The sequence below is a fragment of the Candidatus Microbacterium phytovorans genome (assembly GCA_029202445.1).
GTDB classification, from domain to species: domain Bacteria; phylum Actinomycetota; class Actinomycetes; order Actinomycetales; family Microbacteriaceae; genus Microbacterium; species Microbacterium phytovorans.
This window is the reverse complement of record CP119321.1, coordinates 1255524-1485592: the sequence shown is the minus strand read 5'-3', so window position 1 is coordinate 1485592 and position 230069 is coordinate 1255524. Positions and strand designations below refer to the sequence as shown.

Sequence of the window (230069 nt, the reverse complement as noted above, 5' to 3'; positions counted from 1 at the left end):
GAGGCCCGTCGCTTCCATCGTGATCTCGCGCTCGCCGCCGTCGGGCATGCGGACGACGATCGTCAGCACTGCTCGGGCACGCACCGCCTGCTCCAGTTCGCGCCCGAGCCACGCCGAGTCGGCGTCGGCGGCGTGGGCGGCGCGCAGCCGCTCCCGCAGCGGTGCGTATGCATCGGGGGATGCCGTGGCATCCGGCGGGGTGGGAGCGAGGCGACGACGGTCGAGCGTGCGGACGGCGCCGTCGGCATCGACGGCCACCACGGGGTAGCGGGCGTCGGCCAGCATCCAGAAGACGGTGTCGGGGCTGCTGCGGCTGAGGAGGACGTCGCCGTGGGGTGTGAGGCCGAGCGGTCGGAGCGCCTGATCCACGGCGAGCGCCGGGAGCATCGCCGGATCGAGCGCGGTCACCTGCGTGCGACCCGACCAGTCGGGCCCGACACGGATGCTCCCGTGCCGCCGCGCGCTGCGATCGATCTCGTACTCCAGGGGCTGGGGGACACCCGTGAGCGAGAGGTCGGCGAGGAAGCGGCGCACCGAATCCGCCGTCTCGCCCGTCGTGAGCGCGGCACTCAGGGTCTCGGCGGTGAAGCGGTAGGTCGACGCCTGGGCGCGCGTCTCTCGCAGCGCCATGGTCCGCAGGCGCCGGTCGAGCTGGGGTTCGAGAGGTCCGGGGGCGATGGCGGTCAGGTCGTTCTGCAGGAAGACGCGATCGACCTCGGCGGGCAGGAGCGCCTGCAGCGCGGACTCGTCGCCGCCCGCGCCGTCGCGGACGCCCTCCGCCCACGCCGCACTCCGACCGTCGGGACCTATCACGGCCCAGCGCTGCAGGAGCGCTCGCCATCGGTCGGCTCGCGCCGGCCACGCGGGATCGAAGGGGTAGGCGCTGCGCCACTCGGACACCTCGAGCCAGCCATCGGCGCTCACGACGGCGGTCGGCAGCGCGGCGCGAAGGCGGAGCGCGACGTGGTGCCAGCGCGTGACCGTGCGCTCGCCGAGCCATCGGTCGCCGTCCGTCGTCACGATCCAGTGGCGGTCGACGTCGCTGAGGAGGCCTGCGGTCGCGGCGATCTCGACCAGGTCGTCGGCGGCGTCGGGACTGTCGACGGCACCGTCTTCGATCAGTCGGCGGCGCTCCGTGGCGCCCAGCGCGCCCGACCCGATACGAGAGAGGGGCGTCGCGAGTGCCGCGTGCAGGATGTCGGCCAGGGAGGTGGCCGCGGCGAAGGCACGCTCTGCGGCGTGGGCCTCGTCCTCACCGGCTGGTGTCGCCGGGGGTGTCGTGTCGGCGGTCGGGAGGGAGGCCCATCCGGCCACGACGGCTCCGTAGGGTACGCCGTCGGGGGCGACCAGCGCGCGTCGGGTGAGCACCTCACGCCGGGGCCCCGCAGGAACGGACGCTTCGCGTCCGGCGGCCGATGCGGTCACCGCGTCGAGAAGCGCCGCCGCGTCGTCGCGGGGCAGCGCCGCCACACCGCGCGCGATGGAGACGGGATCGAGCAGTGCGTCCGCCGCGTCGAAGAAGTCGTCCCACGCGGCGGTGGCCGGGATGCGGCGGACGGTCAGCAGTTCCGTCAGTGCGGCATCGTCGAGCGAGGCGAGGTGGGTCGCCAGCGTCCGCGCGTCGGGAGCGGCCACGTCAGCGGCCCTTGCCGGCCCGTGCCCTCCGGACGAACGTCATGATGACCACGCTCAACAGCATCGCGAACGCGAGGATCGGAGCGATGTAGACGATCACGCCGATCGTGGGCCACAGGCCCTCGTCGAACTTCGCTCCGGACGACGTTCCGATGATGATGGCGGCGAAGCACAGCAACGACAGCCCCAGCAACGACAGTGACATGGTCGCCAGAATGCGGTCGATGCGGCGAACGGGAAGGTCGTCGCGAGAGGGAGACGTGCTCATCGGACTCAGCCTAGCGGTTGAGCGCCGTGGCGTAGGCTGGGTACGGGGCCTCGTGGCCCCTCTTCCATCCTGCCCGGGCATGCGCGTCGTGTTCCGGGCCCAGCAGTTCGCAGCGAGGTTGAGATGCCCACCGGCAAGGTCAGGTTCTACGACGAGGAGAAGGGGTTCGGCTTCATCGTCACCGATGACGGCCAGGACGTCTTCCTGCACGCGACGGCGCTTCCCGCCGGTACCGAGTCGCTCAAGGCCGGTACGCGCGTGGACTTCGGGGTCGCCGACGGACGCAAGGGGCTCCAGGCCCTCGCCGTCCGCGTGCTCGACGCGCCCGTGAGCCTTTCCAAGCGGAACCGCATGAAGGCGGACGACATGGCCGTCGTGATCGAAGACCTCGTGAAGGTGCTCGACACGATCGGCGGCGACCTGCGCCACGGTCGCTACCCCAGCGGCTCCCACGGCAAGAAGGTCGCCGCGATCCTGCGCAAGGTCGCTGATGACCTCGACGCCTGATCCGGTCGACGAGCGGCTGCTGGCCGCCCACGATCTCGCGCGTGCCGCGCTCCTCGAGGTGACCCCCGAGGCATCCATCGGCGAGCCCGCCGGCTACACACTCGAAGACGGCGGCGTCGTCTCACTGCGGTTCGCGAACCGGCTCTCGGGGTACCCGAACTGGTTCTGGACGGTCAGTGTCGCCGTCGTCGACGATGCCGAGCCGACCGTGCTCGAGGTCGAGCTCATGCCCGGCGACGGCGCGCTGCTCGCGCCCGAGTGGGTGCCGTGGGCCGAACGGCTCGCCGAGTACCAGGCCGCGCAGGCCGCGCTGGCCGAAGCGCAAGGCGATGCTGCGGTCGATGCGGACGGCGACCTCGACGAGGACGACCTCGACGACGAAGAAGACGACGACGAAGACGATCTCGACGCGGCGGACTTCGACTCCGACGGGTCGCCGATCCTCCACTCGGGTGACGTGGACGGCGTCGACATCGACGAACTCGACGAGTCCGCCGACGACCTCGACGAGGACGACGACGAGGACTGACGTCGGCGTTTCGTCTCGCTGCGCTTGCTCAACGACCGGGGGTGCGCCGCTCAACGGCCGGGGGTGGGTGGGCGTTTCGTCTCGCTGCGCTCGCTCAACGACCGGGGCTGCGCTCGCTCAACGACCGGGGGTGTGCCGCTCGACGACCGGGGGTGCGCCGCTCAACGACCGGGGGGTGAGCGCATCCGGTCGTTGAGCGAGGATGCGGAGCGACCGAGACGAAACGTCGGGTCGCCCCGCGCCGTCAGCGGATCTCGAACCGCACCGGGTGGAGCACCTCGTCGCGCGAAGACGGCCCGATGAGGAGTTCGAAGGCGCCCGGCTCGACGATGCGATGACCGGATGCGTCGACGATCGTGCAGTCCGCGGCGGCGACCTCCACCTCGACGACCGCCGTCTCTCCCGGGGCGATGTCGACGTGTCGGTGCGCCTTGAGCTCCTTGTCCGCCCAGCTCACCGAGGTCACGCTGTCGCGCACGTACACCTGCACGACCTCGTGTGCGGGGCGACGTCCCGTGTTGCGCAACGTCACGCGTGCGCGCACGGTCTCGTCCGCCGAGACGACCGGCGTCAGGATCTCCGCATCGCCGTAGCCGACCGTCGTGTACGACAGTCCCTCGCCGAACGCGTGCGCGGGGCTCTGGGTGAGGTCGGCGTAGCGGTCGCCGTGCTGGCCGCGGATCTGGTTGTAGTAGGTCGGCTGCTGGCCGGCGTGACGCGCGAACGAGATCGGCAGGCGACCCTGCGGTTCGATGCGGCCGAGGAGCAGCTCGGCGATCGCGCGACCGCCCTGCATCCCCGGATTCGCGACCCACACGAGCGACGCGTCGCGCACCGCGTCGGGCAGGATGAGCGGCTTGGATGCCAGCAGCACCACGACCAGGGGCGTCCCGGTGGCCGCGAGGGCCTCGAGGAGGTCCCGCTGACCGCCGATGAGTTCGAGTGTCGCGGTCGAACGGCCTTCGCCGACGAGCTCGATGCGGTCTCCGACGACGGCGACGACGACGTCGGACGCTTCGGCCAGTGCCACGGCTTCGGCGATCTCCGCGGCATCCGGCTCGCGGGGGACCACGATCGGCGGACGCGGCTGTCCGTCGGGGAACACTCCGGCCGGGTCGTCGGAGAGGTCGAGGATGCCGGCTCCCGGCGTGTAGGCGACGCTCCACTCCGCGGGGACGAGGTCGCGCAGGCCGTCGAGCACGGTCGTGATCTGGTGGCGAGGGTGACCCTCGGGCATCCAGTCGACCTGTCCGGAAGAGCCCGCCCAGTCGCCCAACTGCGTCTGCGCGTCGTCGGCGAGCGGGCCGACCACCGCGATCCGCTTCGCGGCCACCGCGGCGTCGGACGGCGGCTGCTCGATCGGCAGCGTGCCGTCGTTGCGCAGCAGCACGAGCGATCGCCGCGCGACCTCGAGGTTGAGGTCGGTGTGCGCGGAGGTGGCGATGACGGCGCGGATCCGGTCGGGGTCGGGCAGGCGCGGGTTCTCGAACAGGCCGAACCGGAACTTCAGGGTCAGGATGCGGGCGACGGCACGGTCGATGTCGGCCTCGTCGAGCATGCCCGACGCGACGGCGTCCAGAGCGCCCTCGAAGAACTTCGGCGTCGTCATGACCATGTCGTTGCCGGCCTTGACGGCCGCCGCCGCGGCGTGCGCGTAGTCGGGCTGCACCTTCTGCTCCCACACCATGCGGCCGATGTTGTCCCAGTCGGTGATGAGGGTGCCGGTGTAGCCCCACTCGCCGCGCAGCACGTCGCTCAGCAGCCAGTCGTTGATCGTGATCGGAACCCCGTCGGTCGTCTGGTAGCCGAGCATGAACGTGCGGCATCCTTCACGGGCCACGCGCTCGAACGGCGGCAGGAACCACGACCGCAGCTTGCGGCGGGAGATGTCGGCCTCGCTCGCGTCGCGGCCGCCCTGCGTCTCGGAGTAGCCGGCGAAGTGCTTGGCGGTGGCGAGGATGGCATCCGGATCGTCCAGTCCTCCGCCCTGATAGCCGCGCACCATCGCGGCGGCGAGTTCGCCGATGAGGTAGGGGTCCTCGCCGAAGGTCTCGTCGACGCGTCCCCACCGCAGGTCGCGCGCGATGCACAGCACGGGCGAGAACGTCCAATGGATGCCGGTCGCGGCGACTTCGGCGGCGGTCGCGCGCGCGACCTGCGCCACGAGGTCGGAGTCCCACGTCGCGGCCATTCCCAGCTGGGTGGGGAAGATCGTCGCGCCCTCCCAGAACGAGTGCCCGTGGATGCAGTCCTCGGCGACGAGCAGCGGAATGCGCAGGCGCGTCTGCGCCGTCAGCTCCGCGGCCCGCAGCACCTTCTCGGGCGAGGTGTGCAGGATCGAGCCGGCGTGGCGGCCGTGGACGATCTCGTCGAGGTCTTCGCGCGCGTCGAGCTGCAGCATCTGCCCGACCTTCTCGGGGAGGGTCATGCGGCTCAGGAGGTCGGCGACCCGCTCCTCGACGGACAGGCGGGCGTCGAGGTACGCGGCGGTGGTCAGGTCGACGGTGGTCATGGAGTGTGGTCCTTGGGGGTCGGGGGGAGGTGCGGCTCGGTGGTGCGCACGGCGGTCACGGCCTCGTTGACGTCGAGGCCCTTCTTCTTCATCGCCCGGGCACGCTCGCCGGCTGATCGCAATCGCGGGTTGACGTACTCGTCGATGCCGAAGTTGATCAGCGACAGGGCGACGCCGATCGCGGCGATGCACAGCCCGGGAGGCAGGTACCACCACCACTGGTTCTGACGGAACGCGCCCTGGGCGCTGGCCCAGTTGAGGATCGTGCCCCAGTTGTAGGTGTCGACGGGGATGACGCCGATGTAGGACAACGTGGTGAGGCCGAGGATCGCCGCGGTGACGGTGCCGACGAAGCTCGCGGCGATGAGCGCCATGAGGTTCGGCAGCATCTCCACGGCGATGATCCGGCGAAGCGGCTCGCCGTTGGCGCGGGCCGCCTGGATGAAGTCGCGATTGCGCAGCGACATCGTCTGCGCGCGCAGCACGCGGGCGCCCCACGCCCAGCCGACGAGGCCGAGGACCGCCGCGATGAGGATGAGCGGGGGGTCTTCGAAAGTGGACGCCACGATGATGATGAGCGGGATGCCGGGGATCACCAGGAACACGTTGGTGAGCGCCGAGAGGCTCTCGCTGCGCCATCCGGTGAGGTAGCCGGAGATGACGCCCACGACGATCGCGATGACGGTGGCGATGATCGCCGCGAGGAAGCCGACGACGAGCACGCCGCGCGTGCCGTGGATGACCTGACTGAGCACGTCTTCGCCGATGTGGGTCGTACCGAGCCAGTGTGCGGCCGAAGGCGGCTGGAACCTCGCCGTGCTGTCGACCTTCGTCGGCGAGTACGGCGCGAGGACATCGGCGAAGATCGCGATGAGCACGAAGAAGCCGAGGATGAGCAGCCCCGTGACCGACTTGCGGTTGCGGAACATCGCGAAGGCGCTGCCGAGCCGGCCGCGCCAGGTGACCTCGGTCGTGGCGGGGCCGCGGACGGTCGGGCTCGTCTCGGTGCGTGTCGTGGCGGTCATGATCAGGCCTCCGTCTGGCGGGTGCGCGGGTCGAGGAACGCGTAGGCGACGTCGGCGAGGATGTTCGCGACGAGCACCGAGAGCGTGATGACGAGGAAGACGCCCTGCATGAGCGCGTAGTCCTTCGCGTTGGTGGCGTCCAGGAGCAGCTTGCCGACCCCCGGATAGCTGAAGACCATCTCCATGACGATCGTGCCGCCGACGATGAAGCCGATCGACAGCGCGAAGCTCTGGATCTGCGGGAGCACGGCGTTGCGGGCGGCGTAGCGCCACAGGACGCGACGGTTCGGCATCCCCTTGGCCTGCGCGACGGTGATGTAGTCCTCGTCGAGGACGGTCAGCATCATGTTGCGCATACCCAGCATCCAGCCGCCGAGCGAGGCGATGATGATGGTCAGCGCGGGCAGGGTGCCGTGGTGGATAACCTCGCCGATGAACTCGGGCGACCACTCCGGCACCACGCCGACGCCGTAAGCCTTGCCGATGGGGAACCACTTCAGGTTGACCGAGAACAGCGCGATCGCGAGAAGGCCCAGCCAGAAGTAGGGGATCGTGCTGAGGAACGTCGTCAGCGGGATGAGTCCGTCGAGGCGGCTGCCGCGACGCCAGCCGACGATCGCGCCGCCGACCGTGCCGATGAGGAACGACATGATCGTGGCGAAACCGACCAGACCGATGGTCCACGGCAGCGCCCCGGCGATCACCTCGGTCACCGGCCGGAGACCGTGCAGCAGCGAGACGCCCAGGTCACCGCGCAGAAGCAGCGCCCAGTAGTCGATGTACTGCTGGAAGAGGCTCTTGTCCGTGTCGAGTCCGAGCAGCGCACGCAGGGCTTCGGCCGCTTCCGGGCTCACGTTGCGGTTGCGCGCGAGGTACTGGTCGACGGCGTCGCCCTTCATCAGCCGCGGCAGGAAGAAGTTGATCGTCATCGCCGCCCACAGCGTGAACAGGTAGAACGCCGCGCGTCCGCCGAGGAAGCGCCAGGGAATGCGCGAACGCCCCTTGACGGCCGTCGTGGCCGTCGTGCCCACTTCGAGCGGATCCGCGGTCGTCGCGGAGTCTTCGACCCGGGGCAGCTGCGGTTCGACGGCGGTCACAGGGTTCCTCCCAAGGTCTGGCCGCCGGTGGCGGATGCCGCGAAGTGCTTCTCGGGGTCGGGTGACGCGGCGCGCAGTTCGCGCGTGTACGGGTCCTTCGGGCGGAGGATCACGTCGTCGGCCGGTCCCTGTTCGACGATGCGCCCCTGGTTCAGCACGATGATCTCGTCGCTGAAGTGGCGGGCGGTCGCCAGGTCGTGGGTGATGTAGAGCACCCCGAGGCCCTCTTCGCGCTGCAGGTCGGCGAGCAGGTTCAGCACGCCGACGCGAAGCGATACGTCGAGCATCGACACGGGCTCGTCGGCGACGAGCAGCTTCGGACGAGACGCGAGTGCGCGGGCGATGGCGACGCGCTGACGCTGACCGCCGGAGAGCTCGTGCGGACGGCGATCGATGACGGCATCCGGGGACAGCCGCACGCGTTCGAGGAGTCGCCGCACCTCGGCCTCGGTCTCGGCCGCGGGAACGACATCGTCCAGGCGCAGCGGCCGCGCGATGTGGTGGCGGATGGAGTGGTACGGGTTGAGCGAGGCGAACGGGTCCTGGAAGACCATGCGCAGCTGCTGCCGGTAGCGCCGCAGTCCTTTGCCGCGACGCGCGATCGGGACACCGTCGAGGCGGACCTCGCCCCGCGTGGGCACCTCCAGCTGGGTGAGGATCTTCGCGATCGTCGACTTTCCGCTGCCGGACTGACCGACGAGGCCGATCGTCTGCCCCGACTGCAGAGTGAAGGTGACGTCGTCGAGCGCGGTGAGCTGACCGGCTCCTCGCACCGAGTAGATCTTGGTCACGTGGTCGAACTCGAGGAGGGTCATCGGACCACCACTCCCTTCTCGCCGGTCAGACGCGGGAACGAGGCCAGCAGCGTCTTCGTGTAATCGTCCTGGGGGTCGTTCCAGATGCGTTCCGCGGTCGCGAGCTCGACCACGCGACCCTCCCGCATGATCGCGATGCGATCGCTGATCTCCAGCAGGAGCGGAAGGTCGTGCGTGATGAAGATGACGGAGAAGCCGAACTCGCGTCGCAGGTCGGAGATCTGGCGGAGGATCTCGCGCTGTACGAGCACGTCGAGCGCGGTCGTCGGCTCATCCATGATCATCAGCTGGGGGCGCAGCGCGAGGGCCATGGCGATCATGACGCGCTGGCGCATGCCGCCGGAGAGTTCGTGGGGATAGGAGCGGATGCGCTGCCCGCCGACCTTGACGATGTCGAGGAGGTCGACGACCGCGGCGCGGCGCTCTGCGCGGGTGAGCGAGGGGCGGTGCACGTCGAAGACGTCCTCGAGCTGCGAGCCGATCGTGGCGACGGGGTTGAGGGCGTTCATCGCGCCCTGGAACACCATCGAGATCTTGTCCCACCGGAACGCCCGCATCCGCTCGGCGTCGAGGGCGCTGATGTCGACGTCCTCGCCGGACGCGTCGTGGAACACGACCGATCCGCTCGTGATGACGGCGGGTGCCTTGAGCAGTCGTTGGATGCCGTAGGCCAGCGTGGTCTTCCCACAGCCGCTCTCGCCGGCGAGACCGAGGATCTCGCCGCGCTCGAGTTCGAGGGAGACGTTCGAGACGGCGGCGACGGGGGGATCGACGTCGTAGACGACGGAGAAGTCGCGAACGGACAGGAGGGGGTCGCTCATCGGGGCGTGCTCGCTTTCGTGAGGGCGCTGGGGGTGAGGGCGCGTGGGGTCACGGCGCGCGGTGTGAGGGCGCGCGGTCCGGTGGAGCGGATGCTGCGTGGCATCCGCTCCACCGGCGACGGGCCTACTCGGCCGGCGTCAGCTTCGTCAGGATCTGGACGATCGCGGGCTGGGTCGGGTCGGCCGACGCGTACTGGTCGTCCTCCGACGGCCAGCCGACGTAGTTCCGCGTGTTGAACTCACCCAGGAGCGGGTGGGCGCCGAGCGGGATGGCCGGCACGTTCTCGACGAAGGCCGTCTGGATCACTTCGAGAGCGGCGGCGCGGTCGGCCTCCGAGGCGGCGTTGGCGTAGGTGTTCAGCGCCTCCGTGACGGCGGGGTCGTCGAAGCGGCCGAAGTTGAACGCGGCCTTACCGTCGACGATCCACTTCGGGTCCATCGTGGAGGTGTAGAGACCGTACGCGTTGCCGGTGTCTTCGAGCCAGTGGATGATCGCCTGGAAGGTGCCTTCCTGGCGGGCGGCGTCCCAGCCGCCCCAGTCGGGCTGGTCGACCTTGACGTCGATGCCGAGGCCTTCCTTCAGTTCCTCGGCGAGCAGCGCCTGCTCGGTGTTCCAGTCGCTCCAGCCCGCGGGAACCGAGATCGAGAACGACACCGCCTCACCGTCGGGGTCGATGAGCTTCTCGCCCTCCCACGTGTAGCCGGCGTCCGTGAGGATGCTCTTGGCCTTGTCGATGTCGACGGCGTAGTTCTGGCCGGCGTAGGCGGGGATGACCTCGTCCTCCAGCAGCGCGCCGAGGCCGGTCACGCTCCAGATCGCCTCGCTCGCGCCCTCGCGAGCGATGTCGACGTAGGCCTGGCGGTCGATCGTCCAGGCGAGCGCCTCACGCAGGGCCGGGTCGTTGAACGGCTTCGTCTGCAGGTTCATGAACAGCGTTCCCGCGCCCGCAGTGGGGGAGACGAGGAACTTGTTGTCGGGATCTGCGGAGAGGTAGCTGTCCTGGATCTGCGGGATGAAGGCCTGGGCCCAGTCGGCCTCGCCGGTGGCCAGCGCGGTCGTCAGGGCCGCGTTGTCGCCGTACGAGACGTAGTGGAGTTCGGGCACGGCCAGCTCGCCGCCCCAGTAGTCGGGGTTCGCGGTGAGGGTGACCGACTCGGTGGTCCACGAGTCGAGCACGTACGGACCGGTGCCGACGACCTGACCCTCGCCGGTGAGCGGGTCGGTGTTGGGGTCGGCGATGTCGGCCCAGATGTGCTCGGGCACGATCTGGAAGTGGAGCACGCGCGCCTGCTGCGTGAACTTCGAGCTGTTGAAGTCGATCGTGACGGTGTCGCCGTCGACGGTGACGCTCTTGAGGTCGAGGGCGTTGGTGTCGTTGAGCTTGCCGTCGAGCACCTGGTTGAACGAGAAGGCGATGTCGTCGGCGGTGAAGTCTTCGCCGTCGCTCCACTTCACGCCGCTGCGAGCCTTGGCGACGAGCTGGGTGTAGTCCTCGTTCCAGGTGACCTCTTCGGCAAGCCACGGGGTCGTTCCGAGGTCGCCGGTGGGGTTGACGAGGGCGAGCGACTCGAACAGCACCTTGCCGTAGCCGTACTTCGAGGCGGACGAGTCGCCGAGGTAGGGGTTGTTCGACTCGGTCGTGATCGCGCCGTCCGGCTTGGCGATCGTGAGGGCGGCGCCCGACCCGGTGGCATCCGGGGTCTCGCTCGTTCCGCCGGCGCATCCGGTCAGCACGAGCGCCGCGGCGAGGCCGACGGCGGCGAGGGAGGTCTTGAGCCTCATTGCTTCTCCTTCGTGAATGGTTCCCGGCGCCGGGGGATTCTCGAACGAGTGTCACTCGGCGCTGAGTGTGATTGCATGCGTTAACTTACAAGTAAGTAAGTAAAATGACAACTCCGCAACGGCACACCTGCCGCACCTGCGTAGAATCTGATCCGGCATCCGGGGAGGGGGACCCATGGTCGAGGCGAGACGCCAGCCGCGCTCGCGGCCCGAGACACTCGTGCGACGTCGCGAGATCCTGGATGCCGCGGTCGACATCTTCGGCGCGAAGGGCTTCGCGGGGGGCACCCTGCAGGACATCGCCGACCAGGTCGGGATGACGCACGCCGGCATCCTCCACCACTTCGGCTCCAAGGATCAGCTGCTGTTGGAGGTGCTCGCGCACCGCGACGAGACCGACGTGGCCGAACTCGAGGGGCAGCACATCCCTGACGGCGAGCAGCTGTTCCGCCACCTCGTGCGTACGGCGTTCGTGAACGCGCGACGGGCCGGGATCGTTCAGGCGTACGCCGTGCTCTCCGCCGAGTCGGTGACCGACGATCACCCCGGGCGGGAGTTCTTCCAGCGGCGCTACCGCACGCTGCGCTCCGAAGTGACCCACGCGTTCCAGGTCATGTGCGCCGAGCGCGGGGTCACCGAGCCCGAGACCGTCGCAGATGCCGCTGCGGGAATCCTCGCCGTCATGGACGGCCTTCAGGTGCAGTGGCTCCTCGACCCGTCCGCCGTCGACCTCGGACGCGGCTCGCAGTTCGCCATCGAGGCGATCGTCTCGGCGGTCATCGATCCCCGCCCGTCGCCCATCGCCGAGTAGGTCGCCGGGGGTGCGAGGGGTGCGGCGTTTCGTCTCGCTGCGCTCGCTCAACGACCGGGGGTGGCACCGGTGGCGTTTCGTCTCGCTGCGCTCGCTCGACGACCGGGGGTGGCGGGCGGGCGCTGTCCGGTCGTTGAGCGAGGAGCGGAGCGACGAGACGAAACGTCGATCCTGGAGGGGTGGCGTTTCGTCTCGCTGCGCTCGCTCAACGACCGGGGGTGGCGGGCGGGCGCTGTCCGGTCGTTGAGCGAGGAGCGGAGCGACGAGACGAAACGTCGATCCTGGAGGGGCGGCGTTCGTCTCGCTGCGCTCGCTCAACGACCGCGTGGCGCTCGCTCAACGACCGCGTGAGACTCGCTCAGCCCTTCAGGCCGTCGATCGTATACTCGATGCACTTGACGAGCTGACGCACGTCGTCGGGCTCGATCGACACGAACGTCGCGATACGCAGCTGGTTGCGGCCGAGCTTGCGGTACGGCTCGGTGTCGACGACACCGTTGCCGCGCAGGCTGGCGGCGACGGCCGCGGCATCCACGGTCTCGTCGAAGTCGATCGTCACGACCACCGGCGACCGGTCGGCCGGGTCTGCCACGAACAGCGTCGCATACGCCGCCTGCTCGGCCCACGCGTACAGCACCCCGGACGACTCCGCCGTGCGTGCCGCCGCCCATCCGAGACCGCCGTTGCCGTTGATCCACTCGAGCTGCTTGTCGAGAAGGTGCAGCGTCGCGACGGCGGGGGTGTTCAGCGTCTGGTTCAGACGAGAGTTGTCGAGCGCATTCTTCAGGCTCAGGAACTCGGGGATGTACCGTCCGGATGCCGCGACCCGCTCGATGCGCTCGATCGCGGCAGGAGACACCGCGGCGAACCACAGACCGCCGTCGGAGCCCAGGTTCTTCTGGGGGGCGAAGTAGTAGACGTCGCTCTCGGAGACGGAGAGGTTGATGCCGCCGGCCGCGCTCGTCGCGTCGATCACCGTGAGCGCCCCCGGGTCACCGGCGACCCGGGTGACCGGCGCCGCGACGCCCGTCGACGTCTCGTTGTGGGGCCAGGCGTAGACGTCTACGCCTTCGACCGGCTCCGCCGCGGCACGCGTTCCGGGCTCCGCCTTGCGGACGTCGGGGGCCTCGAGCCACGGGGCGCCCGCAGCACCGGCGAACTTGCCGCCGAACTCACCGAACACGAGGTTCTGGGCGCGCTTCTCGATGAGGCCGAAGGACGCGGCATCCCAGAACGCCGTCGAACCGCCGTTGCCGAGGATGATCTCGTAGCCGTCGGGGAGGCGCAGCAGATCGGACAGGCCCATGCGCACCTGGCCGACGAGGCTCTTCACGGGGGACTGACGGTGCGACGTGCCCATGAGCACCGAACCCGGGCCGGCGAGCGACACGATCTGCTCGTGGCGGATCTTGGATGGACCGCAGCCGAAGCGTCCATCGGTGGGCAGGATCTCGCGCGGGAGCGTCACGTGGGCCATGGACCGATTCTACGGTCGCCCGACCCCCGCGCCCGGCCAGCGGCCGTCACAAACGGATAGGCTGAACGGGCACCCCGAAACCCGCGCGACGAGGCCTTCCATGACCGATCTGATCGACACCACCGAGATGTACCTGCGCACCATCCTCGAACTCGAGGAAGAGGACATCACGCCCTTGCGCGCGCGCATCTCGGAGCGCCTCGGCCACTCGGGTCCGACCGTATCGCAGACCGTCGGCCGCATGGAGCGCGACGGGCTCGTCGTCGTTTCCGAGGACCGCTCCCTCGAACTCACGGATGCCGGTCGGCAGAAGGCCGTCGACGTCATGCGCAAGCATCGCCTCGCCGAGCGGCTCCTCAGTGACGTGATCGGACTCGACTGGGCCTACGTGCACGAGGAGGCGTGCCGCTGGGAGCACGTCATGAGCGAGCTCGTCGAGCGTCGGCTCATCGAACTGCTCGGCCACCCCACCGAGTCCCCCTACGGCAACCCCATCCCGGGCCTCGACCAGCTCGGCGACCTGCCCGCTCACACCTTCAACGACGGCGTCGTCGGTCTCGTGCGCGCCCTCAACGCGGAGGGCGGCCCCATCGCCGGAACCATCCGCCGACTCGCCGAACCCGTCCAGGTCGACCCCGAGCTGCTCGGTCAGCTGCGCGCCGCCGGCGTCGTGCCGGGAGGCGCGGGACAGTTCCAATTCAGCGAGGGATACGTGCTCGTCCAGATGGACGGACAGGACGAGGGCCTCGAGCTTCCCGTGGAAGTGGCATCCCACATCTTCCTCGTCGAGGTGCGCCCGCAAGCCTGAGCATCACCGGGGAAGGCGCTGGCAGCAGCACCTCCTACGTGACTTATTCGTTACCTTCCGGTAGCCTCAATCTGTCCGACGGCGAGAAGCCCGCCACAGGACCTCCGCACGGAAAGCCTCTACGGTCCGTCGTTCGTGTGGATGAAGCCCGTACATCTGTGCCCGACACAGTACGACGAACACTGCCGACGGACGCGTCTCACCCGACCGGGTAAGCGGAGGCCGGGAGGAAAGTTTGGCTGAACAGTTCGATTCGTCGAAGGAAGCACCCGACTCCGAGACGACCCTCGCCCGCACGGGCGCTGACCACAGCGCCGTCACCTCGAGCGAGTCCGCTCGTGGTGGCCGTCGCCGGCTGAAGACTCGCCGTGCGAAGAATGTCACGGCATCCAGCGTTCCCACGCGTCGCCCGCGGAGTTCCGTGCACCCCGTCCGCAGCTTCCTGACCGTGACCGCCGTCGCCGGCCTCGTCGCAACGGTCGCGATTCCGGCATTCGCCGCCGCGCGCGGCGGTGATGACGCCGTCACGATCCAGCAGGTGGCCGCCGAGAACGCGCAGAACCTCGTCATCGCCTCCGAAGCGACACCCGCGGCGCTCGAACGCGGTGACTATGCGGCTACCACGCCCGAGGAGATCGAGAAGAAGAAGCAGGAAGAGGCGGCCAAAGCCGCACTCGCTGCTCGCGTCGCCTCGCAGTCCTCCTCGTCGTCGGTCAGCATGGCCGTTCCCGCGAAGATCGCCGCCGCCGGCGATGTCGTCCGGCCGCTCACGTCGTTCAACAACTTCGGCACGCCGTACGCGGGCCATAAGGGTACCGACTACATGGTCGGCCGCGGCACCCCGATCTACGCGATCGCCGACGGTGTCGTCGTCGCGTCGAGCGAGAGCGGTCCGGGCTGGGGTGTGTACGTCAAGATCGCCCACAACATCGGTGGCAAGAGCGTCACGTCGCTCTACGCGCACATGCTCTACGGCAGCCGCCGCGTCTCGGTCGGGCAGACCGTCTCGGCTGGCCAGCTCATCGGGCAGGTCAGCGACACGGGGCGTGCCTACGGCACCCACCTCCACCTGGAGATCCGACTCAACGGCGGGTATGTCAACGCCGAGTCGTGGCTGCAGGCCAACGCCAGCTGACCCCGCCCACGCGGCCGTCGACACGCGGCATCCGTTCTTCTCCTGTTGCGCCTCGGTCGTCTGGGGCTGTATTAGCCTGATCCCGACGCTCGCGTGAGCCCAGGGGGAGCAGATGGACGTAGTACCCCGCATTCGATCCGTGAATGCCCCAGACCGGCATGACGTCGGTCGCTACGTCCTTCGGCATCGTGTGCACGACTGCCGCGACCTCGGTCGTGGAACAAAGGCGCTGTCTTTCGACAGCGCCTTTTTTCGTGCCCGCACCTCCTTCGCGAAGGCGACGTCGCAACCGAACAACCGCTGAAGCCGTCACGGCAGTTCGAGAGGACATCGAATGCGCACTCTGGTGCTGAACGCAGGATACGAACCGCTGGCCGTCGTCTCGTTCAAGCGAGCCCTCGTGCTCGTCATGAACGACAAGGCGGTCGTGGTCGAACACGTCGATGACGATCCGGTCTGGGGCACCCGAGCCGCCTACGACCGTCCCGCAGTCATCGTGTTGACTCGCTACGTGCGAGTGCCGGGTGCGCGCCGCGTGCCGGTGACGCGGCGCGGTGTGCTCCGCCGCGATGCACACCGATGCGCGTATTGCGGGAAGGGCGCGTCGACGATCGACCACGTCCTGCCGCGCTCGCGCGGTGGCGCCGACTCGTGGGAGAACCTCGTCGCCTGCTGCCTGCGCTGCAACAACGTCAAGGGTGATCGCACTCCGCAGGAGATGGGGTGGGAGCTGCGGTGGGTGCCGCAGCCTCCCCGTGGTGCGCAGTGGACCGTCAGGGGCACGGAGCGCACCGACCCCGTCTGGGAGCCGTACCTCGCCCTCGCCGCCTGATCGTTCAGCTGCCGCGCCTTGAGCTTCCGCTCTCGCGGGTCGGGGCGGTGATTGTCCGCGTTCGAACGTGCGCTTCGCACAGAAGCGTCGCCATCAGGCTGAGGATGCCGACGCACAGCAGTGCCAGTCCGATACCCGTGACGTCGACCGGCGTCGCATCCCACATGTCGGCTTCGAACTGACTTTCCTCCCACACGATCGTTGTGCGTGTCAACAGGAGCGAGAGCCCCACGATGGTGACGGTGATGCTGACGAGCCACGGGGCGAGTCGTATCGCTGTGTGTGCCGCTCGTCGGAGACGGTTGCCCGGGTTCATGTCGTCTCGTGTTTTCATGTCGTCTCCTTGTCGAACGGCGGGGGAGGCGAGAATGGGTGAAGGACACACGCCATGCTCACGAGAGTACTCATTGATGAGTGCGCTTGAAAACTAGAGCACTCGCCCTGGTCTCGTCTGGAGTTGTCCACAGGACCGGATGCAGTGTCGGTGGTCGTTCGTATCTTCGATTCGACGGATTGAAGGAATAGAACAGATGTTCTAACCTGTCGAAGTGAGGACGATCGTGCGGGATGCGGCTGCGGTGCAGGAGGTGCAGCGACTGCGCGCTCAGCTCGAGAGAGTGCAGGGGCGGCGCCTCGACGCGCCGGTGCTGCCGGTCCATCCCGCCATCGGTGAGCTGCTTCCGGGCCGCGGGCTGCGTCCCGGATCGGCGTACTCTCTCGGGCGCTCGACGTCGCTGCTGTTCGCCCTGCTGGCGCAGCCGTCGCAGGCGGGGTCGTGGTGCGGCGTCATAGGGATGCCGGGGGTGGGGATCGAGGCGGCGGAGCACATCGGCGTCGACCTCTCGCGCCTCGTGCTGATCCCCGACCCGGGGCCGCGGTGGCTCGCGGTCACGGCGACGATCGCGGAGGTGCTGCCGATCGTGGCGGTGAGGCCGCCGGCGCGAGCGAAGGATGCCGATGTCGGGCGGTTGGCTGCGCGCATGCGGGAGCGGGGGTCGGTCCTGCTCGTCCAGGGGCCGTGGCCGCAGACCGAGGCGATGATCGATGTCGACAGCCCGCAGTGGTCGGGGCTGGGTGAGGGGCACGGCATCCTCTCGGGGAGGGAGCTCACCGTGACCGTGTCGAGCCGCCGGTTCCCCGTGCCGCGCCGGAACCGGATGATGCTGCCGGCATCCGACGGGACGCTCTCCACGATCCCGTGGGGCGAGCGCGGCGGGGAGAACGAGCTCGAGGTCTCGGCGATGCCTCCGATGCGGGCGGTGAGCTGATGCGGCGGGAGAGGTCGGCCGCCGTGCAGGCGACCGTGGAGGCGGGGTGGGAGCCGGTACGCAGTCTCGTGGTGTGGGTGCCGGACTGGCCGATCATCGCCCTCACTCGCGACGGCATCGACCCTCCCGACCCGGGGTTGCCGATCGCCGTGTTCGAGAAGGGGATGGTGCTCGCGTGCTCCGCGGCCGCGCGGGCCGAAGGGGTGCGCAGAGGGCAGCGGCGTCGCGACGCGCAAGCGCGGTGCCCGCAGCTCCTCGTGGCCGACGCCGACCCGGTGCGGGACCAGCGGGTCTTCGCCCCGCTCATCGCCCAGCTGGAAGACGTGGCCCCGGGGGTGCAGCTGCTCCACCCCGGACTGTGCGCGTTGAAGGCGCGTGGGCCGGCGCGGTACTACGGGGGAGAGGCGGCGGCGGCGACGGTGCTCACCGGCATCCTGAGCGAAGCGGGGATCGCGGATGTGCGGGCGGGCGTCGCTGACGGGCCCTTCACGGCCGAGCAGGCCGCGCGGGTCGGCACCCGCCGCGATCGACCTCTCCGGGTGGTGCCGGCGGGAGAGTCGGCCGCCTTCCTGGCGCCACTGCCGGTGACGGTGCTCGACCACGACGTCGTCGACCTGTTCGCACGGCTCGGGGTGCAGACGCTCGGGCAGGTCGCCGCTCTTCCCGTCGACCGTCTCGTCGAGAGGTTCGGGGTGAGGGGTGCTCGACTGCATGCGCTGTCGGCCGGGGCCGACTCGCAGCCCGTGACGCCGCGCACGCCTCCGCCCGAACTGCATCGGGAGGTCGCGTTCGAGCCGCCGCTCGAACTCGCCGAGCAGGTCGCCTTCGGCACGAGGGTGGCCGCCGAGGAGTTCATCACGGGTCTCGGGGCGGTCGATCTGGTGTGCACCGAGTTGCGCGTCGTCGTCACGGGCGAGCGGGGCGAGCGCAGCTCCCGCGTGTGGCTGCACCCGGGCGCGTTCGACGCCTCGGGGGTCGTCGACCGGGTGCGGTGGCAACTGGCGGAGCAGACACTGCGCAGCGGTGTGGCTCAGGTGCGGCTCGAGCCCGAACGGGTGGATGCCGCCGCCCACCACGCACGGGCGCTGTTCGGGGGTGGACCCGACGAGAAGGTGCACCACGCCCTCTCGCGTGTGCAGGCCATGCTGGGGCACCGCGCCGTCGTCACTCCGGTCGTCGGGGGCGGCCGGTGGCTCCAGGAACGGCAGGTGCTCGTGCCGTGGGGCGACCGGGTGGAGATCGCCGACCGTTCCCGGCCGTGGCCGGGCAGCATCCCGGATCCGCTGCCGTCGACGGTGTTCGCCGAACCTGTGCCGGTTGCGGTCGTCGACGACGACGGTGACATGGTGGCCGTCGACGCGCGAGGCGAGCCGACCGCAGCGCCGTCGGCGCTCGTCGCAGGCGGGTCGACGCGTGCCGTGCAGTCCTGGGCGGGCCCGTGGCCGATCGTCGAGCGGACGTGGGATGCCGTGCGTGCCCGCCAGGCGCACAGGTTCCAGGTGGTCGATGTGCACCAGACCGCGTGGCTGCTGGTGTGCGAGGCGGGGGTCTGGCACGTCGAGGGGAGGTACGACTGATGGGCTTCAACAATCCGTCGGTCACCTGGTCGGAGATGGAGCGGGTGCTCAGCGGTCGCCCCGAGCCGAACGGGGGCGACGGCCCCGCCTTCTCGCGAAAGCGCGGACCGTACGAACCGACGCCGATCGTCCGTCCCGACGACGCGGTGCCCTACGCCGAACTGCATGCGCATTCGTCCTTCTCGTTCCTCGACGGCGCCTCCTCGCCGGCCGAACTCGCGGAAGAGGCGGAACGGCTGGGGCTCCACGCTCTCGCGATCAGCGACCACGACGGCTTCTACGGCATCGTGCGGTTCGCCGAGGCCGCCGAGCACCTGCAGGTGAAGACGGTCTTCGGCGCGGAACTGTCGCTGGGCGACATCGCGTCGGCGAGCGAGCAGCACGACCTCCTCAGCCCGCCGGGCATCCCGCAACCGACGGCCCCACGCGCCGGGCCGCCCGACCCGGAAGGCACGCACCTCCTGGTGCTGGCGCGCGGGGAGGAGGGCTACCACCGCCTCGCCGCGGCGATCACCCACGCCCAACTCTCCGGTGCGGAAAAAGGGCGTCCCCGCTACGACCTCGCCGACCTCGCCGAGCGCGGACGCGGCCACTGGTCGATCCTCACCGGATGCCGCAAGGGTTCCGTCCGACGCGCCCTCGCGACGGGCGGACCGACCGCCGCCGGCGACGAACTCGACCGGCTCGTCACGCTGTTCGGCCCCGACGCGATCGAGGTCGAGCTCATCGACCACGGAAACCCGGTCGACACCCGCGACAACGACGTGCTGGCAGCCCTCGCCCGCGATCGAGGACTTCCCGTTCTCGCGACCAACAACGTCCACTACGCGGTGCCCGAACGGATGCCGTTGGCCGCTGCCGTCGCCGCCGTCCGCGCCGGTCGTGGCCTCGACGAGCTCGACGGGTGGCTGCCGTCGCACGCGAGCGCGCATCTGCGCTCGGGCGCGGAGATGCAACGAAGGTTCCGGCGGTATCCGGGAGCCGTCAGCCGCACGGTCGACCTCGCCGACGAGCTCGCCTTCCCCCTGCGCCGCGCGAAACCGGCCCTCCCGCAACTCCCCGTCCCCGACGGGCACACGCCCATGACCTGGCTGCGCCACCTCGTGTGGGAGGCGGTGCCCCGCTTCTACCCCGACCTCGACGACGACGGCCGGACCCGCATCGAGAAGGAACTCGCCGTCATCGAGCAGAAGGACTTCCCCGGCTACTTCCTCATCGTCCACGGGATCGTCCAGGAGGCGCGACGCCGCGGCATCCTCTGCCAGGGAAGGGGCTCGGCCGCCAACAGCGCCGTCTGCTACCTGCTGGGAATCACGGCCATCGACTCGATCTACTACCGACTGCCGTTCGAGCGGTTCCTGTCCGCCCTGCGCGACGAGGAACCCGATATCGACGTCGACTTCGACTCCGACCGGAGAGAGGAGATCATCCAGTGGGTATACGCGACCTACGGACGCGACCGCGCCGCGCAGGTCGCCAACGTCATCCAGTACCGCCCGAAGAACGCCGTCCGCGATATGGCTCGCGCCCTCGGCCACTCACCCGGACAGCAGGACGCCTGGTCGAAGCAGATCGAACGGTGGGACGGGCAGTTCGAGACCTCCGACCATGACATCCCCGACCGCGTGCTGGCCTACGCGGGAGAACTGCTCAAAGCCCCCCGCCACCTCGGCATCCACTCGGGAGGAATGGTGCTCACCGACCGCCCCGTCGGCGAAGTGGTGCCCATCGAGCACGCCCGCATGGAGAACCGCACCGTCATCCAATGGGACAAGGACGACGCCGCATGGATGGGGCTCGTCAAATTTGACCTCCTCGGGCTCGGGATGCTCGCCGCCATCCAGTACGCGTTCGACCTCATCGACGGCGCCACGGGGGAGCGGTGGGAACTCGCGACGATCCCCAAAGAAGAAGCCGCCGTCTACGACATGCTGTGCCGAGCGGACTCGATCGGCGTCTTCCAGGTCGAATCCCGCGCGCAGATGGGTCTCCTGCCACGGCTGCAGCCCCGACGGTTCTACGACCTCGTGATCGAGATCGCCCTCATCCGTCCCGGCCCCATCCAGGGCGGAGCGGTGCACCCATACGTGCGGCGCAAACTCGGACACGAGAAGGTCACCTACGCGCACCCCAAGCTCGAGCCGGTGCTGGAGCGCACCCTCGGCATCCCGGTGTTCCAGGAGCAGCTCATGCAGATGGGTATGGCGGTCGGCGACCTGTCGGGAGAGGATGCCGATCTGCTCCGCCGAGCCATGGGCTCCAAGCGGGGCATCGAGCGGATCGAGTCGCTCAAGCGGAAACTGTACGAGGGCATGGCGCGGCACGGTCTCGTGGGACAGGTCGCCGACGACCTGTACGCGAAGATCCAGGCGTTCGCGAACTTCGGATTCGCCGAAAGTCATTCGCTCTCGTTCGGGCTGCTCGTCTACGCCTCGTCCTGGCTGAAACTCCACTATCCCGGCGCATTCCTGGCCGCGCTGCTGCGAGCCCAGCCGATGGGGTTCTACTCACCCGCCTCGCTCACCGCCGATGCGCGACGGCACGGGGTGACCGTCCGCCGTCCCGACATCCACGCTTCCGCGGCCGAAGCCATCCTCGAACCCCTCGAGGTCGACACCTCGCCCGGTGAGATCCCACCCGGGGAGTCCGTAACCGGGGCGACCCCGCCACCCGGGGAGACGACCCCACGCGGCGCGGCGCGGCGACCGGCGACCGGACGGGACTCCTGCACCGATCGACACCAGCCGCCCGTACCCGACTTCGATCCCACCGCGCCCGTCGAAGACGCGGCGCATCGCCGCGACGGTGCGTTCGCGGTCCGGCTGGGACTCGCGGCGGTCACCGGCATCGGAACTCCGCTCGCCGAACGGATCGTCGCCGAGCGCGAACAGCACGGCCCCTACCATGACCTGCGTGATCTCGTGCGGCGCACGGGAGCGACCGAGGCGCATCTCGAAGCGCTCGCGACGGCGGGTGCGTTCGAGAGCCTCGGCGTCAGCAGACGCGAAGGCATCTGGCTCGCGGGCGATGCCGCACAGAACCGGCCGGAGTTCCTCGAAGGCACGCTCATCTCCGTCCAGCCGCCGCTGTTCCCCGACCAGACGAGCTACGACATCCTCGCCGCCGACCTGTGGGCGACGGGAATCTCCACCGACGACCACCCCCTCACCCACTACCGGGCGCAGCTCGACGCGAGGGGGGTGCTCACCTCCCGCGAGCTGCGCGAGCACGAGACGGGACGACGCATCGAGGTCGCGGGGCTCGTCACCCACCGACAGAGGCCGGCGACGGCATCCGGAATCACGTTCATCAACCTGGAAGACGAGCACGGCCTGGTGAACGTGATCTGCTCGCTCGGAGTGTGGAACAGATACCGACGGGTGCTCCGCGACTCACCGGCGCTCATCGCCCGCGGACTGTTGGAGCGCTCGCCGGAGGGAGTGACCAACCTCCTCGCCGACGGCTTCGAAGACCTCAAGGTGGGGGTGGAGCACCGCTCCCGCGACTTCCGGTGACGACGCGAGACAAAGAACACCCCGGACCAGGATCGACTCCAGAAAATCGTCCTGTTCCGGGGTGTTCTCCGGCTCAGCCAGCGACCGGCTGTGCGGCCGACAAGTGGCTCGCGGCCGGCAGGCGGCGGCCGGCGAAACTCAGCGCTGGTCGGCGAGGGCGAAGCCCACCGAGCCGTCGTCGGTGACACGGGCGTCGAGCACCCGGTTGTCGAGGGCAACGCTCGCGACGGGGTCGACGAACACGCGCGCGCCGTCGGCCTCGACGACGGTGTCGTCGGACTCGGGGGCGCTGGCCAGGTTGAGCGCGTAGCCCTTCTCGGGGGCGACCGCTTCGCTGATGCGCAGACCACCCGTCGTGGTGGGGATCTGCTCTGTGAGCGACTTCACGGCGATCGTGGCGTTCTCGGTGAGTGTGAGCATGGTGCTCTCCTTCCGTGGATTGCTGCGGACCGGCCACGATGCCGAGAATCGGCGGCGGATGCAATCTCTGACACACCATCGGCGGTGACTCACACGGTTTACGGAGGTTCGCCACCTGATCGACGGGCGACCCCCGCGGCCTGTTTGTAGATGATCGACAGTGCAAAATACACTGTGGTCAGACCACATGGATGCCGCACACGGAGTTTTCCCAGGTTTCTCCCTGCCGGGCGGACACTGAAGTCATAGCCCCGGAGACACCGGAGCACAGATCACGAAAGGTCCCAGATCATGGCCGTCCCGACCGCCACCCCTGTCCCCCACGGCGGTGCCACCGCAACCCCGGTCGCCGAACAGCGCGCCCTCCCGATCGCCATCGCGGTCACGCGGATGCTGATGGGCTTCTACTTCCTCTGGGCCTTCCTCGACAAGGTGTTCGGCTTCGGCTTCGCCACCCCCGCCGAGCGGGCGTGGATCCACGGCGGCAGCCCCACCACCGGATTCCTCAGCAACGCGACCGCCGAGAGCCCGCTCGCCGGACTCTTCACCGCCCTGGCCGGCGTCCCGCTGGTCGACTGGCTGTTCATGCTCGGACTCCTCGGCGTCGGCGTCACCCTCCTCACCGGAATCGGTGTCCGCCTCGGCGCAATCGCCGGTGTCGCGATGCTGTTCCTCATGTACCTGGCCGAGTTCCCCCTCACCCTGACGGGTGCCACCAACCCCCTGATCGACAGCCACATCATCGACATGGGCGTCATGGCGATCGCGTTCTTCGCGGTTCCTACCCAGCGTCTGAGCCTCGCCCGCACCTGGCGTGCGATCGTCGGCGACAAGACCTGGCTCTGGTGAGTCACTGACCCACCCCGACCCCGGTTGCGGAACCCCCGGGCGTCCGAAGCCAACGCTCCCGCAACCCCCGACGCACCCCCGCGGCCCTGTGCCCGCGGGGGTGCGGTCATGTACGGGCCGCGCCTGTCCGGTGCACCGTCATGGCGCCCCCGCGTGCCCGGCCGAGCTCAGTCGCAGAGCTCGAACACGTAGGCCGGGTCACCGACGACCGTGAGGTCGCGATCGCGCAGAACGAGGGATGCCGGTCGGTCCTCGTGCTCACACACCTCCGCGAACGGCCGCGGAAGGTTGTCGGTGTACTCGATACCGATCACCGCGTCGCCGTACACGTCGGTGTAGGCGGCGCATTCGTCGTACGCGGCGCACTCCTCGGTGACTGCGAAGTCGAAACTCGCCTCGGTGCGGAGGAGCTCGGCATCCTCCGCCGCGTTCTTCTGACCGGCCGCGAGACCCACCCGGTGCGCCGCCTCGACCAGTAGGCCTGCGACCGCGACGTTATCCGCGCGCGAGAGCGCCCCATCCGTGCGCGTATAGGTGTCGAGGTTGTCGAACTCGACCGCGTCGAACCCGTCCGCCGCACACCCCTCGATCCAGGGGATCACCCTGGCGGCGACGCCCGCGGCATCCCGCGTGTCCACGATGACCTCGTCGGGCCAGTCGGGATCGATGACGAGTTCGCCCGCGGCGTCGCGCAGAAGCAGCGCGCCCGGCCAGTCGTCCGCCTCGCCCGGCTGGGTCTGGAAGGCGTTGACGTAGCAGATCGAGTACAGCGACGCGGCGGGAGGCGCGGTGCGGTCGCGCGCCACGATCTCTACCCCGGAAGCCGGGTCGTACGCACCGCCGAGTTGGTAGTCCGGAGCGCCGCCCGCCGGCGGCAACGCCACCGACGCGGCGGAGGGCGAAGGTGTCGCGGTGGCGTCCGGAGTCTCGGCAGGCACCGCCGTTGCCGCCGCGCAGCCGCTTAGTACGAGCGAGGCCATGACGGCGACGAGCGTCAGGACGCCCGAGCTCGCGGTACGGTCGCGGACGTGTCGGCTCACCTCGCGAGCCTAACCGCCGACGGGTTCGGGGAGCGGTTCCGGGCCGCAACGCGTGAGCGCCGGGTCAATCGGGTATCCGTAGAATCGTCCAGGTGAACCCGTCGTTCTCCTATGTTCCCGGGATGCCGTGCCGCATAGCGTCAGTACGCACCATCCAGCCGAGGCCCTGACGCCTGCATTGCAAGGGAGCATGTATGTCCATTTCCGCACGCCGTCGCACCCGAGTGGCGGCCCTCGCGATCGGCGCTGTCGCCGCGATCGCCCTCGCCGGCTGCAGCGCCGGCACCAGCACGGAGCCACCCGCCGACGGCGAGCCCGTCGAGATCACCTTCCAGTCGTGGGTGCCGAACATCGACCGCGCCGTGGACGCGTTCAACGAGGCGCACGACGACATCCACGTCACGCTCGAGACGATCACCGCCGGCCCCGACGGCGGCTACGCCACCATGCTGTCGGCCGTGCAGGCCGGCAACCCCGCCGATGTCGTCCAGCTCGGCTACGACGCGATCCCCGACTTCCTCATCAACGACGCCCTCGAAGACATCACCCCGTACGTCTCGGATGCCGAGAGCCTCTTCGTCCCGTGGCAGTGGCAGACCGGTGTCTTCGGCGACAAGGTGTACTCGATCCCGCAGGCCTCCGGTCCGCTCGGACAGTTCTACCGCGCCGACATCTTCGAGGAGCTCGGCATCGACTACCCGGAGACGTGGGACGAGTTCTACGAAGCGGCCAAGGTCGTCCGTGCGTCCGACCCCGACCGTTACATCACCGCGTTCGCCTTCAACCAGGCGCCGTGGATGATCGGTCTCGCCCAGCAGGGCGGCGCCAACTGGTTCGTCGCCGAGAACGACGCCTGGTCGGTGTCGATCGACGGCGCCGAGACGACCAAGGTCGCCGACTTCTGGCAGAAGATGATCGACGAAGACCTCGTCAAGATCGAGGCCGACTTCTCCAGCGAGTGGAACGCCGACCTGCAGAACGGCAACATCCTGTCCTGGATCTCCGGTTCGTGGGCGGATGCCATTCTCCGCGGCACGGCGCCCGACACCGCCGGCAAGTGGGCCGTCGGCGCGATGCCGCAGTGGAACGCCGGCGACAACGTCTCGGCGACGTGGGCGGGTGGTTCGGCCAACGCGGTGCTGAAGGGCTCGAAGAACCCCGAGGCGGCAGCGGAGTTCGCCGTGTGGCTCAACTCCAACACCGACAGCGTCAGCATCCTCACCGAGATCGGCGCCGGCTGGCCGTCGATCGTCGACACCGCGGCGATCGCGTCGCTCCAGGACGCCCCCGAGGTCTTCGACTTCTACGGCGGCCAGGACATCTGGGACGTGTTCGCCGAGTCGGACAAGGCCGTCGACACGTCGTGGTCGTGGCCCCCGCTGTCCTCGACGCTGTTCGCGAGCCTGACCGACAACGTCAAGGCCGCCGTCGACGCCGGCACACCGCTCGCCGACGCGTACGCCAAGACGCAGGCCGACATGGTCGCCGCTCTCACCGAGCGCGGCATCTCCGTCAGCGACTGAACCCGACGGGGTGGGCCAGCCGACAAGGCCGGTCCACCCCGTCCTCCGTCCCGCCGCTGCACCGGCGCCGACCAGGAAGAAGCCCCGTGACCTCCGTCGCCCTCCCGCGCTCCCGCCGCCGGCTCCCCGGCGCCGTCTGGGTGCTGATCCTGCCGTTCGCTGTCATGTTCGTGGCGTTCTTCGTGGCGCCGATCGTCTACGCGATCGTGCAGAGCATGTTCACGACGCGCAGTTCGGGACTCGGGTACGGCGCCCCCGAAACGGCGTTCGTCTTCCTCGACAACTACGCCCGCGCGCTCGCCGACCCGTCGTTCGTGGAGAGCCTCGGCAGGCTCGTGACCTTCTCCGCCGTGCTCGTGCCGCTCATGGTGCTCACCGCGCTCGGACTCGCCCTCCTCCTCGACTCCGGACGCGCCCTCGCCCCCCGCTTCTTCCGCGTCGTCTTTTTCTCGCCGTACGGCGTCCCCGGCGTCGTCGCCACGCTGCTGTGGGGCTTCCTCTACGTCCCCGCGACGAGCCCGGTCCTCCAGCTGCTGAGTTCGGCCGGCATCGCGTTCGACCCGCTCTCCAGCGGCAACGTGCTCTTCTCCATCGCCAACATCGCGCTGTGGGGGTTCGCCGGCTACAACATGGTCATCCTCATGGCCGCGCTCAACGCCATCCCCTCCGAACTGTACGAAGCGGCCCGCGTCGACGGCGCCTCCGCCTGGTCGACCATCTGGCACATCAAGCTCCCGCTCGTGCGGCCCTCGATCATCCTCGTGACCGTCTTCACGATCATCGGCACGCTGCAGCTGTTCGTCGAACCGCTCGTGCTCCGTCCGCTGACCACCGCCATCAGCTCCACGTACACCCCCAATCTCGCCGCCTACAACCAGGCGTTCGCGCAGGGGAACCCGAACCTCGCCGCGGCGATGGCGGTGATCGTGGCCCTCCTCGGGTTCGCCTTCTCGTTCGGGTTCCTCCGTCTCGTCAACCGGAAGGGGAGCCGCGCATGGTGACCGCCGCATCCGCCACCGCTGCCGAGGCGACCGGGGCGATCACGCGTCCGGCATCCGCTCGTCGCCGTACACCGCACACCTCGGGAACGGTCAGCACGGTCGCCGTGAACGTGGCGCTCGTCGTCGCGGCCGTGTACTTCCTGCTGCCGCTCGTGTGGGTGCTCATCGCCGCCACCAAGTCGCCCGCCGACCTCTTCGGCACCTTCGGCCTGTGGTTCTCCGACGCGCCGCAGGCGTGGGAGAACCTCGTCGCCCTCTTCACACAGGACGGCGGCGCCTTCACCCGCTGGGTGCTCAACAGCATCCTGTACTCCGGCGTCGGAGCGTTCGTCGCGATGGTGATCTCGGCCGCGTGCGGCTACGCGATCGCGAAGTTCCCGTTCCGCGGGCGGGAGCTGCTGTTCTCCGTCATCCTCGGCGGGGTGCTCGTGCCGGCCACGGTCATCGCCCTCCCGCTCTACTTCCTCCTCAACACCTTCGGCCTCACCGGCACCTACTGGGCGGTGCTGCTGCCGAGCATGGTGAGCCCCTTCGGCGTCTACCTCGCCCGCATCCACGCCAACGCGAGCGTGCCCGACGAGGTGATCGAGGCGGCGCGGCTCGACGGCGCCGGCGACCTCCGCATCTTCGCGTCGATGGCGTCGCGCATGATGATGCCCGCGCTCGTCACGATCTTCCTGTTCCAGTTCGTCACCATCTGGAACAACTACCTGCTGCCGCTCGTCATGCTCAACGACACGTCCACCTTCCCGGTGACTCTGGGACTGACGCTGTGGAACGGGCAGACGCAGCGCGACCCCATGTTCTACGCGCTCGTCGTCACCGGTTCTGCCGTGTCGGCGCTGCTGCTGGTCGCGCTCATGACGGGGCTGCAGCGCTTCTGGCGCGCCGACCTCACCGCCGGCGCGACGAAGGGCTGACGCTTCGGTTCGCCCGCTTACAGGCAGAACCGGGCGTCCTCGTCGCTCCCGCCGCCGCGGTGGCCGATTCTGCCTGTACGCGGTCCGTCAACTCGGATACACCGGCCGGGGGAAGCGACGTGTGGGGCGGCCGGGGTCAGCCCTTGCGGGTCTCGCGGTAGGCGCGGGGGCTCATGCCGTGGGTGCGGCGGAACTGCCGGGAGAAGTAGAAGGGGTCGTCCAGCCCGATGCGGCGACCGACCTCCGCGACGGGCAGCGTCGTCGTGTCGAGGAGCTCGCGGGCGCGCGCCATCTTGAGCGCGTTGTGGTGCGCGAGCACGCCGCCGCCGGTGGCCTCGCGGAACAGCGCGGCCAGGTGCGAGGCGGAGACGCCGACCATCGCCGCGAGTTCGGGCACCTGCACGTGACCGTCGATGCGGTCCTCGAGGTAGCGCATCGCGCGTTCGACGGGGGCGCCCTCGCTGGGGATCACCCGGTCGACCGCCAGTTGTGTCAGCAGACGCCAGGCCATGCCGGAGGTCGCGAGAAGGCGGCCGGGGGTGGTGTCGCGGGCGAGGGCGACGGAGATCTCGTCGAGGAGCGCCGTCACCCGCTCGACGGCCGGCAGCGACAGGGTGACGCGGCCGGGTCGGATGCCGGCGGCCTCCAGCAGTTCGGGCACGTCGGAGCCGCGGACGTGGCACCACCAGATCGTCCAGGGGTCGGTCGTGGAGGCGCCGTACGAGTGGGGGGTGCCGCCGGGGATGACGATCGCGGTGGACGACCCGACGGCGATGCGGATGCCGTCGGCCTCCACCCATCCGGCCCCGGCGACGCAGACGATGACGATCGTCTCCTCCGTGCCGTCGGGGCGGTGGCGTCCGTGGTGGTCGGCGTGGGGGAAGTAGCCGGCGTCGGTGACGAGGATGCGTCGGGTGACGGGGCGGGTGAGGGCGGTATCGACGATCGGCCGCGGGACGACGCTGAGCCGTTGCCGGTCGAAGCCGTCGGCACGCTCTTGTGGGGACGTCGGTGGGATCTCCGTCGCATCCATGTGCGGCATTCTGTCACATGCCGCGCCTGCCACGGGGACCGTCGAATCATCTAGGTGAGTCGGGCGAATGGCCATTCCCTCCGGATGCCGGAGACCGTAGTTTTGCCAGGTGATCCCCGACGACGTGACTCCGAGCCGCATCGAGCTGCCCGATGCCCCCGCCGATCAGGCCGCGATCCTCGCCGCGGGGGGAGTGGCGTGCTGGAGCGAGCCGCTGTGGATCGACACGTACGAGCCGGGTGAGCCCGACCCGTACCCGCTGTTCCTCGACCGGCGCGTGTACCAGGGGTCGAGCGGGCGGGTGTATCCGCTGCCGATGATCGACGCCGTGTCGCACGAGAAGGCCCCGCGCCGCTGGGAGGCGATCCATCTCGAGAACGCGTACGTGCGGCTGGTGCTGCTGCCGGAGATCGGCGGGCGCATCCACATCGGCTACGACAAGGTCGCCGGGTACGACTTCTTCTACCGCAACAACGTGATCAAGCCGGCGCTCGTCGGGCTTGCGGGACCGTGGATCTCGGGCGGGGTGGAGTTCAACTGGCCGCAGCATCATCGGCCGGCGACGTTCCTGCCGGTCGAGTCCCGCATCGAACGGGAATCCGACGGGGCCGCGGTCGTATGGCACAGCGACCTCGATCCGTTGCAGAGGATGCGCGGGGTGCACGGCATCCGACTGCGGCCGGGATCCTCGCTGATCGAGCTCGAGGCGACACTGCACAACCGCACCGACGTGCCGCAGACGTTCCTGTGGTGGGCGAACGTGGCCGCGCGGGTGCACGAGCGGTATCAGTCCTTCTTCCCCGACGACGTCGCGTACGTGGCCGATCACGCCCGTCGGGCGATCTCGGCGTTCCCTCGCGCGGATCGCCCTTACTACGGGGTGGACTATCCGGCGCTCGCCGCCGAACGGCCCGACGCGGACCGCATCGACATCTACTCGAACATCCCGGTGCCGACGTCGTACATGATCACCGACACCGACGACGACTTCTTCGGTGGCTACGACCACGTCGCCGATGCGGGGTTCGTCCACTGGGCCGATCGTGCCGTCTCGCCCGGCAAGAAGCAGTGGACGTGGGGTGACGGCGAGATCGGTCGTGCCTGGGACGACCAGCTCACCGACGGCGACGGTCCGTACGTGGAGCTCATGGCCGGGGTCTACACCGACAACCAGCCCGATTTCAGCTGGCTGCTGCCGGGTGAGACAAAGCGGTTCCGGCAGTTCTGGTATCCGATCCACGCGACCGGTCCGGCGCGGCAGGCGACGACGGACGCGGCCGTCGGCGTGGAGTCCGTGGCGGGCGGAACCCGGGTGACGGCCCTCACGACGCGACGTCGCGACGGGGCGTCGGTGATCGTCCGTCGCGGCGGCGTGGAGCTCGCCCGCTTCGATGCCGAGCTGGGGCCGGACCGTCCGTTCGCCGCGGTCGTCGACGTCGACGCGGATGCCGCGGGCCTCGAGGTCGAGGTGACGGATGCCGGTGGCGTCCTGGTCGTGTGGCGCTCTCGCGCGGGGGAGTCGGCCGCGGCGGAGCCCTGGCTGGCGACGGCCCCGCCGCCGCCGGCGGACATCGCGTCGGGTGACGAGCTGTACAGCACTGCCGTGCATCTGCTGCAGTACCGGCATCCGTCGCGGTCGGCCGTGCCGTATCTGCGGGAGGCGCTGCGGCGTGACCCGGGCGACGTGCGCGCGTCGACGGCGCTCGGTGCCTGGCACCTGCACCGCGGGGAGTACGCGGAGGCGGCGGCGGCGCTCGATGCGGCGCTCGCACGGCAGACGCGCCGGAACCTGAACCCCCGCGACGGGGAGACCGTGTACCTGCGGGCGCTCGTCGCCGAGCGGCTGGGCGACGACGACGGTGCCGACCGGTGGTTCGCGAAGGCCGGCTGGAACCTCGCGTTCGCCGGAGCTGCGGCGCTCGGCCGGGCGCGGATCGCGCTGCGGGCGGGGCGTGCGGCGGCGGCGCTGCGGCTGGCGCGGGAGGCGGGGGATATCCCCGAGGCGCGGCGCTGGGAGGCGCTGGCGCTCGCCCGGTGCGGTGAGGCGGGAGCGGCCGAGGCGCTGGAGGCGCTCGCGGCATCCGACCCACTCGACCCTGTGACGCGTGCGCTGCGCGGCGACGCGCTGTCGCTCGACGCGAAGATGCCGCTCGACGTGGGGGCGGAGCTCGCGCGTGGCGGAGCGTTCGACGAGGCGCTCGCCGCGACGGCGGTCGTGTCGGAGGCGACGCCGGCCGCGGGCCGGGCCGGACCCCTCCGCGGATATCTACGTGCGCTGTGGCTCGATCGCGCCGGTCGTCCCGCCGAGGCAGCGGCCGAGCGTGCCGCGGCGCGGCGGGAACCCACCGACCTCGCGTTCCCCGCGGGGCTCGACCAGTACGACGCGTTGGTCGCGGCCGTCGAGGCCGACCGGACGGATGCCGTGGCCGCCGGTCTCCTCGGCATGTGGCTGCTCGACGCGGGACGTACGGCCGAGGCCCGCGTGCACTTGGGTGCGGCGGCGGATGCCGGGTCGACCGATCCCGTCGTGTGGCGCAATCTGGCGATCGCCCTCGTGGCGGCGGACGGCGACGAGGAGGCCGCCGACGCGGCTCTCGCCCACGCCCTCGACCTTCGCGCGGATGCGCGGCTCGTGTTCGAACGCGATGTGCTCGCCATTCGTCGCCGGCTCGGGGCGGCCGAACGGCTCGCGCTGATGGAGCGGCACCACGACCTCCTGGGTCGACGTGACGATCTCGCGGTGCGGCACGCGACGCTGCTGATGGATGCCGGTCGCCTCGATGAGGCCTGGCAGCTGCTCACGACGCGTCGGTTCCGTCCCTTCGAGGGCGGGGAGGGGCAGGTGATCGCCGCGTTCGACCGGGCATCGTGCCGGCGTGCCGAGGCGCTGCTCGCGCAGGGCGCGCCGGAGGCGGCGGCCGAGCTGCTGGAGGGAGGCTTCACGCCGCCCGCGTCGCTCGGGGAGGGGCGGCATCCGGCGGAGCGTCCCGTGGAGCGGTGGGTGCTGCTCGGCCGTGCGCGCGCGGCGGCCGGTGACCACGCCGGTGCCGAGCAGGCATGGCGGGCGGCTGTCGCGCCGACGCCGCTGGCGGTCGCCGAGCGTCCCGCCGACGCGTCGACCTTCTGGCGCGGCGTCGCCTTCCTGCATCTCGGTGACGCGCAGGCGGCGGAGGCGGAGTGGCGTGCGCTCGATGAGCGAGCGGCGGAGCTTCGCGCGTCGCCCGACGAGGTCGACTACTTCGCGACGTCCGTACCCGAACTGACGCTCTTCGACGTGGGCACGGCCGGAGTGCGGGCGGCAGCGGCCGACGAGTTGGCGCGGCTGGCGGCGGAAGGGCGAGGGCAGCAGGCCGACGGCATCCGCTCTGTCGTCGCGGCCGGGCAGGATGGGAACCGTGGCTGAGCGATATCTGGGGAGCGGCACGATCGAGGTCGACGAGCGCCCCCTCACGGGGCCGGTGCCCGCACACCTGCCGCCGCGGCTGACGATCACGCTGTGGGACTTCAGCTGGTACACCCGCGCCGGTGCCGGCGAGCCGTTCGAAGACATCGTGGCGGCCGTCGCGGATGCCGCGAGCCTCGGCTACAACGCGATCCGCATCTGCGCGGCACCGTTGCTGCTGTTCGGCGGACTGGGCCTCGACGACCTTGCCACCGAGCTCGAGATCGAGGGCCTCGGAGCCGCACCCGGTGGGGGGATCTTCGGGCAGCGCACACGCTGGTACGACACCCCCGGCGGGTACGCGATCGACGTGCGCGCGCGGCTGCGCGAGCTCTTCGCGGCCGCCGAGGCGCACGGCATGGTCGTCATCCTCGCGAGCTGGGAGTACCAGCAGTCGCCCTCGTTCGCGCGTTCGCCGCGGTGGTTCGAGGCGATCGACGCCGTGCCGCTCCGCGACCGCTACCGCGTGCTGGCGGATGCCTGGGATCGCATGATCGAGTGGCTCACGGCCCTCGGGCACCGCGACCGCATCGCCCTCGTCGAGCTGCACAACGAGGTGGACTTCTCGATCCTGCCGGCCCTCGGCGACGGGGGAGCGGTGGAAATCCGGCGGCTGCGGGAACGGCATCCCGACCTGCTCGTCACCGCGAGCTACGGCAAGCCGCCGCACCTCGACATGCACAGCCTCCCCGACGGGCTCGGCGCCGCGCAGTTCCACGTGTACAGCTACGGGGTGCTCGACGCGCTGCAGCAGCAGGTCGACATCCGGTCGGAGGGGAGCGAAGGCTTCCCGAACGCGGCGCTGCGGGCGCTGCTGCGCGACGATGCGCCGTCGGTCGCCGACTACGGTCGTGCCGCCGACTGGAAGTACCGCGCCACCGTCATCACCGACCAGATGGTCTACGGGTACGACTGGGTCGACCCGCAGAAGTGGGATGCCTGGCTCACCGCGCACTATCCGCCCTACGAGCACGTGATGCGTCGCGAGATCGCCTCACGCACCATCGCGATCGCGCGCTGGGCGCGGTGGCAGCAGGTTCCCGCGATCGTCGGCGAAGGGTGGGTCGGCTACACGCCGCTCCACGGCCAGTTCGAAGAGGGCCACATCGGCCGCGCGCTCGCCGAACACGGAGTGCGCACCGCCCTCGAGCACGGCGTGTGGGGAGTGGTGCTGTGCTCCAACGCCGCACCGCATCACCCCATGTGGCAGCTGCGGGAGTGGCAGGCGGCGCTCAACGCCGAGATCCTCGCCGCCGACGCCCGATAGACTCGAGATGCCAGCCTCTGTAGCTCAATGGAAGAGCAGTTCCGTCCTAAGGAAACGGTTGGGGGTTCGAGTCCCTCCAGGGGCACCGTTGATCTGTGCGCCAGCCGGTCGCCGAACGTCACCGTAGGCTCCGCACATGAGACGGCGCCGGCGGCGACCCGCCCGCCTAGTTCACCGCGCCCGCTACTCTGATCCCACACGACACCGGGGTGGGGATGCCGATGAGTGACACGGGGGTGGAGCCGGCCTTCGTCGGCGCCGGGCGCCGGGCGATCGTCGATGGGTTGATCGCAGCGTTCGACCAGGTGCGCACCACCGAGCGGCCGCTGTGGGTGTCGATCGAAGCCCCGTCGGGGTGGGGAAAGACGCGGATCGCCCGCGAGTTCTATGCCCGGCTGGCATCCGAGCGGCAGTCCGATCCGCCCTACTGGCCGGGGTCGATCCTCGACGGCGCTTCCGACGTGCAGTTTCGGCGGAAGCGGGTGCACCCCACCGTCACGCACGTCGCGGGGAGCCTCCCCGACTTCATGTGGTGGGGGATCTCCTGCTCCCTGCGCGACGGCGTCGCGTCGGCGGTGCTCACGGAGGACATGGGACAGTTCCGCGCCCACGCCGCCTACCTCGAAGATGCCTGGCGCACACGCGCCCCGCGCAGCTCGCGCATCACCGCGGGACTGCGCGCGTTCGGGGGTGCGGCCGTCGACGAAGCCGCGATGGAGGTCGCCGGCCAGGTGGTCGAGTCGGTCGTGGGCGCGGCGATCCCGGGTCTCGGTCTGGTCCGCTGGCTGGGGGAGCGAAGCGTCGATGCCATCCGCGACACCGCCGCCCGGCGCGAGCGCCTGTCGTCCGAGGCTCCGGTGATGGCCGCGACGGACTTCGTCGACGAAGCGGTCGCACTCGTCTCGCGTCTCGCGATCCCCGAGCTTCCCGTCGTGGTCTTCGTCGAAGATCTGCACGACGCCGATCCGACCCTGGTGGAGATGCTCGTCGCGCTCGCGTCGCGGCCCGGTGCGGTGCTCGTCGTCTCGACCTCGTGGCCGGGGAGCACCGAAGCGAACCCGGCCGTCGCGGCCGCCTTCGCCCAGCTGGAGGAGAGCGTCATCCGCGTCTCGCATCGGTCGGGAGTACTGCCGATGCCGTTCCGTCCCGAGGCGACGCTCGACGAACTGGATGCCGCGGCACTCGGTCAGATCGTGCGGTTCACCTATCCGGAGGTCGAGGCGGAGACGCTGCAGCGGATCGTTGAGCGCTACCCGAACCCGCTCGCCCTGGAGCTGTTCTGCGAGCTTCCGCGCATCCGACGCCGCAGCAAGGACGGTGCGCTCACCCTCTCCGCGGCCGCGGTCGCCGAAGCGCCGGGTGAGATCCGCGGGCTCTATCAGGAACTCTGGCGGGAGCTGCCGGAGCGGCTGCGTGAAGCGCTCACCCTCGCCGCGTTGGGCGCCCCCGCACGGATCGGCGAGGCGGGCGTTTCGTCGCACTGGCATACGACACTGCTTCTCGAGGCGCTCCACGAACTGGACTGGCCGAGCGTCGACGACATCGCCGCGGCTCTCGACTTCGACGCAGGTGCGTACGCTTGGGTGAGAGAGGTCAGCGGGATGCTCCGCGCATTCCACGAGCCGGATCAGATCATGATCGCCGCCGAGGACGACCGTTTCCTCTCTACCGAGGACCGGATCGAAGTTCGGACCGCGCTCGCGCAGGCCGTGACGCGGCTCGCCGACGGATCCGCGCCCGCGGAGACGGTCGACGAGGCGCTCCACCTGGCCGACCTCGTCGGCGTGCTCTTCGCAGAGGGGTTCCTCACCGACTCCACCGCGCTGGCAGTGGCGACGCTGCCCGCGCTGCGCATCCTCGCCACGCAGCCGCGCGAACTTCGCCGCACGATCGACATGGCGACGCGGGTCATCGACGCCCTGGGTGGTCCGGAGAGCCTGAGGGGGGCTGAGAACCTGAGAGGGGCCGACAACTCCGCCGCTCTCGAGGTGTGGGACATCCGGGGCGACGCTCAATACGACCTCGGTTTGGCAGCCGACGCCGAGCGGGACTATCGCGTCTTGGTCGACATCTTGACGGGCCTGCACGGCCCCGATCACCCGTCGGTGCTTCGCATGAGAGAAGGTGTGGTCCGGGCCGTGGGTGCTGCGGGTCGGGTCGAGGAGGCGCTACGTGCAGCGCAGACGCTGGTAGACGACCGAAGCCGCGTACTCGGCCGCGACCACAGCCACACCCTCCGCTCGCGTGCGACTGCGGCGCACTTGCTCGGGCAGATCGGTCGTTACCAGGAGGCACTCGATGCATTCGTGGAGATCCTGGCGGACTCGGAGCGAGTGGGTGTGGACGCCGAGGACCTCCTCGACATCCGGCATTACATCACCGCGACCCTGGACCAACTGGGGCGACTCGACGAGGCGCTCGCCGAGCTCCAAGAGATCGTTCGCCAGCTCCGTCTGACGCGCGACGAAGACGACCCTCGACTGCTGCTCGCGCGCGGAAATCTCGCGGCGACTTACCTTTCGCTCGGGCGCTACGACACCGCATGCACCGAGCTCGTAGACGTCGCGACACGCCGAGCGCGGGTGCTCGGTGATACCCACCCGCACACGCTCGCGACCCGCAGCGCGCTCGCCTACCTGCTCGTCGAGATGGGCAGCGTGGAGGACGGGCTCCGCCTCTATGTGGCGGTATTGACTGACCGGGTGCGGGTGCTCGGGCCCGATCACCCAGAAACCTTGGAGTCGCGCGCCGCCGTGGCGATGACGATGGCGGGCCTTGAACCCCTCCGCGCCGTAGAGTCGCTGGAGTCGGTCGCGCAGGACCGGGTGCGCCTCCATGGTCCGGATAACCCGGAGACCCTGCTGGCACGCTCCTATTTCGCCCGCGCACTGCAGCTGGCCGGTCGCGGGGAGGAGGCCCTCGCGGCGCACCGCCGGCTGCGGCAGGACCGGGTCCGCGTCATGGGCGCGGACTCTGCAGATGCCCTCTCCAGCCGCCACGACATCGCCCTCGCGCTCGAAGCTATCGGCCGCCGCGAGGAGGCACTGGAGGAGTGGCGTGCGCTCCTTGATGACCGTCGCCGCGTGCTCGGCGCAGAACATTTCGACACCCTCGCTACGCGCTACGGCCTCGCCAACGCGCTGCTCTGGGAAGGCCGGTACGACGAGGCGCTCGCGGAGCATCTCTCGGTGCTCGCGCCGAGGGTTGCCACCCTCGGACCCGATCATCCAGACACCCTGTTGAGTCGCTCGGCGATCGCATGGCTCCTTTCCGAACTGGGTCGTGTGGACGAGGCAGTGGTGCACTACGACGGGCTCGTAGAACTGAGTCAGCAAACGTTTGGGCCCGACCACCCGCGCACGCTATCTAGCCGCCACAACCGCGCGTTCGCTCTCGAAGGAGCCGGTCGCGTAGAACATGCATTGGATGAGGCGCGGTCCGTGCTTGCCGATCGCCGTCGCGTACTCGGATCAGCCCACGACGAGACGGTTGAGTCGCTTCATGCGTTGGCGGCGATCGCCTCGCGAGCGGATCTGTCAGGGGAAGCCGCGCAGGTGTACCTCGAGCTGCTCGAGCTCCTCATCGACCGCCTCGGCGACGATCACGCCGAGGTGCTGGATGTCATGACCGTGGCCGGGCGCCTCCTCGTCGACTCCGGCGCGGCCGAGTATGCGGTGCCCCTACATGCGCACGTGCGGGACACGTGCTCCCGAGTGAAGGGCGACGCGGATCCGGAGACCCTGGATGCCGCGGACGATCTGGCGATCGCGCTGCGCAAGTCTGGGCGCCATGACGAGAGTTGCGCGTCGTACGAGTCGTTCCTGCCGACGATGGCCGAGGTGCTCGGCGAGACGCATGCCAGCTATCAGTACTCGCTGGCGGGGTATGCGAGCGCGCTCCGCCTCGCAGGCCGCGAGGTCGAGGCGGACGCCATCGACGCGCGGCTGGCCGTGAACGACGGGGAGTAACGGCGCCGCCGACGACGCGCCCGCCTAGCTCACCGCGCCCGCCCGCTCCCGAGGGCCGCGGCGATCCGCTCGATCCCGTACGCGAACGCCTCATCGACGTCGCCGCCGAGGCGGAACGCGCCGGCGAACTCCATGCTGATGAAGCCGGTCGCCCAGGCGGTGACGGTGCGCGCAGCGGGGAGGGCCTCGTCCGGTCCCACGAGCTCGGCGGTCGTCTCCAGCAGGGTCCGCACGGCGACGGCGCGCGCATCGTCGTCGAGCGCGACGGTCTCGGCCGGGGGAGCGAACACCAGCCGGTACCGCTCGGGCCTGGCGTGCGCGTAGGCGCGCAACGCGTGAGCCAGCTGCACGAGACGCTCCGCGGGATCGTCGGATGCCACGGCCGCCGCGGCGGTCAGGCGCTCGCCGAGGTCGCCGGCGGTGGCGGCGGCGATCATGCCGAGGAGCTCGTCGCGGTCGCGCACGCGCTTGTACAGCGACGGGGGACGCACGCCGACGCGCGCGGCGACGGCCTGCATCGTGAGGCCCGCGAGCCCGGCCTCGTCGAGGATGCGGGAAGCGGCGTCGACGATCTCCTCGACAGACGTGCGTGCGGGTGTCGGCATCCGGGGTCCTTTCGCTGTCCCATCCACTATAGCTATTGACAGTAGCCTTGATGGCTATAGACTGTAGCTATCAACTCGAATCTCCCTCGGAGGGACCCATGCAGCTCGCGCCCGGACTCCACCGCATCGGCAACGACATCGTCGCCGCCTACGCCGTCGTCACCGACGACGGCGTCACGCTCGTCGACGCCGGACTCCCCGGCATGTGGGCCGACCTCCGCGCCGAACTGGCATCCCTCGCGCGATCTCTGAGCGACATCCGCGGCGTCATCCTCACTCACGGCGACAGCGATCACGTCGGCTTCGCGGAGCGGTTGCGTCGCGACCACGGCGTCGCCGTGTACGTCCACGAAGCCGACGCCGGCCGCGCCCGCGGCGAGAAGCCGCCCGCAACGCCCTGGCCGAAGATGCGACTGCTCCCCACGCTCGGCTTCCTCGGCTACTCGCTCCGCAAGGGCGGCGCACGCACGCACCACCTCACGAAGGTCGTGGAGATCGCGGGGGAGACCGTTCTCGACCTCCCGGGCGCGCCCCGCATCATCCCGCTGCCGGGTCACTCGCCGGGTAGCATCGCCGTCCATGTCCCGTCGGTCGGCGCCCTCTTCGTCGGCGACGCGCTCACCACGCGTCACGTCACCACCGGTCGCGTCGCCCCGCAGCCCGCCCCCTTCACCGACGACCCCGCCGGAGCACTCGACGCGCTCACACGACTCGAGGGCGTGGATGCCGCGTGGGTGCTCCCCGGCCACGGCGCCCCCTGGTCCGGTGGTGTCGGCGATCTGGTGCGGCGCGTGCGGTCTGACGCCGCGGCATCCTGACCCCTCGCGGCGCCGCGCGTGCGCCAGCCCCTCGCCGCCGCCGCGAGAATGTGGCGCAATCGGTGGCTGCGCGGGGTGGGATGCCGCACCTTGCGCCACCTCCTCCACGTGGCTGCGCGCGGATGTGGCGCAATCGGTGGTTACGCGGGGTGGGATGCCGCGTGTTGCGCCACCTTCTCCCCGCGGCCCGCTAAGCCCGCCACCACAGCCCGCGCGTCAGGCGGCGGACTCACCCTTCGCGGCGGCGAGCTCGCGCCCGTAAGCCACGGCCTCGACCTCGGCCTTCGCCTTGAGGGCGGCTGCGGCATCCGTGAAGGCATCCAGCGCCGGGTTCACACCGACGAGCGTGAACGGGCGTTCCACGACCCGCAGGTCGAGGCCCCAGACGTCCTCGAGCACGCGGCGGAGCCACCCGGTGGAGTGATCCCAGCCCTCCTTGGGCGTGCCGGGTGCATAGTTTCCGCCGAGCACCGTGACGAGGGTGGCGGGCTTGCCGCGGAGAGCAGTGCCCTGCGGGTCGATGCGCGGATCGGTGTAGGCCAGGTCGAACCAGGCCTTGAAGTGCTGCGAGACGCCGTAGTTGTAGAGGGGCACCGCGAACAGCAGTGCGTCGGCCCCGATGAGTTCGTCCGCGAACGTCGTGGCGAGAGCCTGCGCCTCGCGCTGGCGTTCGGTGCGCTCGTCGTCGGCCACGAACTTCGCCGTCACGACGTCTGCCCAGGCGGTCGCCGGCACCGGGTCGGTGGCGAGGTCGCGCCGGGTGACCGTGGAGTCGGGGTGTGCGGCGACCCACTCCTGCTCCACGAGGTCGGCGAGCGAACGGCTGGCACTCGAAGCGGGGAGGATGCTGGCATCCAGGCGGAACAGCGACATGACACTCCTATCAAGAAATCAAAGCCGCTAAGAAAAGCAGAGCGACTAGCGAGACTCTAGCACGGGTATTCTGGGGTCGTGCCCGAACCGACGCCCGACGCTGAGCACACCGCGTGCGACGCCGCGGTGACGCTCGCCTTCTCGGTGCTCGGCAAGCGCTGGAACGGCATGATCCTGTCGTCGCTGGGCTCCGGCGCCACGACGTTCGTGGGGCTGAGGCGTGCCGTGTCGGGCATCAGCGACACGGTGCTGTCCGATCGGCTGGCCGAACTGGCATCCGCCGGCCTCGCCGCCCGTTCCGTCGACGCCGGCCCGCCGGTCTCGGTGTCGTACGAACTCACGGATGCCGGACGCCGCCTGCTCCCCGTGCTCGATCAGCTCGGCGCCTGGGCGCGCGACAACCTCGCCCCCGCCGAGCCCTCGCACTCCTGACACTCGCACCGTGCGCCACGTTCTCCACTCGGCGCCGCGCGAATGTGACGCAATCGGTGGTTAGGCGAGCCGGGATGCCACCGCTTGCGCCACGTTCTCCACGGCGCGCCACGCGAAGGTGGCGCAACCCGCGCCTACGCGAGCGCCTCAGGCGGGGGGAGTCCGGGCGGGAAGCGCAGGCCAGACCACCAGCAGGAACACGGAGATCGGCCCGAGGAACGCCGTCAGCAGGAACCAGAACCACGGGGAGCGGTTGCGCGTGCGCGCGTAGCCGCCCGCGAGGATCGCCACCGACAGCCACATGGCCGAGACGAGCGGGGTCAGAGAGGTGACTTCCTGCATACTTCGACCCTAGCGAGCGCTTGTCGTCGCGCCCGCCGAGCCGATAGCGTGGCGACGTTGCCGTGAACTGCTGGGGAGCGCGGCGGCTTCTGGGGGGAAGCATGGGAACGCTCGCGCGCGCGAAGTCCACGGTCATGGCCGTCACATCCATCGTTCTGGCGGCGCTGGTCGTCTCGGGGTCGGCGGCTCCGGCATCCGCTGCCGACACGGCATCCATCTCGGGCACGGTGCGTGCCGAGGGTGGCGCACCGATCGCGGGCGCCTACGTGACGCTCTTCGCGGAGGAGTCGGGGGGCTGGGGCTACGTCACGAGCAAGACCACGGATGCCTCGGGCACCTATTCGTTCCCGGGGCTCGCCGCCGATGACTACACGCTCCAGTTCGCTCCGGCCGACGGGCAGAACTATCTCGCCGAGTACTGGGACGACAAGCCCGACCTCGATGCCGCCACGACGATCGCGCTGGCCGCCGGCCAGGCGCGCGGGGGAGTCGCGGCGACGCTGGCTGCGGGCGCTACCATCAGCGGCACGGTGTCCACCGAGTATCTCGCCGGCGGTCCGAGCGAGATCGCCGCGGCGTGCGCGTTCGGTCAGAGCACAGACACCGTCGCATGCGACTTCGACATCGCCGCGAGCGGCGCGTACACGATCGTGGGACTCCCCGCCGACACGTACAAAGTGTCCTTCGGCGGCCAGGGCGGATGCGGCGAGTTCGAGGTCGGCGACGGGTGGCTCTGGTCGTGCCGCCGCGCCGTGTACTGGGAGCAGAAGCCCAGCGAGCAGTCGGCCACGATCCTGACGCTCGCACACCAGCAGCAGCTCACCGGGGTGAACCAGGACTTCGACTACGCCAACGGCATCCTCATCTACCCGAAGATCACGGGCACCGCCGCTGTCGGCAAGACGCTGAAGGCCGCGCGCGGATCGTGGGATGCCGGAACCGCCGTGCGCTACCAGTGGCGCGCGAACGACGTGCCCATCAAGAACGCGACGAGCTCGTCGCTGACGCTCACCTCCTCGCAACTCGGCAAGCGGATCAGCGTCTCCGTGTTCGGGCGCACCCGCCCGGCCACGAGCCCCGAGTCCTACGACACGTGGGAGAGCACCGGCTGGACCATGGATGCCAGGGTCGCCGCCGGCACGCTGGCATCCGCGAAGCCCGCGGTGTCGGGGACGGTCGCGGTGGGCAGCAAGCTGTCGGTCAAGAAGGGCACGTGGACCAGCGGCACGACGTTCACCTACCGCTGGTACGCGAACGGATCGGCGATCTCGAAGGCGACATCGTCAACGCTCACGCTGACGAAGTCGCTGGCCGGCAAGAAGATCTCGGTGAAGGTCACTGGCACCCAGAAGGGGTACACGACCACGTCGCACACGTCGTCGTCGACGGCGAAGGTCATGACCGCCGGTACGCCGTCGATCTCGGGCACGGCCGCCGTGGGCAAGAAGCTCACGGCGAAGTCGGGAACGTGGACGTCGGGGACGACCTTCTCGTATCAGTGGTACGCGAGCGGCAAGGCGATCAGCAAGGCGACGAAGTCGACGCTGACGCTGTCCTCGTCGCTGCGGGGAAAGACGATCACGGTGAAGGTGACCGGTAAGAAGTCGGACTACGCGACCGTCGCGAAGTCCTCGAAGGCCACCGCCCGGGTGCGCTGACCTCGGCCGACGGCGGTCAGCGCACGAGCGCTTCGCCGGCCCGCACGGGAACGCCCAGCCGGTTGCTCGGCGCGGGAAGCACGCACACGTAGTGGTCGGAGAACGCGCACGGCGGCAACGTGGCGCGGTTGAGGTCGACGACGACCGTGCCGTCGGCGTCGGGCGGGGCCGTGCGCAACTGCCGGAAGTAGTGACTCTCCGCGCCGCTCGTGGCATCCGCGAACACGGCGAACAGCGACCCGTCGTCCATCCGGTCGACGGCGAGGCTCACGAGGGCTCCCTCCCACTCGAAGGCCAGGATGCCGTCGCGCACCGCGGTCGAGCGATGCCCGTCTACCGAGACGGTGGTCACCGCGCCGGCGGGTGTCGGCTGGTAGACCCCGCGGAGCACGGCGTCGGGATCGTAGGGGAAGCGATCGATGGTGGAGATGCCGCGCTCCGCCGCGGCGCGGGGATGGAGCGCGCGCACGGCGATCATCCCGTCGCGTGCGAAGCCGCGCAGGAGCAGGTCGCCGCGGTGCAGCTCCTCGCCTGGCCGCAGCGTGATGGTGCCGCCCTCGAGGTCGCCGATCGCTGCGCCGTCCGCCGCGTGCCAATGTCCGGGCAGTCCGTCGAAGGTGCGCGGCGTGCCGTCGAGCCAGTGCGTCGCGGCGAGAGAGGCGATCCCGAACGCGCCCCACACCGCGGCATCCCGGTTCTCGCGCCACGCGCGGTCGTCGCCGTGCTGGTCGTCCATCGGGCCTCCCGGGTCTGTGTGGTCCCACTCTGCGACACGGTGTGTCGCCGCGTGTCAGATCGAGACATTCTGTTACACCATCGAAATCAAGACATGAATAGCATGCCCCTATGGAGCAAGAGAACGCACCCGGGGGAGTGCCCACCGACATCGACGTCGACGCCCTCACCCGCGCCCTCGACGTGCATTCGCTCCGCATCCTCGTCGCCATCGACCAGACCGGAACGATCAGCGCCGCCGCTCGGTCGCTCGGCTTCTCACAGCCGACGATCACACAGCACGTGCAGCGCCTCGAGGCACGCCTCGGCGCGAGTCTCGTCGCGCGCACCGCGCGCGCCGCACGCCTCACCCCGGTAGGAAAGCTTCTCGCCGCGCATGCCCCCCGCATCGACGCGAGCCTCACCGCCGCGGCGACCGAGCTCGCCCGAGTGCTCGGTCGCCGCGCCGACACCGTGAGGTTCGCCGCTCCGGCCGACCTCATCGCGCCGGCGCTCGCGCCCGCCCTGGGGCGCCTCTCGGCCAGCCGCCCCGACGTCGCGACGACGATCATCGAGGCCGCCGACGCCGCCGAGGCCTTCGCGATGGTCCGCGACGGTCGCGCCGACATCGCGGTCACGAGCGAGGTCGCGCCGCGCGACGACCGCGCCGCCGCCACCCGCCGGCGGGGCCTTCGATCGATCTTCCTCTTCGCCGAGGAGATCGTCGCGCTGACCACCGTCGACGTCGCATCCGTCGCCGGCCGCGTCGACCCGCTTCTCCTGTCGACCGGCCCCTGGGTCACGGGCGCGGGCACCTGCACCGACCCGATCGCGCGCCTCATCGGCCGTTCGTCGAGAGAGGGCGACGTCGCCGTGTCGCTCCCCGCGGCGGCGGTCGCCCTGGCCGCCCACGGCGTCGGTACCGTCTTCCTCCCCGAGGGTGCGCTCGCGGGTGCCGGGATGCCGGCGAACGTGCGGATGCTCGGACTCGCCCCGGCCGTCACCCGCCGCACCGTGGCCACCACGCTCGTCGAGGCCGCCACGATCCCGGCTGTGGCCGAAGCGCTCCGGCTGCTCGCGACCCACCGCCCCTCGACCGCCGACATCGACGCCCTCGTCGACGCGCGTCGCCGCAGCACGGGGCACCGCGCCCGGTTCGCCCCCCAGACCCTCTCCCCGCAGACCTTCTCTCCGCACCACCCGAGCACTCCGCACCACCCGAGCACACCGCACCACCCGAGCACACCGCACCACCCGAGCACACCGCAACTCACACCCGACTCGACCCTCACAGAGGAGACCGACGCCATGCTCTCGTCACCCACCACCCGCCTGGCCGCCGCCGGCGCCGCAGCCGCCGCGAGCGTGCTGCTGCTGTCGGCGTGCACCACCCCCGCCGCGCCCACGCCCGAGAAGTCCGTCGGCGCCGACACCGGCGCGGAGATCGACAGCATCGCGGTTGCGCTCCCCGGGTCGCTGTCGAACCTCTACGTCGGCCAGGAAGCCGGCATCCTGAACTACTACATCGCCTCGATCGCGCAAGAGGGTCTCGTCTCGATCGACGCGCAGGGCCGCGTGCAGCCGGGGCTCGCCGAGTCGTGGGAGCAGACCGACGACGTGACCTACGTTTACGAACTGCGCGACGACGCCCTCTTCCAGGACGGCACACCGGTGACCGCGGACGACGTCGTCTTCAGCCTTGAAGAAGCCCGCGACGAGACGGCCTCGCCGGGACTTGCGTACTACCTGAGCGGCGTCGACACGATCGAGAAGACCGGCGAGTCCGAGGTGACGATCACCCTGAACGCGCCCGACCCGGCCTTCTCGGCGAACATGAGCAGCGGCGGCGCCGCGTTCATCACGTCGCAGAAGTTCTGGGAGGAGCACGATGGCAAGGTCGGCACCTCCGACGCTCTGCTGCTGGGCACCGGCCCCTACCAGGTGACCGAGTTCGTGCCCGACTCCCACGTGACGCTCGAGCGCGTCGACACGTGGTGGGGCGAGCTGCCGAAGGTCAAGGAGATCAAGGTCTCCTTCATCCCCGACGAGTCGACCCGCCTGCTGGCCGCCCAGTCCGGCGACATCGACGTCGCGTTCAACGTCCCGCTGGCGCAGGCCGCGCAGTGGGAGAAGCTCGACACGATGCGGGTCGACTACATCAACGACCTCTCCTACGTCGGGCTCTACTTCAACACCAGCGTCGCCCCCTTCGACGACCCGAAGGTGCGGGAGGCCGTCGCGCACGCGGTCGATCGCGACGCGTACGTGTCCTCGCTCCTGCGCGGCCACGGCGAAGCGGCGACCGCCATCATGACCCCCGAGTCGCTCGGCAAGGCGTACGACGCCGACGCCGCCCGCGAGAAGCTCGCGTCGATCCCGCAGTGGGACTTCGACCTGGATGCCGCAGCCGCCGCACTGGCGGAGTCCGGCTCCCCGGACGGCTTCGAAGCCGAGCTGCTCACGCCGAACACGGGACCGCAGCTGGGATCGGCCGCACAGGCCCTCGCCCAGAACCTCGCCGACATCGGCATCACCCTGAACGTGCGCGAGGTGCCCATCGAGGAGTGGCTTGCGAGCCTCGACGCCTCCAGCGACCACGGCATCAACCTCATGTGGTACTTCTCGACGCTCGGCGACCCCGCCGAAGTGCCGAGCTACCTGCTGGGCGCCGGCAACCCCGCCGCGTACGACAACCCCGCCGTCACCGACCTCCTCGCCCAGGCGGGTGCCACCGCCGACCCGGCGGCGCGCATCGACCTGCTCGTCGAGGCCGAGACGCTGCAGGCGCAGGATGCCGTCAACGTCCCGCTCTGGTGGGGTCAGTCGGCCACCGCGTTCGCGAACGACCTGGGCATGAACGACTACAGCTCGTTCGCGTTCATCTCGTCGTGGCCGACGCAGCTGTACCGGGCGGCGGAGTGACCTCCACTTCTGTGTTCCGAGCGCGCGCGGCGCGGGCCCGTTCCCTGGGGCGGCTCCTCGCGGTGCGCGTGCTCGGCACGCTCGGCGTTCTGCTGGCGCTGTCGATCGTGATCTTCTCGCTCATGTACCTCGCCCCCGGCGACCTCGTGAAGAATCTGCTCGGCAACCGGCCGGTCACCCCCGACGCCGTCGCGGCCGTGCGGGCGCAGTACCACCTCGACGATCCCGTCGTCGTGCAGTACCTGCGCTGGCTCGGCGGATTCGTCACCGGCGATCTCGGCACGTCGATCCGGCTGCAGATCCCGGTGGCAGACGCGATCGCGGCGCGCCTGGGCATCACCCTCGCGCTCTGCGGGTTCGCGTTCGCGCTCGCGCTCGCCGTCGCCGTGCCGCTGGGGGTGCGCAGCGCCGTGCGCCCCGGGGGAGTGCTGGACCGCGTGGCCAACGTGTTCGCCATCGTGGGACTGAGCGCGCCGACCTTCGCGGTCGGGCTGCTCCTGCTGTACGGGCTGGCGTACTACGTGCCCCTCTTCCCCGTCTACGGCGCGGGTGACGGCGGGCTCGACACGCTCCACCACCTGGTGCTCCCCGCCGTGACCCTCGCGCTCGGACTGGGTGCCATCGTCCTCAAGCTGACGCGCACCGCGATGCTGCGGGAGCTGGCCACCGACTACGTCACCGCCGCGCGGGCTCGAGGTCTGGCCGACGCGACCGTTCATCGCATCGCGCTGCGCAACGCCGCCATCCCGATCGTCACGGGCGCGAGCCTCGTGCTCACCTTCCTCGTCGGGGGCACGGTGCTCGCCGAGACGACCTATGCCCTGCCGGGCCTCGGCACACTGCTGCAGGATTCCGTGCTCTTCAAGGACATCGCGGTCGTCCAGTCGCTCACTCTTCTGGTGGCGATCGTGATCGCCGTCATCGCCCTGCTGGCAGATCTCGCCTACCTCGTGCTCGACCCCCGCGTGCGTGCCACGGGCGCCCGGTCCGTCGCCCCGACCGTCGCCGTGGAGAGTGCCGCATGACCGCCGCGATCGCCCTCATCTCCACCCCCACCCGCCGCCGCGCGCCCTGGGCGATGGTGATCGTCGGCGCGTTCCTCGTCGTGATCGCCGTCCTGGCGGCGACGGGTGTGCTGCTGTTCCCGGATGCCATGCGGCAGGACATCCTGGCGAGCCTCCTCCCGGCGGGGAGCGAGGGGCATCCGCTCGGTACCGACGAGCTCGGACGCGACGTGCTCGCCATGACGGTCGCGGGCACCGCCTCCTCGGTCGTCGGGCCCGTGCTGGTGGCCCTGGGGTCCATGCTCTGCGGAATCGTGCTCGGCACCCTCGCCGGCTACGAGCGGGGCTGGCTCGACTTCGCGATCGGTCGGTGGACCGACCTGCTCCTCGCCCTGCCGGTGCTTCTGGCGGCGATCGTCGTGTCGGGGGTGCTCGGCGGCGGCTACGCCGTGACCGTCATCCTTCTCATCGTGCTGTTCTCGCCCTCCGACATCCGGATCGTGCGCGCGGGGGTGCTGGAGCAGACCGCCCGCCCCTACATCGAGGCGGCGCAGATGCTGTCGCTGTCGCGCTGGCGCGTGATGTTCCGCCACATCCTGCCGAACGTGTCGACTCTCGTGATCACCAACGTCATGCTGAACACGGCCTTCGCGCTCGTGGCGTTCTCCTCGCTGTCGTTCCTCGGCGTCGGGGTATCGCCCGGCGTCGCCGACTGGGGACGGCAGCTCACCGACAACAGGGCCATCATGTTCGACAATCCCACCGCCGTCATCGTCCCGGCGCTGCTCATCATCCTCGTCGCCTGCGCGGTCAACGTGCTGGGCGACTGGCTCGGAGAGCGCCTCTCGCGGACGGGGGCGGCCGCATGAACGGCGTCACGATCCGCGGCCTGGCCGTCACCGGGCCGGGCGGCGACACCGTCGCACCCTTCGACGCCGACGTCCCTGCCGGTGGCATGCTGGCGGTCATCGGCGAGTCGGGCTCGGGCAAGACCCTGTCGGCCAAGTCGCTCGTCGGGCTCCTGCCGCGCGGCTTCCGCGCGCGCGGCACCCTCAGTGTGGGCGAGCGCGAGATCGACCTCGCGACGCCACCCGCCCGATGGTCCGGCATCCGGGGCCGCGTGGTCGCGCTGCTGCTCCAGGACCCGTTCACGAGCCTTTCGCCCGTGCATCGCTGCGGGGATCAGATCGCGTGGACGATCGAAGCGGCCCGCGGAGTGCGCCTGCGCGGACGCGAGCGTCAGGATGCCGTGGCGCGCCGACTCGCGGAGGTGAAGCTTCCCGAGCGGGTCGCCCGCGCCTATCCGCACGAGCTGTCCGGGGGTATGCGTCAGCGCGTCGCGATCGCCGCCGCCGTCGCGAGCGACCCGCAGCTGCTGATCGCCGACGAACCGACCACCGCACTCGACGCGTCCAACCAGGCCGAGGTGCTCGACGCGCTCGGTGCGCTCCAGCGCACGCGTGGCCTCCCCGTCATCCTCATCTCCCACGACCTGGGCGTCGTGCGCGGGCGCGCCGACGAGGTGCTGGTGATGCGCCACGGCGACATCGTGGAGCGAGGCCGCACCGCCGACGTGCTCACGCGCCCGCAGCATCCGTACACCCGCGCGCTCGTCGCCGCCGACCCGGCGCTCACTCCAGTCGCCGACGGCTCGGGGGTGCGCGCGGAGACGGCGGCCGACCCCGACCCCCTCGTGCAGGTGCGCGGTCTCGGGAAGACCTTCGGCGAGCGGGAGGTGCTCCGCGGGGTCGATCTCGACGTCGCGGCGGGGGCGATCGCGGGCATCGTGGGGGAGTCCGGCTCGGGCAAGTCCACCCTCGCGCGCTGCATCGCCGGCCTCGAACAGGAGGATGCCGGCACGATCGCGTTCGGTGGAGCCGCCCTCCCGCCGGGGCGGCGCTCCCGCACGCCCGACCAGATGCAGATCGTCTTCCAAGACCCGTACTCGTCGTTGAATCCGATGATGACGATCGGCGCCATCCTGCGGGAAGCGCTCGATGCCGCCCGCCGGACGCGCCGTTCGACGGAAGCGGGCACCGACGTCGACACCGTCGCGAGCCTGCTCGAAACCGTCGGGCTCGACCCCGCCTTCGCCTCACGCCGGCCGTCTGATCTGTCCGGCGGACAGCGTCAGCGGGTGGCGATCGCACGCGCCCTCGCCCCCCGGCCGCGGCTGCTCATCTGCGACGAGTCCGTCTCTGCGCTGGATGTCTCCGTGCAGGCGCAGATCCTCGCCCTCTTCCGGCGGCTGCGTGAGGAACGCGGCATCACGATCCTGTTCATCTCCCACGACCTGGCGGTGGTGCGCACCCTCGCCGACACCGTGACGGTGATGTGGGACGGCGAGGTGGTCGAGCACGGCGACTGCGCCGACGTGCTCGGGAACCCTCGGCATCCGTTCACTCAGACCCTCGTGGCCGCCGCGGCCCGCGAGAGCACCACCGCGGCTCGGCCGCACCCTCAGGAGAGCACGCATGACTGACCTCGCCGTCCCGGTGGACATCGTCGTCCACGAAGGCATGGATGCCGTCCGCGCCGCCCTCGATGCCGGCCTCGCCGGTGTCATCGGTGCCGACCGCGTCGCCGGCTGGCTCGCTCCGCGGTCCGCCTACCTCCCACAGCTGTGGGTCGTCGTCGCCGGGGACGAACCGGTCGCCGCGGTGCTCACGACCGGGAGGCCCGCGACGGCGGCCACGACCCTGGTGGAGCCGTGGTGGACGTCGGATTCGGCCCTCGCGGCGATGCTCGACCGTGTCGTCGAGGCCGCGCGCGCACGAGGAGACGTGGCCGTGAAGTGGCGCACTGCGGGAGAGGTGCCCGGCGCGGCGATCAACGCCGGCTTCGCGCCGCTACGCTCACCGCACGGCGCCGTCGGCACCGAGGACACCAGCGGCGCCGTGCGCTGGCTCGTCGAGATGCCCCACGAGGAGCCCGGCTACTACGCGCAGACGACCCTGTTCACGTGCGGCGCCGTCGCCGCGCTCATGGCGGCGGGCCTCCGGGGAGCCGGCGGCTTCACGGGTGACGCGGACGACCGTGACCGGGAGCTGGAGTATTGGCGTCGCGCCAGCAACTTCCCCGCGTGCGAACCGGTGGGGCTCGCGGTGGCCACGGCCGAGCATCTCGGCCACGGCGGTGATCTGCGGCGCGTGGAGGTCGCGCTGGATGCCGACGGGCCCGTGCTCGTGGAGGACTATCGCGGGTTCGATCTGTCGTTCCGCACCGAGTTGCAGTCCGAGTCGCGTCGCCGCGCCGCAGACCTCGGCATCCCGATCTCGTCGGAGCGTGTCACGGTGGCGGAGATCGCCCGCCGCGTCGCGGGTGGGGAACTCGCCCTCCTCCTCATCGACGAAGAGCCGATGCACGGGGAGCACGGCCCCCACTGGGTGCTCGCGCACGCGTCGGACGGCGTGGATGTGGTCGTGATCGAAGATCCGTGGATCAACCGCGACACGGGAGAGACCTGGGTCGACACCCACGAGCTCCCGGTGCGGGCCGCCGATCTCGACCGCCTCGTCCGGTGGTCGGCGACCGGCTACCGCGGAGTGGTGTTCCTCGGCCGCTGAGATCCCTCACGCCGCGGGTGGGTGCGGTGACGGCTCAGTACGAACCATGAGGAGTCATGTCGTCGGGGAGGTGGAAGCAGGGGGAGAAGGAGTAGATCTCGATGGTCGATCGATCTTCTTCTCCGCTGACGAGGTAGCCGCCGGTGGTGACTCGGTAGAGGGTGACGAGGGGAGCGCCGTCGGTCGCTGTCTCGCGTGTGACCTCCCATTCGGGCTGCTCTGAGTATGCGTGGGTTACGTCGTCGATGACGGCTTTGAGGTCGGTGTCGGGTGCGACGTGAACGGTGGTGCCGCCTGCCCACTGGTGGTTGCGTTCGCCGGTGCAGCTCAGGAGTGATCCGGTGGGGCGTTGGTCGACGGAGACGATGAGGTCGTCGGGGATGAGGGCGACGATGTCGCGTTCGCCTTCCTGCGCGATCGCTTTAGCCACGTAGAGGGTGAGATCCGGGTCTTCCACGGTTACTCCTGTTCCGCACGCTGTGATCGTGAGTGTGAGTGTGAGTGTGAGCGCGGGCAGCGTGAAGCGCGCACGGTTCCGACGTGGGTGCGGTGGCACGTCAGTACGAACCATGAGGAGTCATGTCGTCGGGGAGGTGGAAGCAGGGGGAGAAGGAGTAGACATTGATGTCCGCGGAGTCATTCCATGCGCTCAGAAGGTAGCCGCCGCTCAGAGGCCGCTGGATGGTGACCTGTGCGTACCCGGCGGCATCGCTTGTGTCCCTGGTGCTCCATCCATCCATCCGCTCATACGCACTCACCACCTCGTCGATGATGAGGCGTCTGTTTGTTCCGCCGACCAACGTCACCGTCGTGCCGCCGGACCACTGGTAGTTGCGTTCGCCGGTGCAGCTCATGAGCGATCCGGTGGGGCGTTGGTCGACGGAGACGATGAGGTCGTCGGGGATGAGGGCGACGATGTCGCGTTCGCCTTCCTGCGCGATCGCTTTCGCCCCGTGGAGGGTGAGATCAGGGTCTTCCACGGTCACTCCTCCTCCGCACGCCGTGAGCGCGAGTGTGAGCGTGAGCGCGGGCATCGTGAAGCGCGCACGGTTCCGGCGTGGTTGCGGTGAGACGTCAGTACGAGCCATGAGGAGTCATGTCGTCGGGGAGGTGGAAGCAGGGGGAGAAGGAGTAGATGTTCACCTGGTCTGGGTCTGTCCATGCGCTCACCACGTAGCTGGCCGCATGGGGATGGCTGATGAGGTACTTGGGGTAGCCGGCCGACTCCGTGCGGCGGGTGACCGTCCATGGCTCCTTGGCCTTGTACGCGTGAGCGATGTCGTCGACGATCGCGTCGAGATCGGTGTCTGGGATGACGGTGACGGTGGTGCCGCCGGCCCACTGGTAGTTGCGTTGGCCGGTGCAGCTCAGGAGTGATCCGGTGGGGCGTTGGTCGACTGAGATGATGAGCTCGTCGGGGATAAGGGCGACGATGTCGCGTTCACCCTCTTGCGCGATCGCTTTCGCGCCGTGCAAGGTGAGATCCGGGTCTGCCACGGTCACTCCTGTTCCGCACGCGGTGAGCGCGAGCGTCAGGGCGAGGACCAGACTGGCCACCCACCGCAAGCTCTTGGGTCTGTTCACTTCAGTGCCTTGCCGATCAGCTCGAGCGCGTCTTGGTTGCGTGGATCATTGGACGCGATCAGGTTGTGGGTGTCGATACCGGTCCAGTTGCCGGGCAAGAGGAAGGGCTCCGGCTGCTCGACCGAGTGCGCGAACCCGCTGCTCGGCGGATAAATGGGCAAGACCCAGTCGGCCGAGTCGGAGAAGAGGTGCGGGGTGAACGCGGCGTGCGTGCCCGGGTTCCGCCCCTCCCACACCACCCCCAAGGATTGTGCCGTGGTCAGGGCGTCCGTGTAGGAGAAGTGCTCGTAGTTCGTCGTCGGGGACGGCTCCCAATCCTTCGGCATGCCGGCGCCTGCCAGCGAGAACACCCCGTCGTACCTCGCGCCGGCCACTTCGGAGGCCGTGATCCCGGTGAGTCCCCATGAGAAGCCGATGCCGTTGCGATCGGCGTCGACGTCGCCCACCGCCACATCCAGTTCCCGTTCAAAAGCGGCGATCTCCTGCCCCTTGTCGAGTGCGATGCCCTCATCGTTCGCTTCACCGATACGCGCGAACGACGCGATCCCCGTGTACTCGTTCTCGCCCGGAAAGCGTCCGACCTTCCACACGAAGGTGACGATCGATCCTCCGCTGCTCTCGTTGAGCCATCGACCGACCTGCTGTACTTCGCCTCGGTAGACCGACAGCGCACTCGTGTAGGTGCCGGGAACGTACGTGTTGATCTCCGCCGTGGTCGGCCCCGGCTCTCCGATCATCTCGATGATGCTGTCGGTCGTGTGGTCGTAGAAGTACACCTGCACGCGGCCTTCCACGACCTGGTCAAGGTAGTGAAGCTCTGCGCGGAGCTTGTCGAGTTCGTGGCCCGCTCGCGGGGAGAACGGATGCGGCTCGCTCGCGAGTATCCGTCGCACCTCGGCGGCGCGCGCCTTCGCGTTGAACCGGTTCGCGGCGACACGCGCCCACGGCGGAAGGCCGGCGAGGCTTCCGAGCAGAGCCGGTCCCGCGGCGATCAGGTCACGCTGCTGCTCCTCGGACAGCGCATCCCACACGCGGCGCACGAGACCGGCATCCCCGATCGCGACCAGGCCTTCCGGGGTGATGTCGGTCGTGTCGCCCGCCCACACGTCGGCGATCGCGTCGGCGCCGCCTCCGCGCAGCCGCCACCGATCGGTGAGCTCGGCGAACAGCGGCACTTCCCGCAGGCGGTCTCGGGTGCGGTGATCGAGCTCTGCCCGCTCCACCGCGAGACGGCGGTAGGCGGCACGCGCCTGCTCGAACTCCTCGATCGCTGCCTGCCACTGCTGCAATCGGGCGGGGTCGCCCGGACAGAGCCAGGCCGGCATCACCTCATCCCACGGGAACGGCCACCCCTGCAGACCCTCCAGTCCGCCGTCGAGGGCGGCGGCGCGCCGCTCTCCCAGCGACGCCCACGCCCGCTCGACCTCCTCGCGCATGCTCTCAGCGCGCCGACGCAGGTCGCTCATCGCGTCGGCATAGGACTCCAGGATGCCGGCGACGCGCGACGAGGCCTCGCCTTCGGCCGCGTACTTCGCGCGCAGGACGGCGATGTCCGATCGTGCCGCCTCCACGGCATCCGCGCCGGTGTTCGCCAGAGTGTCGATCGCCCGGGCGGCGCGGCGCGCATTGCGCTCCGACGCGCCTGCGTAGGCCCGGAAACTGCGGGCGATCTCACCGACGCCCTCGGCGCTGCCGGCAGCAGGATCGGCGCCGAGATCGGGTATCGTCACGGCGCGCCCGCCAGCGCCCCGTCGAGCGCATCGAACTCGACACCGATGCGACGCACGCGGTCGGCCAAAGATGCTGCCGTCTGTCGCAGCGATGCCCGCAGCGCCCACGACAACTCATCGACGCGTTCCAGTGTCGCGATGACGACTTCCGATCCCGGTGCGGTGAGCGAGAGGCACCTCGACAGCTCGGCGTCTCCGGTGGCCGCCAGGGCCGTCGCCGCGTGCTCGACGGCGTGCCCGGTCAGCTCGATTCCGGCTCCCGCTCTCACGGCATCCCCTCTCGATCCACGCAACTCATGAATGAGCGCCCACCATCGGAGACGACTCGGCGCGGTGTTTCTCACGCGGTGCCCGCTCGGGGTCGCGCCGCGCGGTGCGCGGGAAGCGCGGGACGTGTCAGACTCGGCTCGGTGCTGGTGGACCCGGAGGACGAAACCCGATGACCGACGACTCGACCGCCTACGGAATGCGACGCCCTGACGTCTCGATAGCCGGCGTGCCCGCGTTCGCGCGCGAGCGGTTCGGCATCGACGCGTCGGCGACGGAACTCGGCAGCAATCAAGACCGGAACTTCCTGCTGACGGCGTCCGACGGCACCCGGCGGCTCCTGAAGATCGACAACCCGGTGTTCCTGCCAGAGGAGATCGACGCGCAGACGCGCGGGCTCCAGCACCTCGCTGCCGACGGCATCCGTGTGCCCGAGCCGGTGCCCGGCGCCGATGGCGAGCTGCTCCAGCCGGTGACCAACGGCACGGCCGCCTACCGCGCGCGGATGCTCTCCTTCGTCGAGGGTGCACCCCTCGCCGACGCGGTGCGCCTCGGTCATCGCGACGCGGCCCGGCTCGGCGCGCTCGCCGCGCGGCTCACCGCGTCGCTCGCGACATTCACGCATCCCGGCCTCGACCGCCACCTCCAGTGGGACATGCGCCGCAGCCGCGCCGTCATCGACCAGTTCCTCGGCGGCGTGGCCGAAGACGCGCTGCGCACGCGACTGACGGATGCCGCCGCCGCGGCATGGGCGAGGGTCGAGGCCGTGGCCGCAGAGCTGCCGGTCGTGCCGGTGCACGGCGACCTCACCCCCGACAACGTCGTCCGCACCACGGGCGACGACCTCGCCGTCATCGACTTCGGCGACCTCGCGTGGGGCTGGCGCGTCGCGGAGATCGCGGTGAGCGCCGCCGGCATCCTGACCCGCGCCGACGGCGACGCGACCGTCGCGCTGTCCGCGATCGAGGCCTACGCCGCCGGGGTCGCCCTGTCGCGCGCCGAGGTGGCGGCGCTGTGGCCGCTCGTGGTGCTCCGTGGGTGCGTGCTGGTGGTCAGCGGCATCCATCAGGGGAGTCTCGACGCCGACAACGACTACGTGCAGGAGCGTCTCGCCGAGGAGCTGGCCGTGTTCGACACCGCCGCCGGCGTCGACCTCGACCTGGCCGCCGCAACGATCGCGGCGCGGGCGGGCCTTGCGGCGGAGGCGGGCCTCGCGTCGGGCGCGCAGCCGTCGGCGATCGGCTTCGTCCCGATGCTCGCCGAGCCTCCCGCCGCGATCGACCTCGCACCGGCGAGTCCGCTCGTGGCCGACGGGGTGTGGCGGGCGGGCGCGGATGCCAGGGCCGATCTGCTCCGCAGGCACGCTCCCGCCGGGCGAGCCGTCGCGATCCCGCACGGGCGCCCCGACCTCACGCGCACTCCCGCGCTGACGCCGACTCCTCCCGAGAACGTCCCACTGGGGACGACGATCGTGGGGGATGCCGGAGCGCCCATTCGGTCGCCGAACGATGCGACGGTCGAGGCCGTCACCGCGGAGAGCGTAGTGCTCGCCTTCGCCGGGACGCGGCTGACGGTCACCGGTATTCGGCCGTCCCTGCCGGACGGCGCGGTCGGTGCGGTCGTGCGGGCGGGGGACGTGCTCGGCGTCTCCGATCGGGCCGTGCGTGTCGTCTGGAGACCCGCCGACGCGCCAGAGCCTCCCGAGTACGTCGCCGAGCCGTGGGCGGCGGGGTGGCGCGCGCTCACCTTCGATCCGGCACCGCTCCTCGGGATCTCCGAGCTGCCCGACCTGCCGACCGCCGCCGTCGAGGCGCGCCGCAAGACACGCGTGTTCGCCGCGGCCCAGGAGCACTACTTCGCCGAACCGCCCCTCCTGATTCGCGGCTGGCGCAGCCACCTCATCGACGCGACGGGCCGTGCGTACCTCGACATGGTCAACAACGTGTCGTCGATCGGGCACGCCCATCCCCGCCTCACGGCAGCCGTCGCCGCGCAACTGGCCACCCTCAACACGAACTCGCGGTTCCTCTATCCGCAGATCGCGCAGCTGAGCGAACGCCTGCTCGCCACGGTTCCGGCGGCCCGGTTCGACACGGTGCTGCTCGTCAACAGCGGCACGGAAGCCGTCGACCTGGCCCTGCGTCTGGCGACGATCGCCACCGCACGTCGCGACGTCGTGGCCCTCCGCGAGGGGTATCACGGCTGGTCGTACGCGGCGGATGCCGTCTCCACCTCGGCGTTCGACAACCCGCACGCGCTCGACTCGCGTCCCGACTGGGTGCACATCGCCGACGCCCCGAACCCGTACCGCGGTGTCCACCGCGGCGAAGGTTCCGCGGGGGCGTACCTGCGCGACCTCCGCGAGCGGTTCGAGGAGCTCACGGCATCCGGTCGCCCGCCGGCCGCGTTCATCGCCGAGCCGATTCACGGCAACGGCGGCGGGGTGATCCCCCCGGCCGGCTACCTGGCCGGGGCGTTCGACGCGATCCGGGATGCCGGGGGGCTCGCCATCGCCGATGAGGTGCAGGTCGGACTCGGCCGCCTCGGCCGCGCGTTCTGGGGCTTCCTCGACCAGGGCGCGACGCCCGACATCGTCGTGACGGCGAAGGCGCTCGGCAACGCCTACCCGGTCGGAGCGGTGCTCACACGCCGCGAGATCGCCGACGCGCTCGGTCGCGAGGGGCAGTTCTTCTCCTCCGCCGGCGGCGCGCCCGCCTCGTGCGCGGCCGCCCTCGCCGTGCTCGACGTGCTGACCGACGAGGGACTCGTCGAGAGCGCGCGGATCGTGGGCGCGCAGCTGCAGCGCGACCTGACCGAGCTGGCCCACCGGCATCCGCTGATCGGCACTCTGCACGGCACCGGTCTGTACCAGGGCGTCGAACTCGTCACCGACCCTGTGGCCCTCACCCCCGCGGTGACCGAGACGGCACGGATCTGCGAGCGCATGCGGGAGCGCGGGGTCATCGTCCAGCCGACCTCCGAGCGTCAGAACGTGCTCAAGATCAAACCTCCGCTGACCCTGACGAGCGAGGAGGCGGCGTACTTCGTGAGGATGCTCGACCTCACCCTCGAGGAGATCGCCTGACGCGGCGGTTCAGCCGCGGCGGCGCTGGGCGATCGTCCACACGCCGCCCGAGATCATGAGCGCACCGCCGATCGCGCCGACCCAGCCGAGGAACGCGTCGGTGTCGATCGAGGTGACGCCGGCGACGACGAATCCCACCCCGATGACGCACAGGAGCACTTGCGTGCTGATGCTGTTCTCGTTCACATGGCCCCCCTTGGCGCAACGGCGTCGTCGGGGGGACAGAACGAGAGGCTACTAGGGAGAGCGCCTTCGTCTCTACTGTTCATTTCGGCGAGCCTGGGCGATGCGCGAAGTCTGGGCCACACTGTCACCATGCCGCTGCATCCCGCTTTCCGGACGTATCTCGACGAGCTCGCTCCGCTCGTCGCGCAGGCCGAGCGGGACGGCGTGGCCCCCACTCCCGCGTCCGCTCGCGCCGCGCTGGCAGGATTGCGCGCATACTCCGCGCCGGATGCCTCGGTCGCCCTCGTCCGGGGCGGATCGGCGGCGGGTGTTCCGGTGCGCGTCTACGCGCCCGCGCCGCAGGAGGAACGCGACGCGGTCCTGTTCGTGCACGGCGGGGGCCACGTCGCCGGTGACCTCGATGTCTACGACGGGTCGGCCCGCCGCACCGCCGCGGCGAGCGGGATGACGGTGGTATCGGTGGACTACCGTCGCGCGCCGGAATGGCCCTACCCCGCCGGCCTCGACGACACCGCTGCCGTGCTGAACCGGCTGAAGGAGGCACTCGTCGGCATCCCGTGGTCGGGACGCGTGCACGCGGTCGCCGACTCCGGCGGGGCGGCGAAGGTCGCCTCCCTCGCGATGCGAGCGGCGGCCGAACGGCGCACCTGCGCGATCGAGCGGCAGGTGCTGATCTACCCGAGCCTCGATTACACGATGAGCGGGGCGACGATGACCGAGTTCGGCGCCGGGTACTTCCTCTCGGCGCAGCGCGTCGCCTGGTACTTCGACCAGTACTTCCCCGCCGGCGTCGACCGCACCGAAGCGTCGCCCGTATCCGGCCCGTTCTCGGCCGACATGCCCGAGACGCTCGTGATCGCTGCCGAGTACGACCCGCTGCGCTCGGAAGCCGAGGAGTACGTCCGCCGGGCTCGAGATGCCGGGGCGCGCGTGTCGCTCGTCGTCGCGACGGGGATGATCCACGCGTTCGCATTCTTCGAGACGCTCGTGCCTCGCGATGTCGCGCGACTGTACGAAGTGGCCGCGGGGTTCCTCGCCGACGGCACCGTTCCGACGCGGTGGTGAGCGCCAGGCGTCAGCGCAGCGGCTTGCGCAGGAACACCTGGGCCGTGCCGTCGCCCTGATCGATGCGCTCGGTCTCCTCGTAACCGCAGCTGCGGTACAGGCGGAGGTTCGCCTCGCTGAGACTCCCCGTGAACAGCTCGGCGACGCTCGCGGTGGCGTGCTCCTCCGCAGCCGCCAGCAGGCGCCTCCCGATGCCCTCGCCCTGCACGTCGGGAGCGATCGCGATACGTCCGATCAGCAGCACGTCGTCGGCCTCGCGGCATCGCAGCGCTCCCACGATCCTCGGGCCGCGGCGGGCGACCCAGCCGCCGCCGTCGGCGAGCTCGGCTTCGAGCTGCTCGAGGGTCTGGGTGAGGGGAGCGGAGTCCGCGCCCCCGTAGATCTGCGCCTCGCTCACGAACGCGGCACGCTGAATCGTGAGCACTTCACCGGCATCCTCGACCCGGATGCGATCGATACGGATGCCGTCGTCGTCACCGGTGGAGTGGTTCATGAGGTCGATTCTGCAGTCTCTGCGTCGGATTCTGTCGTCGGTTCGGGCACCAGTTGGAGCCCGGCGGACGTGTTCGCGGCGTTCGCGAGCGCGATGAGCCAGGCACGGTTCAGGCGATGACGCTCTCCTTTGTCGAACGTGAACGACAGTGCCGAGCCGGGGTGCACCCAGATCGCGATGCGGCCGCCGCCCTCGTCGAGACCATTCGCCCACGACAGCGTGAACGCCTCTCGCCGACGCAGCTTGTCGCCGATGACCACCTGCAGGTGCGTGAGCGTGCGGTCGTCCACCGAGAGGCGCACCAAACCGTCGTACACCAATCTGCCCATGTGTGCGGCCTTCTCAGCGATTCGCCCGAAGCGTGTGACCAGGATTCACTCCATACGCGGCACGATAGTGCGCGGCGAAGCGGGACGGATGCTCGAAGCCCCATTGACGTGCGATCTCCGCCACCGCGCCCGCGCCCGGCTGGGACAGTGCGCGGTGCGCGCCAGCCAGTCGCGCCCGTCGCAGCCATTCCATCGGCGTCGTGTCCAGCGCGCGTCGGAACGCGTACTGGAGGCCGCGGGTCGAGATGCCGGCGGCCTCAGCCACATCGTCGACGGTGATCGGCTCATGAGCGTGCTCGTCGATGTAGGCCATGGCGCGGCGCACGGTTGCCGGTGCGGCACGACGCTGTGCCGACCGGGCCGTGCTGTCGAGGAAGGCGGGGGAGAAGGCGGCGAGCGTCGCGTGCACGGCGTGCCGACGCAGTTCCTTCTCGACGATGTCACCGGGACCGTCTTCGCACGCGAGAAGCGTCTCGGCGAGGTAGCGGTACGTCCGCTGCCACTGCAGGCCCGCGGCCTCTGTGACCGGACGCGAGTCCCAGGTGCCCAGGGCCAGGGTGTCGTCACCGCTGATGCGTCGCGCCGCGAGGTCGATGAGTCGGCGTTCGAACACGAGGCCGTGGACCCGTGCGCGTCCGTCCCAGCGCGCGTGCACGGCGCGATCCGCGCTCACCCAGGGCTGCTTCGCACTGAGCGCACCGCGTTCGTCCCACGCGCCACCCTCCGAGGTGAGCACCCGGCACACGACGACCTGATCGAGCGGGTCGACGGAGGAGCGCACGGATGCCTCGAGATCGTAGGCGACGGCGGTCATGCCGTCGATCGAGGCCGAGGTCCAGTCGAAAGACACGCGCGGATGGTCGGAGCGCCGCAACCGCGCAGAGGGCACCACCGTACGCCAGGTGTCCTCCACGGCCTGTGCCCCTGCCGCTCGGATCCGTATACGTTCCGCCATCTAGCTCCACCTACGCATGAGGTCGCCATCTGGAGCGAGGGCAGCTGAAATGCACGCCCCGGGGGAGGCGTGCCCACAAGTATCCATTACAACGACCCTACGTTCCGAGAGAAATCTCGAAGTGGGGGTTGACTTCGCCTCACTGGTGTGGTTCTCCTACCGACCCCTATGGCGATCCATTTTGCACACCCGTGGCAACGTGTCAACGGGGATCCACCGGCGTGCGCCCTCCCGGAGACTCGTGGGTCCCGAGGCAGACAGCTTCGGGGAGAGGAACCGACGACATGGCTGAGATCACCCAGAGCATCGACGTGGACGTGCCCGTCACGACCGCATACAACCAGTGGACGCAGTTCGAGGACTTCCCGCAGTTCCTCCGTTTCGTGGATGCCGTCACGCAGGTCGACGATGCGACCAATCTGTGGAAGGTGACCATCGCGGGTGTCGAGCGAGAATTCACGACCAAAGTCACGGAACAGCATCCGGACGAGCGCGTCGCGTGGACGAGCGTCGGGGGCGATGTCGATCACGCCGGCGTGGTGACGTTCCACCGGCTCACGGATGTCTCGACCCGTGTGACCGTGCAGTTGCAGTGGGAGCCCGAGGGGCTGCGCGAGAAGGTGGGGGCGGTGCTCGGCATCGACGACCACGCCGTGAAGAAGGACCTCGCCAACTTCAAGGAGTTCATCGAGGCCCGGGGCGGCGAGACCGGCTCCTGGCGCGGCGACGTCTCCTGACTCGGTACGGCCGATCCATCAGTCAGAATGGTTCACCGTGACAGGTTCCGAGAGTGGCGCGTCGTACTGGTACGCCGACGGCGATGACTCACGCAGCATCGAGGTACTGGAGGCGATGCGCGCCTATCGCGCCGCCGAAGTCGCTATGCGCCGCCGCACGCAGCAGTCCATGGACATGGGGGAGAACGAGCTCCTCGTGCTGCGGTACCTCGCCCGCGCTCGCGGCCGAGACGAGATCGTCACCCCCGTGCAGTTGAGCCGCTATCTCGGGATCACCTCCGCATCGACCACCGCGCTGCTCGACCGGCTCGCGAAGAGCGGACACATCACGCGCCTCGCTCACCCGACCGATCGCCGCAGCGTGGTGATCACGTCCAGCGAGATGGCGGAAGAGGAGATCCGGCACACACTGTCGACGATGCACGCGCGCATGATGGGCGTCGTTCGCGGACTCTCCGTCGATCAGCGTGCGACCGTGGTCGAGTTCCTCGAAGCGATGAAGGATGCCGTCGACGACATCGACGCGTGATCTCCTCCGCGACGGGTCGCCGCGGCGCGGGTTTCAGCGTCGACGAGCGCTGTCGATGGCGGTGGCGGTGGCGTCCGCAGCCTCCGCGAGCGCCGTGAGGTAGGCGAGAACGTCGCGACGCTCTTGTTCGCCCAGACTTGTCGTGAGTTCGATGAGCCGGCGCTGGAAGGCCTCGTGGGTATCGGCGATCGCCTGCTCCGCCTTGTCGGTCGCGGCGACGAGGATGCTCCGGCGGTCGGTGGGGTGGCTGACGCGTTCGACCATCCCCGACCGCTCGAGGCGGTCGATCAGGGCGGTGGTCGATGCCGAGCTGATCCCGAGGTGCCGGGAGATCTCACTGGGCATGACGTCGTGGTCGGAGCTGCGTTCGCGCAGGAGGAAGCGGACGATCGCGAGCTCGTTGTCGCTCATTCCCGTCTCGGTGCGGATGCGCAGCAGCATTGCCGCGTCGGCGTCGCGGAAACGCTGATACGCGTCGAGGACGGCGTCGACAGTGTGATCGGTATCGGTCTCGCTCATGGTCACCTCCGTGGCTCCGATAACTCAAAACTACACAATACAGCCCATGAAGTATCTCGCTTGACTAACTACTTTTTCTGTGAGTAACCTTTCAGGCAAGTAATTCTGTTCGAAAGGGAGTCACAGCATGGGGTACCTCTACTACGGCAACAGCACCGAGCCGATCGAGATGCCGGACCGGATTCTCGCGCACCTCAAGGTCGTGACGTCCACCAAGCTGCGCCGTTCCGAGAGTTTCACGCTGTCGTGGAGCAAGCCTGACGGCTCCGACGGCCGCTCCACGATCTGGCTGCAGGCGGCTATTCCGCTGCGCTTCGACGTCGATCACAACGCTCCGATCGATCGCGCCTACCTCGAAGAGATGGCGCAGGCGGCCAGCAGTGCGGCGGGAGTATTCGTTGACCTTGCCGCCGAAGCTGCCGATGACTCTGCTCCGTCGCACCCGGTGGCGGTCGCCGCCGGTCTCCGGAGGGCGGCATGACCAGCCCGCTTCTCGAGCTCGTCTCCACCCGCGCCACCTGGGCACGCGTCGAATCCGGGTTCCACGTCGCTTCACGCGATGGTGAGTTCGTCGGCTACGTCGACCAGGCCCGCGATGGGAGTTTTCTGGCCTTCGACGGCCGGTCGACGCCGGTCGGCCGATACGACACGCTGAAGGAAGCCCAGCGGGCGGTGCTGTCGGTGCCGACGACGCCCGTTCCCGACGAGGGTCAGCGCCGTCGCCTCAGCGTCCTCCACCGCGTCGCCGTGGTGGCGGGTGTCGTGGCTGGTGGAGTGGCACTCACGGCGGGAGCAGTCGTCCCGTATCTGTGAGCCCCGGCGTCACGAAAAGGACGACGACTCCGCTTTCGCACGGAGGGCGTCGTCGGTCTTCTGCTGGAGGAACTCGCACAGCCGAGCGAGGGTAGCGAGGTCCTGAGAGAGGGCGGCAACACCCTCGGCATCCAGATTGAAGCCCTCATGGCGCGGCTCGAACGTGACGACCCAGGTGGGGGCGCCGTCGTCGATGATCGGCTCGATGTAGGTCACGGTCGATGCGGTGCGCAGGCCGACGACGACGATGCCGGACTCCGGTCCCGCAGTGAAGTCCTTTTCGAGCACCGATACAGAGGTCGCCAGCATCTCCTCGCGGCGGAACTGGTCCACCCAGGATTCCACCGTCGCCTGGTCGCGATACGGCATGTGACCTCACTCGTCTTGGGTGCCCGGGCGTGGCACCTCTTTATTATGCGCCCGCGAGCCCGTGCTCGAATCACTCGATCCGGAATGCGAATCGGGAACGGCTGACGAACCCCGCCGCGCCCCCGGCGGAGCATGGCAGAGTGGGCACATGGGGGACAGCTTCGACGACGAGCTCCGCGCTCTGCGCTCCCGCGCCTACGGGCCGGATGCCGACATCGGCGGTGATCCCGATGCCCTCGCGCGTCTTCGCCACCTCGAGTCGCAGACGCGCACCGGCGCCCTCATCGAGGTTCCGCCGCGCCCTCCGACTCCACCGCTGCCCGCCGAGCCCGCCATCTCTTTCACGGCGCCCTCTGACGAGCCGCCAGCGACGCCTGACGCGGGGTCCGTCCCCGCTGGCGTCGCCCGCACTGCGCCGCCTCCGGCAACTGTGCCGGTCCGGCGCCGCCGGCTGCCCATGATCGCGGCGGCGGTGCTCGGCGCTGTCGTCGCTGCCGCGGTCACCGTGCCCGTCACCCTGTGGTCCACGGCCCAGACCGACCGCCCGGATGCCGTGCTGAAGCCGCTCGACGCTCCCGTCGACGACGTCTTCTTCAGCCCGGAGTCCGAGGCCCAGCGCTTCGAGGACTTCTACGGCATCCGCGTCACGACGGGTATCGGCGCCGAAGGTGTGAGTTGCCTGCTGGTGGAACTCGCTCCCGAGGATGAACCCTCGTTCACGGGTGGCGTGACGCGAGGAGGGTGCTCCGCTCCCGGCTTCGAAGCCGTCGTCGATGTCGCCCTGGCAGAGCAGGACGTGCCCGAGACGGTGCGCGCCGCTCTCGGCGATGTCAGCGGCATCCGGTTCTCCGTCAAGGGCGACGAGGTGTACGTCTACCTTTCCGACGTTCCCGATCCGGCCCGCCCGAGCTGAGACGCGGTGTGCGCGGGGTGCGACGGACGGCCTCGTCAGTTCGCCGCGTCGTACGCCTCCAGGACGGCGGCCGGCACGCGGCCGCGGTCGGAGAGGGTGTATCCGTTCTGGGCGGCCCACTCGCGCACCGGCGCGTAGTCGCGCTGGCCCGCGCGCCGCTGGATGCGCGCCGTGTTTCCGGAGCCACCTGTGCGGTGACCGCCGGTTGAACCGCTTCGTGCGGAACCGGTCCTCGCCGACACGGAGCGCGCCGCGGCGATGTACGGAGAGAGGGCGTCGCGGAGGGCGGCGGCGTTCTCGTCGGTGAGGTCGATCTCATAGGCGGTGCCGTCGAGGGAGAACAGCACCGTCTCCCCGTCGCCGACTTCCAGCACGGTCCCGTCGAGGTCGTCGACGAGTTGATGCACGATTCTGCGAGCCATGGACCGAGCCTAGTCAGCGGAGGCGATCGGCGACAGCGCCCGCCGGGGACCCGTCAGGGAAGGATGCCGGCGCGGCGCGCCTTGGCGACGGCGGCGTGACGAGTGGAGGCGTCGAGCTTCGACATCGCCGACTGCAGATAGGACTTCACGGTACCCTCGCGAAGCTGGAGGGTCGCGGCGATCTCACCGTTGGTGGCGCCGAGGGCGGCGCACGCGAGAACGTCCGTCTCCCGCGGCGACAGCCGGACGTCCAGGTGCTCGTGCGGCTCGCCGTCTTCGCGGGTGAGGGACGCGAGCCGCAGTTCCAGCGACGACAGACGCTCGCGGAGACCGGCATCCGTCACCTCCGCGGCGATGGAGCGCAGTTCGGCGTACGTCGCGCGCAACTGCTCGCGCGCTGCGGACGTGATCGGGGGAGTGGTCGCCGGCTGCTGCAGCGGGGCGAGCCGGCGCGAGACCTCGTCGCGCACGCGCAACTCCGTGGCGAGGTCGTTGGCGACGGCGACCGCGTGGCGTGCGACGTTCTCGCCGAAGGGCAGCTGGTTCCAAGAACCGCAGTACAGGATGCCGCGCGTCGCGCCGGACACGAGGACGGGCACCGCGAAGAGGGTGGAGATGCCCTCGCCGAGGATGACCCGGTCGTAGTCGTGGGTGATGTGACGCGAGGACTTGTAGTCCAAGGCGAGGCGCGGGCGCTTCTCGACCATCGCCCGCCCGCCGAGCCCGCGGCTGGCGCGCACGACGAGACCCGCCAGGTGCGACGTGCGGTTGCCGACGACGGAGGTGACCTCGACGGCATCCTCACGCTCGTAGCCGCCGAAAGCGACCGGCAGTCCCGTGCGATGCGCCAGGTCGCCGATGGCGTGTGCCATGAGATCGGCGTCGGAGGCGAGGCCGGACAGTGCCATCGCGGTGTACCTACTTCCGGGGGTGACGGCTGCGTCATCCGTTTTCGTAGGGTCGACGATACCACCGCGGCGGTCATCGGAGACCGTCGCCGCAGCCGTCGATGACGACGGCTCAGAAGGTTAGGAGACATCGCATGTCCGCTCCATCCGCCTCTCCCCCCGACGGGATCGACTATGTCGCCGTGGAGGACTCGCCGCCCTTCCGGGAACTCAAACGTCGCCATCGCAGCTTCGTCTGGCCGCTGACGGTCGCGTTCCTCGTCTGGTACTTCGCCTACGTGCTGTTGTCGTCGTTCGCGACCGACTTCATGGCCACGCGGCTCACCGGTGACATCACGGTGGGCCTTGTCATGGGCCTCGGTCAGTTCGTCACGACCTTCGCGATCACCATGTGGTACGTCTCCTATGCGAATCGCCGGCTCGACCCCGCGTCGGCCGAGATCCGGGCCGACCTCGAGGCGAAGGAGACGCGCGTATGAACGAGATCTGGGCCGCGATCGAGGCCGCCGGTGAGACCGTCGACAACAACCCGATCCTCAACATCTCCATCTTCGGCGCGTTCGTCGCCGTGACGCTGTTCATCGTCATCCGCGCCAGTCGCAACAACAAGACGGCCGCCGACTACTACGCCGCGGGGCGCTCCTTCACGGGCCCGCAGAACGGCTTCGCCATCGCGGGCGACTATCTGTCCGCCGCGTCGTTCCTCGGAATCTGCGGCGCCATCGCGATCAACGGCTACGACGGCTTCCTGTACTCGATCGGCTTCCTGGTCGCGTGGCTCGTCGCGCTCCTGCTGGTGGCCGAGCTCATGCGCAACACGGGCAAGTTCACGATGGCCGACGTGCTGTCGTTCCGATTGAAGCAGGCTCCCGTCCGCATGGCCGCGGCGATCACGACGCTCGCGGTGTGCTTCTTCTACCTGCTGGCTCAGATGGCCGGTGCCGGCGGCCTCGTCTCCCTGCTCTTGGGCATCACCGAGCAGGTGGGGCAGTCGATCGTCGTCGCCGTCGTGGGTCTCCTCATGATCGTCTACGTGCTCGTGGGCGGCATGAAGGGCACCACCTGGGTGCAGATCGTGAAGGCGTTCCTCCTCATCGGCGGCGCGGTCGTCATGACCGTCTGGGTGCTCGCGATCAACGGGTTCAACCTGAACACGCTCCTGGAGGCCGCCGTCGCCGCGTCGCCGCAGGGCGATGCGATCCTCGCGCCGGGACTCCAGTACGGCAAGAACCCGTGGGACTTCATCTCGCTGGCCATCGCCCTCGTCTTGGGAACCGCCGGTCTGCCGCACGTGCTCATGCGCTTCTACACCGTGCCCACTGCCAAGGAGGCGCGTCGGTCGGTCGTGTGGGCGATCTGGCTCATCGGCCTCTTCTACCTGCTGACCCTCGTGCTCGGCTACGGTGCGGGCGCTCTGGTGGGTCCGGAACGGATCGCCGCAGCGCCGGGAGGCGTGAACTCGGCGGCGCCGCTGCTCGCGCTGGAACTCGGCGGTCCGATCCTGCTCGGCTTCATCTCCGCCGTCGCCTTCGCGACGATCCTGGCGGTCGTGGCCGGCCTCACGATCACCGCGGCGGCCTCGTTCGCGCACGACATCTACGCGAACGTCGTGAAGAAGGGCAACGTGCCGCCGGACGGCGAAGTGAAGGTCGCACGACGCACCGTCATCGTCATCGGTGTGCTCGCGATCGTCGGCGGCATCGGCGTGCAGGGGCAGAACGTGGCGTTCCTCGTCGCGCTCGCCTTCGCGGTGGCGGCCTCGGCGAACCTCCCCACGATCCTGTACTCGCTCTTCTGGCGCCGCTTCACCACGCGCGGCGCGGTCTGGAGCATGTACGGCGGCCTTGCGGCGGCGATCTTCCTGATCGTGCTCTCGCCGGTGTTCTGGGGTACCGAGACCAGCGTCTTCAAGAACGTCGGCACGGCGATCTGGCCGCTCAACAACCCCGGCATCGTGTCGATCCCGCTCGGGTTCTTCCTCGGCTGGCTCGGCTCGGTGACCTCGCGTCGCGGTGAAGACCCCGTGAAGGCCGCGGAGATGGAGGTGCGCTCGCTCACCGGCCACGGCGCCGAGAAGGCGACGTCGCACTGACGTCGGCCTGAGAGGCCTCTCCCCGGCTGGCCGAACGGCCCCGGACACGCGATCGATGCGTCGTCCGGGGCCGTTCCTCCGCCGCCGACGGCCTACGCGTCGACGGCATCCCCCTCGATCCGGGCCCGTGCCACCTGGTCTTCCAGGTCGAGGAGGAAGCGCTTGCGCTCGGGGCGCCCCCCGTACTCGCCGATCGATCCGTCGGCGCGCACGACGCGGTGCGCGGGGACGATGATCGACATCGGCGTGCGGGCGCAGGCCGACCCGACGGCGCGATGGGCTCCCGGTGAGCCCGCCGCGATCGCGATCTCGGCGTACGACGCCGTCTCGCCGTACGGGATGTCGCAGACGGCCTGCAGTGCCGCCCGCACGAAGCCGTCGACGAGTCGCCAGTCCAGCGGCACGTCGAAGCCGGTGCGGATGCCGGCGAAGTACTCGTCGAGTTGGAGGGCGACGTGCGCGGTGGCCGCGGCATCCTCTTCGGGGACCGCGTGCAGCGCGATGCCCACCGACGTGAGCGCATCGTCGTGGGGGCCGTCGAGCACGTCGAGACTCACAAGCCCCGTCTCGGAGACGACGATCAGGGCTTCGCCGATCGGCGTGGGATGGATGCGGAACGCGGCGGTGGTCATGCGTCCATGATGGACGTCCGGCCGACATCCGCGCCGTTCGACGACGGCGGTGGGGGCAGCGCGCCGATCTGGGCCGCTGGGGAGGAGGCGGCGTCGGAAATGCGCGCCGATCGCGCGAAACTCGGCCCGGGATACCGTCAACGCCGCGGCGGGGTACCTAAGGTGACTCGTGTGTGGCGAGCAAACGGTGGCGCCGTGCGAGGAGTCGAAGACGCCGAGCACGAGGATACGGTGACCTCCGCGACCCCCGGGAGTCTTCAGATGAGTGAACCCGGCATCGAGGTCGCGCACGTCGCCGACCCTCAGCGCGTCCGCCTGCGCGAAGAGGCGGCCCAGGTGGGCGGGCGGTCGACCCTTCTCCATTACAGCGACGACGGCGACGCCGGCATCGACATCACCAAGGCGCACCCCGGCAGCCTTCCGCAGTTCATCACGGGCCGCTCGACGCTCCTCTCCAACCTCTTCCGCGACGAAGTCGCGCTCCGCACGGCTCGTCTGGCCGCCGAGCGCATCGCGGCCAAAGACCTCGAGCTGCGCACGGCGCGAGGGCTGGATGCCGTGCACCTCGCCGTCGGACTGGCATCCTGGCGCATCGGCGGCGTCGTCTACACCGCGCCGGTGCTGCTCCGCCCGCTCGCGATCCGCCGGCACCACACCGACTTCGACCTGAAGCTCCACGGCGCATTCGCGATCAACCCGGAACTCGTCGAGGCCGCACGCACCCACTTCGGGATCGCGCTCGACGGTCGCGCCCTCGCGGCGCTCGCTCACGACGGCGGGGTCTTCAAGCCCCAGCCGGTCATCGACCACCTGCGCGCGCTGACAGCGCACATCCCGACGTTCACCGTGCTCCCGCGACTCGTCGTCTCGACGTTCGCCGACGTCGCCTCCGATCTGGAGCGCGACGCCGCCGTGCTCGACCACCCCGTGCTCAACGCGCTCGCCGGTCACGCCGCCGACCGCGAGGCGCTGTCGCTCGTGCGCGCGCTTCCCACGCTCGTCGGCGCCGACGACCGGTCGCCCGCGTCCGACCGTCTGCTGCTGGACGCCGACGCCGAGCAGGAGGCCGTGCTCGCCCGCATCGTCGCGGGGCAGTCGCTCGCCGTCCACACGCTCCCCGGCACGGGCGGCACCCAGACCGTCATCAACGCGGTCGGCGAACTCGTGCGCGCCGGCAAGCGGGTGCTGGTCGTGAGCACGCGACGCTCCACGCTCGACGGCGTGCGCCACCGGCTCGCGGGCATCGGACTCCCCGGTCTCGCCGTCACGCCGCGCCACCTCCACCGCGACCTCATCCGTGCGATCGCGCGCAACGAGAAGGCGACGCCGCCCAAGGTGGCCGATGTCGACGACGCACTGGTGCGCCTGCGCACCGTTCTCCGCGACTACCGCGGCGCGCTCACCGAACGCCACGCCCAGCTCGGCGTCTCTCCTTTGGAAGCCCTGCGGACCCTCGCGACGATCGCGGCACGATCGCCGCAGCCGTCCGCCGCCACGCGGTTCGACCTGGCGACCCTGCAGCGGTTGTCCACGCGGCGTGCCGAAGCGGCCGCGGCACTGCGAGACGCGGCGCGACTGGGCGAGTTCCGCTTCGGTCCCGACGACTCGCCCTGGTACGGCGTCTCCTTCGCGACCACCGAGGCCGCACGCACCGCGCACGCGCTCGCGGGGCGCCTGCATCGGGCCGAGGTGCCCGGCATCCTCGAGCGCGGCTATGAGCTCATCGCGCAGACGCGCATGCGCCCGTTCGGCACGATCACCGAGATGGGCGCGTACGTGCGGCTGCTGCAAGGCATCCGCGCGTCGCTCGACCGCTTCAGCGTGACCGTCTTCGAGCGGCCGTTGGGCGAGCTCATCCACGCGCACGGGAACCGTCGCGACGCGCCGAACATGTCCGCCGCCAACCGCCGCCGGTTGCGCCGCCTGTCACGCGAGTACGTCCGCCCGGGCATGCACATCAGCGACATGCACGAGTCGCTCCTGCGTGTGCAGCAGCAGCGGACGCAATGGCAGCGACTGGTGGATGCCGGGGTGACGCCGGAGATCCCGCTCGGACTCGACGACGTGGCCACCGCGTGGCAGCGCGTCAACGCCGACCTCGCCACGCTCGACGCCGCGCTCGGCCGTACCGAGCCGTTGGCGTCCTTGCCGATCGCCCAACTGCTGCGCACGCTCTCCGGCCTCGCCGCTGAATCGGATGTCTTCGACAACCTCGTGGAGCGGGCGACCCTCCGCGATCAGCTGGCCGAACTCGGCCTGGAGGGCCTGCTCACCGAACTCTCGGTGCGTCACGTGCCTGAGGAGCAGGTCGCGGCAGAGTTCGAGTTCACCTGGTGGCAGTCGGCCCTGGAGGCGATGCTGCGGTCCGATCGCGCCCTGCTCGGGGCCAACACCTCGGTGGTCGACCGTCTCGAGCGCGACTTCCGGCTGGTCGACGAGGCGCACGCCTCCTTCGCCGGTCCGCTGCTCGCGGCCGAGCTCGCCACGCGCTGGAAGATCGCGATCGTCGACGAGCCGCACGAGGCCACCGCTCTCAAGGCGGCGCTGCGCACGGGCACGGCGACTCCTGCCGAACTCGTGGCCGCCGCGCCGACGCTCGTGCGCACCCTCGCCCCGGTGTGGATCTCGTCGCCGTACGACGTGCCCTCGATTCCCGAGCGTCCCGAGTTCGACGTCGTCATCGTCGCCGACGCAGCGGCCGTGTGCGTCGCCGAGGTCGCCCCCGCGCTGCGCCGTGCGCGCCAGGTCGTGCTCTTCGGCGACCCGGTCGTGCAGAAGCCGACGCCGTTCCAGGTCTCGGCCGGGAGGGTCGATCCGCTCGACGAGAGCGAGACGCCCTTCGACGACACGAGCGTGTTCGAGAGGCTGGCCGAGCTCGTTCCCGTCGAGACGCTCACCCGCAGCTACCGCGCGGGTGGCGAAGACCTCGCCGAGCTCGTCAACGACGCCTTCTACGGGGGAGAGATCGTCTCCCTCCCGTGGGCGGGGTCCTACCTCGGTCGTGGCAGCCTCAGCGTCGACTACGTCGAAGGTGGTACCGGCACGCCCGATCCCGAGACGGGCGCCGTCGAGAGCCCGGATGCCGAGGTAGCGCGGGTCGTGACGCTCGTCGTCGAGCACGCCGTCAACCGTCCCACCGAGTCGCTCATGGTGGTCACGGCATCCGCGCGTCACGCCGAGCGGGTGCGAGCCGCCGTCGCCACCGCGTTCGCGGGCCGCAGTGATGTCGCCGACTTCGTGGGGCGCGAGACCGCCGAACCGTTCGCCGTGCTCAGCCTCGACGAATCGGTCGCAGAAAGCCGCGACCGCGTCGTCTTCTCCCTCGGCTTCGGTCTGACCAAGCATGGCCGGGTACTGAGCGACTTCGGGGAGCTCTCCGGACCCGACGGGGAGCGCCTGCTCACCGTCGGGATGACGCGCGCGCGCCGCTCGATGGTCATCGTGTCGTCGATCCGGCCCTCCTCGTTCGATGAGGGGCGGCTGGAGTCCGGAGCGGCCTCGCTCATGGGCATCCTCAGCGGCATCGCCGCCCGTGCACGTGAAGCGCGCCTGGAAGATCTCGCCGACCCGCTGACGCTGATCCTCGCGCAGCACCTGCGGCGACTGGGCATCGCCGTCGATGTGGACTATCGAGGACTCTTGCCGATCGTCGCCCAGCACAAGGGCAAGGCCGTCGTCGCCGTGAGTGATCCGGAGACGACGGGGGAGTCGCTGCGCGAGTCGCTGCGTCTCGGCCCGCAGACCCTCCGGCGTCTCGGTTGGCACTACGTGCGGGTGCACGCCTTCGATCTGTACAGCGACCCCGCGGGCGTCGCCGGCCGCATCGCCGGCATCCTGGGCATCCAGCCCGAGACGCCCACTGCCGACACGGCCACCCAGCCGCTCGATGTCGGAGAGTGAGCGTCAACGCGTCGTGCGCGTGCCGGGCTCGCGCCGGGCGCGACTGACGCCCGCTCCCGGGACCGACGCCGAACCGGAGTCGCCCGCCTCGCACAGCGACGAGCAGAGCGCGGATGCCACGGCATCCGGCCCCAACGACGAACGCATGCGGCGCGACGTCCCGCCGCACTACTGACCCGGCGGCCGTCGCGCGGTCGTCAGGCGGCCGTCGCGAGACGACGCGTCAGCGCGCGGTCGGGGGAGTCGTGCCCTGCTTCTCGAGAAGGTCGCGGATCTGCACGAGGAGCTCCTGCTCGGTCGGCAGCTTCGCCTCCTCGGCCTCCGGCACTCCCGCCTTCGCTGCTGCGCGCTCCTTGAAGCGGTTCATCGGGAGCACGAACACGAAGTAGACGATGGCAGCGACGGCGAGGAAGTTGATGATCGCGCCGACGATCGCGCCCAGTCCGAACGTGGAGGTTCCGCCCGTAAGCGTAGGAACCTCCCAGACCCATGCACTGAGGTCGCCGACCTGGAAGATCACGCCGATGAGCGGATTGATGAAGCTCTCGACGAGGGCGTTCACGATGGCGGTGAATGCCGCGCCGATGACGACAGCGACCGCGAGGTCGATGACGTTGCCGCGCATGATGAAGTCTTTGAAGCCCTTGATCACGGGATGCTCCTCACTCCGGCGGGGGCCGGTCACGAACCCGCAGCAGCGGGCGAGGACTTCGCCTCGGACTTCGATGATGTCGGAGTGGCGGGGCTGCCGCTACCACCCGCACGCGAGTCGGTGCGATAGAAACCGGAGCCGTTGAAGGTCACTCCGACCGAACCGTACTGCTTGCGGAGGGTTCCGCCGCACTCGGGGCACTCGGTGAGTGCGGCGTCGGCGAAGGACTGGACGGCGTCGAAGCGGTGGCCGCACTGCGTGCAGGCGTAGGCGTAGGTGGGCATGGGGTCCTCGGGTGGAAGGGTGGGCGTGCTCAGCGCCGGTGGGGCGCGAGCACGACGGTGTGCGTGGGGGTGACGACGCCCGTGACGCGCTGATCGTGCAGCTCGCTCGGGACCTCGTCGACGAGTTCGGAATCGAAGATGACGGCGTAGACCGGCGGACAGTGCTCCATCGACCCGATGGTCTTGTCGAAGTAGCCGCGGCCCCAGCCCAGGCGCATACCTGAGCGGTCGACAGCAGCGGCGGGGATCACGAGCAGATCCACCTCATCGACGGCGGACGGGCTCAGCACCTCCCCGGTGGGCTCGGGGGTGCCGAAGAGGCCCTCGACGATGTCGCCGTGCTCGTCGGCGACCGCCCAGTCCAGAAGGCCGTCGGAGCGCGTGATCGGGAGGAGCACACGGATGCCGCGGCGCACGGCATCCACGATGAAGGGATGCGTCCCGGGCTCGGTGGGCGTCGACAGGAAGCACGAGATCGAGGAGGCGCCGTGTGCCTCCACCAGACGGTCGAGCTGCTCCTTCAGGGCCAGCGCATCGGCTTCGAGGCTCGCCTCCGAACGCTGCTGGCGACGCTCGCGCAACTCGGCGCGCAGTGCGCGCTTCGCGTGGTCGGTCGCCCCGGTCATGCTCCGATTGTAGGCGGCGCGGTCAGTAGGGTGGACGCATGACTTCGCGCATCAAGGCAGTGATCCCCGCGGCCGGACTCGGAACCCGATTCCTCCCGGCCACCAAGGCGATGCCCAAGGAGATGCTGCCGGTCGTCGACAAGCCGGCGATCCAGTACGTCGTGGAGGAGGCGGTGGATGCCGGTATCGAAGACATCCTCGTCATCCTCGGCCGCAACAAGAACAACATCTCCAACCACTTCGACGCGGTTCCCGAGCTCGAGACCAACCTCACCAACAAGGGTGATCTGCAGCGCCTGTTGCAGGTCAAGGAGTCCAGCGACCTCGCCGACATCCACTACGTCCGTCAGGGCGAGCCCAAGGGACTCGGTCACGCCGTGCTGCGCGCACGCGCCCACGTCGGCGACTCCACGTTCGCCGTCCTCCTCGGCGACGACCTCATCGACGAGCGCGACCCGCTGCTGACGACGATGATCTCCGCGAACGAGAGCACGGGCCTCACCGTCATCGCCCTCATGGAGGTCGATCCCGACCACATCCACATGTACGGCGCCGCGGCGGTGGAGCCCACCGACGACCCCGACGTCGTGCGGGTGACGGGACTCGTGGAGAAGCCGAAGAAGGAGGACGCCCCCTCCAACTACGCCGTCATCGGCCGCTACGTGCTCACGGCGCACGTCTTCGACGTCCTCGACGGCACCCAGCCGGGTAAGGGCGGGGAGATCCAGCTGACGGACGCGCTGCAGGAACTCGCCGTCACCGACGGCGTGCTCGGCGTGGTGTTCCGTGGTCGCCGCTACGACACCGGAGATAGGGTGGACTACATCAAGGCCATCGTGCAGTTGGCCGCGGACCGCGAGGACCTCGGACCCGAACTGCGCCCCTGGCTGAAGGACTTCGCGGCGAAGCTCTGACGCCGCCGGCGCGAGGGGGTGCGATGGACCTGACGATGCCCCGTGGGCACGGGCCGATCTCGGTGCGCCTCGTGCGCCAGCGGGATGCGCGCGTGCTGCAGGCGGAGCTGCTGAGCAATCGTGGGTGGCTGCGGCCGTGGGAGGCGACGAGCCCCGACGGGCCCGTCTCCTTCGACATGAAGCTGGGCGTCCGTCGCCTGTTGCAGCAGTATCGCGACGGCGTCGGGGTTCCGCTCGTCATGGAGTACGACGGTGAGATCGCTGGTCAGCTCAACGTGTGGGGGATCTCGCGCGGCTCCCTCTCGTCGGCGACGATCGGCTACTGGGTGAGCGAGCGGTTCGCCGGTCGTGGCATCACCCCCACGAGCGTCGCGCTGGCCACCGACCTCTGCTTCCGCGAGCTGCGCCTACACCGCATGGAGATCTGCATCCGACCGGAGAATCACGCGAGCCTGCGGGTGGTGGAGAAGCTGGGGTTCCGCTACGAGGGTCTCCGTCGTCGCTATATCCACATCGACGGCGACTGGCGCGATCACTACTGCTTCGCCCTCGTGCGCGAAGAGGTGCCCGAGGGGGTGCTCACGCGCTGGCTGTCGGGCCGTGCGCCGGTGACGGCGGCGGAGATCCCGCCGACCGACCGCGTCAGCCGCTGACAGCCCAACCTTCGAGCTTAGGTCGAACCTGAGACACGCGGCGTCGTACCGGAGAAACGCGCTCTGCGGCACCTACCGTGGACCCCATGGATGGGCAGGTACTCGGCGGCGGTGTGATCGTGCTGGTCGCGGTCGTGCTCTGGCTCGTCTACCTGCTGCCCTCCTGGCACGGCCGCTACCAGTACAACGCCGCCGAGCGGAACGCGGTGCGCCTCAACCAGGCGCTGCGGGTGCTTGCGGAGACGTCGGAAACCCCCGACGAGGTGCGCCTCGAGCTCAACGCCCGCACAGCGCTCGCGCAGCAGAAGCTCGCGCGCCGCGCCCAGGCCGAACGCGAGCAGCTCGAGCGTGACACGGCGCGAGCCGAGCACGAGGCGGCACAGGCGCGTGCCGCCGCGGAGGCGGCGCTCGCTCGCCAGCGCGTCCTCGCCGAGCGCGAGCAGGCCCTCGCCCTCGCCGCGGCTGCAGCCCAGGACCCCGCTACTCGTCGAGCCCGCGCTCGACGCCGCGCGCGTCTGCTGATCACCGTCGTCGCGGCGGCAGCCCTCGCGCTCGCCGGTTGGGGCGTCCTCGAGATCACACGCGCCGGATCGCCGGCGGCGCTCGTCGCCGGTGTCGTCGTGGCCGTGGTCGCGCTCCTCATGCTGCAGCGCATGGCGGCCGTACAGCGACGTGGCCTCCGCCGCACCGCGGTCGTCGAGGTCGCGCGCCCCGTGGCATCCGTGCAGGACGTCTCCCTCGCCACCGAGCGCGCCGCCTGGACCCCCCGCGAGCTCCCGCGTCCGCTCACCGCGTCGGCCGGTTCGCGGGCTTCCGCTCTGCTCGACGCCGCTGCGGCCCAGGAGGCGCTGCGCCTCGCTGCGGTCGACGAAGCGATGCGGGAGCGCGCCGAGCGCGACGCGCCCCCGTCGATCGACACCGCCCGTCGCCCCGCCGCGAGCACGCCCGACTTCGCGCGGATGGGCTATGTCGACGACGCCGCCATCGAGGAGCACGTGCGCTCCCTCCTGGCCCGGCGCGCCGTCGGCGCCTGACGCTCCGCCCGGCTCCGCGGCGCACCGCCGGTCACCCGGGCCCGGCTTCAGGCCTCGTGGAGCACGAGCCCGGCACCGACCACGAGCTCGCGCCGCGGCGTGCGCACGAGCGCGTCCATGGGGTTCTCCGCGTCGACGAGCACGATGTCGGCGCGGTCGCCCACGCGCAGCGCGTTCGCCGGGAGACCTGCGAACACTGCCGAGGCTCCTCCCGCGATCTCCATGACCCGCCGCAGATCCTCGTCGCGCACGATGCTGGAGGAGCGCGCGAACTGCCACGCGATCCCCAGCAGATCACCCGTGCCGTAGGGACTCCACAGGTCGCGGATGCCATCGGTGCCGAACCCGAAACGCACGCCCGCGGCGTCCATCTCCGCCAGCGGAAGCTGCGGGAGCCGGAGGGGCGCGACGGTCGTCATCGTCACGTCGAGTTCGGCCATCGCCTGCAGGAGGTCGTGGCGCTGCGCGGGGGAGACCTGGGCCAGGGCGAAGCCGTGCGCGACGTTCACGCGGCCCCGGAGTCCTCGTGACGCGGTCCTCGCGATGATCAGCTCCAGCTGGAAGGCGCCCAGCTCCGCGGGGTCGTGCAGGTGGATGTCGATTCCCGTCCCGTGTTCGGCGGCGATGTCGAAGAGCCCGTCGAGCTGACCCACCGGGTCGCGGTCGATCGACGCCGGGTCGAGTCCGCCGATGTGCTCCACGCCGGCCCGCGCCGCCTCGGCGAGCAGCTCGAGCACGCCCGGGCGACGCAGCACCCCGTCTTGCGGGAACGCCACGATCTCGACGCGGACGGCATCCCCGTAGGCGGCGGCCGCCTCTCGCACGGCGTCGATCCCTCGCACTCCCAGACCGAGATCGACGTCGACGTGCGTGCGGATCGCCGTCGTGCCGTGACGGACGAGCTCCGCGAGCACGCGTGAGGTGATCTCCACGCTCGGGATGCCGAGGGCGTCGCGCCGTGCGCGCTCGTGGCGGATACGGCCATCGGTGCCGCCTTCGCCCCCGTACGACTCCCACGGCAGGCCCCACCACGACTTGTCGACGTGGGCGTGCGTGTTCACGAACCCGGGGAGCGCGAGCAGTCCTCGACCGTCGCGGTCGCCCTCGCGGGAGGGGCGTGCGGGGTCGTGCGCCGTGACCGCCGTGATGCGCCCTTCCGCGATATCGAGGTCGACGGGCCCGCGCGTCTCGTCAGGCCCGAGACGGACGTTGCGGAGCGATCGGAGGGGGGAGAGGTGGAGCATTCCTCCATTGTCTCCGTGCGAGGGAGCCCGCGGGTCCGTGATAGGCTCGCTGAGGTTCACGGGCCTGTGGCGCAGTTGGTAGCGCGCTTCGTTCGCAATGAAGAGGTCAGGGGTTCGAATCCCCTCAGGTCCACCGAGAAGACGCCCGATACGACACGGAACACGTGTTGCACCGGGCGTTCGTCGTCTCCTGCAGAGACCGCCGCTGCGCGGCATCCTGTTCCTGAACGGTCATCTGCGTGAGGATGAGCGGTACTCTCAGCGAAAGAGTCGACGGGACAGCGTCGGATGTGTGGTTACGCATGCCCCGTTCGAAGAGACTTCAGGTCACTCGTGGAAGGTTCCCCGACATGACAGCGAGCAATCCGGGTGTCGCCGCGCCCGCCACCACCGCGGGATCGTGGTTGCCCTTGGTGGTCGTGGTCCTGACCCAGATCCAGGCATCCTTCGCGGTGAACGCGTTGACCGTCTCGATGGCCGGGATCACCACCGACCTCGACACGCCGGCCACCTCCGTCGGGACCGCCATCACCGCGGGAACGTTCGCCATGGCGGCGTTCGTCCTCCTCGGCGCGAAGATCGGCGCGCGTTTCGGTACGCGGGGTGTCTTCCAGATCGCCGTCGCGATCCACGCCGCAGCGATGGCGGGAGTGGCGCTGAGCGTCAGTCCGGCCATGCTGTTCATCGCCCAGGCTTCATCCGGAGCCGTCATCGCGCTGATCGCCCCGGCGCTGACCGTGTTCATCGCCACGAACTATCACGGTGAGCGCCAGGGGAAGGCGATCGGCTTGCTCGCCGCCGCGATTCCGCTGGCGGGAGTGCTCGCGCTGCTGCTCGCCGGCTGGTTTGCGGAGACGATCGGGTGGCGCTGGTCTTTCGCCCTCATGGTCGCGCTCGGGGCCGTCAACCTGCTGCTGAGCTTCCGCGTGAAGAAGGTGCCCGCGCAGCCCGACCTGAAGATCGACTGGGCCGGTGCGTTCCTCGCGGCGACCGCCATCATCCTGCTGTCGTTCGGGTTCTCCGGTCTCAACTCGTGGGGCCTCTGGGAGTCGACCGCCGCCGCGCCCTTCGATGTCTTCGGCGTCTCGCCCGCTCCGCTGCTGATCATCCTCGGCATCGTCGTCGGACAGATCTTCTTCGTGTGGGTATCGCGTCGCCAGCGCGAGAAGAAGTCCCGCATCTTCGATCTGCGCGTCCTCGCCACGAGCAGTGAACTGGCGATCACGGCGTGCATGGCGACGATGCTCTTCGTCGGGACCGCGGCGAACTTCCTCATCCCGCTGTACATGCAGGTCGTGCAGGGGCTCACGGGTGTGCAGACGTCGTTCTCGATCATCCCCTACACGATCTCGATCTTCCTCGCCTCCACCTTCATCGCGTACCTCTACGCGAAGTTCTCGCCGCGGGTGCTCGCGTCGGCAGGGTTCGTCGTCGTGGCGACCGCGCTCACTCTCATCGCGTTTACCGTCCGCGGGGAATGGGGTCAGGCCTTCATCGTCATCGGCCTCATCCTCCTCGGAATCGGGCAAGGGTCGATCGTCGCGCTCGTGTTCAACACGCTGCTGTCCTCCGCACCGAAAGAGCTCGCCGGTGATGTGGGAGCGTGGCGCGGGCTCGTGCACAACCTGTCCGGCTCGGTCGGCATCGCCGTCGCCAGCGCGTTCGCGGTCGGCATCCTCGCGTCGACGTTGTCTGCCGCCGCCGCAGACCACCCCGACATCTCGGACCAGCTGATCAGTGAGGTGCGCATCAGCGACGCCGACTTCCTCACCAACCCGCAACTGGAGGCCGTGCTCGCGAACACCAGTGCGTCGCCGGCAGAGGTCGAAGCGGCCATCGCGATCAACGAGGACGCGCGCCTGCGTTCCCTCAAGGTGTCCCTCCTGGGACTGGCCTTGCTCGCCCTCCTCGCCATCGTTCCGGCGACGCGGATGCCGGGACGCATCCGCGGGGAGCTTCCGGAGAAGTTGGAACCCGACGACCCCGACGCCATCGACGAGAGCGTTCCCCTGAACCCCGCAGCAACCACGAAAGAGACCTCCGCATGATCCGGCAGCCGAACACTCCGCTCCCGCACGACGTCGACTCCGTGCCGGGCCTCGCCGCCCTGAATGCGATCTCCTTCCGCGCGGGGGAGGCATCGGAGGACACCGGTGCGATCGGATTCACGGTCGCCGCGGCGGGCGACGTCGCGTCGGGACTGGGTCTGGATCGCGACGCGCTCACCCGCGCGGGCTTCGAACCGGCGGTGGGGAAGACGCTGCTGATCCCGACCGCGAGCGGCGCGGAACTGATCGCCGTCGGCGCAGGGGAGGAGGCGCTGACGGTTGCGACCGCGCGCGACCTTGCGGCATCCTTCGTCCGAGCCGCCCACAAGGCGTCCGATCTCGCCTTGGTGCTGGGTGCCGTGTCCGACCCCGAACAGATTGCTGCAGCCGTCGCCGAAGGCGCCGCGCTCGCGCGATACGGCTACACCGCCCTCAAGTCCGCACCGAAGACCGTCGCGCTGCGCTCGTTCGTCCTGTCGATCGAGGGCGCCGACGAGGGCGTCGTGGAGGCGGGGCTTGCCGCAGGGGCGCTCGCCGCGCGTGCGTCCGTCGTCGCGCGCGACGTGACCAACACGCCCCCTGGCCACCTGACGGCGACGGACATCGCCGCTGTCGCCGAGCAGCTCGGCGAGCGGTTCGGCTTCCGCGTCGAGGTGTTCGACAAGGCCGCTCTGATCGAGCTCGGCTGCGGTGGCCTCCTCGGAGTCAACCGGGGGTCGGCGGAAGAGCCCCGGATGGTCAAGCTCACCTATGCGCCCTCCGCTGAACCCGAAGGCCACCTGGGCCTGGTCGGCAAGGGGATCATGTACGACTCCGGCGGCATCAGCCTGAAGCCGAGCGACCCGATGCACCTCCTCATGAAGATGGACATGGGCGGTGCCGCAGCGGTGCTCGGCGCGTTCACCGTGCTGCGCGAGCTCGACGTGCACTCTCAGGTCACCGGCTGGCTGATGTGTACCGACAACATGCCCTCGGGTACCTCCTACAAGCTCGGAGACGTTCTCGTGGCGCGAGACGGCACCACCGTCGAGGTGAAGAACACCGACGCGGAAGGCCGCCTCGTCATGATGGATGCCATCGCGCTCGCGAACGAGGACGGGGTGGATGCGATCATCGACATCGCCACGCTCACCGGCGCTGCGCTGATGGCGCTCGGTCAGGCGACCGCGCCCGTCTTCGCGAACGACGACACGATCGCCGAGCTGGTGACCTCCGCCGCGGCGGCCACCGATGAACCGGTGTGGCGACTGCCGCTGGAGAAGAAGTATCGTCCGCAGCTGGATTCCGATGTCGCCGACCTGTCCAACCTGGGCGGGAAGTACGCGGGGGCGACGACCGCGGCGCTGTTCCTCGAGCACTTCGTCGGGAAGACGCCGTGGGCGCACATCGACATCGCCGGCACCATGCAGACGGACAAGGACGACTCCTGGCGATCCGCGGGGGCGACCGGGTTCGGGGCACGGCTCCTCGCTCGCGTCGCCGTCGAGTTCTCTGCCACGAGGTAGCGGATGGACCCCGTCGTCGCGACGTTCGCGATCCTGATCGCGGCCGTCGTGGCGTTCGCGACGAACCGGATACCCCTCGGCATCGTCGCCATCGGCGTCGCGCTGTCCCTCTACTTCACCGGCGTGCTGACCCTCACGCAGGCTCTCGCGGGGTTCGGTGACCCGACGGTCCTGTTCATCGCTGCGCTGTTCATCGTCAGCGAGTCGCTCGATGCCACGGGGGTCACCGCCTGGGCGGGGCAGAAGGTCATCGGCGCGGCCGGAACCCGCCGCACGCCGCTGCTGATCGTGGTGTGTCTGCTCGTGGCAGGGTTGACGGCCCTGATCAGCGTGAACGGCGCCGTCGCGGCGCTCCTCCCGCTGGTGGTCGTCGTCGCCAGCACCGCGGGGATCGCATCGTCGCAGTTGCTCCTGCCGCTCGCGTTCGCCGCTCATGCCGGTTCGATGCTGCTCCTGACCGGGACGCCGGTGAACATCATCGTGTCCGACATCGCCGCCGAGAACGGGGGACGTCCCTTCGGCTTCTTCGAGTTCGCTCTCGTCGGGATACCGCTGCTCGTCGGCAGCATCCTCATCATCGTCCTCTTCGGACGCTTCCTCCTTCCCCTGCGGCCAGGGGCGGTCATGCCGACCGATCTCACCCGCCTCACCCGGCAGTTCAAGATCGACTACCGAGTGACCCTCGACACGAAGACCCTGATCGGGCCGGCGAACGGTGTCAGCGAAGTGGTCATCCCGCCCCGGTCCCCGCTCATCGGGCTGCGGATCTTCCCCGGGATGGCGACGCCCAGCGGCGACCTGGTGATCCTGGCTGCTCGACGGGGAGCGGAGGTTCTCAACGACCGTGACGTGGCTCTCAGGGCGGGCGACTCCCTCCTGCTGCAGGGGTCGTGGGACGACCTGGCCCGTCACATCGAGGATCGTCGAGAGGTGATGGCGGTCGATGCCCCGTCGACGATGCGCCGCGCTGTGCCGCTCGGCGTGGGCGCGAAGCGGGCCCTCGTCATCCTCGCCGTCATGGTCGTCCTCCTCGCGACCGGTGTCATGCCTCCGGCCGCCGCCGCCATGCTCGCCGCAGCCGCTCTCGTGCTCACCCGGGTCGTCGGCGTCAACCAGGCCTACCGTTCGGTGTCGTGGACCACTGTCGTCCTCGTGGCCGGCATGATCCCGCTGTCGACGGCGTTCCTGACCACGGGCGCGGCGGACATCGTCGCCGGCTGGCTGATCGATCTCATCGGGGATTCGGGTCCGCGCGTCGCCCTCCTCGGCATCGTCCTGCTCACGGTGATCCTCGGCCAGATCATCTCCAACACCGCGACCGTGCTCATCGTCGCGCCCATCGCCATCGCCGTCGCGACCGGAATCGGAGCCTCCGTTCAGCCGTTCATGCTGGCACTCACCATCGCCGGAGCAGCCTCGTTCCTCACTCCCATCGCCACCCCCGCCAATCTGATGGTGATGAAGCCCGCCGGGTACCGGTTCGGCGACTATTGGCGTCTGGGCACGCCGCTCGCGATGCTGTTCGTCCTCGTCGCCACCCTCTACGTTCCCTTGATCTGGCCGTTCTGAGCTTGCCGGGCTACGCGTCTGCCGTTCGCGTGACGCGCAGCCCCGCGACGCGGCGCCGATCCAGCGCGGTGACCTGGATCGTGGCGCCGTCGACCTCGATCGCGTCGCCGACGCGAGCCAGCCGGCCGAGCTGCTCCGTGACGAAGCCGGCGACGGTATCGGACGAGCCGCGGGGGAGGGAGAGCCCCGTGACCTCCTCGAAGTCCTGCAGGTTCAGGCGGCCGTCGACGATGTCGCTGTCCGCGGCCGGGTCGTCGGCGGTGTCGTACTCGTCGAAGATCTCGCCGACCACCTCCTCCACGAGGTCTTCCAGCGTGACGATCCCGTCCGTGCCGCCGTACTCGTCGACGACCACCGCGATCTGGTGGCCGTGGGCGCGCATCCGCGTGAGCGTCGGCAGCACACGGGCCGATGAGGGTACGTAGTCGATCGGGCGGCTGAGTTCGGACAGCGGCCGACCGGCATCCTGTGCCGCGACGTCGAAGAGGTCGCGCACGTGAACGAAGCCGACGATGTCGTCGATGGACGCATCGGCCACCGGGTAGCGCGAGAACGGCTGATCGCGCACCTCGGCCACCGCCTCTGCGACCGTCGAGGTGTCGGAGAGCGCGACCACCTCCGGACGCGGACGCATGACCTCGCTCACCTGCCGCCCACGGAGCGACAGCACGTCGTCGAGGATGCGCCGTTCGTCTTCGGGGAGACCCTGATGGGTCGCGACGATATCCCGGATCTCCTCGTCACTGATCTCGTCAGCGGTCTTGTTCGGGTCACCCCCGAGGAGACGGACCAGGGCATTCGTCGACACCGACAGCAGCCAGATCACCGGCCGCATGACCGTCGCGAAGCCGTCGAGCACGGGCGCGACCGCATACGCGAACTGCGCGTTCCGCTGAATCGCGAGCCGCTTGGGCACCAGCTCGCCCAGCACGAGCGAGAGGTAGGCGATGACGAGGGTGAGCAGCACAGTGGCGACGGTGAGCGACACCTGTTCCGGCATCCCTGCGCTCTGCAGGAGCGGCGCGACGGACGGGGCGATCGAAGTTGCGCCATACGCGGCGGACGCGAACCCCGCGACCGTCACGCCGATCTGCACCGCCGAGAGGAACGTGTTCGGGTTGCGGGCGAGCCCCGCCACCTTCTCGCCCCGGCGACCGCGAGCGGCGATCGCGTTGATCTGGCTCTCGCGGAGCGTTACCAAGGCCATCTCGGTGGCAGCGAAGACGCCGCCGATGAGGACGAAGGCGACGACCAGCGCGATGTTCGCGGCGAGTTCGCCCATCAGCGTTCGAGCTCGCCCGAGGAGGCGCCCTCGAGGGTCGCGTCGTCTCGACGGTCACCGCGCGTCTTGTACAGGCTCGCGATCGTCGCGACGGCGATCGTGACCCCGATGAACAGCAGCGAGAACCAGATGGGGATCTCGGGCGCCCACAGCATCGGCTCGCCGCCGTTGATGAACGGCAGCTCGTTGACGTGCATCGCGTGGAGCACGAGCTTCACACCGATGAAGGCGAGGATGACGGCGAGACCCTGAGCGAGGTACACGAGCCGCTCCAGCAGGCCGCCGATGAGGAAGAACAGCTGGCGCAGTCCCATGAGCGCGAACGCGTTCGCCGTGAAGACGATGTAGGCCTGCTCGGTGAGCCCGTAGATGGCGGGGATGGAGTCGACCGCGAAGATGAGGTCGACGAAGCCGATCGCGATGATGACAAGCAGCATCGGCGTCACGAAGCGGCGGCCGTCGCGCTTCACCGTGAGACGGTCGCCGTGGTACTCGTCGGTCACCGGCAGGTGACGCCGCACGAAGCGCATGAAACGACCGTCGGCGGGATTCGACTCGCCGTGGGCGAAGGCCTGTCGGTAGGCGAGGAAAAGCAGCAGCGCGCCGAACAGGTAGAAGATCCACGAGAAGTTCGAGATGAGCGTCGCGCCGATGGCGATGAACACCCCGCGCAGGATGAGAGCGATGACGATGCCGATCATCAGCACCTTCTGCTGATAGATCTTCGGCACCGCGAAGCTCGTCATGACGATGAGGAAGACGAACAGGTTGTCGACCGAGAGGGCCTTCTCGGTGAGGTACCCGGCGAAGTACTCACCGCCGTAGGTCCACCCGGAAACCATGCCGATCCCGACGCCGAACAGCAGCGCCAAGCCGATGTAGAACGCCGACCAGCGCGCCGATTCGCCGATGGTCGGCTCGTGCGGCTTGCGGACATGCGCGAAGAACTCGTAGACGAAGAAGGCGATCGTGACGGCGATCGTGATGATCCACACGAGGGGGGTGACGTTCAAGGTCGGGCTCCAGGGCTCGGCGTGACAAGGTCGACACCAAAGTCTCTTCCATCCTCTTCCGAGGACCGGTGACCCGGGATGCGAACGCATCCGAATTGACGAGCCGACCGTGCCGGAGTACTCCCCTTGGACTTCCGCGAGACTACCCGAGCGCGCACGCCCGTTCCTGAAAGATCGCTCGAAGCCCGTCACTGCGCGACCAGCGCCCGGGGGCGTTGACGGCCATCACCGGCAGCGGTAGCTTCCCCCCATGGCAGCGCCGCGGAAGCTGGACTCGGCCGACCTGCTCCGCCGGCTTCGCGCCAGACGGAGCGAGCTCACCGCGCAGCCCGCACCCGCCGATCGCGCCGCCGAGGAGGCCGCGGCATCCCTCGCTCCGTCCGGGCCGGGGATCGCCGCCGTTCCCGCCGACCTCACTGCCCACGACGTCGCGACGATGTCGCTGCCGGACGTCGAGGCGACGGCCGAGGTCGTGTCGAGCCGCATCGAGGGCACCCTCATCGAGACCTACCGGCACCTGCGGCTCGTGATGGTCGCCGCCGCGCCCGCGATCCTGGTGGCCATCGCCACCGTCTGGAACGCCGGGTACGCCGGGCTCCCGTCGATCAGCCACTACTACTACACACCCGCGCGCATCGTCTTCGTCGGGGCGCTCGTCACGGCCGCCGCCGCGCTCCTGGCTCTCTCCGGACGCGGCGCTCAGCGCGGCTGGCTCGATCTCGCCGCCCTCTTCGCGCCCCTCATCGCCCTCGTGCCCACGCGCATCGCGAACGGGGAGGTACCCGGGTGGGATGCCGTGTGCCCCTCAGGCACGGAGTGCATTCCCGCCGAGGCATACGCGTCGATTGCGACAGGCGTCGCCGTGTGGTTCGTCTTCGCCGTGCTCGTCATCGGCTACGGGGTGCTCGCCGCCCTCCTTCGGCGCAGCGGACGAGACGCCGTCGCGGCGCAGGTGCCGCGCAGCGCCCGCGCGACGTGGACGCCGCTCGTCGCGGGCGCCGTCATCATCGTCTTCGCGGCCGCCGCGTGGATCTGGGCGCGGGAGACGTTCCTCGACCGCGCCCATCTCGTCTCCGCGAGTCTCTTCTTCGTCATCATCACGATCGTCGCGCTCGGTCAGGCGCGCCGCATGCACCTCGAGCCCGACCCGTCGCCGCCCGCGGGCTGGTGGCACCGATTCGTACGGCGGCTCCGTCGGGAGATCGCCTGGCTGCCGCGCATCTTCACCACCTTCCCCGGATGGATCGCGTTCCTCCTCGCCGCCGACATCGTGGCGGGGCTCCTCGTGCTGCTGCTCGACCTCACCGCCCCGATCGTCGTCGGTGGACGGGCGATCGGGACGGTGTTCCTCGTCGAAGCCGTCGCTCTCGTGCTGTTCACCGTGTTCTGGGGCTTCGAGACGGTCAGGAAATGGAACGAGGCCGACCCGGACTAGCGCGGGCGCTGAGTCGTCAGACCCGGACCGGATCGCCCGCTGACAGGCGCGCCGCCGCGAGCTTCTCGGCGGCCGCCAACGGGGTGATCCCGGTCGCTGCGGCCTCGTCGAACAGACCTCGGAGCGTGTCGCCGATCGCCGCGACCCGCGTCATCGTCTCCTCGCGCGACGCCAACCGCTTCGCCTCGACATCGAGGTAGATGACACCGCCGGCGTTCACGACGAAGTCCGGTGCGTACAGGATGCCGCGAGCGGCGAGCCGATCCGCCCCGGAATGGTCGGCGAGCGGGTTGTTGGCGGGGCCGCACACCGCTGCCGCCGCCAGTTCGTCGATGACGGCATCGGTGAGCAGGCCGCCGATACCCGCGGGCACGAAGACGTCCGCAGGTACCCGATGCTCCGTGCCCGGGTCCACCCAGTCGGCGCCCAGCTCGACGGCGAGGTGACGCTTCGCGGGATCGACGTCGGTGACGGTGAGCACCGCGCCCTCCGTCGACAAGCGCACAGCCAGGCGGCTCCCCACCTGGCCAAGGCCCGAGATCGTGATGCGCCGACCCGCCACGTCGCGGCTGCCGGTCACGCGCTCCACCGTCGCGCGCAGGGCCTCGTACACGCCGAGGCTCGTCGGACCGGCGGGTTCGCCCGAGCCGCCGACGGCATCCGGGAGTCCGACGACGTGTGCCGTGCGCTCGCTGACCACGAGCATGTCGTCGGTGGTCGAGCCGACGTCCTCCGCCGTGCGATACGCGCCGTCGAACGACTCGACGGCGTCGCCGAGGTCGAGGAACGCGGCACGACGCCGCTCCGCGTCGAGGACCGTTCCCGGCGGCAGGCACAGGACGGACTTGCCGCCACCGGCATCCAACCCGGCCGTCGCGTTCTTCAACGTCATCGCCGCCGAGAGCCGGAGGGCGTCGGCCACGGCATCCGACCAGTGCGGGTACGTCCAGAGCCGGGCGCCGCCGAGCGCGGAGCCGAGTACGGAGGAGTGCAGCGCGACGGTGATGACCAGCCCGCTGCGCCGACCGGTGATCACCTCCACGCGCTCGTGGGTGAAGTCGGGCAAGGGGGTGTGCGTCATCGCGTCCTCTTTCGGCTGGCCTTGTGGGCTCTGCGCTGCAGCCACCGCGGCGTTGCGGCGTCCGCCGTCCATTCTGCCGCACCTTGGACCGGGCCGTCACGCCCTGCGCGTGTGCCCAGTTACAGGCAAAAGCCGGCCTGTGTAGGCCGTGACGGCGTAGTCGAGGCGATTTTGCCTGTAAGCGGGCGCGACGGGGCCTTCTCCCCAGCCGGGGCCGATCCCGACGTCGTCACAGACCTCGTCCGCTCGCAACAGCAGGTGCCCGGAGGTGACCAAAGTTCAGAGGTGTCCGCCGTTGATCATCGCCCAGCACCGCGAGCGGCGGTCACGGCCGAGCTTCGCGCGATGGGACTCACGAAGGCGGACATTCGGAGGGCGGTCGAGCTCGGTGACCTCGTCAGGTTGCGACTCGGGTTGTACGCGAGTGTCGTTACCGCCGAAGACTGCAGACGCGCGAGTGCGCTGCACGGCCGATTGGCCTGCGTTTCGGAGCTGAAGCGGCGGGGCATTTTCGTGCGCGATGCATCTACGCTGCACGTCCACGTGCCGCGGACGGCTTCGCGAACACCCGCGTCCGGGGGAGCCGTGATCCACAGGGGACGCGTCGATCGCACCCCGCATCCCCGGTCGATGAGCGTCGAGGTGTGGGATGCGCTGCGTCAGGCGGTGCAATGCCAGGACCCGCGCTCGTCGATCGCCACCCTCGACTCCGCCCTCCACCACGGGTTGATCCGTGACGACGATCTGCAGGAGTTCTTCGCAGCACTACCTCGCCGCTATCGTCGCCTTCGCCGGCTGCTCGACGCGCGAGCGGAGTCAGGACCCGAGACGTTCGTTCGGCTGATGCTGCGCGCGCTCGGGTGCCGGTACGAACCGCAAGCGCTCATTCCGGGTGTCGGACGGGTTGACTTCCTCGTTGCGGGTTGGCTCATCGTAGAGTGCGACAGCAGAGCGCACCACGGCAATGCCGCTTCGCAACGAAATGACCGACGTCGCGACCTCGAGGCGGCTGCCAGAGGCTACGTCGTGATCCGGTTCATGGCCGAGGACATCATGTGGCGACCGCAAGCGGTGATGGCGGCCCTGAGAGGCGCGCTCACCCCGCGCACCGCGACGGGCGTGAGTACGCGTGCCGTTGGCGATTGCGCTTCCCCCGGGAACCCGCTTACAGGCTGAGCGGGCGCCGGGAGGTCCAGCAACCGGACTTCGCGGCGATTCTGCCTGTAAGCGGGCGATGGGCGCAGCGGAAGGGAGACCGGAGCGGGGCTGACGAAAAGCTCGGGCCCATCGGGCGCCCAGGTCAGCCGATGTGGTCGCGCCAGTCCAGGGGCACGCGCCCCCGCGGGCCGGGGGCCGGCTGGGTGTCGGGGTGGCTCGTCGGTGGCGCGAGTTCGGGGCCCTCGATCATGCGGGCGTTCTCGAAGTCCCAGAACCAGTCTTCGCCCGGCTCGAAGCTCTGCATCACGCGGTGTCCCGTTGCCCGGTAGTGGGCGGTGGCGTGCTTGGCGGGCGAGCTGTCGCAGCAGCCCACGTGTCCGCACGCCGCGCACCTGCGCAGGTGCACCCACCACCCCTCGACGGCGTCGCACTCTCCGCACCCGGTTCCCGAGGGGGTGGCGGCGGTGTCGAAGCTCGCGGTGAGGTCGGTCATGTGTGCTCCTTCTGCGTCAGCCGGCCAGTGCCCGGTGAACGGATGCCACGGCGCTCGATCCCTCGCCGACGGCGGCGGCGACCCGCTTCATCGATCCCCGGCGGACGTCGCCGGCGGCGAAGACACGAGGGATGGAGGTCTCGAACGGGAGCGGTTCGCGGCCGAGCGTCTGCCATCGCTGCAGCGATTGCAGGGCGATGTCCGTGCCGGTGCGGATGAATCCCTCGGGGTCGCGGTCGAGCGTCGGCACCCAGGAGGTGGCGGGGTCGGCACCGATGAAGCAGAACAGGCCGCGCGCGTCGACCTCGCCCACGCTGTCGATCGTGACGGATGCCAGCGAGGTGTCGCCGCCGAGGCCGACGACGCGCGAGCCGCGGTGGATGCGGATGCGGGGCTCCTCGACGAGTCGGTCGACGAGGTACGACGACATGCGGGCGCTGAGGTCGTCGCCGCGCACGACGAGATCGACAGGGCTTCCCCCCGCGGCGAGGTAGAGGGCGGCCTGACCGGCGGAGTTCGCGCCTCCGACGACAACGACGGGCTCGCCGGTCACCTGGCGCAGTTCCAGCGGGGTCGCGGCGTAGTAGATCCCGGCGCGTTCGAAGTCGCTCCAGCGGTCGAGGGCGAGGCGGCGGTAGGCGGCGCCGGAGGTGATGACGGCGGCGCGGGCGCGGATGAGGCGGCCGTCGGAGAGGGTCACGTCCAGTTCTTGTCCGCCGTCGACGGTCGAGAGTCCGACGGCCTCGCACGGGGCGTAGACGCGCACGCCGAACTTGAGTGCCTGGAGCGTGGCCTGACCGATGAGCTCGCCACCGCTGACCCCGAAGGGGAAGCCGAGGAAGTTCTCGATGCGCGAGGTCGCGGCGGCCTGACCTCCGGGCGCGACGGCGTCGAGCAGGACGGTCGAGAGACCTTCGGATGCGCCGTAGATCGCGGCGGCGAGCCCGGCCGGTCCGCCCCCGACGACGACGAGGTCGACGACCTCGTCTGCCTGCGCCTGGTAGCTGAGGCCGAGACGCTCGGCGACGGCGCCGGGGGTGGCGCGTGGCAGCGGCTCACCCTGGATGAAGGCGAGGGGGAGATTCTCCTCGGGGATGCTGTGGCCGACGAGGTATTCGATGCCGTCGGGCGGGACGGCGACGGCGACGTGGACGAGGTCGAGCCGCTCGGCGAAGCGGCGCAGCGCGAGGAAGTCGCTCGACGAGCTGTAGCCCACGAACTTCAGGGTCATGGCGGCCGGTCCGTTGCGGAGCGACTCCCGCCTCGCCCACAGGGCGTGGAGGATGAGGTCGCACAGGTCGTCGTCCTCGTTCATGAGCCGACGCAGTTCTGTGCGGGTGATGCGACGGACGCGGCCCGGGCCGGTGGCGCGCGCCGAGAGGAAGGCACCCTGTCCGTTAAGGAGGCCGAGCTCGCCCGCGAAGGTCCGCGGGCCCATGCGCGAGATCACGACCTCGTCGACCCACTTCAGCGCGTCGCGGACGATCTCGATCTCGCCCTCTTCGACGACGATCAGGTCGTAGTCCGCGTCGCCGGAGCGGAAGACGTAGTCGCCTTCGTCGACGTCCTGCGTGGTTCCGATCGCCGTCAGGCGCTCCCACTGGGCGTCGGTGAGCTCGGGGGTGATCGTCTCGTCGCGGGTCATGCGCCTTCTCTCAGGGTGGGGGTGGCGACGTGCGTCACCGTCGCAGCGGCGTCGGCAGCATCGTCGGTGGTCGCCTGCAGCGCCCGGATGAGCGACTGCGCGTCGTACGGGCCGACGTGGCGGCGGCCGTTGACGAAGAACGTCGGCACCGAGGTGATGTTCATCGCCTCGGCATCCAGCATGTCGTCGCGGACGCGCGCGGTGACCTCGGCGGATTCGAGGTCGCGTTCGAACTTCGGCACGTCGAGGCCGAGGGATGCAGCGATGCGCACGATGTCGGACGGGAGCTGATGCTCCTGATCGGCGAAGAGTGCGCGCTCGAACTCGAAGAACTTGCCCTGTATCGACGCGGCTTCGGCGGCTTCGGCGCCCGCGAGGGCGTTGGGGTGCTGGGTGGTGAGCGGCGCGTGTCGCCAGACGTAGCGGAGGTCGCCGTCGAGTTCGCGCAGCACCTCCTGGATCGAGCCCGACGCCTTGAGGCAGAACTCGCACTGGAAGTCGCCGTACTCGACGATCGTGTACGGCGCGTCGACTGGACCCCACACGTGGTCGCGGCGCGGATCGACGGGCCGCGCAAGGGTCTGACCGGTCTCGATGTCGCCGCGGACGGCATCCGACACCCGGAAGACGATCGTCGCGAGGACAAAGGCGAGGACGGATGCCGCGAGCACCCCGACGCGTGCCTCGTTCTGCGCGGCGGGGTCGTCGATCGCGAGGTCGATGATGAAGAGGGAGATCGTGAAGCCGATGCCGCTGAGGAGCGCGCCGCCGGCGATGCGGTCGATCGTGAGTCCCGGGCCGAACTCGCCCAGGCGGAGCTTCTTGAGCAGGGCGGTGGAGCCGAAGATGCCGAGGAACTTCCCGGCGACGAGGCCGACGACGATGCCCCATGTGAGCGGCGACCGCACGGCGGCGGCGAGGATCTCGCCGTTGACGACGACTCCCGCGTTGGCGAGTGCGAACAGCGGCAGGATCACGTAGGCGACGTAGGGGGCGTAGGCCGACTGCAGGCGTTCGTTGATCGAGATCGATTCGCGGAGGCTGTTGGCGGCGGCCCGCGCGTACTCGGTGTTCGGCGACTGGCGGAAGGTGCGGGCGAGCTCGAGAGCGTGCTCGACGTCGCGGCGGTTCGGGCGGTACACGGGCACGAGCAGCGCGATCGCCACGCCCGCGAGGGTGGGGTGGACGCCCGAGGCGAGGAAGGCGAGCCACACGATGACGGCGAGCGTCGCGTAGACGGGGCCGCGGCCGCTGCGGAGGTACCGCGTCGCGTAGACGCCCGCAAGGCCCACCGCGGCGATGAGGAGCGGCATGGGCGAGAAGGTGTCGGTGTAGACGAGGGCGATGATCGACAGTGCCCCGATGTCGTCGACGACGGCGAGGGCGAGGAGGAACACGCGCAGGCGACCCGGGATGCGGGGGCCGACGAGGGCGAGCGCGCCGACGAGGAACGCCGTGTCGGTGGAGATGACGACACCCCAGGCGGCGGCGTGGCCCGACGGTGCCGCGACGAGCACGAACAGCAGGGCGGGGAGGGCGAGGCCGGCGAGGGAGGCGATGACGGGGACCATCGCGCGCGACCAGCTGGTGAGCTCGCCGATCGCGAACTCCCGGCGCACCTCGAGGCCGACGGTGAAGAAGAAGATCGCCATGAGGGCGTCGTTGACGAGGGCGTGCAGCGTGAAGTCGAGCCGGAGGTCGGCGACGCCGACCGTCATGTGCGTCTCCCAGAAGGTCTCGTAGGAGCCGTGGGCGACGTTTGCCCACGCGACAGCGGCCACCGTCGCCAGGAGGAGCAGGAGCGCGCCGATGCGGTTCTGACCCATGGCGCTGATGCGGGCGGCGATGGAGGGGCGTGCGGGCATACGGGGGGAGTCCTTCGGTCGGCGACGGACTCAGTCTCCACCTCCCCGGGGCGGAGCGTCCAGCGTTCGCCCTAGGCTGAATCCATGACGACCCCCGCCGACCTCCACCCTCGCAGCCGACTCGTTCACGTCGCCCTCCGCGCGGCGGGGATCGAGGGAGAGATCGTCGTCCTCCCGGATGCCGCGTCCACCGCCGCCCTGGCGGCCGCCGCACTCGGCGTCGAGGTGGGCGCGATCGCCAACAGTCTCGTCTTCTGGTCGGACGGCGAACCGCTGCTCGTGATGACCAGCGGGGCGCACCGCGTCGACACCGTCGCGCTCGCCGCTCGGCTGGGACGCGCCTCGATCGTGCGGGCCACGGTCGAGCAGGTGCGCGAGGCGACCGGTCAGGCGATCGGGGGCGTCGCGCCGACGGGGCACCCGGCGCCGCTCACGACCGTCGTCGACGAGGCGCTGGCCGCGTTCCCGGAGATCTGGGCCGCCGGCGGCACGCCGCACACGGTGTTCCCGCTCACGTACGACGAGCTCGTCCGCCTCACCGGCGGCACCGTCGCGCGCGTCGACTGACTCGCGCGCGTCGACGGACCGGCCGCGTCGACGGACAGGGCCGCTCAGCCGCGGAGGATGTCCCATGCGGTGACGGCGGCCGCCGCCGACCAGGCCTGCGGCCGGCATGCCGCAGGGTACGGTGCGGGGGCGGCGACCTCTGACGCGGCGTCACCCGCGTGCAGTTCGGGCAGCCGGTAGTCGAACGCCTCCGCGGCGGCCAGGAGCCCCGACACCACGGTGCGCGCGTCGTCGTGCCGGCCGGCGAGGGCCATACCGCGCGCGACGATCGCGCTGTCGTGGGTCCAGACGCTGCCGCCGTGGTAGCTGAGCGGCCAGAAGCCCGCGGCATCCGTCGACAGGGTCCGCAGGCCGAACCCGGACGACACCGTCTCGCCGGCCAGCAGCGCCGACACCGCGGCCTCCTCGTCGGGCTCGAGGATGCCGGTGCCGAGCAGGTGCCCCGCATTGGTGGTGAGGGTGTCGACGGCGCGACCGTCGCGATCGAGCGCGATCGCGGGGTAGCGGCCCTCCTCGGTCTCGACCCAGAACCGTTCCCGGAAGCGGCGCTTCAACGCCGCGGCCCACGCACGCAGGTCGTCGCCGCCGGGGCGACCGAACCTGTCCAGGAGGTCCGCGCCGCCGAGCGCCGCCTCGTGGGCGTAGCCCTGTACTTCCGACAGGGCGATCGGTCCGTCGGCCAGCCGGCCGTCGCGCCACTGGATCGAGTCGCCCGAGTCCTTCCAGCCCTGATTGGACAGTCCGTGGCCGGTCTCATCCACGTAGTCGAGGAAGCCGTCGTCGCCCGCGCTCGCGGTGACCCAGGCGAGCGCGCGCTCCATCGCGGGGAGGAGTTCCTCGATCTCGTCCGCGGGGTGACCCGCACGCGCGAGGTCGGCGAGGAGGCAAACCCACAGCGGGGTCGCATCGACGGTGCCGTAGTAGAGGGGCGGCAGGACGATCCCCTCGCCGGGCATCGCGAGCGTGCCCGAACGCAGCTCGTGCATGATCTTGCCCGGCTGCTCCGCCGTCGACGGGGTCGTCGTCGTGCCCTGGAGCCGGGCGAGCACCCGGAGAGTGGATGCCGCGATCGACGCGTCGACGGGGAGCATCAGCCGGGCCGCCCACAGCGAGTCGCGGCCGAACAGCGTGAAGAACCAGGGGGCGCCGGCGGCGTAGAACACGTCGTCGGGCTGATCGGGAAGGGTGAGGCGCAGTGCGCCGAGATCGCCGAGGGCCTGGCGCAGCCACCTGTCTACCCGGGGGTCGCCGCCCGCTCCCGGCGCCGGGAGCGACCAGGGGACGGGGGAGCGGACGCCGCGGACGACGAGCGATGGGTCGGTTATGCGCGTGGTCCACGACGCCTCGGCCCGTCCGCGCGCAGGGATGTCGAGGGTCCAGTCCAGCCGCACCCCGTCGTCGAGGGTGATCTCGGCGTGCTCGGCGTGCTCGGCGTGGAACGTCACGCCAGCCTCGCCCGCGCGCACCGTCACGGTCGTCGCGTCGGCGTCGATCTCCCGGTCGACGGCGGAGACGGTGCCCGCCTTCACGTCCTGCAGGAGCGAGGCATCCGGCACGATCGCGACGCTCAACCGCAGGCTCAGGGGCTCGTCGAGGTGCGTCAGCACCGTGAGGATCTCGGTGACTTCGCCGTCGGTGACGCGACGCACGCGCTCCAGCCGCACCTTCGGGTCGGGCCATCGGTCGTCGACGCCGCGCAGAAGCGCGTCGAAGCGCACCTCTCCCGCCGTCGGCGCGGTCGCGCGTACCCACTCCGGGCGGACCGCGTCGCCGTTCGCGTCGACGTAGGAGACCTCGAGTCCACGGACGAATCGCGTGTCACCGTGGTAGATCCCGTCGATCGACGCGGCGCCCATGTCGCCGTCGTCTCCCGACCACGCCTGGGTGGGGGCGCAGAGCGCCACCACCCGATCCGACAGGAACGGCTGCAATCCGCCCGTCATCCCTTCACTGCTCCTTCACTGGTGTTCATGATCCGCTTCTGGAAGATGAAGAAGAGCACCGCGACCGGGATCGTCATGATCGCCGCCGCAGCGAGCTTCAGCGGATACTGCGTGCCCTGACTCAACTGTCCCGACGCGAGCGAGGCGACGCCCTTGGTCAGCACCGTGAGTTCGGGCGACTGGGTGGCCACGATGAAATGGCTGAGTTCGTTCCACGATCCCTGGAACGACAGGATCACGATCGTGACGAGCGCCGGTCGTGCCATGGGGAGGACGATCGACCAGAACACGCGGAACGTGCCCGCTCCGTCGATGCGCGCCTGCTCCTCGACCGACGTCGGGATCGACTCGAAGAAGTTCTTCATGATGAACACGCCCGCGGCATCCACCAGGAGCGGCAGCACCATACCCGTGTACGAGTCGTAGATGCCGATCTGGTTGAGCACGAGGAACTTCGGGATCAGGAGCACGACCGCCGGCACCGCCATGACGCCCACGACGAGCGCGAAGACGACCCCGCGACCGCGGAAGTGCAGGCGGGCGAGCGCGTAGCCGGCGAGCGAGACGAAGAACACGCGACCGAGGGTCACGAGGATCGTCACGACGGCGGAGTTCGCGAACCACAGCGGGAAGTCGCTGTGCAGGAACAGCCGCTCGTAGGCGGCGACCGTGAAGGTCTGCGGCAGCAGCGAGATGGGATCGGATGCCGCCTCCTGCTCCGACTTGAACGACGTCGCCACCTGCACGAGGAACGGGTAGATGTAGACGATCGCGAGCAGGACGATCATGGCGTAGAGCAGTACTTGCCCCGCCGCACTCCGCAGGGTGAACCGTCGCCGGCGCCGCGGGGTGGGGGCCACCGGAGGCTCGGCGAGGGTGGCCGCGTGCGCGAGAGTGGTGTCGGTCATGACGTCGCCCCCTTCCGGTACGTGGCGCTCTGGTACGCGCGCACGCGGCGGCGCGAGACCGGCCGGTCGCGCAGCACCCACCGCTGGAAGATCGTGAAGAAGATGATGATGAGGAAGAGGATGAACGCGATCGCGGCGCCCACGCCCCAGTCGTTCTCGCGGAACGCCGCCGTGTACGAGAGGTAGGCCGGCGTCAATGTGGTCTTGGCGGGGTCGCCCTTCGGCCCCGCGTAGACCTGGTCGAACACCTGCCAGCAGCCGATGAGTCCGAGGGTCATGACCGTGTAGATCGTCGGTCGCAGCTGCGGGAGGGTGATGCGCCAGAACCGCTGCCACGCGTTCGCTCCGTCCATCATCGCGGCCTCGGTGAGCTCGTAGCCGACGTTCTGGAGGGCCGCGATGAACAGGAGCATGAAGGTGCCGCTCGTCGTGAAGATGGCCATCAGCATGAGGGCGGACATCCCGACCGAGGGGCCGGCGAGCCAGTCCCACCACGAGAGGCCCAGCATCGAGTTCTGCGTCAGGAAGTCGGGCCCGGAGGTGATGCCGATGCCGGCGAGGGCGCCGTGGACCAGTCCGGTCGGAACTCGGAACCAGTTCGGGCCCTCCCCGCCGAACCACGCGATGAAGGCGTTGACCGGACCGGCGAACGAGAACAGGAAGAGCCACAGCACCGTGATCGCGACCGAGCTCGTCACCGACGGGAAGTAGAAGGCGGTGCGGAAGAAGCCGCGGGCGCGCAGCATGCGGCGGCTCACGAGCACGGCCAGGAAGAGGGCGAGAGCGGTCTGCAGCGGTACGACGAGGAGCACGTACCACGCGTTGTTGCGGAGCGCCGTGCCGAAGTCGCGCGTCGCGAGACCGCCGGTCGTGATCGTCGCGTAGTTGTCGAGACCGACGAACGAGACGTCCGAGGAGAGCGGGCTGCCGCGTCCCGACCAGTCCGAGAAGCTGACCCAGAGGGCCATGAGCACCGGCACGAGGAGGAACGTGCCGAGGATGAGGATGACCGGCGAGACGAACAGCCAGCCCGCGCCGGCCTCCCCACGGTGCGTCCCGCCGGAGCGGGGCGACCGGGTGGAGGCCGGACGGGTGGATGCCGCGGCCGGCGTGACGGGCGCGGTCATCAGCGTCAGCCGACGATGGCCTCGAGGTTCGACTGCACCGAGTCGAGGATGGCCTTCGGGTCGCCCGTCTTCAGCGAGCCCAGCTGGGCGTTGAAGTCGGTGACGACGTCTGCCGAGCCCTTGTTCGTCGGAACGCCCTGGGCGTAGGCCGAGCCGTCGAGGAACGCGACGAGGTCGGGGTTGTCGGCCTTCCACTGGTCGGCGGCGGACTGCACCGAGGGCATCGGTCCGAATGCCTTCGAGAACGCGAGCTGCTGCTCGGGGCTCGTGAGGTACTCGACGAGCTCGAGAGCCGCCTGCTGGTTGGGGCTGTCGGCGGCCATGCCCCAGCAGTTGGTGAACTGGAGGGTGCCCTGACCGGCGGGACCGGCCGGGAGCTCGGCGACGAGCGGCTTCACGTCGGGGAAGTCGCCGAGGGCGCCCGTGATCCAGTTGCCCTCGATCGTCATCGCGCCCAGCTCCTTGCCGAACGCTTCGCCGCCCCAGCCCGCGCCCACGTCGGCCGCGTAGGCGAAGGTGCCGTCCTTGAGGTGCTCCTGCACGTAGGTCAGCGCCTCGACGTTGGCGTCGCTGTTGGCTTCGGCGGTCATGCCGTCCTCGGAGACGAGGCGGCCGCCGGCCTGCGCCATGAAGGCGCCGATCCGCGCGTACTCGCCGCCGAACACGAGCCCGGTGGTGTCGCCCGTGGTGAGCTTCTCGGCGACGGATGCCAGTTCGTCCCACGTCGTGGGGATGTCCGCCTCGGTGAGGCCCGCGTCTTCCCACAGCCCCTGGTTGATGATGAGCTGCAGCGTCGAGAAGTCCTTCGGGGCGCAGTAGAAGGTGCCGTCGTACGTGAAGTTCGCGACGAGCGACTCGTAGAAGTCGTCCTTGTTGGGCAGGAGGTCACCGTAGGCCTGCAGCGAGCCGTTGTCGGCGTACGCGGCGAGCTGATCGGTGGACTGGTAGAAGAGGTCGGGCGGGGAGCCCGCAGCGAAGCCCTGGGCGAGCTGCTCGCTGAGGTTCGTCGCCGCGACGACCTCGGCCTCGACGCCGGAGTCGGCCGACCAGGCGGCGACGGCATCCTGAACGGCCTTCGTCTCGGCGTCGCCGCTCGATCCGATCATGATCGTGAGGGCGTCGTCGGACGACGTGAGGCTGCCCGCGTCGCCGGGGACGGAGCCGGAGGGCTCGGGGGTGTCGCTGAAACCCTGGCCGCAACCGGTGAGGGTCAGGGCGGTGACGACCGCCAGCCCTCCCGTCGCGAGCAGCGTCCGTGCTGTGTGTCGCTTCATCGCATCTCCTTCGAAACGGTGTGGACCCCTGGGCAGGGTCTCACGTTTTGAACGTTCAGATCGGCATCCGTGCGCTTCTTTGATCGTTCAAATTGTGGAATGCTTGAAAACATAAAGTGTCCGCGCCGCCGCGTCAAGGCCCGATGTCCGCGGAACACGACGGAGGTCGAGAGACCCTGACGACCGAGAGACGATGAACAGACCCGCCACGATCGAAGACGTCGCCCTCGCCGCGGGCGTGTCACGGCAGACGGTGAGCAACGTCCTCAACTCGCCCGCCATCGTGCGCGAGCAGACGCGGGAGCGCGTGCAGGCGGCGATCCAGCGGCTGGGATACGCACCGCACGCCTCCGCCCGACGGCTCCGCACGCAGCGCAGTTCCACCATCGGCATCCACCTCGACCCCTACGCCGGCGGCATCTCCGGGGTAGTGCTCGACCGGTTCGTGCACGCGCTGACCGAACGTGCGGGAGAACGCGGCCTGCGGGTCACCCTCTACGCCGCGCGCTCGCCGGAGGAGGAGATCCGGCGGATGGCCGACCTCCGCGACGGGGGAGACATCGACGGTGTCGTCATCACCGGCACCTTCCACGGCGATCCGCGCACGGACTGGCTCATCCAGCGCAGCGTGCCCTTCGTGGCGTTCGGCCGGCCGTGGGGCCTCGACGACGTCGCCGACCCCGCGCACCTCTGGGTCGACGTCGACGGAGCTGCCGGTACCGCTGCCGCCACCCGCCACGCTCTCGCGACCGCCGGCCCCCGTGTCGCCTTCCTCGGATGGCCCACGGGCTCGGGAACGGGAGACGACCGTGAACGCGGCTGGCGCGAGACGCTCCCGGCGGGTGCGGATACCGTACGGCTCGTGTCGGAGGAGAGCGTCGCTCTGGCCCGCGTCGTCGTCGCCGATGCCCTGGAGAACCGCGACCTCGACGCGATCGTGTGCGTCAGCGACTCGCTCGCCGTCGGTGCCCACCTGGCGGCGGTCGCCGCGGGGCGCCCGTCGCTGCCCATCATCGGGTTCGACAACACGCCCGCCGCCGAAGCGCTCGGGCTCTCGAGCGTCGAGCAGCTCCCCGAGCGCGTCGCGACCGGAGCGCTCGATCTGCTGATCGGACCCTCCGGCACGATCTCCCTCCGCACGCCGAGCCCGCACGAAGCGCACGTGCTGGTCGAGCCGAGCCTCATCGTCCGCTGAGGAGCCTCCGGAGCGCCCGGTCGTCCTCGGCTCAGCGGCGCCCGATCCGTCGCGACAGCTCCGCCGCCGCCTCGGACACCAGCCCCGCGAGGGTCTCCGGGTCGCGTGACACGTCATCCGGCCACGTGACGGCGATCGCCGCGGCCGGCCACCCGGTGTGATCGAGCACGGCGACGCCGACCGAGCGCAGCCCCAGCGTCACCTCGCCGTCCTCCGTCGCGAAGCCGCGTCGCCGCCCCGCCTGCAGCAGCTCGCGGAGGGCCGCCGGTCGCGACGGTCCGCGGCCCGTCCGGTCGGTGAACGCGCCGGCATCCGGGTAGAGCGCCCGCACCTGTTCGCGCGGGAGGTGCGCGAGCATCGCGCGTCCGGTGGCCGTGAGGTGCGCCGGCAGACGCACGCCGACGTCGGTCACGAGGGCGGGGCGGCGGGGCGCGCGCTCCTCCACGATGTACAGCACATCGCGGCCGGTCATGACGGCCAGATGCGCACTCTCCCCGGCCCGGTCGGCGAGGGCCGCGATGAGGGGACGGCCGAGGCGCGCGAGTGGCTCCTGGCGCGCATAGCCGCCGGCCAGCTCGAACGCGGCCGTGCCGAGCCCCCACCGCCGATCGGACTCGAGGTGTACGACGAACCCGTGCCCCGCCATGACCGAGAGCAGGTGGTACACGGTCGATCGGGGGATGCCGAGGTGCTCCGCGATCGTCCGGGCGGCGACCGGACCGCGCTGGCGACCCAGGAACGAGAGCATCCGCAGCGTGTGGTCGGCGGCGGGGACCTGCGGTCGCCCCCGCACCGCCCCGCTCGCGTCGTTCGTGTCTGGGACCACAGACACAGGATGCCACGAAGCCCTGGTGGGCGCGACGATGCCGCGGTGGAATCGGGACATGGCCTCTGTCGACACCGCCGGCGCACCGGCATCCGCTTCCGCCGTCGTGGGCGCCCGTCCACTCACGATCGAAGAGGTCGTCGCCGTCGCGCGCCACGGTGCTGCCGTGACGATCGCGACCGAGGCGACCGACCGCGTCGCCGCGAGCCGCGCGCTCGTGGAACGTCTCGCCGACGATCCCGAACCGCACTACGGCATCTCCACGGGCTTCGGGGCGCTCGCCACCACCTTCATCGCTCCCGAACGCCGCCGCCAGCTCCAGGCGAGCCTCATCCGCTCGCACGCGGCGGGCACCGGCCCCGAGGTCGAGCCCGAGGTCGTGCGCGCCCTCATGCTGCTGCGGCTGCAGACGCTCGCCTCCGGACGCACCGGTGTGCGCCCGGCCGTCGTCGAGACGTACGTCGCGATGCTCAACGCGGGCATCGTCCCCATCGTCCGCGAGTACGGGTCGCTCGGGTGCTCCGGCGACCTCGCGCCGCTCTCGCATATCGCGCTCGCCGCGCTCGGTGAGGGCGAGGTGCGACGCGTCGGAGGCTCCGACCCGGTTCCGGCCGCCGAGGCGCTCGCGGCAGCCGGCATCCCGCCGCTCGTGCTCGAGGAGAAGGAGGGGCTGGCGCTCATCAACGGGACGGACGGCATGCTCGGCATGCTCGCGCTCGCGATCCACGATCTCGACCTCCTGCTGACGACCGCCGACGTCGCCGCTGCGTTGTCGGTCGAGTCGCAGCTCGGCACGGATGCCGTCTTCGCCGCCGACCTCATGGCGCTCCGCCCGCAGCTCGGGCAGGCCGCGTCGGCCGCGAACCTGCGTGCGTTCCTCGCGGGCTCGCCCATCGTCGCCAGCCACCGCGATCCCGCCGTCTGCACGCGCGTGCAGGACGCGTACTCGCTGCGATGCTCGCCGCAGGTGCACGGGGCGGCCCGCGACACCGTCGATCACGCGCGCCTCGTCGCCGATCGGGAGCTCGCCGCGGTCGTCGACAACCCCGTGATCACCCTCGACGGGCGGGTGGAGTCCAACGGCAACTTCCACGGCGCCCCCGTCGCCTACGTGCTCGACTTCCTCGCGATCGCCGTCGCCGACATCGCCTCGATCTCGGAGCGACGCACCGACCGCGCGCTCGACCGCTCCCGCAGCCACGGTCTGCCGCCGTTCCTCGCCGACGAGGTCGGGGTCGACTCGGGCCTCATGATCGCGCAGTACGCCGCGGCCGGCATCGTGTCCGAGCTCAAACGGCTGGCGGTTCCGGCATCCGTCGATTCGATCCCGTCGTCGGCGATGCAGGAGGACCACGTGTCGATGGGGTGGGCGGCGGCGCGCAAGCTCCGGCGCGCGATCGACGGCCTCGCGCGGGTGCTCGCGATCGAGGTGGTCACGGGATGCCGTGCGCTCGACCTCCGCGCGCCGCTGCAGCCCGGGCCCGCCACGCGCGCCGTGCGCGACCGCGTGCGACAGGAGGTCGCCGGTCCCGGGCCGGACCGGTTCCTGTCGCCCGACCTGGAAGCCGTCGCGGACCTCGTCATCTCCGGTGAGATCGCGCACGCGGCCCTCGATGCCGTCGACGCGCGCGCCACAACTCCGGAATCGTCGATCCCCGACGCCACCCAGCCTTGACCACATCGCCCCAACCGCCCCGAGGAGACCTCATGAGCGCCGCCATCCCTGACACGCATTCCGGAGTTGTGAACGAACGCGGACCCATCCGTGCCGCGCGCGGACCGGAGCGCACGGCCAAGAGCTGGGGCGCGGAGGCGGCGAAGCGGATGCTGATGAACAACCTCGATCCCGAGGTCGCCGAGCATCCCGAAGACCTCGTCGTGTACGGCGGAACGGGCCGGGCGGCGCGGTCGTGGGAGGCCTATGACGCGATCGTCCGCACGCTCGACGAGCTGGAGCCGGACGAGACGCTCCTCGTGCAGTCGGGCAAGCCGGTGGGCGTCTTCCGCACGCACGAGTGGGCGCCGCGCGTGCTGATCGCGAACTCGAACCTCGTGGGCGACTGGGCGACCTGGCCGGAGTTCCGCAGGCTCGAGCACCTCGGACTCACGATGTACGGCCAGATGACCGCGGGCTCCTGGATCTACATCGGCACACAGGGCATTCTGCAGGGGACGTACGAGACCTTCGCGGCCGTCGCGCGCTCCCTCGGGCGCGAGTCGCTCGCCGGAACCCTCACCCTGACCGGTGGTGCGGGCGGGATGGGCGGCGCGCAGCCGCTGGCGGTGACGCTCAACGAGGGCGCGGTGATCGTCGTCGACGTCGACGAGTCGCGGCTGGCTCGTCGGGTCGAGCACGGCTACCTCGACGAGTACACGACGGATCTCGACGCGGCGGTCACCCGCGCCATGGCGGCGCGCGAGGCGGGTGAGGCGCGGAGCGTCGGCGTCGTCGGCAACGCGGCCGACGTCTTCCCCGAGCTCCTCCGCCGCCACCGCGAGGGCGCGGTGCACCTCGACATCGTCACCGACCAGACGAGCGCACACGATCCGCTCGCCTACCTTCCGTCTGATATCCCCTTCGAGCGCTGGAAGGAGGCCGCCCAGAGCGACCCCGAGACGTTCACCGAGCAGGCGCGCGCCTCGATGGCCCGTCAGGTCGAAGCGATGGTCGGATTCCAGGATGCCGGGGCGGCCGTGTTCGACTACGGCAACTCGATCCGGCGCGAGGCCGAGCTCGGCGGCTTCGACCGGGCGTTCGCGTTCCCCGGATTCGTGCCGGCCTACATCCGCCCGCTGTTCGCGGAGGGGCGCGGACCGTTCCGCTGGGTGGCGCTGTCGGGAGACCCGGAGGACATCGCGAAGACCGACCGTGCCGTCGCGGAACTCTTCCCCGACGACGCGCCGCTGCGGCGGTGGCTCGACAAGGCCGGTCGTACGGTCCACTTCGAGGGCCTGCCCGCACGGATCTGCTGGCTGGGGTACAAGGAACGACACCTCGCGGGGCTGAAGTTCAACGAGATGGTCGCCTCGGGCGAGCTCGCCGGGCCGATCGTCATCGGCCGCGACCACCTCGACGCCGGTTCGGTCGCCTCGCCGTACCGGGAGACGGAGGCGATGGCCGACGGATCGGATGCGATCGCCGACTGGCCGCTGCTGAACGCCCTGCTCAACACGGCATCCGGTGCCGCGTGGGTGTCCATCCATCACGGCGGCGGGGTGGGCATCGGCCGCTCGATCCACGCCGGACAGGTGACGGTCGCCGACGGCACCGCGCTCGCTGCAGAGAAGCTGGAGCGGGTGCTGACGAACGACCCCGGAACGGGCGTCATGCGGCACGTGGATGCCGGCTACGAGCGCGCCGCGGAAGTCGCTCGCGAGCGCGGACTCACGATCCCGATGCTCTGAGCCGGGAGTCCGGTGCCCGCTGAACCCCGAAGCGGGGCGAGCGAAAGGGCCGCGGTCAGCGAGGGCTGTCGAACGTCCAGGAGTCCGCGTCGACCGACGTCGCGACGTCCCAGTCGTCGACGTCCCAGGTGAACACGGCGACGGCGCAGGTCGGCATCCCACCGATCCCGCCGCCCGAGAGCGCTTCGGCGAGCACCGTCATGCCGGGGTCGTGCGCGACGACGACGACGCTCCGCGCCCCCGAAGCGGATGCCGCAGCCAGCAGCGTGCGAGCGGGCGCGCCGTACAGCTCCGCACGCTCCTCCACATCGACGCCGTCGCCGAACGCGTCGGCGAAGAACCCTGCGGTCGTACGGGCGCGCAGCGCCGTCGACGACAGGACGATGTCGGGTCGGAAGCCGGTCTCGGCCAGGCGAGCAGCCAGGACGGGAGCGTCGCGCAGGCCGCGCGCGTTCAGCGGCCGGTCGTGGTCGTCGAGGCCGGGGTCGCCCCAGTCGCTCTTGGCGTGCCGCACGAGAGCGAGCCTGATCACGTGCTCTCCCCGTCGCGGCGGTCGTCGCCGCCCGTGGGCGCCGGCCCCGCCGGCCATGGCTCCGGGTCGGAGTCGTCCGGCGGAGCCCACTCCGATCGGTGGTCGCCCGCCGCATCTTCGGGGGCCGCGACCGGCGGCTCCGCGTCGGTGGCCGGCTCGGGGTCAGTGCTCGGCTCCGCGGACGGCTCCGCGGCCGGATCGTCGTGCTCGGCCGCTGCGACCGGCGTCGCCGGGCGTGCGACGGCGCGACCCGCAAGGCCGGTGAGCATCTCGAGCACGCACAGCGCGGCCAGTCGCACGGTGCGGCCATCGGCGGCGTCGGCGTCGGCATCCACCTCCACGATGTCGGCGGAGCGCACGCGGGGGTCGACGGTCAGCGCGCGCACGAGAGCGCGCAGCTCCCACGCAGCGAGTCCGCCGGGGGCGGATGCCGGGGCGCCGGGGGCGACCGAGCGATCGCAGACATCGACGTCGACGTCGAGGTGGATGAGCGCGCCGTCGCCGGCGCCGGCGATCTCGAGCGCCTCGGCGACGACCTCGTCCATGCCGCGGCGGCTGAGATCGTCAAGGGTGATGACGGTGATGCCGAGTTCGGCGGCCCGGTTCGCATACGCCGCGGAGTTGCCGAAGTCGGAGATCCCGATCTGCACGATCCGTCGCGGGTCGAGTCCGTCGGCCACCAGCCGTCGCACCGACGACCCGTTCGTGACGCCGTCACGGAGGTCGAGGTGGGCGTCGATCGTGATGAGTCCCGTGGCCCGCGCGCCCTGCGTGACGGGGTAGGTGATCGACCCGTCGCCGCCCAGCGCGATCACGAGCGCTGCGGATGCCAGTTCGCCGACGCGGGTGCGCACCCGGTGCTCGCCGTCCGGCCCGTCGGGGTCGGCCACGTCGCCGGCATCGGCGATCCGGAGGATGTCGGCGAGGTCCAGCGCGGGCGGGCCGATCAGGGTCGTCGTGAAGTGCGAGAGGGCCTCACGCACCGCCGCGGGCGTGGTGTGGGCACCGGACGAGGAGAGGGAGGTGTGGGAGGTCGGGGCGCCCACGAGGACGGCGTCGGCCGAGCCCTCCCAGGCGGGCCAGTCGCCGGCGCTCGGCCACAGCGGGTCTGTCGAGTGCGCCATCAGCCGACGTAGACCCAGGCGTGGCGTCCGCTCGCGAGCGTGACCGAGGTGCGCCGGTAGAGCGACACCTCGTACTCGTCGGCGGCGTCGAGTTCTGCGGTAGTGATGTGAAGCACCTTTCCCATTACCTTGTCGACGGGGTTTCCCGTCGCTCGGAGCACCGGATGGACCGACAGGCCCGAGATGTCGACGACGCGTTCGTCTTCGATCTCGGCGTAGTCGATCGTGTAGCCCGGCAGGACATCGGCGTCCCCGGCCACGACCCGTCCGAACGTGTCCAGTTGCACCTCGGCGAACTGCAGGGTGCCGTAGGTGAACAGGAGCTCGGTTGCATCCGTCACGGCATACAGGCTACCCCTCGGCACCGCGCGGTACCGCTCCCGTGGAGCCGCGCCACGCCGCCGTGTCAGCCGAGGAAGGCGTGGGCGATCGCGAAGATCGCCACCCCGGCCAGGGCGCCGACGATGGTGCCGTTCAGTCGGATGTACTGCAGGTCGCGCCCCACCATGAGCTCGATCTTCTCGGTCGTCTCGGCCGGGTCCCACTTCTCGACCGTGTCGGTGATGATCGAGGCGATGTCGTGCCGGTATCGGCCGACGAGGAACACCGCGGCATCCGTGATCCGGTCGTCGACGCGCTGGTGCAGGGCGGGTTCGGCGGTGAGGCGGGCGCCCACTTCGGCCAGCGCTTCCGTCGCGCGGCGGCGCAGGCCGCTCTGCGGGTCGTCGAGCGCGCGGAGGAGACCGGCCTTCGCGGTGTTCCACGCGTCGGCCGCGAGCTCACGCACCCGCGGACTGTCGAAGACGGCGCTCTTGGCATCCTCGAGGCGCCCGATCGTCTCGGGATCGTGCTGCAGGTTGCCCGCGAGCCTCGTGAGATAGCCGTCGATCGCCGTACGCGCCGGGTGGTCGGGGTCGGACTGCACGGCCGCCACGAACTTGACCGCCTCGTTGTACACGGTGTCGTCGATGAGTCGCATCGCGACGGACGGCACCCACGACGGCAGGCGACGCGACACGAGGCCGTCGAACGACGTGCGTCCCGACCGCAGCCAGAGGGCGATGCTGTCGAAGGCGAGGTCGACCGCGCCGCGGTGCGCGTCGGCGGCGACGACCCGATCGAGCCACGTGCCCACGGTCGGGCCCCACTGCGGGCTCAGCAGGTGCTCGCGGGCGAGGTCGCCGATGAGGTCCTGCACCTCGTCGTCGCTGAGGGCGCGCAGGATGCCGGTCGCCATCGCGGCACCCTCCGCCGCAACCCGTTCCGCGTTCGCCGGTACCCGCAGCCAGTCGCCGGCCTTGGAGGCGATGCGGGTCGTGCGCAGCTTCTCGCGCACGACCTCGTCGTCGAGGAAGTTCGTCTCCACGAACTCCCCGAGGCTCCGACCGATCTCGTCCTTGCGGCGCGGGATGATCGCCGTGTGCGGGATGGGGATGCCCAACGGATGCCGGAACAGTGCCGTGACCGCGAACCAGTCGGCGAGGGCGCCGACCATGCCGCCCTCGGCCGCTGCCCGGACGTACGACAGCCACGGGTAACGGTCTTCGAGGACGAATGCGACCACGAACAGCACCGCCATGACCAGGAGGGCGCCCAGCGCGACCCCCTTCATGACCCGAAGGCCGCGGCGGCGCTCCTGGTCTGCGGGACTCAGCAGCTGCGTCGGGGTGCGGGCCATCCCGCTATGTTCGCACGGGCGGTCCGATCGTGGGGATGCGGCGCGTATCCTGTGGGCGTGATCGACGACATCAAGAAGCGGGCCCTCCACCGGACGAGCATCCTGGAGGGGCAGGTGCGCGGGCTCGCGAAGATGATCGAGAACGAGGACTACTGCATGGACATCATCGGGCAGTCCCGCGCGGTGCAGAAGGCCCTGGCATCCCTCGACAAGCTGCTCATCGAGAATCACCTGCGCACGCACGTCGCGCACATGTTCGAGAACGGCGGCGACGAGCGGGAGCAGGCCGTGGCGGAGCTGCTGAAGGCCTACGACCTCGAGACGCGCTGACGCGTCGGCTCAGGCCTCGATCGGTCCGAGCCAGGCGCTGGCGACCGTGCTGTGCGCCGACTCGGGATCGGACGGGTGGAACATCCCCGCCAGGACGTCGCGGTAGAGCCGGCTGAGCTCGTTGCGGGTGAAGTACGACGATCCGCCCGCCACGAGCATCGCCTCGTCGACGATCGTCTTGGCGGCCGTCACGGCCCGGTGCTTGAGTCCGCTCAGCTTCGCGAACCACAGGGCGCCGTGATCCACGACGCCGTCGACGTCGCGCGCGATGCTCTCGAGCTGGGGGAGGAGGCCGTCGTAGGCGAGGGCCATCTCCGCGACGCGCCACCGGATGTCGGGGTCCTGGCTGTAGGGCGCACCGGTGCGCTTGGAGCTGCGTGAGCGTGCCGCGTCGACCGCGAGGTCGAGCGCGCGCCGCGCGACGCCCGTGTACACGGATGCCAGGAGCACCTCGAACACGCTGAAGATCCCGAAGACGAGCGGGTCGGGCTGAGGTCCGGGGGCGAGGCGGCGCACCACGCGGTCGGCGGGCGCGACGGCGCCCTGGAGCCGGGTCGTGCGGGACTGCGTGCCGCGCATGCCCACGGTGTCCCAGTCGTCGCGCGTGACGACGGCATCCGTCCGGGGGACGAAGGCGTAGACCATCCGCGGGCCGTCGGGGCTCGTCGTGTCGAGGCCGTGCAGACCGAGCTGCGTCCAGACCGGCGCGAGCGACGTGAAGATCTTCGTGCCGGCGAAGGCGTAGCCGCCGTCCGCGAGAGGCGAGGCTTCGGTATCGCTCCCGAACAGGACGAGGTCGTTGCCCGCCTCGCTGATGCCGAAGGCGAACACCTCGCCCGCCACGGCGCCCTCCTGCACGAAGCGAAGGGTGTCGATGCCGCGGTCGGCGAGCACCTTCGCGACGCCGGTCCACACGAGGTGCATGTTGATCGCGAGCGCCGTCGCGGGCGCGGCCGTCGCAAGCCGCTGCTGCAGCACCGACGCCTCCGCCAGACCCAGCCCACTGCCGCCGAGCTCGCGCGGCACCAGGATCGCGAGGTAGCCCGCGTCGCGGAGTTCGGCGAGATCCTCGTCGGGGAACGTGTTCTCGGCGTCGACGGTCGCCGCGCGGGACCGGATCCGTTCCAGGAGGTCGTCGGGGAGGATCGCGGTCGGGTCGAAGGAGGTCACCGGTCCATTGTCCTCCCGTCGGCGGCCCCGGGGCCGTGGCGGCGGGAGAGGATGGTCGCATGATCTCGACCGACCTCGCCGTCGCCCTGCGTGATGCGGGCCTGATCTGGCATCCCTCGTCCGGTGATCGCTTCCAGCTCGACGAGCCCGAGTTCGAGGCCGACGTGTTCACCGTCAGTGAGATGACGATCGAGCCGCGTTCGTACCCGACGGGCGTGATCCTCGCCTTCAACGGGACCACCGAGTGGGCGCTGGACTCCGTCGCCCTGGAGGACGCGCTGTGGCTCCCTCGCGAGGATCAGCTCCGCGAGCTGTTGCGTGGTACGTTCCGGTCGCTGCGGCGGCTCGACGACACGCACGTGGTGGAGATCTCCGTCGGCGACGAGGTCTCGACGTTCGAGCATCCCCAGCCCGAAGACGCCTACGCGCTCGCGGTGCTCGCGCTGCTCGCGCGCCTCGCCTGACGCGCTCGCCGCGACCTCACGCCACGGCCTCGGTCAGGTGATGACGGGGACGGGCTCGGTGTCGGGGATCGGGCTCACGTCGCGGTCGCGGAGGTCGGGGAAGCCGCGCACGCACGTCGCGGCGACGATCGCGCCCACGACGGCGAAGGCGGCGGCGGCCCAGTAGGCACCGGCCGGGCCGACGCCGTCGATGAGGAAGCCGGCGACGGCCGATCCCGCGGCGGCGCCGATGAGCTGCCCCGTCCCGATCCAGCCGTAGGCCTCGGCGGTCTCGCTGAACTTCACGCTCGCGCTCGTCATCGCGAACATGACCGCCAGAGCGGGAGCGATGCCGATGCCCGCGACGAACAGCGATGCGCTGAGGCCCCAGAACGACCCCACGAAGAAGACGGTCGCTCCCAGGCCCACCGCGACGACCGTGAGACGCCGCGCCATCGCCCAGGGGCCGATCGGGATGTGTCCGAAGGAGAGGCCCCCCGCGAGGCTTCCGACCGAGAAGATCGCCAGGGCCAGTCCCGCCTCGAGGCCGCCGTGGCCGAACGTGGCGACGACGCCGGCTTCCACCGCGGCGCACGCGCCGATGAGGAGGAAGCCGGTGACGGTCGCCAGCAGGACGACGGGCTTGCCGAGCACCTTCCCGAACGCGCGGCGGCTGCGGGGGATGCGCACCCGTCCGACCTCGGGCGAAAGGATGAACCATGCGCCGCCGCCCACGAGGATCGCGACGATCATCAGGAGGCCGGGAACGGTGCCGGCCTGCGTGGCGACGATCGTGATGAGCACCGGCGCGAGGATCCAGATGATCTCCTGCAGGCTCGCGTCGAGGGAGAACAGGGGGGTGAGCTGCCGCGAGTTCACGATCTTGGGATAGATCGTGCGGACGGCGGACTGCACCGGCGGGGTCGAGAGTCCGGCGATGAGGCCGAAGACCATGTATCCGGCCAGATGCAGGGGGAACAGGGCCATGACGAGGATCGCGGCGGCGCAGACGGCGGTCGTGAGCGTCAGCACACGCCTCATGCCCCACACGCCCATCCAGCGACTCGTGACCGGGCCCGACACGGCCTGACCGATCGAGGCGGCCGCCAGCACGAGTCCCGCCGCGCCGTACGAGCCGGTCTGTCGCTCCACGTGCAGGAGGATCGCGAGGCTCGTCATGCCGTTCGGGAAACGGGCGGTCAGCTGGGCCGCGATGATACGGGCGACGCCGGGGGTGCGAAGGAGATCCCGGTAGCCAGCCACCCCTCCACGGTACCGATCCGGACGACACGCCGCGACACGCCGGACCGTGCAATCCACAGGCGAATCGGGTGTCGGTGGCGCCGCGTAGCGTCCAGCCTGTGGACAGATTCCGCCGAGCCGGGAGAAACCCCTGGGATTCAGGCATTTTCCAGGTTCCGGATCGGGGTCGTGCTTGTGGATGAATCGGTGGAGAACCTGTGTTGTATCGGGGGAGAGCGGTGGAAAACTACACGGATGTAACTACTATCCCTTGTGGTTGCCCCCAATGTCGGTACCCATATGTAGTATTGGACTCCCGGCGGGGGCACCGCCGCCACAGTCAAGGATTTTGAGAGGGGAAAGGCGAATCACCATGGCGATCACGGTCTACACGAAGCCGTCCTGCGTTCAGTGCAATGCGACCTACCGGGCGCTCGATTCGAAGGGCATCGACTACGAAATCCTCGACCTGTCGGAAGACCCGGCGGCGCTCGAGCACGTCAAGTCCCTCGGCTACCTGCAGGCTCCGGTCGTCGTCACCGACGAAGACCACTGGTCGGGCTTCCGTCCCGACAAGATCGACGAGCTGGCTTCCCGGCTGGCGTGATTCGAGAGCGGGGTGCGCTGAGATGCTGACCGCCACCGACGCACCGCTGCTCGTCTACTTCTCGAGCGTCTCGGGCAACACGGCGCGTTTCATCGAGAAACTCGGGATGCCGGCCCTCCGACTCCCGCTGCATGCCTCCGACCCCGCCGTGAGGGTGGACGAGCCTTTCGTGCTCGTAACTCCCACCTACGGCGGTGGCCAGGGGCGCGGCGAGGAGAAGGGCGCGGTTCCCAAGCAGGTCATCCGCTTCCTCAACGACGAGGCCAATCGGAGCCTGCTGCGCGGAGTCATCTCCGCGGGCAACACCAACTTCGGCGACGCATTCTGCGCCGCCGGTGACATCATCAGCCGCAAGTGCCACGTGCCGCACCTGTACAAGCTGGAACTGTTCGGCACGCAGGACGACGTCGATCGGGTGACCGACGGATTGGAACGATGGTGGAAGCTGCAGTGACCGACACGACCTTCAAGACCGACGAGCGGTTCGAGGGGTTGGATTATCACGCGCTCAACGCGATGCTCAACCTCTACGGCGCCGACGGGAAGATCCAGTTCGACGCCGACAAGCGCGCCGCACGGGAGTACTTCCTGCAGCACGTCAACCAGAACACGGTCTTCTTCCACTCGCTGAAGGAGCGTCTCGACTACCTGGTCGAGAAGGAGTACTACGAGGGCGCCGTCCTCGAGAAGTACTCGTTTGACTTCATCCAGCGCCTGAACGACCGTGCGTACGGTGCGAAGTTCCGCTTCGAGACGTTCCTCGGCGCGTTCAAGTACTACACGAGCTACACGCTCAAGACCTTCGACGGCAAGCGCTACCTGGAGCGGTTCGAAGACCGCGTCGTCATGACGGCCCTCGGCCTCGCCGACGGCGATGAGAAGCTCGCCGAGCAGCTCGTCGACGAGGTCATCTCGGGTCGCTTCCAGCCGGCCACCCCCACCTTCCTCAACACGGGCAAGGCCCAGCGCGGCGAGCTCGTCTCGTGCTTCCTGCTGCGCATCGAGGACAACATGGAGTCGATCGCCCGCGGCATCAACTCCGCTCTCCAGCTGTCCAAGCGCGGCGGCGGCGTCGCGCTCCTCCTCTCGAACATCCGCGAGGCGGGTGCGCCCATCAAGCAGATCGAGAACCAGTCGAGCGGCATCATCCCCGTCATGAAGCTCCTCGAAGACAGCTTCAGCTACGCGAACCAGCTCGGTGCGCGTCAGGGCGCGGGCGCGGTCTACCTCAACGCGCACCACCCCGACATCATGAAGTTCCTCGACACCAAGCGCGAGAACGCCGACGAGAAGATCCGCATCAAGACGCTGTCGCTCGGAGTCGTGGTGCCCGACATCACGTTCGAACTCGCCAAGAACGACGAGGACATGTACCTCTTCTCGCCGTACGACGTCGAGAAGGTCTACGGGGTGCCGTTCGGTGACGTCTCCGTCACCGAGAAGTACCGCGAGATGGTCGACGACGCCCGCATCAAGAAGACGAAGATCAAGGCGCGCGACTTCTTCCAGACGATCGCCGAGATCCAGTTCGAGTCGGGTTACCCGTACATCATGTTCGAGGACACGGTGAACCGGGCGAACCCCATCAAGGGCCGGATCAACATGTCCAACCTGTGCTCGGAGATCCTCCAGGTCAACACCCCGACCACGTACAACGAAGACCTCTCGTACGGCCAGATCGGCAAGGACATCTCCTGCAACCTGGGCTCGATGAACATCGCGCTCGCAATGGACGGCAAGGACCTCGCCGGCACCGTCGAGACCAGCATCCGGGCCCTCACCGCGGTGAGCGACCAGAGTCACATCCGCTCGGTCCGCTCCATCGAAGACGGCAACGACCGGTCGCACGCGATCGGCCTCGGTCAGATGAACCTCCACGGCTACCTCGCCCGCGAGCACGTCCGCTACGGCTCCGAAGAGGGCCTGGACTTCACGAACATCTACTTCTACACGGTGCTGTTCCACGCGCTGCGCGCCTCGAACAACATCGCGATCGAGCGGAAGACGACGTTCGACGGGTTTGCCGACTCCACGTACGCGTCGGGGGAGTTCTTCGACAAGTACATCGAGCAGGAGTGGGTCCCGCAGACCGAGAAGGTCAAGGAGCTGTTCGCCGGCATCCACATCCCGACGCAGGAGGACTGGGTCGCGCTGAAGGCGTCCATCCAGGAGCACGGCATCTACAACCAGAACCTGCAGGCCGTCCCGCCGACCGGATCGATCTCGTATATCAACAACTCGACGAGCTCGATCCACCCGATCGCGTCGAAGATCGAGATCCGCAAGGAAGGCAAGATCGGCCGCGTCTACTACCCGGCGCCGTTCATGACGAACGACAACCTCGAGTACTACGAAGACGCGTACGAGATCGGCTACGAGAAGGTCATCGACACGTACGCCGCGGCGACGCAGCACGTCGACCAGGGCCTGTCGCTGACGCTGTTCTTCAAGGACACCGCCACCACGCGCGACATCAACCGCGCGCAGATCTACGCCTGGCGCAAGGGCATCAAGACGATCTACTACATCCGCCTGCGTCAGCTGGCGCTCGAGGGCACCGACATGTCCGAGTGCGTCTCCTGCATGCTCTGACATCACCCCGGTCGTCGAGCGCGCGCAGTTGCCGGTCGTTGAGCGAGCGCAGCGAGACGAGACGCAGTGACGAAAACTACTGAAGGAAAGTCATGACCCCCGAACCGCTCAAGCTCGTCGACCACGTGCAGGCGATCAACTGGAACCGGATTCAGGACGAGAAGGACCTCGAGGTCTGGAACCGTCTCGTGAACAACTTCTGGCTTCCCGAGAAGGTGCCGCTGTCGAACGACATCCAGTCGTGGAACACGCTCACCCCCGAGGAGCAGACCCTCACGATGCGGGTGTTCACCGGCCTGACGCTGCTCGACACCATCCAGGGCACGGTGGGCGCCGTCTCGCTCATCCCCGACGCGATCACTCCGCACGAGGAAGCCGTCTACACGAACATCGCGTTCATGGAGTCGGTGCATGCCAAGAGCTACTCGTCGATCTTCTCGACGCTGTGCTCGACGCCCGAGATCGACGACGCGTTCCGCTGGTCGGTCGAGAACCCGAACCTGCAGCGCAAGGCGCAGATCGTCATGGACTACTACCGGGGTGACGAGCCGCTCAAGCGAAAGGTCGCCTCGACCCTGCTGGAGTCGTTCCTCTTCTACTCCGGCTTCTACCTGCCGCTCTACTGGTCGTCGAAGGCGAAGCTGACGAACACCGCCGACATCATCCGCCTCATCATCCGTGACGAGGCCGTGCACGGCTACTACATCGGCTACAAGTTCCAGAAGGGCCTCGAGAAGCTCACGCAGGCGGAGCGCGACGAGATCAAGGACTACACGTTCTCGCTGCTCTACGAGCTCTACGACAACGAGGTGCAGTACACGCAAGACCTCTACGACGGCGTCGGTCTCACCGAAGACGTCAAGAAGTTCCTGCACTACAACGCGAACAAGGCCCTCATGAACCTGGGCTACGAGCCCATGTTCCCGTCGAGCGTCACCAACGTGAACCCGGCCATTCTGTCCGCTCTGTCGCCCAACGCCGACGAGAACCACGACTTCTTCAGTGGGTCGGGCTCCTCGTACGTCATCGGTAAGGCCGTCGCGACCGAAGACGAGGACTGGGACTTCTGAGTCCCGTCTGACCAGACAGAGAAGGGATGCCGTGCGCGCTGCGCCGGCATCCCTTCTCTTTGTCGTCGCGCCATAGGCCACCCATAGGATGAACGGACGGGTCGCGCCCCGTCGGCCCCCAAGGAGAGCACCTCATATGGATCTGTTCCTCGTCTTCGCGCTCGTGATCGGCGCCGGACTTCTCTTCCTGATCGCGCTCATCGCGTTCATCTTCTTCAAGCTCTGGTACAAGGTGCCCAAGCCCGACGAAGCGCTGGTCATCGTCGGAAAGAAGCAGAAGGACGACGCGACGGGTGACTCGTCGAGCATGTCGGTCGTGATCGGCGGCGGTGCGCTCGTCAACCGCATCACCCAGCGTTTCGAGGCCATCAGCCTCCGAGCGCGACAGATCAAGTTCGACACGACGGCGCAGACGAAGAACGGCGTCACCATCGAGCTGGCGGCCGTCGCCCTCGTGAAAGTGGGCAGCGCTCCCGGTCTCGTCCGCCGCGCGGCGGAGCGGTTCGCGACCCAGGACCAGGCGATCGATCAGTTCACGACGGAGCAACTCGAGGGCGCCCTGCGCGGCGTCGTCGCATCGCTGAGCGTCGAGCAGGTCATGCAGGACCGGCAGGCGCTCAGCGACCAGATCGCCGAGGGGATCAAGGGCGACCTCCACGAGCAGGGACTCATTCTGGACTCCTTCGCGATCCAGGGCGTCACCGACCGCAACGGCTACATCGAGGCGCTCGGCGCGACCGAGGTGGAACGTGTCCGTCGCGAAGCGGAGGTCGCGCGCATCAACGCCGCCCGCGAGGTGCGCGCTCGCCAGATCGCCACCGACGAGGCGAACCTCGTCGAACAGACCGCCTTCGACAAGAACTCCGCCGCGGCATCCGCCGAGGTCGGTCGGGCACGCGCCGAGGCGGAGCAGGCCGAGCACCTGGCGCGCGCCGAGCGTGAGCAGGCGGTGCTCGTGCAGCAGGCCGAGAACAAGCAGGCCCAGCTCGACGCCGACGTCAAGAAGGTCGCCGACGCGGAGCGCTACCGGGCGCAGACCGCCGCCGACGCCGAGGCGTACACGCGGCAGAAGCAGTCCGAAGCCGACCGTCACGTCGCCCAGCAGCGCGCCGATGCCGACGCCTACAAGGTGCAGCGTGAGGCCGAGGCGCGGCAGGCGTCGGCGGCGGCCGAAGCCGCTGCCGTGCTCGCGCGGGCCGAAGCGGAGGCGCAGGCGCTGCGGGCGAAGTCCGTCGCGGAGGCCGAGGCGCTCCGCGCGACCGGTGAGGCCAAGGCGGCGGCCATCCAGGCCGAGGCCGAGGCGCTGCGCGAGAACCAGGATGCCGTGCTCGCCCGCGAACTCGTCGCGCAGCTGCCTGCGCTCATGGCGGAGTTCGCGAAGGGGTACGCCAACGTCGGCGGCGTGACGCTGATCGGCGGCGACGCGGCGGCCACCCACATCGCCCGGGAGCAGGCCGCCAGCCTCACGGCGACCTTCGAGTCGGTGAAGTCGGCGACCGGCGTCGACCTCGGCCAGATCCTGTCGGGGCAGGCTCTCGGGCGCGGTATCGCGACGGGAAGCTCCGCCTCGGACGGCGTCAGCACTGCCACTTCCGGCGGCGTCAGCGCCTCCTGATTCGTCTGACCGGCCGGTGACGCGCTGACGTCACCGGCTGCGGTCGGAGCGCACTCGGAACCACAGCGCGAGTTCGCGCGCGGCGCGCAGCACGGCATCGTTGTCGTCGACCGCCTCGATGTCGGTGAACGTGTCGCGGAAGCCCTCCGGGGGAGCGGTGGGTTCGGTCGAGATCGGCTCGTAGCCCATCGTCCACGCCGAGAACTGACGATCCTTCGGGTACCCGTCCACGAGCACCCGCACCCTGTGGTGGCGAGGGTCGTCGGAGATCGTCCGCATCAGGCTGCGCACCGATCCCTCCGGGCCCTCGAGGAACTGCACGAAACGGCCATCGCGATACAGCAGGATGCCGGTGATGCCCGCATGATGGTTGGCGGCGCGACTGTCGGTGAGAAGCGTCCGGAGGCTGTCGTCGTCGAACGGCGTGAGCGCTTCGCTCGTGTACACGAGCGAATAGAGGTGCTCGGCCGAGGCGGCGGAGTGAAGACTCATGACGGGGTGACCTCTTCACGATGGCTGTTGACGGCGTCGATCGCGTCCGCCAGGCGCGCGAACGCTCCCAGGGGTCGGGAACTCATGTCGTACGCGCGATAGGCGCCGCCGGGCTCGTGGTCGATGTAGCCGAGGAAGTCGCCGGCGCGACTGCCGACGTGGAAGCCTGCCTCGACCTGCGCCCAGGTGACCCGCCCGACGTCGGACGCGACGGCGTCGTTCTCTGCCAGCACCGGCATCACCCCCACCGCGCTACTGTACGGGTGCCGGGAGCATTCCGCCCGCCCCTTGCTTCCGTCACGGCGATCTTGTACGTCCTGTGGCTGGGTCAGTGCGACAGCAGGATGTAGAGGGCGAAGACGACCCACACGACCGTCACGCTGACGGGGATGAAGAGGTCGAGCTTGAGTCGTGTCTGCCGCATCGTGCGGAATCGCTGTCCGGCGGGCATGTCGATGTGGGATGCCACCCGCGCGCGAAGCGCTCGACCTCTCCAGAGGTTGGCGTACGCGCGCTCGGACAGCCGGGAGTCGTCGCGGCTCTCCCGCACTTCGCCGTGGGCGTTGTACCGGGAGCCGAGATCGAACTTGTGGAAGTCGACGATGGCGCAGCGCGCGAAGATCACGGGGAAGAACACGTACCAGGTCGTCACCATCGCCAGGACGAGCACCGTGAAGAACGGCAGCTTGTCTCCCACCCCGAGGAGGATCGCGCCCACGGCGAGATACAGCGACTGCGCCGACATCGAGAGGCCACGGTACGACTGGACATTCGCCTCGTACGTGGACCATTGACTGTCGGGGCTGATGTGTCCCTGATGCTGCTCGACCATGATGCGAGCCTAAGCCGACAGACGTCGTCGGCCGGGCCGCGCGGCGAGGAAGAAGAGGGGTCAGCCCCAGCTCGGCAGCTGCTGGAGCGTCCACGTGTTGCCGTCGGGATCGTCGAACGTCACGAAACGGCCCCAGTCCAGGTCTTCCACGCCGCGCGCCTCCACGCCCGCGTCGCGCAGCTGAGCGAGTGCGGCATCGGCATCCGGGACGACGACCTGGATCGTGTTCTGCCGTCCCGGTTCGAGATCGATGCCGAGCCCTTCGCCGATGGCGATGGAGCAAGCCGAACCGGGCGGTGTGAGCTGCACGAACCGGAGGCCGTCGGTCGGGCGCTGGTCGTGATCGGCGTGGAAGCCGATCTTCACATAGAAGTCCTTCGCGCGATCGACATCGGTCACCGGCACGAAGATGAGCTCGATCTTCCAGTCCACGGGCGTCTCCTTCTCTCCGAAATCACGGTACGCCGGGCCTCCGACACGGCGCGAGCGTCGTTAGCATGGTGCCTATGACCGACGACAAGCCTCGATTCAGCCCCGTCATCGCGCTGCTCGCGGTGTCGGCGATGTGGGAGGGACAGCTGGCGGCGATCCTGCGCGACGTCGGCATCACGACGCGCAAGTTCGGGCTCCTCGGTCATATCTACGCGGAGCCGGGGATCTCGTTCTCCGAGCTCGCGCGCCGCTCGCACATCACCGTCCAGTCCGCCCACACGGCCGTGCGCACGCTCGTGGACGACGGCCTCGTGGAGGATGCCACGGCTCACGCGGGCGCGGCGAGCGACCTCAGCGTCACGCCGAAGGGGGCGCGTGTGCTGCAGGAAGCGCGCGATCGCCTGTTCGAACTCGACGGGGTGCTCTCGCAGCGCCTGCCGAAGGTGGCCGAGTCCCTCGACGGCATTCGCGCCGGCATCGTCTGAGCGCGCAACCGCTTCACGGCAGACGTTCAGGAGGGCGGGGTTCCTTCAACTAGGCTGAAGGTGTGTTCCGAACCCCCTTCTCCGCCTTCCGCATCGTCGCCATCGCCGAGGCGATCACCTGGACCCTCCTCATCAGCGCGCTCATCCTTCGCGCGACCCTGGACTGGAGCCTCGCCGTCACGATCGCCGGCGGTGTCCACGGGTTCGTGTTCCTCTCCTACGGGGCGACCGCCGTCCTCGTCGCGCTGAACAACCGCTGGCGACCGCTGCCGACCGTGCTGGCCGTCGGGTCGGCGGTCATCCCGTACGCGACGATCCCCGCAGAACTGTGGCTGCACCGCCGTGGACTGCTCGCGGGCTCGTGGCGGACCTCGCTCGACCCGGCCGACCGGCGCTGGTACGACGGGATGCTGCAGTGGTTCCTCCGTCGCCCGTGGGCGCTCGTCGTCCTGATCGCCGTCGCCGTCACCGCGCTCTTCGTCGTCCTGCTCCTCATCGGGCCGCCTGGCGGCAAGTGACACGGGCAAGTGACGCGTCGCGGGTAACGTGACCCGCATGCTCCGAACAATCACTCGGCTCGCCCTCGCCGCCCTTCTCACTGCCGCCGGCGCCGCGCACCTCACCACGCTGCGACGCGGCTACCGCATCGTCGTGCCCGACTGGGCGACGCGCCTGCTGCGCACCGACAAGGACACGATCATCGTCGTGTCAGGCGTCGTCGAGGTGCTGCTGGGGCTCGCGCTCGTGCTGCTCCCGGGTGAGCGCCAGCGGATCGGCCTCGCCGTGGCGGCGTTCTTCGTGGCGGTGTTCCCCGGCAACGTCTATCAGTGGCGGCAGGGCACGTCGGCGCCAGGGCTCGACACCGACGCGCGCCGATTCGGCCGCCTGTTCCTCCAGCCCGTGCTCGTCGCGGGTGCAGTCTGGTCGACGCGGCGCTGACCTCACCCGCTCGACGTCCCGGTTTCGGGAGCGCGAGAAATCCATTCAGAAGAAACAGTCCGCAATGGAATTTCTCTCCCGGCGACCACGTTTGATTGCCTGTCATGGTGAGCACACACGCGATCGAGTCCCCCCGTCTGGACGAGCTGCAGCGCTCGTACGAGCAGTGGGCGCAGAAGCGGCGGGAGACCGTCACGGCCCCGCAAGGAGCGCTCGCGCTCGTTCTCACCCACTGGTCGCCCGCCGGTGAGGCCCCCGTCGACGAGGCCGTCGCTCGCGAGGGGCACCCGGCATCCGCCCTCTTCACGCGCCTGCAGCGCACGGAGATCGAGACGGGTCTGCCCCAGGAGGGCTACCGCATCTGGCGTCAGGATTCTCCGGCCAACCAGGCGTTCGAGGACATCGAGCGCTACGACTACGACCCCGCCTGGGTGCTCGAGGGCCGATTCGAACTGGTCGACGAAGACCGCGTGGTTCCCTTCGAGCACATCAAGGATGCTGGTGCCACCCGCACGCTTCCCGTCTCGGGCGACCTCGTCTTCGCCGTCGACGGCACCGAGTACCGCCTGGCGGCCTTCGACACCGTCTACGGCGGGTCGGCGAAGCTGCAGCTCGTCTTCGGCGACCGGACGAACGGTGCCGAGTCCTACGGCGCGGGCCGATTCCTCTTCCTCGACCACCCCGCCGGTGCCGCCGACCTTCGTCCGGGAGACAGCATCCCGATCACGGTCGACTTCAACCTCGCGACGGTCCCGCCGTGCGGGTTCTCGAACCAGATGAACTGTCCTCTGCCGCCGCTGCAGAACCGTCTGCCGTTCCCGCTGCGGGCGGGGGAGCGTCGCGTGCGGTTCGCCGACGGCTTCTCCCTCTGACCTCTCCCGCACACCCCCCGACCCCGCCGCCGGGACTGCACCTCCTTCGGCGATCACCCACAGCAAAGGAACTGACGTGACTTCACGCCGCCTGTCCCGAGTCCTCACCGCGGCCGCTGCCGCGACGGCGGGGCTCCTCGTCCTCGCCGGCTGCGCAGCCGCGAACCCCGGTTCGGGCACCTCGCAGACCGCCGACCCGGCCGCGGAGATCGTGGTCGGTTCGCAGAACGAGCCGACCAACCTCGACCAGATCTTCGGCGGCTCGTCCGGCGTGACCGAGGTGTTCACGGGCAACGTGTACGAGGGTCTCTTCAAGATCACCGACGACGCGCAGGTCGAGCCGTTGCTCGCCGCCGAGACCGAGGTGTCCGACGACGGCCTGGTCTACACGTTCACGCTGCAGGACGCCACGTTCCACTCGGGCAAGGCGCTGACCGCCGACGACGTGAAATACAGCCTCGAGCGGTTCATCGGAGAGGACTCCATCGCCGCCCGAAAGCGCCAGCTGAGCGTCATCGACCACGTCGACGTCGTCGACGAGAAGACCGTCGAGGTCACGCTTCTCCAGCCGTCCATCAGCTTCACTTACAACCTCGGCTACGTCTGGATCGTCAACTCCGAGGCCGGCGACCTGACGACCACCGCCGACGGCACCGGACCCTACGCGCTCGCCGACTACCGCAAGGGCGACTCGATCACGCTCGACGTGAACGAGGACTACTGGGGCGAGGCTCCCGCCAACGGCGGCGTCGTCTACCAGTACTACGCCGACCCGACGGCGCTCAACAACGCGCTCCTCACCAACGCCGTCGACCTCGTGACGAGCCAGTCGAACCCCGACAGCCTCGCCGAGTTCGAAGCCGCCGGCTTCCAGATCATCGAGGGCACCTCGACGACCAAGGAGCTGCTCGCCTTCAACGACCGGGTCGCCCCGTTCGACTCCGTCGAGGTGCGCAAGGCCGTCTACTCCGCGATCGACCGGCAGAAGCTCCTGGATGCCATCTGGGACGGCCGTGGTGAGCTCATCGGCTCGATGGTGCCGCCGTCGGAGCCGTGGTACCTCGACCTCGCCGACAACAACCCCTACGACCCGGCGCTGTCGGAGGACCTGCTGGCCCAGGCCGGCTACGGGGACGGGTTCACCTTCACGCTCGACACCCCGGACTCGGGAGTGCACTCGACCGTCGCCGAGTTCGTGAAGTCGGAACTGGCGAAGGTGGGCATCACGGTGGAGATCAACATCATCACCGACGACGAGTGGTACCAGAAGGTCTACACGGACACCGACTTTCAGGCGACCCTCCAGGGCCACGTCAACGACCGCGACATCAACTTCTACGGCAACCCCGACTTCTACTGGGGCTACGACAACGCCGATGTCCAGACCTGGCTCACCGAGTCGGAGGCGGCGACGACCGTCGAAGAGCAGACCGAGCTCATCAAGAAGGCGAATCAGCAGATCTCCGACGACGCGGCGAGCGTGTGGCTGTACCTCAACCCGCAGCTGCGCATCGCTGCCGAGGGCGTCTCGGGCGTGCCGCAGAACGGTCTCAACTCGCTCTTCTACGTCTACGACATCACGATGGCCTGAACTGGGTAGGGTCTCAGCATCACTCGGTACCTGATACGACGGACAGGATTGCTGCTGCTGGCGTTCGCGCTGGCGGTGACGATCCTGTTCGTCGTACTCCGGGTGCTGGGAAATCCCGTCTTCGCGCTCATCTCGGTGGGGGCCACGGATGCCGAGATCGCCGCCGCCGCGGCACGCCTCGGCGTGGACCGTCCGATCTACGTGCAGTTCGCGGAGTACCTCGGGCAGCTCTTCACGTTCGACCTCGGGCAGTCGTTCACGAACCGGTTGTCGGTGGGCGACGAGATCGTCCGCCGGCTCAACATCACGCTGCCGCTCACGCTCCTGTCGTTCGCGCTGTCGGTGCTGATCGCGGTTCCCGTCGGCTTCTTCGCGGCCTGGAAGTCGCGGACCTGGTACGGAACGGCGTTCTCCGCCCTCACTCAGCTCGGCGGAGCGATCCCCGTCTTCTGGGTCGGGATCCTGCTGGTCTCGGTGCTCTCGCTCGGATGGCGGCTGTTCCCGGCGGGCGGGTTCCCGCGCACGGACTGGGAAGACCCGGGAGCAGCGCTCTACGCGCTGGCCCTCCCCGTCGTGACGATCGCGATCGTGGCGGGAAGCGATCTCGCCCGCTACGTCCGCAGCGCGACGCTCGACGTGCTCGGCCAGCAGTATCTGCGCGCCGCGCGGGCCACCGGTCAGAGCTTCGGCACGGCGATGAGACGCCACGGCATCCGCAACGGGGTCGTGCCGCTCATCTCGATTCTCGCCATCCAGCTGTCGACCACGTTCGTGGGCGCCGTGATCATCGAGCGGGTCTTCGCGTTGCCCGGCCTCGGAGACATGCTCCTCGTCGGGATCAAGGAGCAGGACTTCCCGAGCGTTCAGGGTGTGCTCCTCTTCTCGACTGCGCTCGTGCTGCTCCTGGGGTTCGCCGCCGACATCGCCCAGCGGATCATCGATCCACGACTGCGCGACACCCTCTCCGGCAACCGGCGAGCGAGGGCCGTCGCATGACCGCCACGACGCTCCCGGTCACCGCACCGACGCCGACGCGTCCGCGCCTTCGGCGATCGGTGAACCTCGCCGTCGGCGCGGTGCTGTTCGGCGCGATCGCCGTCATCGGCATCGTCTCGGTCTTCTGGACGCCGTTCGCCTTCGACGACACGGGAGGCGGCCGGCTTCAGCCGCCGTCGGCCGCGCACTGGGCCGGCACCGACCGGCTCGGACGCGACCTGTTCACCCAGCTCATGATCGGCGCCCGGCTCGCGCTCGCCGTGGGGTTCGGCTCGGTCGCGATCGCCGCCGTCGTCGGCATCTCGCTGGGGCTCCTCGCCGCCGTCGCCCGCCGCTGGGTCGACGACGCCGTCTCCAGCCTCCTCGACATCGCGATCGCCTTCCCGACGCTCCTCCTCGCGATGCTCATCGTCGCGTGGCGGGGCGCGTCGCTGGAATCCGCGATCCTCGCGATCGGCCTCGCCGGGGCCGCCGTCATCGCCCGACTCACCCGCATCACCGCCACCCGCGTGCTCGCGCAGGACTTCGTCACGGCGTCGCGGACCTCCGGCACCGGAACGATCGGCATCATCCGCCTCCACGTGCTGCGCAACGTCTGGCCGACCCTCATCGTGCCCCTCGCCCTCCAGTTCGGGGGAGCGGTGGGGGCGGAGGCCTCCCTGTCCTATCTCGGACTCGGCTCGCCCCCGCCCAACGCGTCGTGGGGCCGCATGCTGCAGGAGGCGCAGAGCACGGTGCTGGTGGCGCCGACGGCCGCCGTGCTGCCCGGCATCCTGCTCGTCGCCCTGATCATCGGCATGAACCTCCTCGCCGACGGTCTCCGCGATGTCGCCGACCCCACCTCGAGGAGCATCCGATGAACGCGATCCTCGAACTGGCCGGACTCACCGTGCGGATCGACGGCCCGGAGCCTCGCACCCTGGTCCACGGCGTCGGCGTCGCGATCGCCCCGGGGGAACGTCTCGGGGTCATCGGCGAGTCGGGGTCGGGGAAGTCGCTCACCGCGCTCGCCGTGCTCGGGCTGCTCCCTCATCCGCTCGTCGCGGGCGGATCAGCGCGCGTGAGAGCGGATGCCGGCAGCGCCCCGATCGAGATCGTCGGCACGCCGTCGCGGCGGCTCGACCGCGTGCGGGGCGCGACCGTCGGCGCCGTCTTCCAGGAGCCGCTGGCCTCGCTCGACCCGCTCATGCGCATCGGACGTCAGCTCGCCTGGCCGCTGCAGCATCACCGCGGCCTGCGCGGCGACGCCCTGCGACGGGGGGTACTGGACGCGCTCGCCGACGTGCAGCTCGCCGAGCCGGAGCGGATCGCCCGCTCGTACATCCACGAGATCTCGGGCGGCCAGCGTCAGCGCGTCGCGATCGCGCTCGCACTCGCCGCCGGTCCGCGGCTGCTCATCGCCGACGAGCCGACGACGGCCCTCGACGTGACGGTGCAGGCCGGCATCCTGGACCTGCTGCAACGGGAAGTGAGCGAACGCGGGATGAGCCTGCTGTTCATCAGCCACGACCTGCCGGTGCTGGCGGGGATCGCCGACCACGTGCTCGTGATGAAGGACGGCAGGCAGGTGGAGCATGGCCCGACGACGCAGATCCTCCGCACCCCCGCACACCCCTACACGACGCAGCTCGTGGCGGCATCACGCCGACTCGACGACTTCCTCCCTGCAGGGCCCGCGACGGGAGCGGACGCATGACCGCGCCGGCGCCGCTCCTCGCCGCGGAGAACGTCGGGTTCGGTTACGGACGCGACCAGCGGGTGCTCACCGACGTGAGCCTGACGGTTTCGCCCGGCGCGAGCGTGGGACTCGTCGGAGAGTCGGGAGCCGGCAAGACGACGCTCCTGCGACTGCTGCTCGGCCTCGCCGTGCCCACCGAGGGGCGGATCGTGTTCGACGGTGCCGCTCTGAACGTCCGCGACCGTCGCGCGATGCGCCGCTTCCGCCGCGCCGTGCAGCCGGTGTACCAGGACCCCTTCTCCTCCCTCGATCCGCGGATGCCGGTCGGCCGCTCGATCGCCGAACCGCTGCGCTCGCTCGGGATCGACGCCGACCCCCGCGCCCGCGTCGCCGAGCTCCTGGAGGCGGTCGGACTGTCGGCGGATGCCGCGGAGCGCTACCCGGCGGAGTTCTCCGGCGGTCAGCGCCAGCGCATCGCGATCGCCCGTGCGCTCGCGCCCCGGCCGGCGCTGCTCCTGGCCGACGAACCGGTGAGCGCCCTCGACACGTCCGTGCGCATGCACGTCATCGAGCTGCTGCAGCGGCTCGCCCACGAGCAGGGGATCGGTTTCCTCCTCGTGTCCCACGACCTCACGATTGTCTCCGCCCTGTGCGAGCAGATGGCGGTGCTGGAGGCCGGGCGGATCGTCGAACAGGGACCCACCGCGTCGGTGCTCACGTCTCCCGCACACCCCTACACGGCGCAGCTGCTGGCATCCGTCCCGCGTCTTCCCGCGTCCTGACCGCCCGGTTCCGCGTCAGCGGCGGGTCGAGACGGTGACCGTGAACTTCGCATCGCGTGTCACCTGCCGCGTCGGCCCGACCATGCGCTCGAGGGCGCCGCGGTAGGCCAGCGGAGAGTTCCACACGCACCACAACTGCCCGCCGGGGCGCAGCGCCCGCGCGGCATCCGCGAACAGATGCGGCGCGACCCGGTCGGACACGGCCGCCCCGCTGTGGAACGGCGGGTTGAGGACGATGAAGGATGCCGAAGCGTCCGGTCGCGACCCGAGGGCGTCGTCGCGGACGACGGTGACCCGGTCGGCCACCTCGTTGGCCGTCATCGTCGCGCGCGCCGAGGCGACGGCGACGGCCGACTGATCCGTCGCGATCACCCGCGCCTCGGGATGCCGACGCGCGAGCCAGGCGCCCACGACCCCGGTCCCGCACGCGAGGTCCACCAGCGGATCCTCGGCCGTGCCCGCACCGCGGGGCAATGCCTCGGGCAGGTGAGCGAGGAGGAGGCGCGTGCCGATGTCCAGGCGAGTGCCGGCGAACGCCCCGCCGAAGGCGCAGATCGTGAGACCGTCGACCGTCGCGCTCGCCGCCACGGGGTCGCGGCCGTCGTGCGGCTCGCGGGCCACGAGGACGCGGGACTTCTGACGCGCGTGCGTGACGTCCAGCGTGCGGAACTGCGCGCGGAGGACGTCGTTCATGGCCGTCGTCATGTGCTTGAGCCTTCCGCCCGCGAACACGACGACGTCGGGCGAGGCGTGTGCGGCGATGAGGCCCGCGATGTCGGCGAGCGCGTCCAGAGACCGGGGGAGACGCAGCAGCACGACGCGTGCCCCGCGAACGAGGTCGGCTGTCAGCGGCAGCGATGCGAATCCCTCGAGTGCGAGGTCGGCGGCGTTGGCGGCGAGTGCGCGCTCACCGGTGAGAGCGTCCTGGTGTGTGCGCACCCGACGCGCACCGTCGTGGAGGGCGGCGAGGGTGAGGGCACCGTAGCCGTCGCCGATCACCACGATGTCGTCGGGGGCGGCCGCGCGTGCGGCGGCGGACTCGTCGCGCAGCAAGCGGTCCGCCGCATCCGAGGCGGCCAGGTCGGGGCCCTCGACGTCGGGTCGGCGTCGTAGGCGATCGAAGGGGAAGGTCACGCCGACGAGCCTCCGTGTTCGTCGTCACCGGTTGCGTCCGCGTAGCGCAGACGCATGTCGTCCGGGGCGACCTCGTCGCCGATACGGATGCCGGGCGCGATCCGGCCGGCATCCCGGAGTGCCGTCAGCTCGGCCACCGCCCGTCGGCGCAGCTCCCACGGGTCGATCGTGTTGACGTACACCTTGGTGCCGCCCTCGAACCCCGCCGGGTTCGAGATACGCCACTTCAGCACCACGCGCCACGGCATGGGCCACGGCGCGCGCGGCGGACGATAGTGCCATTCCTCGTTGGTCGGGACGTGTACGCCGGTCGCGGCGTGCAGGGCGTGCACGAGGTCGGACACGGCACGGATCTCGGCGGGCGAATGCTCCTGGGGCAGGTGTGCGGCGGCGGTGGAGAACACCTCGAACGCGGGATAGCGATGTCCGACACCGGCGACGGCGACCGCGCCGTCGGTCGCGGCCACGACGAGTCCCTGCGCCACGGAGAGGTCGATGATGCGGTGCTGATAGAGGAAGTGGTCGCTCGCGAGCATCGTGAGCTCGCGGTCCATCTGCGGTCCGTGCTCGTCGATCGCGACCAGCTGCTTGTGGAGGTGCTCGAAGGAGGCCCCGGCCGGGCGCAGCCAGTTCTGGAAGACGGAGACGTACGCGGCGTGGGGCTGGGCGGCCTGGATGTCGGCGAGTGCGGCGACGGTGAACGAGAGGTAGGCGGCGTGCTCGTCGGGAGTCAGTTCGCCCGACGACACGAGCTCATCGTCGTGGACGGCGCCGTCTCGCACGTGGCGCCGGGCGACGATCACGTCGTGGGAGCCGCCCAGGAGGTCGAGGGTCGCCTCCTCCAGCGACGGCGCGGAGTCGGTGGCGTTCGCACGGATGGCGGCGAGCTTCTCGAGGTGCAGGCGCCCCACGGGATTGGCCAGATACTCCTGCGCCCACTCGATCACCGACGAGGGCTGGCGGAATCCGTGATTCTCGCGCCAGTACTCCGCCGAGACGATCTCGAACAGGTTGCCGAATCTGCGGAACTCCGCGACGGTGTCCTCCACCTCGTCGGCGGGCACCCTCCGGTGCTCCTCGAACGTCGGGCCCACGAGCCGCGACTTCTCGGGTGTGGTCTCGAGGTACCGGTCGGTGCAGAAGGCGCAGAGCCGGCGCTCTTCGCCCGGAGCGAGTCGTCGAGGGTCGTCACGGGGTGCGGCGAGCGGCCGGTGCGCTCGGCCCGGCACGGTCCACACGCGGGTGCCGGTCAGCGGTCCGACCTGCTTGACGGTCCCGTCCGGCATCCGCACGATCGCCGCCTGCGCCCCCTCGCTCACCGTTCCAGCCTACCGACGCCCACGCGCGGCCTCACGGGTTACGCTCGGGACATGCGAACGTGCGCGCGATGGCTCCTTGCCGGTTCGATGGTGTTCGCGGGGCTGAGTCATCTGTTCTGGGCGCGCCGCGAGTTCCAGGCCCAAGTGCCCGACGCCGTCACCGACCTGCTGCCGATCGACAAGGACGGCGTCGTGGTCGCGTCGGGTGCCGTCGAGATGATGCTGGGCCTCGCGTTGGTGGCGCTGCCGCGAGAGCGTCGTCGCGTCGGCGCCCTCCTTGCGGCGTTCTTCGTGGCTGTCTTCCCCGGCAACATCGCGCAGGCGATGGGCCAGCGGCGCGGCTTCGGTCTCGACAGCGACCGGTCTCGCATCGCACGGCTGTTCTTCCAGCCCGTCCTCGTCGCGTGGGCCCTGTGGAGCACCCGGCGCTGACGCCCGGCGCTGACGCCCGGCGCTGACAGCGGTGCGGACTCAGCGGTCGGCGACGAGCCGCACGCGGACGATGTTTGTCGACTCGTCGAGCTCCGCGACGGTCGGGTGGGCCTTGACGAAGTCGGAGAACGAGCGGTGCCCGAGGCCCTTCTCGCTGAAGGACGGGTCCATCCGCTTCACGAGGTTCTTCACCGCCGACAGGTGCACCCACTCGTCGTCGGTCCGTTCCTGCTCGAGACGCAGCGCGCGGGCCAGGAGATCCGCGGTCGGATCGGCGGCGGCGCGCTTACGGCGGCTCGACGGCGTCGACTCGGGCTTCTTCGGCGGCTCCGGCGCATGGACTCCGGGCAGGGTGTCGTAGGCGTCGAACTGGTCGCAGGCGGCCGCGAGAGACTTGGCGGTCGAACCGGCCACCCCCACTCCCACCACGATCCGCCCCAGTCGCTTGCAGCGTTGAGCGAGGGGTACGTAGTCGCTGTCACCCGCGACGATCACGACGTGGGTGAGGTCGGGGAGGCGGAACATGTCCTCGACCGTGTCGACGGCGAGGCGGATGTCGGCGCCGTTCTTGGCATACGCGGCCGCCGGGAAGAGCTGCACCAGGTCGACGGCGCGGGCGACCAGCTGTGACCGGTACTCCGCGTTCACGGGCGACGACCAGTCGGCATACGCGCGCGTGAGCACCAGGGTGCCGAAGGATGCCGCGTAGTCGATCACCGCGCCGACGTCGATCGTCGCGTCCTTCAGCCGCTGCGCGACCTCGGGCTCGGTCGGGTCTTCGGCGATGCGCTGGCGGTCGCGGGCGAACGAGTTCCGCCCGTGGACGCGGTCGTACCAGCTCATGACGATGTTGTCGAAGTCGAGGTATACGGCGACGCGGTTCTGCGGATCGGGCATGGGACCAGTGTGTCAGGCCCGCGGCACGGGCGGTGGGGAGGATCGCGGGATGCGAGAAGCCACAGCGTGCTCATAGACTCGCGGCATGCCTTACGTCTTCTCGCTGCTGGTGTTCGTCGGGATGGTCTTCGCGATCGTCGACATCATCATGCGGGACCAGAGTCAGGTGAAGCACCTGCCCAAGACGATGTGGCTCATCCTGGTCATCCTGCTGCCGCTGCTCGGGACGATCCTGTGGTTCGCGATCGGCCGCGAGTGGCCCGAGCGGCAGTCGGCGCCCCGTCCGCCGCAGTTCGCTCCGTGGGCGTCAGAGCCTCCCGCACCTCCGGCCGTGCGCCGCGAGGCGAGGTCGACCGAGCAGCAGCTCGCCGACCTCGAGCGCGAGATCGAGGAGGATCGGCTGCGAGCCGAACTCGCCCGTCGCAGGGCGCAGCAGGGCGACGTCGGGCAGGCCTGACGCGGGCAGGAAGCCGCTCGCTCGTGGATGCCGGGCGGGTCAGCCGGCATTCTCCCGTTTCGGCGGGTAGATGACGCCCACCTGGGCGCGCACGTCGTCGAGCGCGGCCATGATCGCCACGCTCTCGCCGAACGGCAGTAGGTCGCTGTCGCGTCGCCCTTCCGCGAGAAGCTGTTCGGCGTATAGGGCCTGGTACTGCATGCCGCGCCCGTCAACCTCGGAGCGATACTCCTCGATCACTCGGCGCTCGCCGTCCGTCACGCGGAAGGTCGTCGGGCAGTACCAGACCGGATCGATCGCGATGCTCGCCTCCGACCCGACGATGTGCGCAACGTTGGGTCCGGCGCCACGCGACGAGATCGCGAAGGACGAGACCGCGCCCGTGCCGTGGACCATCGATCCGACGACCTCGGTGTCGGCGCCGGTGTCGCCGAGCCGACCGAGCGCGCGGATGCCGGTCGGCGCCCCCAGCACGTCCCAGATGAACGACACCGGGTAGATCCCGAGGTCGAGCAGCGCTCCGCCGCCCAACTCCAGGGCGTTCAGGCGGTGTGCGGGATCGGCGCTGATCCGTTGCGTGTGGTCGGCGAACACCGTGCGCACCTCACCGAGCGCCCCCGAGCGGACGAGCTCTCGAATCCGCGCCATGTGGGGCAGGTAGCGCGTCCACATCGCCTCCATGATGAGGAGGTCGGCGTCGGCAGCGATGTCGCGCAGAGCCGTCGCCTCATCGGCATCCAGCGTGATCGCCTTCTCCACGAGCACGTGCTTGCCCGCCTGGAGCGCGAGCGCGGCATCCTCGAAGTGCCGTCCGTGAGGCGTGGCGACGTAGACGATGTCGACGTCGGGGTCTTCGACGAGAGCCTCGTACGAAGAGTGCGCACGCGGGATCTCGTACTCGTGTGCGAAGGATTCGGCCGCCTCAGCGCGACGCGAACCCACGGCGGCGACGGTGAGACCCGCCGTCCGCAGGTCGCGGGTGAAGGCGTGCGCGATGCCGCCCGTGGCGAGGATTCCCCAGCGAAGTCCGGTCATGCCCCGAGCCTAACCGTAGGCTCGGGGCATGACTCACTCCCCGTCGGAGCAGGCCGCGCTCGAGCGGTTTCGCGAGTTGCTGCGCATCCCCACCGTGTCGCACGCCGACGAGAGCCACATCGACGTCGCGGCGTTCGATCGGTTCATCGAGACCGTGGACCGGCTCTACCCCGCGGTGCACCGCGCACTCGAGCGCGAGATCGTGGCCGGTCACTCGCTGCTGTACCGGTGGCGCGGCACGGATGCCGGGGCGGCGGAGCGGCCGCTGGTGCTCATGGCGCACCTCGACGTCGTCCCCGTGGTCGCCGACGAATGGAATCACGATCCGTTCGGGGCGGCGCTCGTCGGGGAAGGTCCCGAGGCGGAGATCCACGCGCGAGGTGCGATCGACGACAAGGGGTCGCTCGTCGCGATCCTCGAGGCCGTCGAACAGCTCGTCACCGAGGGGCGTGCACCGACGCGCGATCTCTATCTCGCGTTCGGGCACAACGAGGAGACCGCCGGCGACGGTGCGCGCGCGATCGTGGCGACCCTGCGGGAGCGCGGCGTGCGGCCGGGTCTGGTCCTCGACGAGGGAGGAGCCGTCGTGGACGGTGTCATCCCGGGGGTCCAGGTGCCCACGGCGATGGTGGGCGTCGCCGAACGCGGCGTCATGACGCTCGTCCTCACCGCCCGCGAAGGCGGGGGGCACGCCTCGACTCCGCCCGCGCTGCCGGCGACCGCGCGGCTGGCACGAGCGATCGACCGCGTGCACCGGCATCCGTTCCCGGTGCGGATCGCGCCGCCCGTGCGCGCGCTGTTCGCCACCGTCGCGCCGCACGCGCCGCAGCCGCTGCGGTGGGTGTTCGGCCACCTCGCGCTCACCGGCCCGCTGCTGGCACGGATCTTCCCCCGACTCGGCCCCGAGATGAACGCGATGGTGCGCACGACGGCGGTTGCGACGCAGCTCTCGGGCGCACCCGGCGAGAACGTCCTGGCCACGACGGCCCGTGCCACGCTCAACATCAGGCTGCTCACGGGCGACACCGTGGCGGCGGCCACCGCCCGCGTGCGCCGTGTCGTCGGCGACCCCGAGGTGGAGATCGAGGTGCGCCACGGCTCCGACCCGTCGCCCGTGTCGCCCTGGCGCGGCGCCGAGTGGCGCCGGATCTCGCTCGCGGTGGGGTCTTCCCTCGGCCGCGAGATCGTGACGACCCCCTATATACAGCTGGGCGCGAGCGACAGCCGCTGGTTCACCGAGATCAGCGAGAACGTCTATCGGTTCACGCCCTTCCACCTCACACGGTCCGAGCGCGACGCGCTGCACTCCCACAACGAACGCATCCGGGTGGATGTCTGGCTGCGGGGGATCGGGTTCTACCGCGCGCTCATCGAGGGCTGAGCGGGGGCGGCACGTCGCCGAGCCCCAGCAGGAAGTCGAGGATCTGCCGCGCCGGTGCTTCCCGCACCGGACCGTGGCCGAACTCCCATCCGGCATCCGTCGCGTGGAGCGTGTTCGCACGGACGACGGCACGGCGGTCTCGGGGCGTGCGCGTGACGGCATACAGGGCCACGGCACCGCTGGTCAGGGGATCGAGGGCGACCTCCCGCGGGCCTGCGAGCCGCAGCAGTGCCGTAAGCGCCTCGGTGAGGGGACGGATGCCGCGGCGCGCGCCCGCATCGAGGGCGTCGGCGATCTCGGGAAGCGTCCGGCCGTGGAACTCGCCGTCGAGGCGGGCATCGAGGAGGAAGCGCTGGACGGCATCCGGAGCTCCCCCGGTGAGGAGGTGGGCCTGGCGCACCACCTCCGCCAGCTGGTGACGACGGTCGCCGGTGACACCGGACTCGTCGCCGCGGGGGCGGTTGCTCAGCGGGAGATGCCGCGACAGATCGGCCATGGGCCCAGCCTAGGCCGATCGAAGCGGGCCTCGCGGGGTCACCTCGATGTGACAAACGTCGTGATTGTCACACGCGAGCAGAAGCCATCTCGTGTGACAGTCACATTCTTTCGGGCTCACACGCGGGAAAACCGTGCATAATGGCCTCAATCGATGTGACCGTACACATCGATGAACTCGGAGAAGCATGAGCGACGACGCCGGCGGACGCAGGCCCAGCATCCGCGATGTGGCGCGCCTGGCCGGGGTGTCGCACCAGACGGTCTCCCGTGTGCTCAACGATCACCCGAGCATCCGGCCCGAGACGCGGGATCGGGTCGTCGCGGTGATGGCCGAGCTGTCCTACAGCCCTAATCGCGCGGCGCGTGCGCTCGTCACGAGCCGTTCGCGGACGATCGGCATCCTCGCGGCCTCCGCGACGCAGTACGGCCCCGCATCGTCGATCGCCGCCATCGAAGCGGCCGCGCGAGCGCGCGGATACTGGGTCTCGACGGCCAACATCGACCCCTCCGACGCGCAGTCGATCCCCGACGTGCTCTCGCACCTCATGGCGCAATCCATCGAGGGGCTCGTCGTCATCGCACCCCAGGTGCGGGTCTTCCGCGCGATCGCCGCGCAGCGACTCGACGTCCCGTACGTCACTCTCCAGTCGACCGATCTCGACCCCGACCACACGCTCAGCGTCGACCAGATCGCCGGTGCGCGCATGGCGACGCGGCACCTCATCGAGCTCGGACATCACTCGATCTACCACCTCGCCGGGCCGCAGGACTGGATCGAGGCGGAGGCGCGCATGCGGGGCTTCCTGGAGGAGATGAGTGCGTGGGACATCCCCACGACCGCGCCGATCCTCGGTGACTGGACGGCGGAGTTCGGGTACTACGCGGGTCGCGAGCTGCTGCGGTACCGCGACTTCACGGCGATCTTCTCGTCCAACGATCAGATGGCGCTCGGGCTTCTCCACGCCATCCGAGACGAAGGCCTCGACTGTCCGCGCGACGTGAGCATCGTCGGATTCGACGACATCCCGGAGGCATCCCACTTCTGGCCTCCGCTGACGACGGTGCGACAGGACTTCGCCGAGCTCGGCCGTCGCTGCGTCGATCTGCTCCTCGGCGGCGGGGCCGACCACGCCGCGCCGGCCATCATGCCGGAGCTGCTCGTGCGGTCCTCGACGGCCCGCGCAGCCCGGCTCTGAGCGCCGTTACGAATCCGAGACAACTGCGGAGTTGACACGACCGACAGGGTCATGGCTATAGTGTCGCAATGTGAACGGTCACATGGACCGTCACATCACCCACCCGAACTGCGGTGGGGGACAAGGGAGTCTGCACGGTGGTGTCAATGAAGGACGCGGATCGCTACGTCAGCGGCGTCAAGACCGAAGTCGCGATCGCTCGCACGCGGGCCGAAGTGGCCGCGCTGCACGCGGAGTTGGTGCGCTACGGCCTCGTGGTCTGGACCGGCGGCAACGTCTCTGGCCGGGTGCCCGGTGCAGACCTGTTCGTCATCAAGCCCTCGGGCGTCTCCTACGACGACCTCGCACCCGAGAACATGATCCTCTGCGACCTCGACGGCACCGTGATTCCCGGCACGCCGGGCAGCGACCGGTCGCCCTCCAGCGACACCGCCGCCCACGCGTACGTCTACCGGAACATGCCCGACGTCGGCGGCGTCGTGCACACCCACTCGACCTACGCGGTCGGCTGGGCGGCGCGAGGCGAAGAGATCCCGTGCGTCATCACCGCGATGGCCGACGAGTTCGGCGGTCCCATCCCTGTCGGCCCGTTCGCGATCATCGGCGACGACTCGATCGGCCGAGGGATCGTCGACACCCTCACGGGACACCGCAGCCGCGCCGTGCTCATGCAGAACCATGGACCGTTCACGATCGGCGCGACGGCGAAGGATGCCGTGAAGGCCGCCGTCATGCTCGAAGACGTCGCCCGCACGGTGCAGATCGCCCGTGAGGGCGGCGAGCTCATCCCGATCCCGCAGGAGTCGATCGACGCCCTGTACGACCGGTACCAGAACGTCTACGGACAGACCACCGACGACCGCCGGTAGCCGGACCGGGGGACACCCCGACTCGGAAAGCGGTCACCACCGAACACCAAGAACCCATGACAGAGATGTCTTCGGGAAAGGAAACACAGTGAAGATCAAGAAGATCATGCTGGCGACCGTCGCGGCGGGGGCGCTCCTGCTCACCTCGTGCTCGGGCAACGCGACGCCGGGCACCACCGACGGCGGCGACAGCGGCAACGGCGACGGCGGCCTCATCGGCGTCGCGATGCCGACCAAGAGCTCCGAGCGCTGGATCCAGGACGGCGACGCCGTCAAGGCCGCGCTCGAGGGCCAGGGCTACACCGTCGACCTCCAGTACGCCGAGGACGACATCCCCACGCAGGTGTCGCAGATCGAGAACATGATCACGAAGGGCGCCGAGGCTCTCATCGTCGCCTCGATCGACGGCACGACCCTCTCCGAGGTTCTGCAGACGGCCGCCGACAGCGACATCCCGGTCATCGCCTACGACCGCCTGATCAAGGGCACCGAGAACGTCGACTACTACGCGACCTTCGACAACTTCCTCGTCGGCCAGCAGCAGGCGTGGACCGTGCTCAACGGCCTCGGCCTCACGGAGCTCGACGGCTCGGCCAAGGCCGACGCGCCCGCCGGTCCGTTCAACATCGAGCTGTTCGCCGGTTCGCTGGACGACAACAACGCGTTCTTCTTCTTCAACGGCGCGATGGACGTGCTGCAGCCCCTCATCGACGACGGCACGCTCGTCGTGAAGTCGGGTCAGACCACGATCGAGCAGGCCGCGACGCTGCGCTGGGACGGCGAGACCGCCCAGAGCCGCATGGAGGACATCCTCACGGCCAACTACTCGGACGGCTCGCAGGTCGACGCGGTGCTCTCGCCCTACGACGGCATCTCGCGTGGCATCATCTCGGCTCTCACCGACGCGGGCTACTCCGTCGGCGACGAGTGGCCGATCATCTCCGGTCAGGATGCCGAGGTCGACTCGGTCAAGGCGATCCTCTCCGGCGAGCAGTACGCGACGATCTTCAAGGACACGCGTGAGCTGGCCAAGGTCGCGGCCAACATGGCGGTCGCCGCACTGAACGGCGAAGAGCCCGAGGTCAACGACACCACGACGTACGACAACGACGTCAAGGTCGTTCCCTCGTACCTGCTGGCGCCCGTGCAGGTCGTGAAGGACAACGTGGAGTCGGCACTGGTCGACACCGGTTACTGGACGGCGGAGGAGCTCGGGCTGTAAGTCCGACCCGCGTCGCGGCGGTGGCGGGAATCCCTCCCGCCACCGCCGTCATCCGGTAACCTCCCCCCTAATCCCCACAAGGAAGTCGGAGATCGTGAGCGAAACCATCCTCGAGATGCGTGGCATCACCAAGACGTTCCCGGGCGTGAAAGCCCTGTCGAACGTGAACTTCAGCGTCGAGCGCGGCGAGATCCACGCGATCTGCGGTGAGAACGGCGCCGGCAAGTCCACGCTGATGAAGGTGCTGTCCGGCGTGTACCCGCACGGCAGCTACGACGGCGAGATCCGATACGCGGGCGAGGTCGTCGAGTTCAAGAACCTTCGCGACAGCGAGGCGCGCGGCATCGTCATCATCCACCAGGAGCTCGCGCTCAGCCCGTACCTGTCGATCGCGGAGAACATCTTCCTCAACAACGAGCGCAAGGCCGCCGGCGGTCTCATCGACTGGAACAAGACGAACTACGAGGCGGCAGCCCTGCTGAAGCGTGTCGGTCTCAAGGAGAACCCGACCACGAAGGCCAACCAGATCGGCGTCGGCAAGCAGCAGCTCGTCGAGATCGCGAAGGCGCTCTCGAAGGAGGTCAAGCTCCTCATCCTCGACGAGCCGACCGCCGCGCTCAACGACGAGGACTCCGATCACCTGCTCGACCTGATCCTGAGCCTGCGCGAGCAGGGGATCACGTCGATCATCATCAGCCACAAGCTCAACGAGATCAAGAAGGTCGCCGACACCGTCACCGTCATCCGCGACGGCAAGACCATCGAGACGATCGCCAAGACCGACGTGACCGAAGATCGGATCATCAAGGACATGGTCGGTCGCGATCTCGAGCATCGGTACCCCGACCACGAGCCGCAGATCGGCGAGGAGCTCCTCCGCGTCGAGAACTGGACCGCCCACCACCCCCAGGACCCCAGCCGCGTCGTCGTCGACGATGTGTCGCTGCACGTGCGGGCGGGGGAGATTGTCGGTATCGCCGGACTCATGGGTGCCGGTCGCACCGAGTTCGCGATGAGCCTGTTCGGCCACAGCTACGGTTCGCGCATCTCCGGCAAGGTGTATCTGCGCGGACGCGAGATCAAGACCCGCACCGTCGCCGAGGCGATCGAGAACGGCATCGCCTACGCCACCGAGGACCGCAAGACCTACGGCCTGAACCTCATCGAGGACATCAAGCGCAACATCTCGATGGCCTCGCTGAAGAAGCTCGAGAAGGCCGGCCTCGTCGACGACAACGAGGAATACAAGGTCGCCAACGGCTACCGCAAGAGCATGAACATCAAGGCGCCCAACGTCCTGGTGCCGACGGGGAAGCTCTCCGGCGGCAATCAGCAGAAGGTCGTCCTGTCGAAGTGGATCTACTCCGACCCCGAGGTGCTCATCCTCGACGAGCCCACGCGCGGCATCGACGTCGGAGCGAAGTACGAGATCTACACGATCATCAACAAGCTCGCCGCGGAGGGCAAGGGCGTCATCGTCATCTCGTCCGAGTTGCCCGAACTGCTCGGCATCTCCGACCGCGTGTACGCCCTCTCGGAGGGCCGGATCACCGGCGAGCTGCCGATCGGCGAAGCGACCCCCGAAAACGTCCTCAAGCTCATGACCATGGAGAAGCCCCGCTGAGGGCAGGAGAACCGCACATGTCCAACGACACCCTTTCCCCCGACACCGCCGCCGGCGGGCTGGTCAACCCGCCGGAGAACAAGTTCACCCGGTGGCTCACGACGCTGCTGTCCGACCTCGGGAAGAACGGCATCTTCATCGCCCTCATCGCGGTGGTGGCGCTGTTCGCGATCCTGACCAACGGCATCCTGCTGCGTCCGCAGAACATCTCGAACCTCGTCGTGCAGAACGGCTACATCCTCGTGCTGGCGATCGGCATGGTGATGATCATCATCGCCGGCCACATCGACTTGTCGGTCGGCTCCGTCGCCGCCTTCATCGGCGCCGTGTCGGGCGTCCTGGCCGTGAAGATGGGGTTGCCCTGGTGGTTGGCGATCCTGCTGTCACTCCTCATCGGTGCCCTCGTCGGCGCTTGGCAGGGCTTCTGGGTGGCCTACGTCGGCATCCCGGCGTTCATCGTGACCCTCGCGGGCATGCTGATCTTCCGCGGGCTCGCTCTCGTCGTCCTCGGTAACGCGAACATCGGCTCGTTCCCGACCGAGTACCGGGCGCTCGGTAACGGGTTCCTCTCGGGCTTGTTCGGCGAATCCGATCCAGACCTGTTCACCCTCGCGATCGGAGCGGTCGCGATCGTGGCCCTCGTCGTCCAGCAGATCCGCACGCGCACCGGGCGTCAGAAGTACGACCAGGAGGTCGACCCCTTCCTGTGGTTCGTCGCGAAGCTCGCCCTCATCGCCATCGTCATCGGCTGGTTCGCCTGGGCGCTCGCCTCGTACAAGGGCATCCCGGTCACACTGATCGTGCTCGCCGTGCTCGTGCTCGTGTACGGCATCGTCATGAACCGCACGGTGTTCGGTCGCCACATCTACGCCATCGGCGGCAACCGCCACGCCGCGGAGCTGTCGGGCATCAAGACGCGCCGCGTCGACTTCTGGCTCTTCGTCAACATGGGTGTGCTCGCCGCGCTCGCCGGCCTCATCTTCACGGCACGACTGAACCTGGCCGGCCCGAAGGCCGGTGACGGCTTCGAGCTCGAAGCGATCTCGGCAGCCTTCATCGGCGGTGCCGCGGTGCAGGGCGGTGTCGGCACCATCGGCGGTGCGATCATCGGTGGTCTCATCATCGGTGTGCTCAACAACGGCATGTCGATCATGGGCATCGGCATCGAGTGGCAGCAGGCCGTCAAGGGTCTCGTGCTGCTCCTCGCCGTGGCCTTCGACGTCTACAACAAGCGCCGGGCCGGCCACTGATGGGTCTCTTCGGCGGTGGGGCACCGGACCGGGACGAGTTCTCCCGGTCCGATGACCCCGCCACGCGCGGCGGCATCTCGACGGCGCGCATCACGATCTGGATCGTCGTCGGCGCGATCGGGTGCTACTTGGTCGTCTCGGGCGTCATCGGCGGCCTGACCGCAGGCGCCTGAGCGAAGGTCGTCCTCCCGCTACGGCAGGAGGACGACCTTCCCGTCGATACCGGCTTCCACGGTCCGATGCGCCTCCGCGGCCTGTGCGAGCGGCAGTTCCCGTCCGATCTCCACGGAGAAGGCACCGGCGGCGAGCAGTTGCAGGGTGGCGGGGATCGCCTCGGCGCGCCAGGCCTGCTCGACAGGGCTGAGGGGGCGCGGACTCCCGCCCATGAAGGCACGGATGCCGAGGGCGTCGGCATCCTTCCCGCGCACGAGGGTCGCGATGCGCCGACGATCGGCGACGAGCGCGAGTGACGCGTCGAGTGCTTCGTCGGTCCCGGCGATGTCGATCACGGCGGTGATGCCCCCGGGGGCGGCGTCGCGCACCCGATCGAGCAGTCCCGGCTCGTACGACACCGGCGTCGCGCCGAGCTGCTTCACGCGGTCGGCGCGACGATCGCTCGTCGTCGCGAGCACCCGCGCGCCCCACAGGACGGCGTATTGGATGACGGCCTGACCCACCGCGCCCGATCCGCCGTGGACGAGCAGGGTGTCATCGGGGCCCACGGCGAGCGAGCGCAGCGTCTGATAGGCCGTTCCGAAGGGGATGCCGAGGGCGGCGCCGACGGCGGCCGACACCGACGGGGGACGCGGCCAGGCGCGCTCCGCCGGCACGACGAGGTCGCTCGCATAGGCGCCCGTCACCCCCGCGAGCACGACGGCGTCGCCGGGACGGAACCCCTCCACCCCGTCGCCGACAGCGGTGACGACGCCCGCGGCATCCGCTCCGACCCTGCGAGGCTCCGTGATCTCGCCGGACGCGCGCGCGCCGGAGCGGAGCTTGTGGTCGAGGGGGTTCACGCCCGCTGCCTGCACCCGCACCGCCAGCTCCCCGGGCGCCGGATCGTGCGTCGTGATGTCGGTGAGGGTGAGGACCTCGGGTCCTCCGAAGCGGGTGTAGGTGATCGCCTGGGCCATCACCCCACGCTACTCGCGACCGGCGAGGGCCTTGGCGATGCGCTGCGGCGACACCGGCTCGGCGGTGCCGAGGCGCTGCGCGTAGAGACTGACGCGGTACTCCTCCAGCAGCCAGCGGGTGCGCACGAGCGCAGCGGGGGCGTCGGCGGGCAGCGGCACGGTTCCTCCGGCCTCGAGGAAGGATGCCGCGGTGCGCTCGAACTCGGTCATCCGCTGCCGGTCGCGACCGGGATTGTCGGCGAGCCCGCGCACGCGGTCGGCCGCCGCTTCGAGGTAGCGGGGGAGGTGCCCCAATCTGGCGAGGCCGATGCGCGAGACGAAGCCGGGGAAGACCAGGCCGGCGAGCTGGCCCTTCACATCGCCGAGCGCTCCCAGCAGGGTCATCGAGTTCTGTCCGCGGATCTCCCTCTCCACGTCGCGCAGGCGCGTGAGGATGCGTGCCACGAGCGACACGGCCTGGAAGAGCTCCTCCACGACGGCAGCCGAGAACGTCGCGCGCACCGCCTCGAACTGCTCGCGGGTGCGGACCTCGGGAGTGGTCCGGGCGAGGACGGCGTCGGCGACAGCGACCCGCGCGTCCTCGATGAGCGCCTTCGCGGACGGGTAGGGCGACGTGGCGAGGGCGAGCTTCTCGGCGGCGGTGAGATGTTCCAGCACGTAGGCCGACGGTGAGGGCACCGCCAGCAGCAGGAGCCGCCGCACGCCGTCGTGTGTGAGGCGCGCCGCACGCTCGGCCGTCGCCTCGATGCGGAGCGCGACCGAGTCCTTCTGGTCGACCAGCGCGGGATAGCCGCGCACGACGCCGCCGGCCACGCGCGTGTCGACCACGGCGGGCAGCTCGTCGAGATCCCACGTCGTGAGCCCCGTGCGTTCGGCCACCGTCGCGCCCGTCGACGGCGCCGCGGGCGTCGCCGCTGCTCGTGCGATGGCGGCGCTCGTGGCCGAGGCCGGCGTCGCCGACAGCGAACGGGCCACCGCCGTGCGTGCCTTGCCCGCCAGTCGGGCCTGCAGCTCCGAGAGGTCGCGCGCGGAGCCGAGGGCGCGGCCTCGCTCGTCGACGGCGCGGAACGAGACCGTCAGGTGGGCCGGCACCCGATCGAGATCGAAGTCGGCGGCGCTGACGGGTTGGTTCGCGACCCGCTGGATGCGCGCGGCGAGGGCGGCGCGCAGGGTCTGGGCCGGCACGCCGTCGTGCGACTCCGGCCCGTCGGCGACGAGCTCCGCCCCGAGTTTCGCGGCCCAGTCGGCCGCGGGGACCACGTGGCGGCGGATCGACTTCGGCAGGGCGCGCAGCAGCGCAGCGATGAGCTCGTCGCGCATGCCAGGTACCTGCCAGTCGAAACCGTCGGGCGAGATCTGCGCCAGGAGGGCGAGGGGCACGACGACGCTCACGCCGTCGTCGGGCGCGCCGGGTTCGAAGCGGTACGCGAGCGACAGCACCTGGTCGCGCTGGTGCCAGCGCGGAGGGAAATCGGCCTCGCCGGCGCGCGATGCGTCGTCTACGAGGTCGGCCTCGGTCATGTCGAGGAGTCGAGGGGTGCGCGCCGACGTCTCGCGCCACCACGACTCGAACGAGCGCGCATCGAACACGTCGACGGGAATCCGGGCGTCGTAGAAGCGGTAGACGGCTTCGTCCCCGACGAGGATGTCGCGTCGGCGCTCCCGCTCCTCGAGCTTCTCCAACCGTCGCCGCAGGTCGAGGTTGCGCCGCTCGAACGCCGTCAGTCGCTTGTCGAGGTGCTGACTGTTCCAGTCGCCCTCGACGAGGGCGTGGCGCAGGAACAGCTCCCGCGCGAGCGCCCGGTCGGTGCGTGCCAACTGCACGCGGCGCCGCGGGATGATCTCCACCCCGAACAACGTGACCTTCTCCGCCGCCACCGCCGCGCCGGCGTCCTTCGACCAGTGCGGATCGCTGAGGGTGCGGTGCGCGAGATCGCCGGCGAGCTCCTCCGCCCACGCCGGGTCGATCACGGCGACCGTGCGCGCGAACAGCCGGGAGGTCTCGACGAGCTCGGCCGCCACGACGGCATCCGGGGTCGCACTCCCGCGCTTGGACCCGTGCAGTCCGGACCCGGGGAAGATCGCGAACGACGCGCCTCGCGCCCCCCGGTACTGCGCGAGCGGACGGCGCTTCTTGTCCGCGGCGCCGGCCGCGAGGCTGCGCGTGTCGAGGATGCCGATGTGCGAAAGCAGGCCCGACAGGATGGCGCGGTGGACGGCATCCGGGTCGGCTGCTCCTGCCGCCTCGCGAGGAGAGGACGTGCGCGTGAGAGTGCGGAGCTGACGATGCACGTCGAACCACTCGCGCACGCGGACGTAGTTCAGGTGCTCGGCGCGGCACAGCCGCCGGAACGCACTGGAGCCGAGCTCGCGCTGCTGCTCCTGCAGGTGGTTCCACAGGTTGAGCAGAGTGAGGAAGTCGCTCGTCGGGTCGATGAAGCGGGCGTGCAGCCGATCGGCTTCCTCCCTGCGGTTGCCGTCGTCCGCCGACGGGCGCTCACGGACGTCCTGGATGGACAGACCCGCGACGATCGCGAGCACGTCGCGGGTGACCTCCAGCCGTTCGGCCTCGATCAGCATGCGGGCCAGGCGCGGGTCGATGGGAAGGCGCGCGATCTCGCGGCCCGTGCGGGTGAGGCGCCACTGCGGCGCCGCATCGTCCCGCGGGGGTCGATCGTCGTGTCCGCGTCCCCGGCGGGTCGTCGGGCGCGGCGGCGAGACGGCGCGCAGCTCGGTGAGCAGTTCGAGCGCCGCCTTCACCCCCCGGGAGTCGGGCCGTGTCAGGAAGGGGAAGGCGGCGATGTCGCCGAATCCCAGCGCGAGCATCTGCAGGATGACGGAGGCCAGCGAGGTGCGCAGGATCTCGGGCTCGGTGAAGGCCGGCCGCGCCTCGAAATCCTCCTGCGCGTAGAGACGGATCGCGATACCGGGCGAGGTGCGTCCCGCCCGGCCCGAGCGCTGCTGCGCGGACGCCTGAGAGATCGCCTCGATGGGCAGGCGCTGGATCTTCGACCGGGCGCTGTAGCGAGAGATCCGTGCCGTGCCGGCGTCGACGACGTACCGGATGCCGGGAACCGTGAGGCTCGTCTCCGCGACGTTCGTGGCGAGGATCACCCGGCGCCGCACCCCCGCGACCGCGGAGGGCTCGAACACGCGGTGCTGCTCCGCGGCCGACAGCCGGCCGTACAGCGGCAGCACCTCCGTGGGGCGGGCGTCGTTCGCATACATGCCGCGGACGGCATCCGTCGCGTCGCGGATCTCCGCCTCGCCCGGCAGGAACACGAGCACGTCTCCCGCAGGCTCGCGGTCGAGTTCGCGCAGCGCCGCCAGGAGAGCGTCGATGTCGTCGCCGTCGGCTCCTTCGGCGGCCGCCGTCGGGGGACGGTAGCGGATCTCGACGGGGTAGGTGCGTCCGGACACCTCGATGACCGGTGCCGGCACGCGGGCGTCGTCGGGACCTGTCGCGAAGTGGCGCGCGAAGCTCTCGGGATCGATCGTCGCCGACGTGATGATCACTTTGAGGTCGGGGCGCTCGGGAAGGATGCGGGTCAGATAGCCGAGCAGGAAGTCGATGTTGAGCGACCGCTCATGCGCCTCGTCGATGATGATCGTGTCGTAGCGGCGGAGCAGCCGATCACGATGGATCTCGTTGAGGAGGATGCCGTCGGTCAGGAGAGCGACCTGGGTCTCTGCCGACACTTGATCGGTGAAGCGCACCTTGTAGCCGACGACGCCGCCGAGGGGAACCTGCATCTCGTGAGCGATCCGCTCGGAGATCGTGCGAGCTGCAAGCCGCCGGGGCTGCGTGTGCGCGATGCTCGTGCGACCGAGCTCCAGGCAGATCTTCGGGAGCTGCGTCGTCTTTCCCGACCCGGTCGCGCCGGCGACGATGACCACCTGATGCGCGGCGATGGCCGCCGCGATCTCCTCGCGCGCCGCGCTGACGGGCAGCTCGGGCGGGTAGGTGAGGACGGGCGCAGACATGGCCTTCCATCGTAGGCCGCCGCGGGTCAGGACGGCGCGTCGAGGAGGGCCAGATCTGCCGGGGTGACGAGACGGGACAGGAGCGCGTGCTCGACGAGACGCGCGCGCCGGTTGGTGGCGAGCTTGCCGACGCCGCCGCGCAGCCCCGGCACGCCCTCGCGGTCGAGCTTGTCGCAGACCGCGTCGAGCTTGCGGTTGAAGGTCGTCAGCGGCCACCCCAGGCGCGCGGCAGCCTGTGCCGACGTCGGGATCTGGCTCTGACCGACCATGCCGTCGCGCAGCATGGGCTCGCACAGCGCCACCACCAGCTGGCGCTGGCTCGGCGTCAGCGAGACGCTCCCGATCGTCATGTGATGCGGGTCGTCGACGTCCGCGACCAGCGGCGCGGAGTGGAACGCCGCCTGGGCGCAGAGCACGACGAGTTCGTAGGTGAACGGGCCGGCAGTGAACAGGAGCACGAGGCGGGGGAAGACGAGCGGCACCTTCGCGCCCGGCCCGAGCATCGCCTGGTAGACGCCGTCGCCCGTCGACACGCTCACGCCGATCGACTGCCCGACGTTCGCGAGCCACCACAGCCCGCCCTCGTAGGTGAACGCGAGCAGCCGGCGGTGCAGGTACTGGTTCTCGTCGACGACGAGGTCGCCCTCGCGGCCGATCGTGAACGGTCCCGGTCGCTCGGGGGAGAACCACTCGCCGGCGAACTCGATCTGCAGATCGGCGACGGTCGTCGTCGCGTCGATGACGTCGGTCACGAGGCCACCAGCACGGCGAGCACGGCGACGGCGCCCGCGATGAGCAGGACGAAGGCGAGGACCACGAGCACCGCGACGGTCACACGTGCGCGGCGACTCACTCCCACCTCCCGCACGACCCGGGCCTCGGAACGCGCTCGCGAAGCGCCGGGGGCTGTCGCGGGACGGTCGATCGTCGGCAGCGGCTCCCGCCTCACGGTGTACGACGCGTCCTCGGCGATGGACCCGGGAACGTGTGCGACGCGGTCGCCGGGCCGGGGCGCGGCGGTGCGCACGGCCGCCGGTCGTGTCCCCCGTCCACGCGGTGCCGCGGGTCCGGGCGGCGTGCCCGGAACGTCAGACGTGCCGGGGGCGTGAGGCGTGCCGGGAGCGTCGAGTTCCGACGAGCGATCGACCGTACGGGTGCGCTCGTCGAGAGGCGGCAGATCGCGGCGGATCTCGGTGCGCTCATCGTCATCGTTCATCGTCTTCACTCTCGTCCACATCCGTGCATCCGTTATCGACCTCGTGCTCGCGTGCGACGGCTGCGAATCGTCGCCACTTCGATCGTGGTCGAATCGGCCGACATCGACAACCCTCCGGTCACGTCGTCGCTACGAGGGCTCACCCCGCCGGCGATCGTGTCGACCACGACCGCGGTGATGTTGTCGCGGCCGCCGAGGGCCACCGCTTGGGCGACGAGCGCGTGCGCCGTGCGCGACGGAGCGCCGCCCAGCATCAGCCCGGCACGGAGAGCCTCGTCGGTCAGCTCGACGGACAGGCCGTCGGAGCAGAGGAGGAGGCGTTCGCCGGTGACGATCGGCAGGAGCCAGTAGTCTGCGGGGCTGCGTTCCTCGCCGACGGCGCGGGTGATGACGTTGCGACCCGGGAACGCGGCGGCGTCGGCGGGCGCGAGCCGCCCGGCATCCACCATCTCCTGCACGACGGAATGATCGACGGTGACCTGCTCCAGACGGTCGCCGAGCAGTCGGTACACGCGCGAGTCGCCGATGTTGACGACGAGCCAGCGCTGCTCGTCGTCGTGGCGCACGGCCAGCAGCGCCGTCAGGGTGGAGCCGGCGCCCCGGGAAGTGCTCGCCGCGATCGAGGCGACGGCCGCGTGCGCGGTGTCGACGGCGCGCGTGACGTCGTCGACGGTCAGGTCGCCGCGCTCGATCAGCGAGCGGAACACGTCGATCACCGCCGCGCTCGCCCGGTCTCCCGCGTCGTGACCTCCCATCCCGTCGGCGACGACGAAGACCGGCATCTGCGCGAGGAAGGCATCCTCGTTCACCTCGCGACGACGGCCCGCATCGGTGTGGGCGCCGGCGCGGGTCTGCAGTACCGTCATCCGTCCGACCGGAGTTCGAACACCGCGTCGCCCAGGAAGAAGCGGCCGTCGACCGCGGCCGAGCCCACCACTTCCGCGCCCGCGTCGGGCGACGCTCCGACGAAGACGCCGTTGGTCGAGTCGAGGTCGGTGACGATCCACCCGGATGCCGTGAGCGTGAGGAGGGCGTGGGTCTTGGACACCGTGCGCGTCACATCGTCCACGGCGACCGGCTGCGCCTGGGGCGCGCGAGCCGGGGCGACGGGATTGCGTCCGAGCACGACGGCGTCACCCCGCAGCCCGACGGTGTCTCCGCCCGGGAGGACGAGCGACCACGCGGGGAGCCGGCGTCCGGCGAGCACCGTGCGCTCCTCCACCTCTCCCGTGGCCGGAGCGGACGGCGACTGCGCAGCCGGTGCCGGCGCGGGAAGGAACGCGGATGCCGGTGTGCCCGCCGCCGACGGCGGGGTGCTTGTCGGGGCCGTCGCAGGTGCCCCGACGCCGGCGGAGGTCGATGCCGGTGCCGGGCCGCCGGTGGTCGCACCCGGGGGCGCCCACGGGTTCGGCGCGGGGCGGCTCGGTGCGCCGAAACTCGGGGCGGTTCCCGCGGAGAAGGCGGGCGGAGTGGACGGAGCCTCGAAGGCGCCGTTGCCACCGAAGGCGGGAGCGCTGCCGAAGACGGGGGTATCGCCGAAGGCGGGGGCCGGCGCGGGACGCGCCGTGAAGTCGGCCAGCGCGGGAACCACGGGAGCGGACGGGGCGACGGGCATCGCCGCCTGTGGGGGAGCGGATGCGGCGGCCGCGCCAGGGCCGAGCCAGCGCGCCGACCCCCAGCCGACGATGCTCGCCCAGACCGGGAAGAGCAGGACGCCCAGCACCGTGTGGCCGACCCCCAGGCCGAAGCCCCGATTGACGCCGAGGAGCATCCGGATCTGGAGGATCAGCGCAGGTACGAACACGACGAGCCACAGCAGGGCGGGGAAGGCCGCGGCGGCCGCGAGCGCCGCCTGGGCACCGCCCGGGTCGCCCCCGAACGACGCCTCCAGGGCCGCCGCGCCGAGGATGCCGCTGAGCGCCACCGCGCCGCCGCCCACGACGATCGCGCCGCCGGCGATGACGGCCGCCCACCAGCCGCGCATGCCGGCGAGCTCGAACAGCGTCCAGGCGTTCAGCACCGGCACCCACGCCTTCCACGGCGCCGCTCCGGCTTTGCGGAACACCGCCGTGAGAGCCAGCGCGATCCACACGTACACGCCGACGGCGACGATCGCCTGCGTCACCGCGAGGAACCCGATCGCCCCCGCCATCTGCTCCGCCGCCACGATCTGTCCCGTCACTGTCCTCGACCCCTCACCGTATGTTCTTTCCGTCGTTCGTTCGTGCGTCTCATCGGACGCGCCCGCCGCGGCGCACGAGCGACCGCAGTGAGAGCCTCGCGCGCAGGCGCGCCCACCACCCCCGCTCGGCGATCAGTCGGGCCCGCTCGGACTCCACGATCTCCCAGAATCGATCGGAGTCCGACGTCGTCGGCGCCTCCGCATCGAAGACCGACCGGTCGGCCCACGACGCCAGCAGTGCCACGCGGCTCGTCGCGTCGTCGCGAGCATGCAGCGTCGCCACTTCCTGCCGGGTCCGCGTCCCCGGCCCCGGGAGGCCGCTGTCGATCGCGGCGTCGACGTACTCGTCCCACCCGCCGGTCATGCGGTCCGTGGCATCCGGCGCCGCTCGGCGGGCACGCCGACGAAGAGCCTTCACCAGCAGGATGAGCAGGAACGGACCCGTCACGATCAGCAGGGCGGACAGGGCGATGCCGCCGATGCGCGCCGCCGCCCAGACCGCGCTCCAGTCGATCGAGTCGACGAGGGGGTCATCCGGTCGCTCGCCCGCGTCGGCGGGGTCGGCGTCGCCCGGGAGCACCTGCTCGGCGTTCTCCTGGTGGACCTCGGTAGGCACCTCCGGATCGCGCACCTGCAGGTCGTCGGGGGACATGCCGTTCTCGTGCTGCGGGGTCACATCCACCGGCACCCAGACACCCGACGCGTCTTGCACCTCGAGCCACGCCGACAGATCGCCGCCACGGCACGCGCCGTCTTCGCACGCGGGCAGCTGGTCGCCGGTCAGTCGCGCGCCGAGGACGATGCGCCCGGCGAATCCCAGCTGATCGGCGATCATGAGCGCCGCGACCGAGAACTGCTCGTCGTCGCCGACCGCCGCCACCAGGAGGGCGTCATCGGCACCTCCGACGTCCGCTTGGCGCTGCAGGAGCGCGGTGAACATCGCGTCGATGCGGTCGGTGGAATGACCCGCACGGCTGGGTTCGAACCCGGCCTCGCCGAGCTCGGCGCGCCACAGGGGCGGATTCTGCGGGTCGATGGTCAGTGCGTGGCTCAGGTATCCACGGGCGCGGAGGCGCTCGATGAGGAACGCGAGACCCTCGCCGCCGCCGGGTGCCTCCTGAGCGCGCATCCAATCGATGAGGCTCTCGGGCACGAGCTCGGCGGGCAGGTGCGGCGCGCTGCGCCCCGGTACGAGATCGGACACCGCGGGCTCGACCGTCTCGACGGCCGCGGCCTGACGGTACGACACTCCCGGGCCGAGCGACGTCGATCCCAGCACGACGCCCGTCTGCGCGTCGGGACTGTAGAAGAAGCCGTCGGAGAGCCCCGCCGCTCCACTGCCGCGGAACTGCACGCCGGTGAGCGAACCCACCGTGGGCAGCCAGACATCCGAATAGTCCAGCACCGTCACCTCGGCGGTGGTCGTGCGGGTGCCCGAGGGAGCCGGTAGCGAAGAGGGCACGCGCACGAAGGCCGTCGCCTGATCCGAGCCCGTGGCCGGGTCGATGACCCGCGCCAGCCGGCCGTCGTAGTACGAGAGGGTCGCCAGCCGCACCCTGTCGACGTCCGACGTCACGGCGAACAGGACCTCGTCGAAACGATCGTCGGCGAAGTACGAGCGGTACTGCGCGAGCGGCGAGAGCTGCGCCTCGATCTCCAGGCGCGGGTCGATCCGCTCTCGGAGGACGTCGCGCGGTTGTCCCGCGACGGCGATCGGCGCGGCGATCGCGCCCGCCACCAGGGCGATGGCGACCATCGCGGCGGAGATCGCGGCCCGGCCCGCCGTCGCCGAACCGCTGCGGCTGGTCGTACGGATGCCGGTGGCCGCTTCGGCCGCCCGCAGCGCGCGGCGCCGGTCATCGAGGGTGCGCCAGACGACGTAGGCCAACGCAAGCAGCACCGCCGCGGCGCCGACGGCCATCTCGACGGGACCGGGCACGACCAGACCGCCCCAGCGCAGGGGGTCGCTGAGCGTCGGCGCCCCGAACAGGACCCCGAAGACGGGAAGGAAGAGGCCGAGGATCGGCGCGAGCACCCACAGCCGTCGGGCGCGCCAGGCGAGCGACAGCGCGGCCGTGGGGACGGCGATCCACACGAGGAAGACGGGGGCGAGCGTTGTCTGGTAGGTGCCGAGCGGAAGATCGAGCGTCAGCAGATCCTTCCAGCCCGTGACGGGTGCCGTCACGACGCCGAGGAAGCCGCGGAGCAGCTGATCGCCACCGCCGGTGATCATCGTGGGCGCGACGGTGGGAAGACCCAGGACGACGTAGACGCCGAAGGTGAGGAGCGACAGCCACCAGCCCGACAGGCGCCATCGCACGCCGGCCCACGCCAGGACGTGCGCGGATGCCAGAGCGACGGCGATGACGAGCACGAACGCGGGGGTGCGGTAGATGGGCCAGGCGGAGGCGGCGCCGACGAGGAAGAGGAGGTCGAGCAGGACGGCGCTGACGACGAGGAGGCGGGTCGTCGGCCGGTCCGCGCGGAAGGACTGGCGGCGGGAGCGGCGACTCTGCAGCGGGGCGACGCTCATGCCTGGCTCCCTCGGGCCAGCAGCTGCCGCAGGTCGTCGAGGAGACCGATCGACATCACGGAGACCGACCCGAGCCGGCGGTAGCCGGGCTCGGCCTCGGGATTGCAGATCACGGCGACGACGCCGACGTTCGCCGGGAACGCGAGCGCGGCCGTCTGCAGCGACCGTGCCGTCTGCGTCGAGCCGCACACGAGGAACGCGATCGACGCGTCGGGATGCATCTCGGCCGCCAGCGAGGTCACCTCGCCGAGGGCGCTGGCTCGGGCGGCGCGCTCGACGGCGCTGAGGTCGTCGAGCAGCGTGCGGGCGCTCACGGTCGCCAGCTCTCGGATCGTGCGGGCCGAGGCGCGGACGAACTCGGGCACCTCGCCGCCGAGCACGACGTCGACGTCGCGGCCGTCGCGGATGCCGCGCACACCGATCGAGGCGGCCGCGCTCACCGCCAGTTCGAACTCGTCGTCGGTCGCATACTCCGACTCCGACACGGCGAGGGCGACGACCATGCGCGAGCGACGGGTCTCCTCGTATTGGCGGACCATGAGCGTGCCGGTCTTCGCCGTGGACTTCCAGTGCACCTGGCGCTGCGCATCGCCGGGAACGTACTCGCGGATCGCGTGGAAGGAGATGTCCGCGTCGACGACGGTGCGGGAGGCGCTCCCCTCGAGGTCGCGGATGAAGCCCGCGCTCGTGCTGCGCAGCGGCGTCGTCACCGGGTGCACCCACAGCGTGTGCATGTCGGCCCACGTGGCCTCGCGTGACAGGATGCCGAGCGGATCGCCGCGCACCGTTCGTGCCGGTCCGACCTGGATGACGCCGCGCCGGTGCGTCGGCACCACGACCTGCTCGACGTGGTCGTGGTCTCGACGCAGGAGCGGGATGTAGACGTCGACGAGCCCTTCGCCCACGGGGATGTCGATCCTGCCCGGGAGGGCGATGCCGCGGCCGACATTGGTGACCGTGAGGGTGCCCGACACCTGTGTGCCGGCGACGACCCGGTCATGACCGAGCGACAGGTCGACGTCGTAAGCGCGTGCGCTGAAGAGGAACGGGACGGACAGGAGAACGAGGACGCCCGCGAGCACGCCCGCCACGACGAACTCGATCCAACCGAAGGACAATCCGAGAACGAGGCCCAGCGCTGCGGTCGCGACCAGCATCCAGCCGGCGACCGACAGCGTGCCCGACACCCACTCCGCCGCCGCTCCCACGCCGACTTGGGCGCGACGCCACCAGCGCAGACCGCGCAGCGCGAGCGCCGTCGACGAACTCGCCGTCGAATAGCGCGTGCGGGAGTATCCGGTGCCTCCCGTCGCCGCGGAGGCCCGTGTCAGACGCGACTCGGTGTTCGAGCTCACACGGCCTCTCTCTGACTGGGTGGCACGGTGTCCAGCAGTACCTGTCCGATGACCGCCTCCGGCGTCACGCCGTCGAACTCGGCTTCCGGGTCGAGGATCAGGCGGTGGGCGAGCACAGCCTCGCCGAGCGACTTGACGTCGTCGGGGGTGACGTAGCCGCGGCCGTGCGCGACCGCCCAGGTCTTGGCCGCCTTCGTGAGCGCGAGGGCGCCGCGCACGCTCACGCCCATGCGCACCTGGGCCGCCAGGCGGGTCGCCTCGACGATGCGGGCGATGTAGTCCAGCACGAGCGGGTTGACGTAGACGTCGCGGGCGATGTCGGCGAGGCCGATGACACCCTGCGGGGTGATGGCGGGCGCGACCTCGCGACGCACCATGGAGCTGCCCTCCAGGATGCGGACGGTGGCGGCGTGATCGGGATAGCCCAGGCTCGTGCGCATCATGAAGCGGTCCAGCTGCGCCTCGGGCAGCCGGTACGTTCCGGCCTGCTCGACCGGGTTCTGCGTCGCGACGACCAGGAACGGCACGCCCACGCGACGGGTGACGCCGTCGACGGTGACCTGGCCCTCCTCCATGACCTCCAGGAGCGCCGACTGCGTCTTGGGCGACGCGCGGTTGATCTCGTCGGCGAGGACGATGTTCGCGAAGATCGGCCCCTGGTGGAAGTCGAACTGGCCGCTGCGCTGGTCGTACACGGTGATGCCCGTCACGTCGCCCGGCAGGAGGTCGGGAGTGAACTGGATGCGCGTGCTCGTTCCCTGCACGGTCTGTCCCATCGCGCGGGCCAGTGAGGTCTTGCCCGTGCCGGGCACGTCCTCCAGGAGGAGGTGTCCCTCCGAGAGCATCGCGGTGAAGGCGAGCTCCACGACGTGACGCTTGCCGAGGACGACCTGCTCGACGTTGTCGACGAGTGTCGTGAAGGTCTCCTGGAACCAGGTGGTCTGCTCCGCGGTGACGGTCATCGGTGTCCTCTCGGGGAACGGGGGGAGGAATGGGGGGTCTGGGTCACGGTGCCGGCTCGGGTTCCGGCTCGGGTGGGGCGCACGTGAGCGACTGTGTCACGGAACCGAACGAGGAGAGCCGATTCTGCCAGGTCAGCGTCCACGTCCATGTCACGACCCCGGCGTCGTCGGCGCTCGACGTGGTCGACAGCTCATAGTCTGCGGGGTTGGCCGTCACCGTGGGGCTCGGCGCCGTGGTGTCTTCGCTGCGGCACTGTTCGGTGGGGAACGACACGCGGGCGGTGTACTCCGCACCGGCCGCGGCGGTCACGGTGACGGGGTCTCCGCACCGCGACGTGTTGAAGCGCACGCAGAAGAAGGCCTGGATCGTGCCCGGGTGCTGACCGAGCTGGTCGGGGCCGAACAGGCTCGCGAAGTCGTCGGTCTTCGCTCCGCCGTCCTTGCTGTAGAAGACGCGGTAGAGCGCCGAGTTCGAGTAGCCGGGGCCGTTGACCCGGTCCCAGAGGTACGTGCTCGTCTGCGAGATCGAGTACGACGCGGCATCCGGCGCCGGGATCCCCTCGGTCGGAGTCGCGGAACCCGACTTCTCGGTGCGCCCGAAGCCCTGGCCGCTGCGTTCGGTCACGGCGCAGGCGGTCACGGTGCTCTCCCGCCAGAGATCGCGGTTCTCGAAGGTGCGGCTGGTCGTCCCGCCGTCGGCGCCGAGCACGAGCGTGGGATCGCAGGTTCCGCCGTCGATGGCGAAGCCCACGAGGATGCGGTCGCCGACGCCGTTGGGGGAGACGGTCGCGGTCGCCGTCACGGTTCCCGGATTGGAGCTGCGCGACGCGGTCACATCCAGTGTGAGCGCCGGCGCGCCGATGCCGTTCGCCCGGAACGAGTACGCCGCGCCGGCTTGGGAGCCCCCGGGGATCGGCGGCAGCTCGAAGCGCGTCAACGGCGTCGCCGTGAGGGGGGTGGGGCTGTTGGAACCGATGACGTAGCCGGAGAAGGTGACGCTCGACCCGCGCACCGGCTGGGTGACGTCGCCGCCGCTGCCGCCGGAGAGCGTCACGGTGCCGGTGGAGTCGTCGATCCCGGTGATGGTGATGTTCGCGACCCCGCCGGTCGTGCCGTTGGGCACCGGCTCGACGATCGATCCCGTCGGCGCGGCCGGCGCGGCGTACGCCCACGCCGACACCTGCACATCGCTGCGGGACTCGCCGACCGAGTTGTACGCGGTCGCCTGATAGGTGACGGGCGTGCCGAGCTCGGCGGGGATCGCGGGACACGCTCCCGCGGCGTCGCACGTGGCGACGACCCGTCCGCCGGCGCGGATCCGGAACCCGTCGACGGCGGGGTAGGAGCGGGTGTCGGCGATGACCCGGAGGGTGACGCTGTCGCCGGTGAAGCCGATCCAGTCCACGCGCGTGGGCGCCGCGGGCAGCCCCTGGAGATCGAGCAGGATTGTCCCGTTGCGGTCTCCCGCCGAGGTGCGCCCCTGCGCGTCGGCGACGACGAAGGATGCCGTGCAGTCGGCGGCGCCTGGGGCATCCGTCGACCACGACGCGCGAACGGCCGTGGCGCTGGCCTTCGAGAAGGTCACCCCCGTGCAGTTGGCGGGCGACCCGACCGAGACGAGTGCCAGCGGCGTTCCCGGCAGCGGGTTGATCTCGCCCGAAGTGCCGATCACGGTGATCGTGCACGAGGACGCGCCGTCGGCCTGCGTGCATCGCTGGCTCGCCGTGCCGCCCTTGGGCAGCTGTGAAGGCGCGGGGCCCACCGTGAGGTTGAGCGCAGCCGCTGCGGCGTCGGGGTGGCTGGGCAGCGTCACCGAGACGGCTTCCTCGCGTCCGGGTCGGGCATCGTCCTGCGCCGTCACGGTGAGCACCGAACCGGAACGGCTGACGTCGAACTGATCGCCGCGGTATCCGTCGGCGAACTCCAGGCTGTCCCAGTCTTCGCGGCCCGCCCAGCCCACCATCGTCGTGAGGTCGTACTCCTGCGTCTGGCCCGGGCCGACGGTGATCGATGCGCTCCTCAGGAACGGCTCGGGATCCTCCGCCTCCACGACGACGCGGATCGTCAGGTACGTGTAGTCGTCCTGCACGTCGAGTTTCACGGGCACGACGCACGTGTCGGTCCAGGGGGAGTCCGCGCCCGCCGTGTAGCGGATCGTCGTTCCCGACACGCTCTCGCAGCGTGCGTTGACGCGGATGCCACCGGCGCGGACGCCCTCGGCATCCACCTGCAGCGTGCGCCCCTCGGGGACGGCGATGGCCGTCGCGAGGTCGAGGTCGCGCGATTCGTTCTCCCGCACGTCGATCTGTGCGGCGTCCGCGCGCAACGACAGCCGGATGTCCTGATCGCCCGGCACCCGGAGGAAGCCGTACGAGACGACCTCGGTGCCGTCGAAGGAGGTGCCGGCGACGCGGAACGGGATCAGGAGCGACTCGGAGGGGATCTGCCCGCGGATGCGCGATCCGTCGACCTCGATCCCGGGGTGCGAGCCCCACAGCGACAGCGTGAGGTCGTCGACGTCGCCCGTGTTCCACGCGACCTTGCCCGACAGCACGTCGACGCCGGTCGGGAACGCCTCGCGCGTCTCGATGGTCAGGGTCGTGTCGGTCACGACGGGGTAGTCCGGCACGGGCATCGGCACCGCTTTGACCACGATCAGTCCCATCGCGGTGTCACCGGTCTGATTGCGGACCGTGTACACGTACGACGACGTGCCGGGCGTCTCTCCGGCCCGGACGGTCACTTCGCCGTCGTCGATCGTCCCGAGGAGGGATGCCAGGGTGTCGAACTCCGCGGAGCCCTCCGGGGCGTTCGGGACGACCGACTCGAGCGTCAATGCGCCCCCGGCGGGATCGACGTCGTTGTCGGTGGGTCGGACGCGCGCCTCGCTGTCGGCGCCGACCTGGATCTGCAGGTAGTCGCTGAAGGTCACGGGGCTGGGATCCGATTCTGAGGCGAGCACGCCCACGCGCACCTCGGCCTGCCCGAGAGCGCCCTCGGCGTCGCGCACCTGGTAGCGGAACGCGTCCTGCCCGCTGAAGCCCACCGGGCTCGTGTACACGATCGCGTCGCCCTCGGCAGAGATCGTCGCCGTCCCGCCCTGGGCGGGCTGCGTGAGCACACGATCGAGCGTCACGGCGTCGCCGTCGGGATCGACGCCGAACCGGTCGAACGGGATGCGGACGGACTCGCCGCTGAGCACCCGCCCTTCCAGCACGCGGGGGAGCGGCGCCCTGTTGGCCTCGTCGCCGACGACGGTGATCACGACGCGGGCCGTGTCGGTCGCGTCGGGGAAGCCCAGCCGGAAGATCGTGTAGCCGACGCTGTACGTCCCGGGCGCGTCGGGTGCCAGATAGCGCACGAGCCGGCCCGTCGCGAAGGCCAGTCCCGCACCGGACTCGTTGACGATCGTCGACGGGTCGACGGAGATGAGCGCACCGGCGGGGGCGCTGTCGTTGCCCAGCACGGGGATGTCGATCTGCGCTCCTGCTCGGACCGTCACGGTGTCGTCGACGGCGATCGGCGGGTCGCTCTGCGGCGAGTCGAGCAGGATGACGGTGAGTTCGCCGGCCGCGGTGGCGGCGGGAGCGCCCGTGCCGTCGGACACGGTGTAGCGCACGACGCCGAGCACCCCCGGTGCACCGTCGTCGGTGGTGCCGCTCACTCGGATCATGCGCTGTCCCACCAGATCGACGCTCATGGTCGCCTGCGGGGCGCTCTCGGGACGCAGATCGCTCAACAGCAGCACGCGGCCGGCGGGGTTGGTCACGGCCGGGAACACATCGACGGTCGCGTCTTCGCTCGGACGCACGAACGCGGTGAGCGGCGGAGTGGAGATGACGGTCTCGGCGGGATCGCGCATGGTCACCCGGATCGTCGCTGTCTCCTCGCCGCGATCATCGCGCACGGTGTACTGCAGCAAGTACGACCCGGGTGCGTCCGCGGTGAACTCCATGCTGAGATCGGCGGCGTTGGCCGCGACCGACGCCGCGCTCTCGTCGAGGACGACGGCGCCGGTGAGGAGGGGGATGCCGGTGGTTCCGCTCACGTGCGCGTCGACGTCGATCGACAGCGGAGTGCCCGCGACGCCCACGAGGGCGAAGGAGTCCACCGTCAGGCGCGGGGAGGGGGTGACGGCGACCGTCATGGAGCGGCGGGTCGTCGCGCCGCGCGCATCGGCGACGGTCAGGGCGAGGGTCACGTCGACCGCTTCGTCCGCGTTGGCGTCGGGATGCTGGTAGGTGACGGTGCCGTCGGGCTGACCGGCGGCGGTCCCGATGCCGGTCTCGTTCTCCACCGAGGCGAGGTAGATCGGATCGCCGTCGGGGTCGATCCAGCCGTAGAGGGCGTCGACTGTCACGGTGCCGCCGGGGACGACGGTGGGTCGCGGCGGATCGGCGAGGCAGTCGTCGGGATCGCAGCGGGTCGGCGGACGATTGACGTCGTCCGGTACGACGGTCAGGGTGACCGTGGCTTCGTTCGACACCAGCCCATCGGGCGACGTGCCGTCGGTGACCCGGTAGCGGAAGCTCGCCGTTCCCGTCGCGTCGGGCGCGACGTCGACCACGAGGGTCTGCTCCGCCCCCGCGATGGTGACCGACCCGAATGCCGGGTCGAGGCCGCTCAGCGAGGTGACCTCGACGCTCAGGACGTCTTCGTTCGGGTCGTGGTCGTTCAGGAGGATGGGGAGTGTGGCGACGGAGCCTGCGCGGACGCCGAAGGCATCGTCCTCGGCGACCGGCGGCTTGGGGTCGATGACCCGGTCGGCGACGGTGTCGTCGTCAGGCGCCGCTTCCGAGGTCTCCTCCAGGGCCCACTGCTGGGACGAGGCGATGAGTGCTCCCTCCGGCACGGTCCACACCCAGCCCGAGCTCCGCTCGTTGAGGGCGACGCGCGCGCCGTCGGTCAGGAACTCCGGATCGACCTGCTCGCCGAGTGTCGCCGTCCCGTAGTCCAGGGGATTGAGCGTCGGAGCATCGGTGGTCCACAGCGCGCCGCCGCTCTCCCCGTCGCCGAGCCACGCGGCGAAGGTGGTGCCGGCCTGCGTCAGCGGCGCTGCGGGCGTTCCCAGACCGGATGCCGGAGCAGTGACGGTCCGTTCGGCCGTCCCGCCGTCGAGCGACACCCGGACGAGTCCCTCGGGATCGGCCAGGAAGAGGTCGCCTGCGTCGGTCGCCGGTCGCTGCATCCGCGCGCCGACGACGGCGCCCGTGGTGATCTCCTCGTCGCGACCCTGCACGCGCACCCCGCCGGTGGCCTCGTCCAGAAGCGCCCAGCGGCCGCCGACAGCGGTCAGCTGAACCTCCGCAGGTGCGCCGTCGACGGCATCCTCACCGAGAATCCGTCCCGTGCGAGCGTCGGCGCGCAGCACACGCGACTCGGCCGCCGAGTAGAGGTACGCGACACCGTCGGCGTCGACGGTGCTCGCCGTCGCCGCGAACCGCGGTCGCTCCTGCCCGTCCTCGACTTCGACGTCGGCGTAGGGGTCGATGGCGACGGCATCCCCGCCGCCGGAGAGCGTCGCCACCCAGACGCCGCCGACGTCGGTGCGGAAGGCGAGGAAGTCACCGGCCGTGGCGACGTCGACCGTGCCGGGCGGCGTGCGGGTGAAGGCATCCGTCGTCGTCGCCGTGAGGTCGGCCGGGGTGGCCATGTCGACGTCGGCGAACTGGGTGTCGCTGTCGGCGAAGACGAACAGCCGATCGCCTGTCTGCGCGAGCGAGCTCGCGTTCTCGGCGGTCTTGACGGTGTCGAGTTCGCCCAGTTCCAGATTGACCCGCGCGTAGGCGTCGCCGGCGCCGGTCTGGACCGCCCACAGCGTCCCGTCGTCCAGCGGCGTCTCTCGCGCGTCGAAACCGGGCCAGATGACCGCGAGTGTCGTCACGAGCCCGGCCACGACGACGACCGCACCGGCACCGATGAGGGTGCTGGTGCGGGGTCGGCGACGACGGAGCGGATCGGACACGTCAGCCCCCTCCCGCGATCAACGAGACGACGGTCACGGCGGCGGCGATCACGGCGGCTGCGCCCGCGAGGAGGAGCGCCAGTCGCAGGCCGCGTCGACGGGGAGGTAGGGGCTCCGATCCGGCGAGGACCGTGCCGTCGTCGGGGGCGCGACGGGTATGCGGGGTTGCGGCCCGGGAAGCGCGCCGGGACGCGTAGGCGACGGACGGGCGCACGGGACCGCGCGCGCGGTCGTCCGCGAAGTCGATCGCAGCCCCCGCGGTGGCCCACTCGTCGACGGCGACCTCCATCGGCGTGTGTGCGAGCCCCATCTCGTGCTGGACGAGTTGCAGATCGTAGGCGAACTCCGCCGCCGAGGCGTGGCGGACGGCGGGATCTTTGCTCATGGCACGCGCGAGCACGCCGTCGAGGCGTGGCGGGACGTCTGCCCGACCGACGGGCGTGTAGGCAGCGCGGCGGATGCGTGTCTTCAACTGCTCGCGGGTGTTCTGCCCGCTGCCCGCACGCTCGAACGGGCTGCGGCCTGCCAGCAGCGAGTACACCGTCGCACCGAGCGACCACACCTCCGCGGGGATCGACCCCGGGATCTTCTCGTCGACGATCTCGGGCGCGCTCCACGGCACCGACATCGCGAACACCTCGTCGGCTCCCGTCCGTCCGCTCACCGCGGCGGCGATGCCGAAGTCGCTGAGCACGGGCGCTCCGAACGCGGTGACGAGGATGTTCGACGGCTTGATGTCGCGGTGCAGCAGCCCCGAACGGTGCGCCGTCTCGAGCGCGGAGGCGATCTTGATGCCGAGCTGCAACACCTCCGCGACGGGAATCGCCTCGCGCCGATACCTCGTGGTCAGCGACGTCGGACAGTACTCCATCACGAGATACGGGCGACCGTCGGCGGAGATGCTCGCCTCGTACACCGTGAGGATCGACGGGTGGGAGCTCAGGCGGGCCATGACGTCGGCCTCCGCATTGAACATCCGCAGGAGCCCCTCGTCGACGATGTCCTTGAGGAGCACCTTGACGGCCACGGGTCGCCGGGGGAGATTCTGCTCGAACAGGAAGACGTCGGCGAACCCGCCCGTGCCCAGAGGACGAACGTACGTGAAGCCGCCGAGGACCGGAGGCGCGGAGGGCAGACGGGCGGCCACGCTCACCTCCCGCCGTCGGCGACGTCGACCGTCGCGATGATGTCGTCGCCGAGGTCGAGGGTGGCGCCGGGCGCGAGCGCCGCGGATGCGCCGTGGCGCAGCAACTGCATGGCGCCGTCGGGATCACGCACGATCGTGCCGTTGGTGGAGCCGAGGTCGCGGGCGATGATCGCCTCGGCATCCAGACGCACCTCCAGGTGCGCGCCGGAGATCTCCCGCCGCGGTGAGGGCAGGGTGATCAGCCGCGCGCCCGGGTGCGCCGCCGGCTTGGGCGACCGTCCGAACACGACGGGGAGATCGAGATCGAGCTCGCGGCCGTCGCTCAGTCGCAGCACGGGACGCATGCTCCCGCGCCGATGCACGCGGCTCAGCTCGGTGCGGTCGTCGGCAGGCTCGGGGAGCTGCTCGCGGCGGACGGTACCCACGGGCGGTTCGGGCGAGGCCAGTGCATCGGCGGGCAGTCCCCAGTCGAGGCGATCCGCCCGCACGATGCCGCGCCCGAGGGGGAGGCTTCCGAGGAGGGCGGGGGCGGGCCCCAGCTGGAGGGTGAGTCCGGCGACCTCGCTCGCAGCGCTCTCGCGCCACGTCGACGAGCCCTCGCCGGTGCGCACATCGCCGCCGGCCAGCACGATCTGCGCTCCGCCGCGGACGGCGAGGGCCACCGATCGGGTGGGAGCGTCGACGAGCTCGACGACGGCGAAATCGGCCACGGCGGCGAACCCGGGGTCGGCCGCGGGCGTCTCGGCGGACATCGCGGACAGCACGGATGCCAGGTCGGCGGCGGGGGAGCCGCCGTCGCCCGTCGTCGCACCGGAATCGGACGCGCTGAGTGCCCGCCACAGTCGGAGGGCCGTCTCGTCGTCGGCGTCGGCGGAGACGACCGCGAGGAAGCGTTCGGACACCATGGCGTAGCCGGCGACTGCAGGGTCGCGGGCGACGGCGTAGGTGAACACGTGAACAGCCTAAATGGCCGCGGCGACGGGACCGAGTGCGGCGTGGGCCGCGCGCGTCACACCCACCCCTGCAACCAGTTGTGCAGGCGGTAGAAGTCGTAGGGGACCTGCATCGCCGACCACAGCGGGTACCAGAACGCCGAGACGGCGATCGCGACGGCGAGGAAGACCGCCACGGTGCGTCGTCCCGCGCGTCGTCGGTCGGGATCGCGGCTGCTCCCGCCGGCGAGGTCGCGCAGGGCGAAGACGAGAGCCAGCAGCAGGAACGGCCAGATCGCGACCGTGTAGAACTGGAACACCGTGCGGCTGAAGAAGAGCCACGGCAGCCACGTGGAGGCGATGCCGACGAGGACGAGGGCGTGCCGCCAGTCGCGGTCGAGCGTGAAGCGGTAGACGAGATAGACGGCCGCCGCCACCGACGCGTACCACAGCAGCGGGTTGGGCATGCTGTACAGCACTTCGAGGCATCCGTTCGTGCCGCCCGTGCATCCGTCCTGACCGTCGATCGTGGATGCCGCGTGCATCGAGGTGGGTCGCCACAGCAGGGGCCACTGCCATGCCGGGCTCATGTAGCTGTGCTCGGCGGTGATGTTGAGCATGGCCCGATAGATCGTCTCGTGGTACTTCCACAGGCTCTGCAGCGGGAGCGGCACCCACGCGAAGAGCCCCGTCGCCGGGTCGGCATCCGCCGACTGGCGGTCGTAGCCGCCGGTGGTCGTCAGCCATCCCGTCCACGACGCGAGGTAGACGACGAAGGCCACCGGAACGAGCAGGACGAAGGACACGAGCCCCTGGCGGACGGCATCGACCGGCCAGTACACGACGCCCAGCCGGCGTCGCTCCAGCGCATCGCTGATGACGAGATAGAGTCCCACCGCCGCGAGCACCCAGACTCCCGACCACTTGACCCCCGTGGCGGCGCCGGCCGCGACGCCCGCGGCGATCACCCAGGGTCGGTTCCACAGCACAGGGCCCCAGAGCGGACCGTCCTCGCCCCGCGCGCGCGCCACGACTCCCGCCGCGAGCCGTTCGACGTGCCGCCGCCGATCCAACACCACGAACCAGAACGTGAGCAGCACGAAGAAGGTGAGGAAGATGTCCAGGAGAGAGACGCGACTGAGGACGATGCCGAGTCCGTCGATCGCGAGCAGACCCGACGCCGTGCCGGCGAACACGATCGACCCCGTCATGCTCTTGGCCAGAAGGTAGAGCAGCAGCACGCAGCCCGTGCCGAACAGCGCGGCGGAGATCCGCCAGCCGAACGACGACTCGGGCCCGAAGATCCACATGCCGATGCCGATGAGGAACTTGCCCAGCGGCGGGTGGACGACGAAGCTCGGGTCGGTCGTGAAGACGTCGGTCTGACCCGAGACGAACAACTCGTTGGCACCCTCGGGCCACGTGGCGGGATAGCCGAGCACCCACTGGCTCCACGCGTCCTTCACGTAATAGGTCTCGTCGAACACGAGGACGTGGGGATGTCCCAGATTCCACAGGCGCAGCACCGCCGCGACGATCGTGACGACGGCCGGAACGACCCACCCGTACAGGCGCCGCAGGTGAGGCTCGGCCGACATCCGCGCACGCCATCGGTCGTAGAAGGAGACGCGCGCGTCGGGGAGCTCGGGCAGCAAGGGCTCGACCGTCTTCGTCACGGGCACCAGCCTATGCTGGGGCGGTGATCATCCTCGCTGCGACGCCGATCGGGAATCTCCGCGACGCCTCCCCGCGACTCGTGGACGCGCTCGAATCGGCCACGCTGATCGCCTCCGAGGACACCCGGACGACGCAGCGCCTCCTGCAGGCGCTCGGCGTCGCGAACCGACCACGGCTCGTCGCCCTGCACGACCACAACGAGAAGCAGCGCGCGGGCGAGCTCGCCGAGCGTGCGGCGGCCGAGGACATCCTCGTGCTGAGCGACGCGGGCATGCCCACCGTGAGCGACCCCGGCTACGGCCTCGTGGCCGCGGCCGTCGCCCGGGGTGTCGCCGTCACCGTCATCCCCGGCCCCTCCGCCGTCGTCACCGCGCTCGCCGTCGCGGGGCTTCCCACCGATCGGTTCACCTTCGAGGGGTTCCTCCCTCGTAAGCCCGGCGAGCGGCGCTCCGCGTTGGGGGCGCTCGCGTCGGAGCCCCGCACGATGGTCTTCTTCGAAGCGCCGTCGCGACTTGCGGCGACGCTGCACGACATGGCCGGAGCCTTCGGCGACGACCGCCCGGCCGCCGTGTGCCGCGAACTCACGAAGCTCCACGAGGAGGTCGTGCGTGACGGTCTCGCCGCCCTCGCCGAGTGGGCGGATCAGGGAGTCCGTGGCGAGATCGTCGTCGTGGTCGGCGGGGCGACTGCCCGCTCCGTCACGGAGGAGGACGCCGTCGCCCAGGTGCTCGCGCTGGTGGGCGACGGCATCCGACTGAAGGATGCCGCCGCCGAGGTCGCCGGTCAGACCGGCCGCCGCTCGCGCGACCTGTACCAGGCCGCGCTCGCGGCGCGCGGGGCTCCTGCCGTCAGCCCTTGACCGACCCGGCGGTCAGCCCGCCGATGATGTAGCGCTGCAGGCCGAGGAAGAGCGCCAGCACGGGCACCGAGGCCAGGATCGCTCCGGCGGCGAACAGACCCCAGTTGCTGGAGAGCTGGTTCGAGACCCACTGGAACATCCCGACCGCCAGCGTCCAGTTGTCCTCGGAGACGAGCACGATCTTGGAGATGATGTAGTCGCCGAACGAGGCGATGAACGCGAGCAGCGCGACGACCGCGAGGATCGGGGTCACGAGCGGCATGATGATCGTCCAGAAGATCTGCGCGTGCGTGGCGCCGTCGATCTTCGCCGACTCGTCGAGCTCCATGGGGATCGTGTTGAAGAACCCGTACATGAGGAACGTGTTCACGCCCAGCGCGCCGCCGAGGTAGACGCAGATGAGCGCGATCTTCGAGTTGAGGCCGAGGGCGGGGAACACTTCGCCGATCGCCAGCAGCATCAGGAAGATGGCGACGAAGGCCAGGGCCTGCGGGAACATCTGGATGATGAGCAGTGACGTGAGGCCGGCGCGGCGCCCCCGGAAGCGGAACCGAGAGAACGCGTACGCGGCGGCGGCGCCCATGAGCACCGCGCCGAGCGCTGCGGCGAGTCCCACCTGCAGCGTGTTGCCGTACCACGTCCAGTAGCGGGTCTCGCTGAGGGCGGCGTAGTTGCCGAGATCGAACGCCGCGAACAGCGAGTTGCTCGCAGCGAGGCTTCCGCTGGGGTTGAGCGAGGCCGAGACCACGTAGACGAGGGGGAAGACGGCGTAGAAGATGATCACCGCGCCGAGGAGGTACTTCCAGCCGACCTCCAGGAGCCAGCGCCGACGGACGGCGCTGCGTCGCCCGGCGTCGAGCGTGACGGCAGAGCGGGCCTCGCGGGCTTCGCGGGTGGTGCTACGAGTGTCGTTCGCCGTGGACATCACTGGTACTCCTCGAGCTTCTTGGTCTGGCGGAAGGCCAGGGCGGAGATCAGTCCGACGACGATGAACACCAGGATCGACAGCGCGCTGGCAAGACCGTAGTCGGCCTTTCCGCCGTTGACGCCCGAGATGTCCCAGATCGCGGAGATGAGGATGTCGGTCGCGCCGAGCGCGTATGGCGCGCCGGGTATCGCGGGGCCGCCGTCGTTGAACATGTAGATGATCGTGAAGTTGTTGAAGCTGAACGCGAACGACGAGATCAGCAGCGGCGCCGTCGCGACGAGCACGAGCGGGAGGATGATCGAGCGCAGCTGGCGGAAGCGTCCCGCCCCGTCGATCGAAGCCGCTTCGAGTGCGTCGGCGGGGAGCGCCTGGATCGCGCCCGTGCACACCAGGAAGTAGTAGGGGTAGGTCAGCCAGACGTTGACGAACAGCACCGCGAGTCTGGCGAGCCAGGGATCACCGAGCCAGTCGATGTTGACGCCGCCGAAGAAGAACTCGTTGATGACGCCGAACTCGGCGTTGAACATGCCGCGGAACAGCAGCGCCGACATGAAGGCGGGGAAGGCGTACGGAAGGATGAAGAGAGTCCGCAGGATCTTCCGGCCCTTGATGCGCTCGTCGTTGAAGATGATCGCGAAGACGAGACCCATCGCGAACGGCACGATCACCGACAGCAGCGCCCACGCGAACGTCCACACCGTGACGAGGGCCAGCGGCTGGATCATCGCGGGGTCGGTGAACAGCCGCAGGAAGTTGTCGAAGCCGACGTGCACCGTCCAGCCGGTGGGGAGCATCGTGCCGTCGTCGCTCACGAAGTTGCCGGTATCCGATGCGCGGTACACCGTGCCCGAGGCGGTGTCGGTGATCGTCTGCGCCTCGGCATCCCACGTGAGAGTCGACTGGTAGATGGATGCCGAGCTGCCGTCGTTGGTGCGCAACGATCCCGCGTTGGGGTCGTCGGAGATCGGGACGCGCAGCGCGATGACCTCCTGCTGGAGGGCCTGGTCGCTGATGATGTCGTTGCGCGGGACGAGCGTCCAGCCGGGCACCTCGGTGGGGGCGCCGGCCGCCCCGGCCGTGCCGACGACGCCGAGCGGCGCTTCGGCCGAGCCCGCCTTGATCTGACCGTCCTCGACGATCGCGAAGCCGAGCGTGCCGTTCTGCTCGACGATCGCGAGGGGGAACGTGGGGGAGCCCTCGACCCGGCGCTCGCCCTGGCTGAGGGCGGCCTGCACGGCCTGCTCCTGCGAGCCGACGTGGCCGGCGCCGTAGTTGGTGAAGGCGATGTACGCCGTGTATCCGAAGATGAAGACCTGGAAGACCAGGAGGAAGCCGAGCCCCGGCAGGAGGTACTTCAGCGGCAGGGCGCGCTTGGTGAAGTAGACGATGTCGGCCGCGAGCAGCAGCACGACGGCGGCGCCGCAGATGAGCCACGACTCGGCCTGGGCGGCCGCGAAGATGCCCATGATGCCGAAGGCGTTGACGACGCCCATGATGGCGAGCTTCACGAGGAAGCCCCAGCCGATGCCGTTCCAACGGCGGCCGTGCGGTTCGCTCGGTGCGGATGCCGGGGCGGCCGGGCTCGGGGGCGCGGCCTGCGCCGAGGCGGTGTCGTTCGGAACCGACATGTGCATCTCCTTCGGGGGTGCTGAGCTCCGGGGGCGGGCGGTTCACCCGCCCCCGGAGACGTCAGCGGTTCAGTCGATCAGCCGATCAGCGCCTGCAGGTCGGTGATCATCTTGTCCCACGTGGATGCCGGGTCGGCGCCCTTGATGATCTGCACCTGTGCCGCGTTCCAGAGGTCCCAGACCGAGCCCATCTCGGGGATGTTCGGCATCGGGACGCCGTTCTGCGACGAGGCGACGAAGCCCGCGATGACCGGGTCGGACGAGACCTCGGTGGCGAGGTCGTTCCACGCCGGGATGCGCGGGTCGGCCTCGTACAGCGCCTTCTGGGCGTCGTACGTGGCGAGGTACTTCGTGAGGAACTCCTGTGCGACGAGCGCGTTCTTGCTCTGCGAGCTCACGTAGAAGCCCTGCACGCCCACGAACGGCGCGGCCGTCTCGCCGCCGGCCGAGGGGATCGGGTTGACCTTGATCTCCACGCCGTCGGCGGTGAGGGCCTCGATCGCCCAGGGGCCCTGGACCGTGTAGGCGGCCTTGCCGCTGGCGAAGAGCTCGTTGTTGGTGTCGTAGTCGATCGTCGTCGAGATGTAGCCGTCGCCCTTCTCGCCGTTGGCGCCGAGCCACTCGGCGAACGCGGTGCCCGCGTCGCCGCCCATGCCGACCTCGCTCGTGTAGCCGTCGGCGTTGCTGACGAACACCGGGGCGCCGAAGGAGGTCTGGAAGCCGTACATCGTGTAGGCGTCACCGGTCTGGCCCGCCGTGTTGATCACGATCGGACGCTCGGCGCCCGCGTCGGTCGCCGCCTTGATGGCGTCGTCCCACGTCGCCGGCGCGTCGTCGCCGACGAGCTCGGTGTTCTGGACGAGCGCGATCGTCTCGAGCGAGTAGGGGAGGGCGTAGAGCTGACCGTCGTAGGTGAAGGCGTCGAGGGAGACGGGGGCGAAGTTGCTCGCCGTCTCGGTCAGATCGACGGGGGAGACGACACCGGCCTGCACGAGGCTGCCGAGCCAGTCGTGGGCGCCGATGGTGATGTCGGGGCCCTCGCCGGTCGGAACCTGGTTGGTGAAGTCGGTGCGGATGTCCTCGAAGTTCTTCTGGACCAGCTCGATCTTCCCGCCGGTCTCCTCCTCGAAGGCCGCTGCGGCGGCCTCGATGGCGGGCTTGCGGTTCTCGTCGGTCCAGACGGTGAGGGTGACGCCGCTGGCGTCGATCGCGTCTTCGGTCTCGCTCGGCGTCGGGGTGGTGGGGGTGCTGCTGCAGCCCGCCAGCAGGAGGCCGGTCGCTGCGAGTGCAGCGATGCCGATTGCCATCTTGCGCATGGATTGTCCTTCCAAAGGGTGGTCGTTCCGGCGCGGCCTCGGTGAAGTCGCGTCGTCACGACCGATGGTGGGATGCCGCGGCCGGTCAGCCGCGACGGTGGTGTCTCTCAGTGCTGATTCGCGGGTCGCCCCGCAGGAGAGCGGTCGATCATCGACCACCCCCTTCGGCTGTGCGCTGTGTGCGGATGACGGCCACGTCACCCGCGTTCAGCACCAGCATGCCCCGTGCTTCCTCCTGTGTCAGCAGGTCGAAGCCCGAAGTGTGCAACGAAACGGCATCCGTTCCGTGGTTGATGGCGACGAGGTACTCGGCCTCGTCGGAGATGCGCCGCACCGACTCGACGCCGGCGGGGAGTCCCGCTGGCGTAATGCCGGCGTCGGTGTAGGCGGCGTCGAGCACAGCGGCCAGGCCCGCCGCGTCGGGGCGCGTGCTGACGTACCAGCCGGTGCCCTCGCCGTGCGTGTTGCGGGTGACGGCGGCCCGTCCGGCGGCAGGGCCGTCGAGGTAGGTCGCGCGCACCTGCGCCGTGCCGAGGACGAGGTCCTCCTGCCACGTGTCGGCGTCGTAGCGAACACCGTCGAGCTCGACGGCGGCGACGTGGCCCGAGCGCAGCGGCAGGTGCTCCTCGACCCGCACGCCCAGCGCCGGCTCGAGGGGGGCACCGAAGCCACCCGCGTGGACGGCGTCGTTCTCGTCGACGACACCGGAGAAGAAGGAGACGACGAGCGTGCCGCCGCCGGCGACGTACGCGTTGAGGTTCTCGGCATCCGCTGTGCTCAGCATGTACTGCGCGGGGGCGAGGACGAGCTTGTAGCCGGAGAGGTCGTGGCCCGGGAGGGCGAAGTCGACGGTGATGCCGTCGCGCCAGAGCTTCTCGTAGAAGGCGCGGACGCGCTCGTCGTGGCTGACGTCCTCCGACGGGCGCCATTCGAGGTCCTGCGCCCAGAACGACTCGAAGTCCCACAGGATGGCGACGTCGGCGTGCACGCGCGAGCCGCGCACCTCGGCGAGACGGTCGAGCTTGCCGCCGAGATCGACGACCTCGCGCCGCACGCGCGAGCCGGTGCCGGCGTGCGGCAGCATCGCCGAGTGGAACTTCTCGGCGCCCGAGCGTGAGGCCCGCCACTGGAAGAACAGGATGCCGTCGGCCCCGCGGCCGAAGTGGGAGAGCGAGTTGCGGGCCATCTCGCCGGGCCGCTTGGCGACGTTGCGCGGCTGCCAGTTGACGGCGGACGTCGAGTGCTCCATGAGGATCCACGGCGCGCCGCCGCCGACGGAACGGGTGAGGTCGGCGGCGATGGCGAGACCGATCTCGCCCTCCTCGTCGGCCGCCCAGAGGTAGTGGTCGTCGGAGACGATGTCGACCTCCCGCGCCCACGCCCACAGGTCGCAACCGCCGTGCTGGTTGGCCATGAAGTTGGTCGTGATGGGGCGGTCGCTGTGGGCACGGATCGCGTCGCGCTCGGCGATGAAGCAGGCGCGCAGCTGGTGGTCGGTGAAGCGGGCGAAGTCGAGGCGCTGAGCGGGATTGATGACCGACGGCGCGGTCGCGGGGGCACCGATGTGGGCCCACTGCCCGTAGTGCTGGCCCCAGAACGCGGTGCCCCAGGCCGCGTTGAGCGCGTCGAGCGTGCCGTACTTCTCGCGCAGCCACTCGCGCCATGCGGTGACGGCGTGCGGAGAGAAGTCTTCGCCGACGGGCACGCCGTACTCGTTGTGCACGTGCCAGAGCACCACGGCGGGGTGAGAGCCGTAGCGCCGCGCGAGAGCATCCGCGATGCGCACCGAGGCCGCGCGGTACGCGGGCGACGAGTGGGATGCCATGCCGCGCGCGCCGAAACCGAGCGGGACGCCGTCGCGCGTGACAGCGCGGGCGTCGGGGTGGTCGGCGAAGAACCAGGCGGGCGGGGAAGCGGTGGGGGTGCCGAGGTCGACGGCGATGCCGTTCGCGTGGAGCAGCTCGATCACGTCGTCGAGCCACGCGAAGTCGAACTCGCCCTCGCGCGTCTCGAGCAGTGCCCAGGAGAAGATCCCGATGCTCACGAGGTTGACGCCCGCCTCGCGCATGAGGGCGACGTCTTCCTGCCACACCTCGCGAGGCCACTGCTCCGGCGTGTAGTCGCCGCCATAGGCGATGCCGGAGATCGCGGGCCACGTGGTGGCGGGCGAGGGGCTGGGGCTCATGGCGTCGGGTCCTCGTTGTCCTGCTGTCCGGGCTCGCACCAGGACGTTCTGGTGGAGCGGCGGCTGTGACCGGTCACAGCCGCTGACCCAGTGTATGTCGGGCTTTCGAAGCCGCAGAGCCTTCGTTACCGAACTGTGACCGGTCCCAGATTCCCGGTCGCCGCGACGGAGGCAGACGCGCGGAGAGCGGTAGAGTCGCCCTGATGTCAGCAGCAGAACACCCCCGCAAGCCGACGATCCGCGATGTCGCGGCCGTCGCCGGTGTCAGCCACGGCACCGTCTCGCGGGTCATCAACGGGGGCCATTGGGTCTCGCCCGAGGCGCGCGCCGCCGTCGATGCCGCGATCCTCCAGACCGGATACACCGCCAACCACGCCGCGCGCAGCCTCGCGACCGGACGCGCGAACTCCCTCGCCTTCCTCCTCACCGAGCCGCAGCACCTGCTGTTCGCCGACTCCACGTACGCGCTGCTCCTGCGCGGTGCGACCGAAGCGCTCGCGGCCCGCTCGATGACGCTCGTGCTGCTGATCGCCGGCACGCCGGAGGAACAGGCCACCGTCGAGCAGTACGTCCGCGCCGGCCACGTCGACGGCGTGCTGCTGGTCTCGTCGCACGAGTCCGATTCGCTGCTCGCCTCGCTCGTGGCGGCCGGCGTTCCCACCGTGTGCGCCGGCATCCCCCTCGCGGCCGCATCGGTGCCGCACGTGTCGGTCGACGAGGTCGATTCGGCGCGATCCATGACGCGCTACCTGCGGGAGCGCGGACACCGGAAGATCGCCATCATCACGGGCCCCAACGACACTCCCGGCGGACGGTTCCGCCTCGTCGGGTTCCAGGAGGAGATGGGCGACGCGTTCGACCCCGACCTCGTGGAGCAGGGCAGCTACGAGCAGTCCAGCGGGGATGCCGCCATGACGCGTCTCCTCGAGCGAGCGCCCGACATCGACGCGGTGTTCGCGGCATCCGATGTCATGGCCGTGGGCGCCATCGCGGCACTGCGCCGCGCGGGCAAGCGCGTCCCCGAGGACATCGCGGTCGCGGGCTTCGACGACTCCGGGCTCGCCGAGGTGCACGATCCGCCGCTGACCACGGTGCGTCAGCCGTGGACGGAGATCTCGCACACCATGGTCGACATGGTGCTCGACGTCATCGCGGGACACTCGCGGGAGGCGGTCGTGCTCCCGACCGCGCTCATCGTCCGCGACACGGCCTGACCGCGGCGATTCCGGCGGCGGTGGGCGCCGAGCCGCCGTCACACTCGCCGAGCGCGCCCGTCCGGCCAACTAGAATCCTCGGGTGAGCACCGGCCGTTCCTTCTACATCACGACGCCCATCTACTACCCGAGCGATCTTCCCCACATCGGTCACGGGTACACGACGGTTGCCGTCGACACGCTCGCGCGCTGGCACCGGCAGGCCGGCGACGACACCTGGATGCTCACGGGCACCGACGAGCACGGTCAGAAGATGCTGCGGGCGGCCGCCGCCAACGGCGTCACGCCTCAGGAATGGGTCGACAAGCTCGTCGAAGAGTCGTGGTTCCCGCTGCTGAAGACGCTCGACGTCGCCAACGACGACTTCATTCGCACGACGCAGCAGCGCCACGAGGATCGCGTACAACAGTTCGTTCAGGCGCTCTTCGACCGCGGCTACATCTACGCGGGGGAGTACGAGGCGCTGTACTGCGTCGGCTGCGAGGAGTTCAAGCCCGAGGCCGAGATCGTCGACGGTACCGGGGCGTTCGAGGGTCTCAAGGTCTGCGCGATCCACTCCAAGCCCCTGGAGCTGCTTCAGGAGAAGAACTACTTCTTCAAGCTCAGCGAGTTCGGCGACCGGTTGCTCGAGCTCTACAAGACCGAACCGGACTTCGTGCGCCCCGAATCGGCGCGCAACGAGGTCGTGTCCTTCGTCAAGAGTGGACTGAAAGACCTCTCCATCTCCCGGTCGGCGTTCGACTGGGGCATCCGGGTTCCGTGGGACGACACCCACGTCATCTACGTGTGGGTCGACGCTCTCCTCAATTACGCGACCGCGGTCGGATACGGCACCGATCCCGAGCAGTTCGACCGCCGCTGGCCCGCCTACCACGTCGTCGGCAAGGACATCCTCCGGTTCCACGCCGTCATCTGGCCCGCCATGCTGATGGCCGCCGGGCTCGACGTGCCGCGCGGCGTCTTCGCCCACGGGTGGCTTCTGGTCGGCGGCGAGAAGATGTCCAAGTCCAAGCTGACGGGCATCGCGCCGACCGAGATCACCGACGTCTTCGGCTCCGACGCCTACCGCTTCTACTTCCTGTCCGCCATCGCGTTCGGTCAGGACGGGTCGTTCTCCTGGGAAGACCTCTCCGCCCGCTACCAGGCGGAGCTCGCCAACGGCTTCGGCAACCTGGCATCCCGCACGACGGCGATGATCGAGCGCTACTTCGAGGGCGTCATCCCGCCCGAGGGGTCCGAGGGGGAGCAGGCGGAGGGCGACCGCGTCATTCGCGAGACGGTCGCGAACGCGGCCGAGGCCGCCGACGCCGCCATGGAGCGCTTCCGCCCCGACGAGGCGATCGCGTCGATCTGGACGATCGTCGACGCCCTGAACGGCTACATCACCGAGAACGAGCCGTGGGCGCTCGCGAAGGACGACGCGCAGCGCGCGCGCCTGGGCACCGTGCTGTACACGGCCGCGGAGGGTCTGCGCGCACTCGCCGTGCTGCTCTCGCCGTTCATGCCGTCGGCCACCGAGAAGCTGTGGATCGCGCTCGGCGCGGCCGAATCGCTCGGTCGGCTGCAGGACCAGCCGCTGCGCGAGGCGGGCGCGTGGGGGGTGCTGCGCGCCGGCACGAGCGTCAACGGCCTCGCGCCGCTGTTCCCGCGCATCGAGCAGGCGTGACCGCCCTAGACCGTCGCATGTCCCGAATGCGGTCGGTGCATGTCCCTGTTTCGGCGAGGCATGTCCCGATTTCGGTTGTTGGAGTGGGCCCTGACCGACCGAAAGTGGGACATGCTGTGACTGACACCGGAGGGAAGAGGTCGTGACCGAGGCCGCCGATCCGTCGCAGTACGTCCGCACGCGCGAGAAGGGCACGCGCGACGTCACCTACCCCGATCCGCCCGAACCCCTCGCGGTGCCGGTGTACGACAACCACGCGCACCTCGAGATCGAGGACGGCGTCGGCCTCTCGCTCGACGAACAGCTCGATCGTGCCGCTGCTGTGGGCGTCGTCGGTGTCGTCCAGGCCGGTGGCGACATCGCCTCCAGTCGCTGGTCGGCCTGGGCCGCGGCATCCCACCCCCGCGTGCTCGCCGCTGTCGCTATCCACCCGAACGAAGCGCCGGCCTACGCCGCGGAGGGTCGGCTCGACGAAGCGATCGGCGTGATCGACGAGCTCGCCGGGCAGCCGCGCGTGCGGGCGATCGGCGAGACCGGGCTGGACTTCTTCCGGACGGATGCCGACGGCATCCCCGCCCAGTACGAGAGCTTCGAGGCGCACATCGCGCTGGCCAAGAAGCACGACATCGCGATGCAGATCCACGATCGCGACGCGCACGGCGCCGTCCTGGAGACGCTGGAGCGCGTGGGCGCGCCGGAGCGCACCGTCTTCCACTGCTTCTCGGGCGATGAGGCGATGGCGCGTATCGCCGCCGAGCGAGGCTACTGGCTGAGCTTCGCGGGCAACGTGACCTTCAAGAACGCGCAGAACCTCCGCCTTGCCCTCGCCGTGACCCCGCGCGAACGCATCCTCGTCGAGACCGACGCGCCGTTCCTCACGCCGGCGCCGCACCGTGGCCGGCCGAACGCGCCGTACCTCATCCCCGTGACGGTGCGCTTCCTGGCGGCCGAGCTCGGTGTCGAGGTCGACGAGCTGTGCGCGCAGCTCGCCGCGAACACGCTCGAGGTCTACGGCTCGTTCGACTGAGCGTCGCGCCTGCGCCGCGTCCGCCGTTCCCGGCAGCGATGGCGCCATCGCGCGGCAACCGCCGCGGGAAGGGCCGCCGTCAGCGCGTGGTCGAGCCGCCGACGAGCTCCCACGGCAGGTCGACGACAATCGGGCCGTCGTCGGGGAGGATGCCGCCGAGAGCGGTGAACATGGCATCCGCCGCGAGCTCGGGGTGGACGCAGGCGCGCGTGACGCCGAGGCGTTCGTTGCGGGCGCAGTCGCCCGATCCGGCGGCGCTCGTGCACAGCGCGATCAGCTGCACATCGCGGGGGACGACCAGCGAGGTGGCCTCCAGCTGCACGAAGATCTCGGGACCTTCCTCGCAGAACGCGAAGATCGCGTCCGCGCCCCGGTCGAGCAGATCCCGCACTTCTCGCGCGAGACGGCGGCGGCCCGCATCGACGCGGGCGACGAGCGGCGTGCGCCCCCGGACCGCCGTCCACGCGAGGTAGGCGCTCTCGCCGATCTGGTCGCGGGGTACTTCGCTCTCGTCGACGAGGAACCCGATGCGCTCGGCGCCGGTCGCCTCGAGGTGGGCGAGGCCCGCGCGCACGGCGGCGTCGTAGCCGGTGCGGACGCTCAACCCGGGCGCACCCGCGATGTAGAGGTCGCTCGCGACGACGGGGATGCCACGGGCGGCGGCCTCACGGAGCACGGCGCGGTCGTCGGCGGGGTCGGGGAAGTACAGCACATCGATCTGCGCGCCCGGGAGGAGGTCGGGGCGGGAGTCGGGCAACACGGTCACGGTGAAGCCGTGTTCGGCGGAGGAGCGGACGAGCGCGGTCAGCTGTCGCGCCCGCTGCAGGGCGCGCCTCCCGTCGTCGCGCGCGCTGTCGGACATCACGAAGCCGACCGACATCGTCCGGCCGCTGCGCAGTGCTGCCGCGTGCTTGTTGGGACGGTACCCCAGTTCAGCGGCGATCGCCTTGATGCGCTCGCGCGTCTCGGGGCGCAGGCTGCCGCGATCGTTGAGCGCTTGGCTGATGGCGGCGGTGGACACCCCGGCGCGCAGAGCGACGTCTTTGAGGGTGACGCCGCGGCCCTCGCTCACGGTTGCTCCGAGGGCGCGGTCGGCGGGAGGACGGTCGCGATGGCGTCGGCCCACTCCGCGCCGTGACCGCCGGCGGCCAGGCCGTGGCCGCGCGCGATGAGGCCATGGAGGAGGACGCCGGAGAAGTGCCGCAGGGCGGCCTCGGTCTCGGCGCTGGCGCCGCGGGCCACCTCGCTCTCGAGCACGCCGCGCACGTGCTCGCGGAGGGCGACGACGGCCGGCGACACCTCGTGTACGCGGTGCGCGGCGGCGTGGCGGCGCGCGGCGGCGTCGACGATCTCTCGCGCGTGGCCGAGCGTCGCGTTCTCGTCGATCGGCGCGTGCACGCGCACGGTCTCGAGGTCGAGCAGCTCGACGCCGGGAAGGGCGCGGATGCCGGGGTCGACGTTGCGCGGCATCCCGAGGTCGACGATCACCTGTGGAGTGCGCACTCCGGCGCGGGCGACGGCGTGGTCGTCGGCGACGAGGGCGTACTCCTGCGTCGTGGTGGTGCAGGTGACCACGACGTCGGCGGCGGCGGCTTCGGCGGCGTAGTCGGCTGCGTCGACGACGGTGAGGTGCTCGCGGTGCGCGAAGCGCTGTCGACCCGAGCGGGAGTGCACGCGGATGTCGCGGGCGCCGACGTCGCGCAGGGCGGCGAGGGATGCCGCGGCGTACCGTCCCGTGCCCACCAGCAGGACGCGGGCCTGTGACCAGTCGTCGAGGCGTGAGCCGGCGAGATCGACGGCGAGCCGGACGAGGGATCGGCCCGACTCGCCCAGACGCGTGCTGTTGCGCACGGCCCGGGAGGCCTCCGTCGCGCGCTGGAACAGCTGCTCGAGCGGGGCGGTCGTGAGGCCGTCGCGACGTGCGGCGTCGAGGGCGCGGCGCACCTGGCCGGCGATCTCGTCTTCGCCGACGGCGACGGAGTCGAGGCCGGCGGCCACGGAGAAGAGGTGCTTGGCGACGCGGTGCCCCTGGGCGAACTCGACGGTGTCGCGCACGGTGCGGAACGGGAGGCCCGCGAGCCCGGACAGCTGCTCCATGGCGGCGTCCATCGCGGGCACCGGGGAGGCGTCGTCGAGGTCGAAGTACGCCTCGAAACGGTTGCAGGTCGAGAGCACGACGGCTCCGCGGATCTCGTCGTGGGATGCCTTCAGCCGCACCGCCACCTCGTCGCCCATGCCCGCGAGTCGCTCGAGCGAGTCGAGCGGCGTGGTGCGCTGGTGGGCGGTCAGGCAGACGAGCAAACGATGGGTCCGTTCGGAGGGGGGCGGTGTCGGGCAGTTCGCCGATCAGGGTTAGTATAACGATTAACTCGATCGAGGAGCCGCATCATCCCTGTGTCCGACACGCCCGCGTCCGTCCCGTCCGTCTCCGGCCTCTCCGCGGCCCACCCGCTGCTGACGCAGGCCACCGCCTCGTCGCGGCTGCTGCGTGCGCTGCGGGGGGAACGCCCCGACGTCGCGCCCGTGTGGTTCATGCGGCAGGCGGGCCGGTCGTTGCCGGAGTACCGGGCATTGCGCAGTCGCGGCACCATGATCGAGGCGTGCCTCGACCCGGCGCTCGCCAGCGAGATCACCCTTCAGCCCGTGCGGCGGCACGGCGTCGACGCGGCCATCTTCTTCAGCGACATCGTCGTGCCGCTCGCGCTCATCGGGATCGACGTCGAGATCGCCGCCGGACGCGGACCCGTCTTCTCGCACCCGCTGCGCACCGCCGCCGACATCGCGAAGGCCGTCGAGATCGATCCCGCGCTCGTCCGAGAGCGCGGCGAGGTCATCGTCGACGCAGTCGCCCGCACGACCGACATGCTCGCCGAAGAGGCCGCCGGGCGCGGTGAGCCGCTGCCGCTCATCGGGTTCGCCGGTGCGCCGTTCACGCTCGCCGCCTATCTCGTCGAGGGGGGACCGTCCAAGGACCACCTCGCGGCGCGTCGTCTCATCCACGACGATCCGGCGGCTTGGCGTGCGCTCACGGAATGGCTGGCCGAAGTGACGGGTCAGTTCCTCGCGTTGCAGGTCTCGGCGGGCGCGAGCGCCGCCCAGCTGTTCGACTCGTGGGCCGGTGCCCTCGCCCCCGCGGTGTACCGGGAGTCGGTGCTGCCGGCATCCGCTGCGGCGCTGCGTGCCGTCCGCGAGTTGGCCGTGCCGGCGGGAAGCGGCATCGATCGCGTGCCGCTCATCCATTTCGGCGTCGGAACGGGCGAGCTCCTCGCCGACATGGCCTCTCTCGACATCGATGCGATCGGTGTCGACTACCGGGTGCGGCTCGACGACGCGGTGGGACGGATCGGCCGCGACCTCACGGTGCAGGGCAACCTCGACCCGGCTCTGCTGTTCGCTCCCGAGCCGGTGCGCACGGCCGCCGTGCACGACATCCTCGCCGCCGGCACCGCCGCCCGCGCCCACGTGTTCAACCTCGGTCATGGCGTTCCGATGGACGCCGACCCCGACGCGATCGGGGCGGTGGTGCGGACGGTGCACGAGTGGCGGATGCCGTGACGCGCACCGACCTCTCCTCCGCCGACCGGCACGACCTCGTGGTCGTCGGGGGCGGGATCGCCGGGCTTGTGATCGCGCGTGATGCCGCGCGGGCCGGGCTGCGCGTCGTGCTCCTGGATGCGTCGGACCATCGCGGCGGGATGCTGCGTCGCGGCGATCTCGCCGGCATCCCCATCGACCTCGGGGCGGAGTCGTTCGCGACCCGCACCGACGGGGTCGCCGACCTCGTCGCCGACCTCCCGGCGGATGCCGCCCTGGAGATCGTTTCCCCCGCTCCGGGTGGTGCGCACCTCGCGGCGCTCGCCGACGGGGAGGTGCTCCACGCGCCGTTGCCGCGCCGCACCGTGCTCGGCATCCCCGCCGATCCGCTGGCCGACGATGTCGTGCGCATCCTCGGCGACGCCGCCGCACGCCGCGTCGCCGACGAGCGTCACGCCGACGCGCCCGCGGCGGTGACCGAGGAGCCGACACTCGCCGACCTCGTCGCGCAGCGGTGCGGGCCGGAGCTCGTGCGACGACTGGTCGATCCGCTGTGCCGCAGCGTCTACTCCGCTCCCGCCGACCGGTTGTACCTGTCGCGGCTGCACCCCGCGCTCTGGGAGGCGTACCTGACGGGTGGCTCGCTCGTGGCCGCCGCGGCGACCCTCGCCCGACCCGAACGCGCCGGTGCCGCCGTCGCGGGCATCGCGGGCGGGATGTGGCGCCTCGCGGATGCCGTCGCGCGCGATGCCGAACGTCACGGTGCGCGCCTCGTCACCGCCGCGTCCGTCGTGCGTGCGACACCGGCGAGCGACGGCGACGACATCGCCGTCGAACTCGGGAGCGGCGGGGTGTTCCGCGGTGCGCGGGTCGTCATCGCCACCGGCGCCACCGCCGCGCGTCGTCTGCTCGGCGGCGCTCCCGAAGAGACCGCCCCGGTCCGGGTGGTGGCCGCCCTCGTCCACGCGCCCGCCTTGGATCACCACCCCGTCGGCTCCGGCGTGATCGCGGCCGTCGACGTGCCGTCGGCCGCGAAGGCCCTCACCCACGTCACGGCGAAGTGGGCGTGGGCCGCGGCATCCGTGCCCGCCGGGCAGCACGTCGTTCGGCTCTCGGCGCGCGGCGCCGACGCCCCGCTCTCGTCGCCGGAGGATCTCGCGCGGGAGATCGCCCTCCTCACCGGTGTCGACGTCGCCGCCGCCGACGTCCTCGCCGTCACGTCGGCGGAGTGGACGGATGCCGTCGCGAGCGCCCCCGCAGACGACCGCGAGCTGTCGGCACTCGCAGACCGCGGCATCCACTTCGCGGGAGCGACCGTCGCGGGCACCGGCCTCGCCTCCGTCGTGCCCCATGCGCGCGAGCTCGCGCGCGAACTCGTCGCGCGCCACGGCGCGACGCACACGTCCTCGCCGTCCGACACCTCGACGGCCCCCGACCACCCCACGACCTCCCGGAGGATCGCATGACGGAAGAGAACCTCGTCGGCTACACCCTGTTCGCCGTGCTGAGCGCTGCGCGCACGCGCGACGGCATCCGCCCCGCGCCGCCCACGCCGGAGGCGCTGCAGGCCCTCGACGCCGAGATCGGGTCGCTCGCCGCGGCGGGCGTCACGGTGCGGGGGATCTACGACGTGACCGGCATGCGCGCCGATGCCGACCTCATGGTCTGGCTGCACGGCGACACGGCCGAGTCACTGCAGAAGGGGCTGCGTGCCCTCCGCCGCACCGCTGTGCTCCGGGGGTTCTCGTGCGAGTGGAGCGCGATGGGGGTGCACCGGGAGGCGGAGTTCAACAAGCGTCACGTGCCCGGGTACCTCCGCGGGGAGCGCGCCCGGGACTGGCTGTGCCTGTACCCGTTCGTCCGCAGCTACGAGTGGTACCTGCTGCCCGAGGCCGAGCGTGCCGCGATGCTCGCCGAGCACGGCCGGAAGGGCGCCGTATTCACCGATGTCGTCGCCAACACGGTGTCGACCTTCGCGCTCAGCGACTACGAGTGGCTCCTGCCGCTGGAGAGCGACGAGCTCCTCAGCCTCGTCGACCTCATGCGGGATCTGCGCGCGACCGAGGCGCGCCGTCACGTGCGCGAGGAGGTCCCGTTCTACACGGGCCGCCGCGTGTCCACGGCGGAGCTCGCGGAGGTGCTCTCCTGATGGCTGAGAACATCGGCGCTGCCGCCCCCGCGACACCCGAGGGCTTCCGCCCCAAGCCGCCGCGCGCACAGTCCGCACCCGTGTGCGGTGAGGGATGCCGCGTGCCGGCGGCCACGCCCGCCACCTGCGCGGGCGAACCGCACGTGTCGCAGCCCGTCGCCTACGACGGCGTGCTGCTCCTCGGCTTCGGTGGGCCCGAAGGCCAGGACGACGTCATCCCCTTCCTGCGCAACGTCACCGCCGGTCGAGGCATCCCCGACGAGCGGCTGGAGGAGGTGGCGCACCACTACCGGCACTTCGGTGGCGTGTCGCCCATCAACGACCACAACCGGGAGCTGAAGGCGGCCCTCGACGCGGAGCTCGCCGCGCGCGGCCTCGATCTGCCGGTGCACTGGGGAAACCGCAACTGGATGCCGTACGTCGCCGACGCGCTGCAGGATGCGGTCGGGGCGGGCCGTCGTCGTCTCCTCGCGATCGCGACGAGCGCGTACTCTTCGTACTCCTCGTGCCGCCAGTACCGCGAAGACCTCGCGGACGCTGTCGAGGCGACGGGCCTCGGGGGCCAGGTGGAGATCGACAAGGTCCGTCAGTTCTTCGACCACCCGGGCTTCATCACCCCGTTCGTCGACGGCATCCGCACCGCCGTCGCGGAGCTCGTCGAGCGCGGCATCACCGACCTCGCCGCGGATGTGGAGGTGCTGTTCTCGACGCACTCGATCCCCGACTCGGACGCCGACCGGTCGGGTCCGCCGGAGCGCGGGTTCGGCGCGGGCGGGGCGTACGTCGCTCAGCACCTGGCCGTCGCGGAGCAGATCATGGCGCAGCTGGGCATCGGCAGCGCGTGGCAGCTGGTTTTCCAGAGCCGGTCGGGCCCGCCGCAGGTGCCGTGGCTGGAACCCGACATCAACGACGCGCTGGAGGATCTCCCCGCGCGCGGCCGGAAGGCCGTCCTCATCGTGCCGCTCGGATTCGTGAGCGATCATATGGAGGTGCTCTGGGACCTCGACACGGAGGCGCTCGAGACGGCCGAACGGCTCGGACTCGTGGCGCTGCGGACGGCGACGCCCGGAACCCACCCCGCGTACGTGTCGGGACTCGTCGACCTCATCGAGGAACGCCTGCGAGGGACGCCGGTCGAGGAGCGGCCCCACCTCACCGATCTCGGGCCGTGGTACGACGTGTGCCGTCCCGGCTGCTGCGAGAACAAGCGGCTGGGGTTCCAGCCCGCCCTCGCCGGGATCGCGCCGTGACCGACGCGCTCCGGCTGGGCACTCGAGCGAGCGCGCTGGCGACCACCCAGTCCGGGCACGTCGCCGACGCGCTGCGCGCCGCCACCGGGCGCGACGTCGAACTCGTGCCGATCACGACGGCCGGTGACGTGCTCACCGGTCCGCTCGCCCAGCTCGGCGGGACGGGCGTGTTCGTGGCGGCGCTGCGCGATGCCCTGCTGCGCGGAGCGTGCGACCTCGTCGTGCACTCCATGAAGGATCTGCCCACGGGAGCCGTCCTGGGGCTGCGCATCGCCGCCGTCCCCGAGCGCGCGTCGCAGCGCGATGTGCTGTGCGCCCGCGACGGGCTCTCCCTCGACCAGCTGCCGCTCGGTGCGGTGGTCGGCAGCGGCTCGCCGCGTCGCGTCGCCCAGCTCCTGCGGCGGCGGCCGGACCTCGACGTCCGCGGCATCCGGGGCAACGTCGACACCCGCCTCCGGAAGGTTCACGAGGGGGAGTACGACGCGACGGTCCTCGCCGAGGCGGGACTGGCCCGACTGGGTCGCACCGACGAGATCACCGACGTGTTCGAGCTGGATACGTGGCCCACGTCCGCCGGGCAGGGCGCCCTCGCCGTCGAGGTGCGCACCTACGATCCGGCGCTGGCGGACGCGGTCGCGGCGATCGGTCACGAGGCGTCGACGACGGCGAGCCTCTGGGAGCGCGATGTGCTTCGCCGACTGGAGGCCGGCTGCGCCGCGCCGGTCGGCATCAGCGCACAACCGGCATCCGACGGGACGGTCGCCCTCGTCGCCGAGGTCTACGCCCTCGACGGCGCCGCCTCGGTGCGCGTCGAGCGACGCGTCGACGCACCCCGCCTGACCGACCCGCTCGACCGGGATGCCGAGGCCGCCGACATCGTCGCCGAACTGCTCGGAGCGGGTGCCGGTGACCTCGCCGACCTGGCAGGGTCGGGCGACACCGCCGGACCTGCCGGGACGGCGGGAGCGAACCCGTGAGCGGGCACGGACGCCTCCGCGGCGCCTCCGTGCTCGTCCCCCGCGGCGGGCCCTGGGGTGAGCGTGTCCGCGAGGACCTGCAGCAGCGGGGCGCCGAAGCGATCGTCGCCCCCGTGATCGCCTCCGCCCCGCCGCGCGACACGGCGGCCCGGGACCGAGCCTTCGACGCCCTCGCGCGAGGCGAGTACGCCTGGCTGTTCGTCACCAGCGCCGCCGCCGTCGAGCAGCTGACGCGCGAAGGCATCCGCGTTCCCGCCACCACGCAGATCGCCGCCGTCGGATCGGCGACAGCGCGCGCCGTGGCCGAGACCGGCGCCGAGGTGTCGTTCGTGCCGTCTGGCCCGTCGTCGGCGCGCGCCCTCACCGCGCAGTGGTGCCTCGGACGCGACCCGGACACGACAGGGCGATGCCTGGTCGTGCGGTCCGATCTCGCGACGGCCGTGGTGTCCGACGAACTGGAGCTGCGCGGCTTCGCGGTCGACGTCTGCATCGGCTACCGCACCGTCGGGATCGACCTCCCGGGCGACGTGCGTGCGCGTCTGCAGCGCGGCGGTGTCGACGTCGTGCTGCTCACCTCCCTCAGCGTCGGCCGTGAACTGCGGCGCCAGGTCGGTGCCCTCCCGTCGTCGACCCTCGTCGCCTCCATCGGGCCGGGGACCACCCGCGACGCCCGCCAGATCGGCTACGCCGTCTCCCACACCGCCCGCACTCAGAGCATCGACGCACTGATCGCCGAACTCGACGCGCCCGCGCGCGACACCCCGCACCTGGACGCTCCCGTACCGGATGCCGTCCCCGCTCGAACGGAGCCCACCCCATGACCGCCTTCCCCGAGCGGCGCCCGCGTCGTCTTCGCGCCACCCCGGCCCTGCGCCGCCTCGTCGCGGAGACCGACCTGGCTCCCCGCCACCTCGTCCTCCCCGTCTTCGTCAAGGAGGGGATCGACGTCGCGCAGCCCATCGCGACGATGCCCGGCGCGCACCAGCACCCGCTGGCGGACCTTCCGGCGGTCGTCGAGGAGGCGGCTGCGGCGGGGGTCGGAGGTGTCATGCTGTTCGGCGTTCCCGCGGTGCGCGACGCCGTCGGCTCCGGCGCGACCGATCCCGACGGCATCCTCAATCGCGCCATCGCCGTCGCCGCCGAGGCCGCCGAAGGCCGCCTCACGGTGCAGGCCGACCTGTGCCTCGACGAGTTCACCGACCACGGACACTGCGGGGTGCTCGCCACCGACGGCAGCGTCGACAACGATGCGACGCTGGAGGTGTATGCCCGGATGGCGGTCGCGCAGGCGGACGCCGGCGCCGACATCCTCGGGCTCTCGGGGATGATGGACGGCCAGGTGCGCGCCGTGCGGGCTGCCCTCGATGCCGTCGGACACAGCGGGGTGGCGATCCTCGCCTACGCCGCGAAGTACGCTTCGGCGTTCTACGGCCCCTTCCGCGACGCGGTCGAGTCGACTCTCGACGGTGACCGCCGCACGTACCAGCTCGACCCGGCCAACGGCCGCGAGGGCGTGCAGGAGGCACTCGTGGATGCCGACGAGGGCGCCGACGTCGTCATGGTGAAACCCGCCGGCCCCTACCTCGACGTGCTGGCCCGCGTCGCCGACGTCTCGCCGGTCCCCGTCTGGGCGTACCAGGTGTCGGGGGAGTACGCGTTGATCGAGCACGCCGCCGCCGCCGGACTCATCGACCGCGACCGTGCCGTGATCGAGACGCTGCTCGGCATCCGCCGTGCCGGCGCGGAGACGATCCTCACCTACTGGGCCGTCGAGGTCGCGCAGCGACTGCGCGCGGGGGAGGTGCGCGCATGACCGGCAACGAAGAGCTGTTCGCGCGCGCTCAACGGGTCATCCCCGGCGGTGTGGACTCGCCCGTCCGCGCCTACGGGTCGGTCGGCGGCACCCCGAGGTTCGTGACATCCGCGCAGGGGCCGTACGTCACCGACGCCGACGGCCGCCGTTACGTCGACCTGGTCGCGAGCTGGGGTCCGGCGCTGCTGGGGCACGCGCACCCCGAGGTCGTCGAGGCGGTCGTCGCCGCGGCGCGACGCGGCCTGTCGTTCGGAGCTCCCACCGCCGCCGAAGCCGAACTCGCCGAACTGATCGCCGCCCGCGTTCCCGGGGTCGAAAAGGTGCGACTGGTCTCCACGGGGACCGAGGCCACCATGACCGCCATCCGCCTCGCACGGGGCGCCACCGGCCGCGACCTCCTGATCAAGTTCGCCGGGCACTACCACGGCCACTCCGACGGCCTGCTCGCCGCCGCCGGCTCGGGGCTCGCGACCTTCGCGCTCCCGGGCTCGGCCGGAGTCCCCGAGGCGGTCGCGGCGCAGACCCTCGTCGTGCCCTACAACGACATCGACGCGCTGGAAGCCGCTTTCGCCGCCCACCCGGGCCGCATCGCCGCCGTCATCACCGAGGCCGCCGCCGCCAACATGGGAGTCGTGGCCCCGGCATCCGGGTTCTCCGCGGCGCTGCAGGCCCTCGTCCGGGCAGAGGGCGCGCTCCTCATCAGCGACGAGGTGCTCACGGGCTTCCGCGCCGCCGCCGGCGGATACGCGCAGGTGCTGCGGGAGGCCGGGGAACCGGTGATCCCCGATCTCGTCACCTTCGGCAAGGTCATCGGCGGCGGGATGCCGGTGGCCGCCGTCGCCGGCCGCGCCGACGTCATGGACCTCCTGGCGCCCACGGGGCCGGTGTATCAGGCAGGCACCCTCAGCGGGAACCCCGTCGCGGTCGCCGCCGGCCTCGCGACGCTACGGCTCGCCGACGACGACGTGTACCGCCGCCTCGCATCCGCCGCCGACACCGTCGCGACCGCCGTTGGCGAGGCGCTCACCGAGGCGGGCGTGCCGCACGTCGTCCAGCGGGCGGGCACGCTGTTCAGCGTGTTCTTCGGGCCCGAGGTGGTCGGCGGCGTGCCCGACTACGCGACGGCGCAGCGTCAGGATGCCGCGTCCTACGCGCGCTTCTTCCACGCCATGCTCGAGGCCGGCGTGAGCCTGCCGCCGTCGGCGTTCGAGGCGTGGTTCCTCACGGCCGCCCACGACGAGACCGCACTCGGCGAGGTGATCGCCGCCCTCCCGGCCGCCGCGCGCGCCGCCGCTCTCGCCTGACCGCGCACCCTGACCGCCCACGAGGGTGCCGGCGTGCGCCAAGTAGGCTGGGGGGATGGCCGTCACACTGCTCGGGGCCGCCGAGATCCGCGCGCTCGCCGCCGACCTGGACGTCACTCCGACGAAGAAGCTCGGGCAGAACTTCGTCGTGGATGCCAACACGGTCCGCAAGATCGTGCACGTCGCCCGTGTCACCGCCGACGACCATGTCGTCGAGGTCGGTCCCGGGCTCGGATCCCTCACCCTTGCGATCCTCGAGACCGGCGCGCCCGTGACGGCCGTCGAGATCGATCACCGCCTCGCCGAGCGACTTCCGCGCACGGCCGCCGCGCACGGCGTGCCCGACGGCGCTCTCCGGGTTATCGCGGCCGACGCGCTGCGGGTGACCGAGCTTCCCGGCGACCCTGACGTCCTTGTCGCGAACCTGCCGTACAACGTCAGCGTTCCGGTGCTCCTCCACTTCATGGAGACCTTCCCCGGCATCCGTCGCGGTGTCGTGATGGTGCAGGCGGAGGTGGGCGAACGGCTCGCCGCCCCGCCGGGCTCCAAGGTGTACGGCGCGCCGAGCGTGAAAGCGGCCTGGTACGGGTCGTGGCGGCTGGCCGGCACCGTCTCGCGGCAGGTGTTCTGGCCCGTGCCGGGGGTCGACAGCGTGCTGGTCGCCTTCGATCGCGACGCCGAGGCGCGCGGCTCGGAAGACGAGCGTCGTCTCACCTTCCGCATCGTGGATGCCGCGTTCCAGCAGCGCCGCAAGATGCTCCGCCAGGCACTGTCGAGTGTGCTGGGCGGCAACGCCGCGTCGGCCTCCGCGGTGCTCGAGGATGCCGGCGTCGCCCCGACCGCCCGCGGGGAAGAGCTCGCGATCGAGGACTTCGTCGCGATCGCACGCGCTCACGTCATGTGACGTTTCGCGCGCGTTTCCCGCGCGGCTACGAAACATGCCGGTAACATTCGGCGTATGCCTACCGCAGAGCATCCGGCTCCCGAACGGGTTCTCCTCCACGTCAGCGACACGCATCTGCGCGCCGGCGCACCACTCCTGTTCGATGCGATCGACGGCCGGGAACGGCTGGCTCGCGCCTTGGGAGGGATCGAGGCTTCGGGGGTACGCCCCGATGTGATCGTGTTCACCGGCGATCTGGTGGATCTGGGGGAGCGCCGTGCTTACGCCGATCTGCGCGCCCTGGTGGAGCCGTTCTCGCACCGCCTGGGCGCGGAGGTCGTGTGGGTCATGGGTAACCATGACGAGCGCGCCGCCTTCCGAGCGGAGCTATGGGACGAGCAGACCGACGACCGGCGCCCCGTCGACCGGGTCGACGAGTTCGACGGTCTTCGCATCGTCACACTCGACACCTCCGTGCCCGGTCACCACTACGGCGAGGTCACCGACGATCAGCTCGCCTGGCTCGCGCGGGTTCTCGCGACGCCCGCGCCTTTGGGTACCATCCTCGCCATGCACCACCCGCCGGTGCCGAGCGTCCTGGCGCTCGCGGCCAGCGTCGAACTGCGCGACCAGCGGCGCCTTGCCGACGTCGTGCGGGGCACCGACGTGCGCGCGATCATCGCCGGGCATCTTCACTACTCGACGTTCGCGACGTTCGCCGGCATCCCGGTCTCGGTCGCTTCGTCCACGTGTTACGCGCAGGATCTCACCGTGCCGGTGGGGGGAACACGCCCGCAGGACGGGGCTCAGGCGTTCAACCTCGTGCACGTGTACGACGACACGATCGTCCACGCCGTCGTTCCGATCGACGTGCCGGTTCCCGTCGAGTACACCGACCCCGGGCGTGCGCGTGAACTGCTGGCGGAGGCCGGAATCACGGGCGTCAGTGTGACGCGCCGATCCGCTCCGCCGACTCGCCCGGTGCCCGTACTCCACTGACGTCGGCGTCAGACTCGACGCCGACCTCGGGCAGCTCCCATGGCCCGCGGATGGGGAACATCCGCTCGAGGGTGTCGCGCACCGTACGGATGCGCACGTCTTCGGGCACCTCGGATGATCCGCCGTCGTTGAGGCAGAACATGTCGACGTCTCGCCGCTCCTCGAGCCGCCGCATCTGGCGCAGGGATGCCGCAAGGGTCGACTGCACGTACCGCACGCGGGCTTCGGTCGACACGACGGCACGACCCGTCATCAGCGCGAAGTAGTGGTAGAGGCTGTTAGTGACGGAGATGTCGGTCGCCGAGCGGAAGCGGGATGCCGCGGTGCGGGCGAAGTCGTCGGGGAACTCGCGCTCGAGTTCGGTGATCACGCTGCGTCGCAGCGGTGTCGCGCAGTGCTCGAGGTCGCGAAGGATGGTGCGGCCGAAGCGTTCGCGCAGGAGCGCCCGGTTGACGCGCAGCGCGTTGTCGTGGCCGCTGCGGTGCGGGAGGGGATCTCCCGTGCCGATGCGGATCGGACACTCGACGAACTTCGACACCCCCCCGGAGGTGAAGAACAGTTCGGGGCGGACGGGGCGAGCGAAGAACATGTCGTCGTTGGAGTAGAGGAACCGCTCGGCGAGCCCGTCGATGCGATGCAGCTGCGCCTCGACCGCGTGCGAATTGTGGGTCGGCAGCACGGAGGTGTCGGCGAAGAAGTCCTCGCTGCGCACGAGCGTGACGCGGGGGTCGTCGGCCAGCCACGACGGGCGCGGCGAGTCGGTCGCGATGAAGATGCGTCGCACCCACGGGGCGTACATGTGCACGCTGCGCAGCGCGTACCGCAGCTCGTCGACGTGGCGGTAGCGCGCGGCGCTCTCGTCGCCTTCGCCGACGACGTATCCCTCCATCTGCGCGGCGCGCTGCCGCTGGAACTCGCTGGACGAACCGTCGACCCACGAGAAGACGAGGTCGATCTCGTCGACGACTTCGTCCGGCTGCGGGTCGAACATGCCCTCGAGCGTCGGCCACGACCGCCCGTACCGGTGTGTCGTCGCAGGTCGCAGGTCGCCGGCCGCGAACACGCGGCGGGTGAGCGCATTCGCCCGGGGGGCGTGGATCATGTCGCCGTCTCGCCGCCAGAACTCGAGCGCGAAGCTGCAGTCCTTGTCGTAGCGCAGCGAACCCGTCGCGCTGATGCGCGGCCGGTACAGTCGGATCGATCGGGCGCCCTCGGACGCCGCCTCCGTCGACGGCTCCAGGTCGGCGGCCAGGGCGACCGGCGCGCCGGCGGGCTTGGCGTAGAGCGGCTCGCGCTCGCCGAGCGCGCGGAGCACACCGAGCACAGCGTCGCGCTGGGCGGCGTCGACCACGAGGGCCGGGGTCGCGGAGCCATGACGGATCAGTGTGAGCGCGATCCCCGCGGCATCCAGCGCGTCGGCGACTAGGAGCAGGTCGGCCTCGAGGGCCTGACCGGGCGTCGTGTCGTCGTGCCGGAGCCGGAACACGCCGTCGTCGAAGACGACGTCGCCCCTGGTGAGCAGCCCCGACCAGGGATGGGGGTGGGAAGGCAGCGCCTGCAGAGCCGTCATGTGCTCCTCTCTGGCCGCATCGACGATGCGAACTCTCCCCAACGTAGACGCAACGTGTGACATCGACGTTTCGTGCCCACCGTGGTCGGCGTCAGAACGGGTCGCTAGCCTGGGGGAGTGACCGAGAACCGCTTCCCGCCGTCCCGCGGCGGAGACCTCCACCGTCCCTACACCGCCGCCGACGACCGCTACACCTCCACCGAGTACCGTCAGGTCGGCGCGAGCGGGCTGTACCTCCCGCCCGTCTCCCTCGGGCTGTGGTGGAACTTCGGCGACAACTACCCCTTCGACGGCCAGCGGGCGCTCCTGCGCCACGCGTTCGACCGGGGGATCACGCACTTCGATCTCGCGAACAACTACGGCCCGCCCTACGGCTCCGCCGAGACCAACTTCGGCCGCATGATGCGTGAGGACTTCGGCCGCTACCGCGACGAGCTCATCATCTCCTCCAAGGCCGGCTACGACATGTGGCAGGGGCCCTACGGGCAGTGGGGATCGCGGAAGTACCTGCTGGCCAGCGCCGAGCAGTCGCTCACGCGCATGAGCATCGACTATGTCGACATCTTCTACTCGCATCGCTTCGATCCCGTCACGCCCCTCGAGGAGACCATCGGCGCGCTCGACACCCTCGTGCGCCAGGGCAAGGCCCTCTATGTCGGCATCTCCTCCTACAGCGCCACGCAGACCGCCGAGGCCGCCGCGATCGCGCGCTCGCTCGGGACGCCGCTCGTGATCCACCAGCCGTCCTACTCGATCCTCGATCGCTGGATCGAAGACGGTCTGACGGGGGTTCTCCGTCAGGAGGGGATGGGGGCGATCGCCTTCGTCCCGCTCGCGCAGGGTCTTCTCACGAACCGCTACCTCGGCGACGGCACGTCGGAGCGTTCCCAGCAGCGGTCGTCGCTCCCGGGCTCGACGCTCTCCGAGAGCGCACTGTCGGGACTGAGGTCGCTCGACGTCATCGCGCGGGAGCGCGGGCAGACCCTCGCCCAGCTCGCCCTGCAGTGGGTGCTGCGCGACGGTGTCGTCACGTCGGCGCTCATCGGTGCATCCCGTCCCGAGCAGCTCGACGAGAACCTCGCCGCCCTGTCCGGCCCGGCGTTCGACACCGAGGAGCTCGAGCAGATCGACGTGATCGCCGCCGGCATCGATCAGCTGTGGGCGCCGACCGCGTGAGCCTCAGTCGACAGCCCGAGCGCCGGGTGCACGTGCGCGCGCCCGGCAAGGTGAACATCTTCTTCGAGGTCGGTGACGTGCAGTCCGACGGCTACCACGACGTCGCGTCGGTGTACCAGGCCGTCTCGATGTACGAAGACCTCTCGGCGACGACCGACGATGAGTTCTCGATCTCGGTCACGGGCGACGTCGACGTGAGCGGGGTACCGCTGGACGACCGCAATCTCGCCGTCCGGGCCGCCCGGCTCGTCGCCCGCGAGGTCGGGTGGGAGTACGGGGTGCGCCTCGAGGTGCACAAGGGCGTGCCGGTCGCCGGGGGCATGGGCGGCGGCTCGGCGGATGCCGCGGCGGCGCTCGTGGCGGTCAACGAACTGCTCGACGGGCGGCTGTCGTCGGCCGAGCTCCATGCTCTCGGTGCGCAGTTGGGCGCCGATGTCCCGTTCGCGCTGCGCGGGGGCACTGCCGTAGGCACCGGACGCGGTGACGAGCTTGCACCCGCGCTCGTGCGCGGTCGCTTCGACTGGGTGTTCGTGACGCACGTCGAAGGGCTGTCGACGCCAGAGGCGTATGCGGGCCTCGACGCACTTCGTGCGCGCACCGACATCTCGCCCTCCCGCGGGGTCCCCGCCGTCGACCCCGCCGTGCTCCAGGCGCTCCGTGGCGGTGATGCCGCCGCGCTCGCCGCGGCGATGCGCAACGACCTGCAACCGGTCGCCGTCCAGCGGCGTCCCGAGTTGGGCGAGCTGATCGAGGAGGGCGTCGGTCGCGGCGCGCTCGCCGGGATCGTGTCGGGGTCAGGCCCCACCGTCGCCTTCCTGGCATCCGATGAGCGCACCGCCGCCGACCTCGCGCGGGACCTCTCCGATGCCGGACACGCGGCTGTGGCGGTGCACGGTCCCGTCGCCGGCGCGCGCATCCTCACGATCGACTGAGCGGAGACTCGCCATGACCGAACTCGATCAGAACTTCCACGACGCTCCGATCGACGCGGCATCCCTCGACGGCGTCGCCGCGCAGGGACTGAGCCTTCGCCGCGTCGACGATGCGTCACGACCCGAGGTCGACCGCTGGCTCGATGCCGTCGTGCGCGGATTCCTCGGCAGCGAGCGCAACGAGACGCAGTGGCAGGCCTTCTTCGATCTCGGCGCCTATCGTCGCAAGCTCGGCGTCTACGATGCCGGCGCCCCGCTGTCGGAGGTGCCGGTGGCGACCTTCGCGTCGTGGGGTGCTCGTCTGACGGTGCCGGGCGGCGAGGTGGCGACGTGCGCGATCAGCTCGGTCACGGTCGCCCCCACGCATCGTCGCCGCGGACTGCTACGGCACATGATGTCGGGCGAACTGCGCACGGCGGCCGCCCTCGGGTTCCCCGTCGCATCGCTGACGGTGAGCGAGTCGAGCATCTACGGCCGCTACGGGTTCGCGCCCGCGGCGGCAGCGGCGGAGTGGGAGATCGACGCCCGCCGCGCAGGCTGGGTGGGTCCCGAACCCGAGGGACGCATCGACTTCGTCTCGCGCGATCAGGCCAGAGAGCTCGCCCCGGTGCTCCACGAGCGCACGCGCACGGCGTCGCCCGGCGAGATCGACATGCCCGGCGGACACTGGGACCGGTTCTTCGGCACGCGGCCCGATGCCGAGAAGGCCGAGGAGCTGCGCGCGGTGCAGTTCCGCTCGCCGACCGGTTCGTTGGACGGCTTGGCCCTCTATCGCGTGACCGAGAACCACGACGACTTCGCGGCATCCCGGGTCGACGTGCAGCTCCTCCTCAGCGCGACGGATGCCGCCTACGCGGCGCTCTGGCGGTTCTTGCTGTCGATGGACCTCATCGGCACGGTGCGGGCGGGGGAGCTGTCGACCGACGAGCCGCTGTGGTGGATGCTGGCCGACCAGCGCGCCGCGAAGATCACGGTGCGCGACCACCAGTACGTGCGCATCCTCGATCCGGTCGCGGCACTGGCGGCGCGCCGGTGGGACGTCGTCGACGTCGTCGCACTGGAGGTCGCGGATCCGCTCGGGATCGCGGCGGGCACGTACATACTGCGCACGGGCCCCGACGGTGCGGCCGAGGTCGAGCGCGGAGACGTCGACGACGCGGCCCCGAGTGCCGCACTGCGCGTCACGTTAGGCGTCGCGGAGCTGTCGGCGATTCTCCTCGGCGGGGTGTCCGCGGCGACGCTCGCGGCCGCGGGACGCATCCGCACCGAAGACCCGGCCCGCCTCGCGCGCCTGTTCGCCGGCACCGTGACGCCGCGGCTCAGCTTCTGGTACTGACCGCGGGGCATCGCCGGTGGCCCCGGCGAGGGCTCGTGAGCGCCCGGGGAGCCGCACGCGCAGCGGAGGAGATCTGCGCAGCGGAGGTGGCATCCGCTCGATTCGTCCTCCGAAACGCGGATCTCCTCCGCAACGACGTGCCCACCGCGTCGTCACCTCACGCGTACGAGGGCACGTCCGCGAGCGCCTAGCCTGGATGACGACATGGCACATCTGCTCGGGGCCGAAGGCCTGCACCTGGAATACCCCACGAAGGTCGTCTTCGACGGCGTCTCTCTCGGCGTCGACGAGGGCGACCGCATCGGCATCGTGGGGCGCAACGGCGACGGCAAGTCGAGCCTCATGTCGATGCTCGCCGGGAAGCGAGAGCCGGATGCCGGTCGCGTGACGGTGCGCGGAGGGGTGCGCATCGGCATGCTCGATCAGGCCGACGTGCTGTCCGACGACGAGACCGTCGGCGGGGCGATCGTGGGCGACCGGCCGGAGCACGAATGGGCCGGCGACGCGGCCGTGCGCGACGTCATCGCCGGACTCGTCGGCGACCTCGACTGGGACGGCGCGCTGGGCGCGCTCTCGGGAGGGCAGCGCCGCCGCGTCGCCCTCGCACGCCTCCTCGCGGGCGACTGGGACGTGCTCGCCCTGGATGAGCCCACGAACCACCTCGACGTCGAGGCGGTCGCCTGGCTCGCGGAGCACCTGAAGCGACGCTGGTCGCCGAGCTCGGGGGCGCTGCTGGTCGTGACGCACGACCGGTGGTTCCTCGACGAAGTCTGCACACGCACGTGGGAGGTGCACGACCGGATCGTCGAGCCGTTCGACGGCGGCTACGCGGCGTACATCCTGCAGCGCGTCGAACGCGACCGGCAGGCGGCCTCCATCGAGGCACGCCGTCAGAACCTCGCTCGTAAGGAGCTCGCGTGGCTGCGCCGCGGTGCTCCGGCGCGCACCTCCAAGCCGAAGTTCCGCATCGACGCGGCCAACGAGCTGATCGCGGATGTGCCGGAGCTCCGCGACCGCGTGTCGCTGCAGTCGCTCGCCGTCGCCCGGCTCGGGAAGGATGTCGTCGACCTCCTGGATGCCGGTGTCGTCTACGACGATCGGCCCGTGCTCAGCGACGTGGAGTGGCGGATCGCGCCGGGGGAGCGCACCGGCATCCTGGGCGTGAACGGTGCCGGGAAGTCGACGCTCCTCGGTCTCGTGGCCGGCACCGTCGAGCCGACCAGCGGGCGGGTCAAGCGCGGGAAGACGGTGCGGGTCGCGACCCTCACGCAGCGGATGGACGAGCTCGACCCGCATCTGGACGAACCGGTGCGCATCGTCGTCGGTCGCCTGCGCACGACGTACGAGTTCGGCACGGGCTCCAAGGCGCAGGAACTCACGCCCGGTCAGCTGCTGGAACGCATGGGGTTCTCGTCGGCGCAGCTGTCGACGCCCGTGAAAGACCTCTCGGGTGGTCAGAAGCGGCGGCTCCAGCTCCTGCTGATCCTTCTCGACCAGCCCAACGTGCTGATCCTCGACGAGCCGACGAACGACCTCGACACCGACATGCTCGCCGCGATCGAGGAGCTGCTGGATGCGTGGGCGGGCACGCTCCTCGTCGTCAGCCACGACCGCTACTTCATGGAGCGGGTGACCGACCAGCAGTACGCCGTCATGAACGGGCACCTGCGTCATCTCCCCGGTGGCGTCGACGAGTACCTGCGTCTGCGGCGCGCGCAGCAGGCGACCGGCCGACCGGGGTCGTCTTCGCCCGCCGTCGCGTCGTCCCCTGCCGCGTCGTCCCCTGCCGCGTCGTCCCCTGTCGCGTCGTCCCTCGCGGGCGCCGATCGTCGCGCGGCGCAGAAGGAGTTGCAGGCCACGGAGCGTCGGCTCTCGAAGCTCACGGCGCAGGTGGATGCCGACCGCACCGCGCTCGCGGACCACGACCAGTCGGACTACGTCGGTCTCGGACAGAAGATGCAAAAGATCGGCGAGATGGATGCCGAGATCGCCACGCTCGAAGAACGCTGGCTCGACCTATCGGAGTCGCTCGAAGTCTGAGACGCCGCGTCAGCGCGACGTGTCGAAGCCGAGGCTGAGCTTGCGCAGGAGTGCGGCGAGCCGGTCGCGATCGGTGCGCGAGAGCATCGCGAGGAGCACGGCTTCGGCATCCACGAGTCTCGTGATGGCCGCGTCGACGCGTGTGCGTCCGTCTTCGGTGAGCGTCACGAGGACGCTGCGCCCGTCGGCTGGGTCCGCCTCGCGGCGGACGAGGCGGCGGCCGACGAGACGATCGATGCGATTGGTCATGGTGCCGCTGGAGACCAGTGTCTGCTGGAGCAGCTGCTTCGGGCTCAACTGGTACGGCTCGCCGGCCCGGCGCAGCGCCGACAGCACGTCCCACTCCCACGGCTCGAGCTCGCTGCGACGGAACGCCTCACGGCGCGCGCGGTCGAGGTGGCGCGAGAGGCGGTCGACGCGCGAGAGCACCTCGAGGGGCGAGAAATCGAGGTCGGGTCGCTGCGTCGTCCACGCGTCGACGATCCGGTCGACCTCATCGTGTTCGGCGGTCACTCCGCCATTATCCCGGGTCGAGGCATCGCCCGCGCGAACGGGGAGACGGTGCCGCCCGTGGCAGACTGGACGGTGCGGCCCCGCCCTGCGGTCCGCGGTCCGCCGTGGTGTAATGGCAGCACGACAGCCTTTGGAGCTGTGAGGTCTAGGTTCGAATCCTGGCGGCGGAGCATGACGGAGAACACTCTCGACCCCTCGCTGGCCGTGGTCATTCTCGCGGCGGGGCAGGGTACCCGCATGCGCTCCGCGCTCCCGAAGGTGCTCCATCGCATCGGCGGGCGGCCGCTGGTCGGGCACGTGCTCGACACGGCCCGTGACCTGGCTCCCGCGCACGTCGTGGTCGTCGTGCGCCACGAGCGCGACCAGGTCGCCGAGGCTGTTCTCGGGGTCTCGCCCGAAGTGATCGTCGTCGACCAGGACGAGGTCGCCGGCACGGGTCGCGCGGTCGAGATCGCCCTGACCGCGCTCCCCGACTTCGACGGCGACGTGCTCGTGCTGAGCGGCGACGTCCCCCTGCTGGATGCCGAGACCCTCGCCGCCGTCGTGGGCGCCCACCGCGCTGCGGCGTCGGCCGCGACGCTGCTGAGTGCGGTCGTCGACGAGCCCACCGGCTACGGCCGGGTGCTGCGCGATGCCGACGGCGGCGTCGCGCGCATCGTGGAGCAGAAGGACGCGACCGACGACGAGGCCGCCGTCCGTGAGATCAACGCCGGGGTGTACGTCTTCGCTGCGAGGGAGCTGCGCACCCGCCTGCCGCTCCTCAGCACGGACAACGCGCAGGGGGAGAAGTACCTCACCGACGTCATCGGACTCCTGCGCGCCGACGACCGCGCGGTCGCGGCATCCGTCGTGGCCGACGTGTCCGTCACCCTCGGGGTCAACGACCGGGCGCAGCTGGCGGAGGCGGGCCGGCTCCTCAACGCCCGCACCGTCCGGCGGTGGCAGCTGGCCGGGGTGACCATCCAAGACCCGGCGACCACGTGGATCGATGTCACCGCGACGCTCGCCCCCGACGTGACCGTCTTACCCAACACCCACATCCTGCGGGCGACGACGGTCGAGACCGGCGCGATCGTCGGCCCCGACACGACCCTCGAGGACTGCGAGGTCGGCGAGGGCGCGGTCGTCCGCCGGACGGATGCCATGCTCGCCGTCATCGGCGCGGGTGCGGCCGTCGGACCGTTCGCCTACCTGCGTCCAGGCACCCAGTTGGCCGCCCGCGGCAAGATCGGCACCTTCGTCGAGACGAAGAACTCCACGATCGGCGAGGGCAGCAAGGTGCCGCATCTGTCGTACATCGGCGACACGACGATCGGCCGCGGCGTGAACCTCGGCGCCGGCGCGATCACCGCGAACTACGACGACATCGCCAAGCACCGCACCGAGATCGGCGACGAGGTGCACTCCGGCTCGCACAACGTGTTCGTCGCGCCCGTTAGGATCGGAGATGGCGCCAAGACGGGCGCCGGAGCGGTCATCCGAAAGGACGTCCCCGCCGGTGCGCTCGCTCTCAGCGTGACCCCTCAACGCAATGTCGAGGGGTGGGTCGAGAATCACCGACCGGGCACGGAAGCGGCCGCAGCCGCCGCACGTGCGCGGTCCGCACAGAAAGCGGACGATGGCGCGCAAGAACAAGGCGACTGATCCCGAGAGGGACGACATCGCCCCCGGCCTCGTCGTGAAGACGAAGAAGCGTCTCGTCGTGGCGGCGGGCAGCTCCCACCCCGAACTCGCGCAGCAGGTGGCCGCCGAGCTGGGGTCGAGCCTCGTGCCGACCGAGCACCGCACCTTCGCCTCCGGCGAGATCCTCACGCGCTTCGAGGTGTCCATCCGCGGATGCGACATCTTCCTCATCCAGTCGTTCGGCCCCCCGGTCAACGAGTGGCTCATGGAGCTGCTCATCATGTTGGATGCCGCCAAGCGCGCGTCCGCGAAGCGCATCTCCGTCGTCGCCCCGTACTACCCGTACTCCCGGCAGGACAAGAAGGGCCGGGGACGCGAGCCCATCAGTGCGCGCCTCGTCGCCGACCTGCTCAAGACCGCCGGCGCCGACCGCGTCATGAGCGTCGACCTCCACGCGGCGCAGATCCAAGGTTTCTTCGACGGCCCCGTCGATCACCTCTTCGCCAAGCCCGTGCTGCTCGACTACTTCGAGAAGAGCCTGTCGCCCGAAGACCGCGCGAAGCTCACGGTGGTCTCACCCGACACCGGACGCGTGCGCGTGGCCGACACCTGGTCGGACAGCCTCGACGCGCCGCTCGCGATCATCCACAAGCGCCGTGACCCCAACGTCGCCAACCAGGTGACCGTCAACGACATCGTCGGCAACGTCGAGGGGCGCGTCTGCCTCCTCGTCGACGACATGATCGACACCGGCGGGACGATCGTGAAGGCTGCGCAGGCCCTCAAGAAGGACGGCGCCGAGCGCGTCATCGTCGCCGCCACGCATGCGATCTTCAGCGACCCGGCCAGCACTCGTCTGCAGGACGACGCGATCGACGAAGTGGTGGTCACCGACACGATCCCCCTGCCTCCCGAGAAGCGATTCCCGGGCCTGACGGTGCTCCCGATCGCGCCGCTGCTCGCGCGGGCGATCAAAGAGGTCTTCGAGGACGGGTCGGTCACGAGCATGTTCGACGGCGCGGCCTGACAGACGCGAATAGGATCGCGGCATGGCCGCCGCATCCGCTCTCGACATCGAGCGCCCGTTCTCCCACGACACCGCAGCCGTCCTGGCGGCGCTGCAGACCGATCCCGGTGGCCTGACGGCATCCGACGCCGCTGAGCGGCTCGCGCAGGTCGGTCCGAACGTCCTTCCCGAGCCCGCCCGCACCCCCGCGTGGCTGCGGTTCCTCGGGCACTTCAACGACACCCTCATCTACATCCTGCTCGGCGCGGCCGCGATCAAGGCGATCATGGCGGACTGGCTCGACTTCTGGGTCATCATGGCCGTCGCCATCATCAACGCCGTGATCGGGTTCCTGCAGGAGGGCCGCGCCGAGAAGGCGCTTGCCGGCATCCGCGGGATGCTGTCGGCCGACGCGCAGGTGCGGCGCGATGGCGCGTGGTCGACGATTCCCGCCGCCGACCTCGTCCCGGGAGATGTCGTTCGTCTCGCGCCGGGCGACAAGGTGCCCGCCGACGTGCGTCTGCTGGAGACCTTCCAACTGCGGATCGAGGAGGCAGCGCTCACCGGCGAATCGGTGCCGTGCTCGAAGCAGAGCGAGCCGGTCGCCGACGACGCCGGGGTGGGCGACCGCACGTCGATGGCGTTCTCGGGCACGATCGTCTCGGCGGGACAGGGACGCGGCGTCGTCACCGGCACAGGCTCTCGCACCGAGATCGGGCGCATCCAGACGCTGGTGGGGGAGGCAGGCTCGCTGCAGACTCCGCTGACCACCCAGCTCGCTCAGTTCGGCAAGGTGCTCACTCTCGTCATCCTCGGGATGGCCGTGCTGATGATGCTCATCGGACGCTTCCTCCACCGCATGCCGCTGGGTGATCTCGTTTCGGCGACCATCGGGTTCGCCGTGGCCGCCATCCCGGAGGGCCTTCCCGCGCTCGTCACGATCACCCTGGCGATCGGCGTGCAGCAGATGGCACGCCGGAACGCCATCACGCGAAAGCTCCCCGCCGTCGAGGCGCTCGGTTCGGTCACCACCGTGTGCTCCGACAAGACCGGCACGCTGACGAAGAACGAGATGACGGTGCGGCGGATGGTGACTCCGGTCGCGCGCTACGAGGTGGACGGCCTGGGCTACGACCCGGCGGGGGAGATCCGCCGCGTGTCGACTTCCGCGGCTCCTGCGGGCTCCGTGGGCGACGGGGATGTCCGGGCCCTCCTGGCCGTCGCCGACCTCTGCAACGACGCGCACGTCGTGCCGTCCGACGACGGGTCGGGGTGGACCCTCGTCGGCGAGCCGACCGAGGGCGCTTTGAAGGTCGTCGCGATGAAGGGAGGCCCGCGGCCCGAGCCTCGCCCGAAGCGCATCGGCGTCGTCCCCTTCGATTCGGCGAACAAGTTCATGGCCACCCTCAACGAGTCCGTCGACGGGGCCCGGGCGATCCTCGTGAAGGGCGCTCCCGACCGCCTCCTCGAGCGCTCGCTCACGCAGCGTGGCGCCGACGGCGCCGAGCCCGTCGACCGGGCTCTCTGGGAAGCGGCGATCGCGGAGCTGAGCGGCGAAGGTCTGCGCGTGCTCGCCGCGGCGCGCACCCCCACTCGTACGCGCGAGGTCGACATCGACGACCTCGTCGACCTCGAGTTCCTCGGGCTGTGGGGCATCCTCGACCCGCCGCGGCCCGAGGCCATCGAGGCCATCGCCGACTGCCATCACGCCGGCATCCGCGTGAAGATGATCACCGGCGACCACGCGGGGACCGCCCTCGCGATCAGCCGCGAGATGGGCCTCGCCGACGGCGACGACGTGCGCGTGCTGACCGGCGCGGAGCTGGAATCGCTCAGCCAGGAGCAGTTGAAGACGGTCGTGCGCGACGTCGACGTCTACGCGCGGACGAGCCCGGAGCACAAGATCCGGATCGTGCGTGCCCTGCAGTCCCACGGCGAGGTCGTGGCGATGACCGGCGACGGCGTGAACGACGCACCGGCCCTCACCCGAGCCGACGTCGGGATCGCGATGGGGATCAAGGGCACCGAGGCCACGAAGGAGGCGGCGGAGATCGTCCTGGCGGACGACAACTTCGCGACGATCCGCAGTGCGATCCGAGAGGGCCGTCGCATCTACGACAACCTGCGCAAGTCGGTGGTCTTCCTGCTGCCCACCAACGGCGCGCAGTCGCTCGTCATCCTCGTCGCGATCGTCTTCGGGTTCACCCTGCCGCTCACCCCCGTCCAGGTGCTCTGGGTCAACATGGTCACGGCGGTCACGCTGTCGCTCGCGCTGGCCTATGAACCGGCGGAGAAGGGCATCATGGCGCGTTCGCCCCGGGCTCCCGGAGGTTCGATCGTCTCGGCGCGCGAGCTCGGTTTCGTCCTCCTCGTGTCGCTCCTCATCGGCGGGGCGACGCTCGGCGTCTTCTGGTGGGGCACCGCGACCACGGGCGACGTGGACTATGCCCGCACGCAGGCGGTCGCCATGCTCGCGCTCGGTCAGCTCGCCTACCTCTTCAACTGCCGGTTCCTGGGGCGCTCGAGCGTCACCGTCGACGTCCTCCGGGGCAATCCGGTCGTGTGGTGGTCGGCGGGAGCGCTGCTGCTGCTCCAGCTCCTGTACACCTACGTCCCGTTCATGAACGGACTGTTCGGATCGCAGCCGCTTCCGGTCACCGGCTGGCTGGCTCCGCTCGCGCTCTCCGTCGTCATCTTCGCCGCCGTGGAAGGACTCAAGGCCGTGCGGCGCTTCACTGCAAACCCATAGCTGTCCCCGAGACGCCGGAAGGGTCGGCGCGGATAGCGTGGGTCTCGCCCCCCGCAGAACGGGTGGGGCACGACAGAAGGAGGACCAACCATGATCCGCACCACCGCCGTTCCCCGCCAGCTGCGCATGGGCGCCGCCGCGGCATCCGTCCTGGGTATCGCCGTCCTCGCCGGATGCGCAGGCACCACGAGCCCGACGACCACGGGTGACGCCGACAGCGGCACCTCCAGCACCGAGGCCGGAACCGACTCCGGCGCCTCGTCCGGTTCTGCGACCTACGCGGACGGCACCTACACCGCCGAGGGCTCCTACGCGACGCCCGAGTCGGTCGAGACGATCAGCGTCACCGTCACGCTGGCCGACGATGTCGTCACCGCCGTCGAGGTCACGGGTAACCCCACCAAGCGCGAGTCCGAGCAGTACCAGTCGCAGTTCATCGGCGGGATCCAGGCGGAGGTCGTGGGCAAGGACATCGACGAGATCTCCGTCTCTCGCGTGGCGGGCTCCTCGCTCACCAGCGGCGGATTCAACGAGGCGATCGACGCGATCAAGGCCGAAGCGGCCGCCTGATGGGCGGCGCAGCCGATGCGCGGTGGGAGTTCACCGCCATCGGCACGTCCTGGGAGATCTCGACGCCACGACCGTTGTCGGTCGACGCCCGGCGCGCGGTCACCGCGATCATCGACGATTTCGATCGCACGTGGTCGCGGTTCCGCGACGACTCGGTCGTGCGCTCTCTGGCGACGCGGGGCGGAGCGGTCCCAGTGCCGCCTGACGCGGCCGCGATGCTGGGTGCGTACGCGGAGCTCTCGGATGCCACCGAGGGGGCGATCAACCCGCTCATCGGCGACGCCCTCGCCCTCCGCGGCTACGACCCTGCGTACGGCTTCCTCGACGCGGGTGCTCGCCCCGCGCCCTCGAGGTGGCGCGAGCAGCTCCACTGGGACGATGCCTACCTGCGGCTGAGCGAGCCCGGGACGATCGACGTCGGCGCGATCGGCAAGGGACGCCTCGTCGACCTCGTCGTCGCCGAGGTCGAGCGGTGGGTCGCGGTCGAGGCCGAAGGGCGGATGCCGGGTCGCATCGTGGTCGACGCGAGCGGCGATCTCGCGGTGCGCGGTGGCGTGCACGAACCGCCGGAGCGGATCGGTCTGGAGCACCCCTACGACGCGCGGCGCGCGATCGGCGTGTGGGATGTGGCGGATGCCGCGCTGTGCGCCTCGGCGACCAACCGGCGCGCGTGGGGCGATGGTCTCCATCACGTGCTCGACGCCCGCACCGGGGAGCCCGTGCAGACGATCGCGGCGACGTGGGCGGTCGCGCCGCGCGCGATGACGGCGGATGCCGTTGCCAGCGCGCTCTTCTTCGACGGCGGACCCGCCCTCGCCCACGCGTGGGGAGTGCCGTGGGTGCGGATGACGACCGATGGCCGCGTGGAGTGGTCCCCGAACTGTAAGGCAGAGTTGTTCTCGTGATCTCATCGCTCACCGCCGCCTGGACCCGCGTCTTCGCGCTCATCGGCCGGATCTCCATGTATCGCCTCGTCGTCTGGGCCCTCGTGGCGCTGGCGGCCATCGCGTTCGTCGAGTCGTTCTTCGGCGTCCTCGCCCCGACCCCGTGGGAGTTGCTGGCCGCGTGGGCGGTGCTCGGGCTCGCGTGCGTCGCGGTGGATGCGCTCGCGCACCGACTCCTCGGCAAGGCATGGCGATGGGAGTCCACTCTCATCACGGTGCTGATCCTGCTGTTCGTGCTGCGCCCCACCCTCGATCCCCTCGGACTCGTCGGTCTCGCGGTGGCAGGCGCCGTGGCATCCGCGTCGAAGTACGTGCTCGCCTGGCAGGGACGCCACATCTTCAACCCGGCGGCCGTCGGGGCGACGTTCCTCACGGTGCTGAGCGTCTGGGTGCCGGAGCTCGGCGCCTCCGCCTGGTGGGTGGGCTCCCCGTATCTCGCGGCGCCGGTGATCGTCGCCGGGTTCCTGGTGCTGTTCCGCACCGAGAAGCTGCGCGTCGTGCTCGTGTTCCTCGTGGTCGCCGTCGCGGTCGCCTTCTTCCGCACCGCCAGCCAGTATCAGACGGCAGGGCTCGCGTTCGACGCCGGGACGGTCTTCTGGCAGCTGCTGTGGTCCTCGCCCTTCCTCTTCCTCGGCGTGTTCATGCTCTCCGAGCCGCTCACCCTGCCGCCGCGCCGCTGGCAGCAGTTCGTCGTGGCGGCGATCGTGGGCGTGCTGGCGGGCTGGCCCATCGACGTCGGTGGCGTGAGCCTCGGCCAGGAGCGCGCCCTCCTCATCGGGAACCTGGTCGCCTTCGTGTTCGCGTTCCGCTCCGCCGTGCGCCTCACGCTCGTGGAGCGCATCGCACTCACCCCGACCGTCCGGGAGCTCGTCTTCCACGCGCGACGCGGGTTCCGGTTCTCCGCCGGTCAGTACCTCGAGCTCGAAGTCGCTCACGCGCACGCCGACGCCCGCGGTACGCGCCGCGAGTTCAGCATCGTGTCGGCGCCCGAGGAGCTCCCGACCGTGCGGATCGCTCTGCGAGAGGGCTCCCAGTCGAGCTACAAGAAGGCCCTCGCGCGTGTCGAGCCCGGTCAGTCGCTCCCCGTGACCGGGGTCTGGGGTGACTTCGTCCTGCCGTCGAAGCCCACCAGCCCGGTGCTCATGGTCGCGGCCGGCATCGGCGTCACGCCGTTCGTCTCGCAGCTGCGGCATCTACGACTGTCCTCCGACGACCGCGACGTCGTGTTCGTGTATGTCGCGTCGGGTGCCGAGGAGCTCGCCTTCCGCGACGAGCTGGAAGCATCCGGAGTGCCCGTCGTCGTCTTCACGCGCGACGAGCCGACCGACCTTCCCGCGCGCTGGCGATGGGCACGCGGCGTGCGCCTGGATGCCGAGGGTCTCCTGCAGGTGGTGCCCGACATCGCCGAGCGCCACGCCTACATCTCCGGTCCTCCCGCCCTGATCTCCGAACTCGCCCCCGCCCTGGAGCGCGCCCGGTCGATCACGACCGACGCCTTCTCCGGCTACTGAGCGAGCGCGGGTCAGGCGGGATCGGCGGGGCGAGCGGGCAGTCGCACCTCGAACGTGGTCGATCCGGGCTCGCTGTCGACGGTGATGGTTCCGCCGTGCGCCGACACGATCGCCTTCGCGATCGACAGTCCGAGGCCGGTGCCACCGGTCTGCCGCGCGCGCGAGGAGTCGGCGCGGGCGAACCGTTCGAAGAGCTCGTCGGCGACCGCCGGGTCGATGCCCGGGCCGTCGTCGTGGATGCGGAGCACCGCTTCACCCTCGTCGAGGGCGACCGTGGCGGTGACGCGGGTGCCGGCGGGGGTGTGCACCCGCGCATTGGTGAGGAGGTTCGCCACCACCTGGTGCAGCCGCGCGCCGTCGCCGGCGACGACCACGGGCTCTTCGCCCACCTCCACGACCCATTCGTGGTCGGCGCCGGCCACCTGCGCGTCGGAGGCCGCCTCGATCGCGATGCGCGTGAGGTCGACCGCGCCGTAGACGAGCTCCTTGCCTTCGTCGAGCCGCGCCAGGAGCAGGAGGTCTTCGACGAGGGTCGTCATCCGCAGCGAGGCCGCCTGAATGCGCTCGAGCCCCTGTTCGGACTGCTGGGCCGCGGCCTCCAGGTGCGCCTTGGTCGTGCGAGGCTGCTGCGTGGCCTGTCCGAGAGAGCGCAGCGACAGCTCCGAGTACCCGCGGATGGCCGCCAGCGGCGTGCGCAGTTCGTGACTGGCATCCGCGACGAACGCGCGCATGCGCTCCTCGTTGCGCTGGCGTGCCGCCAGCGAGGAGTCGACGTGGTCGAGCAGGGTGTTCAGTGCCGCGCCGACGCGCCCGATCTCGTCGGAGTCGTCGGCCTCCGCGGCGGGCACCCGCTCGGTGATCTTCACGTCACCGGATGCCAGGGGCTGCGATGCGACGCGGGCGGCGGTGTCGGCGACGACGCGCAACGGCTTCAGGGCCTGTTGGATCACGACGGCGATCACGGCGGCCAGCACGAGAAGGCCGCCGAGCGTGAGGAGCGTGACGGTCGTGAGGATCTGGCCGATCGTCGAGACGAGCTCCGAGGTCGGCATCCCGACGGCGTACGGCACGCTGGACGGCCCGCCGGGGACACGGATGCGGTAATCGCCGACGCCCTCGACGGTGGCGTCGCCCCAACCCTCGCGGTCGACGGTGTTCCCGATGCTCGTCAGCACGTCGCGCACCTCGTCGTCGGTGAGCGCGATCGCGGCGTCGTCGTTGCCCACGTACGCGCCGGTCATGCCCGAGAAGTTGTTCAGGATGAGGAGCGTCCCGACCTCCTGGCGCCCCTCGTTGAGCACGTCGGAGGCGGTGCCGGTGGGGCTCAGGTGCACACGCTCGGCCGCCGAGGTGACCTGCGCGTCGAGGTTCTCGAGCATGATCGAGCGGAGGATCGTGCCGGTCGCGAAGCCGATCGCGACGAGGATGAGCGCGACCAGCGAGACGACGGCCACGATCAGCCGGGTCTGCAGGCTCCAGCGGCTTCGCGCCCGAGTGGGGGAGGCGGCGGTGGGTGCGGGGGTCTCCGAGGTCATCACTGGGGGGCTTTGATCATGTAGCCGACGCCCCTCACCGTGTGGATGAGGGGATCGCGCCCGGCGTCGATCTTCTTCCGGAGGTAGGAGATGTAGAGCTCGACGACGCTCGAGCGGCCCCCGAAGTCGTAGTTCCACACCCGGTCGAGGATCTGCGCCTTCGAGACGACGCGGCGCTGGTTGCGCATGAGGAAGCGGAGCAGTTCGAACTCCGTGGCCGTCAGCTCGATCTGCGCGTCGCCCCGCTCGACCTCGTGGGAGTCCTCGTTGAGGGTCAGGTCGCCCACGCGCAGGATGGGGTCGGCGCCGCCTGCCGTCGCGGCTCCCGCGCGCCTCATCAGGCCGCGAAGACGTGCCACGACCTCCTCCAGGCTGAACGGCTTGGTGACGTAGTCGTCGCCGCCCGCCGTGAGCCCGGCGACGCGGTCTGCCACGGCATCCTTCGCCGTGAGGAACAGGACGGGCACGTCGTTGCCCGCGTGCCGCAGCCGCTGGAGCACCGACATGCCGTCGAGGTCGGGCATCATGATGTCCAGCACCAGGGCATCGGGGTCGAAGTCGCGCGTGACCGCGAGCGCGTCGTAGCCCGAGCCGGCGGTGCGCACGTCCCACCCCTCCATCCGCAGCGCCATCGACAGCAGGTCGGTGAGCATCTGCTCGTCGTCGACGACGAGCACGCGCAAGGGAGAGCCGTCGGGGCGGCGCAGAGCGGGGGTGGCGGCAGGAGCGGTCATGGCATCCATTGTGGACCTGTAGCTATGCGGTTCCTATGGGGTGAGCTATGCGTGCTCTGTGAATACCGTCGGGTATCCACGGGTCGCGCGACGCGAGCGCCCGGTGCACCCTCATAGCTTCCCCATAACGCCGCCTGAACTCTCTCAGAAGCGTCGTCCTTAGCGTCGGGATGCCGGCGAGCGCCCCCGTCCATGGAAATCCCTCCAGCGGGCGTCAGGCCGAGAAGGAGACCCATGTATTGGACGTATCTGCGCCGTGAGCTCTCGGGGCGCAAGAAGCAGACGGCGATCGTCGCGACGGGCTTGGCCATCGCGATCGCCCTCGTCATCATCGTGAACGCGCTCTCGGCGGGCGTGCGCGACGCGCAGGCACAGGCGCTGGAGTCGGTGTACGGCGTCGGCACCGACCTCACGGTGTCCGGGGCGCAGACCGAGCCGGGGGAGGGCGGCGGCCGCGGCGGTCCGCAGTTCGACTTCGGCGACGACGACGGGGCGACCGGCGACGACGGCACGACGAGCCTGAGCCAGTCGCGCCTGATGACCGATTTCCTCCGCGGCACGATCGACGCGGCGACCCTCGAGACGGTCGCCTCGATCGACGGTGTCGCGGCCGCTTCGGGCGCGCTCAGCCTCACCAACACGACGTTCGACGGGGAACTGCCGCAGCGGCCGACGGATTCGGGTGATGCGGGGACGGATGCCGGCACCGCCGACGGCGGTCAGATGCCGGGGCAGGGCGAAGAGGGAGGCGCCGGCTTCGGCGGCGGCTCGTTCAACGTCGACTCCTTCAGCGTGCTCGGCGTCGAGGCCGCCGACACCACGGTGGGCCCGCTGTCGGCCGTCTCGGTGACCGACGGCCGCGCACTGACCGACGCCGACGCCGGCGCCTTCGTCGCTGTGCTCGACGCGTCGTATGCGTCGAGCGCGGAGCTCGCCGTGGGGGACACGATCGACGTGGGCGGCACGGCGTTCGAGGTGGTCGGAGTCGTCGCGTCCACGTCGGCGGAGGCCGACACCGCCGCGAACGTCTACATCCCCCTGGATGTCGCACAAGACCTCTCCGGCGCCGGCGACGTCGTCTCGACGGTCTACGTGCAGGCCGCGTCGAGCGATCAGATCGGTGCGGTGCAGGCGGCGCTGGAAGACGCCCTTCCCGACGCGACGGTGAGTTCGCAGTCCGATCTGGCAGCGTCGGTCTCGGGGTCGTTGGCCAGCGCTTCGTCGCTCATCACGAGCCTCGGCACGTGGCTGTCGATCATCGTGCTGGCGGTCGCCGTCGCCCTCGCGGTGCTCTTCACGATCTCCGGCATCTCCCGCCGAACGCGCGAGATCGGCACGCTGAAGGCGATCGGCTGGTCCAACGGTCGCGTCGTGGGACAGGTCGCCGGCGAGTCCGTCGTGCAGGCGCTCCTCGGCGGCGTCATCGGCGTCGCCCTCGGTCTTGCCGGCGTGCTCGCCGTCAACCTCATCTCGCCGACGATCTCGTCCGCTCCGGCGAGCGACGCGACGACCGGCCCCGGCGGTGGCGCACGCGGCGGCATGGGCGGCTTCGGCGCCCAGCTCGCCCAGTCCAGCACGGATGTGGTCCTCAGCGCTCCGCTGTCGGTGTGGATCGTGCTGGTCGCGCTCCTGCTCGCCGTCGCCGGCGGGCTCGTCGCCGGTGCCTTCGGCGGCTGGCGCGCCGCCCGGCTCAGCCCGGCCGAGGCCCTCCGTGCCGTCGGCTGACCTGCCCCGCCCGACCCGACTTCCCCAAGGAGAGACAGACATGACCATCGTCGAGCAGAACACCCCGGATGCCGTTCCGACCGAGACCGTTCCCGCCTACCGGCTCACCGGGATCACCAAGACCTATGCGCAGAAGGGGCGTGTGGTGCAGGCGCTCAAGGGCGTCGACGTCGAGATCGACGCGGGCGATTTCGTGACGATCCAGGGGCCGACGGGCGGGGGGAAGTCGACCCTGCTGCAGCTGCTGGGAGCGCTCGACAAGCCGACCGAGGGGCACCTGATGATCGGCGACACCGACCTCGCGCAGGGGTCGTCCGCCGATCTCGAGCGGGTGCGCGCGCGGGAGATCGGATTCGTCTTCCAGGCGTTCAACCTCATCCCGACCCTCACGGCCGCGGAGAACGTCGACATGGGCCTGGAACCGCTCGGGCTCCCTCGCGCCGAACGCGACGTGCGCGTGGTCGATGCGCTGGTGCGGGTGGGACTCGCCGAGCGCGCCGATCACCGTCCGGGCGAGCTGTCGGGAGGTCAGCAGCAGCGCGTGGCGATCGCCCGCGCGATCGCGAAGCGCCCGCGCGTGCTCCTGGCCGACGAACCGACCGGCAACCTCGACGAGTCGATGCGCGATGACATCCTCGCGGTGCTCGAAGAGCTGAACGCCGAGGGGCTCACGCTCATCGTCGTGACGCACGACTCGGCGGTGGCCCACCGCGCGCGCCGTCGCCTCCGACTGGACAAGGGCACGATCCGCGACATCACCCGCTGACGCCGCGGGAGGACGCGCCCCCGGTGATCAGCGCCGGGGGCGCGACGGCGCCAGCAGGAACGCCAGCAGCAGCATGAGCAGCATCCCGACGATCGCGCCGAGCGTGTTCGCGGCGAGGTCGCGGACGTCGGCGACCCGCGAGTCGAGGAACAGTGCCTGTGCGGCTTCGATCACGCCGCTGGCGAGGAGGCCCAGCACCGGCGCGGTCCACCAGCCGCGCACGCCGAACCACAGCACCGCGAATACCCCGAGCGGCACGAACATCGCCACGTTCGCGGCGAACTCCACCCGGTCGAACGTGATCCAGGCGGTCGACGGACGCTCCGCGAACCACGCAAGCAGGCGATCGAGGGCGTAGGAGATGTCGGAGCCGTAGGGTCGCACACGCAACGTCATCCACGCGATCGCCCAGAGGTACACGCCCGAGAGGCCGGCCAGCACGACGCGTGCCGCCGTGCGGTGCACGCGCAGCGCGGCCGACTCTCGCGACGCCGGCGCGACGTCGGAGCTCAGTGCGTGTCCTCGGCCTCGACCTCGCTGCGATCGCCCGACCACAGCGTGTGGAACGTGCCGGCCTTGTCGGTGCGACGGTACGTGTGGGCGCCGAAGAAGTCGCGCTGGCCCTGGATGAGGGCGGCGGGCAGGCGCGCCGCGCGCAGGCCGTCGTAGTAGGCGAGCGACGACGAGAAAGCGGGGGCGGGGATGCCGGCGCCGGCGGAGATCTGGACGATCTCGCGCCACGCGTCCTGGGCGCGTCCGAGCGCCTCGACGAAGTAGGGCGCCGTGAGGAGCACGGGGAGCTCGGGCGCGGCGTCGTAGGCGTCGGCGATGCGGTTCAGGAACTGCGCGCGGATGATGCACCCGCCGCGCCAGATCTTCGAGACGGCGCCGAGGTCGATGTTCCAGCCGTACTGGGCCGCGCCCGCACGGATCTCGTCGAAGCCCTGCGAGTAGGCGACGATCTTGGAGGCGTAGAGCGCCAGGCGCACCTGCTCGATGAAGGCATCCACGTCGGCGACCGTGAAGTCGTCGGAGGACGGACCGGGAAGTGCGCCGGACACGTCGCGCTGCTCGCGGTGGCTCGAGAGCGAGCGGGCGAAGGTCGCCTCCGCGATGCCCGAGACCGGGACGCCGAGGTCGAGCGCGGTCTGCACGGTCCACGCGCCGGTGCCCTTCGCGCCCGCCTCGTCGACGATGACGTCGACGAGCGGGAGGCCGGTCGCGGCATCCGTCTGGCGGAGCACCTCGGCGGTGATCTCGATGAGGTACGACTCCAGCTCGCCGCGGTTCCATTCGGCGAATATGTCGGCGATCTCGGCGGGCGACTTGCCGGTGCCGCGACGGATGAGGTCGTACGCCTCGGCGATCAGCTGCATGTCGGCGTACTCGATGCCGTTGTGGACCATCTTCACGAAGTGGCCCGCGCCGTCGTGACCGACGTGCGTGACGCACGGCTCACCCTCGGCGACGGCGGCGATCGACTTCAGGATCGGGCCGAGGGTGACCCAGGCCGCGTCGGGTCCGCCGGGCATGAGCGAGGGGCCGAGGAGAGCGCCCTCCTCACCGCCCGACACTCCCATGCCGACGAAGTTGAAACCGGCCTCTCCGACGGCCTTCTCGCGCCGGATGGTGTCGGTGAACAGCGAGTTGCCGCCGTCGATGATGATGTCGCCCGGCTCGAAGACCGACATGAGCGAGTCGATCACCGCGTCGGTGGGGCCGCCGGCCTTCACCATGATGATCGCGGTGCGCGGCTTCTGCAGCGACGCGGCGAACTCCTCGTACGAGAAGGCCGGGACGAACTCCGCCTCGGGGTGCGCGGCGATCAGCTCGTCGGTCTTGGAACGGCTGCGGTTGAACACCGCCACGGTGTTGCCCTCGCGGGAGGCGAGGTTGCGGGCGAGGTTCGACCCCATGACGGCGAGTCCCACGACTCCGATGTTGGCTGCGGGCTGCACGGCTTGTGACACAGGGGACTCCTCGGAGAAACGGTGGAGGGGATTCACTTCCCAGCGTAGTCCGATGCGGCGCGTGGCGTCGCCGCGTGACGACGCCCGCCATAGGGTCGGAACGGATGCCGCCGCCGGCGGCGCAGGACGGAGCGGTCGTGAGCAGGATCGTGGTGATGGGCCCGAGCGGATCGGGAAAGTCGCTCGTGGGGGCGGCGCTGGCCGCCCGGTTGCGCTCGCACTTCATCGACGGCGACGACCTGCACCCGCGTGTGAACGTCGCGAAGATGGCTGCGGGCACGCCCCTGACCGACGACGACCGCGCTCCCTGGCTCGATGCCGTGGCCCACGCGCTCGTGCACCAGGCACCCGTCGTCGTGGCGTGCTCGGCGTTGCGTCGCTCCTATCGCGACCGTATCCGTGCATCCTGCGCCGATGCCTGGTTCGTCGAACTCGTCGTGCCGCAGACCGAACTGCGCGAGCGGATGTCGCGTCGCGACCACTTCATGCCCGCGTCGCTGCTCGACTCACAGCTCGCGACGCTCGAGCCGCTCGCGACCGACGAGGCCGGCATCCGCGTCGCCAACGACGCCCACCTGGAGTCCGTCGTCGCGCGGATCGCGGGAGTGCGGGACGCTCAGTCCTTGCGGTAGCCGGCACGGCCGAGCGACCACAGCGCTCCGACGGCGCCGAGCGTCGCGCCCACCGACATGAGACCGATCAGCCACAGGAGTGCGTGCGACATCCAGCCGTAGTCCATGGGTCCTCCTCGTTCGGGGAAAGGGCGCGTCACCATGCTACCGGTGGCGCTGGTAGACTCGGGCACGTACTTCGGCGAGGGATGCTCCGGGCATCCGTGATCGACGCGGTGATACGGCTCCGAGATTCTGCCTGGCGGCTTCCGCCGGTGGTCCGTGGCTTTCCTCACGCGCCGGCGTTCGAGTCGAATCCACAGACCCCACACCCGAGCCCCTCCGGGCTCTTCGCAAGGAGAATCATCATGTCGACCGAAATCGACTCCAAGGTCATCGCCGAGGCGCGCGAGAACTTCGGCAAGGGCTTCGCCCGCCGTCTGCGCGCTGCGGGCAAGATCCCCGCCGTGCTCTACGGTCACGGCACCACGCCCGTGCACGTCGCGCTCCCGGGCCACCAGGTCTCGCTGCTCGTCCGCCGCGCCAACGCGCTGCTCGAGCTGCAGATCGACGGCAAGGAGCAGCTCGCGCTGGTCAAGGACGTCCAGAAGGACCCGGTGCACCAGATCATCGAGCACATCGACCTCCTCGTCGTGAAGAAGGGCGAGAAGATCCAGGTCGACGTCCCCGTTCTCGTCGAGGGCGAGCCGTTCCCCGGCACGATCGTCAACCTCGACAGCACCACCGTGTCGCTCGAGGTCGAGGCCACCCACATCCCGCAGCACGTCGTCGTCGACGTCGAGGGTCTCGAGGAGGGCACGCACATCACGGCCGCCGACCTCACGCTCCCCAAGGGCGCGTCGCTGGTCACCGACGGCGAGGTGCTCATCGTCGCGATCTCCGTCCCGGCGGCGACCATGGCCGAGGTCGACGAGATCGAGGCCGCTGACGAGGCTGTCGCCGAGGAGCAGGCCGAGGCGGCCGAAGAGTCCGAGTAAGACTCGCGACCGCGCGCACGGCGCCGGTCTGTGAACACTCAACGCGACGCCCGTCGCCGCCGATACTGGTGGCGGCGGGCGTCGTCGTCGGAAGGGACACCCATGGCAGAGACCTGGCTGGTGGTCGGCCTCGGCAACCCCGGGCCGCGGTACGAGGCGACGCGGCACAACGTCGGTCAGATGGTGGTCGCCGAGCTCGCCGCGCGGCGGTCGGAGACCCTGCGTGCGCACAAGGCGAACGCGCGCGTCGCGGAGGCCTGGCTGCGACCGGGCGGACCGAAACTCGTGCTGGCGACGCCGAACTCGTTCATGAACGTGTCGGGTGGTCCGGTGTCGTCCCTGGCGCGCTTCTATGACGTGCCGGCCGAGCGCGTCGTCATCGTGCACGACGAGCTCGACATCCCGTTCGACACCGTCAAGCTGAAGACCGGAGGCGGTCACGGCGGCCACAACGGCGTCCGCGACGTCGCGAAGGCGTTGAACACCCCCGAGTTCCCGCGCGTGCGCGTCGGCATCGGCCGTCCGCCGGGCCGTCAAGACCCGGCCGACTGGGTGCTCGACCCGTTCTCGGCCGCCGAGCGCTCCGCGCTGCCGAGCCTCATCGGAGACGCTGCGGATGCCGTCGAGCTGCTCGTCGGCGAAGGGCTGCTCGCGGCTCAGCAGCGCTGGCACGCACCGCGCGGCTAGCAGGCTGATGGCGCCGCGTCAGGGGCGGACGGCGATGCGCGTCGCCCCGGCTGCGGGTGCGTCGAGCGCGCGCGGCGCGTCGGCGAACGCCACCGTCGCGCCGACGAGACCCGCGAGCAGATCGTGGTCGGCGCGTTCGAGGAAGCGCACGGCATCCACGAGGTGTTCGGGCCGATAGCCGTCGACACCGCGGATCGTCACGAGGCGTTCCGCGAGGGAATCGGCCGAGACGGGCACCGGCGGGGCATCGGCTGCGCCGCCCGTGACGATGACGACGCCGCCCGTGCCGGCGGAGGCGACGACGCTGCCCACCGCGTCCGTTTCCCCCGACAGTTCCAGCCCGACCCGGAACCCGCCGGGTGCTCGCCCGGGCGGGTGGGCGGCAGTGGCGCCGAAGGTGCGCGCGAGGTCGCGGCGACCCGGCTCGGGGTCGACGGCGACGACGCGCGCGCCGCGTTCGTTCGCCATCGCGATCGCGGTGAGGCCGACCACGCTGCACCCCGACACGAGGACGGTCTCGCCAGCGAGCGGACGGATGCCTTCCGCGGCGTCGATCACCGCTGCTGCCGTCGCCGTCGCACCAGACGCGGGCGCGAGGACCGCCGCCGGGATCCAGTCGCGCGCGCGAACGATCGTCGTGCGGGCGAGCAGGTGGACGTGCGTCGCGAGACCGCCGGAGAGTTCCCACCCGCGCCGGACGCGTTCGTGGCCGTACCGCTGGGGGCGCTCGCACTTCTGCGGCAGTCCTTCCAGGCAGAGCGCGCACTCCCCGCAGTCGACCGTGGCCCCCCAGACGATGCGGTCGCCCACCGTGAGAGGAAGTCCGTCGTAGGTCGCCCCGGGGGCGCCGGGGCCCTGCGCGACGATGCGTCCGACCTGTTCATGGCCGAGGACGTGGGGAAGCTGCGCCCGGTGCCCGAAGGCCGTGCGGAGGTCGCCGTCACTCACGGTCGTGAGCTCCACTTCGACGAGAAGCTCGCCTTCGCGGAGGGTGACCTCCGTGACCGCGATGCACTGCACGGGAAGGTCGGCACCGACGAACGCCCACGCCTCGGCGGCCGGCGCCAGGGCCACGCGGACACCCGCTGCGGTCTCGGTCATGGTTCGACGGCTCATGGGTGCGGGGCTCTCCGTGGGAGGGGGTGCGACGTGCAGGTCGCCGCGCCGCGCAGACCGCCACGGTAAGCAGCGCGCGTGACCGCCCGGTGAACGCCGAGCGGATGCCGGATGTCGCCCGGGGGACGACTGCACCGATCGGCCCGGCCGTAGACTGGACGGATGACAGTCGCCGGGATCGTTCGCGCCCTCGCACCGTCCGAACCCTTCGCCGCGGCGCTCCGAGGCAGTCGCCGCGACACCGACTTCTCGGTCGTCACGGGACTCGACGCCCCCCTCCTCGCCGGGCTCCTTGACGCGCGCCGCGCGAACGGGTCACCGGCGTCGCTGCTCGTGGTGGCCCCGACGGGTCGTCGAGCCGAAAGCGTGGGCGCCGCGCTCGAATGCCTCATTCCCGACGCTGTCGTCGTGCAGTTCCCTGCGTGGGAGACACTGCCCCACGAGCGGCTCAGCCCCAGCCCGGAAACGGTGGGCAAGCGCCTGGAGGTGCTGCGCCGCGCCGCCGCGTGGGACGGCGCGGCTCCGCTCGTGGTCGTCGCATCCGTGCGTGCCGCGCTGCAGCCGATCGCGGCGGGCCTGACCGATGCCGGGAGCGTCGAGCTGGTCGCGGGGGAGCGCGGGCACGATCTGGATGCCGTCGTGCGACGCCTCGTCGAGCTGGCCTATCACCGGGTCGACATGGTGTCGCGTCGTGGCGAGTTCGCGGTGCGCGGTGGCATCCTCGACGTCTTTCCGCCGGCCGCCGATCACCCGGTGCGCGTCGAGTTCTTCGGCGACGAGGTGGATCAGATCCGCGCGTTCTCCGTCGCCGACCAGCGCTCGCTGCCGGGCGAAGTGCGCGGGGTCACGCTCATCCCCAGCCGCGAGTTGCTCCTGACCCCCGACGTGCGAGAGCGTGCCGCCGCGCTCCGCGACCGGTTCCCGGGCCTGCGGGGCATGCTCGAGAAGATGAGCGAGGGCATTCCCGTCGAGGGGATGGAGTCACTCCTCCCGGTGGTGGCAGACGGCGTCGTGCCGCTCGTGGACTACCTGCCGCGCGGCACCGCCACCGCGCTCCTCGACCCCGAGCGCGCCGTCACGCGCGCCATGACGTTGGGCGAGACCAACCAGGAGTTCCTCGAGGCCGCGTGGAGTGCGGCGACGGCGGGTGCCGACACGCCCGTCGATCTGGGCGCCGGCGACTTCCTGACTCTTCCGCAGCTGCACGAGGCGACCGCCGATCGTGACGGTGTGTGGTGGACGCTGAGCGCGTTCGACCCCGGGTTCCACGCTGCCGACGCCGACGTCTCCGACCTCGTCGAGGCGGCGGGCGTCGTACGCGTGGAGGCCTCTCCGGTTCCCTCGTTCCACGGCAACGTCGATGGCGCGACGGGGCACGTCGCCGACCTCCTGGCCGACGGATGGCGCGTCGTCGTCGCCGCCGGCGGTGCGGGGCTCGTCGACCGGGCGCGCGACGTCCTCGCGGAGCGGGGCCTCGCCGCGCGCACCGTCGACGGTCTCGACGACGCGCCCGAGCCGGGCGTCGCCGTCGCGGTCGTCGCGACCCTGGAAGCCGGGTTCGAGGACGAGGCAGCGAAACTCGCCGTCCTCACCGAGGCGGAGTTCTACGGCCGGACCATCGGCTCGGACTCCCGCGTCGTGAAGAAGCTCGCCTCGCGCCGTCGCAACGTCGTCGATCCCCTGCAGCTCAAGCCGGGCGACGTCGTCGTGCACGCCACGCACGGCATCGGCCGTTTCGTCGAACTCGTGCAGCGCGAGGTATCCACGGGCGGACGGAATGCCGTGAAGACCCAGCGGGAGTACCTGGTGCTGGAGTACGCGCCCTCCAAGCGCGGCTACCCCGGCGACAAGCTCTTCGTGCCCACCGATCAGCTCGACCAGCTGTCCCGCTACGTCGGCGGCGAGGCCCCGACGCTGTCGAAGATGGGCGGAAGCGATTGGGCGGCCGCCAAAGGCAAGGCGCGCAAGGCGGTGCGCGACATCGCCGTCGAGCTCGTCAAGCTGTACTCGGCGCGGATGGCCTCGAAGGGTTACGCCTTCGGCCCCGATACGCCGTGGCAGCGCGAGCTCGAGGAGGCGTTCCCGTTCGCCGAGACCCTCGACCAGCTGCAGACCGTCGAGGAGATCAAGGCCGACATGGAGCGGCCGATCCCCATGGACAGGCTCCTCAGCGGCGACGTGGGCTTCGGGAAGACCGAGGTCGCCGTGCGTGCGGCCTTCAAAGCCATCCAGGACGGCAAGCAGGTCGCGATGCTGGTCCCGACGACGCTCCTCGTCAAGCAGCACCTCGAGACGTTCACCGAGCGTTTCGCCGGGTTCCCCGTGAAGGTGCGGCCACTGTCGAGGTTCCAGACCGACAAGCACGCGCGCGACACGATCGCGGGCCTCCTCGACGGCACCGTCGACATGGTGATCGGCACCCACCGCATCCTCACCGAGAAGGTCGTCTTCAAGGACCTCGGCCTCATGATCATCGACGAGGAGCAGCGCTTCGGCGTCGAGCACAAGGACCAGCTCAAGAAGCTCAAGACCAACGTCGACATCCTCGCGATGAGCGCGACCCCGATCCCGCGCACACTCGAGATGGCGGTCACCGGCATCCGAGAGATGTCGACGCTGCAGACACCGCCGGAAGACCGGCATCCCATCCTCACCTACGTCGGCCCGCGCGGCGACAAGCAGGTCGCGGCCGCGATCCGGCGGGAGCTCCTGCGCGAGGGCCAGGTGTTCTACGTCCACAACCGCGTGCAGTCGATCCAGCGCGTCGCGGCTCAGCTCTCCGAGCTCGTCCCCGAAGCGCGCATCGCCGTCGCGCACGGTCAGATGGGGGAGCACGCCCTCGAAGAGGTCGTTGACGGCTTCTGGGAGCGACGGTTCGACGTGCTCGTCTCGACGACGATCATCGAGACCGGCCTCGACATCTCCAATGCGAACACGATCATCATCGATCGCGCCGACAAGTACGGCCTGAGCCAGCTGCACCAGCTGCGCGGCCGCGTCGGGCGTGGGCGCGAGCGCGCGTACGCCTACTTCCTGTACGACGAGATGAAGCCGTTGAGCGAGACCGCCGCCGACCGTCTGGAGACGATCGCGGTCAACAACGACCTCGGATCGGGCATGCAGGTCGCCCTCAAAGACCTCGAGCTCCGCGGCGCCGGGAACCTGCTCGGCGCGGAACAGGCCGGCCACATCGCCGGCGTCGGGTTCGACCTCTACCTCCGCATGATCGGCGAAGCCGTCGCGACCTTCCGTGGCGAGGAGACGGAGGGGCCCGCCGAACTGCGGCTCGAACTGCCCGTCGACGCGCGCATCCCCGAGACGTACATCGACAGTGAGCGGCTGCGGCTGGAGGCGTACCAGAAGCTGTCGGCCGCGGCATCCGTCACGGCGTCCAACGACGCCATCGACCTCGTCGCCGAGGAGCTCCACGACCGCTACGGCACGCCCCCGGCCGACGTCGAAGGGCTCTTCGCCGTTGCCAGGCTCCGCCGACGCGCCGCGCAGTCGGGCCTCACCGACGTCGTCGCCATGGGACCGAACCTGCGCGTCGCGCCCGCCCGACTCCCCGACTCGCTGCGGGTGCGACTGCAGCGGCTCCACCCGAAGTCGAAGGTTCTCTCCGGCGGCGAGGCGATGATCGTGCCGCTGCCCACGGCGGGTGGGGAGCCGGTCGCCGAAGCCGACCTCCTGGCGTGGACCCGTCAGCTGCTCGATCAGCTGTTCCCGCTCCCCGAGAAGGCCGCTCCGGTCGACGCCTGACCCGGACGGGCCGTAGGGATACGCTGACGGCATGCGATTCGAGCACCTCGGGGCGCAGCCCCGCATCCACCCCGACGCCGTCGTCGCCGAGACGGCGGTCGTGTCGGGCGACGTGACGATCGGCGCCGGATGCCAGGTGCTCCACGGCGCGGTGATCACGGCCGACGGCGGGGCGGTGACCCTCGGCGAGCACGTCATCGTGATGGAGAACGCGCTCATCCGCGGGGCGGCGGCCCATCCCGTCCACATCGGGTCGCACGTGCTGGTGGGTCCGATGGCGAGCATCTCCGGCGCGACGGTCGAGGACGAGGTGTTCCTCGCCACCGGGGTGCGCATCTTCAACGGCGCGCGGATCGGCACCCACAGCGAAGTGCGCATCAACGCCGTCGTGCACCTGCGAACGGTGCTCCCGCCCGAGACGGTCGTGCCGATCGGCTGGGTCGCCGTCGGTGCTCCGGCGCAGGTGCTTCCGCCCGATCGTCACGACGAGATCTGGGCGCTGCAGCACGACCTCGACTTCCCGGGCTATGTGTTCGGGCTCGACCGCGGGACGCCCGACCTCATGGTGCAGCTCACCGAGCGGTACGGATCGTCGCTGGCCCGCCACGCCGACGACCGACGCGTGGACTGACGCGTCGGGTCGCTCAGCCCGTGTTCTGCAGGCCGGCCGCGACGCCCGACACCGACAGGAGGAGCAGCCGCTGCCACTCCGGCGCCGAGGTCTCCTCCGAGCGCAGGACCCGCAGGGCGCGCAGCTGCAGGAGCGAGAGCGCATCGACGTACGGGTCGCGCATTTTCACCGCGCGCTGCAGCACGGGTCGGTTCGACAGCAGCTCGTCGCCGCCCGTGATGCGGACCACCCACGAGCGGGTGAGCTCCATCTCGGTCATGACCAGCTCGGCGAGATCGTCGCGGTCGCCGAGGTCGAGGTAGCGGCGGGCGATCCGGGTGTCCGCCTTCGCCAGGCTCATGCCGACGTTGTCGATCACGGTGCGAAGCAGCGGCCACTCCTCGTAGGCCTGCCGGAGCAGGTCGACATCGCCGACGGCATCCAGTGCCGTCCCCAGCCCGAACCAGCCGGCGAGGTTGATGCGCGCCTGCGACCACGCGAACACCCACGGGATCGCGCGGAGGTCTTCCAGCGACTCCACCGACAGCCCGCGGCGGGCGGGACGGGACCCGAGCGCGAGCAGTCCGATCTCCTCCATGGGCGTGACCGTCGCGAACCACGGGGCGAAGCCGGGCGCCTTCACGAGTGAGAAGAAGCGCTCGCGCGACGCGGTGTCCATCGTCGCCGCGACGCCGGCGAACCGCTCCGCGGCGTCGCGGTTGCGACGCTCGATCGACGGCGCCGAGGCCAGCAGCACGGCGGCGGCCACTTGATCGATGTGGCGCATGGCGATCGCCGCGTCGCCGTAGCGGGCGAAGATGACCTCGCCCTGCTCCGTGAGCTTGAAGCGGCCGTCGACCGAATGCGGCGGCTGGGCGAGGATGGCCGAGTTGGCGGGACCGCCGCCGCGTCCGAGGGCGCCGCCACGGCCGTGGAACAGCGTGAGACGGATGCCGACCTCCTGCGCCCACGCGGCGATCTCCGCCTGCGCTTCGTACAGGGCGAGGTTGGCGGCGACGGGGCCGACGTCCTTCGACGAGTCGGAGTAGCCGAGCATGACCTCCAGGCGTCGGCCCGTGGCCTCCAGCCGGGCGGCGAACTCGGGCTGCTGCACGACTTCGGCCATGATCCCCGGCGCGGCCTGAAGGTCGGCGAACGTCTCGAACAGCGGGATGACGTCCAGCACCGGCGGGGTGCCCGACGGGCCGACGGCGTACCGCGCGAGGCGGTGCACCGCGGCGAGATCGGCGGCGGACTGCGTGAACGAGACGATGTACCGCCCCGCCGCGCGCGGGCCGTAGCGTTCCTGCACGTGCGCGATCGTCCGGAAGACTTCGAGCACCTCTTCGGCCTGCGTGCTCAGCGCCCCGCCGGACTCGCCGCCCTGACCCGCGGCCTCGCACTCGGCGAGCACCTTCGCGTGCACAGCGGAGTGCTGGCGCACCTCGAGTTCGGCCAGGTGGAATCCGAACGTCTCGACCTGCCAGATGAGCTGCTGCAGGTGGCCGTAGGCCTGGCGGGCGGCGTGTGCGGCCACGAGGGAGTCCTGGACGGTGCGCAGATCGGCCAGCAGGTGCTCGGGGTCGCGGTAGGCAAGATCGGCGTCGCGGCGGCGCGTGGCGACGAGGCGCCGTGTGATGAGCAGCATCGCCCGCTTGTGCGGTTCGCCGGTCGCGCGCTTGACGGCATCCGTCGCGCCCTCCTCGTCGGCGGCGGCGAGACGCTGGAGGAGTGCCTGCAGCGCCGGGCTCGGCGGGGTGGTGTCGGCGGCGAGGGTGAGGCTGCGGGCGATGCGCTCGGCCGTGCGCTCGAGCCCCAGGAGGATGTGCTCGGCCGCGATCGCCGCCGCCTTCTTCGTGACGGATGCCGTGACGAACGGGTTGCCGTCGCGGTCGCCGCCGACCCACGTGCCCAGGCGCACGAACGGGCGCACGACGGGCGCGCGGTTGCCCGCACCCGGCCCCTGCAGCGCGTCGTCGACGCGGCGGTAGACGTGCGGCACGGCGGTGTACAGCGTCTCGTCGAAGACGGCCATGATGGCACGCACCTCGTCGACGGGGGTGGGCTTCTCCGCGCGCAGCGGTGCGGTGCGCCAGAGCGTGTCGACCTCTTCGATCATCCGGCGCTCGGCGCGGCGTTCGTCGGCACCACCGCGGAGCGCGTCGTCGTGCTCGCCGAGGAGCGCGGCCAGGCGGCGGATGCTCGACGACACGGCGCGGCGGCGGGCCTCCGTCGGGTGAGCCGTGAAGACGGGGTGGAAGCGCATGTTCTGGAGACGGTCCAGCGCCGTGTCGTCGCCCACCTCGGCGGCGAGGCGCACGAAGGCGGCGGCGACCGAATCGGTGACCTCCTCCTTGTCGGGACGCCCGTCGCGCTCCTTCAGCACCCGCACTCGTTGGTGCTCCTCGGCGAGGTTCACGAGGTGGAAGTACACCGTGAAGGCGCGCGCGACCTCGTCGGCGCGCTCGACGGAGAACGACTCCGCGATCGCGGCGGCGCGCTCGAACGCCTCGGGGGAGTCGTCGGTGTAGGCGGCGATCGTCGCGAGGCGCAGTCGCTCGACGTCCTCGAAGAGGCCCGGCGAACCGCTCTCGCGCAGCACCTGGCCGAGGAGTCCGCCGAGCAGGCGGACGTCGGCGCGCATCCGCTCGGGGAGTTCCTGTTCGGCCTCGCCGCGTCCGACGAGGTCGATCGCTTCGGTCCGGGTGAGTTCACGCATGCCTCCACGGTAACGGCACCACGTTTCGTGCTCGTCACGCGTTACGCTGGGAGAAGGTGTGCCGGGAAGTCTGGTCGGCTTCTGACCGTCGACCCCGAAGGAAGCTCTATGCGCCTGTTGCGTTCCGCCCGGTTCCCCGCCCTCCTCCTGCTGCTGGCCGCTGTGGTCGGTCTCGTGCTCGCCAATTCCCCGTGGGGGGATGCCGCGCAAGCGGTGAAGGGCACGTACCTGACGATTCCCGGTGTCGTCGAACTCTCCGTCGGTCACTGGATCTCCGACGGGCTGCTCGCGATCTTCTTCTTCGTCGCGGCCGTCGAACTGCAGTACGAACTCACGAGCGGCCGGCTGAACTCCCCGCGCACCGCCCTCCAACCGGCGATCGCCGCCGCCGGCGGTGTGCTCGTCCCCATCGGGGTCTATCTGCTGGTGGCGGGCGGCACCGAGGCGGCGCGCGGCTGGCCGATCCCCACGGCCACCGACATCGCGTTCGCGCTCGGTGTGCTGGCGGTCTTCGGCAAGGGGCTGCCGGCCGGACTGCGCGTCTTCCTGCTGGCTCTCGCGATCCTCGACGACATCGTCGGCATCGTCTTCATCGCGGTGCTGTTCACCTCCGACGTGGATCTGCTGCGCCTCGTGCTCGCCGCCGTAGGGCTCGTGGTCTTCCGCCTCCTCAGCAGGGTCCTCGACACCTCGACCCGGCCCCTCCTCGTCGTCGCCCTCGTGGTCGTCGCAGTCCTCGTGTGGTGGCTCGTGCTCACCTCCGGTGTCCACGCGACCATCGCGGGCGTGGCGCTCGGGCTCGTGATGGCGCAGCAGCCCGCGCTGCGCGCGCGGCACGCGATCGAGCCCTGGGTGAACGCGATCGTGCTGCCCGTGTTCGCGCTGTCCGCCGCGCTCGTCGCCATCCCGGCGGTGTCGCCGACCCAGCTCTCGCCCGCCTTCTGGGCCGTGCTGCTCGCGCTGCCGGTCGGGAAGATCGTCGGCATCGCGCTCGCGGGCGCGATGGCCCAGCGCGTCGCGCACGTGCCGGGGGCGCCCCGACTCGCGTTCGGCGATCTCCTCGCCGCCGGAGCCCTCGGTGGCATCGGCTTCACGGTGTCGCTCCTGCTCTCCGAACTCTCGTTCGCGGGCGACGCCGCGGTGCGCGATCAGGCCACCCTCGGCGTGCTCGCGGGGTCGCTCGTGTCGCTCGTCCTCGCCGCGATCCTCGTATCGTGGCGGGCATGGCATCATCGTCGACTTTCGATCACGACCGTCTGAGCCCGGCCGATCCGCTGCGTGAAGCGGCCGAGACGATGCGCGTGGTGCGGGAGCGATGCGTGTGGAGCGCCCGGATCACGCACGACGACCTCGTGCCGTATCTCGTCGAGGAGTCGGCCGAGCTGATCGACGCGGTGGAGGCGGGCTCGAGGGCCGACCTCCGCGAGGAGCTCGGCGACCTGCTGTGGCAGGTGCTGTTCCACGCGGCCGTCGCCTCGCAGGCGGCGGAGGAGCCGTTCGACATCGACGATGTCGCCCGCGGTCTCACCGAGAAGATGGTGCGACGGCATCCGCACGTCTTCGGCGATGCCGTGGCCACCACGCCCGAAGAGGTGCTCGTGCACTGGAATGCGGCCAAGGCGGCCGAGAAGCGCACGCGCACGAGCGTGCTCGACGGCGTGTCTTCGCACATGCCGTCGCTCGCCCTCGCTCAGAAGCTGCTGGGCCGGGCCGCCGCGGTGATCGAGCCGCCGGCGGCACCGGTGGGCCAGCCGTCGTCGGAGGAGGAGCTCGGCGACGCCCTGCTCGGACTCGTCGCCCAGGCGCGCGGGCAGGGGTGGGATGCCGAGCGGGCACTGCGGCGGCGCCTGCGGGAGCTCGAGTCGGCGGTACGCGCAGCTGAGGCCGACGCTCCCGGTCGGTAACTCCTTCGATATCGACGTCACGGGCCCGAGAACGCCGCTCCGGCGCCGTCCGATTCCGTTTCGAAGGAGTTCGCCCCGCGCGTTCCGGGCCCCGACGATCCGGAACCCGGCATCGGACCTGGAACAATGGTGGGGTGGCATCCGTGAACCCGCCGCGCGGCATGCGCGACTTCCTTCCCGCCGACAAGGCCCGCCGTGAGCGCGTGCTCGCCGTCATCCGCGAGCGCTACCGCGCGCACGGCTTCGACGAGATCGAGACCCCTGTCGTGGAGGAGTACGCCCGACTCCACGCCGGCATCGGCGGCGACAACGAGAAGCTCGCGTTCACGGTGCTCAAGCGAGGACTGGATGCCGACAGCATCCGCGCCGCCGCCGACGACCCCGGGGCGCTCTCCGACCTGGGGCTGCGGTACGACTTGACGGTTCCCCTCGCTCGCTTCTACGCGAGCCACCGCGCGGAGCTCCCGACGGTGTTCCGGGCCATTCAGATCGCCCCCGTGTGGCGCGCGGAGCGCCCCCAGAAGGGTCGCTACCGACAGTTCGTCCAGTGCGACATCGACATCATCGGCGACGCGTCGGCGCGCGCGGAGGCCGAGCTCGTGACCGCGAGCCTCGACACTCTCGATGCACTCGGGCTCGAGGGAGGCTGGCTGCGGATCAACGACCGGCGCCTGCTGGACTGGATGCTCGACTCCTTCGGCTTCACGGCGGAGGAGCGTCCGGGCGTTCTCATCACGATCGACAAGCTCGACAAGATCGGTCCCGAGGGGGTGGCAGAGGAGCTCCGTTCGCGTGGCGCCGCCGACTCCGCCGTCGACGCGTTCGCCGCGTTCCTGCGGCGCCCGCGCACGCTGCAGCATCTGCCGTTCGGTGAGGAGCACGTTCGCGCCGAGCTGCCCGAGGGGGCGCCCGACGAGGTCGTCGCCCACCTCGTCGGCATCGGCGCCGCCGTGGCGGCGGCCCGTCACTCCGACGGGCAGGCCGCCGCCGACGTGCCCTTGCGCTACGACCCGTTCCTCGTCCGCGGCATGGGCTACTACACGGGCACCATCTTCGAGTTGGCACACCCGTCGGTCGACTACTCGCTCGGCGGCGGCGGGCGCTACGACGGCATGATCGGGCGCTTCCTCGGCCAGGAGGTTCCCGCGGTCGGCTTCTCGTTCGGTTTCGAGCGCCTGGTCGAGCTCGTGGACCTGGCGACGGATGCCGCGGCATCCGCCGTCGTCCTCGTCCACGATCGTGACGTGCCGGTCGCCGAGCTCCTCGCCCTGAAGGCGGCTCTCGTGGCGGAGGGGTCGCGCGTGCGGCTGGAGCAGCGCACCAAGAACCTCAAGGCGCTCCTGGAGCGCTCGGCGGCCGACGGGTACACCGCGTTCGCGACGGTGGCCGCCGGTCAGGCTCGCGACGCGCTGGAGCTCAAGCCGCTGTCGTGAGGCGCCGCGTCCCCCGCGGCGCGGTCGGTCCTTGACGGATGCCATGCACCTCGGAACGCTGGGGGGATGACCCACCGTGATCCTACCCCCGAGGCCTGGCGCGCCGTCGACCGCTACTTCACCGAGACCCTCGTGGGCCATGACGCAGCTCTCGACGCTGCCGTCGCCGATCAGGGAGCGGCCGGGCTCCCCGCGATCGAAGTGGCGCCCGTCAACGGGAAGCTCTTGCACCTGCTGGCGCGGATCAGCGGCGCACGGCGCGTGCTGGAGGTCGGCACGCTCGGGGGGTATTCCACGATCTGGCTGGCCCGCGGCATCCCCGACGGCGGCCGGGTGGTCACGATCGAGGCGGAGCCGGCCAATGCCGCGGTCGCTCGAGCGAACATCGACCGCGCCGGGGTAGGGGAGAAGGTCGACATCCGCGTGGGTCGCGGTGAGGACGTACTCCCCGCGCTCGCCGGCGAGGAGCCGTTCGACCTGGTCTTCATCGACGCCGACAAGGAGTCCAACACGCTGTACCTCGACTGGGCCGCCCGTCTCGGACGCGAGGGGACGGTGGTGGTCGTCGACAACGTCGGACGCGGCGGAGAAGTGGCGAATCGGGGAACGACGTCGTCGCAGGTGATCGGCACGCAGCGCGGACTCGCGATGCTCGGCGACGATCCCCGGTTCGATGCGACGGCGCTCCAGACCCTGGATGCCAAGGGGTGGGACGGCGTCGCGCTCGCGGTGGTCGTGCGTCCGGGGGAGCGATGACCCGGCCCCGCAGGCGCTCGGCACGCTTTGATCCGGTGCCCCCCGTATGGCGGGGGTCTCGGCGTCACTAGACTCGGGAGCGGACCGACGACGCTCCGAGATCCATCTTCCACAAACAAGGAGTCCCCTGTGGCACTGATCGAGGCTGTAGGCGCACGCGAGATCCTGGATTCGCGTGGCAACCCGACCGTCGAGGTGGAGGTGCTGCTCGACGACGGAATCGTCCAGCGCGCCGCCGTCCCCTCCGGCGCATCCACCGGCGCCTTCGAGGCGTACGAACTGCGCGACGGCGACAAGAGCCGGTACAGCGGCAAGGGCGTGCTCAAGGCCGTCGCAGCCGTCATCGACGAACTCGGCCCCGCCATCGAGGGTGTCGAGGCCAGCGAGCAGCGCATCGTCGACGAGATCCTCATCGAGACCGACGGCACCGAGAACAAGTCGCGCACCGGCGCGAACGCGATCCTCGGCGTCTCCCTCGCCGTCGCGAAGGCGGCCGCCGACAGCGCCGACCTTCCCCTCTTCCGCTACATCGGCGGACCGAACGCGCACGTGCTGCCCGTGCCGCTCTTCAACGTCATCAACGGCGGCGAGCACGCCGACAACGGCATCGACTTCCAGGAGTACTTCCTCGCCCCGATCGGAGCCGACACCTACGCGGAGTCGCTGCGCTGGGGCACCGAGGTCTACCACGTCCTCAAGGGCGAGCTGAAGGCCGCCGGGTTCGCGACGGGTCTCGGCGACGAGGGCGGTTTCGCCCCCGACCTTCCGTCCAACCGCGAGGGTCTCGACTTCCTCATGAAGGCGATCGAGAAGGCCGGCTTCACGCCGGGCACGGACATCGCCGTCGGCCTCGACGTCGCCGCGACCGAGTTCTTCGACAACGGCGTGTACACCGTCGAGGGCAAGGCGTGGTCGGCCGACCAGCTCACCGAGTACTTCGCCGACCTCGTCGCGAACTACCCGATCGTCACGATCGAGGACGCGCTCGCCGAGGACGACTGGGATGCATGGAAGAACCTCACCGACGCCCTCGGCTCGAAGGTGCAGCTCGTCGGAGACGACCTCTTCGTCACCAACCCGACCCGCCTGCAGAAGGGCATCGACCTCGGCGTCGGCAACGCGCTGCTGGTGAAGGTGAACCAGATCGGCACGCTGTCGGAGACGCTCGACGCGATCGCCGTGGCGACGCAGAACGGCTACCGCTCGATGCTGTCGCACCGTTCAGGCGAGACCGAGGACACGACGATCGCCGACCTCGCGGTCGCGGTCAACGCGGGTCAGATCAAGACCGGCGCACCGGCGCGCAGCGAGCGCGTCGCGAAGTACAACCAGCTCCTGCGCATCGAGGAGGAGCTCGGCGACGCCGCGGTCTTCGCCGGTCGCGGCGCGTTCCCGCGCTTCAAGGGCTGATCCCGACGGAGTGCCTGCCGTCGTCCGCGCACGCGCGACGTAGGCTGAACGCATGACGACAGAGGGAGCCGGACGCAGCACTGCGCCGGCTCCCTCTTCGCGTCGCGTCGACGTGCGCGATTGGGTCGGCGGTGTGCGCCTGTCGGCGTTCACCGGGATCATGCTGGGCCTCGTCGTGCTCGCGGCCTTCGTGCTCGTGCCGAGCGTGGGCACCTACCTCGATCAGCGCAATCAGATCGCCGCGCTGGAGCGCTCCGTGCAGGTCACGAAGGAAGAGGTCGTGGCTCTCGAGGCGGAGCGGGAGCGGTGGGCCGACCCTGCCTACATCACGTCGCAGGCCCGGGAGCGGCTGTACTACGTGCGTCCGGGGGAAGTGGTGTACCTCGTTGACGACGATCTCCCGGACAGCGCCATCCCGCCCGAGCAGGCTGCGGTCAGCGACGAGGTCCAGGAGACCCGCAACGACTGGATGTCGCAGTTGCTCCGGTCGGTCACCGGCGCGGGACTCGCGCAGACGGCGTCGTCCGGCGACTGAGCCACCGCACCGGCTCCGCGCTCGGCACGCGCCGACGCCTCCCGCGGGTGCGTCAGGGGGCGCTCAGCCGACTGCCGGTAGCCTGGTCGGGTGCCGCTGACTCCCGCAACCGATGCCGACCTCGCCACGATGCGCGAGCAGCTCGGCCGTCCCATGCGCGGTGTCGTCGGTGTTGCGGCGCGGTGCGTCTGCGGCAATCCGACCGTCGTGGCGACCGAGCCCCGGTTGCCCGATGGCACGCCGTTCCCGACGTTCTACTACCTCACGCATCCCGGCGCGACGGCGGCGATGAGCGCTCTCGAGGCGACCCAGGTGATGCGCGAGCTCTCCGAGATCCTCGCGGAAGACGACGACGTGGCATCCGCGTACGCCGCCGCCCACGCGGCGTACCTCGCCGACCGTTCGATCTATGGCGACGTCGCCGAGATCGAGGGCATCTCGGCGGGCGGGATGCCGACCCGTGTCAAGTGTCTGCATGCCCTCGCGGCGCATGCCCTCGCGGCAGGGCCGGGGGTCAACCCCATCGGTGACCTCGCCCTCGACCGAGGGGACTGGTCGCCGGCGGTGTGCACGTGCGCGGTGCCGGGGACGGCGGCATGAGCGCGAGCCCGACGAACGATGCGGAGGTGGGAGGCGTGTCGCCTCGCCGGCCTCACGCGTCACGTGCGGCGGCTGTCGTCGTCGCGATCGGACTGATCGTGCTCGGTTCGCCCGCAACGGCCGGTGCCGCCGTCCTCGAGCACTCGCCGTCCGCGACGGTGCGCACGCCGTCGGCCACACGTGCGCCGGAGGACGTTCCCGCCGCGGAGGATGAACCCGACCCCGCGCAGGAGGCCGAGTACTGGCTCGACGACTACGGCATCCGCGAGGCCTGGAAGACGACGCGCGGCAAGGGCGTGACGATCGCCGTGATCGACACGGGGATCGGCAAGGGCCCGGTCGAGTTCGACGGCGCGGTCGTCGGCGGTGCGGACTTCTCGGGCACCGGCACCCCCGACGGACGCAGTCCCGTGGGCGCGGTGGATTCGAATCACGGCAGCTGGGTGGGCTCTCTTGCCGCCTCCCGGGGCACCGGCGACGGCAAGGGCATGCTGGGCGTGGCCCCCGAGGCATCCCTGCTGTCGATCTCGGTCGGTTTCGGTGCGTCGGCGGCCGTGCCGTTCGTCGATCAGGTCGCTGACGCGATGAGGTGGGCCGTCGACAACGGCGCGGACGTCATCAACCTCTCCTTCACGACGAACACGCTCGAGTGGGATGCCAGCTGGGACAGCGCGTTCCTCTACGCCTTCGAGCACGACGTCGTCGTCGTCGTCGCGGCGGGCAACAAGGGGAGCGGCACCGATGAAGTCGGCGCACCCGCGACGATCCCCGGCGTGCTCACGGTCGGCGGCGTCGACCGCAGTGGCGCCGCGAGCGTGGAGGCATCGACGCAGGGCATCGCGATCGGGATCATGGCGCCCAGCGAGCAGCTCCTCGGGGTCTCCGCAGACGGGCAGCTCATGATCTGGAACGGCACGAGCGGCGCAGCTCCCATCGTCGCCGGCGTGGCTGCGCTCGTCCGTGCGGCGCACCCCGAGTTGGATGCCGACAACGTCATCAATCGGCTGATCTCCACCGCCCGGTCCACCCCGGCGTCGCGAGCCCAGCCTGAGCTCTACGGGTACGGACTGATGGATGCCGCCGCGGCCGTGACCGAGGACGTGCCGCTCGTATCGGAGAACCCGATGGGGAGTCTTGCGGAGTGGATTCGCCTGTATCGGCGCGCCGAGGCCACCCCGCAGCCGACCCCGACGATCGCCCCGGCGGAGATAGATCCGCTGCCGGCGCCGGAGGCGGCGACCAAGCCGGGATCGCCGCTCCTGCCCAGTGCGGACACCCTTCGGTACGGCACCGTGCCGCTCATGGGTGCCACGCTGGCCGCTATACTGGTGGGGCTCGGCGTCACTGCTGCTGCCCGGCGAGTTAAATCGGCACGCACCCCTCGCGTGCCGGGCCGTTGATTCAAGGAGCATTCCTTCCTGTGACCAGCATTGCGACCAGCCCTGCGTCCAGCGCACCCTCCGAGACCGAGGGTGGTGGTGTGCCGAAGATCCTCGTCGTCGGCGGCGGCTACGCCGGGTTCTACACCGCGTGGAAGCTCGAGAAGCACCTGCGCAAGGGAGAGGCCGAGGTCACCATGGTCGACCCGTTGCCCTACATGACCTACCAGCCGTTCCTTCCCGAGGTCGCCGCAGGCGAGATCGAGGCGCGCCACGTCATCGTCGGCCACCGCCGTCACCTCAAGAAGACGCGCGTGATCACCGCCAAGGTCACGGGCATCGACCACGCCAACCGCACCGCGACGATCACCCCCGCCGTGGGCGAGCCGTGGCAGGAGACCTACGACCAGATCGTGGTCACCGCCGGCGCGGTCTCCCGCACGTTCCCGATCCCAGGCATCGCCGACAACGCGATCGGCCTGAAGACGATCGAGGAGGCCGTCGCGATCCGCGACCGCATCCTCACCAACTTCGACCGCGCCGCGAACCTGCCTCCGGGGCCGGAGCGCGACCGCCTCCTCACCGTCGTCGTCGTCGGTGGCGGCTTCGCCGGCATCGAGGTGTTCGCCGAGACGCGCGCCCTGGCATCCTCGCTCCTGAAGGACTACCCGCAGCTGCGCTTCGAAGACACGCACTTCCACCTCATCGAGGCGATGGGTCGGATCATGCCCGAGGTGTCGCTCAAGACGAGCGAGTGGGTGCTGAAAGACCTCGCCAAGCGCGGCGCGAACGTTCACCTCGACACGCAGCTCACGGGCGCCGTCGACGGAAACGTCGAGCTGTCGACCGGTGAGGTCATCCCGACCGATCTCATCATCTGGACCGCCGGCGTCATGGCCAACCCCACCGTCGTTCGGGGCAGCGACCTCCTCGTGGAGGAGCGCGGCCGCATCCAGACCCGTCCCGACCTCCGTGTCGGCACCGCCGACGAGATCATCGACGGAGCCTGGGCGGCGGGCGATGTGTCGGCCGTCCCCGACCTCACGGGCAAGGGCGTCGGCGGCTACTGCGTGCCCAACGCGCAGCACGCCGTCCGTCAGGCGAAGCTGCTCGCGAAGAACCTGGTCGCGGTGCTCCGCGGCGAGGTGCCCCGCGAGTACATCCACCACAACCTGGGCGCGGTGGCCGGTCTCGGCCTCTACAACGGCGTCTTCCAGTCGGGCAACATCGCCCTCAAGGGGTTCGTGGCCTGGGTCGCGCACCGCGGCTACCACGGCATGGCGATGCCGTCGTGGGAGCGCAAGTGGCGCGTCATCGGCGACTGGTGGCACAACTTCTGGCTCAACCGCGACAACGTGACGCTGCAGGCGGTGCAGAACCCGCGGTACGTCTTCGAGGAGTTCGCGGCGCGTCCGCGTCCGGCGGTGACCGAGGCTCCGGCGTCGGCCCCGATCGACCCGAAGAGCATCGCCGCGGAGAAGAAGCCCGTCGCCGAGAAGCCGATCGCCGAGAAGAAGCCGGCCGCGAAGAAGCCCGCCGCCAAGAAGGCCACGGCTTCCGAGCCCGCCGCCGGCTGACGCCCCGGCTATCGTGGGTTCGGGTGATGCACCCGGGCCCCCGTAGCCCAATGGCAGAGGCAGGCGACTTAAAATCGCTTCAGTCTGGGTTCGAGTCCCAGCGGGGGTACCGTCGTCTCGCCGGCGACTGAGCCGCCATCGACCCCGATCAGACGAGGCGTTCGAACACCATCGTGGCCTGAATCCGGTCGCCTCCTCCGAATCCGCTGCTTCCGGAGGATGCCGTGGTGATCGTGTGCAGCCGATAGCCGAGCGCCGCCTGTGTGTTGATCACCTTCTCCAGCTCGGTGAGGTTGCCCGAGCCCGTGCCGAAGAACTTCTCCTTCAACACCACCTGGAGCGCGACGTAGCTCATGCCTGCGGGAGCCGGTCGCGGTTGCGCACCGGCAGCGGCGTCGGCCTGCGCGCGGCTGATCATTCCTCCGATGCCGGGCTCCGGCGTCACGGGCGGCTGTACGGTGTCCGTCCACGCCTTCCCGTCCCACCAGCGCATGGTGCCGCTTCCATCGTCGTACCAACCGGCCTGAGTATCGGACATCCTCGCTCCTTCGTCGGGTGACCCGCACTGCGTCGAGCCAGGCGAGCCCTCGTGTTTCGACGACACGGTATCGATTCCTGTGGTGCGAGCGCTCCGGGCGTCGCGTGTCGACTTCGCCCCGATTCGATCCCGAGTCTCACGCATCGGAACACTCGGTCTCGCTCTAGGCTGGGGGCAGCTTGCGAAGGAGCCCGGATGACCCTCGATCTGCTCGACATTCCCGCGCCGGCCGGCAGACCCTGGACGGATGCCGCGGCGTACTGGGCCGCGCGCACGGAGGCTATCGCGTCCGTCTCGGGCCCGGTCGCCTCCATCGACCTCTCCGCGTTGCGGTTCAATGCACTCGACCTCGTCGTCCGATCGAGCGGCGTGCCGATCCGGGTCGCGAGCAAGTCGATCCGCGTGCGCGAAGTGCTCGACGCCTCCCTCGCTCTCGCGGGCTACCGCGGCATCCTCGCTTTCACCCTGCCGGAGGCGCTGTGGCTCGCTGGGACGCGCGACGATGTCGTCCTCGGCTACCCGACGGCCGACCGCGATGCCCTCGCCCGGCTCCTGGCCGACGAGGCGGCGGCGGCGCGCATCACGCTGATGGTGGACGACCTCGCCCAGCTCGACCTCGTCGACGTGGTCGCGCCCCCCGGGTCGCGTCCGCCGGTGCGGGTCGCGATAGATGCGGATGCCTCGTGGCGGGCCCCCGTCCTCGGCCACATCGGCGTCCGCCGCTCGCCGGTGCACGAGCCCGCCGAGGTGGAGCGGCTCGCGCGCGGCATCGTCGCCCGCGACGGCTTCCGGCTCGTGGGGCTCATGATGTACGAGGCGCAGATCGCCGGTCAGCCCGACGACACGGGGTCGGGGGATGCCGTCATCCGCTGGATGCAATCGCGCAGTCGCGAGGAGCTCGCCGAGCGCCGCGGCCGGATCGTCGCCGCCGTGGGGCGCGTCGCGGAGCTGGAGTTCGTCAACGGGGGAGGGACGGGCTCGCTGGAGTTCACCGCGAGCGACCTGTCGGTCACCGAG

At 70.4% G+C, this 230069-nt stretch carries 203 protein-coding genes, 4 tRNA genes and 1 pseudogene (2 of these 208 cut by a window edge); 118 read left to right on the top strand and 90 right to left on the bottom strand.

All coding sequences use genetic code 11. The features are described from left to right. Together P0Y48_07070 and P0Y48_07065 are read right to left on the bottom strand one after the other, a co-directional pair. Nucleotides 1-1635, bottom strand: partial view of a helicase-associated domain-containing protein gene (locus tag P0Y48_07070; protein WEK14944.1) — the 5' portion only. Its footprint begins 90 nt before the window's first position; the window shows 1635 of its 1725 coding nt (coding positions 1-1635); its start codon is at nucleotides 1633-1635; its stop codon lies beyond the left edge, outside the window. A 1-nt stretch (nucleotide 1636) separates the two neighbouring features. Beyond that, nucleotides 1637-1903 carry a multidrug ABC transporter ATPase gene (locus P0Y48_07065; GenBank protein ID WEK14943.1) on the bottom strand — a complete coding sequence of 89 codons (267 nt, stop codon included), beginning with the start codon at nucleotides 1901-1903 and terminating at the stop codon, nucleotides 1637-1639. A 123-nt stretch (nucleotides 1904-2026) separates the two neighbouring features. Between P0Y48_07065 and P0Y48_07060 the strand changes: the two genes are divergently transcribed. Both P0Y48_07060 and P0Y48_07055 read left to right on the top strand, forming a co-directional pair. After that, nucleotides 2027-2410: a cold shock domain-containing protein gene (locus tag P0Y48_07060; GenBank protein WEK14942.1), complete on the top strand. Its 384-nt coding sequence runs from the start codon at nucleotides 2027-2029 to the stop codon at nucleotides 2408-2410. After that, a complete protein-coding gene (locus P0Y48_07055; protein WEK14941.1) occupies nucleotides 2394-2939 on the top strand; it encodes a DUF3027 domain-containing protein in 546 nt (181 codons plus the stop codon). The genes P0Y48_07060 and P0Y48_07055 overlap by 17 nt, the downstream gene beginning before the upstream one ends. 244 nt (nucleotides 2940-3183) lie before the next feature. On the opposite strand, the gene P0Y48_07050 is transcribed toward P0Y48_07055, so the two are convergent. The 6 genes from P0Y48_07050 to P0Y48_07025 form a co-directional block, all read right to left on the bottom strand. Further along, a complete protein-coding gene (locus P0Y48_07050; GenBank protein ID WEK14940.1) occupies nucleotides 3184-5451 on the bottom strand; it encodes a glycoside hydrolase family 3 N-terminal domain-containing protein in 2268 nt (755 codons plus the stop codon). After that, complete coding sequence (locus tag P0Y48_07045) at nucleotides 5448-6380, bottom strand: ABC transporter permease (protein WEK15031.1); 933 nt, start codon at nucleotides 6378-6380, stop codon at nucleotides 5448-5450. Before P0Y48_07045 ends, P0Y48_07050 begins: the two co-directional genes overlap by 4 nt. A gap of 98 nt (nucleotides 6381-6478) precedes the next feature. Further along, entirely contained in the window at nucleotides 6479-7573 is a 1095-nt protein-coding gene (locus P0Y48_07040) for an ABC transporter permease (GenBank protein WEK14939.1), read from the bottom strand. Next, complete coding sequence (locus P0Y48_07035; GenBank protein WEK14938.1) at nucleotides 7570-8388, bottom strand: ATP-binding cassette domain-containing protein; 819 nt, start codon at nucleotides 8386-8388, stop codon at nucleotides 7570-7572. Before P0Y48_07035 ends, P0Y48_07040 begins: the two co-directional genes overlap by 4 nt. Beyond that, the gene (locus P0Y48_07030) at nucleotides 8385-9209 is read right to left on the bottom strand and encodes an ABC transporter ATP-binding protein (GenBank protein ID WEK14937.1); all 825 of its coding nucleotides are present in this window, start codon (nucleotides 9207-9209) and stop codon (nucleotides 8385-8387) included. The genes P0Y48_07035 and P0Y48_07030 overlap by 4 nt, the downstream gene beginning before the upstream one ends. A 124-nt stretch (nucleotides 9210-9333) precedes the next feature. Beyond that, entirely contained in the window at nucleotides 9334-10992 is a 1659-nt protein-coding gene (locus tag P0Y48_07025) for an ABC transporter substrate-binding protein (protein WEK14936.1), read from the bottom strand. A gap of 175 nt (nucleotides 10993-11167) precedes the next feature. Here P0Y48_07025 and P0Y48_07020 point away from each other — a divergent pair, with 175 nt between their 5' ends. After that, a complete protein-coding gene (locus P0Y48_07020; protein ID WEK14935.1) occupies nucleotides 11168-11803 on the top strand; it encodes a TetR/AcrR family transcriptional regulator in 636 nt (211 codons plus the stop codon). 358 nt (nucleotides 11804-12161) lie between these two features. On the opposite strand, the gene serC is transcribed toward P0Y48_07020, so the two are convergent. After that, nucleotides 12162-13280: a phosphoserine transaminase gene (gene serC / locus P0Y48_07015; protein ID WEK14934.1), complete on the bottom strand. Its 1119-nt coding sequence runs from the start codon at nucleotides 13278-13280 to the stop codon at nucleotides 12162-12164. Nucleotides 13281-13380: 100 nt separating this feature from the next. Here serC and P0Y48_07010 point away from each other — a divergent pair, with 100 nt between their 5' ends. From P0Y48_07010 to P0Y48_07000, 3 genes are all read left to right on the top strand, one after another. Next, a complete protein-coding gene (locus tag P0Y48_07010) occupies nucleotides 13381-14088 on the top strand; it encodes a metal-dependent transcriptional regulator (GenBank protein WEK14933.1) in 708 nt (235 codons plus the stop codon). 235 nt (nucleotides 14089-14323) lie between these two features. Beyond that, on the top strand, nucleotides 14324-15223 hold the full coding sequence (locus P0Y48_07005) for a M23 family metallopeptidase (GenBank protein WEK14932.1): 900 nt from the start codon (nucleotides 14324-14326) through the stop codon (nucleotides 15221-15223). 334 nt (nucleotides 15224-15557) lie between these two features. Then, entirely contained in the window at nucleotides 15558-16055 is a 498-nt protein-coding gene (locus P0Y48_07000; protein ID WEK14931.1) for an HNH endonuclease, read from the top strand. A 4-nt stretch (nucleotides 16056-16059) separates the two neighbouring features. On the opposite strand, the gene P0Y48_06995 is transcribed toward P0Y48_07000, so the two are convergent. Next, on the bottom strand, nucleotides 16060-16389 hold the full coding sequence (locus tag P0Y48_06995) for a hypothetical protein (GenBank protein WEK14930.1): 330 nt from the start codon (nucleotides 16387-16389) through the stop codon (nucleotides 16060-16062). A 214-nt stretch (nucleotides 16390-16603) separates the two neighbouring features. Between P0Y48_06995 and P0Y48_06990 the strand changes: the two genes are divergently transcribed. The 3 genes from P0Y48_06990 to P0Y48_06980 are packed head-to-tail and all read left to right on the top strand — an operon-like array spanning nucleotide 16604 to nucleotide 22415. After that, complete coding sequence (locus tag P0Y48_06990; protein WEK14929.1) at nucleotides 16604-17323, top strand: hypothetical protein; 720 nt, start codon at nucleotides 16604-16606, stop codon at nucleotides 17321-17323. Continuing rightward, nucleotides 17323-18900, top strand: coding sequence for a DNA polymerase Y family protein (locus P0Y48_06985; protein WEK14928.1), 1578 nt, complete (start codon nucleotides 17323-17325; stop codon nucleotides 18898-18900). Before P0Y48_06990 ends, P0Y48_06985 begins: the two co-directional genes overlap by 1 nt. Further along, entirely contained in the window at nucleotides 18900-22415 is a 3516-nt protein-coding gene (locus P0Y48_06980; GenBank protein WEK14927.1) for an error-prone DNA polymerase, read from the top strand. The genes P0Y48_06985 and P0Y48_06980 overlap by 1 nt, the downstream gene beginning before the upstream one ends. Before the next feature lie 138 nt (nucleotides 22416-22553). Here the strand turns inward: P0Y48_06980 and P0Y48_06975 are convergent, their stop codons facing one another. Next, nucleotides 22554-22835, bottom strand: a complete 282-nt coding sequence (locus P0Y48_06975; GenBank protein WEK14926.1) for a Fe-S cluster assembly protein HesB — start codon at nucleotides 22833-22835, stop codon at nucleotides 22554-22556. Nucleotides 22836-23126: 291 nt separating this feature from the next. Here P0Y48_06975 and P0Y48_06970 point away from each other — a divergent pair, with 291 nt between their 5' ends. After that, nucleotides 23127-23684, top strand: a complete 558-nt coding sequence (locus tag P0Y48_06970; protein WEK14925.1) for a hypothetical protein — start codon at nucleotides 23127-23129, stop codon at nucleotides 23682-23684. Between the two features lie 167 nt (nucleotides 23685-23851). Here the strand turns inward: P0Y48_06970 and P0Y48_06965 are convergent, their stop codons facing one another. Further along, entirely contained in the window at nucleotides 23852-24724 is an 873-nt protein-coding gene (locus tag P0Y48_06965; protein WEK14924.1) for an endo alpha-1,4 polygalactosaminidase, read from the bottom strand. A gap of 194 nt (nucleotides 24725-24918) precedes the next feature. On the opposite strand from P0Y48_06965, the gene P0Y48_06960 reads away from it, so the two are divergent. From P0Y48_06960 to P0Y48_06950, 3 genes are all read left to right on the top strand, one after another. Beyond that, entirely contained in the window at nucleotides 24919-26247 is a 1329-nt protein-coding gene (locus P0Y48_06960; GenBank protein WEK14923.1) for an extracellular solute-binding protein, read from the top strand. A gap of 86 nt (nucleotides 26248-26333) precedes the next feature. Then, a complete protein-coding gene (locus P0Y48_06955) occupies nucleotides 26334-27248 on the top strand; it encodes a sugar ABC transporter permease (GenBank protein ID WEK14922.1) in 915 nt (304 codons plus the stop codon). Next, complete coding sequence (locus P0Y48_06950; protein WEK14921.1) at nucleotides 27242-28168, top strand: carbohydrate ABC transporter permease; 927 nt, start codon at nucleotides 27242-27244, stop codon at nucleotides 28166-28168. The genes P0Y48_06955 and P0Y48_06950 overlap by 7 nt, the downstream gene beginning before the upstream one ends. A gap of 136 nt (nucleotides 28169-28304) precedes the next feature. Here P0Y48_06950 and P0Y48_06945 read toward each other — a convergent pair whose 3' ends face one another. Then, nucleotides 28305-29201, bottom strand: coding sequence for an AraC family transcriptional regulator (locus tag P0Y48_06945; protein WEK14920.1), 897 nt, complete (start codon nucleotides 29199-29201; stop codon nucleotides 28305-28307). Nucleotides 29202-29310: 109 nt separating this feature from the next. On the opposite strand from P0Y48_06945, the gene P0Y48_06940 reads away from it, so the two are divergent. The 4 genes from P0Y48_06940 to P0Y48_06925 all read left to right on the top strand — a co-directional run bounded on the left by P0Y48_06940 (nucleotide 29311) and on the right by P0Y48_06925 (nucleotide 37878). Then, on the top strand, nucleotides 29311-32604 hold the full coding sequence (locus P0Y48_06940; GenBank protein WEK14919.1) for a DUF5107 domain-containing protein: 3294 nt from the start codon (nucleotides 29311-29313) through the stop codon (nucleotides 32602-32604). Further along, complete coding sequence (locus P0Y48_06935; protein ID WEK14918.1) at nucleotides 32588-33910, top strand: cellulase-like family protein; 1323 nt, start codon at nucleotides 32588-32590, stop codon at nucleotides 33908-33910. The genes P0Y48_06940 and P0Y48_06935 overlap by 17 nt, the downstream gene beginning before the upstream one ends. A 13-nt stretch (nucleotides 33911-33923) precedes the next feature. Next, a tRNA-Arg gene (locus tag P0Y48_06930) sits at nucleotides 33924-33995 on the top strand. Nucleotides 33996-34131: 136 nt separating this feature from the next. Beyond that, nucleotides 34132-37878: a tetratricopeptide repeat protein gene (locus P0Y48_06925; protein WEK14917.1), complete on the top strand. Its 3747-nt coding sequence runs from the start codon at nucleotides 34132-34134 to the stop codon at nucleotides 37876-37878. Between the two features lie 29 nt (nucleotides 37879-37907). Here the strand turns inward: P0Y48_06925 and P0Y48_06920 are convergent, their stop codons facing one another. After that, nucleotides 37908-38483 (bottom strand): WHG domain-containing protein, encoded by a 576-nt coding sequence (locus P0Y48_06920; GenBank protein WEK14916.1) that lies wholly within the window; start codon nucleotides 38481-38483, stop codon nucleotides 37908-37910. 98 nt (nucleotides 38484-38581) lie between these two features. Between P0Y48_06920 and P0Y48_06915 the strand changes: the two genes are divergently transcribed. Beyond that, nucleotides 38582-39301 carry an MBL fold metallo-hydrolase gene (locus tag P0Y48_06915; protein WEK14915.1) on the top strand — a complete coding sequence of 240 codons (720 nt, stop codon included), beginning with the start codon at nucleotides 38582-38584 and terminating at the stop codon, nucleotides 39299-39301. Nucleotides 39302-39517: 216 nt separating this feature from the next. Here the strand turns inward: P0Y48_06915 and P0Y48_06910 are convergent, their stop codons facing one another. After that, entirely contained in the window at nucleotides 39518-40174 is a 657-nt protein-coding gene (locus tag P0Y48_06910; GenBank protein WEK14914.1) for an NAD(P)H-dependent oxidoreductase, read from the bottom strand. Nucleotides 40175-40252: 78 nt separating this feature from the next. On the opposite strand from P0Y48_06910, the gene P0Y48_06905 reads away from it, so the two are divergent. Then, complete coding sequence (locus P0Y48_06905) at nucleotides 40253-40606, top strand: helix-turn-helix domain-containing protein (GenBank protein WEK14913.1); 354 nt, start codon at nucleotides 40253-40255, stop codon at nucleotides 40604-40606. A gap of 147 nt (nucleotides 40607-40753) precedes the next feature. Here P0Y48_06905 and P0Y48_06900 read toward each other — a convergent pair whose 3' ends face one another. After that, nucleotides 40754-40948 (bottom strand): hypothetical protein, encoded by a 195-nt coding sequence (locus tag P0Y48_06900; GenBank protein WEK14912.1) that lies wholly within the window; start codon nucleotides 40946-40948, stop codon nucleotides 40754-40756. Nucleotides 40949-41082: 134 nt separating this feature from the next. Here P0Y48_06900 and P0Y48_06895 point away from each other — a divergent pair, with 134 nt between their 5' ends. Beyond that, entirely contained in the window at nucleotides 41083-42606 is a 1524-nt protein-coding gene (locus P0Y48_06895) for a carboxypeptidase regulatory-like domain-containing protein (GenBank protein WEK14911.1), read from the top strand. A gap of 16 nt (nucleotides 42607-42622) precedes the next feature. Here P0Y48_06895 and P0Y48_06890 read toward each other — a convergent pair whose 3' ends face one another. Further along, nucleotides 42623-43342: a DUF1684 domain-containing protein gene (locus P0Y48_06890; protein WEK14910.1), complete on the bottom strand. Its 720-nt coding sequence runs from the start codon at nucleotides 43340-43342 to the stop codon at nucleotides 42623-42625. 110 nt (nucleotides 43343-43452) lie between these two features. Between P0Y48_06890 and P0Y48_06885 the strand changes: the two genes are divergently transcribed. Genes P0Y48_06885 through P0Y48_06865 form a run of 5 tightly spaced genes read left to right on the top strand, consistent with a single transcriptional unit; the run spans nucleotide 43453 to nucleotide 50812 of the window. After that, nucleotides 43453-46242: an ABC transporter substrate-binding protein gene (locus P0Y48_06885; protein ID WEK14909.1), complete on the top strand. Its 2790-nt coding sequence runs from the start codon at nucleotides 43453-43455 to the stop codon at nucleotides 46240-46242. Continuing rightward, a complete protein-coding gene (locus P0Y48_06880) occupies nucleotides 46239-47267 on the top strand; it encodes an ABC transporter permease (protein WEK14908.1) in 1029 nt (342 codons plus the stop codon). Before P0Y48_06885 ends, P0Y48_06880 begins: the two co-directional genes overlap by 4 nt. Beyond that, nucleotides 47264-48115: an ABC transporter permease gene (locus P0Y48_06875; protein WEK14907.1), complete on the top strand. Its 852-nt coding sequence runs from the start codon at nucleotides 47264-47266 to the stop codon at nucleotides 48113-48115. Before P0Y48_06880 ends, P0Y48_06875 begins: the two co-directional genes overlap by 4 nt. After that, the gene (locus tag P0Y48_06870; GenBank protein ID WEK14906.1) at nucleotides 48112-49728 is read left to right on the top strand and encodes an ABC transporter ATP-binding protein; all 1617 of its coding nucleotides are present in this window, start codon (nucleotides 48112-48114) and stop codon (nucleotides 49726-49728) included. The genes P0Y48_06875 and P0Y48_06870 overlap by 4 nt, the downstream gene beginning before the upstream one ends. Further along, nucleotides 49721-50812 carry a peptidase C39 family protein gene (locus P0Y48_06865; protein ID WEK14905.1) on the top strand — a complete coding sequence of 364 codons (1092 nt, stop codon included), beginning with the start codon at nucleotides 49721-49723 and terminating at the stop codon, nucleotides 50810-50812. The genes P0Y48_06870 and P0Y48_06865 overlap by 8 nt, the downstream gene beginning before the upstream one ends. Before the next feature lie 34 nt (nucleotides 50813-50846). On the opposite strand, the gene P0Y48_06860 is transcribed toward P0Y48_06865, so the two are convergent. From P0Y48_06860 to P0Y48_06840, 5 genes are all read right to left on the bottom strand, one after another. Continuing rightward, nucleotides 50847-51269, bottom strand: coding sequence for a hypothetical protein (locus tag P0Y48_06860; protein WEK14904.1), 423 nt, complete (start codon nucleotides 51267-51269; stop codon nucleotides 50847-50849). A gap of 100 nt (nucleotides 51270-51369) precedes the next feature. Next, complete coding sequence (locus P0Y48_06855; GenBank protein WEK14903.1) at nucleotides 51370-51792, bottom strand: hypothetical protein; 423 nt, start codon at nucleotides 51790-51792, stop codon at nucleotides 51370-51372. 94 nt (nucleotides 51793-51886) lie between these two features. Next, on the bottom strand, nucleotides 51887-52369 hold the full coding sequence (locus P0Y48_06850) for a hypothetical protein (protein ID WEK14902.1): 483 nt from the start codon (nucleotides 52367-52369) through the stop codon (nucleotides 51887-51889). Between the two features lie 23 nt (nucleotides 52370-52392). Further along, complete coding sequence (locus P0Y48_06845) at nucleotides 52393-54126, bottom strand: hypothetical protein (GenBank protein WEK14901.1); 1734 nt, start codon at nucleotides 54124-54126, stop codon at nucleotides 52393-52395. Further along, entirely contained in the window at nucleotides 54123-54395 is a 273-nt protein-coding gene (locus P0Y48_06840; GenBank protein ID WEK14900.1) for a hypothetical protein, read from the bottom strand. Before P0Y48_06840 ends, P0Y48_06845 begins: the two co-directional genes overlap by 4 nt. A gap of 170 nt (nucleotides 54396-54565) precedes the next feature. On the opposite strand from P0Y48_06840, the gene P0Y48_06835 reads away from it, so the two are divergent. Beyond that, the gene (locus tag P0Y48_06835) at nucleotides 54566-57478 is read left to right on the top strand and encodes an aminotransferase (protein WEK14899.1); all 2913 of its coding nucleotides are present in this window, start codon (nucleotides 54566-54568) and stop codon (nucleotides 57476-57478) included. A 9-nt stretch (nucleotides 57479-57487) separates the two neighbouring features. Here P0Y48_06835 and P0Y48_06830 read toward each other — a convergent pair whose 3' ends face one another. Further along, nucleotides 57488-57664 (bottom strand): hypothetical protein, encoded by a 177-nt coding sequence (locus P0Y48_06830; protein ID WEK14898.1) that lies wholly within the window; start codon nucleotides 57662-57664, stop codon nucleotides 57488-57490. Between the two features lie 129 nt (nucleotides 57665-57793). Between P0Y48_06830 and P0Y48_06825 the strand changes: the two genes are divergently transcribed. Continuing rightward, nucleotides 57794-58729, top strand: coding sequence for an alpha/beta hydrolase (locus P0Y48_06825; protein ID WEK14897.1), 936 nt, complete (start codon nucleotides 57794-57796; stop codon nucleotides 58727-58729). Nucleotides 58730-58739: 10 nt separating this feature from the next. Here P0Y48_06825 and P0Y48_06820 read toward each other — a convergent pair whose 3' ends face one another. Genes P0Y48_06820 through P0Y48_06810 form a run of 3 tightly spaced genes read right to left on the bottom strand, consistent with a single transcriptional unit; the run spans nucleotide 58740 to nucleotide 60401 of the window. Next, on the bottom strand, nucleotides 58740-59222 hold the full coding sequence (locus tag P0Y48_06820) for a GNAT family N-acetyltransferase (GenBank protein ID WEK14896.1): 483 nt from the start codon (nucleotides 59220-59222) through the stop codon (nucleotides 58740-58742). Further along, the gene (locus P0Y48_06815) at nucleotides 59219-59551 is read right to left on the bottom strand and encodes an ATP-dependent DNA ligase (GenBank protein WEK14895.1); all 333 of its coding nucleotides are present in this window, start codon (nucleotides 59549-59551) and stop codon (nucleotides 59219-59221) included. Before P0Y48_06815 ends, P0Y48_06820 begins: the two co-directional genes overlap by 4 nt. Before the next feature lie 13 nt (nucleotides 59552-59564). Continuing rightward, nucleotides 59565-60401: an AraC family transcriptional regulator gene (locus P0Y48_06810; GenBank protein WEK14894.1), complete on the bottom strand. Its 837-nt coding sequence runs from the start codon at nucleotides 60399-60401 to the stop codon at nucleotides 59565-59567. 389 nt (nucleotides 60402-60790) lie between these two features. Here P0Y48_06810 and P0Y48_06805 point away from each other — a divergent pair, with 389 nt between their 5' ends. Together P0Y48_06805 and P0Y48_06800 are read left to right on the top strand one after the other, a co-directional pair. Beyond that, nucleotides 60791-61243, top strand: a complete 453-nt coding sequence (locus P0Y48_06805; GenBank protein WEK14893.1) for an SRPBCC family protein — start codon at nucleotides 60791-60793, stop codon at nucleotides 61241-61243. A gap of 37 nt (nucleotides 61244-61280) precedes the next feature. Further along, complete coding sequence (locus P0Y48_06800; GenBank protein WEK14892.1) at nucleotides 61281-61772, top strand: MarR family transcriptional regulator; 492 nt, start codon at nucleotides 61281-61283, stop codon at nucleotides 61770-61772. 33 nt (nucleotides 61773-61805) lie between these two features. Here the strand turns inward: P0Y48_06800 and P0Y48_06795 are convergent, their stop codons facing one another. Next, nucleotides 61806-62291, bottom strand: a complete 486-nt coding sequence (locus P0Y48_06795; GenBank protein WEK14891.1) for a MarR family transcriptional regulator — start codon at nucleotides 62289-62291, stop codon at nucleotides 61806-61808. A 127-nt stretch (nucleotides 62292-62418) separates the two neighbouring features. Here P0Y48_06795 and P0Y48_06790 point away from each other — a divergent pair, with 127 nt between their 5' ends. Together P0Y48_06790 and P0Y48_06785 are read left to right on the top strand one after the other, a co-directional pair. Next, on the top strand, nucleotides 62419-62772 hold the full coding sequence (locus tag P0Y48_06790) for a hypothetical protein (GenBank protein ID WEK14890.1): 354 nt from the start codon (nucleotides 62419-62421) through the stop codon (nucleotides 62770-62772). Continuing rightward, nucleotides 62769-63104, top strand: coding sequence for a peptide ABC transporter permease (locus P0Y48_06785; protein ID WEK14889.1), 336 nt, complete (start codon nucleotides 62769-62771; stop codon nucleotides 63102-63104). Before P0Y48_06790 ends, P0Y48_06785 begins: the two co-directional genes overlap by 4 nt. A 9-nt stretch (nucleotides 63105-63113) precedes the next feature. Here P0Y48_06785 and P0Y48_06780 read toward each other — a convergent pair whose 3' ends face one another. After that, on the bottom strand, nucleotides 63114-63473 hold the full coding sequence (locus P0Y48_06780; protein WEK14888.1) for a protein-L-isoaspartate carboxylmethyltransferase: 360 nt from the start codon (nucleotides 63471-63473) through the stop codon (nucleotides 63114-63116). Nucleotides 63474-63621: 148 nt separating this feature from the next. Here P0Y48_06780 and P0Y48_06775 point away from each other — a divergent pair, with 148 nt between their 5' ends. Next, nucleotides 63622-64386, top strand: coding sequence for a hypothetical protein (locus tag P0Y48_06775; protein WEK14887.1), 765 nt, complete (start codon nucleotides 63622-63624; stop codon nucleotides 64384-64386). 35 nt (nucleotides 64387-64421) lie between these two features. Here P0Y48_06775 and P0Y48_06770 read toward each other — a convergent pair whose 3' ends face one another. Both P0Y48_06770 and P0Y48_06765 read right to left on the bottom strand, forming a co-directional pair. Next, on the bottom strand, nucleotides 64422-64808 hold the full coding sequence (locus P0Y48_06770) for an Lsr2 family protein (protein WEK14886.1): 387 nt from the start codon (nucleotides 64806-64808) through the stop codon (nucleotides 64422-64424). A gap of 53 nt (nucleotides 64809-64861) precedes the next feature. After that, entirely contained in the window at nucleotides 64862-65716 is an 855-nt protein-coding gene (locus tag P0Y48_06765; GenBank protein ID WEK14885.1) for a LuxR C-terminal-related transcriptional regulator, read from the bottom strand. Between the two features lie 134 nt (nucleotides 65717-65850). On the opposite strand from P0Y48_06765, the gene P0Y48_06760 reads away from it, so the two are divergent. After that, nucleotides 65851-66195: a DUF485 domain-containing protein gene (locus tag P0Y48_06760; protein WEK14884.1), complete on the top strand. Its 345-nt coding sequence runs from the start codon at nucleotides 65851-65853 to the stop codon at nucleotides 66193-66195. Then, nucleotides 66192-67808, top strand: coding sequence for a cation acetate symporter (locus P0Y48_06755; GenBank protein WEK14883.1), 1617 nt, complete (start codon nucleotides 66192-66194; stop codon nucleotides 67806-67808). Before P0Y48_06760 ends, P0Y48_06755 begins: the two co-directional genes overlap by 4 nt. Nucleotides 67809-67900: 92 nt before the next feature. Here P0Y48_06755 and P0Y48_06750 read toward each other — a convergent pair whose 3' ends face one another. After that, complete coding sequence (locus P0Y48_06750; GenBank protein ID WEK14882.1) at nucleotides 67901-68440, bottom strand: methylated-DNA--[protein]-cysteine S-methyltransferase; 540 nt, start codon at nucleotides 68438-68440, stop codon at nucleotides 67901-67903. Between the two features lie 261 nt (nucleotides 68441-68701). Here P0Y48_06750 and P0Y48_06745 point away from each other — a divergent pair, with 261 nt between their 5' ends. Both P0Y48_06745 and P0Y48_06740 read left to right on the top strand, forming a co-directional pair. Continuing rightward, nucleotides 68702-72340: an AAA family ATPase gene (locus tag P0Y48_06745; GenBank protein ID WEK14881.1), complete on the top strand. Its 3639-nt coding sequence runs from the start codon at nucleotides 68702-68704 to the stop codon at nucleotides 72338-72340. Beyond that, on the top strand, nucleotides 72327-72515 hold the full coding sequence (locus P0Y48_06740; protein ID WEK14880.1) for a hypothetical protein: 189 nt from the start codon (nucleotides 72327-72329) through the stop codon (nucleotides 72513-72515). The genes P0Y48_06745 and P0Y48_06740 overlap by 14 nt, the downstream gene beginning before the upstream one ends. A 48-nt stretch (nucleotides 72516-72563) precedes the next feature. Here P0Y48_06740 and mscL read toward each other — a convergent pair whose 3' ends face one another. The 3 genes from mscL to P0Y48_06725 are packed head-to-tail and all read right to left on the bottom strand — an operon-like array spanning nucleotide 72564 to nucleotide 73902. Continuing rightward, nucleotides 72564-72992, bottom strand: a complete 429-nt coding sequence (gene mscL, locus P0Y48_06735) for a large conductance mechanosensitive channel protein MscL (protein WEK14879.1) — start codon at nucleotides 72990-72992, stop codon at nucleotides 72564-72566. 29 nt (nucleotides 72993-73021) lie between these two features. Then, nucleotides 73022-73276 (bottom strand): zinc ribbon domain-containing protein, encoded by a 255-nt coding sequence (locus tag P0Y48_06730; protein ID WEK14878.1) that lies wholly within the window; start codon nucleotides 73274-73276, stop codon nucleotides 73022-73024. A gap of 29 nt (nucleotides 73277-73305) precedes the next feature. Continuing rightward, complete coding sequence (locus P0Y48_06725; protein WEK14877.1) at nucleotides 73306-73902, bottom strand: 5-formyltetrahydrofolate cyclo-ligase; 597 nt, start codon at nucleotides 73900-73902, stop codon at nucleotides 73306-73308. Nucleotides 73903-73940: 38 nt separating this feature from the next. Between P0Y48_06725 and galU the strand changes: the two genes are divergently transcribed. From galU to P0Y48_06710, 3 genes are all read left to right on the top strand, one after another. Next, entirely contained in the window at nucleotides 73941-74816 is an 876-nt protein-coding gene (gene galU / locus P0Y48_06720) for a UTP--glucose-1-phosphate uridylyltransferase GalU (GenBank protein ID WEK14876.1), read from the top strand. A 23-nt stretch (nucleotides 74817-74839) separates the two neighbouring features. After that, the gene (locus P0Y48_06715; GenBank protein WEK14875.1) at nucleotides 74840-75469 is read left to right on the top strand and encodes a GNAT family protein; all 630 of its coding nucleotides are present in this window, start codon (nucleotides 74840-74842) and stop codon (nucleotides 75467-75469) included. A gap of 86 nt (nucleotides 75470-75555) precedes the next feature. After that, nucleotides 75556-76503, top strand: coding sequence for a large exoprotein (locus P0Y48_06710; protein WEK14874.1), 948 nt, complete (start codon nucleotides 75556-75558; stop codon nucleotides 76501-76503). Nucleotides 76504-76550: 47 nt separating this feature from the next. Here the strand turns inward: P0Y48_06710 and P0Y48_06705 are convergent, their stop codons facing one another. Next, nucleotides 76551-77747 carry an amidohydrolase family protein gene (locus P0Y48_06705; protein ID WEK14873.1) on the bottom strand — a complete coding sequence of 399 codons (1197 nt, stop codon included), beginning with the start codon at nucleotides 77745-77747 and terminating at the stop codon, nucleotides 76551-76553. Between the two features lie 60 nt (nucleotides 77748-77807). On the opposite strand from P0Y48_06705, the gene P0Y48_06700 reads away from it, so the two are divergent. From P0Y48_06700 to P0Y48_06685, 4 genes are all read left to right on the top strand, one after another. Beyond that, nucleotides 77808-77880 (top strand) — tRNA-Ala (locus P0Y48_06700). 217 nt (nucleotides 77881-78097) lie between these two features. Further along, nucleotides 78098-79795, top strand: a complete 1698-nt coding sequence (locus tag P0Y48_06695; GenBank protein WEK14872.1) for an MFS transporter — start codon at nucleotides 78098-78100, stop codon at nucleotides 79793-79795. Then, nucleotides 79792-81300, top strand: coding sequence for a leucyl aminopeptidase (locus P0Y48_06690; protein ID WEK14871.1), 1509 nt, complete (start codon nucleotides 79792-79794; stop codon nucleotides 81298-81300). Before P0Y48_06695 ends, P0Y48_06690 begins: the two co-directional genes overlap by 4 nt. Nucleotides 81301-81303: 3 nt before the next feature. Continuing rightward, nucleotides 81304-82869 carry an SLC13 family permease gene (locus P0Y48_06685; protein WEK14870.1) on the top strand — a complete coding sequence of 522 codons (1566 nt, stop codon included), beginning with the start codon at nucleotides 81304-81306 and terminating at the stop codon, nucleotides 82867-82869. 10 nt (nucleotides 82870-82879) lie between these two features. Here P0Y48_06685 and P0Y48_06680 read toward each other — a convergent pair whose 3' ends face one another. Next, nucleotides 82880-84151: a hemolysin family protein gene (locus tag P0Y48_06680; protein WEK14869.1), complete on the bottom strand. Its 1272-nt coding sequence runs from the start codon at nucleotides 84149-84151 to the stop codon at nucleotides 82880-82882. Next, nucleotides 84151-85164: a TerC family protein gene (locus tag P0Y48_06675; GenBank protein WEK14868.1), complete on the bottom strand. Its 1014-nt coding sequence runs from the start codon at nucleotides 85162-85164 to the stop codon at nucleotides 84151-84153. Before P0Y48_06675 ends, P0Y48_06680 begins: the two co-directional genes overlap by 1 nt. A 250-nt stretch (nucleotides 85165-85414) precedes the next feature. Between P0Y48_06675 and P0Y48_06670 the strand changes: the two genes are divergently transcribed. Further along, nucleotides 85415-86599, top strand: a complete 1185-nt coding sequence (locus tag P0Y48_06670) for a hypothetical protein (protein WEK14867.1) — start codon at nucleotides 85415-85417, stop codon at nucleotides 86597-86599. Between the two features lie 16 nt (nucleotides 86600-86615). On the opposite strand, the gene P0Y48_06665 is transcribed toward P0Y48_06670, so the two are convergent. Next, nucleotides 86616-87680 (bottom strand): Glu/Leu/Phe/Val dehydrogenase dimerization domain-containing protein, encoded by a 1065-nt coding sequence (locus P0Y48_06665; GenBank protein ID WEK14866.1) that lies wholly within the window; start codon nucleotides 87678-87680, stop codon nucleotides 86616-86618. Nucleotides 87681-88310: 630 nt separating this feature from the next. Here P0Y48_06665 and P0Y48_06660 point away from each other — a divergent pair. After that, entirely contained in the window at nucleotides 88311-88856 is a 546-nt protein-coding gene (locus tag P0Y48_06660) for a DUF559 domain-containing protein (GenBank protein ID WEK14865.1), read from the top strand. Nucleotides 88857-88980: 124 nt separating this feature from the next. Here P0Y48_06660 and P0Y48_06655 read toward each other — a convergent pair whose 3' ends face one another. The 3 genes from P0Y48_06655 to nhaA are packed head-to-tail and all read right to left on the bottom strand — an operon-like array spanning nucleotide 88981 to nucleotide 92841. Beyond that, nucleotides 88981-89331 (bottom strand): UBP-type zinc finger domain-containing protein, encoded by a 351-nt coding sequence (locus P0Y48_06655; GenBank protein WEK14864.1) that lies wholly within the window; start codon nucleotides 89329-89331, stop codon nucleotides 88981-88983. Between the two features lie 16 nt (nucleotides 89332-89347). Beyond that, nucleotides 89348-90976, bottom strand: a complete 1629-nt coding sequence (locus P0Y48_06650) for an FAD-dependent oxidoreductase (protein WEK14863.1) — start codon at nucleotides 90974-90976, stop codon at nucleotides 89348-89350. Beyond that, complete coding sequence (gene nhaA / locus P0Y48_06645) at nucleotides 90973-92841, bottom strand: Na+/H+ antiporter NhaA (protein WEK14862.1); 1869 nt, start codon at nucleotides 92839-92841, stop codon at nucleotides 90973-90975. Before nhaA ends, P0Y48_06650 begins: the two co-directional genes overlap by 4 nt. A gap of 84 nt (nucleotides 92842-92925) precedes the next feature. On the opposite strand from nhaA, the gene P0Y48_06640 reads away from it, so the two are divergent. Continuing rightward, the gene (locus tag P0Y48_06640) at nucleotides 92926-93408 is read left to right on the top strand and encodes a YbaK/EbsC family protein (GenBank protein ID WEK14861.1); all 483 of its coding nucleotides are present in this window, start codon (nucleotides 92926-92928) and stop codon (nucleotides 93406-93408) included. A 44-nt stretch (nucleotides 93409-93452) separates the two neighbouring features. Here the strand turns inward: P0Y48_06640 and P0Y48_06635 are convergent, their stop codons facing one another. The 4 genes from P0Y48_06635 to P0Y48_06620 are packed head-to-tail and all read right to left on the bottom strand — an operon-like array spanning nucleotide 93453 to nucleotide 98660. Next, the gene (locus P0Y48_06635) at nucleotides 93453-95351 is read right to left on the bottom strand and encodes a glycogen debranching N-terminal domain-containing protein (protein WEK14860.1); all 1899 of its coding nucleotides are present in this window, start codon (nucleotides 95349-95351) and stop codon (nucleotides 93453-93455) included. Continuing rightward, nucleotides 95348-96259 carry a carbohydrate ABC transporter permease gene (locus P0Y48_06630; GenBank protein WEK14859.1) on the bottom strand — a complete coding sequence of 304 codons (912 nt, stop codon included), beginning with the start codon at nucleotides 96257-96259 and terminating at the stop codon, nucleotides 95348-95350. Before P0Y48_06630 ends, P0Y48_06635 begins: the two co-directional genes overlap by 4 nt. Continuing rightward, nucleotides 96256-97386 carry a sugar ABC transporter permease gene (locus tag P0Y48_06625; GenBank protein WEK14858.1) on the bottom strand — a complete coding sequence of 377 codons (1131 nt, stop codon included), beginning with the start codon at nucleotides 97384-97386 and terminating at the stop codon, nucleotides 96256-96258. Before P0Y48_06625 ends, P0Y48_06630 begins: the two co-directional genes overlap by 4 nt. 5 nt (nucleotides 97387-97391) lie before the next feature. Beyond that, on the bottom strand, nucleotides 97392-98660 hold the full coding sequence (locus P0Y48_06620) for an extracellular solute-binding protein (protein ID WEK14857.1): 1269 nt from the start codon (nucleotides 98658-98660) through the stop codon (nucleotides 97392-97394). 193 nt (nucleotides 98661-98853) lie between these two features. Here P0Y48_06620 and P0Y48_06615 point away from each other — a divergent pair, with 193 nt between their 5' ends. After that, on the top strand, nucleotides 98854-99855 hold the full coding sequence (locus P0Y48_06615) for a LacI family DNA-binding transcriptional regulator (GenBank protein WEK14856.1): 1002 nt from the start codon (nucleotides 98854-98856) through the stop codon (nucleotides 99853-99855). Nucleotides 99856-99886: 31 nt separating this feature from the next. On the opposite strand, the gene P0Y48_06610 is transcribed toward P0Y48_06615, so the two are convergent. Further along, nucleotides 99887-100603, bottom strand: a complete 717-nt coding sequence (locus tag P0Y48_06610) for an IclR family transcriptional regulator (GenBank protein ID WEK15030.1) — start codon at nucleotides 100601-100603, stop codon at nucleotides 99887-99889. Nucleotides 100604-100739: 136 nt separating this feature from the next. Between P0Y48_06610 and hutH the strand changes: the two genes are divergently transcribed. Together hutH and P0Y48_06600 are read left to right on the top strand one after the other, a co-directional pair. Further along, nucleotides 100740-102356: a histidine ammonia-lyase gene (gene hutH / locus P0Y48_06605; GenBank protein ID WEK14855.1), complete on the top strand. Its 1617-nt coding sequence runs from the start codon at nucleotides 100740-100742 to the stop codon at nucleotides 102354-102356. A 32-nt stretch (nucleotides 102357-102388) separates the two neighbouring features. After that, nucleotides 102389-104086 (top strand): urocanate hydratase, encoded by a 1698-nt coding sequence (locus P0Y48_06600; protein WEK14854.1) that lies wholly within the window; start codon nucleotides 102389-102391, stop codon nucleotides 104084-104086. 55 nt (nucleotides 104087-104141) lie between these two features. Here the strand turns inward: P0Y48_06600 and P0Y48_06595 are convergent, their stop codons facing one another. From P0Y48_06595 to P0Y48_06580, 4 genes and pseudogenes are all read right to left on the bottom strand, one after another. Continuing rightward, nucleotides 104142-104618 (bottom strand): histidine phosphatase family protein, encoded by a 477-nt coding sequence (locus P0Y48_06595; protein ID WEK14853.1) that lies wholly within the window; start codon nucleotides 104616-104618, stop codon nucleotides 104142-104144. Between the two features lie 245 nt (nucleotides 104619-104863). Then, nucleotides 104864-105742: pseudogene (locus tag P0Y48_06590) on the bottom strand (arginase family protein). Continuing rightward, on the bottom strand, nucleotides 105742-106083 hold the full coding sequence (locus P0Y48_06585; protein WEK14852.1) for a gamma-glutamylcyclotransferase: 342 nt from the start codon (nucleotides 106081-106083) through the stop codon (nucleotides 105742-105744). Before P0Y48_06585 ends, P0Y48_06590 begins: the two are co-directional and overlap by 1 nt. 65 nt (nucleotides 106084-106148) lie before the next feature. Further along, entirely contained in the window at nucleotides 106149-107420 is a 1272-nt protein-coding gene (locus P0Y48_06580; protein WEK14851.1) for a DUF445 family protein, read from the bottom strand. 57 nt (nucleotides 107421-107477) lie between these two features. Between P0Y48_06580 and P0Y48_06575 the strand changes: the two genes are divergently transcribed. Next, nucleotides 107478-107750, top strand: coding sequence for a metal-sensitive transcriptional regulator (locus P0Y48_06575; protein ID WEK14850.1), 273 nt, complete (start codon nucleotides 107478-107480; stop codon nucleotides 107748-107750). 9 nt (nucleotides 107751-107759) lie between these two features. Here the strand turns inward: P0Y48_06575 and P0Y48_06570 are convergent, their stop codons facing one another. Beyond that, the gene (locus tag P0Y48_06570; protein WEK14849.1) at nucleotides 107760-108920 is read right to left on the bottom strand and encodes an acyl-CoA/acyl-ACP dehydrogenase; all 1161 of its coding nucleotides are present in this window, start codon (nucleotides 108918-108920) and stop codon (nucleotides 107760-107762) included. 59 nt (nucleotides 108921-108979) lie between these two features. On the opposite strand from P0Y48_06570, the gene P0Y48_06565 reads away from it, so the two are divergent. Next, the gene (locus P0Y48_06565; protein WEK14848.1) at nucleotides 108980-109384 is read left to right on the top strand and encodes a pilus assembly protein CpaE; all 405 of its coding nucleotides are present in this window, start codon (nucleotides 108980-108982) and stop codon (nucleotides 109382-109384) included. 33 nt (nucleotides 109385-109417) lie between these two features. Here the strand turns inward: P0Y48_06565 and P0Y48_06560 are convergent, their stop codons facing one another. Then, the gene (locus tag P0Y48_06560) at nucleotides 109418-110626 is read right to left on the bottom strand and encodes an MFS transporter (protein ID WEK14847.1); all 1209 of its coding nucleotides are present in this window, start codon (nucleotides 110624-110626) and stop codon (nucleotides 109418-109420) included. Between the two features lie 352 nt (nucleotides 110627-110978). Between P0Y48_06560 and P0Y48_06555 the strand changes: the two genes are divergently transcribed. The 5 genes from P0Y48_06555 (at nucleotide 110979) to P0Y48_06535 (ending at nucleotide 116489) form a co-directional block, all read left to right on the top strand. Continuing rightward, on the top strand, nucleotides 110979-111212 hold the full coding sequence (locus tag P0Y48_06555) for a redoxin NrdH (protein ID WEK14846.1): 234 nt from the start codon (nucleotides 110979-110981) through the stop codon (nucleotides 111210-111212). A gap of 22 nt (nucleotides 111213-111234) precedes the next feature. Continuing rightward, a complete protein-coding gene (nrdI, locus tag P0Y48_06550) occupies nucleotides 111235-111666 on the top strand; it encodes a class Ib ribonucleoside-diphosphate reductase assembly flavoprotein NrdI (GenBank protein WEK14845.1) in 432 nt (143 codons plus the stop codon). Continuing rightward, entirely contained in the window at nucleotides 111648-113804 is a 2157-nt protein-coding gene (nrdE, locus tag P0Y48_06545) for a class 1b ribonucleoside-diphosphate reductase subunit alpha (GenBank protein WEK14844.1), read from the top strand. Before nrdI ends, nrdE begins: the two co-directional genes overlap by 19 nt. Before the next feature lie 92 nt (nucleotides 113805-113896). Then, on the top strand, nucleotides 113897-114874 hold the full coding sequence (gene nrdF, locus P0Y48_06540) for a class 1b ribonucleoside-diphosphate reductase subunit beta (GenBank protein WEK14843.1): 978 nt from the start codon (nucleotides 113897-113899) through the stop codon (nucleotides 114872-114874). Between the two features lie 136 nt (nucleotides 114875-115010). Further along, entirely contained in the window at nucleotides 115011-116489 is a 1479-nt protein-coding gene (locus tag P0Y48_06535) for an SPFH domain-containing protein (protein WEK14842.1), read from the top strand. A gap of 30 nt (nucleotides 116490-116519) precedes the next feature. Here the strand turns inward: P0Y48_06535 and P0Y48_06530 are convergent, their stop codons facing one another. The 4 genes from P0Y48_06530 to P0Y48_06515 form a co-directional block, all read right to left on the bottom strand. Then, complete coding sequence (locus P0Y48_06530) at nucleotides 116520-116981, bottom strand: BLUF domain-containing protein (protein WEK14841.1); 462 nt, start codon at nucleotides 116979-116981, stop codon at nucleotides 116520-116522. After that, nucleotides 116978-117220 (bottom strand): hypothetical protein, encoded by a 243-nt coding sequence (locus P0Y48_06525; GenBank protein WEK15029.1) that lies wholly within the window; start codon nucleotides 117218-117220, stop codon nucleotides 116978-116980. Before P0Y48_06525 ends, P0Y48_06530 begins: the two co-directional genes overlap by 4 nt. Nucleotides 117221-117309: 89 nt before the next feature. Beyond that, nucleotides 117310-117813: a hypothetical protein gene (locus tag P0Y48_06520; protein WEK14840.1), complete on the bottom strand. Its 504-nt coding sequence runs from the start codon at nucleotides 117811-117813 to the stop codon at nucleotides 117310-117312. Nucleotides 117814-117873: 60 nt separating this feature from the next. Beyond that, nucleotides 117874-118245, bottom strand: a complete 372-nt coding sequence (locus tag P0Y48_06515; GenBank protein WEK14839.1) for a VOC family protein — start codon at nucleotides 118243-118245, stop codon at nucleotides 117874-117876. A gap of 74 nt (nucleotides 118246-118319) precedes the next feature. Here P0Y48_06515 and P0Y48_06510 point away from each other — a divergent pair, with 74 nt between their 5' ends. The 9 genes from P0Y48_06510 (at nucleotide 118320) to P0Y48_06470 (ending at nucleotide 125588) form a co-directional block, all read left to right on the top strand. After that, nucleotides 118320-118730, top strand: a complete 411-nt coding sequence (locus P0Y48_06510; protein WEK14838.1) for a helix-turn-helix domain-containing protein — start codon at nucleotides 118320-118322, stop codon at nucleotides 118728-118730. Between the two features lie 62 nt (nucleotides 118731-118792). Then, complete coding sequence (locus tag P0Y48_06505; protein ID WEK14837.1) at nucleotides 118793-119248, top strand: DUF3817 domain-containing protein; 456 nt, start codon at nucleotides 118793-118795, stop codon at nucleotides 119246-119248. 37 nt (nucleotides 119249-119285) lie between these two features. Further along, entirely contained in the window at nucleotides 119286-119669 is a 384-nt protein-coding gene (locus P0Y48_06500; protein ID WEK14836.1) for a hypothetical protein, read from the top strand. Between the two features lie 104 nt (nucleotides 119670-119773). Then, nucleotides 119774-120541: a DUF1684 domain-containing protein gene (locus tag P0Y48_06495; GenBank protein WEK14835.1), complete on the top strand. Its 768-nt coding sequence runs from the start codon at nucleotides 119774-119776 to the stop codon at nucleotides 120539-120541. A gap of 76 nt (nucleotides 120542-120617) precedes the next feature. After that, complete coding sequence (locus tag P0Y48_06490) at nucleotides 120618-122132, top strand: ABC transporter substrate-binding protein (GenBank protein WEK14834.1); 1515 nt, start codon at nucleotides 120618-120620, stop codon at nucleotides 122130-122132. Between the two features lie 48 nt (nucleotides 122133-122180). Next, entirely contained in the window at nucleotides 122181-123128 is a 948-nt protein-coding gene (locus P0Y48_06485; protein ID WEK14833.1) for an ABC transporter permease, read from the top strand. After that, the gene (locus P0Y48_06480; GenBank protein ID WEK14832.1) at nucleotides 123125-123988 is read left to right on the top strand and encodes an ABC transporter permease; all 864 of its coding nucleotides are present in this window, start codon (nucleotides 123125-123127) and stop codon (nucleotides 123986-123988) included. The genes P0Y48_06485 and P0Y48_06480 overlap by 4 nt, the downstream gene beginning before the upstream one ends. Next, the gene (locus tag P0Y48_06475; protein ID WEK14831.1) at nucleotides 123985-124824 is read left to right on the top strand and encodes an ABC transporter ATP-binding protein; all 840 of its coding nucleotides are present in this window, start codon (nucleotides 123985-123987) and stop codon (nucleotides 124822-124824) included. The genes P0Y48_06480 and P0Y48_06475 overlap by 4 nt, the downstream gene beginning before the upstream one ends. Next, a complete protein-coding gene (locus P0Y48_06470) occupies nucleotides 124821-125588 on the top strand; it encodes an ATP-binding cassette domain-containing protein (GenBank protein WEK14830.1) in 768 nt (255 codons plus the stop codon). The genes P0Y48_06475 and P0Y48_06470 overlap by 4 nt, the downstream gene beginning before the upstream one ends. A gap of 15 nt (nucleotides 125589-125603) precedes the next feature. On the opposite strand, the gene P0Y48_06465 is transcribed toward P0Y48_06470, so the two are convergent. Together P0Y48_06465 and P0Y48_06460 are read right to left on the bottom strand one after the other, a co-directional pair. Continuing rightward, nucleotides 125604-126722 (bottom strand): methyltransferase, encoded by a 1119-nt coding sequence (locus P0Y48_06465; protein ID WEK14829.1) that lies wholly within the window; start codon nucleotides 126720-126722, stop codon nucleotides 125604-125606. Next, entirely contained in the window at nucleotides 126719-128041 is a 1323-nt protein-coding gene (locus P0Y48_06460; protein WEK14828.1) for a DUF4921 family protein, read from the bottom strand. Before P0Y48_06460 ends, P0Y48_06465 begins: the two co-directional genes overlap by 4 nt. 51 nt (nucleotides 128042-128092) lie before the next feature. Here P0Y48_06460 and P0Y48_06455 point away from each other — a divergent pair, with 51 nt between their 5' ends. After that, nucleotides 128093-128473 carry a hypothetical protein gene (locus P0Y48_06455; protein ID WEK14827.1) on the top strand — a complete coding sequence of 127 codons (381 nt, stop codon included), beginning with the start codon at nucleotides 128093-128095 and terminating at the stop codon, nucleotides 128471-128473. A 39-nt stretch (nucleotides 128474-128512) separates the two neighbouring features. Here P0Y48_06455 and P0Y48_06450 read toward each other — a convergent pair whose 3' ends face one another. Next, the gene (locus P0Y48_06450; GenBank protein WEK14826.1) at nucleotides 128513-129370 is read right to left on the bottom strand and encodes an NYN domain-containing protein; all 858 of its coding nucleotides are present in this window, start codon (nucleotides 129368-129370) and stop codon (nucleotides 128513-128515) included. A gap of 85 nt (nucleotides 129371-129455) precedes the next feature. On the opposite strand from P0Y48_06450, the gene P0Y48_06445 reads away from it, so the two are divergent. Further along, the gene (locus tag P0Y48_06445; protein ID WEK14825.1) at nucleotides 129456-129827 is read left to right on the top strand and encodes a PLDc N-terminal domain-containing protein; all 372 of its coding nucleotides are present in this window, start codon (nucleotides 129456-129458) and stop codon (nucleotides 129825-129827) included. A gap of 39 nt (nucleotides 129828-129866) precedes the next feature. Here the strand turns inward: P0Y48_06445 and P0Y48_06440 are convergent, their stop codons facing one another. After that, a complete protein-coding gene (locus P0Y48_06440) occupies nucleotides 129867-130862 on the bottom strand; it encodes a Gfo/Idh/MocA family oxidoreductase (GenBank protein ID WEK14824.1) in 996 nt (331 codons plus the stop codon). 28 nt (nucleotides 130863-130890) lie between these two features. Between P0Y48_06440 and P0Y48_06435 the strand changes: the two genes are divergently transcribed. Then, entirely contained in the window at nucleotides 130891-132243 is a 1353-nt protein-coding gene (locus P0Y48_06435) for a M20/M25/M40 family metallo-hydrolase (protein WEK14823.1), read from the top strand. Here P0Y48_06435 and P0Y48_06430 read toward each other — a convergent pair. Continuing rightward, complete coding sequence (locus P0Y48_06430; protein ID WEK14822.1) at nucleotides 132230-132739, bottom strand: hypothetical protein; 510 nt, start codon at nucleotides 132737-132739, stop codon at nucleotides 132230-132232. The two genes, P0Y48_06435 and P0Y48_06430, sit on opposite strands and share 14 nt — an antisense overlap. A 187-nt stretch (nucleotides 132740-132926) precedes the next feature. Between P0Y48_06430 and P0Y48_06425 the strand changes: the two genes are divergently transcribed. The 6 genes from P0Y48_06425 (at nucleotide 132927) to P0Y48_06400 (ending at nucleotide 139075) form a co-directional block, all read left to right on the top strand. Next, nucleotides 132927-133937 carry a LacI family DNA-binding transcriptional regulator gene (locus tag P0Y48_06425; GenBank protein WEK14821.1) on the top strand — a complete coding sequence of 337 codons (1011 nt, stop codon included), beginning with the start codon at nucleotides 132927-132929 and terminating at the stop codon, nucleotides 133935-133937. 146 nt (nucleotides 133938-134083) lie between these two features. Further along, complete coding sequence (locus P0Y48_06420; GenBank protein ID WEK14820.1) at nucleotides 134084-134806, top strand: L-ribulose-5-phosphate 4-epimerase; 723 nt, start codon at nucleotides 134084-134086, stop codon at nucleotides 134804-134806. An 88-nt stretch (nucleotides 134807-134894) separates the two neighbouring features. Then, nucleotides 134895-136028, top strand: a complete 1134-nt coding sequence (chvE, locus tag P0Y48_06415; GenBank protein WEK14819.1) for a sugar ABC transporter substrate-binding protein — start codon at nucleotides 134895-134897, stop codon at nucleotides 136026-136028. A gap of 94 nt (nucleotides 136029-136122) precedes the next feature. Beyond that, nucleotides 136123-137652 carry a sugar ABC transporter ATP-binding protein gene (gguA, locus tag P0Y48_06410; protein WEK14818.1) on the top strand — a complete coding sequence of 510 codons (1530 nt, stop codon included), beginning with the start codon at nucleotides 136123-136125 and terminating at the stop codon, nucleotides 137650-137652. Nucleotides 137653-137669: 17 nt separating this feature from the next. Continuing rightward, nucleotides 137670-138902: a sugar ABC transporter permease gene (gguB, locus tag P0Y48_06405; protein WEK14817.1), complete on the top strand. Its 1233-nt coding sequence runs from the start codon at nucleotides 137670-137672 to the stop codon at nucleotides 138900-138902. Next, nucleotides 138902-139075 carry a hypothetical protein gene (locus tag P0Y48_06400; GenBank protein ID WEK14816.1) on the top strand — a complete coding sequence of 58 codons (174 nt, stop codon included), beginning with the start codon at nucleotides 138902-138904 and terminating at the stop codon, nucleotides 139073-139075. The genes gguB and P0Y48_06400 overlap by 1 nt, the downstream gene beginning before the upstream one ends. 18 nt (nucleotides 139076-139093) lie before the next feature. Here P0Y48_06400 and P0Y48_06395 read toward each other — a convergent pair whose 3' ends face one another. The 13 genes from P0Y48_06395 to P0Y48_06335 are packed head-to-tail and all read right to left on the bottom strand — an operon-like array spanning nucleotide 139094 to nucleotide 161987. Next, nucleotides 139094-140035 carry a zinc-binding dehydrogenase gene (locus P0Y48_06395; protein WEK14815.1) on the bottom strand — a complete coding sequence of 314 codons (942 nt, stop codon included), beginning with the start codon at nucleotides 140033-140035 and terminating at the stop codon, nucleotides 139094-139096. 9 nt (nucleotides 140036-140044) lie between these two features. Beyond that, entirely contained in the window at nucleotides 140045-144019 is a 3975-nt protein-coding gene (gene hrpA / locus P0Y48_06390) for an ATP-dependent RNA helicase HrpA (protein ID WEK14814.1), read from the bottom strand. Nucleotides 144020-144045: 26 nt separating this feature from the next. Continuing rightward, nucleotides 144046-144771, bottom strand: coding sequence for a hypothetical protein (locus tag P0Y48_06385; protein ID WEK14813.1), 726 nt, complete (start codon nucleotides 144769-144771; stop codon nucleotides 144046-144048). After that, nucleotides 144768-145235: a hypothetical protein gene (locus P0Y48_06380; protein ID WEK14812.1), complete on the bottom strand. Its 468-nt coding sequence runs from the start codon at nucleotides 145233-145235 to the stop codon at nucleotides 144768-144770. Before P0Y48_06380 ends, P0Y48_06385 begins: the two co-directional genes overlap by 4 nt. A 32-nt stretch (nucleotides 145236-145267) precedes the next feature. Continuing rightward, entirely contained in the window at nucleotides 145268-146101 is an 834-nt protein-coding gene (locus P0Y48_06375) for a protein phosphatase 2C domain-containing protein (protein ID WEK14811.1), read from the bottom strand. Next, the gene (locus P0Y48_06370; protein ID WEK14810.1) at nucleotides 146098-147417 is read right to left on the bottom strand and encodes a DUF5684 domain-containing protein; all 1320 of its coding nucleotides are present in this window, start codon (nucleotides 147415-147417) and stop codon (nucleotides 146098-146100) included. Before P0Y48_06370 ends, P0Y48_06375 begins: the two co-directional genes overlap by 4 nt. A gap of 49 nt (nucleotides 147418-147466) precedes the next feature. After that, nucleotides 147467-149950 (bottom strand): transglutaminase domain-containing protein, encoded by a 2484-nt coding sequence (locus P0Y48_06365; protein ID WEK14809.1) that lies wholly within the window; start codon nucleotides 149948-149950, stop codon nucleotides 147467-147469. Next, the gene (locus P0Y48_06360) at nucleotides 149947-151305 is read right to left on the bottom strand and encodes a DUF58 domain-containing protein (protein ID WEK14808.1); all 1359 of its coding nucleotides are present in this window, start codon (nucleotides 151303-151305) and stop codon (nucleotides 149947-149949) included. Before P0Y48_06360 ends, P0Y48_06365 begins: the two co-directional genes overlap by 4 nt. Then, nucleotides 151302-152267 (bottom strand): MoxR family ATPase, encoded by a 966-nt coding sequence (locus P0Y48_06355; GenBank protein WEK14807.1) that lies wholly within the window; start codon nucleotides 152265-152267, stop codon nucleotides 151302-151304. The genes P0Y48_06360 and P0Y48_06355 overlap by 4 nt, the downstream gene beginning before the upstream one ends. A gap of 43 nt (nucleotides 152268-152310) precedes the next feature. Next, nucleotides 152311-158232, bottom strand: a complete 5922-nt coding sequence (locus P0Y48_06350) for an Ig-like domain-containing protein (protein WEK14806.1) — start codon at nucleotides 158230-158232, stop codon at nucleotides 152311-152313. Between the two features lies 1 nt (nucleotide 158233). Beyond that, nucleotides 158234-159379, bottom strand: a complete 1146-nt coding sequence (locus tag P0Y48_06345) for a serine/threonine-protein kinase (protein WEK14805.1) — start codon at nucleotides 159377-159379, stop codon at nucleotides 158234-158236. A gap of 2 nt (nucleotides 159380-159381) precedes the next feature. Next, nucleotides 159382-160332, bottom strand: a complete 951-nt coding sequence (locus P0Y48_06340) for an FHA domain-containing protein (GenBank protein WEK14804.1) — start codon at nucleotides 160330-160332, stop codon at nucleotides 159382-159384. Between the two features lie 56 nt (nucleotides 160333-160388). After that, entirely contained in the window at nucleotides 160389-161987 is a 1599-nt protein-coding gene (locus P0Y48_06335) for a phospholipid carrier-dependent glycosyltransferase (GenBank protein ID WEK14803.1), read from the bottom strand. A gap of 23 nt (nucleotides 161988-162010) precedes the next feature. Between P0Y48_06335 and rsmI the strand changes: the two genes are divergently transcribed. Continuing rightward, nucleotides 162011-162847 (top strand): 16S rRNA (cytidine(1402)-2'-O)-methyltransferase, encoded by an 837-nt coding sequence (gene rsmI / locus P0Y48_06330; protein ID WEK14802.1) that lies wholly within the window; start codon nucleotides 162011-162013, stop codon nucleotides 162845-162847. Here rsmI and P0Y48_06325 read toward each other — a convergent pair. The 4 genes from P0Y48_06325 to P0Y48_06310 form a co-directional block, all read right to left on the bottom strand. Next, nucleotides 162837-163772, bottom strand: coding sequence for an ABC transporter permease subunit (locus tag P0Y48_06325; GenBank protein ID WEK14801.1), 936 nt, complete (start codon nucleotides 163770-163772; stop codon nucleotides 162837-162839). The two genes, rsmI and P0Y48_06325, sit on opposite strands and share 11 nt — an antisense overlap. Next, nucleotides 163772-165403 carry an ABC transporter permease subunit gene (locus P0Y48_06320; GenBank protein ID WEK14800.1) on the bottom strand — a complete coding sequence of 544 codons (1632 nt, stop codon included), beginning with the start codon at nucleotides 165401-165403 and terminating at the stop codon, nucleotides 163772-163774. Before P0Y48_06320 ends, P0Y48_06325 begins: the two co-directional genes overlap by 1 nt. Before the next feature lie 77 nt (nucleotides 165404-165480). Further along, a complete protein-coding gene (locus tag P0Y48_06315; protein WEK14799.1) occupies nucleotides 165481-166719 on the bottom strand; it encodes an extracellular solute-binding protein in 1239 nt (412 codons plus the stop codon). Nucleotides 166720-166867: 148 nt separating this feature from the next. Continuing rightward, complete coding sequence (locus P0Y48_06310; GenBank protein WEK14798.1) at nucleotides 166868-168904, bottom strand: beta-galactosidase; 2037 nt, start codon at nucleotides 168902-168904, stop codon at nucleotides 166868-166870. Nucleotides 168905-169107: 203 nt separating this feature from the next. Between P0Y48_06310 and P0Y48_06305 the strand changes: the two genes are divergently transcribed. The 3 genes from P0Y48_06305 (at nucleotide 169108) to P0Y48_06295 (ending at nucleotide 172811) form a co-directional block, all read left to right on the top strand. Continuing rightward, on the top strand, nucleotides 169108-170118 hold the full coding sequence (locus P0Y48_06305; GenBank protein WEK14797.1) for a LacI family DNA-binding transcriptional regulator: 1011 nt from the start codon (nucleotides 169108-169110) through the stop codon (nucleotides 170116-170118). A gap of 82 nt (nucleotides 170119-170200) precedes the next feature. After that, nucleotides 170201-171784, top strand: coding sequence for a methionine--tRNA ligase (gene metG, locus P0Y48_06300; GenBank protein WEK14796.1), 1584 nt, complete (start codon nucleotides 170201-170203; stop codon nucleotides 171782-171784). 142 nt (nucleotides 171785-171926) lie between these two features. Then, a complete protein-coding gene (locus tag P0Y48_06295; protein ID WEK14795.1) occupies nucleotides 171927-172811 on the top strand; it encodes a TatD family hydrolase in 885 nt (294 codons plus the stop codon). A 79-nt stretch (nucleotides 172812-172890) separates the two neighbouring features. Here the strand turns inward: P0Y48_06295 and P0Y48_06290 are convergent, their stop codons facing one another. Beyond that, the gene (locus P0Y48_06290) at nucleotides 172891-173883 is read right to left on the bottom strand and encodes a LacI family DNA-binding transcriptional regulator (GenBank protein WEK14794.1); all 993 of its coding nucleotides are present in this window, start codon (nucleotides 173881-173883) and stop codon (nucleotides 172891-172893) included. Next, a complete protein-coding gene (locus P0Y48_06285) occupies nucleotides 173880-175112 on the bottom strand; it encodes a glutamyl-tRNA reductase (protein WEK14793.1) in 1233 nt (410 codons plus the stop codon). The genes P0Y48_06290 and P0Y48_06285 overlap by 4 nt, the downstream gene beginning before the upstream one ends. Before the next feature lie 180 nt (nucleotides 175113-175292). Between P0Y48_06285 and hemE the strand changes: the two genes are divergently transcribed. The 10 genes from hemE to P0Y48_06235 are packed head-to-tail and all read left to right on the top strand — an operon-like array spanning nucleotide 175293 to nucleotide 185720. Beyond that, the gene (gene hemE, locus P0Y48_06280; GenBank protein WEK15028.1) at nucleotides 175293-176366 is read left to right on the top strand and encodes a uroporphyrinogen decarboxylase; all 1074 of its coding nucleotides are present in this window, start codon (nucleotides 175293-175295) and stop codon (nucleotides 176364-176366) included. Then, entirely contained in the window at nucleotides 176351-177811 is a 1461-nt protein-coding gene (locus P0Y48_06275; GenBank protein ID WEK14792.1) for an FAD-dependent oxidoreductase, read from the top strand. Before hemE ends, P0Y48_06275 begins: the two co-directional genes overlap by 16 nt. Continuing rightward, nucleotides 177808-178494, top strand: coding sequence for a chlorite dismutase family protein (locus P0Y48_06270; protein WEK14791.1), 687 nt, complete (start codon nucleotides 177808-177810; stop codon nucleotides 178492-178494). Before P0Y48_06275 ends, P0Y48_06270 begins: the two co-directional genes overlap by 4 nt. Beyond that, nucleotides 178491-179744, top strand: a complete 1254-nt coding sequence (locus tag P0Y48_06265; protein WEK15027.1) for a ferrochelatase — start codon at nucleotides 178491-178493, stop codon at nucleotides 179742-179744. The genes P0Y48_06270 and P0Y48_06265 overlap by 4 nt, the downstream gene beginning before the upstream one ends. Continuing rightward, entirely contained in the window at nucleotides 179741-180721 is a 981-nt protein-coding gene (gene hemC / locus P0Y48_06260; GenBank protein WEK14790.1) for a hydroxymethylbilane synthase, read from the top strand. The genes P0Y48_06265 and hemC overlap by 4 nt, the downstream gene beginning before the upstream one ends. Beyond that, nucleotides 180718-181542 carry a uroporphyrinogen-III synthase gene (locus P0Y48_06255; protein WEK14789.1) on the top strand — a complete coding sequence of 275 codons (825 nt, stop codon included), beginning with the start codon at nucleotides 180718-180720 and terminating at the stop codon, nucleotides 181540-181542. The genes hemC and P0Y48_06255 overlap by 4 nt, the downstream gene beginning before the upstream one ends. Further along, a complete protein-coding gene (hemB, locus tag P0Y48_06250; GenBank protein WEK14788.1) occupies nucleotides 181539-182534 on the top strand; it encodes a porphobilinogen synthase in 996 nt (331 codons plus the stop codon). The genes P0Y48_06255 and hemB overlap by 4 nt, the downstream gene beginning before the upstream one ends. Further along, a complete protein-coding gene (hemL, locus tag P0Y48_06245; GenBank protein ID WEK14787.1) occupies nucleotides 182531-183838 on the top strand; it encodes a glutamate-1-semialdehyde 2,1-aminomutase in 1308 nt (435 codons plus the stop codon). The genes hemB and hemL overlap by 4 nt, the downstream gene beginning before the upstream one ends. A gap of 55 nt (nucleotides 183839-183893) precedes the next feature. Further along, a complete protein-coding gene (gene rsmA / locus P0Y48_06240; GenBank protein ID WEK14786.1) occupies nucleotides 183894-184742 on the top strand; it encodes a 16S rRNA (adenine(1518)-N(6)/adenine(1519)-N(6))-dimethyltransferase RsmA in 849 nt (282 codons plus the stop codon). Between the two features lie 54 nt (nucleotides 184743-184796). Next, nucleotides 184797-185720: a phosphodiesterase gene (locus P0Y48_06235; GenBank protein ID WEK14785.1), complete on the top strand. Its 924-nt coding sequence runs from the start codon at nucleotides 184797-184799 to the stop codon at nucleotides 185718-185720. On the opposite strand, the gene P0Y48_06230 is transcribed toward P0Y48_06235, so the two are convergent. Further along, the gene (locus P0Y48_06230; protein WEK14784.1) at nucleotides 185665-187290 is read right to left on the bottom strand and encodes a stealth conserved region 3 domain-containing protein; all 1626 of its coding nucleotides are present in this window, start codon (nucleotides 187288-187290) and stop codon (nucleotides 185665-185667) included. The two genes, P0Y48_06235 and P0Y48_06230, sit on opposite strands and share 56 nt — an antisense overlap. 117 nt (nucleotides 187291-187407) lie before the next feature. Between P0Y48_06230 and P0Y48_06225 the strand changes: the two genes are divergently transcribed. Genes P0Y48_06225 through P0Y48_06205 form a run of 5 tightly spaced genes read left to right on the top strand, consistent with a single transcriptional unit; the run spans nucleotide 187408 to nucleotide 192774 of the window. Beyond that, nucleotides 187408-188466 (top strand): aldo/keto reductase, encoded by a 1059-nt coding sequence (locus P0Y48_06225; GenBank protein WEK14783.1) that lies wholly within the window; start codon nucleotides 187408-187410, stop codon nucleotides 188464-188466. Further along, complete coding sequence (locus tag P0Y48_06220; protein WEK14782.1) at nucleotides 188463-189398, top strand: 4-(cytidine 5'-diphospho)-2-C-methyl-D-erythritol kinase; 936 nt, start codon at nucleotides 188463-188465, stop codon at nucleotides 189396-189398. Before P0Y48_06225 ends, P0Y48_06220 begins: the two co-directional genes overlap by 4 nt. Nucleotides 189399-189411: 13 nt before the next feature. Further along, a complete protein-coding gene (locus P0Y48_06215) occupies nucleotides 189412-190734 on the top strand; it encodes a GNAT family N-acetyltransferase (GenBank protein ID WEK14781.1) in 1323 nt (440 codons plus the stop codon). A 35-nt stretch (nucleotides 190735-190769) separates the two neighbouring features. Beyond that, the gene (locus P0Y48_06210; protein WEK14780.1) at nucleotides 190770-190925 is read left to right on the top strand and encodes a hypothetical protein; all 156 of its coding nucleotides are present in this window, start codon (nucleotides 190770-190772) and stop codon (nucleotides 190923-190925) included. Nucleotides 190926-190938: 13 nt separating this feature from the next. Then, the gene (locus P0Y48_06205) at nucleotides 190939-192774 is read left to right on the top strand and encodes an ABC-F family ATP-binding cassette domain-containing protein (protein WEK14779.1); all 1836 of its coding nucleotides are present in this window, start codon (nucleotides 190939-190941) and stop codon (nucleotides 192772-192774) included. 9 nt (nucleotides 192775-192783) lie between these two features. On the opposite strand, the gene P0Y48_06200 is transcribed toward P0Y48_06205, so the two are convergent. After that, the gene (locus P0Y48_06200) at nucleotides 192784-193287 is read right to left on the bottom strand and encodes a MarR family winged helix-turn-helix transcriptional regulator (GenBank protein WEK14778.1); all 504 of its coding nucleotides are present in this window, start codon (nucleotides 193285-193287) and stop codon (nucleotides 192784-192786) included. Between the two features lie 98 nt (nucleotides 193288-193385). Between P0Y48_06200 and P0Y48_06195 the strand changes: the two genes are divergently transcribed. From P0Y48_06195 to P0Y48_06165, 7 genes are all read left to right on the top strand, one after another. Then, a tRNA-Gln gene (locus tag P0Y48_06195) sits at nucleotides 193386-193457 on the top strand. Nucleotide 193458: 1 nt separating this feature from the next. Beyond that, complete coding sequence (gene glmU, locus P0Y48_06190; protein ID WEK14777.1) at nucleotides 193459-194931, top strand: bifunctional UDP-N-acetylglucosamine diphosphorylase/glucosamine-1-phosphate N-acetyltransferase GlmU; 1473 nt, start codon at nucleotides 193459-193461, stop codon at nucleotides 194929-194931. Then, a complete protein-coding gene (locus P0Y48_06185) occupies nucleotides 194906-195937 on the top strand; it encodes a ribose-phosphate diphosphokinase (protein ID WEK14776.1) in 1032 nt (343 codons plus the stop codon). Before glmU ends, P0Y48_06185 begins: the two co-directional genes overlap by 26 nt. A gap of 22 nt (nucleotides 195938-195959) precedes the next feature. Beyond that, nucleotides 195960-198665, top strand: coding sequence for an HAD-IC family P-type ATPase (locus P0Y48_06180; protein WEK14775.1), 2706 nt, complete (start codon nucleotides 195960-195962; stop codon nucleotides 198663-198665). Between the two features lie 90 nt (nucleotides 198666-198755). Further along, a complete protein-coding gene (locus P0Y48_06175; GenBank protein WEK14774.1) occupies nucleotides 198756-199235 on the top strand; it encodes a hypothetical protein in 480 nt (159 codons plus the stop codon). After that, the gene (locus tag P0Y48_06170) at nucleotides 199235-200140 is read left to right on the top strand and encodes an FAD:protein FMN transferase (GenBank protein WEK14773.1); all 906 of its coding nucleotides are present in this window, start codon (nucleotides 199235-199237) and stop codon (nucleotides 200138-200140) included. The genes P0Y48_06175 and P0Y48_06170 overlap by 1 nt, the downstream gene beginning before the upstream one ends. Then, nucleotides 200137-201690 carry an RnfABCDGE type electron transport complex subunit D gene (locus P0Y48_06165; GenBank protein WEK14772.1) on the top strand — a complete coding sequence of 518 codons (1554 nt, stop codon included), beginning with the start codon at nucleotides 200137-200139 and terminating at the stop codon, nucleotides 201688-201690. Before P0Y48_06170 ends, P0Y48_06165 begins: the two co-directional genes overlap by 4 nt. 11 nt (nucleotides 201691-201701) lie before the next feature. Here P0Y48_06165 and P0Y48_06160 read toward each other — a convergent pair whose 3' ends face one another. Next, nucleotides 201702-203225, bottom strand: coding sequence for a HAMP domain-containing sensor histidine kinase (locus P0Y48_06160; protein ID WEK14771.1), 1524 nt, complete (start codon nucleotides 203223-203225; stop codon nucleotides 201702-201704). Further along, the gene (locus P0Y48_06155; protein ID WEK14770.1) at nucleotides 203225-203959 is read right to left on the bottom strand and encodes a response regulator transcription factor; all 735 of its coding nucleotides are present in this window, start codon (nucleotides 203957-203959) and stop codon (nucleotides 203225-203227) included. Before P0Y48_06155 ends, P0Y48_06160 begins: the two co-directional genes overlap by 1 nt. Nucleotides 203960-204193: 234 nt before the next feature. Here P0Y48_06155 and P0Y48_06150 point away from each other — a divergent pair, with 234 nt between their 5' ends. Next, a complete protein-coding gene (locus P0Y48_06150; protein ID WEK14769.1) occupies nucleotides 204194-205684 on the top strand; it encodes an ABC transporter permease in 1491 nt (496 codons plus the stop codon). A gap of 40 nt (nucleotides 205685-205724) precedes the next feature. Then, nucleotides 205725-206450, top strand: coding sequence for an ABC transporter ATP-binding protein (locus P0Y48_06145; GenBank protein ID WEK14768.1), 726 nt, complete (start codon nucleotides 205725-205727; stop codon nucleotides 206448-206450). 27 nt (nucleotides 206451-206477) lie between these two features. Here the strand turns inward: P0Y48_06145 and P0Y48_06140 are convergent, their stop codons facing one another. Continuing rightward, nucleotides 206478-206915 (bottom strand): VanZ family protein, encoded by a 438-nt coding sequence (locus P0Y48_06140; protein ID WEK14767.1) that lies wholly within the window; start codon nucleotides 206913-206915, stop codon nucleotides 206478-206480. 44 nt (nucleotides 206916-206959) lie between these two features. Beyond that, on the bottom strand, nucleotides 206960-208366 hold the full coding sequence (gndA, locus tag P0Y48_06135; GenBank protein WEK15026.1) for an NADP-dependent phosphogluconate dehydrogenase: 1407 nt from the start codon (nucleotides 208364-208366) through the stop codon (nucleotides 206960-206962). Nucleotides 208367-208524: 158 nt separating this feature from the next. On the opposite strand from gndA, the gene P0Y48_06130 reads away from it, so the two are divergent. Next, nucleotides 208525-209052, top strand: a complete 528-nt coding sequence (locus tag P0Y48_06130) for a gluconokinase (protein ID WEK14766.1) — start codon at nucleotides 208525-208527, stop codon at nucleotides 209050-209052. On the opposite strand, the gene P0Y48_06125 is transcribed toward P0Y48_06130, so the two are convergent. After that, complete coding sequence (locus P0Y48_06125; GenBank protein WEK14765.1) at nucleotides 209037-209159, bottom strand: hypothetical protein; 123 nt, start codon at nucleotides 209157-209159, stop codon at nucleotides 209037-209039. The genes P0Y48_06130 and P0Y48_06125 overlap by 16 nt on opposite strands. A gap of 240 nt (nucleotides 209160-209399) precedes the next feature. Here P0Y48_06125 and P0Y48_06120 point away from each other — a divergent pair, with 240 nt between their 5' ends. After that, the gene (locus P0Y48_06120) at nucleotides 209400-210029 is read left to right on the top strand and encodes a 50S ribosomal protein L25/general stress protein Ctc (GenBank protein ID WEK14764.1); all 630 of its coding nucleotides are present in this window, start codon (nucleotides 209400-209402) and stop codon (nucleotides 210027-210029) included. A gap of 102 nt (nucleotides 210030-210131) precedes the next feature. Further along, the gene (gene pth, locus P0Y48_06115; GenBank protein WEK14763.1) at nucleotides 210132-210716 is read left to right on the top strand and encodes an aminoacyl-tRNA hydrolase; all 585 of its coding nucleotides are present in this window, start codon (nucleotides 210132-210134) and stop codon (nucleotides 210714-210716) included. An 18-nt stretch (nucleotides 210717-210734) separates the two neighbouring features. Here pth and P0Y48_06110 read toward each other — a convergent pair whose 3' ends face one another. After that, a complete protein-coding gene (locus tag P0Y48_06110; protein ID WEK14762.1) occupies nucleotides 210735-211817 on the bottom strand; it encodes an alcohol dehydrogenase catalytic domain-containing protein in 1083 nt (360 codons plus the stop codon). A gap of 177 nt (nucleotides 211818-211994) precedes the next feature. Here P0Y48_06110 and mfd point away from each other — a divergent pair, with 177 nt between their 5' ends. Continuing rightward, a complete protein-coding gene (mfd, locus tag P0Y48_06105) occupies nucleotides 211995-215591 on the top strand; it encodes a transcription-repair coupling factor (protein ID WEK14761.1) in 3597 nt (1198 codons plus the stop codon). A gap of 31 nt (nucleotides 215592-215622) precedes the next feature. Continuing rightward, nucleotides 215623-216222, top strand: a complete 600-nt coding sequence (locus tag P0Y48_06100) for a gamma carbonic anhydrase family protein (protein WEK14760.1) — start codon at nucleotides 215623-215625, stop codon at nucleotides 216220-216222. Between the two features lie 13 nt (nucleotides 216223-216235). Here the strand turns inward: P0Y48_06100 and P0Y48_06095 are convergent, their stop codons facing one another. Then, nucleotides 216236-218920, bottom strand: coding sequence for a phosphoenolpyruvate carboxylase (locus P0Y48_06095; protein WEK14759.1), 2685 nt, complete (start codon nucleotides 218918-218920; stop codon nucleotides 216236-216238). 108 nt (nucleotides 218921-219028) lie between these two features. Between P0Y48_06095 and P0Y48_06090 the strand changes: the two genes are divergently transcribed. The 10 genes from P0Y48_06090 to P0Y48_06045 all read left to right on the top strand — a co-directional run bounded on the left by P0Y48_06090 (nucleotide 219029) and on the right by P0Y48_06045 (nucleotide 228623). Continuing rightward, nucleotides 219029-220180 carry a Na+/H+ antiporter NhaA gene (locus tag P0Y48_06090; GenBank protein WEK14758.1) on the top strand — a complete coding sequence of 384 codons (1152 nt, stop codon included), beginning with the start codon at nucleotides 219029-219031 and terminating at the stop codon, nucleotides 220178-220180. Then, nucleotides 220144-220824 carry a MazG family protein gene (locus P0Y48_06085; protein WEK14757.1) on the top strand — a complete coding sequence of 227 codons (681 nt, stop codon included), beginning with the start codon at nucleotides 220144-220146 and terminating at the stop codon, nucleotides 220822-220824. The genes P0Y48_06090 and P0Y48_06085 overlap by 37 nt, the downstream gene beginning before the upstream one ends. Before the next feature lie 161 nt (nucleotides 220825-220985). Continuing rightward, nucleotides 220986-222257 carry a histidine--tRNA ligase gene (hisS, locus tag P0Y48_06080; GenBank protein ID WEK15025.1) on the top strand — a complete coding sequence of 424 codons (1272 nt, stop codon included), beginning with the start codon at nucleotides 220986-220988 and terminating at the stop codon, nucleotides 222255-222257. Between the two features lie 66 nt (nucleotides 222258-222323). Further along, nucleotides 222324-223013 carry an O-methyltransferase gene (locus P0Y48_06075; protein ID WEK14756.1) on the top strand — a complete coding sequence of 230 codons (690 nt, stop codon included), beginning with the start codon at nucleotides 222324-222326 and terminating at the stop codon, nucleotides 223011-223013. A 129-nt stretch (nucleotides 223014-223142) separates the two neighbouring features. Continuing rightward, nucleotides 223143-224423 carry a phosphopyruvate hydratase gene (gene eno / locus P0Y48_06070; GenBank protein ID WEK14755.1) on the top strand — a complete coding sequence of 427 codons (1281 nt, stop codon included), beginning with the start codon at nucleotides 223143-223145 and terminating at the stop codon, nucleotides 224421-224423. Between the two features lie 52 nt (nucleotides 224424-224475). Beyond that, nucleotides 224476-224958, top strand: coding sequence for a septum formation initiator family protein (locus P0Y48_06065; protein ID WEK14754.1), 483 nt, complete (start codon nucleotides 224476-224478; stop codon nucleotides 224956-224958). A 129-nt stretch (nucleotides 224959-225087) separates the two neighbouring features. Then, nucleotides 225088-225558 (top strand): DUF501 domain-containing protein, encoded by a 471-nt coding sequence (locus P0Y48_06060; protein WEK15024.1) that lies wholly within the window; start codon nucleotides 225088-225090, stop codon nucleotides 225556-225558. Continuing rightward, nucleotides 225555-226958 carry a S8 family serine peptidase gene (locus P0Y48_06055; protein WEK14753.1) on the top strand — a complete coding sequence of 468 codons (1404 nt, stop codon included), beginning with the start codon at nucleotides 225555-225557 and terminating at the stop codon, nucleotides 226956-226958. The genes P0Y48_06060 and P0Y48_06055 overlap by 4 nt, the downstream gene beginning before the upstream one ends. Before the next feature lie 80 nt (nucleotides 226959-227038). Continuing rightward, complete coding sequence (locus tag P0Y48_06050; GenBank protein ID WEK15023.1) at nucleotides 227039-228514, top strand: FAD-dependent oxidoreductase; 1476 nt, start codon at nucleotides 227039-227041, stop codon at nucleotides 228512-228514. 36 nt (nucleotides 228515-228550) lie between these two features. Then, nucleotides 228551-228623: transfer RNA gene (locus P0Y48_06045), tRNA-Leu, on the top strand. 39 nt (nucleotides 228624-228662) lie between these two features. On the opposite strand, the gene P0Y48_06040 is transcribed toward P0Y48_06045, so the two are convergent. After that, entirely contained in the window at nucleotides 228663-229052 is a 390-nt protein-coding gene (locus tag P0Y48_06040; protein WEK14752.1) for a DUF2510 domain-containing protein, read from the bottom strand. Nucleotides 229053-229247: 195 nt separating this feature from the next. Between P0Y48_06040 and P0Y48_06035 the strand changes: the two genes are divergently transcribed. Further along, nucleotides 229248-230069 carry the 5' portion of an alanine racemase gene (locus P0Y48_06035; GenBank protein WEK14751.1) on the top strand. The gene runs 411 nt beyond the window's last position, so the window shows 822 of its 1233 coding nt (coding positions 1-822); the start codon lies at nucleotides 229248-229250; the stop codon falls past the right edge of the window.

Bases quoted from the DNA above. Each gene is read 5' to 3' on its own strand.
- P0Y48_07065 (WEK14943.1), bottom strand. From the start codon at position 1,903: ATGAGCACGTCTCCCTCTCGCGACGACCTTCCCGTTCGCCGCATCGAC.
- P0Y48_07060 (WEK14942.1), top strand. From the start codon at position 2,027: ATGCCCACCGGCAAGGTCAGGTTCTACGACGAGGAGAAGGGGTTCGGC.
- P0Y48_07055 (WEK14941.1), top strand. From the start codon at position 2,394: ATGACCTCGACGCCTGATCCGGTCGACGAGCGGCTGCTGGCCGCCCAC.
- P0Y48_07050 (WEK14940.1), bottom strand. From the start codon at position 5,451: ATGACCACCGTCGACCTGACCACCGCCGCGTACCTCGACGCCCGCCTG.
- P0Y48_07045 (WEK15031.1), bottom strand. From the start codon at position 6,380: ATGTTCCGCAACCGCAAGTCGGTCACGGGGCTGCTCATCCTCGGCTTC.
- P0Y48_07035 (WEK14938.1), bottom strand. From the start codon at position 8,388: ATGACCCTCCTCGAGTTCGACCACGTGACCAAGATCTACTCGGTGCGA.
- P0Y48_07030 (WEK14937.1), bottom strand. From the start codon at position 9,209: ATGAGCGACCCCCTCCTGTCCGTTCGCGACTTCTCCGTCGTCTACGAC.
- P0Y48_07025 (WEK14936.1), bottom strand. From the start codon at position 10,992: ATGAGGCTCAAGACCTCCCTCGCCGCCGTCGGCCTCGCCGCGGCGCTC.
- P0Y48_07020 (WEK14935.1), top strand. From the start codon at position 11,168: ATGGTCGAGGCGAGACGCCAGCCGCGCTCGCGGCCCGAGACACTCGTG.
- serC (WEK14934.1), bottom strand. From the start codon at position 13,280: ATGGCCCACGTGACGCTCCCGCGCGAGATCCTGCCCACCGATGGACGC.
- P0Y48_07010 (WEK14933.1), top strand. From the start codon at position 13,381: ATGACCGATCTGATCGACACCACCGAGATGTACCTGCGCACCATCCTC.
- P0Y48_07000 (WEK14931.1), top strand. From the start codon at position 15,558: ATGCGCACTCTGGTGCTGAACGCAGGATACGAACCGCTGGCCGTCGTC.
- P0Y48_06995 (WEK14930.1), bottom strand. From the start codon at position 16,389: ATGAAAACACGAGACGACATGAACCCGGGCAACCGTCTCCGACGAGCG.
- P0Y48_06985 (WEK14928.1), top strand. From the start codon at position 17,323: ATGCGGCGGGAGAGGTCGGCCGCCGTGCAGGCGACCGTGGAGGCGGGG.
- P0Y48_06980 (WEK14927.1), top strand. From the start codon at position 18,900: ATGGGCTTCAACAATCCGTCGGTCACCTGGTCGGAGATGGAGCGGGTG.
- P0Y48_06975 (WEK14926.1), bottom strand. From the start codon at position 22,835: ATGCTCACACTCACCGAGAACGCCACGATCGCCGTGAAGTCGCTCACA.
- P0Y48_06970 (WEK14925.1), top strand. From the start codon at position 23,127: ATGGCCGTCCCGACCGCCACCCCTGTCCCCCACGGCGGTGCCACCGCA.
- P0Y48_06960 (WEK14923.1), top strand. From the start codon at position 24,919: ATGTCCATTTCCGCACGCCGTCGCACCCGAGTGGCGGCCCTCGCGATC.
- P0Y48_06950 (WEK14921.1), top strand. From the start codon at position 27,242: ATGGTGACCGCCGCATCCGCCACCGCTGCCGAGGCGACCGGGGCGATC.
- P0Y48_06945 (WEK14920.1), bottom strand. From the start codon at position 29,201: ATGGATGCGACGGAGATCCCACCGACGTCCCCACAAGAGCGTGCCGAC.
- P0Y48_06935 (WEK14918.1), top strand. From the start codon at position 32,588: ATGGGAACCGTGGCTGAGCGATATCTGGGGAGCGGCACGATCGAGGTC.
- P0Y48_06925 (WEK14917.1), top strand. From the start codon at position 34,132: ATGAGTGACACGGGGGTGGAGCCGGCCTTCGTCGGCGCCGGGCGCCGG.
- P0Y48_06920 (WEK14916.1), bottom strand. From the start codon at position 38,483: ATGCCGACACCCGCACGCACGTCTGTCGAGGAGATCGTCGACGCCGCT.
- P0Y48_06915 (WEK14915.1), top strand. From the start codon at position 38,582: ATGCAGCTCGCGCCCGGACTCCACCGCATCGGCAACGACATCGTCGCC.
- P0Y48_06910 (WEK14914.1), bottom strand. From the start codon at position 40,174: ATGTCGCTGTTCCGCCTGGATGCCAGCATCCTCCCCGCTTCGAGTGCC.
- P0Y48_06900 (WEK14912.1), bottom strand. From the start codon at position 40,948: ATGCAGGAAGTCACCTCTCTGACCCCGCTCGTCTCGGCCATGTGGCTG.
- P0Y48_06895 (WEK14911.1), top strand. From the start codon at position 41,083: ATGGCCGTCACATCCATCGTTCTGGCGGCGCTGGTCGTCTCGGGGTCG.
- P0Y48_06890 (WEK14910.1), bottom strand. From the start codon at position 43,342: ATGGACGACCAGCACGGCGACGACCGCGCGTGGCGCGAGAACCGGGAT.
- P0Y48_06885 (WEK14909.1), top strand. From the start codon at position 43,453: ATGGAGCAAGAGAACGCACCCGGGGGAGTGCCCACCGACATCGACGTC.
- P0Y48_06875 (WEK14907.1), top strand. From the start codon at position 47,264: ATGACCGCCGCGATCGCCCTCATCTCCACCCCCACCCGCCGCCGCGCG.
- P0Y48_06870 (WEK14906.1), top strand. From the start codon at position 48,112: ATGAACGGCGTCACGATCCGCGGCCTGGCCGTCACCGGGCCGGGCGGC.
- P0Y48_06865 (WEK14905.1), top strand. From the start codon at position 49,721: ATGACTGACCTCGCCGTCCCGGTGGACATCGTCGTCCACGAAGGCATG.
- P0Y48_06835 (WEK14899.1), top strand. From the start codon at position 54,566: ATGACCGACGACTCGACCGCCTACGGAATGCGACGCCCTGACGTCTCG.
- P0Y48_06825 (WEK14897.1), top strand. From the start codon at position 57,794: ATGCCGCTGCATCCCGCTTTCCGGACGTATCTCGACGAGCTCGCTCCG.
- P0Y48_06820 (WEK14896.1), bottom strand. From the start codon at position 59,222: ATGAACCACTCCACCGGTGACGACGACGGCATCCGTATCGATCGCATC.
- P0Y48_06815 (WEK14895.1), bottom strand. From the start codon at position 59,551: ATGGGCAGATTGGTGTACGACGGTTTGGTGCGCCTCTCGGTGGACGAC.
- P0Y48_06805 (WEK14893.1), top strand. From the start codon at position 60,791: ATGGCTGAGATCACCCAGAGCATCGACGTGGACGTGCCCGTCACGACC.
- P0Y48_06795 (WEK14891.1), bottom strand. From the start codon at position 62,291: ATGAGCGAGACCGATACCGATCACACTGTCGACGCCGTCCTCGACGCG.
- P0Y48_06790 (WEK14890.1), top strand. From the start codon at position 62,419: ATGGGGTACCTCTACTACGGCAACAGCACCGAGCCGATCGAGATGCCG.
- P0Y48_06785 (WEK14889.1), top strand. From the start codon at position 62,769: ATGACCAGCCCGCTTCTCGAGCTCGTCTCCACCCGCGCCACCTGGGCA.
- P0Y48_06780 (WEK14888.1), bottom strand. From the start codon at position 63,473: ATGCCGTATCGCGACCAGGCGACGGTGGAATCCTGGGTGGACCAGTTC.
- P0Y48_06775 (WEK14887.1), top strand. From the start codon at position 63,622: ATGGGGGACAGCTTCGACGACGAGCTCCGCGCTCTGCGCTCCCGCGCC.
- P0Y48_06770 (WEK14886.1), bottom strand. From the start codon at position 64,808: ATGGCTCGCAGAATCGTGCATCAACTCGTCGACGACCTCGACGGGACC.
- P0Y48_06765 (WEK14885.1), bottom strand. From the start codon at position 65,716: ATGGCACTGTCCGGCCTCGCCTCCGACGCCGATCTCATGGCACACGCC.
- P0Y48_06760 (WEK14884.1), top strand. From the start codon at position 65,851: ATGTCCGCTCCATCCGCCTCTCCCCCCGACGGGATCGACTATGTCGCC.
- P0Y48_06755 (WEK14883.1), top strand. From the start codon at position 66,192: ATGAACGAGATCTGGGCCGCGATCGAGGCCGCCGGTGAGACCGTCGAC.
- P0Y48_06750 (WEK14882.1), bottom strand. From the start codon at position 68,440: ATGACCACCGCCGCGTTCCGCATCCATCCCACGCCGATCGGCGAAGCC.
- P0Y48_06745 (WEK14881.1), top strand. From the start codon at position 68,702: ATGAGTGAACCCGGCATCGAGGTCGCGCACGTCGCCGACCCTCAGCGC.
- P0Y48_06740 (WEK14880.1), top strand. From the start codon at position 72,327: ATGTCGGAGAGTGAGCGTCAACGCGTCGTGCGCGTGCCGGGCTCGCGC.
- P0Y48_06730 (WEK14878.1), bottom strand. From the start codon at position 73,276: ATGCCCACCTACGCCTACGCCTGCACGCAGTGCGGCCACCGCTTCGAC.
- P0Y48_06725 (WEK14877.1), bottom strand. From the start codon at position 73,902: ATGACCGGGGCGACCGACCACGCGAAGCGCGCACTGCGCGCCGAGTTG.
- galU (WEK14876.1), top strand. From the start codon at position 73,941: ATGACTTCGCGCATCAAGGCAGTGATCCCCGCGGCCGGACTCGGAACC.
- P0Y48_06715 (WEK14875.1), top strand. From the start codon at position 74,840: ATGGACCTGACGATGCCCCGTGGGCACGGGCCGATCTCGGTGCGCCTC.
- P0Y48_06710 (WEK14874.1), top strand. From the start codon at position 75,556: ATGGATGGGCAGGTACTCGGCGGCGGTGTGATCGTGCTGGTCGCGGTC.
- P0Y48_06705 (WEK14873.1), bottom strand. From the start codon at position 77,747: ATGCTCCACCTCTCCCCCCTCCGATCGCTCCGCAACGTCCGTCTCGGG.
- P0Y48_06695 (WEK14872.1), top strand. From the start codon at position 78,098: ATGACAGCGAGCAATCCGGGTGTCGCCGCGCCCGCCACCACCGCGGGA.
- P0Y48_06690 (WEK14871.1), top strand. From the start codon at position 79,792: ATGATCCGGCAGCCGAACACTCCGCTCCCGCACGACGTCGACTCCGTG.
- P0Y48_06685 (WEK14870.1), top strand. From the start codon at position 81,304: ATGGACCCCGTCGTCGCGACGTTCGCGATCCTGATCGCGGCCGTCGTG.
- P0Y48_06680 (WEK14869.1), bottom strand. From the start codon at position 84,151: ATGGGCGAACTCGCCGCGAACATCGCGCTGGTCGTCGCCTTCGTCCTC.
- P0Y48_06670 (WEK14867.1), top strand. From the start codon at position 85,415: ATGGCAGCGCCGCGGAAGCTGGACTCGGCCGACCTGCTCCGCCGGCTT.
- P0Y48_06665 (WEK14866.1), bottom strand. From the start codon at position 87,680: ATGACGCACACCCCCTTGCCCGACTTCACCCACGAGCGCGTGGAGGTG.
- P0Y48_06660 (WEK14865.1), top strand. From the start codon at position 88,311: ATGAGCGTCGAGGTGTGGGATGCGCTGCGTCAGGCGGTGCAATGCCAG.
- P0Y48_06655 (WEK14864.1), bottom strand. From the start codon at position 89,331: ATGACCGACCTCACCGCGAGCTTCGACACCGCCGCCACCCCCTCGGGA.
- P0Y48_06650 (WEK14863.1), bottom strand. From the start codon at position 90,976: ATGACCCGCGACGAGACGATCACCCCCGAGCTCACCGACGCCCAGTGG.
- nhaA (WEK14862.1), bottom strand. From the start codon at position 92,841: ATGCCCGCACGCCCCTCCATCGCCGCCCGCATCAGCGCCATGGGTCAG.
- P0Y48_06640 (WEK14861.1), top strand. From the start codon at position 92,926: ATGACGACCCCCGCCGACCTCCACCCTCGCAGCCGACTCGTTCACGTC.
- P0Y48_06635 (WEK14860.1), bottom strand. From the start codon at position 95,351: ATGACGGGCGGATTGCAGCCGTTCCTGTCGGATCGGGTGGTGGCGCTC.
- P0Y48_06630 (WEK14859.1), bottom strand. From the start codon at position 96,259: ATGACCGACACCACTCTCGCGCACGCGGCCACCCTCGCCGAGCCTCCG.
- P0Y48_06625 (WEK14858.1), bottom strand. From the start codon at position 97,386: ATGACCGCGCCCGTCACGCCGGCCGCGGCATCCACCCGTCCGGCCTCC.
- P0Y48_06620 (WEK14857.1), bottom strand. From the start codon at position 98,660: ATGAAGCGACACACAGCACGGACGCTGCTCGCGACGGGAGGGCTGGCG.
- P0Y48_06615 (WEK14856.1), top strand. From the start codon at position 98,854: ATGAACAGACCCGCCACGATCGAAGACGTCGCCCTCGCCGCGGGCGTG.
- P0Y48_06610 (WEK15030.1), bottom strand. From the start codon at position 100,603: ATGCTCTCGTTCCTGGGTCGCCAGCGCGGTCCGGTCGCCGCCCGGACG.
- hutH (WEK14855.1), top strand. From the start codon at position 100,740: ATGGCCTCTGTCGACACCGCCGGCGCACCGGCATCCGCTTCCGCCGTC.
- P0Y48_06600 (WEK14854.1), top strand. From the start codon at position 102,389: ATGAGCGCCGCCATCCCTGACACGCATTCCGGAGTTGTGAACGAACGC.
- P0Y48_06580 (WEK14851.1), bottom strand. From the start codon at position 107,420: ATGGCCCGCACCCCGACGCAGCTGCTGAGTCCCGCAGACCAGGAGCGC.
- P0Y48_06565 (WEK14848.1), top strand. From the start codon at position 108,980: ATGATCTCGACCGACCTCGCCGTCGCCCTGCGTGATGCGGGCCTGATC.
- P0Y48_06555 (WEK14846.1), top strand. From the start codon at position 110,979: ATGGCGATCACGGTCTACACGAAGCCGTCCTGCGTTCAGTGCAATGCG.
- nrdI (WEK14845.1), top strand. From the start codon at position 111,235: ATGCTGACCGCCACCGACGCACCGCTGCTCGTCTACTTCTCGAGCGTC.
- nrdE (WEK14844.1), top strand. From the start codon at position 111,648: ATGGTGGAAGCTGCAGTGACCGACACGACCTTCAAGACCGACGAGCGG.
- nrdF (WEK14843.1), top strand. From the start codon at position 113,897: ATGACCCCCGAACCGCTCAAGCTCGTCGACCACGTGCAGGCGATCAAC.
- P0Y48_06535 (WEK14842.1), top strand. From the start codon at position 115,011: ATGGATCTGTTCCTCGTCTTCGCGCTCGTGATCGGCGCCGGACTTCTC.
- P0Y48_06530 (WEK14841.1), bottom strand. From the start codon at position 116,981: ATGAGTCTTCACTCCGCCGCCTCGGCCGAGCACCTCTATTCGCTCGTG.
- P0Y48_06525 (WEK15029.1), bottom strand. From the start codon at position 117,220: ATGCCGGTGCTGGCAGAGAACGACGCCGTCGCGTCCGACGTCGGGCGG.
- P0Y48_06520 (WEK14840.1), bottom strand. From the start codon at position 117,813: ATGGTCGAGCAGCATCAGGGACACATCAGCCCCGACAGTCAATGGTCC.
- P0Y48_06510 (WEK14838.1), top strand. From the start codon at position 118,320: ATGACCGACGACAAGCCTCGATTCAGCCCCGTCATCGCGCTGCTCGCG.
- P0Y48_06500 (WEK14836.1), top strand. From the start codon at position 119,286: ATGCTCCGAACAATCACTCGGCTCGCCCTCGCCGCCCTTCTCACTGCC.
- P0Y48_06495 (WEK14835.1), top strand. From the start codon at position 119,774: ATGGTGAGCACACACGCGATCGAGTCCCCCCGTCTGGACGAGCTGCAG.
- P0Y48_06480 (WEK14832.1), top strand. From the start codon at position 123,125: ATGACCGCCACGACGCTCCCGGTCACCGCACCGACGCCGACGCGTCCG.
- P0Y48_06475 (WEK14831.1), top strand. From the start codon at position 123,985: ATGAACGCGATCCTCGAACTGGCCGGACTCACCGTGCGGATCGACGGC.
- P0Y48_06470 (WEK14830.1), top strand. From the start codon at position 124,821: ATGACCGCGCCGGCGCCGCTCCTCGCCGCGGAGAACGTCGGGTTCGGT.
- P0Y48_06455 (WEK14827.1), top strand. From the start codon at position 128,093: ATGCGAACGTGCGCGCGATGGCTCCTTGCCGGTTCGATGGTGTTCGCG.
- P0Y48_06450 (WEK14826.1), bottom strand. From the start codon at position 129,370: ATGCCCGATCCGCAGAACCGCGTCGCCGTATACCTCGACTTCGACAAC.
- P0Y48_06445 (WEK14825.1), top strand. From the start codon at position 129,456: ATGCCTTACGTCTTCTCGCTGCTGGTGTTCGTCGGGATGGTCTTCGCG.
- P0Y48_06440 (WEK14824.1), bottom strand. From the start codon at position 130,862: ATGACCGGACTTCGCTGGGGAATCCTCGCCACGGGCGGCATCGCGCAC.
- P0Y48_06435 (WEK14823.1), top strand. From the start codon at position 130,891: ATGACTCACTCCCCGTCGGAGCAGGCCGCGCTCGAGCGGTTTCGCGAG.
- P0Y48_06430 (WEK14822.1), bottom strand. From the start codon at position 132,739: ATGGCCGATCTGTCGCGGCATCTCCCGCTGAGCAACCGCCCCCGCGGC.
- P0Y48_06425 (WEK14821.1), top strand. From the start codon at position 132,927: ATGAGCGACGACGCCGGCGGACGCAGGCCCAGCATCCGCGATGTGGCG.
- P0Y48_06420 (WEK14820.1), top strand. From the start codon at position 134,084: ATGAAGGACGCGGATCGCTACGTCAGCGGCGTCAAGACCGAAGTCGCG.
- gguB (WEK14817.1), top strand. From the start codon at position 137,670: ATGTCCAACGACACCCTTTCCCCCGACACCGCCGCCGGCGGGCTGGTC.
- P0Y48_06400 (WEK14816.1), top strand. From the start codon at position 138,902: ATGGGTCTCTTCGGCGGTGGGGCACCGGACCGGGACGAGTTCTCCCGG.
- P0Y48_06395 (WEK14815.1), bottom strand. From the start codon at position 140,035: ATGGCCCAGGCGATCACCTACACCCGCTTCGGAGGACCCGAGGTCCTC.
- hrpA (WEK14814.1), bottom strand. From the start codon at position 144,019: ATGTCTGCGCCCGTCCTCACCTACCCGCCCGAGCTGCCCGTCAGCGCG.
- P0Y48_06380 (WEK14812.1), bottom strand. From the start codon at position 145,235: ATGAACGATGACGATGAGCGCACCGAGATCCGCCGCGATCTGCCGCCT.
- P0Y48_06375 (WEK14811.1), bottom strand. From the start codon at position 146,101: ATGACGGTACTGCAGACCCGCGCCGGCGCCCACACCGATGCGGGCCGT.
- P0Y48_06365 (WEK14809.1), bottom strand. From the start codon at position 149,950: ATGAGCGTCGCCCCGCTGCAGAGTCGCCGCTCCCGCCGCCAGTCCTTC.
- P0Y48_06355 (WEK14807.1), bottom strand. From the start codon at position 152,267: ATGACCGTCACCGCGGAGCAGACCACCTGGTTCCAGGAGACCTTCACG.
- P0Y48_06325 (WEK14801.1), bottom strand. From the start codon at position 163,772: ATGTCCACGGCGAACGACACTCGTAGCACCACCCGCGAAGCCCGCGAG.
- P0Y48_06320 (WEK14800.1), bottom strand. From the start codon at position 165,403: ATGTCGGTTCCGAACGACACCGCCTCGGCGCAGGCCGCGCCCCCGAGC.
- P0Y48_06315 (WEK14799.1), bottom strand. From the start codon at position 166,719: ATGCGCAAGATGGCAATCGGCATCGCTGCACTCGCAGCGACCGGCCTC.
- P0Y48_06310 (WEK14798.1), bottom strand. From the start codon at position 168,904: ATGAGCCCCAGCCCCTCGCCCGCCACCACGTGGCCCGCGATCTCCGGC.
- P0Y48_06305 (WEK14797.1), top strand. From the start codon at position 169,108: ATGTCAGCAGCAGAACACCCCCGCAAGCCGACGATCCGCGATGTCGCG.
- P0Y48_06270 (WEK14791.1), top strand. From the start codon at position 177,808: ATGACGGAAGAGAACCTCGTCGGCTACACCCTGTTCGCCGTGCTGAGC.
- hemB (WEK14788.1), top strand. From the start codon at position 181,539: ATGACCGCCTTCCCCGAGCGGCGCCCGCGTCGTCTTCGCGCCACCCCG.
- hemL (WEK14787.1), top strand. From the start codon at position 182,531: ATGACCGGCAACGAAGAGCTGTTCGCGCGCGCTCAACGGGTCATCCCC.
- rsmA (WEK14786.1), top strand. From the start codon at position 183,894: ATGGCCGTCACACTGCTCGGGGCCGCCGAGATCCGCGCGCTCGCCGCC.
- P0Y48_06235 (WEK14785.1), top strand. From the start codon at position 184,797: ATGCCTACCGCAGAGCATCCGGCTCCCGAACGGGTTCTCCTCCACGTC.
- P0Y48_06230 (WEK14784.1), bottom strand. From the start codon at position 187,290: ATGACGGCTCTGCAGGCGCTGCCTTCCCACCCCCATCCCTGGTCGGGG.
- P0Y48_06215 (WEK14781.1), top strand. From the start codon at position 189,412: ATGACCGAACTCGATCAGAACTTCCACGACGCTCCGATCGACGCGGCA.
- P0Y48_06205 (WEK14779.1), top strand. From the start codon at position 190,939: ATGGCACATCTGCTCGGGGCCGAAGGCCTGCACCTGGAATACCCCACG.
- glmU (WEK14777.1), top strand. From the start codon at position 193,459: ATGACGGAGAACACTCTCGACCCCTCGCTGGCCGTGGTCATTCTCGCG.
- P0Y48_06185 (WEK14776.1), top strand. From the start codon at position 194,906: ATGGCGCGCAAGAACAAGGCGACTGATCCCGAGAGGGACGACATCGCC.
- P0Y48_06180 (WEK14775.1), top strand. From the start codon at position 195,960: ATGGCCGCCGCATCCGCTCTCGACATCGAGCGCCCGTTCTCCCACGAC.
- P0Y48_06175 (WEK14774.1), top strand. From the start codon at position 198,756: ATGATCCGCACCACCGCCGTTCCCCGCCAGCTGCGCATGGGCGCCGCC.
- P0Y48_06170 (WEK14773.1), top strand. From the start codon at position 199,235: ATGGGCGGCGCAGCCGATGCGCGGTGGGAGTTCACCGCCATCGGCACG.
- P0Y48_06160 (WEK14771.1), bottom strand. From the start codon at position 203,225: ATGACCTCGGAGACCCCCGCACCCACCGCCGCCTCCCCCACTCGGGCG.
- P0Y48_06155 (WEK14770.1), bottom strand. From the start codon at position 203,959: ATGACCGCTCCTGCCGCCACCCCCGCTCTGCGCCGCCCCGACGGCTCT.
- P0Y48_06150 (WEK14769.1), top strand. From the start codon at position 204,194: ATGTATTGGACGTATCTGCGCCGTGAGCTCTCGGGGCGCAAGAAGCAG.
- P0Y48_06145 (WEK14768.1), top strand. From the start codon at position 205,725: ATGACCATCGTCGAGCAGAACACCCCGGATGCCGTTCCGACCGAGACC.
- gndA (WEK15026.1), bottom strand. From the start codon at position 208,366: ATGGGGTCGAACCTCGCCCGCAACCTCGCCTCCCGCGAGGGCAACACC.
- P0Y48_06130 (WEK14766.1), top strand. From the start codon at position 208,525: ATGCCGCCGCCGGCGGCGCAGGACGGAGCGGTCGTGAGCAGGATCGTG.
- P0Y48_06125 (WEK14765.1), bottom strand. From the start codon at position 209,159: ATGGACTACGGCTGGATGTCGCACGCACTCCTGTGGCTGATCGGTCTC.
- P0Y48_06120 (WEK14764.1), top strand. From the start codon at position 209,400: ATGTCGACCGAAATCGACTCCAAGGTCATCGCCGAGGCGCGCGAGAAC.
- pth (WEK14763.1), top strand. From the start codon at position 210,132: ATGGCAGAGACCTGGCTGGTGGTCGGCCTCGGCAACCCCGGGCCGCGG.
- P0Y48_06110 (WEK14762.1), bottom strand. From the start codon at position 211,817: ATGACCGAGACCGCAGCGGGTGTCCGCGTGGCCCTGGCGCCGGCCGCC.
- mfd (WEK14761.1), top strand. From the start codon at position 211,995: ATGACAGTCGCCGGGATCGTTCGCGCCCTCGCACCGTCCGAACCCTTC.
- P0Y48_06100 (WEK14760.1), top strand. From the start codon at position 215,623: ATGCGATTCGAGCACCTCGGGGCGCAGCCCCGCATCCACCCCGACGCC.
- P0Y48_06095 (WEK14759.1), bottom strand. From the start codon at position 218,920: ATGCGTGAACTCACCCGGACCGAAGCGATCGACCTCGTCGGACGCGGC.
- P0Y48_06090 (WEK14758.1), top strand. From the start codon at position 219,029: ATGCGCCTGTTGCGTTCCGCCCGGTTCCCCGCCCTCCTCCTGCTGCTG.
- P0Y48_06085 (WEK14757.1), top strand. From the start codon at position 220,144: ATGGCATCATCGTCGACTTTCGATCACGACCGTCTGAGCCCGGCCGAT.
- hisS (WEK15025.1), top strand. From the start codon at position 220,986: ATGCGCGACTTCCTTCCCGCCGACAAGGCCCGCCGTGAGCGCGTGCTC.
- P0Y48_06075 (WEK14756.1), top strand. From the start codon at position 222,324: ATGACCCACCGTGATCCTACCCCCGAGGCCTGGCGCGCCGTCGACCGC.
- P0Y48_06065 (WEK14754.1), top strand. From the start codon at position 224,476: ATGACGACAGAGGGAGCCGGACGCAGCACTGCGCCGGCTCCCTCTTCG.
- P0Y48_06060 (WEK15024.1), top strand. From the start codon at position 225,088: ATGCGCGAGCAGCTCGGCCGTCCCATGCGCGGTGTCGTCGGTGTTGCG.
- P0Y48_06055 (WEK14753.1), top strand. From the start codon at position 225,555: ATGAGCGCGAGCCCGACGAACGATGCGGAGGTGGGAGGCGTGTCGCCT.
- P0Y48_06040 (WEK14752.1), bottom strand. From the start codon at position 229,052: ATGTCCGATACTCAGGCCGGTTGGTACGACGATGGAAGCGGCACCATG.